The sequence below is a fragment of the Rhodococcus sp. NPDC055024 genome (assembly GCF_053608585.1).
In genome coordinates this window covers 1-224,197 of sequence record NZ_JBSGVT010000010.1, presented here as the reverse complement: position 1 = coordinate 224,197, position 224,197 = coordinate 1, and the positions used below count along the sequence as shown (strand labels likewise).

Sequence of the window (224,197 nt, the reverse complement as noted above, 5' to 3'; positions counted from 1 at the left end):
TGATCACGTCCGAAGGCCCTCCCGTCGCGGTGGGAGACGTGCCTTGGTACCAGCGATGGGCGAGTGTGGTACGCACTCGTTTCGCGGCTGCGTGCTCGGCTGCACTCCCGCCGGATCAGGCAGGTCTGCTGCCTGGCCTCGTCGTCGGAGACACGTCGGCGTTGTCGCCGGTGGTGAAGGACAACTTCACCGTTGCCGGGCTTTCCCATCTCACCGCGGTGTCCGGCGCCAACATCAGCATTCTGCTCGGGGCCGTTCTGCTGTTGGTCAGAGCAGCGGCGCTGAGTCCGCGGGTCGGCGCCGTCTTGGCACTGATGGCCCTCGTCGCTTTTGTTGTCGTCGCGAGGCCGTCGCCGAGTGTTCTGCGTGCCTCGGTGATGGGCCTGATCGGCCTGCTCAGTGTGGTCACCGGTCGTCGCAAACAGGCACTGCCTGCTCTTGCCGCCGCCGTCATCGTTCTTGTTGTCGTGATGCCCGAGCTTGCCGTCGACTGGGGATTTGCGCTCTCGACCACGGCCACCGGTGCACTGGTGATCATTGCCCCCGTGTGGGTGGATGTTCTCCGTCGACGAAGTTGGCCTCGATGGCTCGCGGAGATGACAGCCGTCTCGAGTGCTGCGTTTGTCGTGACTGCACCGTTGGTGGGCGCCATGGCGGGAACAATCAGTGTCGTCACGATTGCCGCGAACATGGCAGTAGCTCCCGTGATCGGAATTGTCACGGTGTTCGGTGCGGTGATTGCCCTGTGCGCGCTGATCAGTCCGTCGATTGCCGCGTTCATTGCTCCGCTCGTCCGGCCTCCGATGGGGTGGCTGCTGTACGTGTCCGAGCGAGCGGCGGCGCTTCCCGGAGCGTCGGTGGTGGTGCCGTCAGGACTCATCGGTGCTCTCGTCGTCGTGGGCGTCTTACTGGTCGTAGCACTGACGCTGTGGAATCGGATCTCGAGATGGGTGGTCGGCGTCCTCGTTCTGGGAGTTGTTCTAGCGCTCATCTTTCAACACGTGTTCGGGGGTGGTCGTATTGCTCCGGGGTGGGTGCTGGTGATGTGCGACGTCGGTCAGGGGGACGGTCTTGTGCTCTCGACCGGCGACGGCAGGGTGATCGTGATCGATGTCGGTCCTGATCCCACGTCGATGGATCGTTGCCTGAACATGTTGGACGTCAACGACATCGCGTTGCTGATGATCAGTCACTTTCACGCCGATCACATCGGAGGATTGGAGGCAGTTCTGGGTGGGCGTTCGGTCGCCGCGATAGGGGTGGGTTCGATGTTGTTGCCGGAGTCGGGTTTTCGGTCGGTGAAGAGCGCTGCCGACTCGCAGGCCGTTCCGGTTGTCTCGTTGCGGGCGGATGCAGAGTTGACGTTGGGATCGGTGCGCATGGAGGTTCTCGGTCCGTTGGTTCCGGCTCCCCGCGATTCCGTCGACGCCGCGGATGCTGCCAACGATCAGTCGCTGGTGGTGATGGCGCACACGGGCGCGGGTCGAATTCTGTTGACGGGCGACGCCGAAGTTGCGGGGGAGGAGGCCATCCTCCGATCGGGAACGGACGTGAAGGCCGATGTGTTGAAGCTGCCCCATCACGGTTCCCGGACTACGTCGTCGGCATTTCTGGAAGCGGTGCGTCCGAGGTTGACGATGATCAGCGTCGGCGCCGGCAACAGTTTCGGGCACCCGAATGCTGAGGTTCTCGACGAACTGGCGTCATTGGGTGGGGCGGTGGTTCGGACGGACGTCGACGGCACTGTCGCGGTGTACGGCGGTGGCGGCGGGTCTGTGTCGATCGTGTCGGTTCCTCGTGGGACCATCTTCGGGTGAGTAATCCGTCTGGTGTCGATCCGCTGCATCTTGTTCTGGGGGACGACGAGTTCCTCATCGACCGCACGGTATCGCAGCTCATCAGAGCCGTCCGCGGTGACCGCGGCCAGGGCATTTCGGATCTCCCGGTAACCAAGATGCGTGCCGGAGACACCAATGCTCCCGAGTTGGCTGAGCTGCTCAGCCCTTCTCTTTTTGCCGAAGACCGTGTGATCGTCTTGGAATCGGCCGCAGAAGCAGGCAAAGATGCCGTAGCTCTTGTCCTGGAGGCGGCGCGTGAGCCGGCAGAAGGCGTCGTTCTGATCGTCGTGCACTCGGGCGGCGGTCGCGCGAAAGCGTTGGCACCGGCCCTCGAGAAGCTCGGTGCCACGGTGCACAGCTGCGGAAAACTGAACAAGAGTCAGCTGGTCGACTTCGTCCGCGGTGAGTTCCGGACCGCCGACGTCAGGGTTGCGCCCGACGCGATCGCAGCGATGATCGAAAGTGTCGGCTCCAACCTCCGCGAACTGGCATCGGCCTGCTCACAATTGGCGGCAGATACCGGCGGCAAGATCGACGTCGATGCGGTCCACAAGTATTACTCGGGCAAGGCCGAGGTTTCCGGATTCGACGTGGCCGACAAAGTCATCGTCGGCGATACCCGGGGTGCGCTCGAGGCGCTCCGATGGGCAGATCAGATCGGAACTGCCCATGTCCTGCTCGCTGATGCCCTCGCCGACGCAGTCCACACCATCGCGAAGGTCGGCCCGTTTGCCCGGGGCGGTGACCCGTTCCGGTTGGCGTCGGATCTCGGGATGCCGCCGTGGAAGGTCAAGAAGGCGATCAAGGAAGTCGGCGGCTGGGATCCCACGTCGATCGGCGCTGCGATGCAGATCGTCGCCGCCCTCAATGCCGACGTGAAGGGCGCCGCAGTCGACTCGTCCTTCGCCCTGGAGATGGCAGTGCGGAAAGTGTGTGCACTGCGGAAGAACTGAGGACACGATGTCTCAGCGCGAGGTTGGCCGACAGTAGTCTCGCGGCCGTGGAGACACCCGTCCACTAACCCAGCAAGCCTGATCGAGAACGCAAAATAGCCGCCTGGTCTTTCGACCTGGCGGCTATCGAGACGAACCAATATGACGGCGAACCGTCACAGTGGAAACGTCAGAGCTTGTTGGCAGCCTGCGAGAGAGCAGACTTCTTGTTGGCAGCCTGGTTGGCGTGAATAACGCCCTTGCTGGCTGCCTTGTCGAGCTTGCGGCTGGTGGAGACGAGGAGCTCGTTGGCCTTGTCCTTGTCACCGGCTGCCGCAGCCTCGCGGAATGAACGGATCGCGGTACGCAGCGAGGACTTCACCGACTGGTTACGGAGTCGGGCCGCCTCGTTGGTACGGATTCGCTTCACCTGGGACTTGATGTTGGCCACGCGTAAAATCCTTGTCGTCTTTAGCTGGTTACGGTCGAGAAAGCTGTGGGCGCAGTGATGCACCGACTGGCAAGATTACCAGCCGAGGGCCCAAGAACCCAAACCGTCGCACGGTGCGTCTGTCGAGAAGAGTACACCGAGCGCCCGATCTCTCGCCGGGCTGCCGAATAGCCGCACTTGTAGCAGCATGTTGCCCTATGACGCCGCCGCCTTCGAAAAGTTCGAGTAAAACAGGTTCGACCACCACCCGAGCGCGTCCCGCTGCAGTGTTCGACGGATATTCAGACATCGGTCGCTACGAGTTGGCTTTCGACGAGATGTTCGAGCCCGACGGCTCGGTACGTGCTCCATACAAGGGCGTGTTCAAAGCCCTGGCGCCGACGAGCAGCGCCGACCTCGCCGCGCGTGCGGACGCGCTGGGACGCGCATTCATCGACCAGGGCGTGACATTCTCGTTGTCCGGCCAGGAACGACCCTTTCCATTGGATCTGGTGCCGCGGGTCATCGCCGCACAGGAGTGGTCGCGGCTGGAAAAGGGCATCAAGCAGCGGGTGAAGGCGCTCGAGCTGTTCCTCGCGGACATTTACGGCGAGCAGCGAATCCTGCGCGATCACGTGCTGCCGCGCCGTCTGGTCACCTCGTGTGAGCACTTCCACCGCGAGGCGGCCGGCATCGTGCCGCCCAATGGTGTGCGAATCCACGTCGCCGGTATCGACCTGGTCCGCGACGAGGCCGGGGAGTTCCGAGTACTCGAGGACAACCTGCGATCTCCGTCCGGCGTCTCCTATGTGATGGAAAACCGTCGCACGATGACTCGGGTGTTCCCCGACCTGTTCATGTCCCACAAGGTGCGGGCCGTCGGGGATTACGCAACACACTTGCTGAGGGCGCTGCGCGCGGGTGCTGCACTGAACGAAGCAGACCCCACAGTGGTTGTTCTCACACCAGGTATTGCCAACTCGGCCTATTTCGAGCATTCGTTGCTCGCTCGTCAGATGGGCGTGGAACTCGTCGAAGGTCGCGACCTGTTCTGCCGCGACAACATGGTCTACATGCGCACTACGGAAGGTGAGCGCCAGGTCGACGTCATCTATCGCCGCATCGATGACGAGTACCTCGACCCGATGCACTTCCGCCCGGATTCGATTCTCGGCGTCGCAGGCCTACTGAATGCGGCGCGGGCGGGCAATGTCGTGATCTCGAGTGCCGTCGGCAACGGAGTCGGTGACGACAAGCTGGTCTACACCTACGTTCCGCAGATCATCGACTACTACCTCGGTGAGAAGCCGCTCCTGCAGAACGTCGACACGTTCCGCTGTTGGTTGGACGAGGAGTGCGAGCAAGTCCTCGACCGGGTCGCGGAACTCGTCATCAAGCCTGTGGAAGGGTCCGGCGGCTACGGAATCGTCTTCGGGCCCGACGCGAGCCCCAAGGAGCTGGCCGCGATCACCCGCAAGATCAAGGCGGACCCGCGCGGGTGGATCGCGCAGCCTCTCGTGCAGTTGTCCACGGTGCCGACCAAGATCGACGACGTTCTCTCGCCGCGCCATGTGGACTTGCGGCCCTTTGCCGTCAACGACGGTGACGACGTGTGGGTGTTGCCCGGCGGCCTGACCCGGGTGGCGCTTCCGGAAGGTTCGCTGGTGGTCAACTCCAGCCAGGGCGGCGGAAGCAAGGACACGTGGGTGCTTGCGAGCCGCACCTCTCACGAGGACCCGGAGCTGTCCGGCGAGGAGTTGGTGTCCGAGCCCCCGGAATCCGCGGAACCGGTGCAGGGACCGGAGCTGAGCACCTCACAACAACAACAGCAGCAGCAGCAACAGTGAACTCCACTGAACTGCCCAGCTACCAAGAACTATCAGCGAACGGAGCGTGGTGACTGATGCTTGCTCGCAACGCAGAGTCTCTCTACTGGATCGGCCGCTACGTCGAGCGGGCGGACGACACCGCTCGGATTCTCGATGTCGCCGTCCACCAACTTCTCGACGACGCCACCGTCGATCCTGACCGCACGTCGCGCTTGCTCTTGCGTGTTCTCGGCATCGAGGCACCGGAGGAGAAGCTCGACGTGCGTTCCCTCACCGATCTGGTTGCGTTCAGTCGCAATCAGGTTGGTTCGATCGTGGACTCGCTGGCAAGCGCTCGCGAGAATGCGCGCGGAGCGCGTGAGGTCACGTCGAGCGAGATGTGGGAGTGCTTGAACACCACGTACAACGGATTGGCCGAGCGTGAGCGTGCATCACGCCGGCTGGGCCCGCACGAGTTCTTCCGCTATGTGGAGGAACGCGCAGCGATGTTCGCGGGCCTGGCGGATTCCACGCTCAGTCGCGACGACGGCTACCGGTTCCTTCTGCTGGGGCGCTCGATCGAACGTGTCGACATGATCGTGCGAATGCTGCTGGCGCGCGCCGGTGACCGACCGTCTTCGCCGGCGTGGGTCAGTGTTCTTCGCTCGGCGGGTGCGCATGACACGTATCTGCGTACGTATCGCGGAGCACTCGACGCCAATCGCGTCGTCGAGTTCATCTTGTTGGACAGGCTCTTTCCGCGCTCGGTGTTCCACTCGATCAGGCAGGCAGAGAAGTGCCTACAGGAGCTCGACCCGCAGCCGGGCAGTCGCGTCGGGATCCGGGCGGAGGCGCCGCGGCTTCTGGGCCGCGCACGCAGTGAGCTCGAGTTTTTGCCGCAGGGCGTGTTGCTCGAGGATCTGCAGGGACGGTTGCTCGGTTGGCAGGAGACGTGCCGCGAACTGGGTGAGGCAATTGCATTGCAGTACTTCCACGCCGCGCCGTGGGTCGCATGGACGGATGCCGGGGCCGCGTACGCGGATTCGACGGTGGAGGGAGAGCTGTGAGCTGGCGAATGAGGGTCGTGCACACCACGGGATATGCGTATGACGCCCCGGTGACGTCGTCGTACAACGAGGCGCGATTGACACCCCGCGGCGACACCAGGCAGACGGTGATCCTCACGCGCGTCGAAACCCAGCCGGCAACGCGTTCCTACCGGTACACCGATTACTGGGGCACCGCGGTGACTGCGTTCGACTTGCACGCGCCGCACACCGAACTCGAAGTGACCGGACTGTCGGTGGTGGAAACAGAACCGTTCGTTCAGCCCGAGGAAACCGTCGATTGGGATGAATTGTCGGGTGAAGCGATTAAAGATCGATTCAACGAGCAACTGAGTTTCACGAGATATGTTCCGCGTGATCGTAAGCTGGCGACAATTGCCAAGGAATTGCGCAAAGATAAATCACCTGAAGATGCAGTAGTGGCGGCGTCGCAATGGGTTTACGGTGAAATGTCTTATGTTCCGGGTACGACTGGAGTGCATACGTCGGCGGTCGAGGCCTGGTCGGCCAGGAAAGGTGTCTGCCAGGATTATGCGCATCTGACCTTGGTATTGCTACGAACGATGGGCATTCCGTGTCGATACGTTTCCGGCTATCTCCACCCCAAACGTGATGCGGCAGTCGGGGACACGGTGGTCGGGGAATCGCACGCGTGGATCGAAGCGTGGACCGGCGCGTGGTGGGGATATGACCCGACCAATGCGATAGCTGTGAATGAACAGCATGTCTCCGTCGGAATAGGAAGGGACTATTCGGATGTGCCGCCTTTGAAGGGAATCTTTTCCGGTGGACGCTCCACAGATCTCGAAGTTGTTGTGGAGATCACCAGGCTTGCGTAAAGTCCGGCAAATCTAGGCGCGTGAGCATTACTACCGTTCGATGAGAAGAAGGTGGGAATATGTCTCCAACTGCACAGGAATTGACTGAGATCGAACCGATCTCGGATGTGAAGAAGTATGCGGCCGAAGCGGTGGGGACTTTTGTGCTCGTGTTCTCCGCGGTCGGAACTGCCGTCTTCGCAGGTGCGAAAGTCGGCAATCTCGGAGTTGCCTTCGCATTCGGCTTGACCCTGCTGTTCCTCGTCTATGCGATCGGGCCGATTTCCGGTTGCCACGTCAACCCGGCGGTGACCCTCGGCCAATTCGTGATCGGGCGAATCTCAGCCGTCAATGCGGCGATTTACGTTGTCGCGCAGGTGATCGGCGGTCTGGTAGCCGGCGTCGTCATCTACACGGTCGCGAACAGTCTTCCGGCGTACAACCGTGCTGCTGACGGGCTGGGCGCAAATGGTTGGGGTGCACACAGTCCTTCTGCGGAGAAGAACCTTCTCGGCAACGTGGTCTCGGACGGTTACGGCATCGGTGCCGCCATGATTATCGAGATCCTGCTGACGGCGCTGCTGGTGTTCGTCGTTCTCGCATCGACCGATCAGATCTCGGACGTACCGCTCGCCGGAGTGTCCATCGGCTTCACCCTGGCCGTCATTCACCTGATCTCGATCCCGATCGACAACACCTCCGTCAACCCCGCTCGAAGCCTCGCTGTCGCGCCGTTCCAGGACGGTGCTCTAGGTCAGGTGTGGTTGTTCATCGTGTTCCCACTGATCGGCGGTGCACTCGGCGCACTCATCTATCGAGCACTCTTCGGACGGTTCAACCGTATGGACAGCTGATCGATACTGCTTCTATCCCTTCGGGTCGGCTTCAGCTCCAGCTGAAGTCGGCCCGAAGTTTTGCCGCGACCGCGTCGAACTTCTTGTGATCCATGACGGCGCCCTCGCGGCGGATCCCACTCTCGGGAACATCGAGCACCCGGTCGAGCCGGATCCAGCTCGGCCTGCCCTCGCCGTCCCACGGGCCCGAACCGATTGCGAGCCAATCGCGCTCACCTTCGCGCTTGCTCTGCGAAGACAACATCAGGCCGAGCAGCGTGTCGCCGTCGCGGCCGACTACCAGCACCGGACGGTCTTTGCCCTGGGTCGGATCTTCCTCGTAGGCAACCCAGGTCCAGACGATCTCGCCCGGATCGGCCTTGCCGTCGAGGTCGGGGGAGTACTCCACCTTCCTGGCACGATGTGCGGTCGGAGATGTCCGCGCGGCGACCGGTCGGCCGGACGGACCCGGCTTCGAGGTCGACGACTGAGACGTTGACGACTGCAACTGGCGTAGTAGCGCAGGTCCCTTCTCCACCGCGAGAGCGCCGAGGGTTCTGCCGATCTGCTTCCACATGCTTGCCATAGCGTTCGAGCATAATCACCTGCCCGTGGGAACCCCTGGTACGGCGGCGCCGAGACTTGGATATCCTGAGGGTTGACAGTGGCCCGGATCCGGGCCGGTGCCGGTCCGACTAAGGGGTCTCCCATCAGCAGCTTCGCCGACAAGACGTTCACGGATCCTGCGCAGATCCGGAACTTCTGCATCATCGCGCACATCGATCACGGTAAGTCGACGCTGGCAGATCGCATGCTGCAGCTCACCGGTGTGGTCGAAGAGCGGGCGATGCGTGCGCAGTACCTGGACCGCATGGACATCGAGCGTGAACGCGGCATCACCATCAAGGCCCAGAACGTTCGTCTGCCCTGGACTGTCGACGGCGAAGAGTTTGTTCTCCACCTCATCGACACTCCCGGCCACGTCGACTTCACCTACGAGGTCTCTCGTGCGCTCGAGGCGTGTGAGGGCGCGATTCTGCTGGTCGACGCTGCTCAGGGCATCGAAGCGCAGACGCTGGCCAACCTCTACCTGGCGATGGAGAAGGATCTCAAGATCATTCCCGTCCTCAACAAGATCGACCTCCCGGCCGCGGACCCCGACCGCTATGCCGAAGAGATCGCGCACATCACCGGCTGCGAGCCCGGCGATGTCCTGCGCGTGTCGGGCAAGACCGGCGTGGGCGTCAAGGAACTGCTCGACGAAGTAATCGTGCAGATCCCCGCACCAGTGGGTGATGCTGACGGTCCGGCTCGCGCCATGATCTTCGACTCGGTTTACGACGCATACCGCGGCGTGGTCACCTACGTGCGCGTGGTCGACGGTCGGATCCGTCCCCGCGAGAAGATCACGATGATGTCGACGGGCACCACACACGAACTGCTCGAGGTCGGCATCATCTCGCCCGAGCCGAAGGCCAGTATCGGTCTGGGCGTCGGCGAGGTGGGCTACCTCATCACGGGTGTGAAGGACGTCCGCCAGTCGCGCGTCGGTGACACCGTCACCACAACCCGCAACGGCGCGACCGAACCGCTGGTCGGCTATCGCGATCCCAAGCCGATGGTCTATTCAGGTCTCTACCCGATGGACGGCTCGGACTACCCGGTGCTGCGCGACGCTCTCGACAAGCTCCGCCTCAACGACGCGGCACTGGCCTACGAGCCGGAGACATCGGTTGCCCTCGGATTCGGCTTCCGCTGCGGCTTCCTCGGCCTGCTGCACATGGAGATCACCCGCGACCGCCTCGAGCGTGAGTTCGGCCTGGAACTGATTTCCACCGCGCCCAACGTCGTCTACCGCGTCGTGATGGAAGACGGGGCCGAGGTCATCGTCACCAACCCGTCGTACTGGCCGGAAGGCAAGGTTCGTGAGGTCTACGAGCCGGTCGCCAAGTGCACCGTCATCGCCCCGAGCGAGTACGTCGGCGCCATCATGGAGCTGTGCCAGTCCCGTCGCGGTGAACTCGGCGGCATGGACTACCTCTCCGAGACTCGCGTCGAATTGCGCTACGAACTGCCCATGGGCGAGATCATGTTCGACTTCTTCGACGCCCTCAAGTCCCGCACCAAGGGTTATGCCAGCCTCGATTACGAGGAGGCCGGTGAACAGCAGGCCGACCTGGTGAAGGTCGACATCCTTCTACAGGGCGAGGCCGTCGACGCATTCTCGTCGATCGTGCACCGCTCCAACGCCGGCGCTTACGGCGGACGCATGACGTCGAAGCTTCGTGAGCTGATTCCTCGCCAGCAGTTCGAGGTTCCGATTCAGGCCGCGATCGGCGCGAAGATCATCTCGCGCGAAAACATTCGCGCAATCCGCAAGGACGTTCTTGCCAAGTGCTACGGCGGCGACATCAGTCGTAAGCGCAAGCTGCTCGAGAAGCAGAAGGAAGGCAAGAAGCGCATGAAGACCATCGGTCGCGTCGAGGTGCCGCAGGAAGCATTCGTCGCAGCCCTGACGTCGGAATCGGTTGGCGAGAAGCCCAAGAAGTAGGAGCGCATGGTCACCACCTGGTTGTCCCGAGAGTTCGGAATCGAAATCCCCGTTCTCGGGGCGCCCATGGGTGGCCGCGCCGGCGGTGCGCTCGCCGGAGCCGTCTCGGCTGCCGGTGGTTTGGGTCTACTGGGCGCAGCCCGGTACAACACACCGGAGTGGATCGAGGCCGAAGCCGAGGATGCCCTTTCGATCGGCGGAAAATTCGGCGTCGGCCTGATGACGTGGTCGCTGCCCGAGAACGAGCTGATGCTCGACGCCGCGATTGCCGTCGCACCGACCATGATCACCTTGTCGTTCGGGGATCCCGCAGCGTACGTCGGACGCATCCACGACGCCGGTATTCCTGTTGTGTCACAGATCAATACGCTCGAAGACCTTCGCATTGTCGAGGCCGCGGGTGTCGACGGCGTGATCGCACAGGGCGGTGAGGCAGGCGGGCACACCGGCCGAATCGGAACTCTGCCGCTGCTGCAGGAGATCCTCGAAGCGACGACGCTTCCGGTGCTGGCAGCAGGCGGAATCGGAACCGGACGCGGCTTGGCTGCAGTACTGGCTGCTGGTGGCGAAGGCGTGATGATCGGCACGGCGCTGCTCGCCAGCCCGGAGACAGTCGGACCGGACTACGCCCGCGACCGCGTCGTCGAAGCCGGAAGCACCGACACGATCTACACCTCAGTTTTCGACCGTGCCCGAAGTCAGCCGTGGCCGCAGCGGTGGGGTGGCCGCGCGGTGGCCAACGAGTTCACCGCCGCATGGCACGGAGTCGACGCCGACGAAGAAACATTGGCAAAGGCGTACGACCCGTCGGATCCGCACAGCGGTGTCGTCTACGCCGGAGAAGCGGTGGGACTCGTGCACGGAACCCATCCGGCCGGCGACGTGGTTCGACGCATCGGCGCCGAATCGGAGCGTCTGCTCGCTCGTTTCGCCTGAAAGCAAGGTCGGACACGGACGCGTCCCATATGAGAAGGTAAGCCTCTACTAACTAGTGGAGGAGTATTTCGTGCGTGCGATGAAGTTCTCGGCGGTGGCTCTTTTGGGAGCACTGGTCGTCGGTATCAGTGGTTGTTCGTCTTCGGATGCCGACGAGATCGCGGACGGTCGGGTCACCACGGTCGACCACAAGTTCGGCGCCACCACGATCACCGGCACGCCGACGCGCATTGTCGCGGCCGACACCCAGTGGCTCGACGCCCTGCTCGAACTCGGAATCCAACCGGTGGGGTACCTGGCTGCCGGCCCGATGGGTGACGAGCGTGGCCTGTTCCCGTGGGAGAGCGGCGTCGACGCGTCTGCGAAGGAACTCGATCGCTCCGCGATCCAGCAGTTCGGTGTCCCGCTCAAAGTCGAAGAAATTGCAGCCTTGGATCCCGATCTGATTCTCGGTGGGTTCTCCGTCGCCGATCAGGACGACTTTGACCAGTTGAGCAAGATTGCACCGACCATTGCCGGTCTGTCCGAAGTCCAGGTCGATCCGTGGCAGGACCAAGTCGAGATTCTCGGTCGAGTCCTCGACAAAGAGTCTCGGGCCGACGAGATCGTCGAGTCCACTAACGGGCAGATCGATGCGCTCGCACAGCGACTGCCGGGGCTGAAGGGAAAGACGGCACTTCTGTCGCAGTACGTCTTCCCGACGTCTCAGTTGGTGATCGTCGCCGATCCCAAGGACGGTGCTTCGGGACTGTTCACGCGTCTGGGAATGTCGTTGCCGCCCAAGCTGGTCGAAGAGGCCGGTGTGACCGGTGGTCGGCTGATACTCAGCCCGGAACGGGTCGACGCTCTCAGTGCCGACGTCGTGGTGCTGCTGCCCAACGGCGGGTCGCTGGACGACATGATGAAGCTGCCGGGGTTTGCCGACCTGCCTGCAGTGAAGGGTGGCGGATTGGCCATCGTCGACTATCCGACTGTTGCCGGCCTGAACACTCCGTCGTCGCTGTCGCTGAAGTACTCGCTCGAATCGATCACGCCGCAGCTCGAAGCGGTGGCCGACTAAAACTGCTGTGCGCCTTTATTAACCGCGGGCGGTTAATAAAGGCGCACAGCAGGGGGTCTAGGTTGCGTTGTGCGCGGGCTGGAATGCGCCGGCTTCGGCAGCTTCCTCGGCTCGGATCACGTGGACCACGGCGTTGATCAGCGCCAGGTGTGTGAACGCCTGCGGGAAGTTACCCAGATGGCGACCGGTGTGCGCGTCGATCTCTTCCGCGTACAGCTTGAGCGGGCTCGCGAATCCGAGCAGGCGCTCGCAGAGATGCTTTGCGCGATCCAGTTCGCCGATCTCGACGAGGGCGGACACTAACCAGAAGGAACAGATGGTGAATGTTCCTTCCTCGCCGCTCAACCCGTCGTCGGTGGTGTCGACGCGATAGCGCAGGACCAGACCTTCTTCGGTGAGCTCGTCGGCGATCGCCAGCACCGTCGCCCGGATACGCGGATCGTCGGCCGGCAGGAAGCGCAGCAACGGAGCCAGCAGTAGAGACGCGTCGAGTGAGTCGTGTCCGTAGCGCTGTGTCAGAACTCCACGCGAGTCGACACCTTGCGCGAGGATGTCGGCCTTGATGTCGTCGGCAATGGCCGTCCATTGCTGAGCAAAGCTCGTCTCGCCCTGCATCTCTGCGAGCTTGGCGCCGCGATCGAGCGCGACCCAACACATGATCTTGGACGACGTGAAGTGTTGCGGTTCACCGCGCACCTCCCAGATCCCGCGGTCGGGCTGGCGCCAATGCTTGATCGCTTCCTCGACCTGCTTCTTGAGCAGCGGCCACAACGCCTCGGGGACGCGCTCGCGGGTACGGATGTGGAGGTACACCGAGTCGAGCATGGTGCCCCAGATGTCGTGCTGCTGTTGATCAAACGCACCGTTACCGATTCGCACCGGGCGGGCGCCGTCATATCCGGAGAGGTGGTTGAGTTCGGATTCCTCGAGCGTGCGCTCGCCGCCGATGCCGTACATCACCTGCAGTGGGTGCGGCTGCCCGTTGTCCGAACTCGACACGTCGTAGATGAAGTTGAAGAAGTCGTTGGCTTCACGGTCCAACCCGAGCGTGTAGAGGCCCCACAATGCAAAAGTGGAGTCGCGAACCCACGCGTAGCGGTAGTCCCAGTTGCGTTCTCCGCCTGGTGTTTCCGGTAGCGACGTCGTGGAAGCCGCGAGAAGGGCTCCCGTCGGTGCGTAGGTGAGGCCCTTGAGTGTGAGCGCGCTGCGCTGGAGGTATCCGCGCCACGGATGATCGGGGAACTTGCCGATGGTCACCCATTCGCGCCACGACTTCGAGGTCTGCCACATCTTGTCGGCTGCTTCGTCGAACGTCTGCGGCGCGGGAAGATCCGACCACGAGAGCGCGACGTACACGTTGTCACCTTCGACCAGTCGCGTCCGGGCCCGGGCCTCGCGACCTTCCAGACCCAATCGGAGATCGGTGGTCAAGCGGAGAGTGGGGTGGTCGCCGGGCTTGGCGGAGCGACACGTTGCCGTCGCTTCCTCGTAGACCTTGCCGGTGTATTCCCAATTGGCGGTGCCGCGGTGATAGTCGAACGCGGGCTCGCAGCTCATCTCGAGTTCGACGGTGCCGCTGACGCATTTGACCGTACGGAGAAGCGTGTGTTCTGCGTCCCAGTCGGTGGGTGTGCGCTTGTGCGTGTTCGATCGCTTGTCGACGTTGTGCCACGGGCCGAGAACCAGAGCGTCACGAACGACGAGCCAGCCGGTCTCCGTCTGCCATGTTGTCTCGAGGATGAGTCCGCCCGGCAGATAGCGTCTGGCTGCGGGCACGTTCTGGCCGTAAGGGCCGATACGGAAATGGCCTGCGCTGCGGTCGAGGATGGCACCGAACACGCTGGGGGAGTCGGGGCGGGGAACGCACATCCACTCGACAGATCCGTTACGGGCAATCAGGCACGAGGTTTCGCAATCGGAAAGAAACGCGTAGTCGTCGATCGGGGGAAAGTTGCTTCGATGGTGACCCGTGGAGGCGGGAGGAATCGTCTGCACCACTTCGTCGTCAGCACTCATTCGGACATCATCCGGCCAGAATCGACACACGTCCAATCCACACGCTGTCGGGACCGTATCGTCCGAAGGATAGGGTGATGGCGTGGATCGGATAGCGGATTGGTGGGACAGCTTCGAGCTGTGGATGGCGGGGCTCCCGTTCATCCCGCAGGTCGCGTTGGTCCTGATCGTCGTCGTTCCGCTGTGCCGCCTGGTGGCCATCGGTCTGGATCGCGCGTTGGCCGCCGTACTCGCTCTGCCGCTGTTCGGCTGGTTGCGTAGGAATTCTCGAGAAGTAGAGGAAAGCTGATGCCCCGCTCACGGGTCACTCTCGCCCTGATCGCCCTGATTCTCCTCGTGATCGTGGCGTGGCTTCTCACCCGTTAGTTCTCCCGATTAGAGCGGGCGCCGGTGCTCTGCTAAAGTCCACCGCGTGTCCGAAGCAGCAGCTCCCGTAATCCGCCACCAGTTGGCGTTGATTGCTGTCGGCATGCTCGACGTCGCTGACGTCGCCTGTTGTTGATTTCCTGAGTTCGACCTCTCCGGTGGTGCTGCGCACCCCGTTCGAACTTCTCTGCGCGTCACTCGCGCCCCCGATTCAGGGCACTTTGCCCGTCGGCTCTCCATGTCTGAACGTCCCGATGGATTCAGCCCCAGAGGTCTCGGACTTTTGTGATTTAGTCAACCACTCTCTTGTCAGTCCTTTCAGGAAGGTATCTGCAATGAAACGCCGTTCCCGCACACTTCTCACCGCTATCGCGACCATGGGGGCCGTGGTACTCACAGCGTGCAGTGGTGGCTCGAGCGACACCGTGGGTGGTGACAGCGCTGCCAGCGACGGTAGCGCCGGCACGATCAACCTGTTCGCCTACGCCGTGCCGAAGCCCGGCTTCGACAAGCTCACCGCAGCCTTCCAGGCGACCGACGAGGGCAAGAACGTCAACTTCAATCCGTCGTACGGCGCCTCGGGCGACCAGTCGCGCAAGGTGAAGGACGGTGCCGAAGCCGACTTCGTCAACTTCTCCGTCGAGCCTGACATCACCCGCCTGGTCGATGCCGGCCTGGTCGATCAGAACTGGAACCAGGACGCCTACAACGGAATTCCGTTCGGATCGGTGGTCACCATCGTGACCCGTCCGGGCAATCCGAAGGGCATCAAGGACTGGGACGACCTGCTTCAGCCCGGCCTCGAGGTCGTCACGCCGAACCCGTTCAGTTCAGGCTCGGCCAAGTGGAACCTCTTGGCGCCCTACGCCGCAAAGAGCGACGGTGGCAAGAATCCGCAAGCGGGCCTCGACTACGTCACCGCCTTGGTCAATGATCACGTCAAGATCCAGCCCAAGTCGGGACGCGAGGCTTCGGAAGCCTTCCTTCAGGGCAGCGGCGACGTTCTGATCAGCTACGAGAACGAGGCTCTGTTCATCGAGGGCAACGGCGACCCGGTCGAGCACGTCACCCCGCCCACGACCTTCAAGATCGAGAACCCGGTTGCCGTGATCTCGAACAGCAAGGTCCTCGACAAGGCGACCGCGTTCAAGGACTACCTCTACACGACCGAGGGCCAGACGCTCTGGGCCGAAGCAGGATTCCGTCCCGTCGATCCCGCCGTCGCTGCCAAGTTCACCGACAAGTTCCCCGAGCCGACCAAGCTGTGGACCATTGCTGACCTCGGCGGCTGGAAGGCCGTGGACAGTGCACTGTTCACCAAGGACACCGGTTCGATCGCAGTGATCTACGACAACGCAACCAAGTAAGACTGACGTGACTGACACTATTGACCCCACCCCCGTGGCTCGTCGGCGAAAACTCGCGCGGGTCACGGGGAGTGTGGGGCCGCTCGGAATCGGAGTGGCCACCCTGTGGCTCTCCGTGATCGTTCTGCTTCCGCTCGCCGCGTTGACCGCCACCGCGTTCGACGAGGGGATCGCGGGATTCTGGGACGCTGTCACTGCACCAGTTGCCTTGGCGTCACTGCGCGTGACATTGCTCGTCTCGGTGATCGTGGCACTGATCAACGTTGTGATGGGCACGATCATCGCGTGGGTGCTGGTCCGGGACGACTTCCCGGGCAAGCGCATCGTCAACTCGATGATCGACCTGCCGTTCGCGTTGCCGACAATCGTGGCGTCGATCGTGCTGTTGTCCCTCTACGGCCCGCAGTCGCCGATCGACATCCACCTCAACGCAACTCAGCCTGGTCTGATCGTGGCGCTGGCTTTCGTCACCTTGCCGTTCGTCGTTCGCTCTGTGCAGCCGGTGCTGATGGAGGTCGACCGTGAGGTCGAGGAAGCCGCTGCATCGTTGGGCGCGTCCAACTGGACGATCTTTCGCTCCGTCGTTCTTCCGACGTTGGCGCCCGCCGTCATCTCGGGTGCGGGACTGGCGTTCGCCCGAGCGATCGGCGAGTACGGTTCGGTCGTCCTGATCGGCGGCAACATCCCACGAGTGACACAGATGACGTCGCAGTACATTCAGCAGCAGATCGAGATCGATCGTCCGACCAACGCCGCTGCCGTCTCGGTCGTGCTGCTGGTCATCGCATTCGTGACGCTGTTCGTCTTGCGAATCTTCGCTTCGCGCGGACAGCGACGTGAGGAGAGTTCCCGATGAACGTGTCCAGAGGATCGAAGATCGGTCTTCGGACCGTCGCGCTCGTCTACCTGTTCGTGTTGTTGGTCGTGCCGATCGGCGTGATCCTGACACGAACGTTCGAGAACGGAATCGGTCCGTTCTTCGAATCGATCACGACGCCTGCAGCCGTCTCCGCGCTGAATTTGTCGCTGATCATCGTGGCGATCGTGGTCCCGATCAACGTTGTGTTCGGTGTCGTCACCGCACTCGCCTTAGTCCGTGGTCGGTTCCCGGGCCGTGGAGTTCTGCAGTCGGTAGTCGACCTGCCGTTCGCGGTTTCGCCCGTCGTCGTCGGTGTGTCCTTGATCCTTCTCTGGGGCGCCAACGGCTGGTTCGGCGGGATCGAATCGTTGGGGTTCAAGGTCATCTTCGGCTTGCCAGGCATGGTGATCGCGACCATTTTCGTGACGCTTCCCTTTGTCGTCCGGGAGGTCGAACCCGTCCTGCACGAGATCGGCGACGAGCAGGAACAAGCTGCCGCGACGCTCGGTGCTTCGGGTTGGCAGACGTTCTGGCGGATCACACTGCCCGCGATTCGTTGGGGCCTGACGTACGGAATCGTGTTGACGGTGGCGCGTTCGCTCGGTGAATTCGGCGCAGTCATCATGGTCTCTTCCGGTTTCCCGGGGGTATCCCAGACGCTGACGTTGCTGGTGCATTCGCGATACATCGACGACCACAACACCTTTGGTGCGTATTCGGCGGCAACGCTGCTGATGGGCATCGCCATCATTGTCCTGTTGCTGATGACGCTGCTGGACCGTAAGAGGAGCACCACATGATCACAGTGACCGGGGCCCGCAAGAACTACGGTGATTTCGCGGCGCTCGACGACGTGACGGTCGACATTCCCTCGGGTTCGTTGACGGCATTGCTGGGACCCAGTGGCTCGGGAAAGTCGACGTTGCTGCGTTCGATCGCCGGACTCGAAGATCTCGATTCGGGAACCATCACCATCGCAGGCAAGGACGTCACCGGCGTCTCACCGCAGAAGCGTGACATCGGCTTCGTATTCCAGCACTATGCCGCGTTCAAGCACATGACGGTGCGGGACAATGTGGCGTTCGGGCTCAAGATCCGCAAGCGCCCGAAGCCGGAGATCGAGAAGAAGGTCAACGAATTACTCGAGATCGTCGGCCTCGACGGCTTTCAACATCGGTACCCGGCGCAGCTGTCCGGTGGTCAGCGTCAGCGCATGGCGTTGGCACGCGCTCTGGCTGTCGATCCGCAGGTTCTCCTGCTCGACGAGCCCTTCGGTGCGCTCGACGCGAAGGTCCGTGCCGACCTGCGCACATGGTTGCGTCGCCTGCACGACGAAGTGCACGTCACCACCGTCCTGGTCACCCACGACCAGGAAGAGGCTCTCGACGTCGCAGACCGGATCGCAGTGCTGAACAAGGGGCGAATCGAGCAGATCGGTGAACCTGCCGACCTGTACGACCGCCCGTCCAACGACTTCGTGATGTCCTTCCTCGGATCCGTCGCGAAGCTCAACGGGCAGCTGGTTCGTCCGCACGACATCCGCCTCGGCCGCGACCCGAGCATGGCTCTCGCTCAGGAGTCCGGAACGGCCGAGTCTCTCGGCGTCACACGCGCAACCGTCGAGCGCGTTGTGTACCTCGGCTTCGAGGTTCGGGTCGACCTGCGCAACGAGGCAACCGGTGAGCTGTTCTCGGCTCAGGTCACTCGCGGTGACAGTGCAGCGCTGCACCTCGAGGCAGGGGAGACGGTGTACGCCCGGGCAACTCGGGTTCCGGATCTGCCGGAGACCCCGGTGTCGACGCCGGTGCAGGAGCCGGTCACGGTGAGCGTCGTCGGCCAGGTTTGACCTGTTTGCCCTGCTTCACCCCCACTTCTGGTTGAGCGAACGGCACTTTCGGTCTACTGAAGGCGCCGAAAGTGCCGTTCGCTCAGGAAGAGGGGGGTGGGGCAACAGCGAGGCGGGTTCAGCCCTCGCGGCAAATGAGGACCGGGCACTGGGCGTGGTGGATCAGGCTCTGACTGGTCGAACCGACTATCGACGCCATGAACGGACTGCGGCCGTGGCTACCGACGACTACGAGCTGCGCCTCCGCTGAATGCTCGAGCAGCGCCTTCATCGGTCCGCTGCGTTGGACGCTGCGGGTGACTTCGACGTCGGGGTACTTCTCGGTCCATCCGGCGAGGCACTCGGACAACAGTGCGTGCTCATGCTGCTCGTACGGACCCCAGTCGACGAAGCGCCTGGCTTCGGAATACCCGCCCAGCGAGGCGTGCTCGTTCCACGTGTGGACCGCCACCAAAGGTGCGCCGAGGAACGCGGCAAACTCGAAAGCATGCGCGACGGCGAGTTCGCTGAGCTTGCTTCCGTCGACGCCGACGACGATGGGTCTGGTGTCGGCCATGGCGTGATCACCCGTACCTCGGAATACGGCCACGGGACAGTGCGCACGGTTGACCACCCGAATGGTGTCGGATCCGAGAAACACGGACTGCATTTCGCTGGTGCCGGCCTGACCCAGTGCAACGATGCGAGCCGACTTCGACAGTTCGACGAGTGTGGTTGCGGGAGTACCAGTCACGAGGCCGCGTTCGATGGCGACGTCGGTGTGATCATCGCGGATGGCGTCCTCGGCCTCGTCGAGTAATTTTGCACCCTCGACGCGAAGGTGGTGGTCGAACATCTCTTCGTCGGTGACGTTGGTGCCTCCACCGGACTCGGGTTGTCCTGGCAGCACGTGGGTCAGGCGAAGTGGTTCGTCGAATCGCTTTGCAGCCGATGCTGCCCACCTCGCGGCGTTGACCGCGCTTGCCGAGCCGTCGATACCGGCCACGATTCCGTGTCGAACAGGTGCACTGGTCATGGAAGTCTCCTCGCGTCGCCTCCTTACCAGTGTGTCCCTGCTCACCCTCGGTTCGCTACAAGCTGGTCAGCTCCCGTGGTGCGAGAACGTCGGTGGGCACTGCTGCGCGAGATCGGCGCGGGCGCAACGACAACAGAGCGGTGATGAATCCGTTACCGGGCAGTGTCAGTTCCACGTTCTTCAACACGGTTCGGCGCATCAATGCGAGCAGGGCTGCGACGCCGGTGACCGCCATCCACATGGGCAGTGGGTACAGCGTCAGGCGTTCACCCAGGCCGAAGGTGAGGGTTCGTCCGAGAAGCAGTACGGCGCCGACGATTCCGGTGGTCGCGCACAGTCCCGACCACACTGCGATCCACCTACGATGCTGCCAGAAAGATATGGCCATGAGTACGAGAACTGCGTGCCGGGCGACGAAGCCGGGGAGCACGGCAGTCCAGTGAACGAAGGTCCCGTCGTTGGCCGGGAAGAGGCCGGTGGCCGCGGTGCTCAGTGCAACGACGACGGCAAGTCCGAGAATCCACTTCTTCGCACGACCGTCCGGAATGTACTTGTGCAGCAAGGCCGCACCGAGGATGGTGAGCGCACCGAGGATCATGAAAGCTGCGTTCATCACGTCGTGCATCGGCGAACACGAATCCGCGCTGCACGTCGTCACACCGAGCGAACTGATGGAGTCGCGCGCGAAGCTGTACGGCGTCTTCCAGGCTCCGGCCGTGAAGATTTCGACCAGCAGGTAGAGCACCGACAGGACCCATGCGGTGCCAGCTGTGCCGAGGCGAAGATTGTGAGTGATGGTGTTCCCTCTCGCGGCGCTCTGAGGGGATTGCACCCAAAGATCTGTTTCGCAGGCGAAGGAGGAACCTTCGCGAGCTGGACAGATCCAACACTACGGTAACAATCTGATAACGGCCTGTGAAACCGGATCAGGCGGAGCGGACCAGACGGTCGGGTAGTGCATCAGCGACTTGTCGGTAACGGTCGATCATCGTTTCGATCAGTAGAGAGTGCCCACCGATCGTGTCGGCGAAACGCGCGCGCGGACATGCCGTTGCTGCTGCAGCGCTCAGTCGGTCGGTGAGTAAGCCGGGGGCCAAGAACCACGGTGCGACGACAACGTGTTCGGCACCGTCCTGCTCGAGAGCGGAGATCGCCTGGGCAACTGTCGGTTCCGCAGACGTGGCGAAGCAGATTCGAACACCCGACCAGTTGGTTCCGGTCAGAAGTGTGGATGCCAATTCTGCGGTGGCGGCGTTGGCGCGCGCGTCGGACGAGCCGACTGCCGCAAGAGCGACCCCCACCGACGGATCGTCCAGCTGGGCGCCTGCTTCGAGGATTCGCTCACGCACCGCCTCGATCAACCGAGCATCGCGACCCAGTACGTCAGCTTGGAACACGGTCAGTTGGGGGTGGCGGATCGCGGCTGCGGCCAAGAGCCCGGGCAGATCTACCCGAGCATGGAACGCGTTGCCCAGCAACATCGGGACAGCGACAGCTTGCGTGTGTCCGTCGGCAGCAACACCATCGAGGACCTGATCGATGGACGGCGCGTTCAGATCGAGGAAAGCCAGCCGGACATCGAGATCGGGCCGCGTTTCACGAAGAGCCGCGACGGCGGCCGCGATCACCCGAGCAGAACGGGGATCGCGGCTGCCGTGCGCAACAGCAATGAGCGGAACCATCTACTTAGACGCGTTCGCCCAATTCGACGGCGGAGATGACGTCGCCGACGAGGCCTGCGGCGAGGGTGTTCCCGCCCGCGGGATCGATCAGCAGGAAGCTGCCCGTGTGGCGGTTGACGGCGTAGTCGTCAGCCACGATCGGCTCGGCAACCCGGATCGAGATCTTGCCGATCTCGTTGAGCTCGAGCGTTTCCGGGCCCTGATCTGTGGTCAGGTCCTGCTCGTTGAAGCGCTCCACCAAGCTGCCCACGATGGCCTGCGTCGTACGCGTGCCGTGCTTGAGCAGTAGACGTGCACCGGGGCGCAGCGACTTCTCGGCCAGCCAGCAGACGGTGGCGTCGAATTCGCCGATCGGCTCAGGTGCATCCGAAGGTGAGGCGATGGTGTCGCCGCGTGAGACGTCGACGTCGTCGGCCAAGATCAACGTGACGCTGCGTCCCGCGTGGGCGACGTCCAGTTCGCCGTCGGCCGTGTCGATACGAGTGACGGTGGTGCGCGTACCCGAGGGCAGGATCACCACTTCGTCGCCGGGCACGACGGAACCGGCGGCAACCTGGCCGGCGTAGCCGCGGTAGTCGAGGAACTCGGCGGTGCGGGGACGGATCACGTACTGCACCGGGAAACGCAGGCCGACGCGATGTGGCTCGGCATCGACCGGAATCGACTCGAGGTGCTCGATCAGTGTGGGACCGGTGTAGTACGGGGTCTTGTCCGAGCGAATCGCGACGTTGTCTCCGTGCAGGGCAGACACCGGGATCTCCACGACATCTTCGCTTGCCCAGCCCAGCGAACTGGTGAGTTCGTTGAACTCGGCGGAGATGGAGGTGAAGACCTCTTCGGGATTCTCGACGAGGTCGATCTTGTTCACGGCGAGAACCAGCTTCGGAACACCGAGGAGCGCGAGAACTGCTGCGTGCCTACGTGTCTGTGCGATGACACCCTTGCGGGCATCGACCAGCAAGATCACGAGCTGCGCCGTCGAGGCACCGGAGACCGTGTTGCGGGTGTACTGCACGTGGCCCGGTGTATCGGCCAACACGAACGTGCGCTTGGGGGTCGCGAAGTAGCGGTACGCCACGTCGATGGTGATGCCCTGCTCGCGCTCGGCGCGAAGACCGTCCACCAGCAGCGAGAGGTCGGGGGTGTCGAGACCGCGATCCACCGACGCGCGGGTGACGGCGTCGATCTGGTCGGCGAGAACGGATTTGGTGTCGTACAACAGACGGCCCACGAGGGTGGACTTTCCGTCGTCGACGCTGCCGGCAGTTGCCAGCCTGAGCAGATCGCTCATCAGAAGTAGCCCTCTCGCTTGCGGTCTTCCATGGCCGCTTCGGAAACTCGGTCGTCGCCACGGGTCGCGCCGCGCTCGGTCAAACGTGATGCCGCAACCTCGGCCAGGATGGCCTCGTTGTCGGCGGCATCGGAGAGGACTGCGCCGGTGGTCGAACCGTCACCGACGGTGCGGTAACGCACCGAAAGGGTCTGCAGCTCTTCGCCGTCAGCCGGTCCACCCCAGACGCCGGGCGTCATCCACATGCCGTCGCGCTGGTACACCGGACGCTGGTGGGCGTAGTAGATGCTGGCGAGTTCGACGTTGTCGCGGGCGATGTAACGCCAGATGTCCAGCTCGGTGAAGTTGCTGAGCGGGAAGACTCGCACCTGCTCGCCGGGGGAGTGGCGACCGTTGTACAGGTTCCACAGTTCCGGGCGCTGCTTCTTGGGGTCCCACTGACCGAAAGCGTTGCGCAGCGAGAAGATCCGCTCCTTGGCGCGGGCCCGCTCCTCGTCGCGGCGAGCGCCACCGAAGACGGCGTCGAAGCGGTTCTCGGAGATCGCGTCCAGCAAGGGCACGGTCTGCAGCGGGTTGCGGATACCGTCGGGGCGCTCGGTGAGGCGGCCGTCCGCGATGTACTCCTCGACGCTGGCCACGTGCAGGCGCAGGTTGTACTTGGCCACCACGTGGTCGCGGAAGTCGAGGACTTCCTGCAGGTTGTGGCCGGTGTCGACGTGCAGCAGGGTGAACGGCAACGGCGCAGGCCAGAAGGCCTTGATCGCCAGGTGCAGCAGCACCGTGGAGTCCTTACCGCCCGAGAAGAGGATGACCGGGCGTTCGAATTCGCCGGCCACCTCTCGGAAGATGTGGATCGCTTCGGACTCGAGGGCGTCGAGAGTATCGAACTGTGTGCCGTCGAGCTGAGGACGTGAAGGTGTCAAGTCAACTGTCATGATGCGTGCAACCCGCATTCTGTCTTGGAGGCACCGGCCCAACGACCGCTACGCGGATCGCTGCCGGGGGCTGGCTTGCTGGTGCAGGGTGCGCAGCCGATGGACGGATATCCCTCGTCGACAAGAGGATTGACGAGGATGGAATGAGTATCGATGTAGTTCTGCATCTCCTCGTCCGACCACGGAGCGATCGGGTTGATCTTCACGAGGCCGAAGGCATCGTCGAAGGAGATCAGGGGAGCATTGGCGCGGGTGGGGGCCTCGACCCGGCGGATGCCGGTCACCCATGCGCTGTACCCGGACAGTGTCTGCTTCAGCGGTGCGACCTTGCGCAAAGCGCAGCAGCGGTTGGGATCACGGGCGAACAGGTCCTTGCCCTCGGCGACGTCCTGCTCGGCGACGCTTGCCAGCGCACGCGCATTGATGACGTTGACGCCGTACACCTGCTCGACCGCGTCACGCGTGCCGATGGTTTCGGGGAAGTGGTAGCCGGTGTCGAGGAAGAGTACGTCGACGCCCGGATGCACCTGTGCGGCAAGGTGAACCAACACACCATCCTGCATATTCGACGCAACAATGTACGAGTCGCCGAACGTGTCCTCGGTCCACTGCAACAGTTCCTGTGCGTTGGCCCCGTCGAGTTCTACGGCACCGCGCTCGGCGATGGACCGAAGCTCGTCGGCAGTTGCTCGCGAAATGTCCACTGTCATCGCAAATCTCCTTCGTCTGCGCGCACTGCCCATTCGGCGAACCGCTCACCTTCGTTGCGGTTCTTCACGAACTGACGTACGACGCGGTCGATGTAGTCACCCATCTCGACGCTGGTGACCTTGTGCTGGCGCAGCTTGCGTCCGAAGGCGCTGTCGAATCCGAGGCTGCCTCCCAGGTGAACCTGGAAACCCTCGACTTGATTCCCCTCACCGTCGTCGACGAGCTGGCCCTTGAAGCCGATGTCGGCGATCTGCGAGCGAGCGCAGGAGTTGGGGCAACCGTTGATGTTGATGGTGATCGGCACGTCGAGCTGGCTGTTGATATCGGCGAGACGCTGTTCGAGTTCGGGCACGAGCACCTGCGAACGCTTGCGTGTCTCGGCGAACGAGAGCTTGCAGAACTCGATGCCGGAGCAGGCCATCAGGTTCTTGCGCCAGTGCGACGGACGGGCGGGAAGGCCCAGTGCGTCGAGATCGGCGATGAGCGGCTCGAGGGTCTCGTCGGTGACGTCGAGGATGATCAGCTTCTGGTACGGCGTGAAGCGGATCCGGTCGCTGCCGGCCTTCTCGGCAGCGTCGGCGACCTGAGCCAGGATGTCTCCCGAGACGCGGCCGGCGATCGGAGCGAAGCCGACTGCGTTGTGGCCGTTGCGGGTCTTCTGGATGCCGACGTGATCGATCGGGCGCTTGGGCTTCTCCGGCGCTGGGCCGTCGATGAGCGGACGCTTCAGGTACTCGGTCTCGAGAACCTCACGGAACTTTTCGATGCCCCAGTCCTTGATGAGGAACTTGAGCCTGGCCTTCGCGCGCAGACGGCGGTAGCCGTAATCGCGGAAGATCGAGACGACACCCTCCCAGACGTCGGGAACCTCGTCGAGCGGGATCCAGGCGCCGACGCGCTGCGCCAGCATCGGGTTGGTGGACAGGCCGCCGCCGACCCAGAGGTCGAGGCCGGGGCCGTGCTCGGGGTGGTTCACGCCGATGAAGGCGATGTCGTTGATCTCGTGAACAACATCCTGCTGACCGGAGATGGCGGTCTTGAACTTGCGCGGCAGGTTGGAGTACTTGGGATCGCCGATGTAGCGGCGCACGATCTCGTCGATCGCCGGAGTGGGATCGAGGACCTCGTCGAGCGATTCGCCGGCCAGGGGAGAACCGAGGACGACGCGAGGGCAGTCGCCGCAGGCTTCGGTGGTCTTGAGTCCGACGGCTTCGAGGCGCTTCCAGATCTCCGGGACGTTCTCGACTTCGATCCAGTGGAACTGGACGTTCTCACGGTCCGACAGGTCGGCGGTGTTCCGGCCGAATTCCTTCGAGATACCGGCGATGGTGCGCAGCTGCTCGACGTTCAGCGCGCCGGCGTCGCAACGCACACGCATCATGAAGTACTTGGCCTCGAGCAGATCGATGTTCTCGTCGCCGGTGAAGGTGCCGTCGTAGCCTTCTTCGCGCTGGGTGTAGAGACCCCACCAGCGGAAGCGGCCGCGCAGATCACCCTTGTCGATGCTGTCGAAGCCCTGCTTGGAGTAGATGTTCTCGATGCGGGCCCGAACGTTGAGCGGGTTGTCGTCCTTCTTGGCCTGCTCGTTGGCGTTGAGCGGTTCGCGGTAGCCGAGGGCCCACTGACCTTCGGCGCGACGCTTGGCAGGACGTGCGGCGCGGGCGGGCCGAGCTTCAGCAGGTGCTGCCGAATCGGCGGGTGTGGCGGCGTCGGTGGTCGACGTCATCGATGAACTCCTGGATCTGGGCGGTTGATCGGCACGCGGCACGCACTAGCGACGAACTGTGGCGGTGTCTGATCGGGACGCACCGGTCCGTGTCGGAAATCGAGGGGGCTGTCCTCGGTCTCGGAAAGCTCGCGGCCGGCAGGTGTGCTCACGAAAACGAACAGCTGGAGAAGCCGTCTCTGGAAGAGCTGTTTCGGTGAAGCAGATGGAGATGAGCGGGAAAGGCTGGAGGATCAGTGAAGGATCAACAGCTACACAGGTGCAGACACGACGAGCTGCACACACGCTTGAAGTCGACATGGCGACGCGCCACAAGTCGCACTCCGAGTCCGGTCATGCGGACCATTGTGCCACGTCAACTCGATAATTCCGACTCGGGGACATATTTCCACGAAAAATGGGGGAAATATCGAGTTCAAGCCACGTGCCGACCTGCATCGCAGGCTGAATAGGTGTGCATTCCGGATGCTGGGACACTGGAGTCGTGAATGCCACCAGCACGACTCCCACTCGACAGAGCGAGGCGACACCCTTCGCCTTGCCTTCGCGATCGCTCGAGGGTGTCGGGAAACGGCCGTTCGGGATCTACATCCACGTCCCGTTCTGTGCCACCAGGTGTGGGTACTGCGATTTCAACACCTACACGGCCGGTGAACTCGGAACCTCGGCGTCGCCGCAGTCGTGGTTGGAAGGTCTGCGGCGCGAACTCGATCTCGCAGCCGAGATGACGGGCGCCCCGGCGGCGGACACGGTGTTCGTTGGTGGCGGAACGCCGTCGCTGCTCGGCGGCGACGGACTGTCCGACGTGCTGTCGGCGGTGCGCAGCAGTTTCGGCTTGGCATCGGGCGCCGAGGTGACCACGGAATCGAACCCCGAATCGACCTCGCCGGAATTCTTCGGTGCTCTCCGCAGTGCCGGATTCACCCGGATCTCCCTCGGCATGCAGTCCGCGGCTCAGCACGTGCTGAAGATCCTCGACCGCACGCACACTCCGGGCCGCGCCGTCGCTGCCGCGAAAGAGGCTCGCGCAGCTGGTTTTTCGCACGTGAACTTGGATTTGATCTACGGAACGCCGGGGGAGCGCGACCAGGATCTCGACGCCTCACTCGATGCGGTTCTCTCCGCCGACGTCGACCATGTCTCGGCCTACGCGCTGATCGTCGAGGACGGCACCGCGATGGCTCGCAAGGTCAGGCGCGGCGAGTTGCCGGCCCCGGACGACGACGTGCTGGCCTCACGATACGAACGAATCGATTCACGCCTGGCCGAAGCGGGTTTGCACTGGTACGAGGTCTCCAATTGGGCAAAAGCGGAAACCGCGGACTCCGGTGACACCCGCTGCCGTCACAACCTCGGGTACTGGGACGGCGGTGACTGGTGGGGCGCCGGACCGGGCGCGCACAGTCACGTCGGTGGAGTGCGGTGGTGGAACGTCAAACACCCGGCGCGGTACGCGGAACAGTTGGCGCTCGGTGAACTTCCCGTCGGCGGCAGTGAAGAACTGACGGCCGAGGACGAACACATGGAGCGCGTCATGTTGACCGCACGCTTGCGTACCGGGCTTCCGCTCTCGGAACTATCTGTATCCGAACGGGTTTCGGCTGAACAGGTGGTCGTCGACGGGTTGGCTGTGATCGAGAAAGATCACGTGGTTCTGACCGACCGTGGTCGCCTGCTCGCCGATGCGGTGATTCGTACGATCCTGACCTGACGCGCCACCATCCTTCGCCGCGTAATGTGGCCGTGGTGGCCATCATTCATCGTGCGCAGTTGAATCCGTCCAAGAACGACTTGCTCCGAGCGTGGGTACCCACGCAGCCGTGGCTCGGCGCCGTCGACTGTTCGACGCTCGAACGCGTCGACGCCTATCGTTTCGACGACCCGGACGGTGAGGTCGGAATCGAGACGCACCTGCTCCGCTCGGCAGACGGTCGAATTCTTCAGGTCCCTCTCACCTACCGTGGTGCTCCGCTGGCCGGGGCGGACGCTGCACTGATCGCAACCATGGATCATTCGGTGCTGGGCGAGCGGTGGGTGTACGACGCGTGCTGTGATCCGGTTTACGTGACCGCGTTGGCGACCGCGATTCTGACCGGTGGGGCCGGAGTCGAACTGGTCTTCGCGGACACCGCCGATCACATCCCCGTGACGGCTCACGTAGTAGGCAGCGGTACGGCCCGCGCTTACGTACGGGCAGTCGAATCCGTGACCTGCTCGACAGTCGGCACCGACACGATCATCAGCGCGGGAGATCTGGAATTGACCGTGGTGAGAGTGATCGACGCAGATCGAGTGTCAGGCTCGGCGACGCTCACCGGAACCTGGCCGGGGCAGACGAATCCCGCACTGCTCGCGTTCGTCGGTTGAGTCTCGGTACCCGAGTCGCGTGAGCGTCAGCGGACACCCTCGATGACACCGGGCATTGCGTCGAAGTCGAAGACACGCGCGTGCAGTACGACGCGGTTTCGCAGGGCGGAGCGAACCGCTCGGTGCAGGCCGTCCTCGAGGTAAAGGGTGCCGCGCCATTGCACCGCGTGAGGGAAGAGATCGCCGTAGAAGGTCGAGTCCTCGGACAGCAGGCGATCGAGTTCGAGGACCTTCGTGGTGGTCACGATCTCGTCGAGTCGAACCTGACGTGGAGGGAACTTCGACCAGTCGCGTAGAGACAGCCCGTGATCGGGATACGGTTTGCCGTCCATCACGCCTTTGAAGATCATGTGCCGCCTTGTCCGTGGTTGTGCGATCGGCCGTTCACCGATCTCACTCCACAGTAAGGGCAACAGCCGTCTCTGGCGCTCGGGCGATTAGACTGCCAGTGGGAACCGATGTGTAAATGTCGGTGTTCGTTCTGTTCAGGAAACGGAGGTGGCAACGATGTCGAGTACCGACGACAGGCGTTTCGAGGTCTTACGTGCAATCGTGGCCGATTACGTCTCCACCCAGGACCCGGTGGGGTCCAAGGCACTGGTCGAGCGTCACAACCTCGGAGTGTCGAGCGCCACTGTGCGCAACGACATGGCATTCCTCGAGGCCGAGGGCTACATCGCCCAACCGCACACCAGTTCCGGGCGCGTCCCCACCGACAAGGGATACCGCGAGTTCGTCGATCGCATCGCCGACGTGAAGCCCATGTCCGGACCGGAGCGTCGAGCGATCCTCGAGTTCTTGGAATCAGGCGTCGACCTCGACGACGTTCTGCGTCGAGGTGTGCGACTGCTCGCGCAACTGACCCGTCAGGTCGCGGTTGTCCAGTACCCGTCGCTGTCCGCATCGTCGGTTCGCCACCTCGAGGTGGTCGCGCTGACGCCCGCGCGTCTGCTCCTCGTTCTCATCACCGATTCCGGCCGAGTCGATCAACGGATCGTCGAACTAGGGGACGTTCTCGAAGACGAGGATCTGTCCCGGTTACGCACGCTTCTCGGGGGAGCGCTGGAAGGTAAGCGCCTGGCTGCCGCGTCGATTGCCGTGGCGGAACTGGCCGACGAATCTCCGGCCGACCTGCGCGACGCCGTGATCCGGTCGGCAACCGTTCTGGTCGAGACCCTGGTCGAGCATCCGGAAGATCGCCTGGTCTTGGGCGGAACCTCAAATCTCACGCGGAACGCCGCCGATTTTTCCGGTCTGGCCGGCTTCCCCGGATCGCTGCGCGCAGTGCTCGAGGCACTGGAAGAGCAGGTAGTGGTCCTGAAACTGCTCGCTGCGACGCAGAATTCCGGCACGGTCACCGTTCAGATCGGTGAAGAGACGCAGGTCGAGCAGATGCGCGGAACCTCCGTGATTTCGACTGGCTACGGCGCGGCCGGTACCGTTTTCGGTGGTGTCGGTGTGCTCGGACCCACTCGGATGGACTATCCGGGAACAATTGCATCGGTTGCCGCCGTTGCCAGATACATCGGCGAAGTTCTCTCCGAGCGATGACGGACGTCGACATTCGTCGACACGCCTCCTCGCGAGGACTGAGGAAAACCTAGAAGTAAGAGAAGGACGAGAGACTCAACGTGGCACGGGATTACTACGGATTGCTCGGCGTCGACAAGAACGCGACAGACCAGGAGCTCAAGCGCGCTTACCGCAAGCTGGCACGCGAACTGCACCCGGACGTCAACCCTGACGAGGCGGCGCAGGCCAAGTTCAAGGAGATCTCGACGGCCTACGAGGTCCTGACCGACCCGGAGAAGCGTCGCATCGTCGATCTCGGCGGAGACCCCCTCGAGTCCGGTGGCGGCGGAGGTGGCGGTTTCGGCGGCGGATTCGGTGGCGGTGGCCTCGGCGACGTCTTCGAAGCATTCTTCGGCGGCGGTGGCGGCGCCGGACGTGGCCCGCGCGGTCGAGTTCAGCCCGGAGCCGACTCGTTGCTTCGCACCAAGCTCACCCTCGCAGAATGTGCGACGGGAGTCAGCAAGCACGTGACCGTCGAGACGGCGATCCTGTGCGACAGCTGCACCGGTGCCGGAACCAATGGCGACTCCAAGCCGGTGCGCTGCGAGACCTGCAACGGTGCCGGTGAAGTTCAGTCCATCCAGCGTTCGTTCCTCGGCCAGGTCATGACTTCGCGTCCCTGCCCGACATGCCGCGGTGCCGGTGAGACCATCCCGGATCCCTGCCACAAGTGTGGCGGCGACGGCCGAGTTCGGGCTAAGCGTGACATCACCGTGAAGGTTCCCGCGGGCGTTGCAGGTGGCATGCGCATCCGTTTGACCGCGCAGGGTGAAGTGGGCCCAGGCGGCGGACACCCCGGCGACCTCTACGTCGAGATCGTCGAGCAGCAGCACGACGTCTTCGTTCGAGACGGTGAAGACCTGCACTGCACGATCCGCGTTCCGATGGTCGACGCAGCGCTCGGTACGACTGTCACCGTCGACACCATCATCGACGGCCCCAAGGAAATCACCATCGAGCCAGGCACCCAGCCCGGGCACGTTGCTGTTCTTCGTGGTCACGGCATGCCGAAACTGCGGTCGGGAGTGCGCGGCGACGTCCACGCTCACCTCGAAGTGGTCATCCCGAGCCGCCTCGATCACAAGCAGTCCAAGCTGCTCAAGGAATTCAAGCTGCTCCGCGATCGTGACGAGGCCGAAGTTGTCTCGACCAACTCGCAGAACAGCGGTGGATTGTTCTCGCGTCTTCGCGAAGCATTCAGCGGCCGCTGACGGTGGCCGCAACGGTCTTCTTTCTCGACCCGGTTCCCGGAGTCGGTGAAATCGCGGTTCTGGACGGGCAGGAGGGTCGCCACGCGGCGACCGTCCGTCGGATCGGCGTCGGCGAGCGTTTGGTTCTGGCCGACGGTCGTGGCCGGGTAGCCGATGCCGAGGTGACGAGCGTCGGCAAGGATCGCCTGGAACTGTTGGTCGGTGACGTCCAGGTTCTGCAGCAGCCCAAGCCGCTGGTGACGTTAGTTCAGGCACTTCCCAAAGCCGAGCGTTCCGAGTTGGCCGTCGAACTGGCGACCGAGGCGGGGATCGACGCGGTGATTCCGTGGCAGTCCCTGCGGTGTGTTGCCAAGTGGGAGGGACCGAAGCTCGCCAAGGGCGTCGCACGCTGGAGAAGTGCCGCCGTGTCTGCGGCAAAGCAATCCAGGCGCGCATTCGTCCCGGAGATTTCGGAGCTGCACAAGACGGCGGCGGTGATCACGTTGGTTCGCGACGCCGTTGCCCGCGGCGCTGTGGTTGCGGTGCTTCACGAATCGGCGACGACGCCGTTGGCCGGCTTGCCGCTGGCGAGCGCGGACGAGGTCTTTCTGGTTGTCGGTCCAGAAGGTGGACTGGACGATTCGGAGATCAGTGCGTTGTCGGAGGCCGGGGCCACTCCGGTGCTTCTCGGCCCGACGGTCCTGCGCACATCGACCGCCGGAGCCGTTGCTCTGGGAGCAATCGGAGTGCTGACCGATCGCTGGGGACCGCGACCACTGCACTGATCTTGCTGTGATCCCGAGCTGAATCGGATCCGGCGCTCAGCGAAGTGTCAGATTTGCGCACTATCGTAGGGACGTCGGGGGTCGCCTTCGGCGTGAGTTGGTTCGGGGATTTCAGGAGGCCAGATGTTGTCACGTGCGCATATGCGAATCGTTGGAGCGGTGTGTGCCGCGGCGGCGATGATGCTGGTCGCGGGGTGCACAGTCTCCACCGGAGACAACACGGGTTCCTCCAGCAGTGCAGTCACCACCACACCGACCAGCGAGGCGCTCGTCACCGTCACACCGGCGGACGGCGGAACCCCGGTGAGTCCGCTCGATCCCATCGAGGTCCAGGTCGCGAAGGGAACGCTGACGACCGTCGCGCTGACCAATCCCGAAGGTAAGGAAGTCGCCGGCATCACGACGCCGGACAAGACGTCCTGGAAGCCGAGCGAACCACTCGGGTACGGCAAGACCTACAAGTTGATCGTCGACGCCGTCGACGCGAATGGTGTTGCCACGACCAAGAACACGACGCTGACGACGGTCGCTCCGAGCAATCAGACTCGCGCGTACATCAACACCACCGGCGGCGCCTCGATCTCGGACGGTGGCACGTACGGCGTCGGCACGGTCGTCGCCGTCCACTTCGACGAGTTGATCGGTGACAAGGCCGCGGCCGAGAAGTCTCTGGTGGTCACCACGAATCCGCCGGTGCAGGGATCGTGGTACTGGGTCGACGGTCAGAACGTTCACTGGCGACCACAGAATTACTACGCACCAGGCACGACGGTGTCGGTGAACGCGAACATCTACGGCAAGCAGTTGGGCAACGGTCTGTACGGCCAGCAGGACGACACCGTGTCCTTCAAGATCGGTGACTCCCACGTCTCGGTCGCCGACGACAACACCAAGATGGTGACCGTCTACGAAAACGGTCAGGTGATCAAGGAAATGCCGACCTCGATGGGAATGGGCGGCACCGAGACGATCGGCGGCACGACGCTCTCGTTCTGGACCCAGCCCGGCACGTACACCGTCATGGACAAGGCCAATCCCGTGATCATGGATTCGTCTACCTACGGCCTGCCGATCAACTCGCGCCTCGGGTACAAGGAATCCATCAACTGGGCCACCCGCATCAGCACCGACGGCATCTATCTTCACGAGTTGGAGAGCACCGTCTGGGCGCAGGGAAACACCGATACCTCGCACGGTTGCCTCAATCTCAGTGCGGCCAACGCCAAATGGTTCTTCGATTTCTCGCAGCCAGGAGACGTCGTCGAGATCAAGAACACCGGCGGCGCTCCGCTGGAGGTCTGGCAGAACGGCGACTGGACGCTCTCGTGGGCCGACTGGGCCGCAGGCAGCGCCCTCGCCTGAGAAAAGATTTCCTCCGGTGCCTCGATTCAAGATTCCTTACGGTCCACACGAGCAGCAGTTCGGGCATCTCTACGTTCCCGACGGAGCCGCTGACGGCCCGATCCCGATCGTCATGCAGATCCACGGCGGCTTCTGGAGCGGGCAGTACGGATTGACTCTGGGCACCGCGTTTGCCGTCGAACTCGCGCGGCACGGCGTCGCGGTGTGGAACATCGAATACCGCCGTCTCGGGGCGGGCGGTCGTTGGCCGGAGATGTCCGCCGACGTGAAAGCCGCGTACGACGAGATCCCCGGACTGGTTGCCGCGAAGTCTTCGGCCGAATTCGATCTGAATCAGGTACGCCTGCTCGGGCATTCGGCCGGCGGACATCTCGCCGTGTGGCTGGCGGGGGAGAAAGACACGTTCACCCGACCCGAACGGGTCGTTGCCCAGGCTGCCGCACTCGATCTGGCGTCGGCAGGCGAGCGTGGACGACGGATCAGTTTCATCGAGGATCTGTTCGGCGTTCCGTTCGACGCGGACCCGGATCTGTATCGCAGTGCGTCGCCGCAGCATCGACTGCCGATCGGCGTTCCCGTTGTGTGCGTCACGGGTGCGCAGGATCTGCAGGTGCCTGCCAAGGTGAGCTCCCGGTATGCACAAGCTGCCGAAGCGGCTGGTGATCCCGTGGCGCTGCGTGTGATCGAGGGCGAAGGACACGATGCCTTTCTTTCACCCTCGACCGAGTCCTGGCGGGTCTCCCGCGAGTTGGTTCTCGCCGAAGACCCGCTGGCTCCGATTACGTCAGACTGACACAGGGCCTTCTTGCACGGGGACCTTCTTGCCCGGCAGGATGAACGCGACGACAACTGCGCCCACGAACAATGCAAGCCCTCCCGCCCAACTGGCCGCCGAAATCGCGTCGGCATAGGCACTGCCGGCCGCCTCGAGCAACGGCTGTGCCTGAGCTGCAGCCAACGGGTTGCCTGCCATCTCTTCGGCGACCAACGAAGCGCCGCCGACGGATTCGCCCGACACCTCCATCGCGTACGCGGCCTGTTGCGCAAGTTCGCCCGTCAACTGCGGAACCTGCATGCTATTGATGAATCCGGCAATCGAATCCTTGTAGCTCGCAGCGAGGATCGAGCCGAGGATCGCGATTCCCAGCGAGCCGCCGAGTTCGATGGCGGTGTCGTTGAGGCCACCCGCAGCGCCGAGATCGTCCTCGGAGAAGTTGTCCATGATGGCGTCGGTGGCCGGCGGTTCACTGAGGCCGATGCCCAGGCCGAGCAGGATCAGTGGGACTGCGAACATCCAGTAGCCCGAATCGCCCTCGACCTGCGTGAGAATCAGAACGCCGATCGCGGCGACGACCATGCCGCCGACGATGGACGCTCGGACGCCGATCAGTGGGGTGACCCGGCCACTGACCACTGCGCCGATCGAGACGGCAATTGCCAAGGGCAGCAGACGAACACCGGTTTCGAGTGCCCCGTATCCGAGGATGAACTGGAATTGCTGCGAGATGAAGTAGATGGCACCGAAGGCGGCCAGGAACAACAGAAGTACAGCGAGCGTCGCGCCGCCGACCATGCGCTGGCCGAGCTTACGGACATCGAGCAGTGGCTGCGGGTGGCGCAGTTCCCAGACCACGAACGAGACGAGGCCGATCGCGGCGAGTGCAGCGGCACCGATGGGTCCGCCGCTCCACCCGAAGTGGAATCCGTTGATGATCGAGTACACGAGCGAGCCGATGGTGACCACCGAGAGTGCGCCGCCGATCCAGTCGATCCGGCCCAGGTCCTCTGCCTTGCTCGGCGGCACCAGGAAGATCGCGGCGACGGCAGCGACCGCGGCGATCGGGACGTTGATCAGGAAAGTGATGCTCCAGGAATGGCTGTCGAGAATCCATCCAGCCAGCAGCGGGCCGAGCGCGATCGCGAGACCCGACGTCGCTGCCCACGCCGCGATGGCGCGTGAACGCTCCGCTTTGGGAAAGGTTGCGACCAGAAGGGAGAGCGTCGCGGGCATGATGATCGCGGCGCCGACGCCCATGATCATTCGTGCCGCGATGACAGCGTTGGTGGTGTCAGCGATGCTGCCGAACACGGCGCCGCCGGCGAACACGGCGAGTCCGGCCAGAAGCGCTCCACGGCGGCTGTACTTGTCACCGATCACGCCGAACAGCAGCATCAGCGCGGCGTAGGGGACCGTGTAGCCGTCGATGACCCATTGAAGTTGAGTGCTGGTGAGGCCGAGGTCTCTGGTCATGTCCGGAGCAGCGACGATCAGCGCGGTGTTGGCCATCACGACGATCAGCAGGCTCAGGCACAACACCCCCAGGGCGGCCCATCGCCGTGAGTACGGCTGGTCCATCTCCGAGACAGGTTTGCTCATGAGTGTCGTCATGGCGCGACTCCGTTCCTGATGATCGAAGAGACTCCTCGATCTATTTGCACACTGATGTGTAAGTTAATAACTTGCACACCGATGTGCAACTATGATTGATCTAGATCACAGTTGGGCAGTCGAAAGAGGTGGAACGCGCGTTGACGCATTCGGGCACAGTCGTTTCGGGAACTGCCGAATCGGGCGGACGGCAGCGTCGTAGTCAGGCCGCGGCCAATCGCAATCGCATCATCGAGGCGGCGATCACGGCGTTCGCTGCTGATCCGGATGCGAGCATGGACGACGTCGCAAAGGCCGCCGGTGTGGTCAGGCGAACCGTCTACGCGCATTTCGACAGCCGTGAGGCCCTGATCAACGGCATCGTGGACGAGGCGTCGACCGATCTCGTAGCTGCGCTGAGCCAAGCCGGCGAGCCGCCCGAGCGCCCGGATCTGGCGACTGCCGTACTGGCATTGCTGTCATGGCCGGTCGGTGATCGCTTCCGGATGCTGCTCAGCTTTGCTCGCAAAGAGTTGGGGGAGCAGCGGATTCTCGATCTGATGGAGCCCGCGCGCGCCGTGAGTATCAGCGTCGTCGAGCGCGGTCAGCGTGACGGAACCTTCTCGAAATACCTGCCGGCCGAGACTCTGGTAGCGATGACCGAGGCGATCACGATCACTTTGTTCGATCAGGCCAACAGTGGGCTCATCACGGACTCGGGCGAATCCTTTGCCGCCGTGTGCCTGGTCATCGCGGGTATCAGTCCGGACAGAAGCTCCGAGATCGTCGCCGAAGCGTCGGAATGGATCCGCGAATCGCTGCCGTCCGGTCGCCGCGAGGATTGAGCCGCGACGATTAACAAGTGGGCCGTGTCCGACTCTGGCGCTAGACTTCGAAGTATCGAGGCTCACGAGTCGAGTGGGCTGATCGGACCAGAAAGCAGGCCATATTCACCACGTGAGTGAACACAGTGAACTCGACGGGAACCGTGTAACCACCATCACCGAGCGCGCTCTGCCCGCAGAGCGCACCGTCCGTTCGAGTATGGATCTGGCGCCGGAGACCGTGCGTCAAATCCTGGGGGCGACGGACGAGAATCTCACCGCGATCGAACGTGAGCTTCGTGCCGACATTCACGTACGTGGCGGAACCGTCAACTTGTCCGGAACGCCGGCCGATGTAGCGCTGGCAGAACGTGTGTTCAGTGAATTGGCGTCGCTGGCCGGCCGGGGGCAGCCCATCGCACCGGATGCTGTCCGGCGAACCATCGGCATGCTCACCAACGAGGTCGGCGAGTCTCCGGCCGAGGTCCTCTCCCTCGACATTCTTTCGCGTCGGGGCAAGACGATTCGACCGAAGACCCTCAACCAGAAACGCTACGTCGACGCCATCGACGAGAACACCATCGTGTTCGGAGTCGGCCCCGCCGGTACTGGCAAGACCTACCTCGCCATGGCCAAGGCCGTACAGGCGTTGCAGGCCAAGCAAGTCTCTCGGATCATCTTGACCAGGCCGGCAGTCGAGGCCGGCGAGAGGCTGGGCTTTCTGCCCGGCACGTTGCACGAGAAGATCGATCCGTACCTGCGTCCGCTGCACGACGCATTGCACGACATGATGGATCCCGAGGCGATTCCGAAGTTGATGCAGGCCGGGGTCATCGAGGTCGCTCCGCTCGCCTACATGCGTGGCCGGACGCTCAACGACGCCTTCATCATCTTGGACGAAGCGCAGAACACCACGGCCGAACAGATGAAGATGTTCCTGACCCGTCTCGGGTTCGGTTCCAAGATCGTGGTCACCGGAGACGTGACCCAGGTCGATCTGCCGGGTGGGGCCCGTTCGGGTCTGCGTGCGGCATCCGAAATCCTCACCGGGATCGACGATATTCATTTCGCCGCTCTCGACAGCAGCGACGTCGTACGTCATCGGCTGGTCTCTCACATCGTCGACGCATACGAGCGTCACGAATCGGATCGGTCCGGCGAGTTGGCGGTCGGAAACCGTGCGCAGCGCCGCGCTGCACATGCTCATTCACCGCGACGGTAGGCTGAGCGACGCATCAACCCCTACTTTTCCCAGGAAAGAGCGTCGCACATGAGCATCGAGGTCTCGAACGAATCGGGCATGGACATCTCCGAACCGGAGTTGATCAGCGTTGCCCGTTTCGTGATCGCTCGGATGGATGTCCATCCGGCGGCCGAGCTGTCGATGGTTCTCGTCGACTCCGCGACGATGGCGGATCTGCACGTTCGTTGGATGGATCTGCCGGGCCCGACCGATGTCATGTCGTTCCCGATGGACGAACTCGAGCCGGGTGGCCGTCCCGATTCCCCCGAGCCTGGACCGTCGATGCTCGGCGACATCGTGCTGTGTCCGTCTTTTGCTGCGGATCAGGCCGACAAGGCCGGGCATTCACTGGCTCACGAACTGGCACTCCTGACCGTTCACGGCGTGTTGCACCTCCTCGGCTACGACCATGCGGAGCCGGAAGAGGAGAAGGAGATGTTCGGCTTGCAGAACAGCCTCCTCGAAGAGTGGTACGAAGACCTTCGCCGTATCGACCGCGAAGCGGCACTGGCCGAACGTGATCAGAAGCTGCTCGGTAAGACGGGTTTCGTCGACGGAGTGGACCGATAACAGTTATCCGGGGGTTCTGTAGTGAGTAGCGCCATAGCGCTCTTTGTTCTGGCGATTGCTCTTGTCCCGGTCGGTGGTGTCTTCGCGGCCGTCGACTCGGCGCTCAACACCATTTCGTCGGCGCGCATCGACGAGATGGCAAAGGAAGAGCGAGCCGGTGCCGCGCGAGTGCAACGCATCCTGACCGATCGTCCGCGATACGTGAATCTGATGGTCCTGCTTCGCATTTTGTGCGAGATCACGGCCACCGTCGTACTCGTGGGCGGCCTGATCGACGTCCTCTCGTTGGGCTGGGCGCTGACCGTCACCGCGGTGATCATGGTTCTCGTCTCGTACGTGGTCATCGGCGTCGGACCGAGAACGCTTGGGCGCCAACATGCGTACTCGATCGCGATGGCAGCGTCTCTGCCACTGCTCTGGATCGGTGTATTGCTCGGGCCGATCAGTCGCGTCCTGATCCTCGTCGGTAACGCCTTGACCCCGGGTAAGGGCTTCCGCAACGGTCCGTTCGCTTCGGAAATCGAGCTGCGCGAACTCGTGGACATGGCGCAGGAACGCGGCGTAGTGGCCGACGAAGAACGCCGAATGATCCAGTCCGTCTTCGAACTCGGAGACACGTCGGCGCGCGAGGTGATGGTGCCCCGCACCGACATGGTGTGGATCGAGAACGACAAGAATGCCGGGCAGGCAACGTCGTTGGCGGTCCGGAGTGGTCACTCGCGCTTGCCGGTCATCGGGGAGAACGTCGACGACGTGCTTGGAGTCGTCTATCTCAAGGACCTGGTCAAGCAGACCTACCACCTGCCTGACGGTGGACGAAACGTCAACGTCTGCGACGTCATGCGGCCCGCCGTGTTCGTTCCCGACTCGAAGCCGCTCGACAGCTTGCTGGCCGAGATGCAGCGCGACCGTAACCACATGGCGATCCTCGTCGACGAGTACGGCGGAATCGCCGGGCTGGTCACGATCGAGGACGTCATCGAGGAAATCGTCGGTGAGATCGCCGACGAATACGACGAGGACGAGACGCCGCCGATCGAGGATCTCGGTGACGGAATGTTCCGCGTATCCGCAAGGCTCCCCATCGAAGACCTCGGCGAATTGTTCGATCTCGAACTCGAACTCGACGAGGTCGAAACCGTCGGCGGGCTGATCGGATACGTACTCGGCCGAGTTCCGCTTCCCGGTTCCGAAGTGGAGTACGACGGTTTGATCCTGCGCGGCGAGGGAACCAACACGGGCCGGGGACGGGTACGCATCAGCACAGTGTTCGTGCAGCGCATCCCGCGGTCCGAAGACGAAGAGACAGAAGACACCGATGACTGAGCGAGTGTTCAGCGAGGAGCAGTTATGAGCAACAACGAATTCCGGTCAGGCTTCGTGTGTTTCGTGGGTCGACCCAATACGGGTAAGTCCACGCTGACCAACGCGTTGGTCGGCAGCAAGATCGCGATCACGTCCTCGCGCCCGCAGACGACGCGCCACACGATTCGTGGCATCGTTCACCGCGAGCATGCGCAGCTGATCCTGGTCGACACCCCCGGACTGCACAAGCCCCGCACCTTGCTCGGGCAGCGCCTCAACGACCTGGTTCGTGACACCTACTCCGAGGTCGACGTCATCTGCCTGTGCATCCCGGCTGACGAGGCCATCGGGCCCGGCGACCGCTGGATCGTGCAGCAGGTCCGTCAGATGGCGCCCAAGACCAAGTTGGTCGGCATCGTGACCAAGATCGACAAGGTCAGCCGCGACGCCGTCGGCAAGCAGTTGCTCGCGCTGTCGACCCTGCTCGGCCCCGAATCCGAGGTTGTCCCGGTGTCCGCGCAGTCGGGTGAGCAGGTCGAGATCCTGGTCGACGTCCTTGCCGGTCTGATGGACGAGGGCCCGGCCTTCTACCCGGACGGGGAGTTGACGGACGAGCCCGAAGAGGTGCTCATGGCCGAACTCATCCGTGAGGCTGCGCTCGAGGGTCTCGGTGAAGAATTGCCGCACTCCTTGGCCGTAGTGATCGAGGAGGTCATCCCGCGTGAGGGTCGCACCGAGAAGCAGGGCGAGATGCTCGACGTCCATGCGTTGCTCTACGTCGAGCGGCCCAGCCAGAAGGGCATCGTCATCGGTAAGGGCGGCGCGCGGCTGCGGGAAGTCGGAACCAGTGCGCGCCTGCAGATCGAAAAGCTGCTCGGTGTGCGGATCTTCCTGGAGTTGCACGTCAAGGTAGCCAAGGATTGGCAGCGCGACCCGAAACAGCTCGGCCGGCTGGGCTTCTAGGGCCTCCGGCCCCGTGAGTGGTTAAGGAGCCCAGTGACTGCCTAACCGCTCACAGGGGGCGAAGGACCCTGAGGATCGCCGCACCGATGTCCTGATCGTCGACGCCTGTAGCCAGGCGTCGGAGTTGCAAGCCGGTGATGACGGCGACGAGAGTCGATGCAATCGACTCCGGATCCGGTACGCCGAGTGCCGTCAAAATCGTGACGGTCAAATCGTCGTATGCGGCAAAGCATTCGACCGCCACCTGATGTAGCTCGTGGTCTCGGCCGGCGGCGATGTACATCTCGAACGGCGCGATCCGCTCGGCCGAGAACGACAGGTCTCGCGTCACCTTCTCGGCAATTGCCGCCGCGTCCTCGACACTCAGACCTTTGTCGCGGTACTCCTCGGCCAAGGCTCGCAGGCGCGTCGTCTCGTCTGTCACGAAACGAGACAGCGCTGCCCGAAGCATGTCCGACTGGCTCGCGAAGTGATACGTGATCGATCCGAGTGAGACGCCGGCCTGCGCGGCGATGCGCCGATTACTTACGCCGGGGATGCCGTCGGTGCCGACGACGTGCAGAACGGCATCGAGTATTCGCTCGCGAACGTCGCGGTTACTCATCGATTCACCACCACGGCTCGGGGCGGACCTGATCCCAACGTAGGACCGATTCCAATTGTGAAGCGAGCGAGACCAACAGCGGTTCGGTGTTCTCGTTGCCCATCAACTGCGCACCGATGGGCAGGCCGGCCTTGCTGAATCCGGCCGGCACGTTGACCGAGGGCCAGCCGAGGACGTTCCACGGCCACGCGTACGGGCAGGCGCCGGTCATGACCTTGTCGGTGTCCCAACCGCCGATGCCGTCGATGGCGGTCGCCATGATCGGTGGAGTTGCCGTCGTGGGTGCCAGGACGACGTCGCAGGTGTCGAAGATCGCTCCGATCCGCTTTCGCATCCGCGGCTCGGCTGCGCGGGCGGCGCGCAGAGGTGCGCCGCGAAGTAGCTTGCCGTTCTGTGCATTTCCGCGTGTTCGGGCATCGACCAGTGTCGGGTCGGGTACGCGTCCGAGCCAGTCGTGAACCCCGACGAGGGAGCGGGGCAGAAAGTTCAGGCCGAAGATCAGGCCGTACGCGGGATCGTCGACGACGACGTGATGTCCGAGTTCCCGCAGCGTGTCGGCGATCGAATGCACTGCCAGGCGCACTTCCGGATCCAGCTTCACGGGAGTGGCGGTGAACGGGTTGCGCAGGGAGAGGGCGATTTTGAGCTTTCCGGGGTCGCGTCCTACCGCGTCGCTGACGGTGACCGGAGTCGGCTTGTGGAGATCGCCGTCGTGGTTGCCCGCAGCGACGTCGAGCAACAGTGCGGCGTCGGCGACGGTGCGGGCGAGCGGGCCGTTGACCGTGAGGCCGTAGAAAGCTTCGGCGTCGGGCCAGGTGGAGATGCGCCCGCGCTGCGGTTTGATTCCGACGAGGTTGGTCCAGGCCGCGGGTATCCGGATGGAACCGGCACCGTCGGAACCTATTCCGGCGCTGACCAATCCGGCCGCGACAGCCGCGGCGGTGCCGCCCGACGATCCTCCGGGGGTGTGGTGACGCGACCACGGATTGCGTGTGTAACCGAAGGCGGAGCCGCTCGTGAGCGGCCACTGGCCCAGTTCAGGGCTGTTGGTCTTGCCTACGATCACTGCGCCGGCGTCGCGGAGGCGTCGAATCATCTCCGAGTCCTCGGTCTTGGCCGGGAAATCACCTGGGCAACCGAAGGCGGTGGGTTCGCCGGTGATGTCGACATCGTCCTTCACTGCGATCGGCACGCCGAGTAGCGGTAGACGCTCACCGAGTGCGAGACGTCTGTCGGCCTCGGCAGCTTCCTCGAGAGCCTTCTCTCGCCGAACGATCTTGAATGCATTGAGATGAGGCTGAGTTGCGTTGATCCGGGCCAGCGTTGCCTCGGTCGCTGCGACGGACGAGGTAACGCCCGAAGCCAGACTCGCAACCTGGTCGACAAGACCGGGGGCGAGATCGTGGTCGGTTCGAGAAGTCATCGGTTTCCCTTCGCACAAACTGTTCGTTCGAACGAACAGTAACTTGTTTCAGTATTAGGCACGTTCGGTTCCGCGTCAAGATCGCGTCAAGACGCCAGGTCGGTGCGTAAGTGGATCGTCAGAGACGCGGAATCCGTCCTATCCGAGGTCGAAGCTGAGAGAGCGCACCCGGTCGAGGCGACCGAGCGTCATGGCTGCGATGCACAGCAGCACGGCAAAAGATTTCGAAGAGGGAAGCTCATGGCCGATCTGGCCTACGTTGCTCTGATTCTCGGCGGTTTTCTCGTGTGCGCGCTCGTGCTGCGCGCCCTACAGGCGAGCGCTCCCAAATGACGGTTGCCGGCGTGGTCAGCGTGGTTCTGATCGCCGTCGCCGCGGCATTGGTCATTTATCTGCTTGTTGCACTCGTAGATCCTGAGAGGTTCTGATGTCGCCCGCTCTTGCAGCCGGCCTGCAGATCGCTTTTGTCCTCGTCGTTCTGGCCATCGCCTACGTTCCGGTGGGCGACTACATGGCGCGTGTCTACTCGTCGACGCGAGATCTGCGCGTCGAGAGTGTGATCTACCGCGTCGGCCGGATCGACTCTCGCGCCGAGCAGACGTGGTACGGCTACGCCGCAAGCGTTCTCGGATTCTCGCTGGCGAGCGCCTTGTTCTTGTACTTCCTCCAACGGATCCAGGGTGTACTGCCGCTGAACGACGGACTGTCAGGTGTCAGCCCCGCCGTTGCCTTCAACACCGCGATTTCCTTTGTGGCGAACACGAACTGGCAGTCGTACACGCCGGAAACCACGATGAGCAACTTCGTTCAGCCCGTCGGTCTGGCGGTGCAGAACTTCGTCTCGGCTGCAGTGGGCATGGCAGTGGCAATCGCGTTGGTGCGTGGCTTCATCCGTGTGGCCAGGGGCGGTGAGATCGGCAACTTCTGGGTCGATCTGACGCGTGGTTCTCTGCGCATCCTCCTGCCCTTCTCCTTCGTGATCGCCCTGATCCTGTTGAGCCAGGGAGTGATCCAGTCTTTCCACAGCGGTTTCGCCTCCACCGGCCTCGACGGCAATGCGGTGACCAATGCACTTGCTCCCGTCGCGTCCCAGGAAGCGATCAAGGAACTCGGCACCAACGGTGGCGGGATCTTGGCTGCCAACTCGGCGCACCCGTTCGAGAATCCCACCCCGGTGAGCAATATCGTCGAGATCCTGGCGATACTGCTGATCCCGGTTTGCCTCACCCGGACATTCGGAACCCTGGTCGGTGACCGACGGCAAGGCCTCACCCTGCTGGCAGTGATGGGAATCCTGTGGAGCGGACTGCTCGCGATGACGCTGGCGGCCGAATCCGGTGCCCGCGGTGTCGCTGCCACTGCGGCCGGTTCGATGATGGAAGGCAAGGAAGTTCGCTTCGGAATTCCCGGATCGGCATTGTTCGCGGTGGCGACAACGGGAACGTCGACGGGTGCGGTGAACTCGGCCCACGACAGCATGTCGCCCCTCGGCGGCGGAGCGGTCCTGCTCAACATGTTGCTCGGCGAAATCGCCCCGGGCGGAGTAGGAACCGGCCTCTACGGGATTCTTGTGCTGGCATTGATCGCAGTGTTCGTCGGCGGACTGCTGGTCGGTCGCACGCCCGAATATCTCGGCAAGAAGTTGGGTCGACGCGAGATCACCCTTGCGGCGCTGTCGATTCTGGTCATGCCCGCGCTGGTCTTGATCGGTACCGCCATCACCGTCATCCTCGGTTCGACCACCGGTTATCAAGGCAATGGGGGAGATCCGGGCACGCCGGGATCGATCCACGGGTTCAGTGAGGTGCTTTACGCCTTCGCGTCCGCCTCCAACAACAACGGCAGCGCCTTCGGCGGTCTGACGGTCACCAGCGACTGGTTCCAGTCGTCTCTCGGAATCTGCATGCTTCTCGGCCGATTCCTGCCGATCATCTTCGTTCTCGCTTTGGCCGGTGCTCTTGCCTCGCAGAAGAAGGTGGCGCCGACGGCCGGCACCCTCCCTACGTCCGGACCGATGTTCACCGGTTTGTTGACCGGCACCGTCGTTCTTGTTGCTGCACTTACATTCTTCCCGGCCCTCGCGCTGGGCCCGCTAGCGGAGGCTCTTCAATGACCGTGCGTATCAGTGAGAAACCCGTGGTAGCGCAAGACGCTGCCGACAAGGCTGATCCAGGGCAGTCCCGTCAAGTACACGCAGGCGTTTTCAACCCGCGGCAGATGATCACCGCGTTGCCGAGGGCCGTGCGCAAACTCGACCCACGCCACCTCGCCCGCAACCCGGTCATGTTCGTGGTGTTCGTCGGTTCCGTCATCACCACTGTCATGGCGATCGCCGATCCCTCGGTGTTCTCCTGGGTGATCACCCTGTGGCTCTGGTTCACGGTGATCTTCGCGAACCTCGCCGAATCCGTGGCCGAAGGGCGCGGCAAGGCGCAGGCGGCGAGCCTGCGAAAGGTGAAGCAGGACACCACAGCACATCGGATCACGATGAGCGGTGCGATCGAATCGGTTTCCGGCACCGAACTGGTGGTCGGCGATCGGGTGATAGTGGTTGCCGGCGAGGTCATCCCCGGCGACGGCGACGTGGTCGAAGGTATTGCCTCCGTAGACGAATCGGCGATCACCGGTGAATCCGCGCCGGTGGTCCGTGAATCCGGTGGCGACCGCTGCGCCGTCACCGGTGGTACGACGGTTCTCTCGGACCGCATCGTCGTGGAAATCACCGCAGCACCGGGCAGTTCGTTCGTGGACCGGATGATCGCGCTCGTCGAGGGTGCTTCACGTCAGAAGACACCCAACGAGATTGCGCTCAACATCCTGCTCGCGTCGTTGACCGTCATCTTCCTCCTCGCCGTCGTAGCCATCGGCCCGATGGGCTTGTACGCGGGGCACGAGCAGGATCCGATCAAGCTGATCGCACTTCTCGTCTGCCTGATCCCGACGACCATCGGAGCGCTGCTCTCGGCGATCGGTATCGCGGGCATGGACCGCCTCGTCCAGCGCAACGTTCTCGCGATGTCGGGGCGCGCGGTGGAAGCTGCGGGCGACATCGACACCCTGTTGATGGACAAGACCGGAACCATCACTTTCGGTAACCGCCGGGCCACCGCACTCCATCCGGCGCCAGGTGTATCCGCCGACGATCTTGCTGCGGCAGCTCGCTTGTCGAGCCTCGCCGACGGAACTCCCGAGGGACGGAGCATCGTCGAGCTGTGCGCAGCGGAGTTCGGTCTCGCTGCCGAGCCGACGCTGGACGAGGAACGCGCAGAGTTCGTTCCGTTCACGGCACAAACCCGGATGAGCGGACTCGACCACTCCGGACGCCAAATCCGAAAGGGTGCAGCGGATGCGGTGATGAACTGGGTCGTCAGTGGTGGTGGACACGCGGAGACCGCGGTGACCGACACCGTGGGCGACATCGCCCAAGCCGGCGGAACTCCGCTGGTTGTAGCCGTCAAGCACAGCGAAAGCACCTCGATACTCGGCGTCATCGCATTGTCGGATGTCGTCAAGCCGGGAATGGCCGACAGGTTCGCCGAACTCCGGGCGATGGGTATTCGCACGATCATGATCACCGGCGACAATCCGTTGACCGCAAAGGCGATTGCCGACCAGGCCGGCGTCGACGACTTCATGGCGGAGGCCACCCCGGAAGACAAACTGGCCCTGATCCGGAAGGAACAGGAAGGCGGACGTCTCGTCGCGATGACCGGTGACGGGACCAATGATGCTCCCGCCCTTGCCCAGGCCGATGTCGGGGTCGCGATGAACACGGGAACCTCGGCAGCCAAAGAGGCCGGGAACATGGTCGATCTCGATTCCGATCCCACCAAGCTGATCGAGGTGGTGGAAATCGGCAAGCAATTGCTGATCACCCGCGGCGCGTTGACCACATTCTCGTTGGCGAACGACCTGGCGAAGTATTTCGCAATCCTGCCGGCCTTGTTCAGCGGCATCTACCCGCAGCTGGACGCGTTGAACATCATGCGTCTCGCCACCCCCGAATCGGCGATCGTCTCGGCCGTGATCTTCAACGCCTTGGTGATCATCGGTTTGATTCCGTTGGCACTCAAGGGTGTTCGATACCGGCCGTCGACGGCATCGCAGTTGCTCGGACGTAACCTGCTCGTCTACGGTCTCGGCGGTGTGATCACACCGTTCGTCGGTATCTGGCTGATCGATCTCGTCGTACGTTTGATTCCTGGAATTGGGTGACCTGACATGCGTTTCACTATCGGTTTTGCCAAACAGGTGTGGGCGGGTTTGCTCGTATTGCTCGCGCTCACCGTCGTTCTCGGTGTGGTCTATCCCGCCGCGGTGTGGGGTGTCAGCCGGATCAGCTCCGGATCGGCCGAAGGCTCACCGGTCACCGATGCCGCCGGTTGCGTGGTCGGCAGTGCCTGGGTGGGTGTAGATCCACAGGTTGCCGAAGGGCAGCAGGACCCGTTCTTCCACAACCGTGTAGTCGGATCGGTATCGGACGAGGATCCTTTTGCCGCCGGTGATCCCGCTGCGGCATTGCCGTCCAACCAGGGGCCGAGCAGCGAAGTTCTGGCCGGATTCGTCATCGAACGTCGGGCCGCCATCGCGGCCCGTGAGGGCGTCGACCCGGCATCGGTTCCCGTCGACGCGGTCACCGGTTCGGGATCAGGTATCGATCCCCACATCAGTCCGGCGTACGCCGAATTGCAGGTCGCGAGGGTGGCGGCGAACAACGGCATCTCGGAAGAGAAGGTGCGGGATCTGGTGGCCGAGCACACCGACGGCAGACAACTCGGATTTCTCGGGGTCGAGCGAGTCAACGTCCTCGAATTGAATCTGGCACTCGGATTGACGGCACCTGCGTGTGCTACGCCGACGACTGGTGGATGATTGTCACGTGAGTTCTTCGGAGAAGGTCGGTCAATCTTTCGGTAGGGCGCGCAAACGTGGTGAATTGCGTATCTACCTCGGCGCTGCTCCCGGCGTCGGAAAGACCTTCGCGATGCTCGGTGAAGCTCATCGGCGTCGAGATCGGGGCTGTGACGTGGTCGCGGCCGTCGTGGAGACACACGGCCGCGCCCGCACTGCGGCGCAGATCGGGGACCTCGAGATCGTGCCGCCCAAGCTGGTGGATTATCGCGGAACTCGGATGCCGGAACTGGACGTCGAGGCCGTGTCGGCTCGGCGTCCAGCCCTGGTCCTGGTGGACGAGTTGGCGCACACCAACACCCCGGGAAGCAAGAATCACAAGCGCTGGCAGGACGTACAGGAACTGCTCGAAGCCGGGATCGACGTCCTGTCCACGGTCAACGTCCAGCACCTAGAAAGCCTCAACGATGTTGTCGCACACATCACCGGCGTTGTGCAGCAGGAGACGGTTCCGGACGCGATAGTACGGAGTGCGGCGCAGGTCGAGTTGGTGGACATCACCCCGGAAGCGCTGCGTCGCAGACTTTCTCACGGAAATGTGTATTCACCGGAACGTGTCGATGCGGCCTTGGGTAATTACTTCAGACGCGGAAACCTCACGGCGCTACGCGAACTGGCGCTGCTGTGGGTGGCCGATCAGGTGGACGCCGCACTGGCGAATTACCGGGCGGAGAACAAGATCACAGACACGTGGGAGGCGCGTGAGCGCGTCGTCGTTGCCGTTACCGGGGGGCCGGAGTCGGAAACCCTGGTACGACGCGCATCTCGAATCGCGTCGAAGTCGAGCGCCGAGCTGATGGTGGTCCACGTCGTACGCGGTGACGGACTCACCGGAGTCTCGGCCCCCGAGATGGGCAAGGTGCGCGCGTTGGCTGTCGGAGTCGGCGCCACGCTTCACACCGTTGTCGGTGACGACGTACCGTCGACGCTCCTCGAGTTCGCGCGTGAGGAGAACGCCACACAGTTGGTGCTGGGAACGTCGCGGCGTTCCCGCCTGGCTCGCATTCTCGACGAGGGGATCGGCGCTGCGGTGGTTCAGCAGTCCGGTGGTATCGACGTTCACATGGTCACGCACGAGGAAGCGACGGCGCGACGACGCATTTCGGTGCTGGGGCGCTCGGAGCGCCGGGTCCTGTCGTGGATTGCGGCGATCGTCGTGCCTTCGCTCGCGGCCGCGATCATGGGTCTCGTCGACCGAATCTCCGGGGTCAACGGCGAGAACGCGCTGTTCTTCGTCGTGGTCGTTCTGGTTGCCCTCCTCGGCGGCGTCGGCCCGGCGATATTGTCGGCACTGATCTCGGGACTGCTGCTCAATTACTTCTTCACCGATCCGCGGTACAGCTTCACCATCGCCGAACCTGACAACTTCATCACCACTGTCGTGCTGTTGATCGTGGCTGTGGCAGTTGCAGTTCTGGTCGACGCCGCAGCAAAACGCGCCCGCGAGGCGAAGCGCGCATCCGAGGAAGCCGAACTGCTCACACTGTTCGCGGGATCAGTTCTCCGCGGAGCGGATCTGTCGACACTTCTGGCGAAGGCACTCGAAATCTATCGCCAGCGAGGGGTTTCCGTCATTCATCACGATGACGGAGTCATCGCCGCCGTGGGTACGCAGCCGCCGACCACGGACGACGAAGCGGATACGGTCTGTGAGGTCAACGACGGGGAATACGCGCTGTTGTTGGCTGGGCCCGACCTGAGTGCGCGGGATCGACGAGTGCTGACGGTGGTGGCTCACCAAGCAGTTGGGATGATCCGCCAGGAGAAACTGACAGTCGAGGCGAGCAAGGCTGCCGCGCTCACCGAGGCTGATCAACTGCGGCGAGCCCTGCTGTCAGCGGTAAGCCATGACCTGCGAACGCCTCTCGCCGGAGTGAAGGCGGCGGTGTCGAGTCTGCGCAGCGACGACATCGAGTTCTCGCCCGAAGACACCGCTGAATTGTTGGCAACCATCGAGGAGTCGGCGGATCAGTTGACGGCACTGGTCGGGAACTTGCTCGACTCGTCCCGCCTTGCCGCCGGGGTGGTGAAACCCACGCTCCGGCCGGTGTATCTGGACGAGGTGGTTCACCGCGCGTTGCTGGGCCTCGGCATCGGTGGACGCTCGGATTCGCGGGCTCGAAGTGTAGTCGTCGACGTGGGTACCGTTGCAGTGCAAGCAGATCAAGGTCTGCTCGAGCGGGTGATTGCGAACATCGTCGACAACGCTCTGCGCTACGGGGGAGAAACCCCGGTGCGCGTCGGGGCGGCGCAACTCGGTGATCGTGTGGTGATCAGTGTTGCCGATACGGGCCCAGGTGTTCCGCGAGGTGAGGCCGAAACGATGTTCCAGCCGTTCCAACGGATGGGAGATCGCGACAACACCGGCGGAGTGGGCCTCGGACTTTCCGTGGTGCGCGGATTTGTCGATGCGATGGGCGGAACGGTCAGCGCCACAGACACACCTGGTGGGGGATTGACGATGATCGTGGAGTTGGCTGCGGCCGGTACGAATGGGAATGGATCATGAGTCGAATCCTGGTAGTGGACGACGAACCGCAGATTCTGCGAGCTCTGCGTATCAATCTTTCGGTGCGCGGGTACGAGGTGGTGACCGCGTCGACGGGCGCCGGTGCCTTGCGGGCTGCTGCCGAGCGTCCACCGGACGTCGTGGTACTCGATCTCGGACTGCCCGACATGGACGGCACCGAAGTGCTTGCCGGCCTGCGTGGCTGGTGCACGGCGCCGGTCATCGTGCTGTCGGCGCGCACGGATTCCGCGGACAAGGTCGAGGCTCTCGACGCCGGTGCGGACGACTACGTCACCAAGCCCTTCGGGATGGACGAGTTTCTGGCCCGCGTGCGCGCTGCGGCGAGGCGGGGAACCTCCGCGGCGGACACTTCGGAACCGTCGGTCGAGACCGCGTCCTTCACGGTGGACTTGGCTGCGAAAACAGTGAGTCGGCGCGGTGAACAGGTGCACCTGACGCCGACCGAGTGGGGCATGCTCGAGATGCTTGTGCGCAACCGCGGAAAGCTGGTCGGGCAGAAGGAATTGCTTCGGGAAGTGTGGGGACCGGCGTACGACACCGAGACCCACTATCTACGTGTCTACCTGGCTCAACTTCGTCGGAAGCTCGAGGACGACCCGGCGAACCCCAAGCATCTGATCACCGAGGCGGGGATGGGTTATCGATTCGTGGTGTGAGAAGCCAGGTCAGAGCACAACTACTAATTTGCCACGTGCCGTACCGGCTTCCATCTTGGCATGGGCTCGGGCGATGTCCTCGAACGCGAATACCTCGTCGATCGGTACCACTGCATCGCCTGACGCCACAGCGGAGAGGAAGTCTTGCAGGACGTCTGCAGGCAGGTCGGACGCGTCCCCGCCGTACGAGGTCAATCGCACTCCGCGTGGAATGTAGTCGATCGGATAAAAGTCTTTGACTGTCCACTCGTTGGACAGCATGCCGGTGAAACACACGGTGCCGTGAATGCGAGTGGCGCGCAACGTGTCGGGAAGTGTAGGTGTTCCGACCAATTCGAGAGCCAGATCGACGCCCTCCGGGAGAATGTCCCGCACCTGGCCGGCCACGGCACCGTCATCGGTGAGGACATGATCGACACCGATCGCGGTCAACGACGCGGCCTTGTCGGCATTACGTGTCGTAGCGAGGACCGTGAGTCCCCACTGCTTCGCCAGGACCGCGGTTGCCATGCCGACCGAAGAGGTTCCGCCTCGGATCAGTAGGGTGTGACCGGATTTCGCGTCCAGTCCCACAGTCAGTGAACCGTAGGACGTTTGCAGCATCTCGGGGACTGCTCCCACCGTCGGCCAGTCCAGTTCGCTGGAGAAGGGAACGACCTGACTGACGGGAACGCACGTGTACTCGGCATATCCGCCGTCGAACGTCCTCCCCATCCCGCCCATCATGGCTGCGACGTGCTGTCCTTCGGCCAACTCCCCGCCGGGGCAGTTCACCACTTCACCGACGGCCTCGATGCCAGGCACCCGCGGGAATGTCACGCCGTCGGCGAGGCCGAGTCGGGTGTGAAGTTCCGATCGATTGAGACCGAAGGCCTTCACCCGGATCAGCACCCACCCGATGACCGGCACCGGTATCGGAATCTCCTTGATCTTCAATGCTTCTGGTGGACCGGGGGCGTCGAGCACGATTGCCCGCATTGTGGCAGTCATGATTTCTCCTTCGTGGCGGGTGTCAGTCGACGGTTGACCTCGCGGAGCGTGGCCAGTGTGGCGCCGAACCGATCGAGAGCCTCGGGTGTCAGGGCGGAACCGAGACGGCGTTCCAGTTCGTCGTCGAACGTGGCATTAGCCCGCCCCAAAAGGTCATTGCCCTCGGGGGTCAACTCGATGAGTGAGGACCGTTTGTCGGCGGGATTGGATTGTCGACGGCAGTGGCCCGAGGACTCGATCCGATCCACCAACTTGCTGGTGCCGCCGACGGTGATCGCGAGTGCTTCGGCGATGTCGAAGACCCGACAGGAACCGAGTCTGCCGATGATCTGCATCGGCTCGAATCGGCTCAGCGGCAGGTCGTGCTCGGTTCGGAGTCTCTGGTCGATGGCCGTCCACAATTCGGTTTCGAAGCGGACGAGATTGTCGAAGTGGCTACTCAGGTCTGACCTGGTCACAACCAGACTCCGAATCGATATGCATTCCGTGGAATCATTCTTTCACCGTACGCCTGATCCGCTATAAATTCCATGGAATCTATTTTCGGGCTTCCTCTTTGTCGGCAGGGCATGGGAACATATGTTCGTGTCGTACGAACCGTTCGAGCAAGAAACGCCAGGTGATCACCCTGGTGCTACTCGTTCTGGCGGCACTCATTCTGGCGCTACTCGTTCTGACGGCAGTCGGCCTCCGGGTGACGCAACGATCCTGCACGCGGACCTCGATTCGTTCTACGCATCAGTCGAGCAACGCGACGACCCAACTCTGGCGGGTAGGCCTGTCATCGTCGGCGGTGGCGTGGTCCTGGCGGCAAGCTACGAGGCCAAGGCCTTCGGGGTTCGAACTGCGATGAGCGGTGGTCAGGCCCGTTCCCTGTGTCCCCAGGCGATAGTCGTTCCTCCGCGAATGTCCGCATACTCGCAAGCGAGCAAAGACGTGTTCGACGTCTTTCATGACACGTCGCCGCTGGTCGAGGGAATTTCGATCGACGAAGCGTTCCTCGAGGTCGGGGGATTGGCCCGGATCGTCGGCACGCCATTGCAGATCGGTGCGAACCTCAGGCGTGACGTCGCCGAGCAGGTCGGACTACCGATCACGGTCGGCATCGCGCGCACCAAGTTCCTGGCCAAGGTCGCGAGCGCGTTCGCGAAACCCGACGGATTGCTGCGGGTGCCACCAGAGGGCGAAACCGAATTCCTGCATCCGTTGCCTGTCGAGAAGCTGTGGGGCGTCGGCAAGATCACCGCCCAGAAGCTGCGAAACTTCGACATCGTGACGGTGGGCGACATTGCTCGACACGACGAATCCTCGATCGTGTCGATTCTCGGCGGCGGCGCCGGCCGGCATCTCTATGCGCTCTCGCACAACCGAGATCCGCGCCCGGTCCGGGCCTATCGCGGCCGCAGTTCGATGGGCGCGCAGCATGCGTTGGGTCGCGGATCCCATCCCCGCACAGAACTCGATGCGTCGTTGATGTCCCTGGTCGACCGTGTCAGTCGACGCATGCGCTCGGCGCAGCGGACGGGGCGTACGGTCACGCTCCGCCTCCGCTTCGCAGATTTCACGCGGGCTACTCGATCTCACACGCTGCGCCGGTCCACGGCCGACACAGCGGAACTGCTGAACGCCTCGATGGTGCTGCTGGACGAAGCGATACCGCTGATCGCGGACAAGGGCATCACGTTGATCGGTGTGGCAGTCTCCAACCTGGATCGGGACGGCGCCGAACAACTCGAATTGCCCTTCGACGGTCCAGGATTCGCGGGTCCGGACACTGCCGCCCTCGACTCGGCGATGGACAGCGTCCGGAAGAAGTTCGGCTCCGCAGCCCTCACGAGGGGAGTCCTTCTGGGGCGCGACCCGGATCTGTCGGTGCCGTTGCTTCCGGACTAGGTGAGATTTTCTCGCAGAGTTGCTCCGTCGTACTCGCGACGGAACAACCCACGAGCCTGCAATGCCGGAATCACGTGATCGACAAAATCTTCCAGACCGTGGGGATAGGTCGGTGGCATCAGATTGAAGCCGTCGGCGCCGCGGCCGTTCAACCAGGATCCCATCTCGTCGGCAATCGACTCCGGTGTTCCGATCATCGTTGCGTGACCACCACCCGCAGCCAGCGTCCCGAGGAGTTCCCGCACAGTCGGTGCGTCCTTCTCGACGATCCGCAAAATAGTGGCGTAGCGTCCCTGCGGCCCTGTGAACGCTTCGAGTGGAGGCAACGGGGGCACGGGCCCGTCGAGATCCCAGTTCTCGCAATCCTGTCCGGTGAACAACGAGAGTTGGCGTATCGACTGTTCGGTGGGCAGCAGGAGATCGAGTTCGGCCTTCTTCGCCCTGGCTTCGGCGACCGTGCTGCCGACGTAGGTGACCAAGCCCGGCATGACCGCGACGGCGGCGGAATCCCTGCCGGCGCGTTCGATTCTCGATTTCACGTCCGCGTAGTACTTCTGCGCGCTGGGGAGGTCGTAGGCAACCGAATAGATTGCTTCGGCGCGCCGCGCCGCCAGATCGCGACCCTGCTCGGACGCCCCGGCCTGGAACAACACCGGCCTACCCTGCGGGGATCGCGGAACCGTCAACGGGCCGTCCACCCGAAAATGCTTGCCGTCGTGATTGATTCGAGAAATCTTGCCGGCGTCGGCGAAACGCCCGCCGCGGTCGAGGATCAGGGAGTCTTCCGACCATGAATCCCACAGTGCGAGGGCTACTTCGACAAATTCGTCGGCTCGTTCATATCTGGACGCGTGGTCCGGCATCGCCTCCAGTCCGTGGTTGCGCGCTTCCTGGTCGAACATCGAGGTCACGACGTTCCAGCCGGCCCGGCCGCCGCTGATGTGGTCGAGTGATGCCAACAGCCGCGCCGCGTGAAACGGCGTGTAGAAAGTCGTGGAAATGGTGGTGACCAGACCGATGTTCGTTGTCGCTCGCGCCATGGCAGTCAATGCGGTGATCGGCTCGAGAAACCACGACGCACCCGACTCGGGTTCGCGAACACTGTGACCGTCAGCGAAGAAGACGGCGTCCAGCTTGCCGCGTTCGGCGATCTGGGCGAGCGACTCGTAATACGTGATGTCGCCGAGCCTTTCGACCGGTGAGTCGCGGTGACGCCACGCTGCACTGTGATGTCCGCACCCGAGAAGAAACGCACCTATCCGTAGCTGTGTTCCCATCAGTTCTTGACGAGTCCGCCGTCGACAACCAGGTTCTGGCCGGTCACGGCCCGCGACCAGGGCGAGGCGAAGAACAGTGCGGCGTCGGCGAATTCGTCCGGTGTCGTGACCCGGCGCAGGGGAGTACTTGCCGCGATCATGTCGAATACTGCTTCCGGCGTCGCGGCACTCGCGTCCGTGGTGCGGAGCAAGCCGCCGGAGACCATGTTGACGGTGATCCCGTCCGGACCGAGGTCCGCGGACAATGTCCTCGTCAGTGCCAGCAGTGCGGCTTTGGCGGCGGTGTAGTCGTGGTACGGAACTACCGGATTCTGGACCAGATTGGTTCCGACAGTGATGATTCGGCCGAACCCGAGTTCTCGCATGCCGGGGAGTGCTGCCTGGGTGGTGTTGAGTGTCCCGGCGACAGCTCCGCGTAGTTGGGAGTCGAAGTCGGCCCAGGTGATCGTGTCCGCGTTCGGCCGGGCGTCACCGTTGAACGAGAAGTCGACGAGTGCATTGTCGACCACGGTCGAGATCGGTGCGTCGAATCGCTCGAGTGCAGCGGCGAACAACTGATCGACGGAGCTGCGGTCCGTCACGTCCGCCTGGACTGCGAAGGTGCGATCCTCGCCAAGTTCGGCGACCAGGGCCTCGGCGGCATCACGGCTCTTGTTGTAGTTCACGATCACCCGGGCGCCTGAGCGGGAGAATGCTCGGCTCAGTGCGGCTCCGAGCCCGCGGGCGCCACCGGTGATCAGGACGATCTGCTCGCTGAGTTCGAGAGCGCGCTGAAATTGCTGTTCGGTCATGTCGACATCCCTCCGCCAGTGCTAACTGGTCAGGTTCATCGGGTCTGATCTCAGCCGACTTTTTCGGCACCCCGTGTCGCCGTCCATCAGATCACGAGAGGTGAACCCACCTGAACGCCGGGTGCGTGGTAATTGCCGGCGCGATGAGTTTTCGATCGCTGGGGAGTCGTTATTGGCAAGCGAAGTGGCAACCGGCCGCTCGCCTTCGCCCCGGGAGATTCCGATGACTACCCAGCCTGCCCACCACGACACCCTTTCCGGTGATGCAACACGAACGGCACCTTCGGGGACCGCGCGCAAGGTCGGATACGTCCTGAGTGGTCTGTTCGTACTTTTCATGCTGTTCGACGGCATCATCCACATCCTCAATCTGCAGACGGTCAAGGACGCCTCGGCCGAACTGGGGCTGCCCGACTCTCTTGCCCTGACAGCCGGGGTTGTGCAGTTGATCTGCCTTGCGCTGTACGTGATTCCGCGAACGTCCGTGCTCGGCGCGATTCTGCTCACCGGTTACCTGGGTGGCGCTGTGTTGACCAACCTTCGAGCTGAACAGCCTCTGGTGAGCACCACATTGTTTGCCGTCTACGCCGGAATCGTGATGTGGGCTGGACTGTATCTCCGAGATGAGAAGGTTCGCGAGATCATTCCGCTCCGTCGGGCCTGAAATCAGGCTACCGAAGGGGTTGCGTGGGACGCGGTGTCCCATTATGTTTGACCTCATTCAAGTCCGTCGACTGCAATCGGCGGACTGGCCGTGAGGAGACACCGATGGCTCGGTCAGCGTCGATCGAAGTGGAAATGCCGTACCACGAGGTACTGCAGACTTTGTCCGAGGGCTCAGTGGCCCGCAGTTTTGATCCCTACCTTGACATCGACTGGGATTCACCAGAGTTCGCGATCGATCCACATGATCCGAGATGGGTGCTCTCGTCCGTCTCGGACCCCCTCGGCGCGACGCAGTGGTACCAGAAGCAGTCCCTGGAACGTCGAATCGCGATGGGAATGTGGCGTCAGGCCAACGTGACCAAGGTGGGTTCGGCATTCGAGAGCATCTTGATCCGGGGAATGCTGCAGTACATCATGGCGCTTCCCAATCAGTCACCCGAGTTCCGGTACTGCCTGCACGAGATGACCGAAGAGTGCAATCACATCCAGATGTTCCAGGAACTCGTCAATCGTATGGACATCGACGTGCCGGGTATGCGTCCGATGTTCCGGCGACTCTCGCCCATCATCGGAGTGCTGGGTGCAAAGTTCCCGGTCATCTTCTTCATCGGCATTCTTGCCGGAGAAGAACCGATCGACCACTTCCAGAAGGACTTGATCCGCGAAGGTAAGGACACCCCGCCGGCGATGCTCCGCACCATGGAGATTCACATCGCCGAAGAAGCGAGACATATTTCGTTTGCGCACGAGTTGCTGCGCAATCACGTCCCCAGGCTCAGTCGTACCAGTCGGGCAATGACATCGGTTGCCTTCCCCGGCGCGATGCGTTGGCTGGCAGGAGAAATCATGTCACCGCCCAAGGAATTCGCCGAAGAATTCGGGATTCCCGAAGACGTGATGACGAGTGCTTTCTGGGGTAGCCCGCATTCCCGCCGAATTCTGGGGAACTACTTCGGTGAAATGCGTGCCCTGGCAGACGAACTCGGTCTCATGAACCCCGTGTCGAAGCGGGTGTGGCGAAAGCTGGGCATCGACGGCGACTACGCACGCTATCGCGGCGAGCCGAAGCGCTCCGACAAAACACGGATCTAGTCAGGCGGCCCGGATCTAGTCAGGTAGCGAGGACCGGCCGTCGGAGGACACCAGTTCAGCGATGAGCGTGGACAATTCGACGTGGGGATCGATCGTGAGCCCGCTCGAGCGGGCAACACCGTCGAACATGTACCAGGTGTATTTCGCGAGGTCGGCGACGATCTCTGCGCGGCTCGGTTTCGGATCAGTGCTTCGGACCCAGTGGGTGAGCGTGCCCTCGACCATCGTCACCACTGCGAACGGTAGTGAATCGAAGGGCGACGAATCGATCCCCACGGATCGGCCGACTTCGGTGATGATTGCGCGGGCCGAGTCGGCGATTGTCGCCTTCAGACTGCTGATCGCGTCGATGCTCTCGTCGTCGTAGTCGGTGGGGCCGGTACCCATGAACTCGTGAATACGAGGATGCTCGGTGATCCACTCGGCGACGGCGCTGATGGTGCGAGTCAGGATCTCGTCGAGAGTGCCCACCGAAATGCTCATCGACGCATCCAGGGCAGCGGCAAATTGGCCGAGCACAAACGCTCGGACTCGTCGATCGAGGTCGTCCCGGCCGCTGAATTGCCGGTATACCACCGACTTGGCGAGACCGGCCCGGTCGGCGATCTGCTGAACGGACACCTCGGCACCTGCTGCCCGCTCTTCGATCAGTTCGACAGCGGAGGTGAGTATCCGTTTCTGACGCTCGGAGTTGTGCCGCTCCCACCGAGCTTCGCGACCGGTCAACTCCGCAGTGGCAGGTTGCGCAATTGCGTCGCTCGGCATCGGGTCAGTCTATCCGGACACCACCCGGCTCGGGATCAGGCGCGGCATCGCACAATCTCGTCGGCACAACGTGGGACACTGGTCGAGTGAGGTTGTATCGAGACACGGCGGTGGTGCTGCGCCTGCACAAACTGGGCGAAGCCGACCACATCGTCACGTTGCTCACCCGTCAATTCGGGTTGGTGCGTGCCGTGGCCAAAGGTGTCCGCCGGACAACCTCCAAATTCGGCGCCAGACTCGAACCGTTTGCTCACATCGACGTACAGCTTCTCCCCGGCAAGAATCTCGACATCATCACCCAGGTGCAGACGGTCGATGCGTTCGCCACCGACATCGTCGACGACTACAGCCGGTACACCACGGCCTGCGCCGTACTCGAAACTGCCGAGCGGTTGGCCGGTGAGGAACGCGCGCCCGCCCCACAACTTCAACGATTGACGGTGGGCGCACTGCGCGCGATCGCCGAGCAGGCACGACCGGTCGAGTTCGTGCTCGACGCGTTCTTGTTGCGAGCCATGGGCTATGCGGGTTGGGCACCTGCCCTCGAAGAGTGCGCGCGCTGCAGCGCTCCTGGACCGCACCGGGCATTTCACGTCGCCGCAGGTGGAGCCGTGTGTACCTATTGCCGACCGGCGGGTGCCGCGACGCCGTCGCCCGGAGTGCTCGACTTGATGGAAGCCCTGCTCCGAGGGGAGTGGGAGGGTACCGATTCGGCGCCCGCGACTCTGCGGACGCAAGCCAGCGGACTGGTCGCGGCACACCTGCAGTGGCATCTCGAGCGCCAATTGCGGACGTTGCCGCTGATCGAGCGTTCGAGGCCGCATGCAGCCGTCGAGGTCGACTTGCCCGTGAGGCAGGATGGAACCCGTGATTCGACGACGCGAACCGCGAACTCCGCTTGATTCTGCTGCTGAACGGGTGATCCGGCCACCGGACCCACATCCGTCCGGGGCGACCCCGCCGATCCTGCAAACCGAACTCATCCCGCGCCACGTCGCGTTGGTGATGGACGGCAACGGTCGGTGGGCTCAGGAGCGCGGTTTGCCGCGAACCGCCGGGCACGAACGCGGCGAAGCTGTCCTGATGGACACGGTGTGCGGTTGCATCGAGATGGGCGTCGAGTGGCTCTCCGCCTACGCCTTCTCCACCGAGAACTGGAAGCGCAGTCCCGACGAGGTTCGATTCCTGATGGGCTTCAACCGTGACGTCATCCGTCGCCGACGCGACGAGATGAACGAAATGGGTGTGCGTGTTCGGTGGGCCGGCCGTAAACCGCGCCTGTGGGCGAGTGTGATCAAGGAACTCGAGATCGCCGAAGAACTGACCAAGAACAACACCGTCATGAACTTGACCATGTGTGTGAATTACGGCGGCCGGGCCGAAATTGCCGATGCGGTAAAGGAAATCGCGAAGCGCGTCGCCGCGGGCGAGATCAATCCGGACAAGATCACCGAGGCGACGGTGGCCAAGTACCTCGACGAACCCGACATGCCCGACGTCGATCTGTTCCTGCGTCCGTCGGGAGAACAGCGGACGTCGAATTTCTTGATCTGGCAATCCGCCTACGCCGAAATGGTGTACCAGGAGAAGCTGTTTCCCGATTTCGATCGCCGCGACCTCTGGGCCGCGTGCGTCGAATACGCCTCACGCGACCGTAGATTCGGTGGCGTCAAATGACAGGGGAGAACATGACCGACACCACCGACGAAGCAGCCCGCCTACAAGAACGTGCGGCCGCCTCGCTGGCGCATTTCGTGACGGTCGATGTGGCTGCCGACGGATCACTGGGTTTTCAGTACTCCGGCGCGCTGTGTTCGATCCAGGCGATGAATCTGTCCGAGGGTCTGGACGTGCTGTCCATGACGTGTGTTCTCGCGTGGGACCGGCCGGTCAGCGCGGCACTGCATCGCAAGGTGGCCGAGCGGAATCGGACCATTCAATTCGGCTCGATCGCGGTGTTCGGTCACGGCAGTCTGGCGGACGTCATCCTGCGGTACACGTTCCCGGCGGCCGGACTGGACGACGAGGCACTGACCACGATGTTGCTACTCGCGCTCACCGGTGCCGATACCGCCCGGCAGGGTTTGATTCCCTGACGCTCTCAGGAGGCGGCGCAGTCGCGGCAGGTACCGAAGATCTCCACGGTATGGCTCACTTCGGTGAAACCGTTGTCCTCGGCGATGGTCTGTGACCACTGCTCGACGGTCGGGCCCTCGACCTCGACGGTGAATCCGCAGTTGCGGCACACCAGGTGATGATGGTGGCCGGAGGAGCACCGACGGTAAACGGACTCGCCCGTGTCGGTGCGCAGAACGTCGATGGTTCCGGCGTCGGACAGTGCCTGCAGCGTGCGGTAGACGGTGGTCAAGCCGATGCCCTCACCGCGCTTGCGCAGTTCGTCGTGCAGTTCCTGTGCCGACTTGAATTCGTCGATGTCGTCGAGCAAGGCGGAGATGGCGCTGCGCTGCTTCGTGGAACGAACGCCGACGGTGGCCGGTCCACGTTTCGAGGTCGTACTGCCCGGAGTGTTCATGCGGTGGAATCTCATCCTTCTTCGGCGTGGGCGACAGCGTCGACGACGATGTGTGCGAGGTGATCGTCGACGAGTCGATAGAGAACTTCTCGTCCGTTGCGTTCGCCGCGGACGACGCCCGCTGCTTTGAGAACGCGCAGATGCTGGCTGATGAGTGGCTGAGTGACACCGAGAGCGCCGACGAGTTCGTGAACGCAGCGCTCCGACTCGTGCAGTTGGAGCACGATCGCGATCCGGACGGGTGCAGCCAGTGCCCGCAGAATTTCGCCGGCGGCCGCCAAGGTCTCCTTGGGTGGCACGGGCGCCGGAGGTGCGGCTTCGAACGGGTCGTGCGTGTGTCCGAGGTCGGAATGATCATGGCTTTTGTGGAGATCGCCGGTATCCGCAATGCTCACAGCGAGGCTCCTTCGAGGGGTAGATCATGATGTCCGGGCATAGCCATCTCACCACATTATTGCAAATCACTTTCATTTTGATATGCACAAGTATGCATGTCAACCTTGGACGGAAGTGCGTGGCAGCCGCCAGATAGGCTGATGGTGCGAAAAGCGCACGAAAATCATGCATCTATTACCCAGATGGAGAGCAATCGAGTGGCACCCAAGTCCAAGATCGAAGCCGTTGTCAATCTCGCCAAGCGGCGAGGCCTGGTCTACCCCTGCGGTGAGATCTACGGCGGTACCAAGTCCGCATGGGACTACGGCCCATTGGGTGTCGAGCTCAAGGAGAACATCAAGCGCCAGTGGTGGCGCAACATGGTCACCAGCCGCGAGGACGTCGTCGGCCTCGACTCGTCGGTGATTCTGCCCCGCGAGGTGTGGGTCGCATCCGGTCACGTCGGTGTCTTCAACGACCCGCTCGTCGAGTGCCTCAACTGTCACAAGCGTCACCGTCAGGATCACCTGCAGGAGGCGTACGCGGAGAAGAAGAAGCTCGACAACCCGGACGACGTCTCGATGGATGTCATCGGTTGCCCCGACTGCGGCACCGTCGGCCAGTGGACCGAACCGCGCGACTTCAACATGATGCTCAAGACGTACCTCGGCCCCGTCGAGAGCGAAGAGGGCATGCATTACCTTCGCCCCGAGACTGCTCAGGGCATCTTCGTGAACTTCGCCAACGTGCTGACCACCTCGCGTAAGAAGCCGCCGTTCGGCATCGGCCAGATCGGCAAGAGCTTCCGCAACGAGATCACCCCCGGCAACTTCATCTTCCGTACCCGCGAGTTCGAGCAGATGGAGATGGAATTCTTCGTCAAGCCGGGCGAAGACGAGCAGTGGCATCAGTACTGGATCGACTACCGCCTGGACTGGTACACCGGCCTCGGTATCAACAAGGACAACCTGCGTCTGTACGAGCATGCGCCGGAAAAGCTTTCGCACTACTCGAAGGGTACGACCGACATCGAGTACCGCTTCCACTTCCAGGGCAGCGAGTGGGGCGAGCTCGAGGGCATCGCGAACCGTACCGACTTCGATCTCTCGACGCACTCCAAGCACTCGGGCACCGAGCTGAACTACTACGACCAGACGACGGGCGAGCGCTACACGCCGTACGTCATCGAGCCGGCGGCCGGTCTCACGCGTTCGCTGATGGCCTTCCTGGTCGACGCCTACACCGAGGACGAGGCGCCCAACTCCAAGGGCGGCGTCGACAAGCGCACCGTGCTCCGCCTGGATCGTCGACTCGCTCCGGTGAAGGCTGCCGTTCTGCCGCTCTCGCGTAACGCAGACCTGACGCCCAAGGCAAAAGACCTTGCAGCGCAGCTGCGTCAGAACTGGAACGTCGAGTTCGACGACGCCGGCGCCATCGGTCGTCGTTACCGTCGCCAAGACGAGATCGGCACGCCGTTCTGCATCACGGTCGACTTCGACACCCTCGAAGATCAGGCCGTCACTGTTCGTGAGCGTGACTCCATGGCGCAGGAACGCGTCGCCCTCGATCAGGTGGAAAGCTACCTGGCCGCACGGCTGATCGGTTCCTGATTCCCGTTCGAAGCTGACGGCGGTTCTTCTCAATCGAGAAGGACCGCCCGTTTTCTCTTTCCCCGATGGTCCTTCAGGCGCAGGATCGAAGTTATGAGAAAACTCAGCGTGACCAACAGCGTGACTCTCGACGGTGTCATGCAGGCACCTGGTGGGCCGGACGAAGACCGTCGTGGCGGATTCGAGCACGGAGGGTGGGCGGCCCCTTTCAACGACTCCGTCATGGCGCAGAAGATGGGGGAGGGGATGGCGAAGAAATCCGAGTTGCTCTTCGGGCGCAGAACCTACGAGAACTTCGCCTCGTACTGGCCGTTTCAGACCGACAATCCGTTCACCGAGGTTCTCGGCAACACGCAGAAATACGTAGCTTCAAGAACTTTGGGTGAACCGCTCCCGTGGAAGAACTCGACCTTGTTGAAAGGTGATGCTGCCGATGCCGTAGCAGCGCTCAAGGAAAGCGAGGGCCCGGATCTGGTGATTCTGGGCAGTGGAGACTTGATCACGTCATTGGCCGAGCGGCGCCTCGTCGACACCTACACCCTGCTCATTCATCCGCTCGTTCTCGGAACCGGGCGCAGATTGTTCCCCGACGGCGCTGCGCTCGCTCAGTTCACCCTCGTCGACAGCGTCCCCACGACAACCGGCGTCATCATTGCGACTTATCAGGTGAGCTGAACACAGTTGAGCTGAACACATCGGGGAACTCGCCGAAATGCCGCAACTGCCAGCGCTGAGTTCTGACTGCTTGCGTGCTGGTCGGCGTGACCCAGGGCGGATAGACCCGGATAGCGCGCTTACCGCCCGAGAAGTTGGTCGACACGATGTCGTGTTCGACGAGGGTCTCGACAGGAAAGACGAAGTGCCCCAGATGTTCTTCGTCGTGCACCTTCACCACGAACAGCATGACGCCGTCGGTGGTGTCGAAGGGGCGGATGGGCCCGGCATCGGAACGGCGCCACAGCGTGACGAATTGGCCCAGTTTGGTAGGCGTCGTCTTGGCGATTCGATACACGATCATGAGTCCGTTGACGGTCAGCGTGTGAGCACTGTACTCGGCGCCCTCGGGCTCGGGAATCGGTGTGGACCAGGTAAATCCGTCGGCGTTCATCGGCAACGATGATGGCACGAACCACCGACAGCCTTCGTGTCGAACGCTGTCGGTGGAAGGCCGCTTCAGGCCGAAGGCACCTTGTCGAGGAACCCGAGGACAAGCGTCAGACGCCCGTCGTCATCGCGTTCGAGTACGTCGAATCCGTCGATCAGTGACTCGGCCCCCGACGGGCCGAGAGCCCAGCCGAATCGCGCCTGCCGGTGGTGTGCGTCCACCGGTCCGACGAGAGTGAAGCGCATGCCCGGAAACTGTTGCTGCACAGCGTTGATCATCGCGTCGATCTGTTCGTGTCCGGTGACGTCCGCCAGCGGATCGGTGTAGCGACCGGCTGGAGTGAACAGTTGCTCGATCCGCGCTTTGCGGGCGGTGGTATCTGTTTCGTTCCACATGTCGATGTAGGCATCGGCAATGGCGTCGAAGTCGCTCATGGTAACTCCCTTGATCAGTACCCGACGTTCTCGCCGGCTGATACCACTGTTGCGCCGAGACTGCTCCGGGTCGATTACCTGTGAGGTCATGTCCTCGGCTACCTCGGGTCGCTACCGTGGGGGAATGACCTTCGAGACGATGGACGTTGGCACAGAACTCAAACGGTGGCGGGAGCGGCGAAGGCTCACTCAGTTGGGACTCTCGGCGGCGGCAGGAGTGTCGACCAGACACCTGAGCTTCATCGAAACCGGCCGCTCCAAACCCAGTCGGGACATGATTCTTCACCTATCTGATTGCCTGGATGTTCCTCTACGGCAACAGAACACGCTTCTACTGGCAAGTGGTCACGCCCCGGAGTACTCGCAGAAGTCGTTGGCGGAAGCGCCGATGTCAGCAGTGAGTGAGGCCATCGATCGCATCATCGACGCGCATGACCCGTATCCGGCGGTGGTGGTCGATCAGCAGTGGGAGATGGTAGCCGGGAACCAGGCCGTGGGAATTTTGACCGAGGGCGCCGCTGCGTTCCTTCTGGAACCACCGGTGAACGTCTTGCGGTTGAGTTTGCATCCCGAGGGAATGGCGCCGCGGATCGTCAACCTCGCGCAGTGGCGGACGCACCTGCTAGCCAGGCTGGCGCGGGAAGTGGAGGTGAGTGCCGATGCGCTGTTGGCGTCGTTGCTCGACGAGCTGCGCACCTACCCGAGCGGAGGGGACTGGCACGACGACCGTGCGAATTCCCTGCTGGTTCCGTTGCGTGTACGCGCCGGCGATACCGAACTGGCGATGTTCAGCACCACCACAGTGTTCGGTACGCCGCGCGACGTCACGCTCGCAGAGATTGCGATCGAGTCGTTCTACCCGTCGGACAAGCAGACGGCCGACTACTTTCGATCGGCCGCCGAGGTCACAGAGACTTCTTGCCGAACTTGAGCTTCCACGGCACCAGAGCAGACTCCAACTGAACCGAGAGACTCATCTTGGAGACGCCTTCGGTGCGCTCCTCGAAGCGGATGGGCGTTTCGGCGATCTTCATGCCGCGCTGAACAACTCGGTAGTTCATCTCGACCTGGAACGCGTAGCCGTTGCTCTGCACCGATTCGACGTCGATGTCGCGCAAGGTCTTTGCATGCCACGCCTTGAAGCCGGCGGTCGCATCCTTGACGTGAAGTCGCAGGATGGCGTTGACGTAGAAGTTCGCCCAGGCGGACAGTGCCTTGCGATGCCACGGCCAGTCGCCGGCGACTGCGCCGCCTTCGACGTAACGGGAGCCGAGAACGACTGCCGCATCGGTGGTGGTGAGAATCTCGATCATGGCGGGGATCGCTTCGGACGGGTGCGAGAGATCTGCGTCCATCTGAATGACGATGTCTGCGTTCTCCGCCAGAGCCCGGCTCATGCCCGCGACGTAAGCACGACCGAGACCGTCCTTGACCGTGCGGTGAAGTACTCCCACCGGGATGGGTCCGTCGATACCCAACTTGTCGGCAACCTCGCCCGTACCGTCGGGGGAGTTGTCATCCACCACGAGGACGTGCAGGTTCGGGATCTTCAACGCGGCGAGGCGATCGACGAGCTTTGGCAGGTTCTCACGCTCGTTGTATGTAGGTACAACGACGGTTATCTGCGGGGCGACGCTTTCCATAACACCTTCGTATGATCTGTGATCCCGACTTGCCGGATGAAGCGTACGACGAGTGCGGTCGTGAACAAAGTACGGATTTTACTACCTCGACGGGATCCGTCAGAACCGGCCGCCGCCGCCTCGACTCGTTCGGCCGCCGCCGCCGCCACCGAAACCACCGCCGCCGCCTCCGCGTCCGGAGCGCCCACTGCTGCTCGGTCCGCCGTACGAGCGGGGCCCTCCGCCGCCTCGCAGAATGCTGTTGATCAGGATCCCACCGAGAATCGCTCCCGTCGCATCGCCGCCACCACCGCGGGGTCGTTGGTTTGCTTCCCAGGTGTTGACGTCGTTCTGCGCGGCGCGAAGTGAGTGCGTCGCCAAGGTGGTCGCTGCCTGGGCGTGTTGGAGTGCCTTCGACGGATCCGAAGTTTGCAATTGTTGGGCAGCCTGCAGGTGCCGCTGAGCCTCCGCGTAGCGAGTGCGGGCCTCGGCCCCGATCGCGCCGCGTCTGGTTCCGAGGAAGTCACCGGCAGCCGTCACCTGGGCCTGTGCGGCCAGAATGTCCTGGGCGAGGCGCTGCTGTGCCCGTTCGAGCTGCTGCTTCTGCTCCTGAGCGTCGGCAAGCAGCGCGTCGAGTTGGGCGTCGGCCGCGACGATCTGGTTGAACGCCGTCAGCGGATCGTTGTCCTTGGACGTCTGAGCATTGGCCAACGCTGACTGAGCCGCGGCCTTCGCGTCCGCCAATTTCTGCCCGCCCTGCGCCAGGTAAGCGTCCGCAGCGGTGATGCCCTGCTGGACGTCCTCCATCGCGGACGGAAGTGTCGCGATGGCGTTTCGGATGTCGTCGGCGGCGTGATCGACGCCGTCGAGCAGCTTGCGGGCCTGATCGAGAGCTGCTTCGGCCGTGCGAATTGCGGTGACGGCGGCGCCTTGCTTGCCGGCCGGCAGCGCCGTGGCGTCTCGACCTTCTTCGATCGACTTCTCGGCGAGCGTCAACCGTTCGCTCGCCATCGTGACGTTGTTCACCACCGACGCCAGCGTCGGCGCGGGGAACTGATCCTTCAGTTTGGTCAGAATCGCCTCGGACTCAGGTAAGCGCACGCTGAGAGCAACAACACTCTGCGTCAGAGCGTCGAGGCGTGCCGGGGCGTTGATGAGAAGGTCGCGAAGCCCGTCGAACTCGTCGACGCGAGCTTCGAGTTCTTGGTCGGCTCGACCGCACGAGGAGATGATGTCGATCAGCATCTGACGGCGTTGGTCGGGAGTTTCCGGGATGGCGTCGTCGAGCCGCTGCCTGATCGCGAAGGCTTCGGCGAGGGTGGCCTTGGCCTTGTCGAAAGCCGCGGAGAAGGGCGCAACAGCGGAATCTCCGAACTCGCTGCGGGCCAGATCCAGCTCTTCCTGGCTGCCGGCGATCGCGTTGTCCGTCTCGACGAGGATTTCCTTCGCGCGTTCGTCGAGTGTGGGCAGCGGGAGTGCGTTGAGGCTGGCAAGGTCGTCGGGGGCGATGTTCTTTGCGGCCTCCACGCTTGCCTTGTTCTTGTCGTTCTTGCGCTTGCGTGAGTACAGGACTACGCCGCCCGTTCCGACCACCACAGCGCCGCCCGCGATGAGGAGTGTTCCGACTCCCATTCCGCCGCTCGTGTTGTTCGCGTCGCCGAGTGCGCCGGCTGCTGCAATAGCTGCGCCGGTCCAATCATCCTCGGCGAGAGCCGGTTCCACCGCGTCCGAATTGATCGACTCGATGTCGGAATCGGTGATGTTGCTGAGTTCAGCTGGAACGTCGAGGTAGTAGGCGCGCTCTGCCGTGGCAACTGCAAGCAGGACGGATTTGGTACTGAGCGTCGACTTGGTGGCCGTTTGCTGCGCCCATGCCTGGCCACCGAGGTTGTTGAAGTCGGGGACGAATGCGACCCACAGGTCGATCTGGTGGTCCTCGCTGAGTTGATCGATCGCGGCTTGGATGTCGCTGCGCTGACCGGCGTCGAGAACCCCGGAGGTGTCGGTGATGTGATTCGGCAACACCATCGGGGCGTCCGCCGAGGCGAGCGCGGGGCTGAAGACGAGCGCCAACAAAGCGAAAATCGCGGCGACGGCGGCGGCGCTTCCCCGGCGCCGAACTGGTCGGGTGGTTGTCCGACTCTGCTCTACAGAGGACAACTGCGCGAAGTGTGGTGCGAGGGCCATGACGCAAATCTATCCGTTGTGGCGCGTCGGCATCGGAGGAGATCGCTGCGAACTGGCAGAATTGCGGGAGTGAAACCTGCTTTCGGTAACCGCCCCCACGATCCATCACCCTCACGGGCGGGCGGCTTCGGTGCAGGATTGGCTCGTTGGACGCGGCGATTGATCGCCGGCGCCGTGTTGATGGCAGTGGTCCTGGTCGGCGGTACCGCATTCCGGGTGTGGCAGGTGGCCCGCATCGACGACACGCGGCCGGCCGACGCGATAGTCGTTCTGGGCGCGGCTCAGTATTCCGGCACTCCGTCGTCGGTCTTCGAAGCCAGACTCGAACAGGCGTACAAGCTGTACAAGCGCGGAGTGGCTCCGCAGATCATCACCGTCGGCGGTAAACAAGAAGGTGACGAGTACACCGAAGCGGCATCGGGAAAGATGTATCTGACCGATCGAGGGATTCCGTCGAGTGCGATCACCGCTGTGGAGACCGGTTCGGACACTCTGCTCAGCATCGATGCGGTGAGTGCCGAGATGTCCTCGCAGGGCATCAATTCCGCCGTCCTGGTCAGTGACCCGTGGCACTCGTTGCGCACCCGGACGATGGCCCGCGACACGGGACTTCAGGCGTGGACCGCACCTACTCGTCAGGGCCCGGCCGTGTTCACTCGCGAATCCCAGTTGCACGGAATCGCTCGCGAAACCGGCGCGCTGCTCTGGTATCAGCTCACACACTTCTCGGCAGACTTCCCCTACACGGCAGGGCAATAGAAACCATGACAGCTCACACCACCTACGGAGGCGGCACCTACTCCGAACACGACCTCGAACGTCGTGTCGTCGAGGCGCCGAAGCGAGCCGGGTTGCCGGGTTCGCAGATCGCAGCGGCGCAGCATCGTTCGGACTTCTCGCGAGACCGCGCCAGGGTCCAGCACTCCGCGGCTTTGCGACGCTTGGCCGACAAGACCCAGGTTGTCGGCCCGCGCGACGGCGACACACCTCGCACGCGGCTGACACACTCGATGGAAGTCGCACAGATCGGGCGAGGGATCGCCGACGGGCTCGGTTGCGACCCGGACTTGGTGGACCTTGCGGGTCTCGCACACGACATCGGGCACCCACCGTACGGGCACAACGGCGAGAAGGCACTCGACGAAGTCGCCAAGGACTGCGGCGGTTTCGAAGGCAATGCGCAGAATCTGCGGATCCTGACCAGCCTCGAACCGAAGATCCTGCGCCCCGACGGTCTGAGCGCCGGCCTCAATCTCACCAGGGCATCACTCGACGCGGCCATCAAGTACCCCTGGACCCGCCCTGAGTCCGGCGCGAAGTTCGGCGCATATGACGACGACGCAGAGGTGCTCGCCTGGGTTCGCGAGGGTGCGCCCGAGCGTCGGCAATGCCTGGAAGCTCAGCTCATGGACTGGGCCGACGACATCGCGTATTCCGTGCACGACGTAGAGGACGGGGTGATCGCAGGCCGTATCGACCTTCGCTCGCTTGCTGATCCGTCCGAGCAGCGCGCACTGGCTGAACTGGGGGCCTCCGAGTTTCGCGGCTTGGTAGTCGACGATCTGATCGAAGCCGCTCAACGGTTGTCCGAACTCCCCGTCGTACGCGGAGTCGGAAGTTTCGACGGGACGCTGGGAAGTTCCGTCGCGTTGAAGAACCTCACAAGTGAATTGGTGGGACGCTTCGCCACGGCCGCGATCGCCAGCACACGGCAGACAAACGGCAACCGACCCCTCTCGCGCTATCAAGCCGACCTCGACATACCCGAGGCCGTCGCATCCGAGGTGGCGTTGCTCAAGACCGTGGCGCTCTACTACGTGATGTCCGACGCCGGGCACAAGGCGCGTCAGGATCGGCAACGTGATCGTGTTCATCGCGTCGCGGAATGGTTGTTGGCCACGGCGCCCGCCGGGCTCGATCCGATCCTGCTGCCCGCGTGGGAGCGCGCCGCGGACGACGGTGCTCGGGTCCGCGTGGTGGTGGATCAGATCGCGTCGTACACGGAAAGTCGGCTGGAGCGGGTGGACAAGGCGAGCCTGGGCGCGCAGGCCAGTTGGGGCTGAGCCGTCCGCGCTCTCAGCAGGTCATTCGCGTCGACGGATCGGTAGTGGTGTCGAGCCACTTGCCGTAAGCGTCGCCTCCTGCTGCGCGGACGTCCTTGCATATCTTCGACTCGCTGTTTCCGGATTCGCGGTACACGGTGTAGATCGCGGTCCCGGAATCGGAGACTTGACGCAGTGACGGGCAGGACTGGTCTGTGCGTAGGTATTTCGAGCCGGGGAACGCGTCAAGGTAGTTTTGAATCTCGCTGGCATACGTGGCCGGATCGGTGGCATTGGCCAACACCACGATTCCGGTGCCCTTGCACGAGGGGACGGTGATCGGCTTGCTCACCCCGAGATCGCCGTTCTTCGTGGACGGGGTGGACGCCCGCGTGGTCGTGGTTGCCTGCTGTCCGGCGGTGGGCAACGGCTCCAGGTTTGGCGTTCTGACCGGCTCCTGGATGGGTGCCGGTTCCGTCGTGGCGGTGGAAGCTGCTACAGCGGTTGGTGATTCGGGGCCCGAGCTTCCCAGTATCGCCCAAGCCGCCGTGCCTCCTGCGGCCAGAACGAGTGCAACTCCAGCCGCCCCGATCGCGATCGGGGCTCGGTTTCGCTTGGTCTTTGTCGCGATGTGCGTGTAGTTCCCGTAAGCGGGATTCACTGTGGTGTAGGCGGGCGGCCCGACGATTGTGGATTGCAGTCCGCCGGCCGCACCGGCGGCGCTGTCGGCCGAGAGGGCTTGCCGCGCTTCGAGTGCGAGCGCTCCGGTGGTCGGATAGCGGTGTGCGGGATCCTTTGCCATACCGCGGGCCACGACAGTGTCGAAACGTTGCGGGAGCGACGGAACCGTCAGGGTGGGGCGCGGCGGCGGAGCGTTCAGGTGCGAATTGACGAGATGACCGATGCTTGTGGTGTTGAAAGGCGTTGTTCCGGTGAGGGACTGGTAGAGAACACAAGCAAGGGAGTAGACATCCGCTGCGGCCGTCGGTGTTTCGATACCGAATCGCTCCGGCGCCATGTACGCATACGAACCGACCGCGCTTCCCTCGGTGGTGATTTTCGTGTCTGTCTGTGAATATGCGATTCCGAAGTCCACGAGGTACGCGAAGCTGGTCTTCGTGAGAATGATGTTGTCTGGTTTGACGTCGCGATGGATGAGTCCGCGCGCGTGCGCTGCGTCCAGCGCTGACGCTATCTGCGAGACGATGTCGACGGCTCGCGCCGGGGTGAGTCTGCCGAACTCGGTCAACTCGGCTCGCAATGTGTGGCCTTCGACCAATCGCATGTCGATGAAGAGGACTCCGTCGATCTCGCCCCAGTCGTGCACCGGGATCACGTGCGGTTCGTTCAGGGCGGCGGTGGTGCGAGATTCTCGGCGGAAACGAGCTTGGAATGACGGGTCGGCCGCGAGTTCGCGATGGAGCAACTTGAGAGCGACCAGGCGATCCTTCGAGGTGTCGTACGCCTCGTACACCTCGCCCATTCCGCCCCGACCGAGCAGACGACGCAGCTCGTACACGCCGAATCGAGTTCCCGATCGCCCTTCGGGCGAGCTCGAGGCGTTTTCAGTCATGGTCGGTCCCATCGCTGCGGTGCAGAGTCGGCCATCAACATATCGTTGTCAGGAGGTGTCGGGGGACCGCCTAGACTGATGTACGTGGCGGGCCGAATTTCTGACAGAGACATCGCGGCCATTCGCGAACGCACTCGCATCGAGGACATCGTCGGTGAATACGTTTCACTCAAGCGTGCCGGTGGCGATTCGATCAAGGGTTTGTGTCCCTTCCACGACGAGAAGTCACCGTCGTTTCACGTACGACCCAACCACGGCCTCTACCACTGCTTCGGCTGCGGTGAGGGTGGTGACGTGTACTCGTTCCTGCAGAAGATGGACCACATCAGCTTCGTCGAGGCCGTCGAGCAGTTGGCGGATCGCCTCAGCTACACGATTTCGTACGAGGGCGGCGGACCGTCCGTTCAGCGCGATCGCGGCACCCGTGCACGCTTGATTGCGGCGAACGCGGCGGCTCAGGAGTTCTACGCCGCCCGACTGCGCGAACCCGATGCTCAGGCGGCTCGCGACTACCTCACCGAGAGAAACTTCGACGGGGCAGCAGCCCTGCAATTCGGCTGTGGATACGCGCCCGAAGGTTGGGACACTCTCACAAAACACTTGATGTCCAAGGGATTCGAGTTCAAGGAGCTCGAAGCAGCAGGGCTGTCCAAAGAAGGGAGGCGCGGTCCGATCGACCGGTTCCATCGCCGCCTGCTCTGGCCGATCCGCAGCGTTGCCGGTGACGTCATCGGCTTCGGCGCCCGCAAGCTCTTCGACGACGACACCATGCCGGGCAAGTACGTCAACACGCCGGAAACGATCCTCTACAAGAAGTCTCAGGTCCTGTTCGGCTTGGACCTCGCCAAGCGTGACATCGCCAAGGGGCACCAGGCTGTAGTAGTCGAGGGGTACACCGACGTCATGGCGATGCACTTGGCCGGCGTCAAGACCGCCGTTGCTTCGTGCGGAACCGCCTTCGGTGAGGAGCACCTTGCGATGCTCCGCCGACTCCTGATGGACGACAGTTACTTTCGCGGTGAGATCATCTACACCTTCGACGGTGATGCCGCGGGGCAAGCTGCTGCGATGAAGGCATTCGAAGGCGATCAGAAGATGGCCGGGCAGACCTTCGTGGCCGTCGCTCCTGACGGAATGGACCCGTGCGATCTTCGCCTCGAGTCCGGTGACGCCGCCGTTCGCGACCTTGTTGCGAGGCGTACGCCGATGTTCGAGTTCGTGGTGAAGTCGATACTCACCGAGCACGATCTCGAGACGGCTGAAGGGCGCGTCGAAGCACTGCGTCGTACGGTCCCCGTCGTTGCGCAGATCAAGGAATCAACTCTGCGCGACAGCTACGCGAACCTCCTCTGCGGATGGGTCGGTTGGGACGATCTTCCATCCGTCCGACGACGCGTGCGTGACGAAGCTCGTAAACGGGCGTCGACGCGCGGATCTTCACCGGCGCCCAAGCGTCGTCAGGTTGTCGACCCACCTGCCGCCGATGCGCTTGCCCTGCCGATCGGAATCTCGAGGCCACGGCCCAACGACCCGGGGCTGTCGACGCAGCGAGCTGTCCTCAAGGCCGCGTTGCAGCACCCTGGCGTCGCCGGCAGTGTCTTCGACTCGTTGCCACCCGAGACCTTCACCCACCCCGCCTACGTCGTGATCAGGCAGGCAATGGCAGACGCCGGCGGAACGAGCAAGGGACTCGGCGGCGCCGAGTGGATCGAAGTCGTCACCAAGGGCGTCGAAGACATGACGGTGGCCTCGGTTGTATCGGAACTGGCCGTCGAACCCATGCCCTGTGACGAAGACACGGTTCCGCGCTACATCAACGGAGTGCTCGCCCGGCTGCAGGAAGCGTGGGTTGGCGAACAGGTTGCCGACCTCAAATCCAAGCTTCAGCGCGTCTCACCGGCTGCGGCCCCGGAGGAGTACAACTCGCTGTTCGGCGATCTCGTGGCGCTGGAGCAGTATCGCCGACAGCTGCGTGAGCAGGCTGTCGGCGATCAAAGCGTCTGACCTAGCGGTTCTTCTTCAACTGGTCGTGGGGGACCAGAATCGTGGTCTCCTCGTTGAGCGGCTTCATCGGCTCGAGCTTGGGCTGAGTACTCAGTGAGTCGGCCAGCTTCTGCCGTGACGCATCCAACACCTTCTTGGTGGCCGGACTAGTGGCCACCGCCTTCGCGGCCCGGCTGATCTGCTCGTATCGTGCGCGGCCCGCTTTGGTTCCCAGGACGTACCCAGCTGCAACACCGATCAACAAACGCATCATTCCTGCTTCCCTCCAGCACCGATCGTCCTGACTCCATCCTGCCTGATGACTCGCTGGGCAGGCGATTTGGTACTTCGGTGGAGGATTCGCTACAGTTTCTCAGGCAACGCCGGAACGGGCGAAGCGAGCAAGACAATCCCCTGTAGCTCAATTGGCAGAGCTTCCGACTGTTAATCGGACGGTTGCTGGTTCGAGTCCAGCCGGGGGAGCAGCAAAGCCCCTCACCTGAGAAATCGGGTGGGGGGCTTTCTTGTATTCGTCTCCGCTAGTGCGTTTGCAGCAGACCTACCGATTGAAGTGCCGATTCAACCTGCCGCCTTGTTTGCTTGTGCACCGCGACTTCCCAGCTGTCGAGCGCCGAGGACGTTGATCGGGTTGTCGTCGACGTAGAAGGTCTGTTGAGGGCGCGCATCGAGAAACTTCAGCGCGGCCTGGAAGGCCGCAGGGTCGGGTTTGGTGGCTCCGAGCGACAAAGATATCGAAAGCCCGACGCAAGAATCTGCGTCGGGCTTTCGGTGGAACCGTCGAACTGTTCGGCCGGTGCGCTTACTTCGCTGCGCGATCCGACGGCTCGAACAGTCGGATGATGTGGCTGGGGTTGATGTAGTAGACACCGTTCGGAGAATTGAGAACGAGAGTGTCTTCGGTGAAATCGGTGACGGTGCCGTTCAGCTTGGCGCCGTCGGACATGATGATCCGGATCGTAGCCTTCGAGTTCTTGAATTCGGTCAGTGCAAGCTTCATGTGGTGATCCTGTTCCGTGGGGTGTGCACTCCTACGGTATCGGCTCATTGCGCCTGTGCCGACCAACCTTGGAAGACTCGACTCGAAAGAGTGCAACGCGTCACCGCCTGCCCGATTGTGATCCGCGTCGGATGTGCCGGTAACATTCGGATTCGCCGTGATGCAGCGCGTCACGGATGGGGCGGTAGCTCAGTCGGTTAGAGCCGTGGACTCATAATCCATTGGTCGCGGGTTCGAGCCCCGCCCGCCCCACGTTCAGGTGCCCTTTCTCGAAAGTTGAGAGAGGGCATCCATCATTTATTCATCGTTTATGGCAACGGCTTTGTCCAGCAAGTCTGCAACCTCGGAGTGCTGCCGACCGCGCGTCATGTACTTGTCTTGCGTCATTGAGACGTTCCGGTGCCCGAGGTGATCGGCACCGACTCGTGCAGATAGGCCCTCGTCGTCGATGAGTGTTGCCACCGACTTACGGAACGTGTGAGACGTGCTTTCTGCAACGCCGAGACCATCGCGCACCTTGCGCCACTGCTTCCCGAAGTTGTTCGGGTCGCGCAATGTTCCCGACGTCGACGGAAAGATCACGTCCAGGGTTCCATGGCGCGGTTGCACTGCCCGCTTCTCGAGCATGTCCAGGGCAAAGCGGGGGAGTGGAATAGTGCGTAGTCCGGCCTCGCTCTTCGTCGTGTCGAAGCGCTTGAGTCCGACACCCTTCACGCGCACCACCTTGCCCGTAATCGCCACAGTGCCCGCTTTCAGATCGACGTCCTGCCGACGGATCGCCAACAGTTCAGACCGGCGTACTCCCGTCGCAATCAGCAGCGTGATTGGGTCCACCAGATCGTTCGACTGGCAGTATTCCGACTCACCGAGTGATATCAGGAGGGCGCCGAGCTGGCCAGCCTCGAGCGCCTTCGCGCCTTTTGGGGGATTCTTCGCGCGAATGGGCGACACGTCGTTTGCAGGATTTGAGTCGAGCGCACCAACGAGGACCGCCATGCCCAGCGCGCCGCGCAGGATCGTCTTTGCCTGACGTGCCATCGTCGGGCCGTGCTGCTTCGACATTGCTCTCAGTGCGGTATCGATTCGGCCGGCGGTTGCTTCACGTACGCGTACGCCGCCGATCTTCTTGTTGAGCTTGTCCATGGCGAATTCGTATGTCGATATCGTGTTCGCAGCTCGACCCTCTTCGTCGAGCCTGGTCAAGTAGAGCTTGCACAGCGCGGAAATCAATGTGTCAGAGTTGATTTCATCTTCCGATGGTGCACGCCGGGATTCCAGTGCGTTGAGAAGTTCTTGCTCTGCATGGTTGCCGTGCTGGTCTCGTACGTCGATCGGAGTACGTCGCTCGACAACGCGCACGATGCCATCGTCGTCGCGGTACCGGCAACGTGCGAGGTACGCATCGCCGCCGAGTGGAATCCGAGCGATTTTGCCGTGCTGCCCTATGCGAAGGGGAGGTCTACCGGCCATTGTTCAGGTCTTGCTCATCGAACAGGCCTGGTTGTCGCCACTGACGGAGTAGGTCGCCGAGTCGTTCGACATATCGGTGATTGTCGCTAAGGATTCCGCGCCGCCGAGCTGTTGCGATCCACCGCGAGGCAGTGGGTCTTGGTATTGCAAACTCCCGGTGGAGTACGCCTGTGGGCTTCTGTCCAGTTGCCATGCAGAACGCATATATCTGCGCAGTTGCTTCCAGTGCTTCGGCCGTCATGCCATCCTTGGCGAAATCGCTTGGAGGCATTTGGAAGTCGGCAAGTTCTAGCTCACCTGGCCCGACTTCTCGTATCACCTTTACGAATCCCAATTCCCTCGCCGCAAGTTCGACCCACTGCGCGATTGGAACCCGTCGGAGCCCTTCGGATGTGATCTCCTTTTTAATCGATCCGGGAAACTCAACCTCGTCAGAACTGGCTGTGAATTCTGTACAGACCAGTCTGCCGTTAATCACGTCGATTGTTAATTTGGCCATGAAGTCGATCGGCTCCGGCTCCCAGTCCTCGCCGAACATGGTCAGGTCGGCGGGAGTTGAGACCCAGAATCGTTCTCCGTAGAGCGCCCAGCCACTGCTTTTTGGATCGATACCTAGCTGCGTCATGGAGCGATTCTGTCTGCTGATGACGCTTGCCGTCAATCCGTCGAACTATCTTGACGAGTTGTTGCAGTTCTCATCTAGGCGTGATAAAACATCACTGCAATACTTTGACGCACTAGTTCGACGAAAGGTCTCACAGTTGCAAACCTCAGAGGATTACTGGCTGTCTCGTCAAGAAGTGGCAGACCGTTTGAAGCTGCCAGTCAAGACACTGGCCCAGTGGGCAAGCCTGGGCAAGGGTCCGCGCTTCGCCAAGATCGGCAAGTTTGCGCGCTACAAACTCACTGACGTTGTGACCTGGGAAGATGCCCAGTTCTCGGACGCTCCGGACGCCGCCTGATGCCGTTCCTGTCCACAACGAAAAACGCCCTCGACGCGGGTGCAACCGCAATCGAGGGCAACGAAATCCACACCAACAGACCAGTGAAGGACACAGATTCACCGATGATGCTACAGAACGTCACCGACCTCGACCAGTGGAAGTCCCGCGCCGAGGCCGATATCTCGATCGACACGGGTGCGCTGATCGACGGTATCGCTGCCCGAGCACCTTGGGCAGATAGGGATTACGACATCCTCAGCCACTCGCCGTCTCTGTGTGGCGTGGCTACATCTCCGATTTCCATTCCGTTGAGTCGACACAAGGGCGTGCTCGGCAGTTCGGACTTGAAGCCCGCTCACGTCGACGTGCAGCTCGTTCAGCGCGGGCATTCCACCGAACCCACTGTCGTACTCGAGCGCTGGGAGACCACCCCCAAGATGTGCTTCACAAACATTGCAGGGTCCATCTATCGCCTCTCGCTTGACGAAGCAGTCCAGCTCGCACACACGCTCCTGCTCGCCGCCGACGTTGCACGCGGAGCCTCTAACGACGAGGGGTCGGTGTCGGCATGAATGTCACGCTCGGTAAATCCATCAGGGACAAAATCAAGCAGTCGGGCATCCCGGTTCCCGAGGTGGGTCGGATGATCGACCTGTCGGAAAAGGCTCTGCGCTCACGACTGTCCGGCAAGATTCCTTTCCTTTGCGATGAACTCGTAAGAATTGCCCTGCTTCTCGACATCTCACTGCGAGACCTGATGGCGTGCATCGACCACGACGCCGAGCGGGCGGCCTGATGACCGTCACCGAGCTGGTTCTCGCAGCATTGCTCGCTGGGCAGTCGATTGCCTGGTTGATTTCAGATTTCCGGAGGTTCCCTGACGGACGCTGACCTCTTGTTCTGCAGGCCCGGTCCAACGTATCTGCTGAACGCCGCAGGGGCGGAAGAGAACTCCCGCCCCTGCATTCCTCGAAAGAAGGCTGACCATTGCCTTACATCCATGATTCTATCCGATCTTCTCGCGCTCTCGCTGGCGCACACAAGGATCTGATGCCGCTTGCGCTGCAACGACTGTCAGGCATTCCCGAGGGTGTCGAGTTCACCGCAGCGCAGTTCCTCGAGCCGCTGCCGGGCTATGTCGACGACAACCCCTGCCGCGCGGGGGCACTGATTCGGGAATTGAACCGGCACGGCTACATCGAGTTCTACGCCTACGGGCCCCGGGCGGTACCCGGCGACTGGGATACCCCGGCGCGGGTGTGGCGCCGCACCAACAAGACCGTCTCGAAGGGAGGTGTTATCTGATGGACGCACGACTGATGCTCGATCGAGGTTTCGCTCTCGGGCCACTCGACGGGAAGAAGGCTTTCCTGCCGGGAGGGTTTCACGACTTCACCACGAACAGGGACGTTCTCAATCGCCAGGCGCGGAAGTATCCGGGTTGCAACTGGGGCGGTACCTGCGAGGGTGTGATGGTCCTCGACGAGGATCCACGCAACGGCGGTGACCTTGAATCCCTGGGCGTGCCCGCTGTTCTCGACACGCTGGTCGTGCGGACCGGATCGGGTGGCCGGCACGCGTACTTCCGTCACGGTGGGAAGATCCGCGGCAAGCTGGACGGACATGAGGGTATCGACCTCAAGACGTGGCGCACGGGGTACACGGTGATGCCCGGATCCATTCACCCGGAGACCGGGAAGCCGTACCGGATCGAACGTGACCTACCAATCGCGAACCTCCCACAAGAGCTGCTCCCTCTTGTGACGCCGCCGGTCTACAAGCCGTCGCCAGTCACCGTCAATCCGGAGCGTCGTTCGGATGGGTTGGTGCGCAAGGTTGCCGATGCCGTTGGTGGTGGCCGCAACGAAATCACGTTCTGGGCGTTGTGCCGGGCCCTGGAGCGGGGGAGCAGTGATCTTGTGCCCGAGATTCGCGACGCGGCACTGTCCACAGGTTTGACCGAGAGAGAGTTCGATACATGCCTGCGATCGGCCCAGAGAACAACAGGACGGGCTGCGTAATGGATGAGCCGGTAGGTCGCAGGGTTCGGCTCGTCCGCATGTCGGACCTCAAGGACGACGTTCCGGTGTGGGCCTGGTCCTACGAGGGCAAGGGCCGAATCCCGTTGGGCGCGCTCGCTTTGTTCGCCGGCCGCCCCGGCGCGGGAAAGTCGACGGGAGGCCGGTGGATCGCAGCCAGCGCAACCACCGGCACCCTCGCCGGACACTGGGAAGGCAAGCCGGTCAACATCGCCTACATCGCCGCCGAAGAGTCCTCGAAGTACGTCGTCAAACCAGGGCTACGCGCCGCCGGTGCGGATATGGATCGGGTGCTCATCCCGACTGTGGACATCGGCGGTGAAGAGGTCCGGTTCCTGTCCTCGCATGACATGGCCGACCTGACCGCCCTGATGCTCGAGCATGAGGTGAAGCTCGTCGTGGTGGATCCGCTGATGTCGACCATCGGATCGAAGACGGATATCAACCGCAACAACGAGGTTCGCTCGCTGGTCGAGCCGTGGGCCAAGCTCGCCGAAACGATCGACGGCGTGGTGCTCGGTATCGCCCACCTGAACAAGTCCGGCAACGGCGACGTGGTAGCGGGAATCAACGGCTCGTCAGCTTTCGGTGAGGTGGCTCGCTCGGTGTTCGGATTCGCGAAAGATCCGAACTCTGACGAGGGCGATCGGATCATGAGCCAGGAGAAGAACTCGATCGGTGAGGAAGACCTCGCGCTGACGTACCGGATCGAGTCGAAGGAAGTCGTCACCGATTCCGGCATGACCGCCGAGGTTGGCCGGTTCGTCATCATCGGCAACTCGGATCGCAGTGTCGGGGATGTTCTACGGGATGCTTCTCGACCGACCGGAGAGGCTGCCCTGTCGACCGAAGGAATCGACGCTTGGCTCGCTGCCATGTTGGTCAACGGGCCGGTGCTTGCGACCGAGATTTACACCGCAGCCGACCAAGCGGGGTTCACCAAGGACAAGGCGAAGCGGGCGAAAGTTCGCCTCAATGTCCGGGCATTCCGGCCGGAGAATCCGGGACCGTGGTGGTGGGAGAAAGCAGGGGGCACCGAGCAGTCGGAAGTTGCTACACCTGTGAACGTGCTCCCTGCTCCCTGTGAGGTCGGAGGGGGTGCAGAGGGGGGCAGGGAGCAGGGAGCAGGGTCTACGCGAGAGTTGCACCCTGGTGCCGCTGCACAGTCAGGCCAAGCCGATCACTACACCCGTGAGCTTGGCCCCGCTGCCGCAAACCAGTGCCAGAAATGCGGTGAGCCGCTCGGCGGGTCCGGCAAGTGTGTGGCGTGCATCGTCGCCGACGCGAGCGGGGTTCCGGCATGACGAAGAAAAAACTGCCACCCGCACCACAGCTACAAGCACTGTTCGATCCGCGTCTTGTCGGTGCCGCGTGCGTCGGACATCACAAACTGTTCGACCTCGAGGGAGACGGGGAGGACGCCACCGACCGACTGACCCGACATGCCCAGGCGATCACCATCTGCCGACACTGCCCGGTCATCACGCCCTGCCGCGAGGTAGCGCTCGAACATCTCGACCACATCGCCGGAATCTGGGCCGGACAGCTAACCACTGAACTTGAACGAAGGACAGCATCATGAACGCCACCCCGAATCACACTGCCGCCGATGCGCTCGCGTACGTCGTGAACATCGTCAAAGCACGGATCGACGCCGCCACCGACTCGATCGGCGGCAACATCCCGGCCGCAGGCTCCACTGCCGAGACGATCTACAACGGCAACGAGTGGGCGCTCGACTTCCTCAATGACCTCACCAAGGAAGTCCTCGCCGCCGCACGGCCTCACTTGACAGGTTCGCTCTACTCCGATGGCCGGCCGATCTGGTCGACCGTCGACATCGAAAACACCGGCAGCAGAATGACGCACTACTGGAATCCCGACCCTGACAAGGACTCTGGTCTCAGCGTCGAAAGCCTGAGGCCTGACGGACGAACCGTCATCACCTTCACGCCGCCCTCGACCGCCGAGGTCACGTTCTACCCGAACCTAGTCGCCATCGGCACTGCCGAGACTGATACCGAAAGCGAGAACTGACGATGACCGAGAGCATCAACCCCAATCGGCCGCTACCCGAGCGCGTGATGATCGTCGACGACGACGGTATGCCGTCAGCGGTGATCGACATGGACATGGTCACCAACGCCGCTGTACGCCTGATGTACGACATGGCTGCCAACAGCGGCGACGAGGGCGCCCTGTCGAAAGTCAGCGCCCAGTACCTCGATGAGGTCGGCACCGAACTGTTCGGTTACACCTGCGCCGCCGCACTCAAGATGATGACCGCGAACATTCTCGAACCAACCCTCGAAACATGCGACCGAGCAGGAATACACCTGCGCCAAGGACTTTCAGACGCCGCCCGCAACGCGAAGGACACACTGTCATGAACGCCACCAACTACATCGTCGTCAACCGCACACGCTCGAAGTCGCCGGTACGCCGCTGCACGAGACCAGCGTGCCCGGAGCTCACCCGCCACGGCTCGCAGCGCTGCCCCGACCATCGCGGAAGGAAGGGCTCACCTGGTGGCCGGCACGCGTCGGCGGGATCGAGTGCGCCGGGAGCTGGTGAACACGATTTCTTCCAGTTCGACCGATGACCCTCTACTGCTCCTCGCCGGGTGAGCGGTCGCCGGACCGCACCGAAGGGGACCGATGAACCCACCGATTCAACTTCTCGGCAACGCGATCCTGCTGCAGGGCCCCGCGCTCGACGCGCTCGACTACGCCGTCAAAGTGGCGCAACGCTCCCGTCGTCGTAACGGACTCCCGGACTCCGGAGCACTGCTGAGATTGAGTAACGCGTTCGAAAACCTGTCCGCCGCAGGACAATCGGACACCCCACCGGATTCCGTCACCGAGACTGAAGAAGTCGAAGAATGGATCACCACCGACACTGCAGCGCAACTACTCGGCTGCAGCTCTCGCCAGGCCAGGCGACTCGCCCCCGCACTCGGTGGGCGCCTGGCCGGTGGGCGGTGGCTCCTCGACCCCCACGCCGTCCGAGAACACATCGAAGGAACGAGAACATGACTGACAGGCCCGACGTCCGCGACTACCTCGCGGCATTGACCGACACCGAACTCGACAACCTCCTCACCGAGGCCCGCACCACCCCCACCGCACCCGGCACCGTATCCGCCGGCCGTGCGCTCTACACCGGCCGACCCGCAGGACGGACACACTGATGACCACTCCAACCCTGCGCGATCGTGTCCTCGGCGAAATTCCCAACTACACCGACACCAAGGCCACCCTCGATCGGATATCGGTATGGCTCAACGAATTACACAACGTGACGCCCGTGTCGAAGATGGACCTCGAACGCACCATGTCCGAAGAGGTCAAGCGTGCAGCTCTGTACGGCGAGGAACGACCCACCGGCTTCGCGCACAGACTGACCGAGAACTTCACCGCGATCGAAGACAAGAACGCCGACGTGCGACTGTTCACGACCGTCCGCACAGACCTACGAGCCGAACTCGACGCACTCTCCGATCGCGGACTCGGGTACGCGTTCCCTCGGTTGCGTAGTGAACTCGACGACGTACTCGGTGAAGTTCGCGACATCGCTCCAGCACTGGAAGGGGTCACCGGAGCCGAGGACGCGATGCGCTCAGGTGTCGCCGACCAGTGGCTCGCGCTCGACTCGCTGATCACCCGGTACGACGAGATCCGGGACGTGCATTGGCATCTGGTCGAGGTTGGATACCGTCCGCTGTTGTACGCAGCGAACCCGGAGGCGTGGCTCGAGTCCGGGCAGACCACCGACCACATCGAGACGGAACCGATCTGGCTCTACCGCCGCCGCAACGCACTGCGATTGGAACAGATTGGCGGGGCCGACACGTTGATCAGTGACCACGTCGCCTGGATCAAGTCCACACCTCGACCAGCCGAGCGCGCCCAGGGAGAGGCGCCATTGAGTATCTGGCCCGAAACCGTGACGAAGCAACAGCATCTCGTGTCCCTCGCTGTCGGCGGGAAGGTGTGGCTGCCGGACGCCGAGACCATCGTGGCCGTCTACAGCTCCGCCACCCAGGCCACCGCCACGTTCGACGACCTGGGTAGCGCGACCGGAGCGGCGAAAGCTCGACAACGGCACGCCGACCTCATCGCCGCAGCCCGATAGCCCCACCGACACAAGGGCACCCATACCGATGACCGAGCAGGCCGGACCCCAGTGGAGGGAGGAAGGGGAAGGATCCCGCCTCCCACCACTGGGCCGGTTCGACTACGACACGAACGAGCACAGCACGATCGACAGCGACAACCACTGCTGTTACGGCAGTGGTTGCAGATGCCAGTGGAATCGGCGGCCGGCACCGCGCCACGCCACTGACAACTCGACCAGGCTCACCGATCGCCGCGAGCCGCCCCCGCGTGACGCCCGGCCCGACAGGCACCGCCCGTGTCCTCGGCTATCGCGGAATCAACATGAAACCAATCGAAAACAGTTCGGCAACAACACGACAACAAGCGAGGCAACGATGACCGGGGGCGACTCGCTGCTGTCAGCGCAACAATCGCAAACGAACAACAGGAACAGAAGACAATGAAACATGTTGTGCTGCAACAGTGATGAACGATCGCCGCAACGACGAACGTGAACATGAACATGATCGTGCGAGTCCGACTGTCAACAGCGATCGTCGACGAACAACAGAAAGGCAATCGAACACCGAACCTGCCAGGGCGACGGGCAGGCACGGACCAGACGCCACCGAGCACGGTGGCCACACCAGGAGGCACACCAATGGCATGGAGCACAGACCCCGACCGATACCGAGGCGTACCGAAAGCCCTCGCCCGACGAGTGAGGGCCCGAGACCACCACCGCTGCCGCACCTGCGGAGCCCCCGGGAACCAGGTCGACCACATCGTCAACGTCAAAGCTGGCGGCACCGACGACATGAACAACCTTCAAGTCCTGTGCGCCCACCACCACGACATCAAGACCCGGCAGGAATCACTGGTCGGGAGGGCGAAGAACAGTCGCTACCGTCAACCTGAGCGCCACCCAGGACTGCTCTGACCAGCACGAACACCCTGGGGCACTGCTCCTGGGGGTACCCCCACGGGCTGGCGGTTGGCATAGCAGGTCCCTTCCCGCGCATTACGAACAATCCGTTTTTTTGGAGGACAAAATGACACCCAGAAAGCCTGTTTCGGCAGGTCGCAAGCTCCGCAGGGAGCTCGACAAGACCCTCAAAGAGGCCTCGAAAGACGGTGAAAAGTGGGAATGGGACAGCCGAGAAGTGGCATTACTGGCCCTGATCGAGTCCCAGGCGGACACCATCGAGAAACTCGACACCACCATCACCGAGGACGGTTTGACCGCCACAGGCTCGACCGGACAGACCAGACTGCACCCCGCAGTGACCGAAGTCAGACTTGCCCGCTCCGCACTGGCGAAGCTCCTCGCCCAGCTCCAGCTCCCCGAGGACGCAGCGGCCGGCGGATCCCAACTGTCGGCGAAATCCCGCCAACACCAGAAGGCCGCCGACTCACGGTGGAATCGGCAGCGCTGGCAAGCGAAGAAGTCGTGATGGCACGCGCAAAGTCTGTCGGACCTCGCACCGGCACCGAGTACGCGAGACTCCTCGAGAGGGAGCAGCGATTACATGCCAGGCACGAGGGCAGACATCCGGACTTCCCCAGATCCACCCATCTGCTCGACGCCCTGCACGCCGGACAGCCAGTGACGGTGCCAGGCTGGAAGCTCAGCCCGCAAGCAGCGCGCGGACGAGCGAGCACCATGTTTCACGTTTTCCCAGACGGTTCGGTCAAGGTTGCCGACGACGATTGACGGCCGCCGCCACTGAACTATCCGGAAATTCCGGACAGTTCGGTGGAGGGTCGGCAGTAGCGCCCACCCATCTGAACCGGTCCGGACCCCCGTTTCAAAAACGGAGCCAACCGGTCAGTAATTCTTACAGGCCGCCCCCTGGTCGGATAGGTCGGTTCTAGAACCGACCCCTTGACCAGCACGTTCCATGCATGGTCAAAATGACCACAACTGGAGCGGACGGCAAGTCTAGGGCGCACTGGTGACCCCCAGAGTCGCAATCTCCTCCGGATTCAGCGCCCACTGGGACGGTATGGGCAAGTATTGGGTTTCTCCGATACAGCGCCATAAAGACCGATACGACCGCGAAGTTGAGTCGGCTAGGACTAGTCGATCTCAGCGAACGAATCCCACGGTTTGATCGCCTCACTGACCTCCGCAGCGAACGCGCTCGGATCTTGGCCACAGTGCGTCAGCAGCTTCACTCCAGTCATCCAGTAGGCGCGGGCGACCAGCAGAGTGCCTCTGGCTACCTGCTTGGCCGAAGTCGTGGGATGGACCACTTGAATGCCGTTCCGGCTCTCACCCATTGCTTCGTGAGCTGACAGGCCCGTGTGTTGGGGTCGATCGTGCACTACTTCGGAAAGAAGCCGATACGAGAATGCGTTCAGCTGGTCGTCCACTCCGCTGGACATCGATGACACGAGGAGGATCACTCGTGCGGTTTCCGACGGCTTCGCCTCCTTGGCGGGATGATGGCTGTCGGCGGCGAAATACGGGAGCCCCTTGTTGGGCCTCCAATGGAAGCCCGCATTCTCGCCATCGTCGCGAATCCGCTTCTGAATCCCTTCGCAATGATCTCTCACGTCTTGGTTGTGCGTGAGCGCAAGCTTGATGGTCGACGAATTCGCCGCCAGCTCGTCGTTCAAGTGTCGACGCAAGCGTTCCTTCTCGCTCTCGCCAGATAGGACGTGATTCGCTCGCGCCAGTGCAACCAGGGCTGTTCGCGCAGGTGGATACATGGCCCATCCAATATTCGGAGATGCCGTACACGCCGCGACACCCAACAATTGATCGGACGCGTGGAACATCGAGTAGTTGCAGGACAGTGACATGTCCGTCAGGTAGGTTCGGCCGGATCTGACCATGCCGACCTCGGTCCTGGCGTCCGCCGCTGCAGTACTGCCGTCTTGGTAGGGTGGCGCGGTCGAGTCGTTGTACTCAACCCACGTTCGGGCAACAGTTTCCATCGAGCGCGCTAGTGCCGACATCTGATCCTCTACGGAATCGTCCATTGGGGCATTCTTTACCACGTATCAATTAACTGCTCCAAGCATTCCGGCACCGCACTGACGCACGTACTGATCCGCTGCCGCAACCGTAGTCATTTTGACCACGCAGCGTGGTCATTTCCCTCGCGACTGGACAGCAAGTCTGGAGCTCACTGATGACCCCCAGACTCGAAACGCCGACCGTGGTGCTGAGCACCATAGTCGGATCGGCAATTATTGCATTTCTCGCATACAGCGCCATGAAGCCCGATAGATGGGCAATTCCGAACCAGTTGTGGTCATTTTGACCATGACTGCCCACCGCGACGCTGCTCTGCAGAAGTGAGCCTGGCTCACACCCTTTCCGTTGCCGCCGCCCAAAAGGGCGTCCGCCGCCATAGACGCTCTTTGCGGCGCCATCACCAAAAATGCTGCCCGCGACGCCGACTGCCCGGTTCGAAAAACCCAGTAATCCGACGTTCAAAGGCGGTTCAAAATCCGAAGGGTGGCAGGGCAGCTCAGACTCCTGGTAGCCGGTCTCGGACGGCAGGCCTGGATATCTAAGATTGCGCAATGACGCCAGAGACCGACACTGATCGAATTCTTTACCACTACACAACTGCTCCCGGCCTTCTGGGAATCCTCGCCCCAATTCCCAACGGGCCAGGACTTGAGCACGTCAATACGTCGGCGCTGGGAAGCTTCTCCCTCTGGGCAACAGACGCCGGTTTTCTTAATGACACTGGGGAATTGCAGTATGGACGAGCCCAACTCAGACGAGAGTTGCGGGCGCATGTGCCGCCCGGGAGTTCACTAGACGGTGCAGTGACTCGACTGGATGCGATACTTGACGGCACCTTAGGTGACCCGTATGAGGTCAGCCCAGGTGATCGTGACACGGACAGGCGGTCCGTATACGCGACGTGCTTTTGCGAGAGGGGTGACCTTCTAAGCCAATGGCGTGGATATGGTGACGGTCTCGGCTACTCCATTGGCTTCCGTAAGTCGGCGCTCGACTCAATGAACCTGGTCGCCGGACCAGATGACGGCACGCGACCGCCACTGCTACTCGGGGTTGCGTCAACGGTGAAGGTTAGCTACGGCGAAAGCGTGGACGTGCTGAACGCTGCCGCCGCCGAAATTCTTTCGGGCGCATTTGACGAGCGGATTGCGCTGCAACGTTGTCTGGTTGCACTTGCGACAGTCAAGTCTGCAGCATTTGAGAGCGAGCATGAATGGCGCCTGTTTTCGCTGGAGATGGAGAAGTACAGTCGCTGCGCGTACCGCGTTGGCCCCCTCGGGGTGACTCCATACGTGAACCTGCTGTACTTCCCCAGGGAGGAAATTCCGAACCCGATTGCACGTGTCTGGGTGAGCCCGGGGCCCAACATGGCATTGCGCATCCGAGTGGCCAGGCAAATTCTGAACCAGCGGGGGTTCAGAGATGTCGAGGTCTTGCCTTCGCAGATCTCATACCGAGGTTGATCCGATTTGCGCTTCCCGGCCATCGTTTATTCATCGTTTATGAGTGAGAATCCACGGGATTCGATGGTTGGTTGTTGGGTGCGGTCGACTATGAAAGGCGATGCAGTGCAGACGGTAATGTCAATCAATGGGACTTCTCGATGACGTTCAATCGATAATCCACTGGTCGCGGGTTCGAGCCCCGCCCGCCCCACGTTCAGGTGCCGCGAGCCCGCGGCTCAGCCCCAATGACTTTTGTCGAAGAGCATGCTGCAGACGATCGCCAAGGCGACAAGTGCGCAGAGTGCAACCACCAGGACAGTTGCCCACCGGTTGTTGGGATTGAATCGCCTGGCAATGCGCCTGCGGTTGCGCCTGAGTCGAGCATTCGTGGTCACGCAAGGAATCGTCGCATCATGATCGTCGATTCCAGATGAGGTGAAAGTCTCGGATTCATATGACCAATTTCCCGACAGAGTCGGATGTGCAGCGCTTCTGGATGTGCCCGAGACAGCGACCAGTTGGAAGGCGAAGGAAAAGTAGGTACCTATCCAGGTATTTCAGCGTATGTGCTCAACCTGACGACGTGTCACGCTCTAGATGTACCTACGCACGGCGATCGAAGGTGATTTCGAAGATCGCACTCAGGGTTCACTGAACGATTGTCTGTACCGGCTGGCGCGAGCCCAGGCTGGGTGACGACGATGCGTTTCAGCGACCCCCTGAGCTTCGACGCACGCTGGTTAAACAGATAGCCGGCACGAAAACCATCTTCGCTTGGTGTAGGTGCAGGCAGTCGAGCCGACCCCCCCGCGGCTCGACTGCCCTCAATAGGCGACGTGGGGCCCGAATGGCGGCCTCGAACTGGCGATTAGCGCGTCAGTCTGCGGACCGAATGTCAATGGAATGTAGAAATGCTCGGAATTTCATTGGGAGACAACAGGTTTGTCTGATCCCTCGGCTGAGGGGGCCTGAGGATCGCCTACCTGCGATTGGGGCACTCACGAACTGTGGCGGAAGGTCTGCGCCCGAGTAGTAGATCTACGGTGCGTCCGAACTGGTGGGAGACACTTGACGTCGAATATTCGGCGACGACGTTCTACCGATATCGGGCTTTCTGCCTAGGGCTCGCTTGGCGATCCATACGGCAGGTGCCGACAGGAACGGCAGATACACGAAGATGTAGCTGTCGAACTCAATGCCCAACGCGAGGTAAACCCCGAGGTGAAATCCGAGCAGGAGGACAATCCCGATCCTGAACAACACAGGGAAGAGGACGGCAACGATCAACCACCCTTCGGCGAAGACAGTGGCGTAGTCGAGTGCCTTCCACAGCCACATCGAGTGAATGTCGAATAGTTCGTATGTCAACGGGCCGAGCTTGGTCGGGTCAGCCACGTCTCGTGCAACATAGCCTCGGGTTGCCTGCAATTCAGGGTTCAACCATCCCGTCGCAGCTTTCGGTAGTGCCGCCGTAAACAGGGCGTAGGCGATCGTTACTGCCCAGATGAGCGTCGGCAGCCCGCGGGTCTGGGGTGCTTTGCGTTGTGCACGTGAGCGTCGTGCATCGAGGGATAATGCGGCGCCCCATCCAGCAGCGGCCATAGCCACAGGCAAGAGTTCGAACAGAATGAAGTGATCGACCTTTCCGAAGGAATGAACGATCCCGCTACCGGTCACCAGCACGACTGTCATCGCGACGGATACGAACATCGTTCGATAGCCGACGAGAAGGGCTAACGCCAGGATGAAACGGATGACTTCGAGGCCGACGAGGAAGCTCTCGGAGGGCGGTTACGACAGCACGGAAAATGGACCAGACTGCGGATGAAACAGAATCGCCGGAACCTCGCCCGCCCACGAGTAATCGATGGGAAACGCGATCACATACAGTGCGAAGAGGATTCGAATGACGGCAAGGAACCTTGCATCCGCGCGGTACGACTCGCACAACTGATCGATGTAGTCGCGCAGGAACAACAGAGTTCCCGCACGGGCTCTCATAGATCAACCTTTGTCGTTTCGCACGGGTCAGTTGACGCAACGGTTCCATCGGTGATGTCGATAATTGTTTTGCGCCAGCAGAACTCGATACTGTATGGGATGGCACCACTTCCGATTTTGACGCTGCGGTTTCGGAGCCATTCGACCAATTCAGGGTCCGTTGTTCGGGTGTTGCCGTCGCCTGCCCCGCTGGGGCGGAACGCATAATCGAGTGATGCTCTCGCGGATGAGTAGCGAATATCGCCGGCGAGGTCTACTGGGTTGGGACTCATCGTGGATCCGTCGGTGTAATGGAGAGTGATATCCAAGCCACTTCCACTGAACTCGCCGTCTGCAGTGGGCACGCCACCGAAGCTGGGCATGCGAATTGACGGGTACGGCTCGGGGCGGACACCGAACGAGTAGGCGCCTTGCGCGAGGAGTGCGACTGCGAGTGCTGCGATCGCGATCAGTCGCCGACTGCTGCGCTTTGCTTCTGTTTCTGGCATGTCGACGTTTTCTTCCTGTCATCTGGTGCCGGTTTCTTCGAATGAGAAAAATAGAGGGGATTGCCGAGCGCGGGGACTGGGTGTTGTCGCGCGTCCGTGCAGACGTACCGAAAGTAGTTGAAGTGTCGACGAAATATAGCTGCGTGATTGCCGATTGTCGCGGCGTTGAATTGGAAATGGACTTTGGTCCGTCGAATGGGGGACAGTGTGCCCTGAATGCTTTGCCGCGCCGTAACTTCCAGCAAGCAGGGCCCCGGACTGCTGTGAGAGCGAGATTTCGCTCCTTTGTCGAAGTTCGATTCAAGCGGTACGACAGATGCTTGACACTCGCTCAGAGGCAACATGATTCGACCCCGTATGTTTACGGGGTGACCAAACCCAACAAGCGAACTGTCGCCGTCATCGGTGCCGTGGTTTTCACCGTCGTAGCGGTGATCGTAGGATTTGCGTACGAGCAATCCCGAGACAGTCGGGCAACTGCCTCTCTATCGCAGCCCGACAGTTCGGCGCCGACGCTGAATGCCCCTACCGACGACTTCGACACGGTCGCAATTTTGGGGGACTCTTACTCGATTCCGAACACGACTGGAGATCACTGGCCGGCACTGCTTGCCTTCGATCGTCGCTGGTACCTGGCAGATTTTGCGAGCGGTGGTACCGGCTACGTCCAAGGAAACGCCGAAAAAGGCAAGCTACCGTTCGGTGCGAAAATTGATCAGGTCGTTGCGGTGAATCCGGAGGTCGTCATCATCGCCGGCGGTCGAAATGATGTTTCGTACCCGCTCGAAGTGCGAGATGCGACTCGGGAGTTGTATGCGCAGCTACGAGATCGGCTTCCCGACGCCAAGGTTGTAGTCATCGGCCCCATCTTGGACAACCGGCCTCCATCCGAGACCGCTGTCAACGTGAACGATCGAATCCGTTCCGCCGCTGAGCAGTACAAGCTACCTTTCATCGATGCGCTCACCGAGAACTGGCTGTCGGACCCGACGCTCCTCAAGGAAGACGGCATGCATCCAACACCGGCTGGTCAGAGGCTCATGTTCGAGAAGATCAGCGAGCACCTTCACTCGCTCGGTCTCTAGCTCCGAAGGAAAACAAAGAGGATCCCGCACATGCGGGATCCTCTTTTTCGTGAAAAGTGCTGTCGGACTTAGGTCATCTTTAGTGAGGACTTTGGGCGCGGCCTCGGCTGGGCAGTTGCCTGACGCGGTGATATCTACGCTTTGAGCTCGTTGGCGGATGTCGCTCTTGTATTTTGGCGGTGGGGCAAACTTCACGGCAGCCTGAGCGGAGATGGTCGGGACTGCGCAGATCATGTCGGCATGTTGGCCACAGCTGCTGCTTCTGCGGCACTGTGATCAAACCGGGCAATCGGAACAAAGCACTTGCCGATGAGTTACAGTTGTTGCTAAAGTGTAACGATAGAGTGTAAACAAACAGCAACTTCGAGGTCGCGCTGCCGGAAGTCGGTGGCGCCGGGGGATCGCTTTGCTGTCGATGGACACGACGTCGTCGGACGGCGCAGACAAGGGCTCGGCGAATTTGTGTCGGGTCGCAACCCTGGTCAACCTGACAGGTCAACGTAACGGAGAACACGCTGTGACAATCAAGGACTCGATCCCGACTGGTGCCAAATCTGAACAACGAAACAGGCTGTTCGGCAACACTATTCGATCGAATGAAGGCCAAGAGCTGGTCGAGCGACTGAATGCCATGTTCGAGCGAGCGGACAGTGCAGGTCAGGTCGTGAATCAACGTGAACTCTCGACCGTGCTTTCTGCGCGGAGATCCGAGGGTGTGCCCGGCGACCGGTCAATTCCGGCGCCTGACAGGTTGATGCACGCAACCGAGGGACTCTCGTACGAATCTCTTTCGCTGTTGATTCGCGCGGCCGAGCATTTACTGCGTTCGGAAGGGGTACATGTCGACTCGACGCCCTTCATGTGAGGATTGACGAGACCAAGTGAAGCCTCGGCCACAATCGCGTCACAGAATCTTTGAAGTTGAATTGAAAGCCCTGGGAAATTTCCAGTGACCGACCCGTCGCAGACGGACGAATATTTGTCACCAACGGAATGACATTCATACGTCGTTGTTTGTAATTCCGTTGTGCGATAGGCGAACCGGACGCCCCGCGTTGCTCAACCGCAAGATCCCGATTCCGCTGCTTCGAAGGCGTCCTGGATGCGCTGACGCCCCTCAGCGTCGAATCCCCTCCAGTCGCGGTATGGTCCGCTCATGTATTCGCGGACTCGATCGATCGGCGACGTGGAATCGCTAGGAGTACGTCCCAATTCTTCGGCCAGTCCGAGTATCGACTGGCAGATCTTTTCGATGGAGTCGGGTACGTCGAGCCTTCGGACCCACGTTCCGCCCGTTTCGGTGGTTGTCGTTGCGGTGTCGGGTTGCTGCACCGCCGGCGCCGCGCAGCCCGCAAGTATCAAACTGGCAGCGAGCGTGGCCAAGGCGAGCGAAGAGCGCATGTTTCGAATCAAACCAGATGCCGCAAACGATTATGGAAATTCGCAATACTGAGCACGATTCGTTTCATCGGCCAATCAAAACAGACTGAGTCCGCTCTGGCGGACTATTCTCGATCCATGCCGATCACCCCGGACACAAAGAATTGGACCTGGGTCCTCGAACGCCCTTGCACCGAGTGTGGGTTCGATTCATCCAGCGTCGCATTCACGGACGTTCCCGATCTGGTGCGTGCCAACGCCGCCTCTTGGGCTGCAGTGCTCGAACGGCAGAACGTGACGGTGCGGCCAGACAGCGAAACATGGTCAGCGTTGGAATATTCCGCCCACGTGCGCGACGTGTTCAGGATCTTCAAGGTGCGGTTGGAACAGATGCTCGAATTCGACGATCCGAGATTCGAGAACTGGGATCAGGACGCAACAGCTGAGGCCGAGCGATACAACGACCAAGATCCGGCAACGGTGGCATCAGAATTGTCGGACGCTGCCGCGGAGGTCGCGAACGCCTTCGAAACCGTGCCGGAGGGTGGCCGCCAACGACGGGGCCTCCGCAGTGACGGATCGGCGTTCACCGTCGAATCGCTGGCGGCCTACTTCATTCACGATCCGATCCATCACCTCCACGACGTATCGGCGTAGTCAGAGCCCACGTACCTCCTCGAGAGTTTTTCTGGCTCCGACGGAGTGCAACGAGTCGAGAGTCTTTCGGAAGCTTGCGACAAATCGGCGGTCGTCCACGAGATCGCCGAAGATTTGGCGGTTCCCGATGAAGGCCAGTGGATCGCTCGACTGTTTTTGTGCGAGAGGTACCAGAGTGTCCGCCATCTGATCGACGACGGTGATGGGGTCGCCATTCTCGTCTGTGCCCTCGGCGTAGCGGGCCCAGCTGGCGACAACGGCCGTGGACAGGTTGATCGATCCGCCGGCGTCGAGTTGCTCCCGAATGACGGGCAACAGCCACTTGGGAATTCGATCGGACGACTCGGCACACAGGCGCGCAATCGTGTCGCGGACGTGAGGGTTCGAGAATCGTTCGATGAGGGTCTTCTTGTACTGATCGAGGTCGACGCCGGGTACCGGGTCAAGGGTCGGCGTCGCTTCGAGATTCATGTAGTCGAGCAGGAACCCTGACAAGAGTTCGTCCCGGCATGCCTCGTGGACCAGGCGGTATCCGGCAAGGTAGCCGAAGTACGCGATGCCTTGATGGCTGGCGTTGAGAAGGCGCAGTTTCATTAGTTCGTACGGGCGAACGTCCGGCACCAGATTCACGCCGGCATTCTCCAAAGGGGGCCTGCCTGATGTGAACTCGTCCTCGAGGAACCACGCGGTGAAGGGCTCCGCCGCAACCGGCCACTGATCTTCGACGCCAAACGTCTCGGCGATCTCTGTGGTTACCTCGGCTGTCGTGACGGGTGTGATCCGGTCGACCATGGAGTTGGGGAAGGCGCCGTTCTTTTCGATCCACTCCGCAAGTTCGGGATCCTTCAGGGCAGCAAAGGCTCCGAAAGCCTTCCTCGCGACTGATCCGTTGCCTTCAATGTTGTCGCAACTCATGATAGTGAACGGTTTCAGACCCCGGTCTCGACGGAGTGCGAGCGCAGCGCAGATCAGACCGAAGGTGGTGCGGGGGAGTGTTCCTGGTTCGAGGTCGTGCACCACATCGGGATTGGACGAGTCGAACTCTCCCGTGCTGTCCGAGATGTTGTACCCGCCCTCGGTGATGGTGAGGGAGACGATCTTCGTCGATTCGGATGCCATCTTCTCGATCACCGCCTGCGGATCGTCTGGAGCGAACAGGTACTCGACTATCGACCCGATGACCCGGCCCTCGAGCGTTCCGTCTGCATGCTTGAGTGCCAGGGTGTAGAGGCCGTCCTGTGCTCGGAGTGCGTCTCTCATTCGCTTGTCCGACGGCATCACTCCCACACCGCAGATTCCCCAGTCGAAGCCCTCGCCACGTCGCAGGAGAGTATCGATGTACATGGCCTGGTGTGCACGGTGAAAGCCGCCGACACCGAAATGCACTATGCCGGTAGTGACTTTGCTCCGGTCGTAGTTCGGCACTTGGAGTGAAGTGTCGAAGTCGTGCAAGGTCTTCGTATTGAGTTCCATGAAAGTTCTAGTCTCCTTCGGCGACGATGACTACGGCTTTGATGCTGCCGGGAATGCGGTCGGCCACCAGGGCCTCTTGCGACTGTTCGAGTGAAAAGCGTGCAGTGACCATCGAATCCAGATCGACCCGGCCGGCGGCGACCAGTGCGGCGGCGATCGGCCACGTATTGGCGTATCGGAACACCCCGGTCAGAATCAGTTCGCGGTTCTGGATGATCGGGACCGGCAACGGAATCTCGTCGGCACCCATTCCGACCAAAACGACTGTCCCAGCCGGCCGAACGGCGTGAATGCCGTCGATTACGGCGGCCGTGGCACCCGAAGCGTCGATGAATGCGTCGACGGCGAGAGAGCGTACGTCGTTTACGCGGGGATCTACGACCGTAGTTGCGCCGAATTTCAGTGCCACATCACGCCGGGCCGCATCGATGTCCGAGACGATGACTTCCGTGGCGCCGAATGCCTTGGCCACCTGCGTCGTCACGATTCCTACCGGACCGGCGCCGGCGATCAGCACTCGAGAGCCAGCCGTGATCCCTGCCTTCTGGGCTGAGGCGATCCCTACTGACAGTGGCTCGAACAGCGCAGCTGCTTCGTAGGACACCGAATCTGCGACTGGATGGGCGAAGTCGGCACCGATCGTGACGTAGTCGGTGAGTGCACCGTCAATCGGAGGTGTTGCGAAGAACTCCATGTGAGGGCAGAGGTTGTATCTGCCTGCCTTTGATTCGGGACTTGTCGGATCAGGCTTCTGAGGTTCGATGGAGACGCGCTGCCCGACGCGTCCCGGATCGACGCCGTCGCCGACTGCGGTGATGCGTCCCGATGCCTCGTGCCCGAGAACGAGGGGTGCGTTGACGACGTAAGGGCCGATGCGGCCTTCGCGAAAGTAGTGGGCGTCCGACCCGCACACGCCCACGGCGTGGATGCGAACGAGGACTTCACCGGCCTTCGGGGATGGCCGGGGTCTCTCGACCATCTGCATCTTTCCGGTCTCAACGAGGACATTTGCCCGAATTGTCGCAGGTAGATCGAAGGATTCTCCGGAAACTGTTGTGTGGGTCACAACCTAGATGTTAGCTTAATGAGCATAAGAACATCTAGTGAGCATTTGCTCACGAACGAGAAACTTTGAACCTGATGCACAAGGAGGCCGTGTGAACCAGTCGGCTCAGCCCGCAGGACTCAAGCCGTCGAAGTTGCCTGCTTCCGAGGATGTGCGGCTCGCGTTGCGGGCTGCGACCATGTATCACCTCGAAGGCGCTACTCAAGCGGAGATTGCAGCAAAGTTGGGCGTCTCGAGGCCTACGGCCGGGCGACTGTTGGCCAGGGCGCGGACGCAAGGTTTGGTCAGGGTCGAGATTTTGGTTCCACCCGAGCTCGAAGGTTCGGTGAACACGGAATTGGAATCGAAGCTGGAGAAGCACTTCGGGTTGGCCGAAGTGTTGATTGTCCCCGAAGCGAATTCGGACTCGGACGATCCGGACTTCGATGCGCTCGGCCGACGTGCAGCGGAAGTTCTGGTTCGCCGCCTGCAGCCGTCGAGCATGCTCGGATTCACGTGGGGCCCGGAAACTGTTGCGGTAGCGGGTTCTTTGCCAGACAAGGCGGCGAAGTGCTCGGCTGTGGTACAACTTGACGGCTCCATGACGGTGACCGACTACCAAACCGGTGTCGACTTCACCATCGGCCGATGCGCACAACAGTTGCAGGCCAATCCTATTCGCCTCAATGCTCCGCTATATGCCGATCCAGCAACGGTGGAGTCGATGCGAAACGACTCGGTCATCTCGAAGGCACTGAAGGCTGGAACAGATTCCGACATCATGGTTTTCGGAGTTGGTGCTGTTTCGACGGCCACGACTTTGTTTGCCGGCAGTTTCGTCGACTCGACCATGCTGGACGAGTTGGAAAGTCGAGGGGCTGTCGGTGAGATCGGCGGCCGTTTCTACACGATCGACGGAAATCCAGTGGAGGGGCCACTGCCTGAGCGGACGGTCTCCGTCCCGCTCGACGCAGTGAAATCCTGCGATCAGACAATTCTGATTTCGGGGGGAACACACAAACGCCAGGCCGTTCTGGGCGCATTGCGCGGAGGTTTGGCAAACGTACTCGTCACCGATGTCGAGTGCGCCCAGTGGCTGCTCGAAGGGTAGCGCTCTCACGAGTTTCGCTGTCCGAGCGCGCGACTGACACGCAAGTGTGAAGGAAGGTAATCCGTGAAAACAGGAAGACGAGTGTGGGGCGCTGCCGCTGCGGCGCTCTGCCTCCTGGTGTCGGGATGTGCGGGTGCTGGTGCGCTCGGTGGTTCCGGCGAACGAACAGTCACCATTGCGATGGTGTCGAACTCGCAGATGCAGGACGCCATCAAATTGGCTCCGGCTTTCGAAGCCGAGAACCCCGGCATCGACCTCAAATTCGTCAGCCTTTCCGAGAACCAGGCCCGCGCCAAGATCACAGCGTCGACGGCCACCGGTGGCGGCGAGTTCGACGTCGTGATGATCAGCAACTACGAGACGCCCCAGTGGGCCGCGAACGGTTGGCTCACGAACCTGTCCGAGTACGCGGACAAGACACCAGGTTATGACGAGGACGATTTCATACCGTCCATCAAGGCTTCACTGTCGTACGAGGACAGCATGTATGCGGTGCCGTTCTACGGGGAGTCGTCGTTCCTGATGTATCGCAAAGACCTGTTCGATCAGGCGGGGATCACAGTTCCAGAAGACCCGACGTGGCAGGAAGTTGCAGGTTGGGCAGAGCAGTTCGACAACCCTGATGCCAAGATGTCCGGAATCTGCCTGCGAGGAAAGCCGGGCTGGGGCGAGGTTCTCGCGCCGCTCAACACAGTGATCAACACTTTCGGCGGACGCTGGTACGACGAGAACTGGAATGCGCAGTTGACCAGTCCGCAGGTCGAGGAGGCCGTTCAGTTCTACGTGGACACCGTCAAGGAGCACGGCCAGCCGGGGCCTGCAACAAGTGGGTTCGGCGAATGCGCAACACAATTCGCGCAAGGCAACACGGCGATGTGGTACGACGCGACCTCGGCTGTGTCGGTGCTCGAAGATCCCGCATCGTCGAAGGTGGTCGGCAACATCGGATATGCGAAGGCCCCGAAGGTCGAGAAGTCCGATCCCGGATGGCTCTACACCTGGGCGCTCGGAATCCCGGAGTCGGCACAGAACAAAGACGATGCCTGGAAGTTCATCTCCTGGATGACGAACAAGGATTACATCCAAAAAGTCGGCACTGAACTCGGTTGGTCGAGAGTCCCTCCGGGAAGCCGTCTTTCGACCTACGAGATTCCGGAGTACCAGGAAGCTGCAAAGGCATTCGGTCCGATCACCCTCGAATCGATCAACAATGCAGACCCGAAAAACCCGACAGTGCAACCGGTTCCATACACCGGCGTCCAGTTCCTCACCATCCCTGAGTTCCAGGATCTGGGCACTCGCGTCAGCCAGCAGATCAGTGCGGCAATCGCGGGTCAGAAGAGTGTGAAAGAAGCACTCGAACAATCGCAGCAGTATGCCGAGGTGGTCGGCAAGACCTATCAGGAGAACCGATGACTACGGTTGCTGAGCTCAGATCCACGGTGGACGACGCACCACCGGTTCGTATCGACAAGAAGATCTCTCGTGCCGAGGGTTGGCGTCGTCGAGGTCCGTTGCTGCCGGCGTTGATCTTCTCGATCGTCGTCACGCAGATTCCCTTTCTGTTCACTCTCTACTACTCCACGCAATCCTGGAATCTTGTCCGGCCGGGATCGCGGCACTTCAACTGGTTCAACAACTACATCGATGTGTTCAAGGACAGTCAGTTTCGGGAAGTCGCGGTCAACACGGTCATCATGATCGTGGGTACGGTCATCGTTTCGGTGATCCTGGGACTCGCCTTGGCGCTGCTACTCGACCGAGCCTTCCTCGGTCGCGGCATCGTACGAACGCTGCTGATCACGCCCTTCCTCATAACTCCCGTCGCTGGTGCATTGCTATGGAAGACAACAATGTTCGATCCGGTATTCGGTATCGTGAACTTCGTCCTCCAGCCTTTCGGTGTCGGCCAGGTCGACTGGGTCAGCAAGTTTCCGCTCGCCGCGGTCATGATCAATCTGATCTGGCAGTGGACGCCCTTCATGATGCTGCTCATTCTGGCCGGTTTGCAGTCCATGCCCCGAGACATCCTCGAAGCCGCACGGGTGGACGGAGCCAAGCCTTTTGCGATGTTCCGCGAACTGACTCTGCCGCACCTGCGTCGATTCATCGAACTCGGTGCAGTTCTCGGCGCGATCTACCTCGTGAACACCTTTGACGCGGTGTACATGATGACGTCGGGTGGGCCCGGCGTGGCCAGTTCGAACCTGCCGTTCTACATCTACCAGCGCGCGTTCCTCGGCTTCGACGTCGGTCAAGCCGCGGCGATGGGAGTCGTGACAGTGATCGCGACCATCATCGTGTCCACGCTTGCGCTTCGACTGATCTTCAAGAGCTTCACCGGCAACGAGGAGGCGGCGTGATGACTGCCGTAGAGATGACAAGTGCGACGACCGACAAGCCCGTCGTCAAGAAGAAAAAGAGCGGTAAGTTCAGTCCGTGGTCGGTCGTGGCGTGGATCGCGGCCCTCGGGTTCTTCTTTCCTGTCTTCTGGATGGTCCTGACCGCGTTCAAGACCGAGGCGGACGCGTACACCGATCCGCCGAAGCTGTTCTTCACCCCGACCCTCGAGCAGTTCCGAGCCGTCCTCGACTCCGGCCTCGGTACGACACTGGCGAACTCTGCCTTCGCCACGGGAATGTCGACCATTCTGGTTCTGCTACTTGGTGTTCCGGCGGCATTTGCCTTGTCGCTCCGGCCGGTCGCCAAGACCCAGGACGTTCTGTTCTTCTTCATCAGTACGAAGATGCTCCCGGTCGTGGCAGCGATCGTGCCGCTGTACGTGATCGTCAACGACATCGGCCTGCTCGACAACATCTGGGCCCTGGTCATCCTGTACACCTCGATGAATCTGCCGATCGCGGTGTGGATGATGCGCTCCTTCTTTCTGGAGGTTCCCGGCGAACTTCTCGAGGCGGCAAGCATGGACGGTGCCAGCCTGTGGACGTCGGTTCGCGAGGTGATCCTGCCTCTGATCTCACCTGGCATCGCTGCCACCGCACTGATCTGCGTGATCTTCTCGTGGAATGAGTTCTTCTTCGCCGTCAATCTGACAGCTGTTCAAGCACAAACGATTCCGGTCTTCTTGGTCGGGTTCATCACGGGCGAGGGCCTGTACTGGGCTCGGCTGTCCGCGGCAGCGACCATGGCGGCATTGCCCGTCATCTTGGCCGGTTGGTTCGCCCAGAACAAACTGGTGCGCGGCCTGTCCTTCGGTGCAATCAAATAATTCTCCTCACCCTTCTCAGGAGTTCGTCATGGCTGAAATCTCGTACCAGAAAGCGTCTTGCATCTACGAAGGTGCAGGCACTCTCGCTGTCGATTCACTCGATCTCGACATCAACGACGGTGAGTTCATCGTGCTCGTCGGTCCGTCGGGTTCCGGAAAGTCCACGGCACTACGCATGTTGGCGGGGCTCGAGGACATCGATTCGGGCGCGATCACCATCAACGGCAAGGACATGACCGATGTCCCGTCGAAGGACCGTGACATCGCGATGGTCTTCCAGAACTATGCGCTTTACCCCAACAAAACCGTCGGTGAGAACATGGGGTTCGCGCTGAAGATGCGCGGTGTGCCCGTCGAGGAGCGAAAGAAGAAAGTTGCGGAAGCGGCCAAACTTCTTGACTTGACGGAGTATCTCGACCGCAAGCCTGCCAAGCTTTCCGGTGGTCAGCGGCAGCGAGTTGCGATGGGCCGTGCCATCGTTCGTGAACCGCAAGTGTTCTGCATGGACGAGCCGCTTTCCAACCTCGACGCCAAGCTACGCGTCCAGACGCGTACTCAGATCGCCGCATTGCAGCGTCGTCTCGGAACTACCACCGTCTACGTCACGCACGATCAGGTGGAAGCGATGACGATGGGTGATCGTGTGGCGGTGCTCAAAGGCGGTAAGTTGCAGCAGTTCGCCTCTCCGACCGAACTTTACGATCGGCCCGCCAATGCTTTTGTTGCCGGATTCATCGGATCTCCGGGAATGAACTTGGTGACGGTGCCGGTCAGTTCGGGTGGCGTCCGCTTCGGTGCCGTCGAAGTTCCGCTCGACCGCGAGCAGATGACGGCAATCGCCGCAGCCGGTCTGAGTTCGGTCACCGTGGGAATTCGGCCTGAACAATTCCAGGTGGTCGCGGCCGGAGACGGAATCGCAGCTCAGATCGACCTGGTCGAGGAACTGGGCAACGAGTCGTACATCTACGCGCACGTACCCGGCACGGAATCCGATCCGATTTCGCTCGTCGCACGCACCGGCGGGCGATCGAAGTTGCAGTACGGCCAGACGCTCGGATTCGAGCGGGTGGACGGTCCTGTTCACCTCTTCGACCCCACGACCGGCGAGCGCGTGGGTAGCTGAACCCCCTCCACAATCGTGACCTGCTCGGCACCCGAATTCGTTCGTGCCGAGCAGGTCACATCCATCGTCGATTGGCAAGAAGGTTAGGGTCTACCGATGAGTGATACACGCGAACGATCCGTCGTGGTGTGTGGTGAGGGACTGGTCGATCTGGTGCCGGTGGGGGATAACTTCTCGCCCAAATTGGGCGGGGGGCCGTTCAACGTTGCGATCGCACTAGGTCGACTCGGCTCTGACGTGGGATTCGTCTCTCGCTTGTCCACCGACGCGTTCGGAGATCGGATGATCGACTCGCTGGCCGCGTCGAACGTCGACACAACCGGAGTCGAACGCGGACCCGAGCCGACAACTTTGGCCGTCGTGAATCTTGCTGCGGACGGGGGAGCGCGGTACTCCTTCTATCTCGAGGGAACGGCGGATCGACAGTTTGCGCTGCCGAAACTTCCCTCTGCTCGGGCGTTCTCGTTCGGAACGTTGTCGCTAGTGCTCGAGCCCGGCGCCTCTGCCTACGAAGCGATGCTGCACGAAGCTCATGCCCGCGGTCGACTCACCATGGTGGACCCCAACATTCGCCCGGCGGTGATCGCAGACCCAGACGCCTATCGACGACGGTTTCGGTCGTGGTTACCGTCCATCGACATCCTCAAGGTGAGCGACGACGACGCCCAGTGGTTGGGTTCGGTCGACGGCACCGAGTGGCTGGACGAAGGCGTCGGCGCCGTGCTGCTCACCCGTGGTGGTGATGGGTTGCGGTTGATCACCAGCGAACTCGATGTTTCGGTGTCGGCGCCCGCGGTTGACGTCGCGGACACGATCGGTGCGGGCGATACGGTACACGGAGCCCTGTTGGCTTACCTTGATCGACACGACGCACTCGACGCCGCCGTTCTGCGTGGGTTTTCCGAGTCCGATTGGACGGCTGCGTTGATCTTCGCTGCGCGCGCGGCAGCCGTCACGGTGTCGCGACCGGGGGCGGATCCGCCGTGGTCGAGGGAGTTGGGCCTGCTCGGCTAGCCCTGGGGACTACCGCCCTACTGCGAGCGCAGTACGCGTAAGTGTCTACCTGTGCACGATGTGCGACGGGGTCGTGTATCGGCACAGTGATACGCATGTCGATATTTCTGTACAAACTCTCGAGACTTGCGTTTCGGCGCCGCTGGGCGATGGTGGGCTTCTGGCTCGTCCTGCTGGTGGCGGGCGGAGTGGGCGCAGCAACGTTGTCCGGTCCGACGGTCAACACGTTGTCGATTCCGGGCACCGAATCGCAAGCGGCGCAAGATCTTCTGGCTGAGAGATTTCCGCAATCGTCCACCGACGGAGCCAGTGCTCGCATCGTCTTCGAATCTCCTGCGGGCACGACGCTCACCGATCCGGCGATTCGACAATCCGTCAGTGACTTGGTCTCTGCGCTCGGGAAGGATCCCGAGGTTGCAGCGGTATCGGATCCGTATGCCTCCGGGGGAGTGTCGTCGACTGGGACGATCGGATACATGCAGGTCTCCTATACCGCCGACTCGATGGACTTGCCGGACAGCTCGAAAGAACTGCTCGAGTCCGCCGTTCACGACGCTGCGGGTTCGGGACTGGCGGTCGATGTCGCCGGCAACGTGCTGATGGAAAGCAGTGCCGAATCGATGGGCGAAGTGATCGGCGTCGCGATCGCCGCGGTGGTCCTGACGGTCACTTTCGGTTCGTTGGTGGCGGCAGGGCTTCCGTTGATCAGTGCACTCATCGGCATCGGCATCGCGATCTGCACGATCACCATCGCAACGGGCTTCATCGAATTGGGTTCGAGCACAACCGTCCTGGCAATGATGCTGGGTCTGGCCGTGGCGATCGACTACTCGCTGTTCATCGTCTCGCGCTACCGCTCAGAACTACGTGACGGACATGATCCCGAAATCGCAGCGGGCCGCGCAGCCGGGACAGCGGGATCGGCCGTAGTGTTCGCGGGGTTGACCGTGCTCATCGCATTGGCAGGATTGTTCGTCGTGAACATCCCGTTCCTGACGAGCATGGGTCTGGCTGCGGCGTTCGCAGTTGCTGTTGCCGTGGTGATTTCACTGACTCTGCTGCCCGCCACGCTGGGATTTGCAGGATCGCGCGTTTTGAGCCGATCCGATCGTCGCCTGCTTGCGTCCGGTGGTCAGTTGACGCATCGCAAAACGAAGGAAGGCGCAGGCTCGCGATGGGCCAAGTTCGTGATCCGGCGTCGAGTTCCGGTTTTGCTCGCGTCAGTTCTCGGGCTGGGATTGCTGGCGATCCCCACCTTCGGCATCAACCTGAGCTTGGCGAGCCCACCGGTGCCCGACACCACTGCCGCCCGAGCCACCGACCGACTTTCCGAGGGATTCGGTGCCGGGTTCAGCGGTCCGCTGATGGTGGTCGTCGACGTTGCCGACGCCGCAGATCCGGCATCGGCATTGAGTGGGGCCCAGGAGAAACTCGGTGCTCTGCCCGACGTAGCGGCAGTGTCACCGCCCGCGCTCAATCAAGCCGGTGACACAGCAGTGATCACAGTGGTTCCGTCGAGTGGCCCGGAAACCGAGGCAACCAAGGCGCTCGTCGCCGATATTCGAGCGGTCGCCGGATCGCTGACCGACGAGACCGGGGCCACGATGTCGGTCACCGGTCAGACAGCCTTGACGATCGACGTCTCGGACCGCCTGGCCGATGCCCTGGTGCCTTATCTCGCATTGGTCGTCGGCCTCGCCTTCATCCTCTTGATGTTGGTATTCCGCTCGATACTGGTACCGCTAAAGGCAACTCTCGGATTTCTGCTCTCCATCGGCGCGACGTTCGGTGTGCTGGTCGCGATCTTCCAGTGGGGTTGGTTCGCCGGGATTCTCGGAATCGAAGGTCAAACCGGATCAGTTGTCGCGATGTTGCCCATCTTCATGATCGGCATAGTCTTCGGGTTGGCGATGGACTATCAGGTGTTCCTGGTGACCAGAATGCGTGAAGCGTACGTCCACGGTGACGGACCGGACGAAGCAGTCGTGAAGGGCTTCGACCAGGGTGCCCGAGTGGTCACGGCCGCGGCGCTCATCATGATCGCCGTTTTCGCGGGCTTCATCTTCGGCGGCGACGCCTTCATCATGCAGATCGGACTCGGACTTTCGTTCGCGGTTCTGTTCGACGCCTTCGTGATTCGCATGACAGTCGTTCCGGCCGTCATGTCCCTGTTGGGCTCGAAGGCATGGTGGTTCCCAGCTTGGCTGGACCGGTTGGTCCCGAACGTCGATGTCGAGGGGGAGCAGTTGACTGCGCTGCTCGCAGATTCGAAGGATTCCACTGAGCCCGCGAACGACAAGTTGTCGGTGTGATCCGGATACGGTAGATCGATGACCTCGACTTCGACGTGGGGTCGATGGTGTGCGGAACACCCGCGCACCATCGACCTGGCACTGACCATCCTCGTGCTCCTTGCCACGTGGACGGCGCACCGCATCGCGCTCGACGGCAATGAGACCCGCGAGGTCACGGTTGTGGGAGTCGTCGTGACAGCTATTGCAGCCGCAACCATCGTGTTCCGAAGGCGCTATCCGTTCTCGGCGCTCGCGGTGGCAGTGCTTCTCGGCGTTTTGATGATTGCGCTGTCGGCGCCGCCGAATGCCGGCACAGGTTCGGCGGCGATGGTATGCCTCTATTACGTTGCCAGCACGAGTGACCGCCGGAAGACCTTTTTCGCAGCGGCAATCACAGTCGGATCGCTGATGCTTGTCACGACTTTCCTGGGAGTAGGAAACAACCTCCTACAGGAAGCGCTGGGGTTGTTGTCTTGGTTGCTGATGGCGAGTTTCGCCGGCGCTGAGGTCCGTTCTCGCCGTGCATATCTGGAGTCCGTCGAAGAGCGTGCGGTACAAGCGGAAAGAATGCGCGAGGACGAGGCTCGACACCGGGTCGTCGAAGAAAGAATGCGGATAGCGCGAGACCTGCACGACGTCGTCGCGCACCACATAGCATTGGTCAATCTGCAAGTTGGGGTCGCGTCGCACCTGATCGGGAAAGACCCGGAGAAAGCGACGACTGCACTACGCGGAGTGGAAGAAACATCCAAGGCCGCACTGGACGAGATTCGGGCCACCGTTGGTGTTCTCCGTGATGCGCAGGACGGCGATCGCTCGATGAAGCCGGCTCCGGGGCTTTCGGATCTACCGGCACTGGTGGATCAATTCGTCAGTGCAGGAATGGAAATCGAGGTGCGCGCTGTGGGTTCTGTTCGCTCGCTCGGGCCCGCAGTAGATCTCACGGCGTACCGAATTATCCAGGAGGCACTCGTGAATGCGAGCAAGCATGCTCTGCCAGGGGCCGTCACCGTGTCGTTGTCGTACGAAGCCGAGGTTCTGGTGCTGACAGTCGAAAACTCCGGAACAGCAGTGCCTTCGACTTCGCCACCCGGGTACGGACTGCTGGGGATGAAGGAGAGGGCTCAGGCAATGGGAGGCGAGGTGTCAGCAGGATTCCGTGCGGACGGGGGATTTCGTGTGGACGCGCAACTTCCGCTTGTGTCAGTGTCGAGCGGTTCTCTGCGTGAGGAATCGCTGTGACTGTTCGGGTAGTAGTGGCGGACGATCAGGCGCTCTTTCGGCAAACGCTTGCACTGCTCATCGGTTCTGAAGACGACATGGAGGTGGTCGCCGAGGCGGCGGACGGAGAGCAGGCGTTCCAGGCAGCGCTCGAACACCGACCTGACGTTGTACTCATGGATATTCGAATGCCGGGCACCAGCGGTGTCCAAGCAACCGCCATGATCGCCGATCATCCGGATTTGTCCGACGTACACGTGTTGATCCTGACGACATTCGAGGTGGATGAGCATGTGGCACAGGCGATCCGGGCGGGTGCCAGCGGCTTTATCGGCAAAGGGATCCGGGCTGAAGATCTGCTGGATGCTGTTCGGACGGTCGCAAGTGGCAACTCGTTGTTGTCGCCGATTGCGACCAGTGCGTTGATTACTCGATTCCTTTCCATCCCGTCGCGGGCAGACTCGACTTCTGGGATCTTCGGTCAATTGACGCCGCGTGAACTCGAAGTGGTAACTCTCGTTGCTATGGGGATGTCCAACGACGAGATCGCCGCGGAGTTGGTGATCAGCGCTGTCACGGCAAAAACGCACGTGAACCGGGCGATGACAAAACTTGATGTCCGTGACCGCGCACAGTTGGTGGTTCTGGCCTATCAATGCGGTCTGGTGGTTCCGGGACGCTCGGTGGATTGATTCGAGAAACCCCCTTGACTCGAACGTGTGTTCGAGTATGCTTTGGGGAGGGGATCGGGGGATTCTATGAGTGTCTTGTTGTCGGACGTGGTGTCTGGTTCTGCGGTGGGGATACGCGGACGTCTGTGGCGGTTGTCTGCTGCCGAGTTGCGCGCTGCGGCTGTCGAGGCGAGTGCGGAGATTCTTCGGCTGGAAGCCGTTCGGGTGGCGGTAGTGGACGAACTGTCGATGCGTCCGGATGATCAGGTGATCGCCAGCCGCGGTGTCGGTGCGTGGTTGGCGGCGAACACGATGCTGCAGGTTCGGGACGGGAAGAAGATCGCCGCCCTGGGTGCCGCGCTACGGCCGTTTCCGGCTGTGGCGGCAGGCTTCGATGATGGGGATTGCTCGTTCGATCACGCCGTCTTGATCGTGACGTTCTGCGAATCCCCGCCGAAGGGGATGCCGGAGGAAGCGCTACCGAAGTGCATCGACCTCTTGCTCGCTGCAGCCTCGGGGGTGGAGGCGACGACGACGAAGGTGCGGCACGTCATCGCGACCTTGGAGCGGGTGTTCGAATCGGATGAGATTCCACCCGCCGAAGACGTGGATCTCAATGAGTTGCGCATCGCCTCGACACTTAATGGTCGGGTGGTGGTGCGCGGCGATTTCGACGCCCTCACCGGCGAAATGCTGCTCTCCGCCCTGTCGAATCTGACGATGCCGACCCCGGCACCGGATGGAACCCCCGACGCACGGTCCGCGGCGAAGCGGACGGCGGACGGGTTCACCGAACTGATCCGCCGATATCTGGACTGCGCAAAAACCGGAACCGACGGCGGCCAACGACCGCACGTGAACGTGCATATCAATGCCCGCGATCTCGCTGAGCATCGGGATTGTGCCGCACAGTCTTCGGATTCGGGTGATGACGGCTCTCTGGGCCCGGCCGATCTTGATGTCGGGCACATGCCCTGGCTCGGGCCACTCTCGGTCTCACAGACCAGACTCCTCGGGTGCGACTGCTTCCTGTCCACCGTCCTGCTCGACGATCACGGCGCACCGTTGGATACGAGACCCGGAAAACGGTTGGTCACCGCTGAACAACGCGTCGCCCTCATCGCCCGCGACAGCGGCTGTGCGTTCCCCGGTTGTTCGTGCGTACCGGCGTGGACCGACGCGCACCATATCCGGCACTGGGCGAACGGCGGTCCGACGGTGATGAACAACCTTGTCCTGCTGTGCCGTTCGCATCACCGGTTGATGCACCGTAAATCCGGGTTCGTCGGCAAGTGGGAAATCCGGATCGGTGTCGACAACAAACCGTGGTTCATCCCGCCGCCCTCGATCGACCCCGGGCAGCAGCCCAGGCCGGCGAACACCACCTTCAAAACTTGAGAGGGTCCAACCTCAGGCACAACAGAACACGCCCAGGCTCCGCATCCGACTTGACTGCCGGAGGCGGAGTCCAAGGTGCGTGCTCTCGTGATGACCGTGGTTTCGGCGCGACCGTGGTTTCGGTGAGACTGTGATTTCGGTGAGGCAGGAAGACGTGTCCCACTCAGTGGGTCATTTTTTCGTCGTTGCCACGCCGGTTGTGCCAGGTCATTTGGACGGCTGACCTGCACCGCAAAATCTTTCGTTAGAACACGTTCCAATTTCGTAGTTTTGTGGCTATGGTCACAGAGATAGATGCGGGTGTGCGAATGAAAGGGTGAAGTGACGTGAAGACCAAGGGTGCAATCCTGTGGGGCCTCAACGAGAAGTGGTCCGTCGAGGAGATCGAGATCGGCGAGCCGGTAGCCGGCGAAGTTCAGATTCGCATGGAAGCGGCCGGAATGTGCCACTCCGATCACCACATCGTCACCGGCGCGACCCCGATGCCGTCGTTCCCCGTCATGGGTGGGCACGAGGGTTCGGGCGTCATCACCAAGCTCGGCCCAGAGGTCAAGGGGTTGGAGGTCGGCGACCACGTCGTCCTGTCCTTCATTCCGGCTTGTGGAACCTGTCCGGCGTGTTCGGCCGGCCATCAGAATCTGTGTGACCTCGGGATGGGCCTGCTCAGCGGCCAGGCCATCAGCGACGGCACCTACCGAATCCAGGCTCGCGGCGAAAACGTGATCCCGATGTGCCTGCTAGGGACGTTCTCGCCCTACATGGTCGTGAACCAGTCGTCGGTTGTGAAGATCGACAAGGACATTCCGTTCGAGGTTGCAGCACTCGTCGGTTGCGGCGTTCCCACCGGTTGGGGATCGGCAACACACATCGCTGATGTGAAGCCGGGTGAAGACGTTGTGATCATGGGCGTTGGCGGCGTCGGTATCAGTGCCCTGCAGGGTGCTGTTGCGTCGGGTGCCCGCTACATCTTCGCCATCGATCCTGTGCCGTGGAAGCGTGAGCAGGCTCTGAAGTTCGGCGCAACACATGCGTTCGAAAGCGCCGCCGCTGCCATTCAGCCGATCATCGACGCCACGTATGGACGCATGGCGCAGAAGACGATCATCACCGTCGGCGAAATGAAGGGTGAGTACGTCGAAGAGGCGATGATTCTGACGGCCAAGGCCGGTCGTTGTGTTGTCACCGCAATGGGGCATCTGACGGACATGGACGTAAAGCTGAACCTGTTCCTGATGTCGATGCTTCAGAAGGATCTTCAGGGCAACATCTTCGGCGGTGGTAACGCTCGCCAGGACGTGCCGAACCTCCTCGCGATGTACAAGGCAGGCAGGCTGAACCTCGACGACATGGTCACTCGGACCTACACCCTGGAAGGTGTGAACGACGGCTACCAGGACATGTTGGATGGCAAGAACATCCGCGGCGTCATCCGGTACACCGAAGCTGACTGGTGATCGTAAGCGCAACGCTTGTGCCAGTAGTCTGATCGGGTGCCCAGTACTCACAGTCTTGACGTAATTCAGCAGTGGCCGGTCGACAATGCGGCAGCGGTCGTCCTCTCCGGGAAGAACTCGGGTGAGGGCGACCGCGTTCGTGGTTTCAGCGGCGATCAGTCGCGCGTTTTCCCTCTGGCTTCGGTGACAAAACTGTTGTGCGCCTACGCGATTCTCGTCGCGGTGGAGGAAGGGGCGGTCGAGCTGGACGGGCCGGCCGGACCTGAGGGGTCGACGGTTCGACATCTCCTCGCGCACGCGTCGGGGTTGGCATTCGCCGAACGTGTCGTTCAGGCGCCGGTGGCGTCGAAGCGGATCTATTCGAGTGCGGGATTCGAGGTACTTGCCGAGTTGGTTTCCCGGGAGACCGAGATCGAATTTGCCGACTATCTAGCCGAGGCCGTGTTCGCGCCATTGGGTATGACCAGTGCGGCTCTCGTCGGTCCGGCCGGTCACGGTGCGCAGGCATCGGCAGACGACTTGGCCAAGTTCGCGGCTGAACTGCTCTCACCGACCCTTGTCTCGACGCAGACGTTCGCCGAGGCGACAACCGTCCAGTTCCCGGGGCTCAACGGAATTCTTCCGGGTTACGGCTCTCAGCGCCCGAACGACTGGGGACTCGGATTCGAAATTCGCGGCGACAAGCGTCCGCATTGGACTGGGCTCGAGAACTCGCCGGCAACCTTCGGTCATTTCGGTCAATCGGGGACTTTCCTGTGGGTCGATCCCGCGATCGATACTGCGTGCGTCGTACTTACCGACCGCGACTTCGGTGACTGGGCCAAACCTTTGTGGACTGAATTGTCCGACGGCGTGATCGGCGAAATTTCTCGATAGAGCACAAATTTCTCTCCTTCCACTGGCGCAACACGGGTAACACAAGGCACACTGTTCAATCGAGCGTGCTGCACGAACTCGACAGAGGTCGTTGGGGAAGACGTCCCTCGTCGAAGCAGGAGGCTCGAGTGCGCGAAATGAATCAATTCGCGGACGTGACGACTGGTGTGGTTTACATCCACTCGTCGCCCGCGGCGCTGTGCCCGCACGTGGATTGGGCTCTGTCCGCCACGTTGGACAGCCCTGCCAAACTCAGATGGACCTCCCAGCCTGCCTACGACGGCCTTCTCCGTGCAACGACGGATTGGACAGGTCCCGTCGGAACCTGTGCCCGCCTGGTCGATTCGCTACGCGCGTGGCCGATGTTGCGTTTCGAGGTCACTGAGGACCCGAGTCACGGCGTCGACGGCGAACGGTACAGCCATGTACCTGGTCTCGGTTTGTGGCGCGGATCCACCAGTGCGAACGGTGATGTCGTCGTCGGGGAGATGAAACTGCGGTCCATCATGAATTCCGGTGGAGACATCGCCGCCGAAATCGGTCGGGCAATAGGCGCACCGTGGGACGAGGAACTCGAACCCTTCCGGAGTTCAGGCGAAGGTGCCGAAGTGACATGGCTGCGAAGGCGCGTCAGCTGACCGAGGTCCATCCTGAACCCTGAGTGCTCTCGTGGCTTGAACGACTAAGACTTGAATGACAAAGGTGGGCCCCGCCGTATCGGCGAGGCCCACCTTGCTGTCAAGGGATACTGTCAGGGGATATCAGAGCGGAATGTTCTTGTGCCGCGCGCGGACAGACGGCGCAGACGCGAGCGCAGCTGTGACGATGCTGCGAGTCTTCGCCGGGTCGATTTCCTCGTCGACGACGCCGATTTCGACCGCGCGGTCGACGCCGCCCGCGATTGCCTCGTGTTCGGCAGCGAGGCGGTCGTGTAATGCTTCACGCTCGTCGTCCGGTGCAGCTGCGAGGGCCCGCTTGTGCAGGATGCCGACAGCAGCCTTCGCGCCCATCACGGCAACTTCGGAGTTTGGCCAAGCGAATACGGCCGTTGCTCCGAGGGCTCTCGAGTTCATCGCGATGTATGCGCCGCCGTAGATCTTTCGAGTGACGACGGTGACGCGGGGGACCGTTGCCTCGGCGAAGGCGTGAAGTAACTTCGCTCCGCGTCGGACAACGCCTTCCCACTCCATCGAGACGCCCGGCAGATATCCGGGAACGTCGACGACGACTACGAGCGGCACGCCGAATGCGTTGCACAGTCGCACGAATCGAGCGGCCTTCTCAGCGCTTTCGGAGTTCAGGCATCCGCCGAGTCGGAGCGGGTTGTTTGCAATGACGCCAACGGTACGTCCGGCCATCCGACCGAAACCGGTGACGATGCTCCGCGCGTAATTGCCTTGCAGTTCTTCGAAACTCGACTCACCTTCGACGTTGTCGAGCATTTCGTGAACGATCGGACGAACGTCGTACGCACGTTTTGCGGACGCGGGCATCATGGCGCGCAAATCGCTGTCGCCGAGCTCGGCCGCACGCTGATCGAATTCACCCTGCTCGCACATCATCGAAACCAGGCGGCGTGCGCGGTGCAATGCGTCGGCCTCGTCGTGTGCGGCGATGTGCGCGACACCGGACTTCTTGGTGTGCGTGTCCGGACCGCCGAGTGAAACCATGTCGACCTGTTCGCCGGTGACACTGCGAACTACGTCTGGGCCGGTGACGAACACTCGGCCTTCCGGGGCCATGATCACGACATCGGTGAGGGCTGGACCGTACGCGGCTCCGCCGGCCGCGAAGCCGAGCACGACGGAAATTTGAGGTACGAGACCCGACGCGCGGACCATGGCCTCGAAGACCAGTCCGACGGCGTGGAGTGCTTCGACGCCTTCAGCCAGACGCGCGCCACCGGAGTGCCAGAGGCCCACGATGGGGGACTCTTCCTCAATAGCGGTATCGATGGCTTTGACGAGGTGTTTGCAACCGTCGACGCCCATGGCGCCGCCCATGACGGTGGCGTCGGAGCAGTATGCGATGGTGCGGACGCCGTCGATGTTTCCGGAAGCAGCAAGCACACCGGACTTGTCACGGGCGTGGAGTGGAACTGTGGTGCCGGGGTCGAACAGATTTTCCAGGCGCGCAAGAGGATCGCGCGGGTCTGTCGATGATTCGGACTTTGTCACGGGGGCCAGGATGGTCATCGCGTCCTCCTTCAGTACGAGCCTTGGGTGGAACGAAAGGTCGGTGTTGTCCGCGGGTGACGTTGTGTTGCAACGACACCCGCGGACAGGTGCAAACCGCGGTTCGGGCTAGGCCCGACCGAAGGCGAGCGCGACATTGTGCCCACCGAAACCGAACGAGTTGTTCAGTGCGAAATCGAAAGAGCCGGTTCGGGGTTCACCCTTGACGACATCGAGATCGATCTCTGGATCCTGGCTGTCAACATTGAGCGTGGGCGGGATGATCCCGTCACGCACTGCCAGAACCGTCAGGACTGATTCGAGGGCGCCGACAGCGCCGATCGAGTGTCCCAGCGCGGATTTCGGGCCGTACACCGCAGCGTGATTGCCGACCGCTGCGTTGATTGCCTTTGCCTCTGCGATGTCACCGATCGGCGTCGCAGTGGCGTGGGCGTTGATGTGCTTGATGTCGGACTTCGTCAGTCCGGCCATCTCGATTGCTCGGGTCATGGCTCGCGCCGCGCCCAGGCCTTCCGGATGCGGTGCCACGATGTGGTACCCGTCCGAAGTGATTCCGGAACCAAGCAGGCGGGCGTGAATCGTTGCCCCGCGTGCCTTTGCGTGCTCCTCGGTTTCGAGGATCATCAGGGCGCCGGCTTCGCCGAAGACAAATCCGTCGCGATCCTTGTCGAAAGGACGTGAAGCTGCGGCCGGATTGTCGTTGTTGGTGCTCATCGCACGCATCATGGCAAAGCTCGCGATCGGAACCGCGTCGATGAAGCTCTCGACTCCACCAGCCACAACCATGTCCGCGTCACCCATGACAAGCATGCGGTGAGCGTGAGCAATTGCCTCGGAACCCGACGAACATGCTGAAACCGGGGTGATGACGCCGCCGCGTGCTCCGAGCTCGAGCCCGACCGTTGCGGCCGGTCCGTTGGGCATGACCATCTGCACCGAGAACGGGGACACCTTGCGGTATCCGCCGCCGCGGAGCTTGTCGACGGCGTCGATGAGCGTGTCGCCGCCGCCGAGTCCGGTGCCGATGACAACGGCCAGGCGGTCCTGATCGACTTCAGGGCTGCCGGCGTTGCTCCAGACCGTGCGACTCAACGTGAGGGCAAGGCGTTCCACCCAGCTCATCCGTCGAATTTCGACGCGGGACAAGCCCTCGTCCGGTGAAACCTTCAGGTGCCCGCCGATGCGAATGGGAAGGTCGAACTCGTCGATGAACGGGTCATCGAGGATTCCGATGCCGCTTTCGCCGGCGAGTAGCGCCTTCCACGTGCCATCCACATCACCAGCCACCGACGTCGACGTCGCGAGGCTCGTGACGACGATGTCGGGGAATTTCCCTTTGCGGGTAGAAGCGGAAGTCACGGTCGGCTCACTCTGCGTTCTTGGCTTCGGCGCCTTCGGCTTCGAGCTTCTGGATGTACGCGACGATGTCGCCGACGGTGCGCAGGCCTGCAAGATCCTCGTCGGGGACCTTCACGCCGTACTTGTCTTCGGTCTGAACAGCGATCTCGACCATGGACAGGGAGTCGATATCGAGGTCGTCCACGAAGGACTTGTCAACGGTGACCTCGGAAGGCTCGATACCGGTGACCTCCTCCACGATCTGGCCGAGTTCCGCGATGATTTCTTCCTGAGTGTGGGCCACTGGTGTGGCTCCCTTCTTGATCGATTGAGGTGGGGTGAAACGTCCGGCCGCCGTTGTGGCTGATCAGCCGGTAGGCCGTCCGAGCTAGGTCAGCTCGGACAGTGCGGAGATATCCTCCGGGTTCTTGAGGGCCACCGTCGGTGTGCCACGCATTTCACGCTTGGCAATTCCGACGAGGGTTCCGGCCGGCGGGAGTTCCACGATCGCGGTGACTTCTGCGGTCCGCAACGAAGCGGAGCAAAGATCCCAGCGAACGGGGCGGGTAACCTGCGCGGCAAGTTTGGTGAGGGCGTCGGCGCCCGAGGAAACCGGTGCGCCGTCCGAGTTGGAAAGTAGCGTGCGCGTCGGATCGGACGGGGTGATCTTGGCGGCAGCAGCCGCGACGGCGTCCTGTGCAGGTGCCATGAAGCGGGTGTGGAACGCGCCGGCGACAGGCAGTGCTCGGACTCGTGCCTTTTCGGGCGCATTCGCCGCGAGTTCTTCGAGTGCAGTGAGCAGGCCGGCGGCCACGATCTGGCCGGCCGCATTGCGGTTGGCCGCTTCGAGTCCGAGTTCTTCGAGTCGTGCGAGTACTTCGGCTTCGTCTCCACCGAGAACTGCCGACATGCCGGTCGGCTCGAGTGCGCAGGCCTTGGCCATCTCGGCGCCGCGAATTGCAGCAAGTGCAACCGCGTCGTCAGCGGAGATCACTCCGGCGACCGCAGCGGCGGCAAGTTCACCCACCGAATGGCCGGCAGCGATGACGTCGGTGCCGAGCAGCCCGCGTGATTCGATTTCCTCGTATGCCAGCAGAGCGGCGGCGACGACGAGGGGCTGTGTCACCGAGGTGTCTGTGATTTCTTCGGCAGTTGCGGTCGTGCCGAGGCGGACCAAGTCCAGGCCGGCTGCCTTCGACCACACTTCGAGGCGGTCTTGCGCTCCGGGCAATGCCAGCCAGGGGCTGAGCATGCCGGGTGTCTGAGAGCCCTGTCCCGGGGCGAGCAACGAAATCACTTATTAAGAGAACACCGCCGCGAGCAACCTGCGAGATGTCGGTCGCGATGAACTCTGGCGAAGTGTTTTGTAGGGTTCCCACAAAATCCCACGTCGCGCTCGGCCATCGAAATTGGACGCTCGGGGGTTACAGGTTTGTTAGTCCGGATGTTAAAGATGTGACTGAAGTAACCGAATTGTTCGATTTGAGATCGATTTGTGTCAATCGGCCCACGGTAGCGGCGATCCGTAGTACGTATGCGTCGCGTGGATTCGTAGGATCCCGGCCGGTAACTTCCGCGATTCGCTTCAAGCGGTACCGAACGGTATTTGGATGAACAAACAGAAGACGTGCACAAGTCTCAACCGCACCTCCACAGTCGAGATAACTGTCTAAAGTATCGGTCAAGACTGTGCCGGATTCAGCTAAAGGTGCGACCAGGAAATCGCGAAGAGCCTTTACGGCAGCGGCGTCTCCCAGTAGTGCCCGTTCCGGGAGCAGTTCAGTCGCGAAAACCGGACGAGGTGCGCCGCGCCATCCGGCAACGGCTTTGATTCCCGCGAGAGCTTCGGACGCACTGAAGTGCGCTGCGCTCAACGACGGCGTTGTCGGGCCGATCACCACCGGCTCGTCGGCGAAACTCATGAGCAGGTCTTGAAGGAACTGGCTGCCTTCCGTCTTGCTGCTCAGCTCGCCGCTGACGATCATCACCAGCCGCGGACCCTGCACCACGGCAAGAACAGCGCGCCCGTGCGCGGCGGCAGTCGCGTGGACGGTGCCGGCAACCGAGACCCGCTCGTCCGGCGGGGGAGACCCGACGATGACGGTGGCCGGGGCAGTGGCATCCCAGTTCAAGGTGGCGGCGCGGGAGAGCATGTCCGACCCGGTGTCTCCCTGCACGACGGCGTCGACGACGAGCGCTTCCAGTCGCGTGTCCAGGGCTCCACGAGATTCGGCCGCGCTTGCGTAGACCGTCGCCGCTGCGAAGCCGAGTTCACGTCCGTAGCGCAGGACGGCCTCCGTCAGCGCGATCAGCTGCTGATCGTTGCGGGCCAGAGCCGGTAGCCATTTCTCGAAGAACTCCATCGCCACCCGGACCATGTCGACGGTCTGGCGGAGCGTGAGTTGTCGAGCAAGATCCTGAGGGATGACCGGAAAAGACTCGTATCCGAAGCTGATCTCCGAGTCGAGTTGCCGCAGCCATTCGAGGAAGTTCACCACCGACGTCTGCACCAAGAGTTGAACGTCGGCGCGCTGCGAAGCGTCGAGACTGTCGAAGAAGGGAAGCTGCTCCTCCATCACGGTCACAGCCTCGGTGGAGAGCCGACCGGAGAACTGTTTGACGCGGCGGAGCAAGGCCTCGGGGAGTGGATCGCGAACCTGACGACGGCGGGCGAGAACAGCCTGCAACCCGGACGACTGTGGTCGGGTGCGGCGCACACCCTCTTCGGGTTTCTCGGGATCAGGTTCGGGCATGAGAAAAACCTACGCCCATCGCCGCAGCGGATGTCGAGATGACACCCGCGGCGATGGGCGTAGGTCTGTTTTCGAGCGCTCTGAGTTACGCGCTACCGGTGTCCCCGGTCTGCTCGGGCGCAGCATTCACGTCGTCGATGCGGTAACGGCTCGCTGCTTCGACGGCCTTGGATCGCTCGATCGATCCTTCCTTCGCCAAACCGATCAGGACGGCAACGACGATGGATTCGGCATCGACGTTGAAGTAGCGACGAGCCGCGGTGCGAGTGTCGGAGAAACCGAACCCGTCCGTGCCGAGCGTGGTGTAGTCGCCCGGAACCCACTGACGGATCTGATCCGAGACCGCACGCATCCAGTCCGAAGCCGCGACGACAGGACCCTGAGCCGAGGACAACGCCGTGGTGACGAAGGGAACCGGAGCATCCTCGGACGGATTGAGCAGCGCCTGACGTTCGCATTCGACGCCTTCGCGGCGCAGCTCACCCCAGGACGTGACCGACCAGACGTCTGCCGAGACGCCCCACTCGTCGGCGAGCAACTTCTGCGCCCGCAGCCCCTCGGGCATCGCGACACCGGATACCAGGATCTGTGCCTTCGGGCCGGCGGCCTCGGAAGTCTTGTAGAGGTAGATGCCCTTGAGCAAGCCCTCGACGTCGAGACCTTCGGGCTCGGCCGGCTGAACGTACGGCTCGTTGTAGATGGTGAGGTAGTAGAAGATGTTCTCGCCACCGAAGCCGTCGACGCCCTCAGTTCCGCCGTACATGCGGCGCAAGCCGTCCTTGACGATGTGCGCCAACTCGTACGAGAACGCGGCGTCGTACGTGACAGCGGCGGGGTTGGTGGATGCCAGGAGCAGGGAGTGTCCGTCGGCGTGCTGGAGGCCTTCACCGGTCAGGGTGGTTCGACCGGCGGTCGCGCCGAGAACGAATCCGCGAGCCATCTGGTCGGCAGCCGCCCAGAGGCCGTCGCCGGTGCGCTGGAAACCGAACATCGAGTAGAAGATGTACAGCGGAATCATCGGTTCACCGTGGGTGGCGTACGACGTGCCGACTGCGGTGAACGAAGCCGTCGAACCGGCCTCGTTGATGCCCTCGTGCAGGATCTGACCGATCGGGCTCTCCTTGTAGGCGAGCATGAGTTCGGCGTCGACGGACGTGTAGAGCTGTCCGTTGCGGTTGTAGATCTTCAGCGACGGGAACCACGAGTCCATACCGAACGTGCGAGCCTCGTCCGGAATGATCGGCACTATGCGCTTGCCGATCTCCTTGTCGCGCAACAGTTCCTTGAGGATGCGCACGATCGCCATGGTGGTGGCGACTTCCTGCTTGCCCGAACCCTTGCGGATGACGTCGTACGTCTTGTCCTCGGGCAGCTTGAGCGGCGCCGCGTCGGTGTTGCGCGACGGCAGGAACCCGCCCAGTGCTTTACGACGGTCGAGCATGTACTTGATCTCGGGTGCGTCGGCGCCCGGGTGGTAGTACGGAGGCAGGTACGGATCCTTCTCGAGCTCGGCATCCGAGATCGGGATGTGCTGCATGTCGCGGAACGCCTTGAGATCGTCCAGCGTGAGCTTCTTCATCTGGTGCGTGGCGTTGCGGCCCTCGAAGTGCTTACCGAGGGTGTAGCCCTTGATCGTGTGGGCGAGGATGACCGTCGGCTGGCCCTTGTGTGCCATGGCGGCCGCGTAGGCGGCGTGGACCTTGCGGTAGTCGTGGCCACCGCGCTTAAGGTTCCAGATCTCCTGGTCGGTGAGGTCCTTGACCAGTTCCTTGGTACGGGGGTCACGTCCGAAGAAGTGATCGCGCACGAACGCGCCGTCGTTGGCCTTGTACGTCTGGTAGTCGCCGTCCGGCGTCACGTTCATCAGGTTGACGAGTGCGCCGTCGCGGTCGGCATGCAGCAGCGCATCCCACTCGCGACCCCAGACGACCTTGATGACGTTCCAGCCGGCACCGCGGAAGAACGATTCCAGTTCTTGGATGATCTTTCCGTTACCGCGGACCGGACCGTCGAGGCGTTGGAGGTTGCAGTTCACGACGAACGTCAGATTGTCGAGGCCTTCGGTTGCTGCGACGTGAGCCAAGCCGCGTGACTCGGGCTCGTCCATTTCGCCGTCGCCGAGGAATGCCCACACATGCTGATCGGTGGTGTCCTTGATGCCTCGGTCGTTCAGGTAGTGGTTGAACCGGGCCTGGTAAATGGCATTCATCGGGCCGAGACCCATCGAGACCGTCGGGAACTCCCAGAAGTCGGGAAGCAGCCGTGGGTGCGGGTAGGACGGCAGTGCGCCGCCGAAGTCTGCGTGCGACTTCTCCTGGCGGAATCCGTCGAGCTGTTCCGCGGGGATGCGACCCTCGAGGAAGGCACGCGCGTAGATGCCGGGGGAGGCGTGACCCTGGATGAAGATGTGGTCGCCGCCGCCCGGGTGGTCCTTGCCGCGGAAGAAGTGGTTGAAACCGACCTCGTACAACGCTGCCGACGATGCGTAGGTCGAGATGTGTCCGCCGACGCCGACGCCCGGCCGCTGGGCGCGGTGGACCATGATCGCGGCGTTCCAACGAATCCAGGCGCGGTAGCGACGTTCGACCTCTTCGTCGCCGGGGAACCACGGCTCGTTCTCGGTCGGGATCGTGTTGACGTAGTCGGTCGAGGTGAGCGCGGGGAGTGCGACGTGCTTCTCGCCGGCGCGTTCGAGCATGCGGAGCATGAGGTAGCGGGCACGTGTGGGCCCGGATCGATCCAGAAGTCCGTCGAATGATTCGAGCCATTCGGTGGTCTCGTCCGGATCGATGTCCGGCAGGTACGACGCAACACCCTCGCGAATGACGCGAACGCGACCGTCGGTTCCCCCCGGCGTATTCGATGCAGGCGGACCCGACTCGCCGGCGGCGCCGGAATCGGCGTTCTGCCCGGACGCGGGACCCTGGATCAGGTCAGACAACGTGTGCTCCTCATTGGTTTGGGGACGCGTGGTGGGGCGTCCTTACATAGGTGATCGAGGCCTTGTTAGGTCCGACGCACTTCCATCGTGAATATGGCGCGTACCTCATCTTTCACCATCCCGGTCGGTCCGGCACACCTCGCCTCTGGTTACTCTCGGGTAGCGTTTTTGGGCGTGACGCAGGGGCGCGATGGTTCCCCGTAGTCACAGGCTTGGGGGATGGATCGGAACGTATGAAGGGGTGGGGAAAAATAAACAAAGAAATCAATTACGGCCGAGTTGGGGCGTGGGTCGCGATCGGGTCGATCGCAGCGGGGCTGTCGGTGATCGTGGGGTGCTCCGCGGCGGTGACCGGATCGGCAGTTCCGAATGAATCGCAAGCCGCTGCATACCAATCCGAGGTGAGTATTTCGGTGGCCGCGGCGTCTTCGTCGAAAGCGGCGGCAGATGCTGCCGAAGCAGCCTTCACGATCTGCGAGGAAGCGGTCTCTCGATCGAAAAACGACGTGGTCGCGTTCAACGCTTACGTCGACGCCGGAAATCAAGGCGCGACGGACCTGAGGGCCGAAGCAAGGACTGCTGCTTCGTCTGCACGGGAGACGGCTTCGTGGTTCGACTCGGTCTCGGGTGAACTCCCAGCGGAACTTTCCGGACTGTTCGACGAATTGGCCGCGAACCTACGTTCGTCTGCTGCCGTGATCGAGAGTGATCATTCGGCGGGTGAAATCAATTCGATCAGCGATGCGAGCAATTCGATTCGCAAGTCGATCTTCGAAGAATGTGGATCCCTGTGACCTGCGGTAATCCGCAGGCGTATGGTTCGGCGTGAGTCAGAAGACGATCTTTGAGGAAAGTTTTCGGCGTGGTCGGCTTGCGCTAACGCCTCAGACCATGTTCGCTTTCCCTAATTGATCGTCAAACGGTAGGTGTGCGGGGTCGCCACACACCATCAACAAAAGGAGGACCCCACCGTGGTCGCCGCGGCGGATGCCCAGAACTACGCTCAGAAACTCGGGATTACCACTGACATGGTGGTGCAGGAACTGGGCTGGGATGAGGATACCGACGACGGCATTCGTGCCGCGGTTGAGGAAACCATCGGCGGGGAAATGCTCGACGAGGATTCTGACGAGGTCATCGACGTCGTGCTGCTGTGGTGGCGTGACGGGGACGGTGACCTGGTGGATGCCCTGATGGATGCCATCGGGCCGCTCGCCGACGAAGGCTTTGTGTGGGTCCTCACCCCGAAGACCGGTTTCGACGGTCACGTCGAGCCCAGCGAGATCGCCGAATCGGCGCCGACTGCCGGCCTGACCCAGACATCGGCTGCCAACCTCGGTGACTGGTCGGGAAGTCGATTGGTTCAGCCGAAGGCCCGTCCGGCCAACAAGCGCTGACCCGGTCCTTTTCCGCACTTTCCCAAGGAATCGCACATGCCTCTCGATGTTGGTGCCCAGGCACCGGATTTCACCTTGAAGGACCAGAACAACCAGGAAGTGTCGCTCGCGGATTTCCGCGGTAAGAAGAATGTTCTGCTGGTCTTCTATCCGTTGGCCTTTACCGGGACGTGTCAGGGCGAACTCTGCAAGGTCCGTGACGAGCTTCCGAAGTTCGAGAACGACGACACTGCCATTCTTGCGATTTCTGTCGGTGCTTCGCCGACCCACAAGATCTGGTCGGCAGAGCAGGGATACACCTTTCCCTTGCTGTCGGACTTCTGGCCGCACGGTGAAGTCGCTCAGAAGTACGGGGTGTTCAACGACAAGTTGGGCTTCGCGAATCGCGGCACTTTTGTCATCGACAAAGACGGAATCATTCGTTTTGCCGAGATGAACGGCCCCGGCGAAGCTCGTGACCACGGACTTTGGGCAAACGCGCTTGCCGCGCTAGAGTCTTAGAGCACTCCCGGTGAGGGTCTCACCGGGAGTTCGGGCGTGTAGCTCAGTGGTAGAGCTCTGGTTTTACACACCAGCGGTCGGGGGTTCGAAACCCTCCGCGCCCACCGAAGGAACGAGCCCTGATTTGCATTCAAGTGCAGGTCAGGGCTTTTTCTATGCCTGGTCTGCGATCTGACTTCACCTTTTGCCCACATTCTGCCCACACCAGCTCGCTCCCGCGCCTCGTCGAGTGCGGTCGCAACGACCTCAAGATCATCGTCAAACAGATCGGCGTAGACATCGAGTGTCATCGCCGCGGATGCATCTCCGAGCATATTCTGAATGGCCTTGACGTTCGCACCGCCGCTCACTGCTAGCGAGTCTGAATCGTGTCTCAGTTCATGCGGAGTGACGGGAGGGATCTTTGGCGGCAGTGACAGCCTTGTCGAACCCATCCGCTCGACGTGTACGGCCGACCGAGGTACCCGCCATCCTCGTCAAGGGAGCAGAAGGCATTCGTGCCCCATTTCCCCTTCGCTCTGCCGAGCGAGGTAACGCACAGGAACTCTGGGTTCGGGACGGTGCGCCCCTTGTGGCCCTTGGCTGTGCGGCGAGTCGCCCAAGTCGATCGCCCCAACGCTGGTCGTTAGCGCAATAGGCAAGATGATGGCGATCGAACCGACCCGATGCATATCTCGAGCGCTGGCGCGGGTGAGATCGGCAGGAAGATGCCGACTACACGAAAACAGGCGAGATCCCGATAGCGGTTGCAGGCAGGGAGTGGTTGACCTGTGTGTGTGGACGTCACACAGTTTCGTCTTCACTCTTCGCGCGACGGCGAAGTGGTCGATCGCCGAGGACGTGCACAACAAAAGCCCCCACCGTGAAGTGGGGGCTTTCGTCGTTTAGAAAGGTTGGTTCGAGTGGCTCAGTACGCTGCGTTTGCGCCGTACTCTGCCTGCTCAGGTGTATAGCCTTCGAACTCCAACTGTTCAATCAAGCCGGACTTGGAGAAAGACGTCATTTCGAGGTACTTCTTGGCGCTCAGCGCGGCCTGCTTATTCCAGTCCGCATCCAGACTATCCACTGCATACGTCGCATCGTCAGTCGAGAAGCCTTCGAATTCCAGTTGTTCGATCAGGCCGCTGCGCGAGAAGGCGGTCATGTCGAGGTATCGCTTTGCAGATCGGGCGGCGTTCTTCTGGCTAGCGCTGATCTGTGGTGCGGCCGGTGCGGCCGTAGTGGTGGGAGCCGGCGCCTGTGCGGGAACCTCCACGGGGGTGGTGACGTCTACGGCGGCGACAGGCTGACTAGTGGCGCTCGATGCAGTTGACGCTGCGTCCGCCTTCTCCTCCTCTTTCTCGCCACCGGCAAGCGCGGCAATGATTCCGATTACGACAATGACCCCTACGACCCACGGCCACTTCTTCGTCTTCTTCTTGACTGGCTCGGGCTGCTGTGACGGCTGGTAGCCGCCAGGAGGCGGACCGTACTGTCCCGGCTGAGGCTGTCCATAGGGTTGCTGCGGCTGCTGCTGGCCGTAGGGCTGATTGGGATCCTGGCCGTAAGGCTGGTTCGGATCCTGCGGCGGCTGTGTCATTGCGCATTCCTTCAGTCTGTTTGCTCGCGCGTTACCTGGCGAGTATTCAGATATCAAACCAGACGGACCGTACGTAATTGATAACTACTCCAAATTGCGCGATCCGGCCGTTCTTCCCCTGCCTTCCGGACCTCGCGAGATCGAAGCAACCGTTTACGAGCAGGTGTATGCGAACTTTAGAAATGCCGTCGACCGCAACAGTTCGACGTCACTGCCTGGGTGGACATCTGTTATCCGGCGATGTTCGTCGATCTGCATGTATATGCAGGTCGGGGTTTTTCATTTCCGGCAACAAATGTCCCGCGATACGACACTCTGGACGCATGTCCAGTTCTGTGATCGAAGTAGCCGTCGACCCGACGCGCGTGCATCCCACCCGTCCGCACATACATATCGCCGAGATGCCCAGTCTGAGTGTTGCGTTGTTCCCGGGGCAGACGATCCGAGTTCGCTCCCTAGATGACGCACTGGCCACCGGGATTGCCCGTGTCTGGGAAATCAATCGAATGCACCGCTTGATCTATCTGACGATCGACTGGGACGGGTAGAGATCAGCTCGGTCAGACACGTGACGGTTGGCCAGAGGACGAGCGTCGCTGCTACAACTACGCTCGTGCAAATTTCGGTTCGTTCGTCCCAATCTCGATTCAGTGCGCGAGCCGCCGGCCTTCTCCTCGGCTTCGCTGCGGATCGGGTGTTCGCCGATCCGGGGCGGTTCCATCCGGTTGCCGGCTTCGGTACCGCAGCTATCGCGCTGCAGAAGATTTCCTACCGAGACTCGAGGATGGCCGGAACAGTTCATGTCGCTGTGCTCGTGTCAGGTACCGCGGGGCTCGGCCTCGCGGCCGAAACAGTGTCGCGCCGGGCAGGTTGGGTGACCGTGACGGGTACGACGGCGGTAGCCACCTGGGCCGTGCTGGGCGGAACGTCGCTTGCACGCACCGGCAACGACATGGCCGCGCGGTTGGAGGCCTCACGCGTCGATGGCGACCTGACGGAACCGCGTGCGCTTCTTCCTTCACTGTGTGGACGTGATCCCTCGGTGTTGGGCGAAGAGGGCCTCACACGAGCTGCACTGGAGTCGGTCGCCGAGAACACGTCCGATGCGAGCGTCGGCGCATTGTTCTGGGGCGCAATTGCGGGTGTACCGGGGCTGTTCGCCTACCGCGCCGCCAACACACTCGACGCGATGATCGGTTACCGCTCGGAGAAATACCTCAGATTCGGGTGGGCCGCGGCGAGGTTCGACGACTTGGTCAACATCGTCCCCGCTCGGCTCACAGGCGCGCTGACGGCCGCGTGTGCACCGGTGGTGGGCGGCTCGGTGCGGGAATCACTGACAGCGTGGAAACGCGACGCAGCGGCTCATCCAAGCCCCAATGCGGGCGTCGCGGAAGCGTCGGCGGCAGGGGCATTGGGCATTTCGCTGGGAGGCCGGACCGAGTACGCGCACGGCGTGGAGATGCGGCCTGTCCTCGGCGGTGGGCCTGCGCCTGCGCCGAACGATCTGCGCCGCGCGTCGAGGCTTTCGTCGGCGGTGCAGATCAGTGCAGCAGTGGTGGCAGCGGGTATTTCAGCGGGTATTGCCGTATCGATCGGCAAGTTTGGCTTCCTGCGCCGTCAGCGGCACTGACTCCGGTTCCGGCTTCTTAGGGCGGGTGAAGGTACGAGCCGGTTCAGCGGGGGGTGCGGCAGGCGCGGACGCCGTTGCCTCTGGGGTCTTCTCGGCAGCGGCGTCGTCGGTCGCAAAGCCCTCGACAGCTGCTTGAGCTGCCTTCTCCTTGCGACGTTCGCGCCACTCCGCGCGAATGAAGTAGGCCAGTCCGAGCGGCGCCATGATGCCGAAAGCCAACCATTGGAACCCGTACGAGAGGTAGGGGCCCGCGTCGAGTTGGGGGAGCGGAATCGTGCCGAGACCGCCGGGCTGGTCGGGTTCGAGCTGGATGTACGCGTCGATCAGGTCCGTTCCGATGAACTCGCCGATGGGTTGTGCGTCGATGGAGTAGACCTGCTTCGCGCCGTCCTCGAACATCGGAACTCTGCCGGGCGCAGTGCCTTCCGAGAGGCGCACGCGGCCGTTGAGCGTCACCGGATCGGTCGGCGGCGCAGCGATGGGCGGTGCCTCGGCGCCGTTGATCGGCCGAACGTATCCGCGATTGACGAGGATCGTGCGACCGTCGTCCAGGCGGAAAGGCGTCAGGATCTCGTACGAAGGCGCGCCCTCGATGGACTGCAGGCGGACGAGAATGTCGGCGTCCGGCAGATAGGCACCTGCCGCGGTGATGTTTCGCCATTCGTCGTCCGGTGCGATCGTCGAATCGGAGATGACATCACCGATCGGCACGGTTTCCGCGTTGATCGAGTTCGAGATCAGATCATTGCGATGCTCGGTCTTGGTGTTCTTGCCGAGCTGCCACGGAGCGAGCACGGTGAAGCACAGGTAGGCGAAGAGCCCGACCACAGCTGCCAGTACCAACCAACCGGGCCGCAACAGGAATTTCAGTCTTCGCACACGTCCACGGTATCCGTTGCCCGAACGGGAGTGAATTTTGCTACTGGTTCAGGCCCGCTCACGGATCCAGTCGAGTATGTCGGGAATGGCCGCTTCGATCTGGTCTCGAACCAGTTCGAAGTCCTCCTGATCCCCGTAGTACGGGTCTGGGACAGATTCGCCGTCGGCCTCGGTGTCGAACGATCGCAGTAGCCGCCGCCGCTCCGTGGGCACGCCGAGATGAGCAAGCTCACGTTCGTGGCCGGTGTCGAGGGCGACGACCAGATCGGCCGCCAGATGATCTGCATTGACCTGCGCGGCGCTGTGGCCCGTCGGATATCCGGCCGCGCGGAGCACGACGTTGGTCCGCTCGTCGGCCTCGCTACCGGTGTGAAACCCCTCGGTACCGGCGCTGCTCACACGCACCCGGTCGGCGAGGCCTTCACGGCCCAGATGCGCGAGCAAGATCTTCTCGGCCATCGGTGACCGGCAGATATTGCCGGTGCACACAAACGTCACATGGAGCGGTTCAGGCGCGGCCATCGAGTAGTCCTCCCAGTTCGGATGCCGACGATACGGAGCAATGAGCTTGCCGCGCTTCGTCGGCAGAGCCGTAGCCCCATTCGACGACGACGGTGGGAATGCCGTACTTCGCGGCGCCGAGTACGTCGTGGTCACGATCGCCGATCATGAGCACGTCGGGGGTTCCGCCGTCGGCGGCGAGGACGGGAGTGATCCCGAGTGAGGTCAGCGAGTGCGCGATCACATCCGGCTTTGCCCGGCGGGTTCCGTTGTCGCTCGCCCCGCCGATGAACTCGAAGTGCTCGGCCAGGCCGAAATGTTCGAGGATGCGAATGGCGAACCGTTCCGACTTCGAGGTGGCGACGGCCAGCCGGGTCCCGTTCGCACGAGCCTTGCCCAGGACGACGTCCATGCCCTCGTACACCGAATTCTCCTGCCACCCGGTCGCGTCGTATCGCTCGATGTACGCGGCGATCGCCCGGTCGACGTCGGCCGGGGGCATGCCGAGTGATCTGAAGGTGTCGACCATCGGCGGGCCGATGACCGATGCCAGCATCTCCTCCGTCGGCTCCGGCCGGCCGACGGTGGCCAATGCATGTCGGAAGCCGCCGTGAATGCCGGGCGCGGAATCGGTGATGGTTCCGTCCAGATCGAACAGAACTACGGGAAAACGGTCGAGCGGTGGTGTCGTCACGGTTCTCATTGTCCCGGAAGGCGGGGGTGATGTCCGCGCGCAGTGCCCGACCGTAGGCTGGCCGGGTGAGTACCGGAACGGTTGACCTGGAGAGCTTGCGACATCACGGAGATGTCGAAGCCGAGCCTGGGTTGCTCGATTTTGCCGTCAACGTTCAAGGCGCCGGCCCACCGAAGTGGTTGCGGGATCGGCTGGCCGCAGGGCTGGCGACGCTCGGTTCGTACCCGTCGGCTGCAGCGGAACTGAAGGCCCGCGAAACCGTCGCGCAGCGGCACGGGCGCCGACCCGAAGAAGTCTTGCTGCTCTCTGGCGGTGCCGAGGGTTTTGCGATGTTGCCGCGCCTGAATTCTCGCTCGGCAGCACTGATCCATCCGTCCTTCACCGAGCCGGAACTGGCGCTGCGAGAGGCCGGTGTACCGGTGACGCAGGTAATTCTGGAGCCGCCTTTCGAGCTTCGGGCTGCGCAGGTACCGGAATCCGTGGACCTTGTCGTTCTGGGTAATCCGACCAATCCGACGTCCGTGCTTCACCCCGAGGCCGATGTGTTGGCACTGCGTCGGCCCGGCCGGATCCTGGTGGTGGACGAAGCCTTCGGCGACGCGGTCCCCGGCGAAACGGAGAGCGTCGCGGGTGTCGAGTCGGCGGATGTACTCGTGCTTCGCAGCCTGACCAAGACGTGGGCGCTCGCCGGATTGCGGTGTGGGTACGCGATCGGCTCTCCGGATCTTCTGGCTCGATTGGCGCACGGCCGAGCGCACTGGCCACTGGGCAGTCTGCAGATCGAAGCCATCACGGCGTGCTGCGAACCGTTCGCGGTCGAGCAGTCGAGGATCAAAGCCGAAGCGATTGCAGCAGACCGCCGAGACATGGCCCGGCGACTGACCGAGATCGGGATTGCCGTGCACGAACCCGCGGCGGGGCCGTTCGTGCTCATCGACCTCCGCGACGGTGCCGCGATGCGAGAGCACCTGCGTGCCCGCGGTATCGCCGTCCGCCGGTGCGACACCTTTCCCGGGCTCGGGCCGGATCAGTTGCGTGTGGCGGTCCGTCCAGCCGAGCAGGTCTCGGTTCTGATCGAAGCGATGAAGGAGATCTTGTGAGCGGCCCAACTCTTGCGGACGTCATAGCCGTGCTGGAATCCGCCTATCCGCCTGCCCTGGCGGAATCGTGGGATTCGGTCGGCCTGGTCTGCGGCGATCCTGCTGACGCCGTCACGAGAGTGGTTTTCGCGGTGGACCCGACCGAGGCCGTGGTCGACGACGCCATCGCCTCCGGCGCCGACCTTCTCGTTGTTCACCATCCGCTGCTGCTGCGTGGGGTGGATACCGTCGGTGCTCACACCCCCAAGGGCGCGTTGGTCCACAAGCTCATCAAGGCCGGGTGTGCGCTGTTCTCGGCGCACACCAATGCGGACTCCGCCGACCCCGGAGTATCCGACGCTCTGGCGCAGGCTCTGGGCCTGACCGTGCTGCGCCCGATCGAACCCAAGCCGACGCAGCCGCTCGACAAGTGGGTCGTCATGGTTCCGGTGGAGAATGCGCCGGTCGTGCAGGACGCACTTTTCGAGGCGGGGGCGGGCCGGATAGGTGACTACAGCCAGTGCAGTTGGACCGTCACGGGTACGGGTCAGTTCCTTCCGGCCGACGGTGCGAATCCGACGATCGGGACTGTCGGCGCTGTGGAGCAGGTTCGCGAGGATCGGGTGGAAGTGATTGCCCCGCGCGGAAAGCGAAGCGCGGTGCTGGACGCACTGCGGACTGCCCACCCGTACGAGGAACCGGCCTTCGACGTTTTCGAACTTGCAGCGTTCCCCAGTTCGCTCGGTCTGGGTCGGGTAGGTGAGCTCGAGCACCCCGAAACTTTGCGGGAGTTCACTGCGCGAGTGGCGCGCTCACTGCCCTCGACCGAGTGGGGTGTTCGCGCCGCTGGAGATCCAGACGCGACCGTTAGCAGGGTGGCGGTCTGCGGCGGTTCCGGCGACTCGTATCTGGACGTGGTGGCGGGACTGGGCGCCGACGTCTACGTCACTGCGGACCTGCGGCATCATCCCGCGGACGAGCATCTTCGCGCCGGTGGCCCGGCACTGGTCGACGTCGCACACTGGGCGAGCGAATACCCCTGGTGTGCGCAGGCGAAATCTGTGGTCGATGCCGCGTTTGCCGACAATTCGGGGTGGGAAAGCCGGGTTTCGACAATTCGCACCGATCCGTGGTGTTTGAGTGCGCATTAGTGCAGGGCTGTGCAAGGTACGGTTGCACGAACAATTCAAGAGCAGTTCTTCGAGAGCCGTCCTTCGCGAGCACTGCCGACATCGGACTTACAGCAGGAGTTATACAGCGTGAACGTCGAACCACAGGTGCAATCCAAGCTTCTCGACCTCGCCGGGGTGGATGCTGAGCTCACTCGGATCACCCACCGACGCGGAGCGCTTCCCGAGCAGCAGGAAGTCGAACGTCTCGAGGCCGAGCGAATCAGCCGCAAGGATGCGTCCGTAGCCGTCGAGATCCAGATCGACGACATCGATCGCGACATCCGCAAGCTCGAGGGCGAGGTCGACGCTGTTCGTCAGCGCGAGGATCGTGACCGCACGCTCTTGCAGAGCGGGTCGGTCGGCGCGAAGCAGCTCACCGAACTCGAACACGAACTCGGCAGCCTGGTTCGGCGCCAAGGACTCCTCGAAGACGAGTTGCTCGAAGTGATGGAGCAGCGTGAGGCGTTGCAGGCTGATCACGATCACGCCGGTGCCCAGCTCTCCCAGGCCGAAGAAGAACTGATCGACGCCAAGCGTCGCCGCGACGATGCCGTCGCTGATCTGGACAAGGCGCAGGAGCGTTGCGCCGCCGATCGTGAACGACTCGTCGGCGAATTTCCCGCCGATTTCCTCGCGGTGTACGAGAAGCAGCGCACCCTGGGCGGACCGGGCGCAGCACTTCTGCAGGCCCGCCGATGCGGCGCTTGCCGGATCGAGATCGACCGCGGTGAGATCTCCCGAATCGCCGCGACGCCGGCCGACGTCGTCGTTCGTTGCCCTGAGTGCAATGCAATCATGGTGCGTACCAAGGAGTCCGGTCTGTGAGTCTCTCGCAGGTCATCGTCGAGGCCGACGGTGGATCGCGGGGCAATCCCGGTCCGGCCGGTTACGGAGCTGTGGTGTTCGACGCCTCGCGCTCGGTGTTGGCCGAACGCAAGGAAAGCATCGGAATCGCGACCAACAACGTCGCCGAGTACCGCGGACTGATCGCCGGGTTGACCGCTGCCGGTGAACTCGGCGCGTCGACGGTCGATGTCCGTATGGATTCGAAGTTGGTCGTCGAGCAGATGTCCGGGCGCTGGAAGGTCAAGCACCCGGACATGATTCCGCTGCAGCGACGTGCGGCCGAGTTGGCGACGCAGTTCTCACGAGTCACCTACACATGGATTCCGCGCGCCGAGAATTCTCATGCCGATCGTCTTGCCAACGAGGCGATGGACGCTGCTGCCGGTATCGAGTCCGCGCCAGTCGCACCTGTTACACCGGCCGCCCCGTCCGAAGAGACGTCGGAGCCGCAGATCGCCGGCTCGCCGGGATGGATCGCTACCACCGGCAAGCCCACACGAATGTTGTTGCTGCGTCACGGCCAGACAGCGATGTCGGTCGATCGCCGCTACTCCGGTCGCGGCAATCCGGAGCTCACGGAACTGGGCCGAGCGCAGGCCGCCGGCGCTGCCGGACGCTTCGGGAACCGCGGCGGTATCGACGCCATCGTCTGCTCACCTCTCGGCCGAACCCGCGAGACGGCAGAGGCATCGGCCCGCGTGCTCGGCCTACCCGTCATCGAGCACAAGGGTTTGATCGAAACCGATTTCGGCGACTGGGACGGACTCACGTTCCGTGAGGCAGCCGAGCGTGACCCGGAGCTGCATCGCGAATGGCTCTCGGACACTTCGGTGCGTCCACCGGGCGGCGAGAGCTTCGACGAGGTGCGAGAACGAGTCGTCTCCGCGCGCGACGACCTGATCGCGACCTACGGCGGCGCAACGCTGTTGGTCGTGTCTCACGTCACCCCGATCAAGACTTTGGTGCAGTTGGCTCTCGATGCCGGGCCGTCGTTGCTCTACCGGTTGCATCTGGATCTGGCGTCGCTGAGCATCACCGAGTTCTATCCCGACGGGGGAGCATCGGTGCGGTTGGTCAACGACACGTCACACCTGCGCTGAAAGCCCAGACGGCTCATCAGCCGCTGATCAGATCACCAACCACAGGGCGCTCACCGCGGCGAGCAGCGTCAGCGGCGTCGTGATGACCCCGAGGAGGGTGAACGTCGCCAGCGTGGGCGGTGCGCCCGCGCTGGTGGCAACTCGTCGCCAGAGCATCGTCGCGAGAGAACCGACGTAGGTGAGGTTGGGGCCGAGGTTGACGCCGATCAACATCGCAAGCACCAGAGCTGGAGGTGCCCCCGTTCCGAGCGCTGCGATCATCAGCAGCGTTGCCGGCAGGTTGTTGACGAGGTTGGATGCGACCGCCGCTACCGCGGCGACAAAGAGCAGTGAACCGTAGCTGGTGTCATTGGGGAGGATCTGCGCAATCCATTCGCCCACGGGCCCGTTCGCGACCCCGGCGACGATGATTCCGAGAACGAGGACAAACGCGCAGAACCAGAGGTCGGCAGCGTAGACCATCTTGGCGGCGGTCGTACGGTGCCGAGCCAGAGCGATCGCTCCCAGAACACCGGCACCCACCACAGCGATCCAGGCGGGTTCGATCTCGAAGAAACCCGAAACCGCGAAACCGAGAAGCGTCATAGCGATCACCGTCAGCGGCAGAATCGGCGCGGGCGAGGAACTCTTACTTGCCGGTGGCTCTGTGTTTTCGGAGCGGACGAGTTCGGATCGGAAGAACAGTCGGAAGATCAGATATTCGACAGCGATCGTCACGACCCACGGCAACGCCATCAACGCGGTGAAGTGCAAGAACGTCAAACCTGTTGCGGCAAACGCGATGAGGTTGGTCAGGTTGGACACCGGCAGCAGGGTCGACGCCGAATTCGACAGGTGCGCACTGGCATAGGAATGCGGCCGGGGACTTGCTCCGATGGATCGTGCGGCCGCGATCACCGCGGGTGTCAGCAGCACGACGGTGGCGTCGAGGCTCAGGACCGCCGTGGTCAGGGCAGCGGCGCCGAACACATAGATCAGCAACCGGTGCGGATCGGCGAGGGATCGTTGCTGCAGGACCTGGCTGACCCAGCGGAAGACACCGAGAGCGTCCGCGGCGTGAGCGAGAACCAGCACGGCCACCAGGAAAACGACGGTAGGCGCCATGCTCGTCAGTTCTTCGCGGGCTTCGTCGAGAGTGACGACACCGGTCAGAAGCACGATCACGGCTGCTGGGCCGGCAACGATGATTTCGGGAAGTCCGCGTGGACGCACTATCGCAAAGACGAGTACGGCGGCGACGAGCAGGATGGGAAGAAGAGTCACGCGGTTGTGCTCCGCGTCGGGGCGAGCGTCATTTGAGCAGTTTGTAGAGCGTGTTCAGGTTTCGGGTTGTCGTGAACGCCTTGAACTTCGGTTTGCCGGTGTTCTTGCCGAACGCGCTCTTGACAGTCTGGCCCTTCTCGACCTCCCAATACAGGACCCCGTCGCCGGCCGCGACCCGTTCGACCGAGGCATCGAGTTGCGCTGCCGCAGCGCTTAATTCCTCGAGGACTGCCGGCTCGGAGGCAACCATCGCGTACGCGTGCCAACCTTCGCGTTCGCGCTCGAACGGATAGTTGTCCACGATCGCCTGCAGTGCCGGGATGTCGAGGACGAATACCCAAGCCTCGTAGCCGAACTCACGGGCCAGGGCGGATTCGATCTGCTTCTTCAGTGAAAGTATGTCGGTGCTCGGACTGTCGAACAGCACGTTGCCGGAGGCCAGGACGGTTTTCACGCCTTCGAATCCGAGGTCGGTGAAGACTCTCGCGAGGTCCACCATCTTGATGTTGATGCCGCCCACGTTGATACCGCGTAGCAGGGCCACGTACCGAGTCATAAGGTGACCATAGTGCCGGCCGCCGACAGGCGCCCGGTAGCATACGGGGGCGGACGAGTTGGCCGGGCGGCCGCGGCTTCTGGAACCAGCGCGTACCGCGCACAGGCCTGGGGCCGAGGAAAGTCCGGACTCCACAGAGCAGGGCGGTTGTTAACGGCAACCCGAGGCAACTCGCGGGACAGTGCCACAGAAAACAGACCGCCTGCCTTTCGAGGCAGGTAAGGGTGAAACGGTGCGGTAAGAGCGCACCAGCACCTCGGGTGACCGGGGTGGCTAGGTAAACCCCGCCCGGAGCAAGGTTGAAGGTCGCATCGCTCGCGGTGCGGCTGCGCAGGTGTTCGAGGGCTGCTCGCCCGAGCCTGCGGGTGAACCGCTCGAGGCACCCGGCGACGGTGTGCCCAGATGGATGGTCGCCACTCGGCACTTCGGTGCCGCAGGACAGGATCCGGCTTACACGCCGACTCGTCCGCCCGCGATCTGCACAGTGAGAAAAAGAAGACCCCCATCGATCCGGTGGGGGTCTTCTTTGTTCGAAAAGCTGTCAGACAGGCTTGATGACCAGCAGCGTAGCCCAGTACGTTGCCGCGTCATGGCCCATGAGCGGGAGGAGGTAATCGTAAAGAATTGCGGACATGCGCACTCCATTTTCTGTTCGTAGCTTGTGTTGGGCATTCAAGCAGAACTCACCGTTCGAATGTCCGGTTCTCACCTGCCAGGCCAAGTAGAAAGAATATCAGTCTCACAGCGATCTACAAGCTTCTATCTCACTCTGATGTCACACTGTGGATATGACTGATGAAGATCGACTCTGGTACTTCGACGTGTCCGACGGTTCCGTCACGCAGGGAAAGGGCGCGTCCTCGCTGACGAGGATGGGGCCGTACCCTGATCGGGACTCTGCCGAGCACGCATTGAAGATCGCTGCCGAACGCAACAAGGCGGCCGATCGGGCAGACGAAGACTGGAACAACTGAGGCTTGAGCAACTGAGACCGCAACAACTGGGACCGGTACAGCTGCTGCACCGGCCCGAACCGATCATGGAGGATGCGTGCCCGCAAGTCGAATGATGGTGCAGGGAATCGACTTCGGAGTGGTTCGGGCGGAGTTCGACTTGCCAGGAGCATTCTCGGCCCCGGCGCAAGCCGAGGCCGAGAATGCCGTAGATCGTTTCGGCGACGGGCGTGTCGACGAAACGGCAATTGCCTTCGTGACCATAGACCCGCCCGGATCGATGGATCTCGACCAGGCAGTGCACATCGAGAAGACTTCGACGGGTTTTGTGGTGCACTACGCGATCGCGGATGTCGCGGCGGTAGTGACACCGGGCGGAGCTCTCGACATCGAGACACGCAAGCGGGGCCAAACTTTCTATCTCCCGGACGGTTCCGTCCCGCTGCATCCTCGAGCGTTGTCCGAGGGTTCGGCGAGTCTGCTGCCGGACGTGGTTCGCCCCGCCGCGCTGTGGCGGATCGAACTCGACGCGCAGGCCGAGCCGACGTCGTGGCAGGTGAGGCGCGCTTTGGTGAAATCGGTGGCACGTCTGGACTATTCGACCGTGCAGCGCGATGCCGACGCGGGAACCTTGCATCCGTCGATCACGGCGTTGCCCGAGTTCGGCCGTCTACGTAGTGCCTCCGCGATTGCCAGGGGAGCCATCGAGCTGAAATTGCCCGAGCAGTCAGTGGTTCGGGAGCAGTCCGAGGACGAGTCTGCGGGCCGCTGGCGGATCGAGTTGGAGCCGCGCACCGAAGCTGACGACTGGAACGCTGAAGTCTCGCTGCTCACGGGCATGTGTGCCGGGCGCATGATGATCGACGCAGGTATCGGGTTGCTTCGCACCCTGCCGCCGGCCGAGGAGTCCGCGGTTCGGACCCTGCGGAGAACTGCAGTGGCGCTGGGTATCACGTGGCCGGAGGGTCACAGCGTCGGGCAGATTCTTGCCGGCCTCGATTCGAGTGAGCCGTCGACGATGGCGCTGATGTCGGTTGCGCCGTCGTTGCTGCGCGGGGCAGATTACGCGGCCTTCGACGGCCAACTACCGGAGTTGACGGTGCATGCGGGGATCGGAGCGCCCTACGCTCACGTGACTGCTCCGCTGCGCCGCTTGTCCGATCGCTTCAGCACCGAGGTGTGTTTGGCGATCACAGCTGGTACGCCGGTACCGGAATGGGTGCGCACTGCCCTTCCCGAGTTGCCCGACATCATGAGTGGGTCCGACTCACTGGCGAACAAGGTCGACCGCGCGTGCATCGATCTCACCGAATCCACCTTGCTCGACGGCCGGATCGGCGAGGTTTTCGACGCGGTAGTGATGCGCGCCAAGGACGGAAAGCGCTCGGCGGAAGTATTTGTCCCGTCGGTCGCGGTGATCGCGAAATGCGTCGGAACGCCCGACGACGGTGAGCGCGCGAAGGTGCGGCTCACCGCCGTCGACACTCTCAAAAGGACGGTGGAATTCACGTTCCCGGCGTAGGGAGTTACCGGTAAGAATCGGTGGCTTCCACCAGGTGATGCACGATGCCGGGCTCCATGGCGGAATGTCCGGCGTCGTCGACGATCACGAGCTTGGATTCGGGCCACGCCTTGTGCAGCGCCCAGGCGCTGGTGGCCGGGCAGACGACGTCGTAGCGGCCCTGGACGATCGTCCCCGGAATGCCCTGCAGTGCGGAGCTTTTGCGTAGGAGTTGGTTCTCGTCGAAGAACCCGCCGTTGACGAAGTAGTGGTTCTCGATGCGGGCGAAGGCCAAGGCGAACCTGGTCTCGGAGTTCTGTTCGATCTTGTCTGCCTGTGGGTACAGGTAGCTTGTCGATCCTTCCCACGCAGACCAGGCGATGGCTGCGCGGGCCGCGACGTCGGGTTCTTCGGAATGGAGCAGTTGGTGATAGACCGCGACGAGGTCTTCGCCGCGCTGCGCCTCGGGTACCGGTTCGAGGAATTTGTCCCAGCGCTCCGGAAAGATGTTTCCCGCGCCGCCGTTGTAATACCAGTCGATCTCGCTGCGACGCAGGAGGAAGATCCCGCGGAGGACGAGTTCGGTGACACGCGTGGGAAACGCCTCGGCGTAGGCGATGGACAGTGTGGAACCCCAGGACCCGCCGAAGACCATCCACTTGTCGATCGAAAGATGTTCGCGCAACGCTTCGATGTCGCCCAGCAGGTTGTCCGTCGTGTTCACCGACAGATCGGCGCCGTCGGCCACATGCGGGGTGGATCGACCGCAGCCGCGCTGGTCGAGCAGAACGATGCGGTAGGCGGCCGGATCGAAGAACTGCCGTACCGCCGGTTGCGCGCCGCCGCCGGGACCGCCGTGCAGGAACACCACCGGCTTGCCGTCTGGATTTCCGCTGACTTCCCAGTACATGCTCTGGCCGTCACCGACGTCGAGGAAACCGGTCACAAACGGCTCGATCGGAGGATAGAGATTCCGAAGAGCTGACGGCTGTGATGATGTTTCGGTCATCAGAAGCCCACCAGGCCGGAGGCGAGATCGGGGATCTCGAGTGCGGAAATCGCGCCGGTACGGACGTCGGGGCACGCGGCCGAGGTTGCCGCGTCGATACTTTCGCGGTTCTGGGCGAGATCGAGCAGGTTGATGCCGTTCTGCGTCGCCCACGTGATGACGATCGTGTTCAGTCCGCCCTTGCCGAGCGTCGGGGTGACGGTACGCCAGTTTTGCAGCTGCCCTTCCATATCCGAGCACAACCGCTGGACCTGCGCGTCGGTGAAGGTGGTGCCGGACGCGGACGTTGTTGCCGGCGCCGTCGTGGTGGAACTCGCGGGCGTAGTACTGCTGGGCGCGGGAGAGTTGGTGGACCCTCCCGCGCATCCGCTCAGCACCGTGACGAGAGCTGCCGCGCCGACTACAGCTGCGGCAGTAGAACTTCGACGGTTACCGATCATTGAACGCACCCCTGGCTGGTTGAGAGACAGGCGGCGTTCGCCGGTCTCGGATCAGAAACTGTGTTCTGCGGCCGGGAATGCGCCTGTGCGAACTTCTGATGCATAGGCTGCGGCTGCGGAACGCAGTTCGTCACCGACGTTACCGAAACGCTTGACGAACTTGGCTGTCTTACCGCTCGTGTAACCCGCCATGTCCTGCCAGACGAGTACCTGAGCGTCGCATTCGGAACCGGCCCCGATGCCGACGGTGGGGATGGTGAGTTTGCGGCTGACCTGGCCTGCGATCTCGGCCGGGACCATTTCCATGACGACGGAGAACGCTCCGGCTTCCTGGACTGCAATGGCGTCCGCCACAAGCTGCTCGGCCGCGTCGCCGCGACCCTGGACGCGGAAACCGCCGAGCGAGTTCACGGACTGCGGGGTGAATCCGACGTGAGCCATGACGGGGATGCCGGCCGAGGTGATAGCCGCGATCTGCTTGCTCATCCGTTCGCCGCCCTCGAGCTTGACGGCGTGTGCGAGGCCTTCCTTCATGAATCGCGTCGCAGTCGCCAGGGCTTGCTCGGCCGAACCTTCGTACGTGCCGAACGGGAGATCGGCGACGACGAGTGCGTGCGGAGCGCCGCGCACGACGCCGCGAACGAGCGGAAGCAGTTCGTCGACGGTGATCGGCACGGTGGTGTCGTAGCCGTAGACGACGTTGGCGGCAGAGTCGCCGACCAGCAGCACCGGGATGCCGGCGTCTTCGAAGATGCGTGCCGTCGAGTAGTCGTAAGCGGTGAGCATCGACCAGCGTTCGCCGTTCTGCTTCATCTCGGCGAGGTGGTGAATGCGCGTCTTGCGCTTCGGTGCATCGGTCGAGCTTGCACTGGGTACAGAACCGTAGAGAGGTGTTTCGGACATCGTTGTCCCTTTCTGGCCTCGAGGCCCTGAGCGTTGATCGCTTTCGGGTCCCCGGGTGTGGGTGATGACGTGTTCAGTCTGCCACCGGACGTCGCCGACACGAATAGATGACGGGGTGCAATGGGTCACATCACCGCGCGCGCAGCGGCTAGGCGCCGAAACGGGGCGAACCGCTGGCTAACGAGGATTCCTGGCACCATCGAGGGCATGTCGAAGTTCGTTCGCCTCTCCGGTGCCCTCGCCGGAAGCGCAGCAGTGCTCGTGTTGGTTGTCGGTTGCACCAGTTCGGAAGGAACTCCGGAACCAGTGGAACCCGCTGGTTCCGGTGCGTCCGCGGTGCCGTCCGGTCTGGAGAAATTCTACGAGCAGACGCTCGACTGGGGCTCTTGTGACCAGTTCGTCGAGGAAGGCGCTGCGCCGCTGGGACGAGGAGTCGACTGCGCGAAGGTGAGCGTTCCCGTCGATTACGCGAATCCGAGCGGCGACACCGCGCAGGTGGTGATCTCGCGTGCGAAGGCCACCGGTGACCGCATCGGTTCGCTGTTGCTGAACCCGGGCGGACCGGGTGGGTCCGGGTTGTCGATGGCGACGTCGGGTTCGGGCACCGAATTGCAGGAACGCTTCGACATGATCGGCTTCGATCCGCGGGGAATCGGTGCGTCGACCCCGCAGGTGCGGTGTCTGACGCCGGAGGAGACCGATGCGGAGCGCGCGGAAGTCAACGTCGACATGACGCCGGAAGGTATCGCCCTCGCCGAGGCGGACAGCAAGGACTACGCCGCCAAGTGTGCCGAGCGGACGGGTACGGAGTTCCTCGCCCACGTCGGTACCTACGAGGTGGTGCGAGACATGGACGTCATTCGGGGCGTTCTCGGCGATCCGAAGATGAACTACCTCGGGTTCTCGTACGGAACCCGGCTCGGATCCACGTACGCCGAGACCTTTCCGCAGAATGTTCGAGCGATGGTCCTCGACGGCGCGCTCGACCCCGAGCAGGATCCGATCGACGAGGTGGTCTTGCAGGGGCAGGGTTTCCAGGGCGCCTTCGACGCTTTTGTGGCCGACTGTGTCTCGCGAACGGACTGCCCGTTGGGTGACGATCCGGCGCAGGCGCAGGCACGCTTCCAGGCACTCCTCGAGCCGCTGATGGAGAAGCCGGCGGAGACCACAGACCCACGCGGGCTGAGCTATTCCGACGCGATCACCGGCGTCCAACAGGCCCTGTATTCGCCGCAATTGTGGACTCCGTTGCGTGGGGGTCTGTCGAGTCTGGCCGACGGACGCGGCGACTCGCTGCTCAACCTTGCCGACATGTACGAAGGCCGTGAGGACGACGGCAGCTACTCCAACATCAACGACGCGTTCAACGCCATTCGCTGCGTGGACGATCCGGCAACCACCGACCGCGCCGAGGCCGGCGAATCCGACACTCGGTACCGCGAGGCGGCACCGTTCCTCGACGACGGACGGGGGACCGGTCAAGCGCCGCTCGACCTGTGCGCGTTCTGGCCCGTTCCGGCAACCGGCAGCCCCCACGCGCTCGACCCCCAGGCGCTCGCTGACGCCGGTCTGCCGCAGCTGGTCGTCGTGTCCACGACCCAGGATCCGGCGACCCCGTATCAGGCCGGAGTGGATCTCGCGAAGCAGTTGGGCGCCGCCCTCATCACGTTCGACGGAACTCAGCACACGGTGGTTCTGGACGGAAACTCCTGCGTCGACGATGCCGTCGTCGACTACTTCGTTTACTTGAAGGCTCCGGAAGAGGGTCTGACATGTTAGCCGGCGCGACGCCGTACGCTGCGCCTATTCGATGGTGACCAATCACTCTGTTAACCGGGACCACTGATGTAACACAGATTTAACGTGGCTTGCTTAGTCTCGCGTGCATGGATCGCCAAAAAGAATTCGTGCTTCGTACCCTGGAAGAGCGCGACATTCGGTTTGTCCGCTTGTGGTTCACCGATGTTCTCGGGTACCTCAAATCGGTGGCGATCGCCCCCGCCGAACTCGAAGGTGCCTTCGAGGAGGGAATCGGATTCGACGGTTCCGCCATCGAGGGATTCTCGCGAGTCTCCGAAGCCGACACCGTCGCCCGGCCCGACGCTTCGACCTTCCAGATCCTGCCGTGGGCCCACAAGGACGGTGCGCAGCACTCCGCGCGCATGTTCTGTGACATCACGATGCCCGACGGTTCACCGTCGTGGGCAGATCCGCGCCACGTCCTGCGTCGCCAGTTGAGCAAGGCCAGCGATTTGGGCTTCAGCTGCTACGTCCACCCGGAGATCGAGTTCTTCCTGCTGGAGAACGGTCCGATCGACGGCACGCCGCCGATCCCGGCCGACTCGGGTGGATACTTCGACCAAGCCGTCCACGATTCGGCCCCGAACTTCCGCCGCCATGCCATCGACGCACTCGAGTCGATGGGCATCTCGGTCGAGTTCAGCCACCACGAGGCCGCGCCGGGTCAGCAGGAGATCGATCTGCGCTACGCCGACGCACTCTCGATGGCCGACAACGTCATGACGTTCCGGTACGTCGTGAAGGAGGTCGCGATCGGTGAAGGCGTTCGGGCGAGCTTCATGCCCAAGCCGTTCAGCGATCAGGCCGGCTCCGCGATGCACACCCACATGAGCCTGTTCGAGGGCGACACCAACGCCTTCCACAATCCTGACGATCCGATGCAGCTCTCCGAGACCGGTAAGGCATTCATCGCCGGCATCCTCGAGCACGCCAACGAGATCAGTGCGGTCACGAACCAGTGGGTCAACTCGTACAAGCGGCTCGTTCACGGGGGAGAGGCTCCCACCGCCGCGTCGTGGGGCCCGTCCAACCGATCGGCGCTTATCCGCGTCCCGATGTACACGCCCAACAAGGCGTCTTCGCGCCGCGTCGAGATCCGCAGCCCAGACTCGGCCTGCAACCCGTACCTGACCTTCGCGGTCCTTCTTGCTGCCGGTCTTCGCGGCATCGAGAAGGGCTACACCTTGCCGCCCGAGGCAGAAGACGACGTGTGGTCGTTGACATCCGCCGAGCGTCGCGCCATGGGTTACAAGGAACTGCCGAGCAACTTGGACAGCGCTCTGCGCGAGATGGAGAAGTCGGAACTGGTGGCCGAAGCACTGGGCGAGCACGTCTTCGATTTCTTCCTGCGCAACAAGCGTCGTGAGTGGGAGGAATACCGCAGCCACGTGACGCCGTTCGAGCTCAAGACCTACCTCGGTCTGTGACGGTGAAACCGCCCGCTGCGCGATCAGCAGTTCCAGGACCGGGTCGTCTCGGGCTGGTCGAGCCCACCGCCGTCGACGAGTTGCGTCAGCTCGGTTGGGTCGACGCCGAGAGCATCGAACTCTTGTGGTCGCTTTCGCGTGCCGCGAATGCGGACCTTGCTCTGCGCACGCTGGTGCGGATCAAGGACGGGCTCGGCGACGGGTGGCGCGAACTCGATCAGGCATTGCGCAAGGACACGAGCCTGCGCGGCCGTTTGTTCGCGCTGGTGGGTGCGTCGTCGGCATTCGGCGATCACCTGGCCGCGGATCCGATCGGCTGGAAACTGCTCGACGGCACCGCTCTGCCGACCAAGGACGAGGCGACTGCGGCGTTGCTCGAGGCCGTGGGTGCAACGCTCGACGAGGGCGCCACCGAAGGCTCACTGACCTACCGCGCCACCGTGACCGGACCGGAAGCTGTTGTTGCTCTGCGTAAGAGCTACAAGGATCAGCTGATGCTCCTGGCCGCGGCTGATCTCGCGGCGACCGTCGAGAATGAACCGGTGGTGCCGTATCAAACTGTGGGGCATCAGCTTTCCGACCTGGCTGACGCTGCACTGACCGCTGCACTTGCGGTGGCCATTGCAACGGTGTGCCCTGAGGGCAGTTGTCCGATCCGGCTCGCCGTGATCGCCATGGGCAAATGTGGTGCGCGCGAGCTGAACTACGTCTCAGACGTCGACGTCGTGTTCGTCGCCGAACCGGCCGACGCGACGGCAAGCCGCGTTGCCGGTGAGATGATGCGTATCGGAACCTCCGCATTCTTCGAGGTCGATGCTGCGCTGCGTCCCGAAGGTAAGCGCGGAGAACTGGTTCGCTCGCTCGAATCCCACATCACGTACTACAAGCGTTGGGCCAAGACCTGGGAGTTCCAGGCGCTGCTCAAGGCTCGTCCGATGACGGGCGACATGGAGTTGGGTCGCCAGTACTCCGAGGCGATGAGCCCGATGGTGTGGATCGCCTCCGAGCGCGAGGACTTCGTCCCCGAAGTTCAAGCCATGCGTCGACGCGTCGAGGAAATGGTTCCCCCCGAACTGCGTGAGCGTGAACTCAAACTCGGCCGCGGAAGCCTCCGCGACGTCGAATTTGCCGTCCAGCTCCTGCAATTGGTGCACGGACGGGCCGACAGTTCGTTGCACGTGCAGAGCACTGTCGATGCACTGACCGCTTTGGCCGCGGGCGGATACGTCGGCCGCGACGACGCCGCGAACCTGACCGCGTCGTACGAATTCCTGCGTCTGCTCGAGCACCGTCTGCAGTTGCAGAAACTCAAGCGCACGCACACTCTGCCGCCGCCGGACGACGAGGAAGCGCTGCGCTGGTTGGCGCGCGCCGCACACATGCGACCCGACGGTCGGCTGGATTCCCTCGGAGTCCTGCGCGCCGAGATCAAGCGGAATTCGCATCGTATTCGCCGCCTGCACGCGAAATTGTTCTACCGCCCGCTTCTCGAATCGGTAGCGCGGATGGACAAGGAAGCGCTGGTGCTGGGGCCCGAAGCCGCGGTGCGGCAGTTGGCCGCTCTCGGTTACACGGCGCCCGAGCATGCACTCGGACATCTGACCGCACTGACCAGTGGCGCTTCGCGCAAGGGTCGTATTCAAGCGCTCCTGCTGCCGACTCTGCTCGAATCCCTCGCGGACACACCGGATCCCGACGCCGGTCTGCTCGCCTACCGCAGACTCTCGGACGCGCTCGTCGACCAGACGTGGTTCCTGCGCCTGCTCCGTGACGAGGCTGCGGTCGCCGAGCGTCTGATGACCGTGCTGGGCTCGTCCGCGTACCTACCCGACCTGCTCATCAAGGCTCCCGACGTGATCCGTTTGTTCGCGGATTCACCGAGTGGACCGCGCCTGGTCGAGCCGAAGCCAGAGGATGTCGCTCGCGGGATCCTCACCGCCTCCGGTCGACACAGTGATCCGAATCGCGCTGTTGCCGCGGCCCGCTCGCTGCGCCGACACGAACTTGCCCGCATCGCTTCTGCCGACATCCTCGGCATGCTCGATGTCCCCGCAGTCTGCAAGGCGCTGTCCTCGGTCTGGGCTGCGGTGCTCAACGCGTCGCTCTCCGCGGTGATCAAGGCGAGTGTCACCGAACTCGGGACCGAGGCTCCCGCCAGTTTCTCCGTCATCGGCATGGGCCGATTGGGCGGCGGGGAACTCGGCTACGGATCCGATGCGGACGTTCTGTTCGTGTGCGAACCCCGCGAGGGCGTCGACGAGACCGTTGCGGTCAAGTGGGCCAACAGCATTGCCGACAAGGTGCGCAAGCTTCTCGGGGCACCGAGTACAGATCCACCACTCGAGGTCGACACCGGGCTGCGCCCGGAAGGTCGCAACGGACCGATGGTACGAACCCTGGAGTCTTACGACGCGTACTACGCGAAGTGGGCTCAGGCGTGGGAGATTCAAGCACTCCTTCGTGCGCACCCGGTGGCCGGTGATCCTGAATTGGGACTGCGGTTCCTGCACATGATCGACAAGACCCGCTACCCCGAAGGCGGCGTCAGTGACGCGGCGGTGCGCGAGATCCGGCGCATCAAGGCGCGCGTCGATTCCGAAAGGCTTCCTCGCGGAGCCGATCCGGCAACGCACACCAAACTGGGTCGCGGCGGTCTGGCCGACATCGAGTGGACTGTGCAGTTGCTGCAGCTGCGGCACGCCGACAAGATCGAGACGCTGCACAACACGTCGACGCTGGAGACTCTCGACGCCATCGGCGCCGCGGAACTGCTCAGCGAAGGCGACGTCGAACTGCTACGTGACGCCTGGATCACCGCAACGAAGGCACGCAACTGCCTCGTTCTGGTCCGCGGTAAGCCGACCGATCAGCTTCCCGGTCCCGGACGCGTCCTCGCGGCCGTGGCGCAGGTCGCCGGATACGGCGACGACGCAGGGGAGTTCCTCGACAATTATCTGCGCATCACGCGTCGAGCAAAAGCTGTGGTGGAGAGGGTGTTCGGCGGCGAGTAGCGCTCGCGCTCAGTCCTGCCGAATCGACGCGTTCGCGGCGAACTTACGCACTTCGGCGTCCTGCCACACGTGGGCGGGAACGCCGCCGCCGAGGAGCTCGCGCGCGAGCGCTGGTTGCCCGCCGATCGGTACGTCGCTGCCCGCGATGATCATGTTGCCGTAGCGGCGACCCTTGAGCATTGCGGGATCAGCAATGATCGCCATGTGTTCGAACTGTGCGCCGATGGTCGCGGCCTCGCTCCGAGCGCCCTGCAGATCCGGGGTGTCGCCGCAGTTGACGATGTAGATACCGCCCGGGGCAAGTATGCGTCGTACATGGGTGGTGAATTGAGCCGTCGTCAGCGGAGTCGGAGTTGTGCTGCCGGCGAAGACATCTCGTATCACGATGTCGCGGGTGGACTCGGTGAGAGTTTCCGTGACGGCGCGGGCCTCGCCGACACGAATGCGCAGCAGTGGTGCGCGCGGAAGGTCGAACCAATCGCGCACGAGTTCTGCCAGAGCGCCGTCGATTTCGACCACCACCTGACGTGCGTCGGGGTAAGTGGCGGCGAAGTACCTGGCCATGGAGCAGGCACCGCCGCCGAGATGCAGGACCCGCAGACGCTCGGCCTTGTCACGTTCGGAATCGACCAGATGCGCGATCCACCGCATGTATTCGAAATCGAGCACCGTGGGATCCGCGACGTTCACGTGGGAACTGGGCACTCCGTTGATCTGGATGATCCAACTGTCGTCGGAGTACTGATCGCGGACAAGCTCGCACGTCCCGGTATCGATGGGAAAAGTGCCGGCGACGGGACCGGACTCGCCTCGCTCGGGAGCACTGCTGCGAGTTCTGGTCTTGCGAGTTCCCTTGGCCACTGTGTCCATGTTAGCCGTGCGCCTTTTTGGTAGCGCCCACTACCAAAAAGGCGCACAGACCGGCAGTATTCTCGAGCTACTTCAGGCACACTCGTACCTGGAGTGTGATCGGTGACACAAGTGCCGGCGCGTTCTTTCGTCGTCCGTGCATCACGAAGAATTTCGAGGAGTGCAGGTGAAGGTCAAGGCAGCGGTAGTCAAGGCGCCAGGTCAGGCATGGGAGATCGAAGAGGTCGAGCTGGGCGACCCGGTCTCGGGTGAGGTACAGGTCCGACTCGCCGCATCGGGACTGTGCCATTCGGACGAACATTTGCGTACGGGCGCCAGCCCGCTGCCCTTCTTCCCGGCCTTGGGCGGGCACGAAGGCGCCGGAGTGGTGACGAAGGTCGGCCCGGGTGTCACGAGCGTCGAAGAAGGCGACCACGTCGTTCTCGCCTTCATCCCGGCGTGTGGACGTTGTCCGTCTTGTGCGAAGGGTCTACAGAACATCTGCGACGAGGGAGCCGGCCTGTTGACCGGGCAGGCGATCTCCGACAAGACGTACCGAGTCACCCTCAACGACGAGCCCGTCATCCAGATGTGCCTGCTCGGAACATTCTCGCCGTACGTGACCGTCAACGAGGCGTCGGTGATCAAGATCGAGAAGGACATCCCGCTCGACAAAGCGGCCTTGCTCGGCTGCGGTGTTGCCACCGGCTGGGGATCGGCCACCGCAATCGGTGGAGCCAAGGTCGGCGACACGGTGGTGGTCGTCGGCGTCGGCGGTGTCGGAATCAACTCGGTACAGGGTGCGGCGTCGGCCGGAGCGCGATTTGTGATCGCGATCGATCCCGTCGAGTTCAAACGCGACAAGGCAAAGGAATTCGGCGCCACACACACGTTTGCCTCACTCGAGGAAGCGCTACCGGTGATCGGCGAGATCACCTGGGGCAAGATGGCCGACGTCACCGTGATCACCGTGGGTGAGATCCACGGCGACATCATTCAGCCTGCGCTCAGTGCGACGGGCAAGGGTGGCCAGGTAGTAGTCGTCGGAATGGGGCATTACGCGGATTCGCAGGTCACGCTCAGCCTCTTCGAGCTGACCCTTCTGCAGAAGCGTTTGCAGGGAGCCATCTTCGGTGGGGTCGGGCCACGGTCCCAAATTCCCAAGTTGCTCGATCACTACCGAAGCGGCGCACTCAAACTCGACGAGTTGGTGACCAAGACCTACAAGCTCGAGGAGATCAACGAGGGTTACGCCGACATGCTGGAGGGAAAGAACCTGCGCGGCATGATCGTCTACTCCGAGGCCGACTACTGATCGTTTTCATCTGACACAAAAGTCCGGCCCGACACCCCGCGGTGTCGGGCCGGACTTTTGTGCCCAGCAGTGGCGATTTCTGTCGATCGATGCGTCGATCGCGCCTGTAGTGGGCACTCGCAGGGTGAGGAAGTCGGGCAGCGTGTCCGGGCCTCACTCCACGACTCGACAGAGAAGAGCAGAACATGCCCTACATCACCACCTCCGACGGAACCGAGATCTACTACACCGAGCACGGCACCGGCCGGCCGATCGTCCTGAGCCACGGGTGGCCGCTGAGTTCCGACGCATGGCAGGTCGAGATGAAGCTGTTCGCCGACGCCGGCTACCGGACAATCGCGCACGATCGTCGAGGTCACGGCCGCTCGTCGAAGACGTACACCGGCAACGACATGGATACGTATGCCAAGGACCTGGCCGAGCTGATCGACACCCTCGACCTGAAAGACCTGATCCTGGTGGGCCATTCGACCGGCGGCGGGGAAGTGGTCCGTTACGCGGCGCAGCACGGCAAAGGGCGCGTGGCGAAGGTGATCACCGCCGGCGCCGTACCGCCGATCATGGTCCAGTCGGACAGCAACCCCGAAGGCACACCGATCGAGGTCTTCGACGGAATCCGCGAGGGCGTTCTGCGAGACCGATCGCAGTTCTACAAGGACCTCAGCGAGAGCTTCTACGGCGCGAACCGCGAAGGCTCCGATGTCTCGCAGGGAGCGAAGGACGACTTCTGGCGACAGGGCATGTTGGTCAACCTCGCCGCGGCCTACGACTGCGTCAAGGCATTTTCGGAGACGGACCAGACCTCCGATCTCGAAGCCATCGACGTTCCGTTCCTCATCGCTCAGGGCGACGACGATCAGATCGTGCCGATCGGCGCCGCGGCAGAGAAAGCGATCAAGCTGGTGAAGAAGGGGACGCTGAAGGTGTATCCGGGCGCACCGCATGGAATTTACGGCTCGTATCAGGAGACCCTGGACCGGGACATTCTCGCGTTCATCGAGGACTGACGGCAGCGATTCGGAAGGATCAGAGTCGGAAGGACCAAATTGCCATGACCACACACGTTGCCTCGCTACGCCATGGTCCCAGCGTCTTCGAGAACGAACTCGGATCGATCTCGCAGCTCGACACGAGTTCGTTGCCGATCCTGTCCGGGCTGTCGATCAAACGAATTGTTCTCGGCCCCGGCGCGATCCGCGAACCACAGTGGAACGTCAACGCGAACCAGATCGCCTACGTCACCAGCGGAACCGTGCTTGTCTCGATGTTGGGCAATGCCGACGAGTTCGCCAGTTTCGTGGTGCGAGCGGGGCAGATGTATCACGTCGAATCCGGCGCGATCTATCACATCGAGAATGTCGGAGAGGAGGAGGCGGAGATCATCGCTGCCCTGCGAACTTCTCTCCCACAGCACTTTTCGTTGCAGAGTAGTGTCAATGCAATGTCGAACGCGGTGCTCGGCAACACCTACGACCTCGCCGCGTCGGCCTTTGATGTCTTCGGTAGAGCCGATGCGTCCCAGATAGTTCGGCGCGGCGGTGCGGCCGTAATTCCCGATACCGCCGGCCTTCCCAACGCGCATCTTTTCGACCTCGAAGGCCAGATCGCCCCTCTCGCCTATCCTTACGGACAGGCGAAAGTGGCGCGCAAGCAGTATTGGGCGGCGCTGGAGGATCTTTCGATGTACTCGTTGACTATTCGCGAGAGTGGGATGCGTGAGCCACACTGGCATCCCGTCACCGCCGAAATGGGATACGTGCATCGTGGTCATGGGCGGATGACAGTCCTCGATCCCGACGGCTCGCTCGACACCTACCTGCTCGAGCCGGGTCAGGTGTACTTCGTTCCACGTGCCTATCCCCACCACATCGAGGTCCTGGGCGACGAGGACATCAACTTCCTCATCTTCTTCGACCAGCCGACGCCAGGCGACATAGGCTACCGTGCAACGGCTTCCGCGTTCTCGCGCGGCGTCCTCTCGGCCTCGTTCGGAGTTCCGGAACGCGAGCTGCCACACTTCCCTTTCACCCCGATCGATCCGCTCATCGTCTCGCGGAACAATCCGAACGACCAGGACTGACCGGCGAGGACGCCCATCATGACCAGCACGCTCACCGTGACCGATCACGGGACGACGCTCGAATTCACGTACGAGGATGTCCTCCGCTATCACGGTCCGCAGGCCCCGGGCGGCGTGGCGCACGCCTACAAGGTCCTCGAGCGCGCACTCGGTGTGTTCGGTGGGGAGGGCTCCGTCGAGCGTCGCGACCTGGTCGTGGCCACCCCACATGGTGGACCTGGAGTGCGCGATGCATTCGAATTGGTCACGCGCGCGGTGACAGAAGGGCGGTACACCGTAGACAGTTCATTGGCCAGGCCTCAACGTGGAAATACACTCGCACTGTATGTATTTCGGGTCGACTATCGAGGCGCGAGCGTCACGCTGACCATTCGTGAGGGATATGTTGTCGAGGAATTCATCACTCTCGCCCGCAAAGGTGACCGGACGGTCGAAGACGAGGCGCGGCTGGCAGTGCTCAAGCAGGAGATGGCGGACCGAGTGATGTCGAGCCCAGCCGAGAGCGTGTACGACGTCGAGACCGGCACGCTCCCCGCTTGACAGACAGGCGGCGTAGGCGTCGGCCCGCAGAACACTAGGCTGACCGGAGTCCGCGACTCTGGGCTGTCTGGTGTCAGCGGCTGGCGAACATCCTTATCCGTTGGTCGCGGCTGCGCTCGAGATGGTTGCGCATGTGACCACGAGCTGACGATTCGTCCCTGGCGCGAATGGCGTACAGGATCTCTTGATGTTCCGAATTGAGCAGGTCCGGTTCGCCGTAATTCGACGGCGGGCCGCTGTCGTAGATTCGCAATTGGGTAGTGAGTCGGATCAGCAGTGACGTGATCGTGGAATTGTGGGCGGCCTGCCAGAGGGCCTCGTGAAACTTGAAGTTCCCGGCACGAACCTCGGTGCCTTCCGTTGCAGTGCAGCAGAACTCGTGCAATCCGTCCAGGCGGGCAAGGTCGAGATCGCTGTGACGGAGTGCGGCCGCGCCGGCGGCTTCCGATTCGAGGGCAACCCGCGCTGCGTAGATTTCGATGACGTCTTCGGGAGTGCCGGAGCGGACCCGAAAACCGCGGGCGGCTCGTTCGAGTAGACCGTCGTGCGCGAGCCAGTTGAGTGCCTCACGGATCGGGGTACGTGATGCGCCGTACGATTCGCACAATTGAGTCTCGTGCAGCGGAGCGCCCTGAGGGAACTTGCCGGCCAGGATGTCGGCACGCAGGCGCAGGTACTGCCTCGAAGTCTGATCGGACCGGCCCAGCGCAGCCTCCGGCACCAGCAGATCGGTGGTGCTCGTATCGGCGTCGAGATCCATGTGTCCCCATTCCTGTGCATGCAAGTAGAGCGCGTTCGATTATGCCATCGACGACGAGTGAGCACTTGCGTATACGCTAGTACTCATTTAAGTTCGTGATTGTTCGTTTCCGAGGGAGAGGGTCCGAAGTGGCTGGAGAGACCGCGTCGCCGCTGGTGGGTGCCGCTGAACTCGACGCGATGCTGCGTGAGGGAGGCGTCTCTGTGCTCGACGCGACGGTGCATTTTCCTCCCGCACGATTCGATGGTGACTACCGACCGGAGTCCGGGTACGCCGGCTGGGTCTCCTCGCACATCCCGGGTTCTCGGCACGTCGACCTCATGGACGTCTTCTCCGATAGGGAAGCGGCGCTGCATTTCACGCGTCCGTCACCGGAGCAGTTGGTTACCGATCTTCAATCGAGCGGTATCGAGCCGGGTGCGACAATCGTGATCTACGACCAGGGATCGACCACCTGGGCATCGAGGCTCTGGTGGGTGTTTCGCAACGCCGGCATCGAAGCAAGAGTCCTCGACGGTGGCCTCGCCGACTGGACGCGACTCGGCTTCGCTCTCGTGAGCGGCGACGACGTAACCCACACGTCGGCGTCGGCGCGTTGGAGCGTGACGGATCTCGGACTGTGGGTCGATCTACCGCGGGTTGCCTCACTGTCCTCCGGAGAAGAAGCCGGAACGCTGGTGTGCGCCCTGGCAGCTGAGCAGTACGAGGGAACGGAGAAGACGCGATACTCGCGACGCGGACATATTCCGTCAAGTGTCAATCTGTCCGCGAAGAGCCTTCTCGACGCCGACGCCCGGATGCTTCCGGTGGACGAAGTTTTGTCGAGATCGGCCGACGTTCTACCAGCCGTCACCGAGCCTGTCGTGATCTATTGCGGCGGTGGAGTTTCGGCGTGCTTGACCGCACTTGCGCTGATCCGAAGCGGCCACGAGGATGTCAAAGTCTACGACGGCTCGTTGGAGGAATGGACTGCAGACCCGACCCTGCCGATGGTTGTCGGCAGTGAGCCCGGTGGCGCGATTGCGGATGTTCGATGTCCGCGGTCCTGAATCGCCGCAGTCCCCAACTACTTCCCGTCCTGAAGGAATTCTCATGTCTGACACTGTCTCTGTCGAAACCGTGGCGTCGGCGATCGACGCACTCCGCGATCAGGTACCGCTCGTTCAATCGCTGACGAACATCGTTTCGGCAAACTTCTTGACCAACGTCCTGCTCGCTGCCGGCGCAAGCAATGCTCACATCGACAATGTCCACGAAGCGGGTGGGTTCGCCGCCATCGCCGGGGGAGTTCTGGTCAACCTCGGAACACCGGACGACGGAACGGCAGAAGCCTTCCTGGTTGCTGCAGAAGCGGCCAGAACTGCCGGTACGCCATGGGTTTTGGATCCCGTCGGTGTCGGCGGACTGCCCTGGCGTAGCGGTATCGCACTGGACCTGCTGCGCTTTCACCCCAGCGCAATCCGCGGAAATGCTTCGGAGATCATCGCTCTGGCCGGACTCGGTGGCGACACTCGCGGCGTCGACAGTGCCTCGGACTCCGTCGACGCCGTGCCGGCCGCACTGTCTCTTCTGAAGCATGCCGACGCAGTTTCGGCATCAGGACCGGTCGACTACATCGTCGGACGCGATGCGGGCGGTGACACCCGGGGCATCCGAGTCTCCGGTGGCAGCGCACTGTTGCCGCGCGTGACCAGTACCGGTTGCTCTCTGGGCGGCCTTGTCGCCGCCTACCTCGCCGTGACGCCGACCGCGCTGGACGGATTGGTTGCTGCGCACACGCATGTTGCCGTGGCATCGGAGATCGCCGAGGATAATGCCTCGGGCCCAGGGTCTTTTGCAGTCGCATACCTCGATGCGCTCTACAACGTGAATGCGGACACCATCCGCTCGCGGGCCCGAATCGAATCGTTCGACCTGCCGGCTGGAGTGCAGAACTGATGGGCGTCAAGACTTTTTGGTATCTCACCCAGGCCGACGGCGACTACCCGTGGAGCCCTGGCGGACTGTTTCCCGTGGACGGGGCCAGGCAGATCGAGCTCGCAAAGACCATCGACGACGGCGGATTCGAAGGCGCTCTGGTTGCCACCTGGCCGAACGATCCCTTCATCTCGGCGACCTGGGCCGCAGCGCACACCACGCGCATGAAGTTCCTCGTCGCTGTCTACGCGAACATGACTCCGGCGCGCCTGCTGGCGGAGAAGGCATTGACCTTCGACGCCTTCAGCGGTGGCCGACTGTTGATCAACTCGGTCAACGGACGCGAGAACATCCTGACCAAGTACGACATGAACGTGCCCCACGACGAGCGTTACGAGTTGGGGGAGCAGTACTGGGCAGACTTCCGCCGCATCTACTCCGAAGGGACCGAGTCGAACTTTCCCAACACGCCGCTGCGTATCGATGCGCCCACGGGGCATCAGGTTCCGCTGTGGGGTACCGGTGATTCGCCTGCAGGCCTGGCGAATTCAGGCAAGGTTCTCGATACCTACTTGGCGATGCTGCGCGAAACTTCGTTCATCGAAGACAAGTTCTCTGCCGCACGGGCGGCGGCGGGGGAAGCCGGACGCGAATTCACCGACTTCGGTGCGCTCACCGGAGTGATCGTTCGCCCCACCAAGGCGCAGGCGCACGACCGGTTCCGCTCCTTGTTCGAGAAGACAGGCGTCGAGCAGATCGCCCATGTCTTGGACAACGCAGTGCGTCGTCGTACTCAGGGGAAACAAGACCTCAAAACTTTCACTGCTCGCGACGCACAGCGACAGGGCTGGGCGGACAAGATTGCGGCCGGCCGACTTCCGGAACCGGAGGAGTTGTACGTCGGTGACGGGCTGTACGCAGGTATCACGGCGTGGTCGCCGCTCGACATCTTCGGCACCGGGTCGTCGGCGGTGTACTACGTCGGTGATCCGGATTCGATCACGGACTCGGTGCGCACGCTTCGCAGCCGAACCGGTTTGACTGCACTGATTCTGGCGGGCTGGCCGCTGATCGAGGAAGCGAAGTGGGTTGCGGAGTATCTTGTTCCGCGATTCGACGAACTCAGCTGACATCGCGCCGCAGGATCGTGGCACCGAGACCTAAAGTGTCACGGAGAAATGCTGCAGCAGTGTCGATTTCATCCGCAGTGCATTCGAGAAGGATTTTGACTTCCACGTCCTTCTTGACGAGGTCGGCAATAACAGCCAGGGCAACCACGCCGGTGCCGACGCCCGAGCCTCGGAACAGATCGATCCCGTCGCCGTCCGTGCTGACCGTGCCGTCGAGATAGCCGTAATCGAGCGGATAGATCGCCGCGGGGTACCGCGGGTGTGCCGACCCGCGGGGTCGATCGATCACGACGGTCGAGGTGGCAGCCAGGTGATCGAGGGCCGAGAACAGATCTTCGTTCATCCCTACCGGTGCTCGCGCAGTAGCTGAGTCGGCGTCAGACCGGCCAGCGCTCGCGTATCGCGCGCGAGGTGGGCTTGGTCGGCGTATCCGGCGCGGCCGGCCAGCGAGGACAACGTGAGATCTGCGCTGCGGCTGAGAGCTAGTACATTCTGCATGCGTTGTACCTTCTGAATCAGCTTGGGGGACAGCCCGACCGACGACGTGATCGAGCGTCGAAAATGACGTTCGGAAACACCGAGGTCTGCGGCGATCTCGCGGACCGGGGTCGTAGGTGAGGCGATGAGCGCGCAATAGCCTCGTTCGATTCCGTAGTCCGGTTCCAGTCCCCGCCACAGCTGGTCCAGCAGATTGGCGTCGACTGCCTCGTGGCGAAGGGCGTCGGCAAGCACCCGAGCTTGTCGGGAAGTCAGGATGTCGTCGAAGGCGATCTTCGAATCCTGCACCGCGTCGGCCGCGGTGCCGAGCAGGCTCCGCAGAGCGGGCGGTTTGATCCGGATGCCCCACATTGTCGTACCGGCGGCGACCGAAACCAGATCGGCACTGGTAGCAGGCCCGACAAGCCACGACCTTCCGTCGCTGTCGACGATGAAGTCGGCGCAGAGATCGGGAAGTATTCGCTTTGCCTGCGTGGACGTATCGGATTCGGTAGTGCTCTTCCACGTGCAGCTGAAGAGGTCGGTCGAACCGGTGATCCGATTCTCGACATAGGTGTGGCCGTTTTGTTCAAGACTCGACGCTGCCGTCCGACTACCGTCAAGAGTGAGGGTGTCAGTGCCGGTCATCAGATCATCGTCACACACTCGCCGATCACTTCTCGACCCGAAACAGGAGAAATACCGTGTCCGTCTCTCCGAGACTCGATCTCGTCGGAATCGTCACCAACGATCTCGCTCGTTCCCTCGCGTTCTACCGAACCCTCGGGCTCGATATTCCGGAAACACCCGCGGATGCTCCCCATGTGGAGTTCACGTTCGACAGTGGGCTTCGGCTGGCGTGGGACGCGCTGTCCACCATCGCAAGCTTCGATCCTGACTTTGCTGTCGGGGAGGGGCGACACCCTGTCGCGTTGGCGTTCGATTTCGGCACCCCCGCTGCCGTCGACGAGGCGTATCAGCGCATCACAGCCGACTTCCCCGGACACAAGGCGCCGTTCGATGCCGTGTGGGGGCAGCGTTACGCCGTTCTTCTCGATCCCGACGGCAATACCGTGGATCTCTTTGCCGCGCTCTGATTTCGAACGACGCAGGCCTCGACCGAATATCGGTCGAGGCCTGCGGTTGTCGGTGATCGAGTAGTTGTCAGTTCACCAAGCGTTGAGGGTATCGAGGATCTGGCCTCGGGCCTTCCACAGTTCTGCACCCCAGTACGGCCACGAATGAGTGCCGTTGGCCGGGAAGCTGTACGTTGCCGGAATTCCCAGGGAGTTCATGCGCAGTTGGAATGCCCGTGAGTTCATCAAGGCAAGGGCCTCGAGCCCGATGGCACTACCGGTATTCACGAAGTCGACGGGCCGACGCGGTTGATCGAACTGTCCGGGCAGGCCGCTCGCAGCGGATATGTACAGCGAGAGCCCAGCCAATTCGGGTGCAAACACGAACGGGTCGTTGCGGAGCCAAGCGGGGTTCCACGGCGGTCCCCACATGGCATCGACATTGAAGGATCCGGCGCTGACCATCGCCACGCGGATCGCTTCACGCATACCTGGAGCCGAGATGTTGAGGTATCCCGACAACGACCCGGCGAACTTGAACTGATCGCGGTGGTAGGCCGCGAGCGTCAAGGCCGCACTGCCACCCATGGAGAGTCCGAGCACACCGTTGTTCGTTCGGGAAACGCCGCGCGATTCCAGATATGCGGGAAGTTCCTGGGTGAGGAATGTTTCCCATTTGTACGTGACCGGCTGGCGATTCAAATTGCTGGTCGCGTACCAGTCGGAGTAGAAGCTGGACTGCCCGCCGACCGGCATGACCAGGGTGACGTTGTCGCCGCGAAACTGTTCGAGGGCGTTGGTCTCGAAACTCCACGCGTTTCGGTCGTCACGTGCACGCAAACCGTCGAGAAGATAGAGAGCCGCGTTGCCGCCACGTGAAGCCCACTGGATCTGGACCTTGATCGGTCCCATCGAGGAGTCGACGAAGACGTCCTCGATACCACCGGCCGGAGCGGTGCGCGCAGGTGCCGCTGTTGCTACTGAACCGCTGATCAGACCTGCTGTCAGGGGGAGTGCGAGGGCTGTCGCAGCGATGCCGAGGATCCGACGCTTGATTCGTCTCGAAATTCGCTTCTTCGAAGAATCTCGGTTGTTTGCAAGATCAATGTGTTCCTCGTGCATAAATCACTCCCGCCCCAAAGGTGCTTGCACACCGAAATCCGACCGAGCCCCCCGAGGCACGGAATTCCTGATGACACTAAGTGGTCTGTATTGGCTCCGACGGCTCCGTTATCGGTTCGTTATCAAACTGGTCCGATTCACGAAGTGCCGTCAGGAGTCGTCCACCGGAGGTTGAGCGTCGATTTTCCAACCTCCACGAATCAAATGTTCCCGTACCCGAGCGACATCCGATTCGTGCGGCATGTCGTCGGTGACTTTGGTGATGAGGACGCCGATGTCGATCGGATCGACCGGAATCGGAAAGTCGATCGGATCGACTGGAACCGGAAACTCGGCAACGAGATCGTCGGCAAGAACGGCGATCTCTGCGTCGGACAGCTGCCGCCGGAGCAGGGCCATCAAAGGGACGTAGTCTTGCTCCGGCACACCGTTCGGATACCCGGCACGCAGCCAGCCGAGTATCGAAGCCAGAAGTGGTGGAAGGCTCAACGAATCGAGCTTCAGTCTTTGTCGAGATCAGCGAGTGGCCACCCGGCGGCAGCCAGGACCGAGGCAACGCGCGCGATGTCCTCGTCCGAGGGTGTCTGGCTCGTCAGATCTGCGATCTGAGCGCTGATCTCGTCGCTCGAGATCACCTGGTCGCTGTTGACATCGCTCAGTTCTGCGAGTGCAGCGCCGATGGCGATTTCTCGAATTTGCGCGTCCGAGAGCTTGCGTCGTAGCAATGCGACCAACGGAATGCGATCCTTGGGCGGTATGCCTTCGGGGTAGCCGGCGCGAAGCCATTCCAGTATGGACTGGGGCAGGGATGGAGTCGGTGCAGTCACGGTGATGTCTTTCCGCTCGTGAGGGCGCAGGGGAGAGCCGCGCCGGGGATCAGAAGATCTCGATGCCGAAGGTGTGGCTGAGGAAGCCCTGCATGATGAAGAGGATTCCGGTGACGATCGCGATGAGTACAACCGCGAAGCACACCACTGCACCTGCCACGGCCAACGGACTGCGAGCCGCGACGGCAGTGCTCCCGCCCCCACTGCCACGCTGCCCGGCGTCGAGGGATTTCAGGCCGATCGCGAAGATCGCCGGGAGTCCGGCGCCCAGCAAGAGGCCGACCAGTACGACCTGCCAGAGCGAGTCGACGGTGTTTTTCAAGATATCCATGTCGATTCCCTCTTTCAGGCTTTGACGTCGGTGGTGACGCGGGCGTCCGGCCCGGGGACCTCTGCGGGTACCAGGCCGCCGTCCCATTCGGCGTTGACATTGCTCGGATCGATGGGCTCCTTGCGGGAGCGCAGGTACATCCAGCCGGCCAAAGCGATGAGCACGGCGAAGACGACCAGGACACCGGGCAGGCCGCCGACGATGTTGGCCAGTCCCCAGCACAGAGCGCCGACGATCGCAGCGGACGGGAGAGTGATCAACCAGGCGACCGCCATACGTCCGGCTACGCCCCAACGAACTTCGGCGCCCTTGCGTCCCAGACCGGTTCCCATGATGGAACCCGTCGCCACATGGGTGGTGGAGAGCGGAAGGCCGAGGTGGCTGGAAGTGAGAATGATTGCAGCAGAGGATGCTTCGGCTGCCATGCCTTGTGGTGCGGCAATCTCGACAAGTCCCTTGCCGAGCGTGCGGATAACTCGCCAACCGCCGAGGTAAGTTCCGGCAGCGATCGCGAGCGCGCAGGTGAGCTTGACCCAGAACGGCATGTCCGCGTCGGCGGAAATGGTTCCGTGGGCTACCAGGGCGAGGAAGATGACGCCCATGGTCTTCTGTGCGTCGTTGGTGCCGTGGGCGAGAGAAACGAGTGAAGCCGAACCGATCTGGCCCAGTCGGAAACCTTTGTCCTTGGTTTCTTCTCCGACGTTCGAGGTGATGCGGTAGATGAGCCAGGTGCCGGCCGCGGCAACCAAGCCGGCCACGACGGGCGCGAGAACTGCGGGGATGACAACCTTGCTGAGGACGCCGCTCCAGGCGACACCGCTCATACCGAGGGACGCGATGGCGGCGCCGATCAGACCGCCGAACAGCGCATGCGAGGAACTCGAGGGGATACCGAGCAACCACGTTGCCAGGTTCCAGATGATGCCGCCGACAAGGCCGGCGAAGACGATGGTGAGCAGCGCTTGGCCACCCACATTTCCGAGGTTCACCACGCCCTTGGCCACGGTGGCAGCAACCTCTACCGAGAGGAAAGCTCCGACCAGGTTCAAGGAAGCAGACAGAGCGACTGCCACCTTGGGCTTGAGGGCGCCGGTTGCAATCGACGTGGCCATAGCGTTGCCAGTGTCATGAAAACCGTTGGTGAAGTCGAACCCCAGAGCGGTTACGACGACGACGAGGAGAACGATGAGTTCCGCATTCACGAGAAGTCATGTTCCAACATCGGCGGCCCACAAATCGACCTGAGAGGGGGTCGTTCCGCGACATTTCCACCACTCGGCACCTGTTGTTCATCTTCGTCCGGATAATTGTCCGTTTTGAAACTCCTGGGGTAGAGAAATTCATTCGCGTGTATGGTCGTGGAGTTTGTGGAGGCATACGCTCGTTTCATGTCCCTGGGCGAAGAAAAGACGATCTCGGTCACCACATTCCGTAAGAGTGGTGACGGCGTGGCTACGCCGACCTGGGTCGTGCCGCTGTCTGCCGGACGTATCGGGTTCTGGACTTCCTCGAAATCGGGTAAGGCCAAGCGGTTGCGGAACAACCCACAGGTCACCGTCGCGCCATGCAACAATCGCGGGAAGGTTGCCGACGGCTCTTCGCCGGTTGCCGGGACCGCGCAGTTAGTGAGCGGTGGAGTAGAATTCGACGAGATCCGCAGCAAAGTCAAGGCGAAATACGGTGTGATGGTGCCTATTTCGAAATTCTTCAACACTCTCGGTCACATCGGTAAGGGGCCGTTCCCGTACGGCGATACCGGCGTGATCATTTCCGTCGATGCATAGTCGGCGTTGTGCACCGGAGTAACCTGGAGGCATGGAACCCACGACCGGGCGCCTCTGCCTGACGGTTCCACGAATCCTCCGTTAAGGAGCCTCGTCATGGCGCACATCAGCACTCTCGACTATGCAATGGAAGCACCGCAGCGCCATGTCGGGCAACCTTTCCCTTCGCCGACGCGGACCCCGCGGTTCCTGCTTCGTGGGCAAGGTGCCCTCAAGGCTTCGGTGGACGGCGCGTGGTTCCCGTGGACCACGAACGTCACGGCGGAGCTTCACGATCTGATATCCGCGCTTTCGTTGCGGCTGGGGCCGATCGCGCGGGTTGCGTTCGACTGGAACACGATCAGTAGCGCGCAGCGACGTATCGACGAGGTCGACGGACTGGAAGTGCGGGGTCCGTACCCTGGCCAGCCCCACGATTTGATGTATCTCGACGACATCTATGGTCGTCAACTCGTTTTGATGATGATTCCGCCGTACTCGGATCCGGACCGCGCGTACGAGGTCATGCGGCGGTTGGTGGATCCTGTCCGCAGCGAAACCTATCGGGTGCAGTGAGATCTTTCTGACGGGCGGAGTCGAATTCTTCAATTCCTGAACATGCGTCCAGTTTGTCTGGTTTGATGGTTTCCGAACCACAATCTCAGGCGCATTCCTTCCGGTCAGCGCTTGGGCGCGGCAGCTTGACTCCCTGCCGTGTCGTCGGTCCGGCCCGTCCACCACCCTCCCACTTGTGCGTGAGCGCCGGATCGAAGGAAGCCCCACCCTCCCCACGGGGGTGGGGCTTCTACTTTCGGGCTGACCGGCGTTGGCATCGCCAAATCCGCCGGCGTGTGCGGCAGTTCGGGACGCGCCGGTCCGTAGCATCGCCACTGTGAACACTTCTCTACTCGGCGCGGCTGGGCTTCAGGATTGCGCTGACAGTGGGATGGATTGTATGGACGGATTGGGGCCATTCGTTTTTCTGTATGGCGGTGGATTCATTCTTGCCTTGATGTGGATTTCCCTGTGCCTTGTCGGAACGGCTGATGTGATTTCCGTGTCCCGGCGAATCGGTGTGCTGCGCGCTGTCGCCTTCTCTTTCGGAATTTGGCTTGTGCCCATCGTCGGGTTGAGTGCATGGTTTGTTTACCGACGCTCTCGTTAAATCCCGAAAAAGGTGGGTCCGGATCAAGCCCCTACGGGACCTGAACGTACTGACATTTTCACTGAGGCCGCACCTAGCCTTGAAACTATGTGGCATCCTGCCGTTCCAGCCAGTTCAAGATCGCTTGGTTGGTCTCATCGGGTCTTTCTTGCTGGATCCAATGACCGCAGTCGAGATTGACTACTTCCACATTGGGCACGAAGTCTGTCAGATTCTCAGCCCTCGCGATCGCGTCACGATCGCCGTAGATCATGAGGGCGGGCTGTTGGATGATCGGATCAACCTCCGCCAGCAAATGCCAGTTGCGGTCAAGGTTCCTGTACCAGTTCACGCTGCCAGTGAATCCTGTCGATTCGAAGGCGGAGACGAAAACGGCCAGTTCGCTATCGCTCATCAGAGGCTCACCGAGTGGCGTCTCTGCTCTGGCGAGATCGATCAGCGCCATACCCGGCTGAGGCTCCCTGAGGGGTTCGTTCTTCCGGTACAGGTTGCGGAGGAACCGGAAGGTGTTGTCTTCGAACACGGCGTCCGCGACGCCCGGCTGTCGATTGAAGTGAACGAAGTAGAAGTCACCGCCAAGCACTGCTTCCATGAACTCGATCCAGGGCTGCTCTCCGCGATCCTGGTAGGGCAGGCTCAGGTTGATCACTTTGTTTACCCGGTCCGGGTGCAACAGGGTCAGGCCCCACACGACAAAGGCGCCCCAATCGTGACCGACAAAGGTCGCATCTTCGTAGCCGTAGTGATCGAGCAGTGCGATGAGATCTCCCGCCAAATGTTCAATGTCATAGTCCGTCACGTCGGTCGGACGTGATGAGTTGCCGTAGCCGCGCTGGTTCGGGACGATGACGTGGTAGCCCGCCTCGACGAGGGCGGGCACCTGGTATCGCCAAGAATAGGCGTGCTCTGGCCATCCGTGACACAGCACGATGGGTTTCCCGGCATTGTGTCGCCCTGCTTCGAAGACTTCAAGTTCCACGCCGTTGACCGGGATAAGGACGGGCCTGGGGAAGTCGGATGGATTCACGGTTGCTCCTTCGAGTTGAGTACCGATCTGTGTCTGGATCGACCGGTTGCTCAGACGATAGGGAGCATCGTGGACACATAATGTCCTAAATCGCTGGCAATCTGAAGATATGCGGAACGATCCCACAGGCCGAGCACTGCAACTGCTCTCGCTCCTTCAGACCCATCGTTTCTGGCACTGTGCCGAACTTGCCGTACGACTCGATGTCACGCAGCGGACCGTGCGCCGCGACATCGATCGCCTACGGGACCTTGGCTATCCGGTCGATTCCACGTCCGGAAAATACGGGGGCTACCGACTTGCGACGGGGGCGCACGTGCCGCCCCTGATCCTCGACGATGACGAGTCCGTGGCGGTTGCCGTCGGACTGCGCTACGCCGCCGAGGCCGCCATCGGAGGCATCGAAGAATCGTCGCTGCGCGCGCTGACGAAGATCGAGACACTCCTGCCCCATCGGTTACGCCGACGTGTGTCGGCACTGCATTCGAGCGTCAGTTCCATGCGGCGGGCAGATGACGACGTCGTCGACCCCGAAGCACTCAGTGTGCTCGCTGCGGCATGTCGCGACCATGAGCACGTTCGCTTCGACTATCGGCGAGGTGATGGCGAGAGCAGCAGACGGCTCGTCGAGCCGCACCGCCTTGTCACGGCGGGACGTCGTTGGTATCTCGTAGCGTGGGACCACCATCGTGCAGACTGGCGAACCTTTCGACTAGACCGGCTCTCGGAGCCCTGGCTGGCAGGCAGTCATTTCACGCCACGTGAGATCCCGGGCGGTGACGCGGCAGGCTTCGTCGCGAGATCAGTCGGCTCGCCGCCTCGTCACCACGATGCAAAACTCGCCATCGAAGCCACGTTCGCCGACCTCGAGGGCGTACTCAGATGGATTGACCACACACCGATCGAGGTGGCAGCGGACCGCTGCCTTGTCCAGATCCGCAGCGAAGATCTCGGCAGGCTCGCCATGACGGTTGCGCGCATTGCGCTCACCGCCCCAGTGGTGGTCATCGAACCAACCGAGCTCGCCGACACCGTCAGTCGGCTCGCCCGTCACCTCAGGGTCTCGCCACCATGACAGAAGAGGATTGCGCGACAAGACCATTCATGCCCGGACTGCCGCGGGGACGTGCTCCCTGCGCAGGCCCCTCGTCTACCGAGACACGTATCCGTTTCCCTCTGAGCTTGGAGAGTAAGTGACCGATTCGAAATCATCGCCACCGGCTTCCGTCCACCCCCCAACGTGGAAGTTCGACTACCCGATCATTCACGCCGAGACTCGGGAACAGTGGCGAACCTGGTTGACGGACAATCACACGTCAGCCCGAGGTGTGTGGTTGTGCTCCTGGCGAACCACCACCAGCCGACCACGCTGCCCCTACCCTCAGGCCGTCGAGGAAGCCATCTGCTTTGGTTGGATTGATTCCACCAACACCATTTTCGACGAAGAGCGCAATTTGCAACTGTTCACGCCGCGTAGACGCAAGAGTTCCTGGACCCGACTCAACCGCGAACGCGCAGCCGAGATGGAGGCGCATGGCCTCATGACCGCTGCTGGTCGCCGTGCCATTGTCGCCGCGAAATCCACCGGTTGGTGGACGATTCTCGACCAAGTCGAAGACCTCAAGGAACCACTTGACTTGCACGCGGCGCTGGACCGAGACCCGCAAGCTCGAAGCAACTGGGACAGTTTTCCGCCCAGCGCCCGCAAACAGATGCTGTGGTGGATCGTCAGCGCCGCTCGAGACGCAACACGGGCAGGTCGAATCGCCCATATCGTCAACAGAGCGGCGATCGGTCAACGCGCCCGCGGCTGATCCGCGATTCGCCCGCGTCCGGTGTGAAGGCCGGTCATCATTTGCCCGAGAGGGTCTACATCGGCGCAGAATCCAGCCACAGACGTTCTCTGGGCTGGCGAGGTCGATATCTGGTTCTCGATCATCACACTCTGAGCCGGCGGCGAGCTTTTGTGCGCTCCTCAGAATCCTGTCCGTGCTCTTGCCACCTAACTCAGGGTCAAGCAAGTGGATTCCTCGACCACCGTGTGGCGGACACATTTGATCGGACCGAAACGAGTGCACCCGCCCCACAGACGCGGGACGGGTGCACTCGGTATTCGCAGGTCTGACTTACGTCAGGATGCGGATCACACGTCGTAGTAGAGCTCGAACTCGTACGGGTGCGGACGCAGGTTGACCGGAGCGATTTCCTGCTCACGCTTGAGCGAGATCCAGGTCTCGATCAGGTCGGTGGTGAAGACGCCACCCTCGGTCAGGTACTCGTGATCGGCTTCGAGGCGGTTGATGACCGTCTCGAGGCTGGTCGGAGCCTGCGGGATGTTGCGAGCCTCCTCCGGGGGAAGCTCGTAGAGGTCCTTGTCGACCGGAGCCATCGGCTCGATCTTGTTCTTGATGCCGTCCAGGCCGGCCATCATCTGTGCAGCGAAGTTGAGGTACGGGTTACCCGAGGAGTCGGGTGCGCGGAACTCGAGACGCTTTGCCTTCGGGTTGTTGCCCGTGATCGGGATACGGACAGCTGCCGAGCGGTTGCGCTGGCTGTACACGAGGTTGATGGGGGCTTCGTAGCCCGGCACCAGACGGTGGTACGAGTTGATCGTCGGGTTGGTGAAGGCCAACAGCGACGGAGCGTGGTGCAGGATACCGCCGATGTAGTGGCGAGCCATGTCCGAGAGGCCTGCGTAGCCGGACTCGTCGTGGAAGAGGGGCTTGCCGTCCTTCCACAGGGACTGGTGGACGTGCATGCCCGAGCCGTTGTCACCGAAGAGCGGCTTCGGCATGAAGGTGGCGGACTTGCCGTGCTGCCAGCAGGTGTTCTTGACGATGTACTTGAACAGCTGCAGGTCGTCGGCTGCTGCCAGCAGCGTGTTGAACTTGTAGTTGATCTCCTGCTGTCCGCCGGTGCCGACCTCGTGGTGGCCGCGCTCGAGTTCGAAGCCCGCGTTGGTCAGGTTGGTGGAGATTTCGTCGCGCAGGTCCACGTAGTGGTCGTACGGAGCGACGGGGAAGTAGCCGCCCTTGGCGCGAACCTTGTAGCCGAGGTTCGGGGAGCCGTCGGCGTTGGTCTCTGCGCCGGTGTTCCACGAACCGGAGATGGAATCCAGCTCGTAGAAAGCGGAGTTCATGCCGGAGTCGTAGCGAACCGAGTCGAAGATGTAGAACTCGGCCTCGGCGCCGAAGAATGCGGTGTCCGCGATGCCGGTGCTGACCAAGTACTCCTCGGCCTTGCGGGCAACGTTGCGCGGGTCGCGGCTGTAGGACTCACGGGTGAACGGGTCGTGCACGAAGAAGTTGATGTTGAGGGTCTTCGCCTTGCGGAAGGGATCGATCTGCGCCGTGGTGACGTCGGGAAGCAACATCATGTCGGACTCGTGGATCGACTGGAATCCGCGGACCGAAGATCCGTCGAATGCAAGGCCGTCCTCGAACACGTCCTGGTTGAAAGCAGACGCCGGGATCGAGAAGTGCTGCTGGACGCCGGGCAGGTCGCTGAACCGAATGTCGACGTACTCGATGTTCTCGTCCGCGATGTACTTGATGACCTCTTCGGCCGTGGTGAACGCCACGCTTGTGCTCCTTAAGTCGCTTCAGCCAAGTGATGTCGGTTGAATCCGTCGAGGCAGACGGTAGGGAGCTGGTGTTGCCCGCTCGTCAACCCTTTGTTTCGGCAGTGTTACGCGTCGCAGCATCCTGGGGATTTCCGAAGTCCATGTGACCGGCCACACAGTTAAAACCCGGCAAATCTGGACTACGGTGCTGCGACGCCTATCCTGGACAGCATGGCACGAATCACCGGAACTTGGCTCTCTGGGCCTGAAGCAGCTTTGCCGAAGAATGCGGACGGTCGTGAGCAGTCTTATCGCGGCGAGTTTCTCGGCTTCCCTCAGGAGGGCCCCGGATCGCTGGTCGGTTCGGGCCGTCGTATCGCCGCACTGTTGGTGGATTGGGTTATGGCCGTGGGAGTGGCCTCGCTCATCACCGGCGACTTCTTCGACGGTATGACCTCCACGATCACGTTGATGGTGTGGTTCGCCGTCGGCGTCGTCACCGTGGCGCTGTTCAACTTCACACCGGGGCAATTCGTTCTCGGACTTCAGGTTGCGCGAATCGAAGGCCCAATCCGAGTGGGCTTCGTGCGCGCGCTCGGGCGTCAGGCACTTCTCGTGTTCGTGATTCCCGCGACGATCACCGACATCGACGGTCGCGGCATGCAGGACCGCGCGACCGGCACTTTGCTCGTGAAGTCGCGCTGACACGAACTTCTCGAACGAAGAAAGACCCGGGTCCGTATTGGGCCCGGGTCTTTCGTTTTGCTGTGGGTGAGTGTCAGCGACGACGAATGGTTCGCTGCATTCCCTTCATCTTCGCGCCTCCGGGCATCGGGCCCTTGGGAAGCGCTGCTCCGCCGCCGCGTGCGCTGAGCGCAGCGAGTCGGCCTTCGATGTTGTCCATGCGCTTGGTGTCGATGTTGCGCGGCAGCTTGTTCAGGTAACGCTGGAGCTGCGAAAGCGGAACCTGGCCTTCGTCGTTTCCGATGATGATGTCGTAGATCGGGGTGTCACCGATGAGGCGCGCAGTCTTCTTCTTCTCCTGCGCGAGGAGGCCCTTGACGCGTTGCGGCGAACCCTCTGCGACGAGGATGACACCCGGTCGTCCGACAACGCGGTGAACGGCGTCGAGCTGGGTGGTGCCGGCGACGGCGTTCGTGACGCGCCACGCGCCCTGCATGTTGTCGAGTGCCCACGCGCCAGCGCCGGCCTGGCCCTCAGCCTTCTTGTACACCGATTTCTGGACGCGGCGACCGAAGATGATGAAGGCGCCGAGGAGGCCGAGAACGATGCCGATCGGCAGCAGGAACCACTGAAGGCCCCAGATGAGACCGACCAGGAAGAAGACCAGAGCCGCACCCACCAGGGTGCCGATCATCAGCGGCAGAAGGAGCTTGTCGTCCTTGCGCTGCATCTGAAACGCTTGCCAGAGCTGAGTTCTGCGTTCCTTGGAAGCCTGCTTGCGGGCAGCCTTCGCTGCAGCCTTTGCCTCTTTGGTGGGTTTGCCCTTACCGGATTTGCTGCCGTTCGCCATGTACCCAGGATACGTCCATTGCTGTGCGCCTTTACTAACCGCCCGCGGTTAATAAAGGCGCACAGCAAAAAGTGGATCAGCGATTCAGGCGCGCCATGAGTGAGCTGGCTTCCTGGGAAGCGTCGCCGCCCTCGGTCAGATGACGCTGCGCCTCGGGAAGTTCACGGCCGTGATGTGCCATGGCCTGCGCATACAGGCGGCCGGCACGGTACGACGAGCGAACCAACGGACCGGCCATGACGCCGGCGAAGCCCATCTCTTCTGCAGTCTTCGAGTGTGCGACGAACTCCTCGGGCTTGACCCACCGCTCGACGGGGTGGTGCCGGGGTGAGGGGCGCAGGTACTGGGTGATGGTGAGGATGTCGCAGCCGGCGGCGTGGAGATCGGCCATCGCCTCGGTGACTTCTTCCGGGGTTTCGCCCATGCCGAGGATCAGGTTGGACTTGGTGACCAGTCCGTACTCTCGTGCCGCAGTGATGACGTCGAGGCTGCGCTGGTACCGGAAAGCGGGACGGATCCGCTTGAAGATGCGGGGAACGGTCTCGAGGTTGTGTGCGAGCACCTCGGGACGAGAGGCGAAGACCTCGTCGAGCAATTCAGGCTTGCCGTTGAAGTCGGGAACCAGGTTTTCGACGCCGGTGCCCGGGTTGAGTTCGTGGATCTTGCGGACGGTTTCGGCGTAGAGCCAGGCGCCGCCGTCCGGGAGGTCGTCGCGGGCGACGCCGGTGATCGTGGAGTACCGAAGTCCCATGGCCTGAACGCTTTCGGCGACGCGACGGGGCTCGTCGCGGTCGAGAGCCTCGGGCTTGCCGGTGTCGATCTGGCAGAAGTCGCAGCGGCGTGTGCACTGCTCACCGCCGATCAGGAAGGTGGCTTCGCGGTCTTCCCAGCATTCGTAGATGTTGGGGCAGCCCGCTTCCTCGCAGACGGTGTGCAAACCTTCACGCTTGACCAGGCCCTTGAGCTCCGAGTATTCGGGGCCCATCTTTGCTCGGGTCTTGATCCAGTTGGGTTTGCGTTCGATGGGCGTCTCCGCGTTTCGGATCTCGAGACGGAGCAGCTTACGTCCTTCTGGGGCGATAGTCACGACAGTGATCCTACGCCCGGTGATTACTGCAACGGGGTTCGGGCGAGCCCGTCAGCTGTACTGAACGGTAGTAAAAGTCGGAGTAGGCGAGGCGCTTTCGAAGGTGACGCGCTCGACGTTGCATTCGGTGACGGGCATGGTTCCGTCGAGAGCAGCGATCACGGCCATGGTGACGGCGGGAGTGACCTCGTCCACGGTGACGTCGCGACCGAGTTCGTGTGACAGCGTCGTCACCCCCGCGTCACGGATTCCGCAGGGAATGATGTTGTCGAATCCGGTCAGGACCGAATTGCAGTTCAGGGCGAAACCGTGCAGCGCGACACCACGTTGAACGCGAACGCCGATGGCTGACACCTTGCGTTCGGGCTTCCATTGCCCGTTGGCGAGTTCGGCAGGCAGCCAGACGCCCGAGCGGCCGTCGATCCGCCCGCAGTTCAGGCCGAGGTCCGTGCACACCGTGATCAGTGCTTCCTCGATGCGTCGGACATACCGCACCACGTCGATGGGCTCGGCCAGTTTCACGATCGGATATCCCACCAGCTGGCCGGGGCCGTGCCAGGTGATCTTCCCGCCGCGGTCGACGTCGATGACAGGCGTGCCGTCGACGGGACGATCTTCGGGTTCCGTGCGTCGTCCTGCCGTGTACACCGGCGGGTGTTCGAGTAGCAGTAGCGTGTCCGGTCCGATGTCGTCCGCCCGCGCAGCCGCGAGCTCACGCTGGCGGTCCCACGCGGCGTTGTAGTCGATCGAACCGAGTTGCTCGACGGCGATCGGCAGTTTCGAGAACCGGGCGGAAACGGCAGCGCTGCTCATGGACGTAGAGATTACGCCCGACTTCGGAATCAACCGAGTGCGGCCGCCAGCGCTTCGCCGATCGTGTTGTGGCGGAAAGAGAATCCCGCCCTTTCCAACGCTGCGGGAATGGCGCGCTGGCCACCGAGGATGCCGCTCTTGGCGAATTCTCCGATCAACGCTTCGAGTGCGAACCCGGGAACGATCCAGGGAGCCGGTCGGTGGACCGCACGGGACATGGCGTCATTGAACTGGGCATTGGTGACAGGGGCCGGACCGGTCAGGTTGACGGGACCGGAGAGTTCGGAATTCGTGAGCGCGAACTTGATCGCGTCGCACTCGTCCTCGAGTGAGATCCACGGAAAGTACTGGCGACCGTTGCCCAGTCGCCCGCCGAGGCCGAACGAATAAAGGCGCCGAAGCCGACCGAGCATGCCCCCATGAGGTGAAATCACGACGCCGGACCGCAGATTGACGACGCGGGCACCCGCCGCACGCGCCGGTTCGGTGGCAAGTTCCCAATCGCGACACGTCGTGGCGAGAAAGTCTGTGCCTGCCGGCGAATCCTCGTCGACGATCTTGTCGCCGGTGTCGCCGTAATAGCCGACGGCGCTCGCGTTGGCGAGGACGGGAACCTTCTGACTCGCGACCGCTTCGGCCAAGACGTCGGTCGCGACGATGCGGCTGTCACGGATCGCTTGCTTGTAGGAACCCGACCACCGTTTGTCGCCGATGCCGACGCCGCAGAGGTTCACGACGGCGTTGGCGCCCTGCAGGACGGAGAGGTCCAGACGGTCGTGGTCCGGGTCCCAACGCGATTCGTCGGGGCCGGCGGTCGAGCGTCGCACCAGACGCACCACGTCGTGGTTGTCGGAGCGCAACGATGACACCAAGGCCGTTCCGATCAAACCGGACGAGCCGGCGATGACTACTCGCATTCGGAAAGCCTCCTTCGATTCAGCGTGCTTCGATATCCGAACGTATATCTCCGACCGTACTGAAAAAGCCGGGGCGCCACCTCCTGATGGAGATGACGCCCCGGCCGGCCGAGCAGTTGCTTACAGGCCCAGATCAGCTTCGAACGAGGCTTCTTCCAACCGCTGCTTCACAGTGGTGAGGAATCGGCCGGCGTCGGCGCCGTCGACCAGACGGTGATCGTAGGTCAGCGGCAAGTAGATCATCGAGCGAACGCCGATGGACTCGTTGCCGTTCTCGTCGGTGACCACCATCGGGCGCTTGACGATCGCGCCGGTTCCGAGCATGGCCGCCTGCGGCGGTACCAGGATCGGGGTGTCGAACAGCGCGCCCTGGCTGCCGATGTTGGTGATGGTGAAGGTGCCACCCGAGAGCTCGTCCGGCTTCAGGCCACCCGAGCGTGCACGCTTGGCGATGTCGGCGATGGCGCGGGCCAAGCCGGCCAGGCCGAGATCGCCGGCGTTGTGGATGACGGGGGAGAGCAAGCCCTGATCGGTGTCCACTGCGATGCCGAGGTGCTCAGCGTCGTAGTAGGTGATCTGCTTGGCAGCCTCGTCGTAGCTTGCGTTGATGTTCGGGTGCGACTTCAGCGCCTCGACGACTGCCTTGGCGAAGAACGGAAGGAACGTCAGGTTGACGCCTTCGCGCTCGATGAAGCCGGCCTTGGCACGGGCCCGCAGGGCGACGATCTTGGTGACGTCCACCTCGAAGGTCTGCGTGAGCTGAGCGGTGTTCTGCAGCGACTCACGTGTCTTGGTGGCCGTGATCTGCCGAATACGGTTGGCCTTCTGCGTGGTTCCACGCAGGTGTGCCAGTTCGGGTCGGACGCCTGCGGCTGCGGTGGCGGCCGGTGCGGCCGCGGGTGCTGCAGCAGGAGCAGCGGCGGCGGGAGCCTTCTTGGCCTCCGCAGCGGCGAGCACATCCTGCTTGCGGATGCGGCCGCCGACGCCGGTGCCGGTGACGGTCGCGAGGTCGACGCCGTTGTCCGTGGCGAGCTTGCGCACGAGCGGGGTGACGTACGGGCTGCTGTCACCCGAAGCTGCGGGTGCAGCCGCCGGTGCGGGAGCCGCAGCAGGCTTCGGAGCGGGTGCGGCCGGTGCGGCGGCAGGCTTGGGTGCTTCGGCCTTCGGAGCTTCGGCCTTGGGGGCAGGGGGTGCTGCCGGTGCTGCGGGAGCGGCCTTGGGTGCCGGAGTCGCGGCGGGTGCGCCGGAGCCGACGACGGCCAGCTGGCCACCGATCTCGACGGTGTCGTCTTCCTGCGCATTGATCTCGAGCAGGATTCCGGCGACGGGGGACGGGATCTCTGTGTCGACCTTGTCGGTCGAGACTTCGAGCAGCGCCTCGTCGACGGCAACCTCGTCGCCGACAGCCTTGAGCCAACGGGTGACGGTGCCTTCGGTGACGGACTCGCCGAGGGCGGGCATCGTCACGGCGGTACCTTCAGCGGAACCGCTCGAAGCGGCGGGTGCCTCGGCAGCGGGAGCTTCTTCAGCGGGAGCTTCGGCAGCCGGCGCTTCCTCGGCGGGAGCTTCCTCGGCGGCGGGGGCGGGTGCCTCTGCCGCGGGTGCTGCGGCTTCGCCGGCTTCACCGATCTGGGCGAGCTCGCCACCGATTTCCACGGTGTCGTCTTCCTGCGCGACGATCTTGGTCAGGACGCCGGCGACGGGAGACGGAATCTCGGTGTCGACCTTGTCCGTGGAGACTTCGAGCAAGGGTTCGTCGACTTCGACCGTGTCTCCTTCCTGCTTGAGCCACCGTGTGACAGTTCCCTCGGTGACGCTCTCACCTAGGGCTGGCATCTGGACGGAGAAGGCCATGTCTTTTGACTCCTCGACAGTTGTGTTCGGGTTGTTGAATTTTGTCGACTTGTGGTCGTAATGCATTGTGCTCGAGTGGCGCGCGACGTGCGGCTACTTGTAGCTATTTTGCCGATGTCGACGCGCGGACGCGGCGTCACCGTCGTTCATCTTTCCATTGATACGCCGGGCGTGTCCGATGAGGGGGATGCCGTCCGTTTCGGGTGTGTCGGCTACTGGCGAGTAGGTATGCGTCGGGGGTCCGGCTGTAACGTCGTAAGCGGACCAAACGGTATGTCGTGCGCAGGCAGAACGGACATCGCCTGGCAAACTTGACATATCGCCGGGGTGCATCCGCGGCGTCGGTACCGAGGAGGGTACGACCGTGGGACTGTTCGATCGTTTCAAGCGTCCGCCGAGCGCGGCTCAGACCGCAGCGCAAAGTGATGCGGATCATCTGGCGAATTGGGCGCACTCGCACGAAGGCGTCGAGGCCTATGTGGAACCGCAGACGACGGTGACCGAGGTGACCGTCGTATTGGTTGCGAACGACGGGGAGTGGACTCGTCGTCGTGTCGGCGGCGAACGCGGTGCCCGCAAATTGGGACAGGACTTGAAGATCCCGGTCTACGACGTCCGTAAAACGGGATATCCGCAGCGTATGCGTGATCATGACGAGCGTAAGCGAATCGAACGCAAGCGTGCCCGCGAGCAGGAATTGCGCGACGGCGCCTGAACTGCTGTGCGCCTTTATTAACCGCGGGGGGTTAATAAAGGCGCACAGCAAGGGGTCAGCCGTTGACCGCAATGTCCTCCAGGACAGAGATCATCGTGCGAACCGGAACTCCGGTGCCGCCCTTGCCGGTGTAACCCCACGGTCCTGACGTGTTGTACGCCGGACCCGCGACGTCGATGTGCGCCCACTGGACACCCTCGGGAACGAATTCCTTGAGGTAGTGAGCTGCGACCAGCATGCCGCCCCAGCGGTGCGGGGTGACATTGGCCATGTCGGCGACCTTGGAGTCGAGATCTCCACGCAGTTCCTCGGGCAGCGGCATGGCCCATCCGTTCTCGCCGACGCTCTGCGAGATCGAGGCGACGCGGTCACGGAACTCGTCCGTGCCCATGACGCCGGGCGTGCGGTTGCCGAGCGCCACCATCTGCGCACCGGTCAGGGTCGCGGTGTCGATCATGTAGTCGGGGTTGTCCTCACCCGCGCGAACCATCGCGTCGGCAAGGATCAAACGGCCCTCGGCGTCCGTGTTGACGACCTCGATGGTGATTCCGCCGTACTGGGTCAACACGTCGCCGGGACGCTGGGCGGTCGCGGACGGCATGTTCTCGGCCATCGGTACGTATGCGACGACGTTGACGGGCAGGCCGAGCTTGGCGGCAAGCACGACGGTGGAGATGACGGCTGCGGCGCCGCCCATGTCCGAGGTCATGTTCTCCATCCCGGCGGCGGGCTTGATGGAGATTCCGCCGGTGTCGAAGGTGATGCCCTTACCCACCAGTGCGACCTTGCGGGCGCCACGCTTCTTCGACGCGTATTCGAGGCGGACGAGACGCGGCTGGCGGGACGAGCCCTTGCCGACGCCGATGATTCCGCCGTAGCCACCCTTTTCGAGTGCCTTCTCGTCGAGAACCTGGACGGTGAGCCCGGCCTCGACGCCCAGTGCCTTGGCACGCGCGGCGAACTCGGCGGGGTAGAGGTGGCTCGGGGGAGTGTTGACGAACTCGCGTGCGGTGGCGACGGCCTCGGCGATGGCAGCCGACCGTGCCAGCGTTGCCTTGGTCTCCTTGGCGCGCGGCGACGGCACCAGAAGTTCGACTCGGGCAAGTGGCTGCGAATCGGGACCGGGAGCCGTCATGGACGACTTGAATTCGGTGAAGCTGTACGCGCCCAACGCAAATCCCTCGGCGGTTGCACCGAGATCGAGGATCGAGAGCGTGGTTGCGACGGTGTCGATGCCGGACAGCGAGCGAGCTGCGGCGCCGGCGGACTTGCGGATCTGCTCACTGCCGATCTTGTCGGCGGAGCCGAGTCCGACGGCGAGGACGCTGGTGACAGACAGTGCGCTCGGTGCCGGGACGCGGGTGAGCTGCTCGGGCTTGCCGGTGGCGCCGACGGCGATGAGGCTGTCGAGGATCTCGGCGAGTACGTCTTCGGCGACGATGCCTTCGCTGAGTGCGATTTCGGGGCCGTCCGGACCCGACGTCAGACCGACGACCAATATCTCTGCGCGCTTGGCGACTGTGCCGGCGAGAACGAGGTCGGGTCCCAACGATCGGGCTGTGCGAGTGCTCAAGGTGTCTCCTGTGAGGTGAGTGTGCGATGCGTCCGGTTCTGGCGGACGCCTGAGTCGATGTTAGGCCCTTTGCAGTTTGCGGACGGGCGATCGTCACGGCCAGGTGAGCTCTCGCTGCGGACATGTTTCGATCGGCGAAGTCCGATAGGTTGTGGGCCATGACCGACGAACAACTGTTGCAGGGCCCGATCCACCCCGTCCACGTCGAACTCGGCGCGACGTTCGCGCCGTTCGGGGGGTGGCAGATGCCGGTTTCGTACGCGGGCGTCGTGGCCGAACACACCTCTGTGCGTGAGAATGTCGGACTCTTCGACGTCAGTCACCTCGGCAAGGCCGTCGTGCGTGGGGCGGGCGCCGCGGAATTCGTGAACTCCGCACTCACCAACGATCTGAACAAGATCGGACCGGGTAAGGCTCAGTACACGTTGTGCTGCAACGAGTCCGGTGGCGTCATCGACGACCTCATCGCGTACTACGTCAGCGACGACGAGATCTTCCTCGTCCCGAATGCGGCCAACACCGCGGACGTCGTTGCGGCTCTGGTCGCCGTCGCACCCGACGGAATCACCGTCGAGGATCAGCATCGTGCGTACGGAGTGCTGGCGGTGCAGGGCCCGAAATCGGTGGCGGTTCTGACGGCTCTCGGGCTTCCCACCGAGATCGAGTACATGGCATACGAAGATGCGGAATGGAACGGCGTGCCTGTTCGTGTGTGCCGCAGTGGTTACACCGGTGAGGTCGGCTACGAACTCTTGCCGCGGTGGGAAGACAGCGAGCCGTTGTTCCGCGCGCTTCTCGAGGCAGTGCGCGCCGAGGGTGGGCAGGCCGCCGGGCTCGGAGCCCGCGACACTCTTCGTACCGAGATGGGCTATCCGCTGCACGGGCACGAGCTTTCGCTCGAGATTTCCCCGCTCGAAGCGCGCTGCGGATGGGCGATCGGTTGGAAGAAGCCGACATTCTGGGGCAAAGAGACCCTGACCGACGAGAAGGCCGCCGGTCCGGCCCGCAAACTCTGGGGGATCAAGGCTCTCGACCGCGGTGTGCTGCGGGCCGGCCTCGGTGTTCTGCGTGACGGCGAGGCAATCGGCGAGACCACCTCCGGGACGTTCTCACCGTCGCTCAAAGTGGGAATTGCGTTGGCGCTCCTGGATTCCGGCGCCAATATCGCGGCCGGCGACGAGATCGAAGTCGACGTCCGTGGTCGTGCTCTTCGGTGCGTCGTGGTGTCTCCTCCGTTCGTGGAGACCAACACCAAGTAGAGAGCTTTTTCACGTTCGATAGGATTGCGCCCATGACAGGTGCCGCCGATTTCGTTCGTGTTCAGAGCTCGTCCCCGAAGTCCGACGCCGAGCGCCGTGACATTTTGGCGGCGCCCGGCTTCGGGCGGCACTTCACCGACCACATGGTCTCGATCGACTACACCGCGGGCAAGGGCTGGCACGACGCCCAGGTGTTGCCGTACGGAAACATCGAGCTCGATCCGGCCGCAATGGTTTTGCACTACGGACAGGCCATCTTCGAGGGCCTCAAGGCATACCGTCAGCCGGGTGGCGAGATCAGTTCGTTCCGCGTCGAGGCCAACGCCGAGCGTTTCGCAGCATCTGCGCGCCGTCTGGCGATGCCCGAACTGCCGGCACAGATGTTCGTCGATTCCATCACCGAACTGATCGACGTCGATCTCGACTGGGTTCCCGCTGCCGGCGGCGAGGACGCGCTCTACCTCCGTCCGTTCATGTTCTCCACCGAAGCCGGCCTCGGTGTCCGTCCCGCCGACGAGTACCGCTACCTGCTGATCGCATCGCCCGCCGGCGCGTACTTCCCGCGTGGCGTCAAGCCGGTCAGCGTGTGGCTGTCCACCGAATACGTTCGCGCGGCGCCCGGTGGCACCGGCGCGGCCAAGTTCGCCGGCAACTACGCCGCTTCACTCCTCGCCCAGGCGCAAGCCGCCGACGAGGGTTGCGACCAGGTGGTGTGGCTCGACGCCATCGAGCGCACGTACGTCGAGGAAATGGGTGGAATGAACCTGTTCTTCGTCTTCGGCTCCGGTCCCGACGCTCGCCTCGTGACGCCGTCGCTGTCCGGATCTTTGCTGCCCGGCATCACGCGCAACTCGCTGCTCGCCCTCGCCGCCGATTCCGGCTTCTCCGTCGAAGAGCGCAAGATCAGCACCGACGAATGGCGCACCAAGTGCAAGAGCGGTGAAATCACCGAGGTCTTCGCTTGCGGCACAGCAGCAGTCATCACTCCTGTCGGACGAGTCAAGTCCGCCGAGGGCGAGTTCACCATCGCCGACGGCGAGCCGGGTGAAGTGACGATGGCACTGCGCGACACCCTCACGGGTATCCAGCGCGGTACCTTCGCCGACACCCACGGCTGGATGACCAAGCTTCACTGATCGCTGGTTCGTTCCGCGAGCAACCGCTCACGGAAGAACTGCAGAATCTCGTCTCGTGCGACGGTGGTGGGTGATCCGGCCTCGTCGACGAGGTGAGCTGACACCACGCTGTGTGGGTTGGCAATGACGTGTTCGAAGAACGGTGACGTTGCCGCGTTGGCCGCTTCGTCGGGCAGAACCTTCCCGACGAAGCGCTTACCCAAGGCCGCCCTGTAGGCCGCGAATCGCTGTGCGCGGCAGAACGGGTCGCCTTGAAAACGGTAGGCAAGCACCGTGAGGTCCTCGGCGTCGAGCCGCGAGCGCACAGCGTCGAGTTCTTCGGGCCCACTGTCGGTTTCGCCTGGTCGATCGAGCGGTAACGACGGTTGGGCGAGGACCGGCGCGATAACTGATGGTTCGAGCATCATCGACAGCGCGAAGTTACCGGTGAAGCACATCCCGATCACGCCGACTCCAGGGCCACCGCACTCCTCGTGGGCCGAAGCGGCGAGCGAACGCAGCCAACGGACCGCTTGACTCGGTTCGTCGGCAGCGAGAGCGCGGAACTCTGCGCTGACGCAGGCTCTCTTGAAAACGGAGACTCCCTCGTCCACTGTGGGAACCGCGCCGTCGCGGCCGAAAAGCGACGGAACAAACACCGTGAAACCGGCGTCGCGCACCCAGCGGGCGAATCGCGCAACATGCGGGCTGATGCCCGGCATTTCCGGCATGACGATTACTGCGGGTCCGGTGCCAGCCACGTACACGGACTTCGACACCGCGTCGATCGTGATGGTTCGCCGGTCGAAGTCTTCGAGCGGATCATCTTTTGTCATGCTTCGGTTCGGCACGGCGGGCCCTCTCAATTGGTCGAAGTTTCTCCTCTGCACAGTCTTTCGGTGCGGGATCAACTACAGAAGAGGGCGGTTCGCCACGTTTGCGGGCGGGCTCGCCACGCGCGACTTATCGGGTGCCGCCGTCGCGGAACCGCTTTCGATAGTCCGCCGGGCTGATTCCGACACGGTCGGCGAACAGTCGACGGAAGGTTCCAGGATCCTGATAACCGATGTGTCCCAAGATTTTTCCGAGTGGCCAATCGGTTGATTCCAACAGGCGTTTGGCCTTTCGCACCCGTGCACGCTGTAGGTAGGCGCGCGGCGATTCCCCGGTCTCGTCTCCGAACTTCCGAAGCATTGTTCGGGTGCTGACGCGGAAAGCTGCCGACAGCTGATCCAAGTCGTAAGGCTCCGCTATCCGTTCGACCAACCAGCTTCCGACGGCCTCGGCAAACTGTGTGTGTTTCACGGGCAGCATCGAGTCGACGACGTACGGAGATTGACTGGTTCGGTTCTCCGGCGCCAGAGTAATTCTTGCCGTCGTTCGCGCAATCTTGTCGCCGAGATGCTCGCGCACGAGTGCTGTGGCGAGGTCGAGAGCTGCAGTGAACGCCGCAGTGGTGGTGACGCCGTCGTCATCGACGATCAGCGAATCGGTTCGAATCGTCGCATCGGGATATCGACTCGCGAGGTCGGCACCGTACAGCCACGACGTCGTAGCGCGGCGTCCGTCGAGAAGTCCGGCCTCGCCCAGCAGATATGCGCCGACGCACACTGACGACACACGAACACCCCGCGCCTCGCAGGCACGGATGAACTCGATTTCTCTGTCCCACAGCGACAAGCGCGTCGCGGGATCTTCGGACGGTACAAGTTCGAACCCCGGCACCACCAGGTGATCGATGTCGTGATGCCCCTCCTGTGCGCCGATCGAAAATCCGCCCGCCGCAACGACGGGCGAGCCGGACGCGGCGATGACCGATACCTCGAATGGGTCGGTGGACGCTCCATCGGCGACGCGATTGGCGATCAGCAGAAGATCCGTGAAAACGAAGATCTCGGCCGCCAGGCAACCCTCGTACGCCAGGACTCCGACTCGCACGACGTCAGGTCACAGTCCGAGAGTGAGGCCGACGGCCGTCAGCGTCACCGTGAGTTCGAGCGCGAATCCGAGAACATCGCCGTTGAGCCCGCCGAATCGCCGGACGCAGTGACGCACACACAGCACACTGATCAGCAGCGCCGACGCGGTGACGAGAGGGCCGAGCCACCACCGGTCGGTGGCAAAGGCAGAAACGGCGATCAGCGGAACCGACCATACGAGTGCGGCCCAGAGCGGTTGCGAATCGGCGACGAGCGCACCGAATCCGCTCGGGCTCGACGCGAGAACGCCTCGGCGGCAGGCAAAAACGACGGCGACTCGGCCCGCAGCGACAGATACGAGGACCGCGATCCACTGCGTGGGGGAGTCGGCAACAGCAAGGACGCCGAAGGAGACCGATTGCAGACCAAGGAAGATGAACAGTGCGGCGACCCCGAAGGGTCCGGCGCCGCCGCTGTGCATGACCTCGCGGGCGCGCTCCGGTGGACCGTAACAACCCAGTCCGTCGATGGAGTCCGACAGTCCGTCCACGTGCATCCCGCGGGTTCCGAGAGCGAGTGCGCCGACCGTCAGTAAGCCCGCGAGATAGGGATTCAGGCCGATGCTGGTTGCGCCCCAGAGTAGGAACGTCGCGGCAATGCCGAGAGCGATGCCGGTCAGCGGAGCGGCGGTGATGGCACGACGCCCGGCAGTGCGATCGATGTCGGAGGGGCCACGAACCGGGAGGACCGTCAGCCACGAGAAGGCCAGTGGCACACCGGACAGCGGGCCCGCCACGCTCACTCCGCCGTAACGGTTTTGGTCAGGTCGATCGACTCCGGCTCTTCAGCGGGCGCGCTGCCCTGAGTGCTGACACCGGCCTCGGAGAAGGTCGCCATCTTGCTCAGGATCGCCACTGCGCCCTGAAGGATCGGGAGAGCGGTGACTGCGCCTGACCCTTCGCCGAGTCGCATGTCGAACTCGACGATCGGATCGAGACCCATTCGCGTCAACGCGATGGTGTGTGCGGGTTCCGTGGAGCGGTGCCCGGCGACCCACCATTCACGTGCGCCGAAAGCCAGCTCGTCGGCGACCATGGCGGCTGCGGTGACGACGACGCCGTCGAGGATCACCGGCGTACGACGCGACGCTGCCTGGGCCAGGAAGCCGGCCATCGCTGCGAGGTCGGCACCCGAAGACGTGCGCAGCAGCGCGACTGTGTCGCGAACGTGCGGACGAGCGCGTCGGAGGGCATCGCGAATCGCGGCAGTCTTGCGGATCCACCCGGCGTCGTCGATACCGGTACCGCGACCCACGACCGCCACAGGTTCACTGTCCGTCAGGGCGGCGATGAGCACGGTAGCGGGTGTGGTGTTGCCGATGCCCATGTCGCCGGCGATGAGAAGGTCTGCGCCCCCGTCGATTTCCTCGTCGGCGATCGCTCGGCCGGCAGCGATGGCCTGGAGGGTTTCCTCATTCGACATGGCATCTTCGCGGTCGATGGACCCGGAAGACCTGCGTACCTTGTGGTTCGAGACGGCCGGATCGGTATCGCCGTCCACCGCGATGTCGACGACGCGAACGGTGGCGCCGGCAACCTCGGAGAGGACGTTGACTGCCGCGCCGCCCCCGAGGAAGTTGGCGACCATCTGTGCGGTCACTTCCGGCGGATAGGCGGAGACGCCGTTGCGGGCGATTCCGTGATCACCCGCGAACACGACGACGCGAGGCCGAGCGAATGCGTTTGGGGGACAAACTCCTTGGCAGGCTGATGCCCAGCCTGCGAGAGCCTCCAGTCGGCCCAGCGAACCGGCCGGCTTGGTCAGATCACGCTGACGCGCATCGGCCTGCGCACGCACCTCGCGGTCGGGCGGGGTGACGGGTTCGAAGTCGGCGCTACTGGCAGGCGCGACGTCAGGGTTGGATTCTGGGTCGGCAACTGGATTCGCCCCTGGATTGGCCCCTGAATTGGCGTCGGTACTCACATCGTGCCTTCCGGTTGTGCAGCAGTATCTTTCAAGACGAGCGGTAACCCTGCAACCACTAGTACGACACGATCGCACACCGCGGCGATACGAGCGTTGAGAGTGCCGATCTCGTCGCGGAACAATCGTCCTGACCGGGTCTCGGGAATCACGGCCAAACCCACTTCGGGGCTGACCAGTACCAGGGATCCGCGGTAGTTCTCGACGCCGGCGACAAGGCTGTCCGCAGCGGGCGTGATGGTGCCGCGCGGTGCGTCCCAGGCGCTCTGACGGTCCAGTTCCGTGGTCAGCCACGTTCCCAGATCGTCGACCAACGTCGCTGTGTGTGAATCGCTTTCGAGCTGCGCCGCGAGGTCACCTGCATCCGCGGTCTCGACGGTCGACCAGTGAGAAGGCCGTCTGCTCCGGTGCTGATCGATCCGGCTTTCCCAGTCGGCGTCGGAATTATCGCGCTTCGCTGTCGCCAGGTACCGGATCGGTGCCGAATCTTCGGGTAAATGGCCTGCACAAACCAAATCCTCGGCGTGCGCGGACTTACCAGACCGCGCGCCGCCGAGGACCAAAGTTCTATACGTGTTCGTCACACTCAGATTGCGTCGCCCGGCCCCACACGAGGCTTCGGTGCGCGCAGCTTACGGATCTGCGACGCGCGAACGAACGCGTACCAGCCGAGCTTGAATCCGCCGTCGGTGCTGTCGGGGAAGCGTTCGGCGACGCGGTTGTTGATCATGCGTCCGAGCCAGATGCCTTCACCGACCATGAAGAGCATCATCACGAGCATCGCCAGCGTGACGATCTGCTGGAGCGCGGGCGTGACGAACATCGTCATGATGAGGATCAATGCGAGCGGCATGAACAGCCCGACGAGGTTGCGGCGAGCATCGATGAAGTCGCGGACGTAGGCGCGAACCGGACCCTTGTCGCGGGGGAGCAGGTACTTGTCCTCGCCGGCGAGCATGCGGGCGCGGCGGTCTGCCGACGATGCGCGACGCTCTGCGGCTTCGGCCTTGCGGTCCTCCTTGGAGCCGCGGGTCGCCTTGCGGCGGGCGCGGGCTTCCTTCGCGGTCAGCGGGGCAGGCGCAACCGGGCCACGCCTCTTCGCCTCGGCGTCACGACGCTTGGGTGTTGGGCGGCCCTTGCCCACCTGCTCGATGGGCGCCTCTTCGGAGGCCGAGGATGCCTCAGTGCCCTCGACGTCACGTTTGTCGGAGTTGTCTGAGTCACCGCGGCGTAGCAATTTCACACCTCCAGGCTATTGGATAAGTGCACGGTCTGGGAAACCGACCTCGGTCTTTCTGAAAATCACAATCGCGCAAGACGCCCAAACGCTCGAGAAACCGAAACATCGGGGTCATTCGGCACTCTTAGACTTCGGCTATGCGAGTAATAGTTGCTCCAGATTCATTCGGCGAGACCCTGACCGCCGTCGAGGCGGCCGAGTCCATTTCTGCCGGTTGGCGACGCGGCCGACCCGATGACGACGTCGTCACCGCGCCACAATCCGACGGGGGACCGGGATTTGTCGACGTCTTGGCCGCGGCGGGGGGCGACATCCGGTCCACGCGGGTGTCCGGACCGCTGACCGCGGGCGTCGACGCGAAGTGGCTGCTCGATTCGGGCACGGCGTACATCGAGTCGGCCGAGGCAGTCGGGCTCGGCTTGCTCGGAGGTCCACCGACGCGTGAGAGCGCACTCGCCGCGCACAGTCGCGGTGTCGGAGAACTGATCGCGGCTGCGCTCGAGGCAGGCGTGGAGACGGTTGTCGTCGGGCTGGGCGGGAGTTGCTGCACAGACGGGGGACGTGGACTTGTGGACGCGCTGGGTGGCCTGGAGGCCGCAACGGCGGCTACGGCGGACATTCAGTTGGTCGCGGCCACCGACGTCGAGCACGTACTTCTCGGCGAGCACGGTGCGGCAGCGGTGTTCGGCCCGCAAAAAGGCGCCGACGCCGAGGCAATCGCCGTCCTCGAAGCGAGAAATGCGATGTGGGCAGAACAGTTGGAGTCCATCAGCGGGAAGGGAGTGTCGGATCTTCCTGGCGCCGGCGCCGCAGGTGGTATCGGTGCTGCGCTGTTCGCGCTCGGTGCGCAGCGGGGATCCGGGGCCGACGTCGTCGCCGATCGGACCGGGCAGGCAGCGCTATTGGAGTCTGCCGACCTGGTGATCACCGGCGAAGGCAAGTTCGACCACCAATCGCTGCGAGGCAAACTCGTCACAACGCTCGCTTCGGCCGGGGCAGCGCACGGCGTTCCGACGCTCGTTTTTGCCGGCCAGGTGACGCTCGACGAGCCGGACTATGCGTCGACCTCGATCGTCGAGGCGAAATCGGTGACAGAGTTCGCGGGTTCGGTGGAACATGCGATGAACGAAGCGTCGGCGTGTCTCGAGGGACTCGCCGAACATACGGCGCGCGAGTGGAACATCTGGCGCGGTCAACAGAGCGCAGAATCCACCAGCGTCGACGCGCCGTTGCCGTGACGGGAAGACCGGATAGGATGAAGACGAATCGCACCCGGTAAGGACTGGCGGGAATAAGTCGGCAGCGGCGTACCGTTGAAGCGTTCACGGGTTGGTACGAACATTAGGGAGAGCCCATGACTGTGCAGAACGAGACCGCCACCCACGGCGTCAAGATGACCGAGGCCGCATCCGCCAAGGCGAAGGCACTCTTCGATCAGGAGGGTCGCGACGACCTCGCGCTGCGTATCGCAGTGCAGCCCGGCGGCTGTGCCGGACTGAAGTACCAGCTGTTCTTCGACGACCGCACGCTCGACGGTGACCTCACCGTCGACTTCAACGGCGTCAACCTGGTTGTCGACCGGATGAGCGCGCCGTACGTCGAAGGTGCGTCCATCGACTTCCTCGACACCATCGAGCAGCAGGGCTTCTCGATCGACAACCCCAACGCAACAGGCTCCTGCGCCTGCGGTGACTCGTTCAACTGAGTCCGTCGATCACAACTCAATTCGCAAACAACTGACGCGGAACCGACATTCGGTTTCGCGTCAGTTGTTTGTGGTGACTCGTACCCAGGCGGTTCCGATCTGACGGCTCGGGTGCCAAAGACGGCGCTACGGGCAGTAACGTGAACTTTTGCTCCTCTTTCATTCTTGTACTCACTTCGCTGAAAGGCCACGATCCGTGACTATTGCGGTAACCGGTTCCATTGCCACCGACCATTTGATGCGTTTTCCTGGCCGCTTCGCCGATCAGCTCCTCGCCGATCAGCTCGCCCACATTTCGCTGAGCTTCCTGGTGGACGACCTCGTGATCCGCCGCGGCGGCGTCGGCGGCAACATCGCCTACGCAATGGGCGTGCTCGGTGGATCGCCGCTGCTCGTCGGTGCGGTCGGCGCGGACTTTGCCGAATACCGCACCTGGCTCGAGGACAACGGCGTCGATTGCAGCGCGGTCCGCATCTCGGACAAGGCACACACCGCGCGTTTCGTGTGCACCACCGACGAGGACATGGCGCAGATCGCGTCGTTCTACCCCGGCGCGATGAGCGAGGCCCGCGAGATCGAACTCGCAGCAGTGGCCAAGACCGCGGGTGCGCTGGATCTTGTGCTGGTCGGCGCAAACGACCCCGAAGCAATGGTTCGCCATACCGACGAATGCCGCCTGCTCGGAATTCCGTTCGCAGCTGATCCGTCGCAGCAGCTTGCCCGCCTGTCCGGTGACGAGGCCAAGGCGCTCATCCACGGTGCGAAGTACTTGTTCACCAACGAGTACGAGTGGGGTCTGCTTCAGCAGAAGACGGGTCTGAGTGAGGAAGAGATCCGCGCACAGGTCGGCATCCGCGTCACCACCCTCGGCTCCAAGGGTGTGGAAATTGTTGATGCCGAAGGTAATTGGGTGCGCGTCGACGTAGTGCCCGAGACGGGCAAGGTTGATCCGACGGGTGTTGGCGATGGCTTCCGTGCCGGCTTCCTGCTCGCACACGGCGCTGGTCTGAGCTTCGAGCGTGCCGCCCAGCTGGGATCGCTGGTCGCTGTGTTGATCCTCGAGACCGTCGGAACCCAGGAGTGGGTGTTCAACCGCGACGAGGCCCTCAAGCGTCTCACCGAGGCGTACGGCAGCGCGGCAGCGGACGAGATCGCAACGATTCTTCCGAAGTAGGGGCTCCGCCCCCGTGAGTGGTTCAGGAGTCCGGAGACTCCTTAACCACTCACGGGGCCGAAGGCCTAGATATTGACCGGGTACACCGGTTCCTGGATCTGCGGCACGATGCGCTTCTCCACGAAGATTCCGTGCCAGACCATGAAGGTCAGGACGGTCCACAGGCGTCGACTGTGGTCCGAAACGCCCTCGCGGTGATCGTTGAGCATCTTCACGACGGCCTGCTTGTCGAAGATGTGGTCGGTTCCCGACTCTTCGATCTGCAGATGTGCCCAGTCGAAGAGTTCGGTGCCGCGAAGCCAGTGGCGCAGGGGAACCGGGAATCCGAGCTTGGCGCGGTGCAGAACATGGTGCGGCACAATGCCTTCCAAGGCCTGACGTAGCGCGTACTTGGTTGTGTCCTTCGTGATCTTCTGATCGAGTGGAACGCGTGACGCGACGTCGAAGACCTCGGGATCGAGGAACGGCACACGCAGTTCCAGCGAGTTGGCCATCGTCATCTTGTCGGCCTTGACGAGGATGTCGCCTCGCAGCCACGTGAACAGGTCGAGATGCTGCATCCGGGCAACCGGATCCCAGTCCCGAGACTGCGCGTAGATCGGCGCGGTGACGTCCTGGTGAGTCCACTCGGGTCGGAAGTCGCGCAGGACGGCGCGAAGCTGAGCGTCGTTGAAGCTACGAGCGTTGCCGTAGTAGCGCTCCTCGAGCGTCAAGGAACCGCGGTTGAGCAGACTCTTGCCGCGAGTGCCGTCCGGGATGTGTTCGGACAACTTGCCCGCGGCCCGACGCAATCCCTTGGGGAGGTACTCGAAAGGCTTGAGCGACAACGGTTCACGGTAGATCGTGTAGCCGCCGAACAGCTCGTCGGCGCCCTCGCCGGACAGCACCACCTTGACGTGCTTGCGCGCTTCCTTCGCGATGAACCACAGCGGAATCAATGCCGGATCGGCCACCGGGTCGTCGAGGTACCAGACGATCTCGGGAATCGCAGCGGCGAACTCGGAGGGGGAGACCACCTTGACGACGTGCTTCGCGCCGATCGCTGCGGCGGATTCTGCAGCAACGTCGACCTCGGAATAGCCCTCACGTTCGAAACCGGTCGTGAAAGTGATCAGGTTGGGGTTGTGACGCATCGCCAGCGCCGCGATGGCAGTGGAGTCGATACCGCCGGACAGGAACGAACCGACGGTCACGTCGGCGCGCATGTGCTTGGCAACCGAATCCTCGAGTGCCTCGGCGATTTCCTGGTAGCGCGCCTTCTCCGTGCCCGGCGCAAATGGCTTGGCCGGGAACTTCGGCGTGAAGTACCGCGTGAACGTGGGCTCCTCGCCCGGACGCACCCGCGCGAAGCTGCCTGATTCCAGGCGTCGGATCTGCTTGTGCAGTGTTTCCGGCTCCGGCACGTACTGCAGAACGGTGTAGTGCTCGATGGCGCGCGGATCCAGTTCGGTACCGATGCCGATCAGATCGGTGAGTTCGAGCAGGCTCTTCTTCTCGCTGCCGAACGCGGTGCCGCCGGCGCCGGTCGCGATGAACAGCGGCTTGATACCGAACGGATCGCGCGCGATGAACAGCTCACGCGTGTCGGTGTCCCAGATCGCGAACGCGAACATTCCACGCAGGCGCCGGACTGCATCTTCACCCCAGTAGTGGAATGCAGCGACGATGGCTTCCGAGTCGCCCTCGGTGAAGAACTTCGCGTCGTGGTCCTTGACCAGCTCGGCGCGGATCTCCAGATAGTTGTAGATCTCGCCGTTGAACGTGAGCGCGTAGCGCTCCGGATTCTCCGGCGGGCCCCAACGCAGCGGCTGGTGGGAATGAGCGATGTCGATGATCGCCAGGCGGTTGAACCCGAAGACGAGGTGGTCGTCATTCCACGTCCCGTGTTCGTCCGGCCCGCGGTGACGAAGGCAATGCATCGCCTGGTCGACCCGCGAGACGGCGTCCTCGCTGGTTCCGCCAGATGTCAGTAGCCCGAGCAGTCCACACACAGCGTCCGGTTCCTCGATTCAGAATTTTTTGTACAGAAGGCTCCCGGACACGAGTGTCGGGGAGAGGTCAACGAACTCTTGTCGAAAGTATGCCGCAGATCGACGTCCCTGCCGATCACGGCGGAACGAATCGACGTGATGTGCGTCGCCCGAACGACCTGAGCCGTTCCTGAGCAGCACCTGAGAGAGTTGTGTGACGTCCGCCGCGACACGGGCGAGGACCCGAGGATGGATAGCGCCCGGCTTTGGTCTACGCTGCGTAGTAATTGGGCCTTCCCTCCGGGCATGCCCTAGTTGAATTTTGTGGCGATCAGGAAGGCGTGAACGTGGCGCAAGGTCGGATCCTTCGGCGAGCGGGGCTGGCAGTATCTCTGGGCATTGCTGCCTTGCTGCTGTCGGGTTGCTCCATCGACAACGAAGTGCTTCGTTTCGGGTGGCCTTCGGGCATCACCCCGGAGGCGACGCGCATGCGTGAGCTGTGGACGTGGTCGGTTGTAGCCGCCCTCGTCATGGGTGTGCTGGTGTGGGGGTTGGTCTTCTGGGCCGTCATCTTCCACCGTAAGAAGAAGGACTCGCCGGAATTCCCGCGTCAGACGGCATACAACGTGCCGCTCGAACTCGGTTACACGGCAGTTCCCTTCGTCATCATCGCGGTTCTCTTCTACTTCACCGTCATCGTTCAGAACCATGTTCTGGACAAGACGGACAACCCTGACGTCGTCGTAGACGTCACGGCCTTCCAGTGGAACTGGAAGTTCGGCTACCGCTCCATCGAGTTCGGTGACGGTTCCGCCAAGTACAACGGAATCGACGTCGAGGCCGAAGAGGCTGCCAAGACCGAGGGCTCCACTGTCAACGATCACGGCGAAGAAGTTCCCGGCCCGATCCACGGCAACAGCACCGAGGACCTGAGCTACCTGCACTACGACAAGATCGAGACCGTCGGCTCCAGCCAGGAGATCCCGATCCTCGTTCTGCCCACCGGCAAGCGAATCCAGTTCGAACTCGCTTCCTCGGACGTCATCCATGCATTCTGGGTGCCTGAGTTCCTGTTCAAGCGTGACGTTCTCCCGAACCCCAAGGAGAACCACTCGGACAACATCTTCCAGATCAGTGAGATCGAGAAGGAAGGCGCGTTCGTCGGGCGTTGTGCAGAAATGTGTGGCACGTTCCACGCGATGATGAACTTCGAGGTTCGTGCGGTTTCGCCGGAGGACTTCGCCAAGTACATCGAACTGCGCAAGGGTGACGCGGAGGGCAATGGTGGTCTGACGACCGCTGAGGCTCTGCAGGCAATCGGTCAGTCGCCGGTGGCTACGTCGACCACGCCGTTCAACACCGACCGCGAGTACCGTCAGGCAACCGTCGCCACTGCAGGCAACTGAGCCGGCCAGCCTCTTCACTGAACAAGGACAAGTGCTGATATGAAGATCGAAGCCAAGCTCTTCGAGATCCTGACGATGTTCTTCATTCTCGTCGCGATCATCTACGGAGTGTTCACCGCTCTGTCACGCACAGGTATCGAGTGGGCCGGACTGACGGCCATCGTCCTGTCTGCAGGTCTGACGCTCATCGTGGGTACCTACTTCCGCTTCGTTGCTCGTCGTCTGGACACCCGTCCCGAGGACTACGACGACGCTGAAATCTCGGACGGTGCAGGAGAACTGGGCTTCTTCAGCCCGGGTAGCTTCTGGCCGATCCTGCTGGCCGCCGCTGCTGCACTCGCGGCAGTGTCGCTGGCGTACTTCCAGCCGTGGCTCATCGCAGTCGCAGTTGTCTGTGTGCTGGCCGCAGCTGCCGGCCTGGTGTTCGAGTACTACACCGGACCCGAGAAGCACTAGTTTCACCTGCACTCGAACAGAGGCGCCGAATCCATCCGGGTTCGGCGCCTCTGTTGTCGTTGATGCAGGGTTGTCGTTGATGCAGGTGTAGGACGAGCGTGCGAAGTATCAACCGCTGTCTGTCAGTCGTGGAGCAGGTATTCGAGGTCGTAGCGGTGTAGACCATTGACTACCTCGAGCTCGAGAGTGCCCGAGATACCCTTCAATTCGCCGGTTCCGGAGCCCGGCACGATCTCGTACAGGAGTTTCTGCGTTCCGTCGATCATCTGACCGAACTGCTGCAGGGCGAACGACCCCACCGCTTCCTCGACTTGCCCGGTGACAACCTCCAACGCGACGTAGCCGGCTTCACCGTGTGTCGGGTCGCCGGCGGACAGCATGAGGCCGGACGACGTACCTTCGATGCCGCCGACGAATGTCTTGTCGAACTCGAAGCGGCCGACGCGTCCGGCGAGCTCAGGATCGGCAGGGCGGAGATCGATCTCGAAGGTGCCGCGCGCATGGGATGTCATGGTCCGAGTATCTCACCAGGCGGCAACGCCTCGTGGGGACTCTCGAGAACGTGAAACACTTCGCCTATGATCCTCGAACATGCCGTCCTGCAGGTCGATCCGGCGCAGTCAGCGCAATTCGAGTCCGCGTTCGACGTGGCCCGCGCCATCATCTCCGAGGTTCCCGGATTCATCAGGCTGCGGCTCTCGCACTGCGTGGAAGCGCCGGAACGGTACCTCCTGCTCGTCGAGTGGGAGGACTTGGAGTCACACACCATCGGGTTCCGTCAGTCCGCGGGATACGAGAAGTGGCGAGAACTTCTCCATCACTTCTACGAACCGTTCCCGACGGTCGAGCACTATTCGTCCGTCTTCGAGGTCTGAGATTGGGCGTACTGCCCTTCACGCCGGCCGCACACGGCGAACCGGGGGAGTGGTAACAAGACTTAGTGGTTCTCCAAACTGAATCGCTCAGAGAACGAGTGAGGCCCCGAACCGGATTCCGGTTCGGGGCCTCACTGGTCAACTGTCGTTCTTAGTGGAGCTCTCCACTCGAACCGTCGGACTTGCCATTGGTTCGGTTCTGGTAGTCCAGAAGGATCTGAAGCTGCTCATGCTCAGCTTCGTGATGAGCGGCTTCGAGAGCCTCGCTCTCCTCGACCGGGTCAGCGGTGATCAGGCTACCGCTACCGGGCTTACCGGCGAGGCCGAGCTTGTTCATCTTCTTCGGGACAGCTGCACCCTGGTACTCGAGCGGGATCGGGTGTCCGTGCTCGTCGACGGGGCCGAGCGGCTGGTGGATCTCGATGTACTGGCCGTTCGGCATCCGCTTGATGATGCCGGTCTCGATGCCGTGCTCGAGGACTGCACGGTCACTGCGCTGCAGGCCGATGCAGAACCGGTACGTCACGAAGTACGCGATGGGCGGAAGGAGAACCATGCCGATACGGCCGATCCACGTCATTGCGTTCAGCGAGATGTGCAGGTGGTACGCGATGATGTCGTTGATGCAGGAGATCGTGAGCACCAGGTAGAACGCGATGGACATTGCACCGATAGCGGTACGGACCGGCACGTCGCGCGGGCGCTGCAGGATGTTGTGGTGAGCGTCGTCTCCGGTGAGGCGCTTCTCGATCCACGGGTACGCGATCAACAGTGCGAAGACGAGGCCCATGATCAGGGCGACGGCGAACACAGCGGGGATCGTGTAGCGGTTGAACAGGTAGATCTCCCACGCCGGCCACAGTCGAGCAAGGCCGTCCGTCCACATCATGTAGATATCGGGCTGGGAACCAGCCGAGACCTGAGACGGGTTGTACGGACCGATGTTCCACACGGGGTTGATCTGGAACAGACCACCGAGCAGTGCGAGCACACCGAAGGTCATGGCGAAGAACGCGCCACCCTTCATCGCGAAGACCGGGAGAATACGAACGCCGACGACGTTCTGTTCCGTGCGGCCGGGGCCGGGGAACTGCGTGTGCTTCTGGTACCAGACCAACGCGAGGTGGCCGGCGATCAGGGCCAGGATGATGCCCGGGAACAGCAGCACGTGCGCGACGTAGAGGCGCGGAATGATGAGGTCGCCCGGGAAGTCGCCGTCGAAGATCAGCCAGTGCATCCAGGTACCGACGATCGGGATACTCATCGTGATACCACCGAAGGCGGCGCGGAGGCCGGTGCCCGAGAGCAGGTCGTCGGGGATGGTGTAACCGAAGAAGCCTTCGAACATCGCCAGGATGAGCAGCAGGCAGCCGATGACCCAGTTCGCTTCACGCGGGCGACGGAATGCGCCGGTGAAGAAGATGCGAGCGAGGTGAACGATGATCGACGCCGCGAACATCAGTGCAGCCCAGTGGTGAATCTGGCGAACGAAGAGACCGCCGCGCACCTCGAAGGAGATGTTGAGGGTGGTCTCGTAGGCGCGAGACATCGTGACGCCGCGTAGCGGCTGGTATGCGCCCTGGTAGACGACGTGTGCCATCGACGGATCGAAGAACAGCGTCAGGAACACACCGGAGATCAGCAGGATCACGAAGCTGTAGAGCGCGATCTCGCCGAGCATGAAGGACCAGTGCGTCGGGAAGACCTTGTTGATCTGCCTGCGCATGCCTGCAGCGAGGTGGTAGCGGGAGTCCATAGCCTCCGCTTGTCCAGCCGCTGCCGCGCTGATCTTGGACGGTTTGGTTGTTGTTGTGGTCACGGTCGACGCTCCCAAAATGCCGGGCCGAGTGCTTCGATGAAGTCACCGTCGGCGACCAGGAAGCCCTCTTCGTTCACTGTAATAGGCAACTGCGGAAGTGCGCGAGCAGCGGGACCGAAGATCGGCTTGCCGTAGGTCAGTGCGTCGAACTGCGACTGGTGGCAGGGGCACAGAATACGGTTGCTCTGCTGTTCGTAGAGCGAGGTGGGGCAACCTAGGTGGGTGCAGATCTTCGAGTACGCGAAGTAGTCGCCGTAGTTGAAGCTTTCCTGGCCCTTGCGCTTGGTGACACGCGCGGTGTCTTCCGTGCGCAGGCGGATGAGCATCACCGAGTTGCGAATGCCGCGCAGTGCTGCGAGCAGAGCATGCTCGTCGCCACGGTCGGACTCGCGGAACGGGAAGACCGTTTCCATCGATCCGGCATCGAGATCTTCCGGGCGAACGAGGACGATGTCCTCGGGACGGCCGGTGTCACGACGCAGGTAGATGGTCTCGCCCGGGTAGTTGGGGGTCCAGCCGGACACCCACAGGGGTGAGTCGTCGCCCTTGGCCCACGGGTTCTTGATGAGTCCGCCGAGAGGCATGACCATCATGACGCCGAGTGCGCCACCACCGAACATCAAGCTGCGCTTGATGGCCTTGCGGCGGGGGAGGGTGGACGTATCGAGGGTGTCGCCGAGTTCGGCAACGATCGTGCGACGATCGACCTCTGTGGAACCACCGTCGTGGCGGTCCTGGATCGAAACCTCTTCGGGGATGAACTTCTTCGTGAACTGAACGGCACCGATACCGACGCCGAGGATCGCCAGACCCATGGTCAAGCCGATCAGCGGGGTGTACAGGCTGTACTTGCCGTAGTTCTCGTCACCGGCACCGGCGTACTCCCAGGGCCAGAACAGGTAGATCGCGATGAACGCGATCGCCGAAACGCCGGCGAGGCCGAACCAGAAGGCGACGTTGCGTTCTGCGCGCTTCTCCGCCCTGGTGCCCTTTACCGACCAACGATCACGGCGGTAGACGACGTCGACGCCATCGAGATTGGTACCCAGCTTGACCAGGTCGTCGCGTGACATCGCGTCGAGCTCTTCATCTGTGTACTTCTTAGGCGTATCGCCGCCATGCTGGCCAGCGTCGCTCATGACCTTGCTCCGATCCACAATGCTGCACCGACGACAGCGATGATTCCGACGGCCCACATGGCGAGACCCTCAGAGGCCGGACCGAGGCCACCGAGCCCGTACCCACCGGGGTCCTTCGACTCGCCCGACGACTTGACGTAGGCGATGATGTCCTTCTTCTCCTCGATCGTCAGCTGACGATCCGAGAACTTCGGCATGTTCTGGGGGCCGGTAACCATGGCAGCGTAGATCTGCTGCTCGCTGGCCGGATCCAGGACCGGGGCGTACTTGCCCGAGGACAGTGCGCCGCCGCGGCCGGTGAAGTTGTGGCAGGAAGCGCAGTTGAGCCGGAAGAGCTCACTGCCGCGTCCGATGTCGCCACCGCGCAGCGAGGACTGGGCGATTTCGCCGTTCTCGTCGCGGATGAGCGTCGGGCCGCCGCCGTTGGCCTGGATGAAAGCGCCGAGGGCGTCGGTCTGCGCAGCATCGAACTTGGGGTCCTTGCGTGCAGCCTGGGCTTCGTTGCGAGCTGCGGGCATACGACCAGAGGAGACCTGGAAGTACACGGCTGCTTCGCCGACGCCGATGAGGCTGGGACCGCGGTCCTGCACGCCCTGCAAGTTCGCGCCGTGGCACGTGATGCATGACGTGTCGTAGAGCTGCTTGCCTTCACGAATCAGGGCTGCTGAATCGTCACTGGCGGTCGCAACCTGCGGAGCTGGTGTCAACGCCGAAGCGAGGAAACCTGCGCTGATCAATCCCATCATCAATACGAGCGCGCCGGTAACGCGCCGGCGGATTTTCCGCTGGCGACGCGACTTCGCGGCATTCGCTGAGTTATCGGATGCGGGAGGGGGGGATGAACTCATCTGTATCCCTTTGGTATGTCGGGACGGAACTGGACGTCAGGGGCTGCCTGGGGCGTACAGCTGATTAACGGATGAAATAAATCGTGGCAAACAGCGCGATCCACACGATGTCGACAAAGTGCCAGTAGTACGAAACAACGATCGCGGCGGTGGCCTGGGCGGGCGTGAACTTGCTGACCCGGGTACGTGCGATCAAGAAGACGAAGGCGATGAGACCGCCGATGACGTGCAAACCGTGGAAGCCGGTGGTCATGTAGAACACCGAGCCGTACACGCTGCTCGAAATCGTGGTGCCCTCGTGCACAAGGTGGTAGTACTCGTAACCCTGGCCGGAGACGAAGAACGCCCCCATGATCAAGGTGATGGTGTACCAGCGACGAAGTCCGAAGACGTCGCCACGCTCAGCCGCGAAGACACCCATCTGGCAGGTGAACGAAGATGCGATCAGCACCAAGGTCACCGGCACGGCCAGATACAGGTTCAATTCGGTTGGCTCCGGCGGCCAATTTCCGTTCGCCTGAGCTCGTGCCACGAAGTACATGGCAAAGAGCCCTGCGAAGAACATGAGCTCACTTGACAACCACACGATGGTGCCAACGCTGACCATATTCGGCCGGTTCAGCGAGTGCACGCGTTGGGTGATTGCCGATCCTGAAGTCCCTACTGCGCTCGTCACAGACAGAAGTATGACGCTTCGTCGTAAGAGACGACCACTCGGGTCCACCATCGGCGCGTCGCTCGGCTCGAGTTCGCGGGATCGGGCGGCGAACGCGCTGGTGGCGTGGTCGGAATATGCTGGCGCGATGGCAGCTACACACAAGAGTAGACCGTGGTTCCTGAGAATTTTCGGCACAAAGATTCCGACGCCGCTCGACGCGGGGCGGTCGGATCTGGTCGTCGTCGCCGAGGGCTTCGACGACGCCGAGGCGAGTTCGACCGCTCTCGAACGTGCCGGCTCCACCGAGCCGAAGTTCCGGGCGGAGTCCGAAGTGGTTCTGCGGCACCATCTGGACCTGCCGGAGGGTGCGGTTGTCGATGCCGAGAACATCGTCGCCCAGGACGGCTATGTGCGAGGCGTGAGTCGGCCCGAGGACGTGGCTCAGGCGGTCGAGAATTCGGTTCGCGTCATCTTCGAGCGTGTCCAGGTGCTGGACGCCCTGCATTGCTCCCAGGAGCGATCACGAATGGCCGGTCTGGCCCAGCGACTGGGTGGTTCGGTAGCCGGGTGGGATGCGCTTCAGCCCCCAGCCCTTGCGGAGGCGACGCCCAAGCGCGGCCGCCGAAAGTCCTGAGCGGCCCTATTCGGTGTCCTCGCTACCTCACTGACTAGGCTGCCAGGGTCAGAGACAGCACGTAATGACAGCACAAAAACACAGCACGAAACGACAGCACGAAATCCAGCCCACATGAACGACAGGGGACCAAGGCACTATGGCCGGCACCGACGCATCCAACGCCGTGAACGTCGATTCGAGTGCAGTGGTGCGGTCCTGGCCGATGATTCTCGGATTGCTCACGGACGGCAGTGACTTGTCGGAGGCGGACTCCCGTTGGGCGATGGGCGAGATCATGTCGGATAACGCCACTTCCGCTCAGATCGCAGCTTTCGGTGTCGGGCTGAAGATGAAGGGCGAAACTCCCGCGGAGTTGGAAGGGCTCGCTGCCGCGATGCTCGAACACTCCCGGCGCGTGCCGGTCGATTCCGACGTCGTCGACATCGTCGGTACGGGTGGTGACCGCTCCAACACCGTCAACATCTCGACGATGGCCTCGATCGTGGTTGCCGCGTCCGGTGTGCGAGTTGTCAAGCACGGCAACCGCGCTGCTTCATCCAAGAGCGGCGGAGCCGACGTGCTCGAGGCGCTCGGCGTTCGCATCAACCTCGGGCCGGAGCAGGTGGCGAGGTGCGTCGAAGAGGTCGGCATCGGCTTCTGCTTCGCGCCGGTCTTCCATCCCGCACTGCGCTTTGCAGCGGTGCCCCGCAAGGAAATCGGCATCCCGACGGCGTTCAACGTGCTCGGTCCACTGACCAATCCGGCTCGCCCGCGCGCCGGCCTGATCGGGTGCGCATTCCCGAAGCTGATCTCGGTTGTCGCGGGAGTACTTGCGCAGCGCGGCAATTCGGCGTTGGTGGTGCGCGGAGACGACGGACTCGACGAGCTGACCACCTCCACGACTTCGACGGTCCACATCGTCGGCGGCGGGAGTGTGCGAACCGTCACGTTGGATCCGCGTGATCTCGGAATCGACCGCGTTCCACTCGAGGAGTTGCGCGGAGGAGACGCCGAAGTCAACGCCACGGTCGCGCGAACGCTACTCTCCGGGCAGAAGGGCCCCGTCCGGGACGCGGTCTTGCTGAATGCGGGAGCAGCCATCGCGGCATTCAACGGTGTCGGCGACGACCTCGAGGGTGCGATCTCTGCCGGGATGAACGCCGCCGCTGCCGCGATCGACAGCGGCGCGGGCGCTGAACTGCTTCACAAGTGGGCGGCACTCACCGCGGATCTGGCTGACCAAGCCTGATCGACGTCAGTCGAAGAGGCGTCGATCAGGCTCGGTCGACGGGCTACTCGCCCAGAGAGAATCCGGCTTCGACGTCAGCGCTGGAGAACGACTGGAATGCAATGTGTGTGGCGGTTCGGAGAACGCCGGGCACCTTGTTGATTCCCCCGGTGACCACGTCGGCGATCTGGGCGTGGTCACGTACTTTCACGATGGCGATCAAGTCGACGTCACCTGCGCACGAGTAGACCTCGGTCACTCCGGACAGGTCGGCGACGGCCTGAGCGGTTTCCGGGATCCGGGCGGACTCGGCGTGAATCATGACGATGGCGTTGATCATTTCTCTCCTCGATTTCCCGGCGGGTTGTGCTGACCCGGTGGTTTCGATCGAGCTTAGGGGTGCCGCCCCGCCGTTACGTCATCGATGTTCGGATTCGGTACCGGCTCGCGCGAGTCGGCACCAGGCTTCCCACTTGCCGGCGCCGCCCACCGGTTCGACGTAGCCGGATGTCGCCGACACGATTCGGACACCGTCCGATCCGAGCCATCTGGCGATCAGTCCCAGTTCTTCGGGCGAGGCGCCGCGAAACGGGGCGTCGTCAGGCAACACGGTTTCGGCGGCCGCTGTGATGGCGTCGACGACGGGCATCGGGTGTGTTCCGCGCCCGGCGCGTCCTGCGGAGGCGAGCCGTCCGGAGCGGATCACGGACAGCTCCCAGCCGCCGTCCCCCGTGGGGCGGGCGAGAACGAGTTGTTCGATCGCCGCGACTGCGGCGAGCCGCTGTGTGCGCCGCACTGCGGTAGCGACTGCGACGGTTCGGTCACGCAGACGAGCAGCATTCTCGAACAACGCGTGTGCGGACAGCTCGTCGATCCGCGCCTGCATCTTTTGTAGAGGAGCGTCGTTGATCCCCCGGAAGAAACCACGCACAGCCTCAGGGGCCGCCGAGTAGTCCTCTGCAGTGATTTCCGGGGCCCAGGAGGCCGGACACGCTCCCAATTCGCGAGCGGGGCAGTCAGGGCCGTGGACGGCGCCGCGCCCCAGTCGCTTGGTGCAGGTGCGTAGACGACTGAACTCTGCGACCGTTTCGGCGACGTCTACTGCATCGGCGCGAGAGGTGAACGGGCCGATCGAATCGGCCGTCGGCGTGCGAACCACGGACAATCTCGGGAATGCCTCGTCCGTGATGGTGATCCACCAACCGCGCTTGGGAAACTTGGAGCGGCGGTTGTACGGCGGTGCATGCGCGCTCAGCAGGCGCAGTTCGCGGACCCCGGCTTCCAAAGCATGCGCGCACTCGACGTGGTCGACGCGAGTGGCCAGCGCGACCATTTCCTTCATACGGCCGCGCGTCTCCGAACCGGTGAAGTAGTTGCGGACGCGGCGTCGTAGATCGGTAGCGGTTCCTATATAGAGGGCTTCGTCCGAAGGACCTCGGAAAAGGTAGACGCCGGGGCTTCTCGGCAGGTCGGCGGCAAAGGACCGTTTGGCCCGTTGATGCGAGGAAATATTGGGCAGGTAGTCGACGAGTTCGCTGTAACTGTGGACGCCCTGGTTTCCGACCCTGTCGATCAGTCCGTGGAGGACGTCGACGGTCGCACGCGCGTCGTCGAGAGCCCGGTGCGTCGGCTGGGTGGTCACTTGGAAGAGATGGGCGAGTGCGGAGAGCTTCACCGAAGGTGCTTCGTCGCGCGTGAGTACCCGTCGGGCGAGTTTGACGGTGCACAGGACACGGAATGCCGGCCACGGGCGTGCGCTGCGTGACGCCGCTGCTTTGAGGAAGCCGATGTCGAACGGCGCGTTGTGTGCCACCAGCACCGCGCCCTCGGCGAACTCGAGAAATGCAGGCAGGACACGCTCGATCGGCGGTGCGCCGATCAGCATGGCCGTGGTGATTCCGGTCAGCTCGACGATGTACGGCGGAATCGACCGGCCAGGGTCGACGAGTGTGGCCATTTCACCGAGGACCTCGCCGCCCCGGATCTTGACGGCGCCGATCTCTGTGATGGAGTCCTGGTCGGCGCTTCCACCGGTGGTCTCGAGGTCGACGACGACAAACGTTGTCTCGCTCAGCGGTGTGTCCAACTCGTCGAAGCTCAGTTGCCGCCCGACGTCGAATTTCTCCCCGTCGGAGAACGGGGGCGGAGACGGAAATTCTCGGGCCGAGGCGGGACTCACATCGCAGACAGTAGAAGGACCCCCCGACAGGAATTGGCGAGTGCTGACGCGGAATCCGGCTCACTCCGACTTCCATTGGGAAATCAACGGATTGACCCCCGACAAAAGTATGAGAGACGAGGATCACACTTGCGGTGGGAACTCGTGAATGCGGCATTGCACCTACTTGCGGGTAGGGCGATTCGTGAGGTTGTTGCTACGACGATCAGCCGCCGAAAATGCTGGATTGATCGAAACAGGTTCTAGTTTCAAGTAATCGGCGTTGAACTGCATGGAAGATAGGATTGTCGGGTTTGGTGACCCTTGCCAGTGGGTAGCAAGCGCAGGTTTGCGGGCCAGGTGAGCCTCGCCGAACAGACCTGTTGTTATCTCTTCGTGACCCGTTGGGAGTATCGCGGGCGCGGCAGCACGATTTCCGGCGAATCGGGCGCGATTGTCACGAAGCGGTCGACATCGTCGCGATCATTTCGTAACCTTCCTGAGACCTAACGAAGTCTTGCCGGACCAAACAGGACCGGCATCGTCAGGAACCGCCTAATCGGGATCTCCGCGAGGAACCCGAACCGGGAACCCAAGTTTCCACTGGGGTGAATCCCGCCTGGGGTGCAGCACGCACGATCGCTGCAGACCACGCGGGTAGGGCTGATCTTCCCAGCCCGAACCCGTCAGCTAACTCGGTCGGCGGATGAATGGAAGAAATGGAGCACCCCTTAAGTGGCGTCACAGAGTTTCAAGCGTTCAGCGCAGTTGGCAGTAGCCGGCGCGCTCGCAGTCGGTGCATTTGCTGCCACCGCTGCACCTGCCTCGGCAGACCCCATCACGATCCCCGGCGTCGGCACCTTCGAGGTTCCGGGCGTTTCTATTCCTCAGTTGCCGGTCATCCCGGGCATCACCGACATCGCACCGGCCGCACCGGCCGCTCCCATCTCCAGTGTTGGTGAGCAGGCAGTTCGCGCCGCAGAGAGCAAGCTGGGCTCCCCGTACGTGTACGGCGCATCGGGCCCGGACGCATTCGACTGCTCCGGTCTGGTTCAGTGGGCATACAAGCAGGCCGGTCTGAACCTGCCTCGCACGAGCTACGACCAGGCTGCAGCCGGCGTTGCCGTTGCACAGTCCGATCTCCAGGTCGGCGACGTGATCTCCTTCTACGGCGGATCGCACTCGGGCATCTACGCCGGCAACGGCAATGTCATCCACGCGTCGACCGCTGGTCAGCCCGTGAAGCTCGCACCGGTGTCCTCGATGCCGTACGACGGCGCTCGCCGTTACTGATTTCTGATCACGCTCGACGGCTGTCTCCGGTAGGCAGTCGGAACGATCCGCCGCTGCAAGGCGGCGGAGCTCGGGGGAGCTCCGGATCTTCGAATGTGGGCCTCGAATCTTCTGATTCGAGGCCCACATTTTTGGTTTCTCGACAATCCGCCGGTACTTCACCCCGAGACGCCTACCGGCGAGTAGACACAAACGTATGCCGTTCCGTAACCTTACCGAGACATTGCGCGGCCGAGACAGGTACTGTGGATAGTTGACAGCCAGCTAACAGATCGTCGACCGGTCCCGGTCGACGTCGCTTCATCGAGACGGAGAGTTGCATTCCGTGGTTTCATCGAAAAACAACAGTCGAGTACGCGCCGCATTGACAGTGGGAGTGCTGGCGTTCGGACTCGTCGCAGGGCCTTCGATGCAGGCCGGTGCCGACCCCGTCATCACCAATCCGACCGAGGCACTCGACAAGCTGGGTGAGCTCTCCCGGGTATCCGAGCAGACCAACGAAGCGCTGCACAACGCGCAGATCGATCTCGACGCGAAGCTGGGCGTCGCAAACGATGCGGACGCGCGATCGGCAGCCGATCAAGGCCTTCTCGACGCGGCTTCGGCACGCGTCGCCGAGTTCGCTCCGGCGGTAAACCGCATTGCCACAGCGAATTACCAGGGTGCGCGGACCAATCGCCTGTTCGCTTTGATGGTGAGCGATTCGCCGCAGCAGTTGCTCGACCAGATGTCCGCGCTCGACGTGATCTCGAACGACGCCGCAGTGCAGGTCTCCCAGTTCAACCAAGCTACTGCCGATGCGCGTGCTGCCTCGGAAGCGTCGAAGCGATCGGCCGAAGAGGCTCGAACCGCCGCCGATCAAGCCCGTGCACTCAGTGACGACTTGCAGCGCAAGCAGAGTGAACTGCAGACGCAGATCGCCGATGTGACCAAGGCATTCCAGAACCTCACCGATGCCGAGCGTAACCAACTGAGCGGTACGCCTTTCCCGCCGGACGTCGATCTCAGCAAAATTCTAGCTAACTTGACGCCAGGTTCCGGCGCCGCGGCGCTCCAGGCAGGCCTGACCCGTATCGGTGATCCGTACGTCTGGGGCGCAACCGGCCCGAACGAGTTCGACTGCTCAGGTCTGGTGGTCTGGGCCTACAAGCAGATCGGGAAGTCTCTGCCCCGTTCGAGCCAAGCGCAGGCGCAGGGCGGTGTTCCGGTCTCGAGGGACCAACTACAGCCCGGTGACGTCGTGACTTTCTACAGCGACAACTCGCATGTCGGTATCTACGCCGGCGACGGAAACATTCTGCATGCGTCGACGTTCGGCGTACCGGTAAAGGTTCAGTCGATGGCAGGCATGGAGTTTTCCACTGCGCGTCGTTACTGACGGCTTGCTGCGTCCGGGCGACGTGTGGCCAGCCGCCGTGAAGCGTCGAGTCGAGTTCTCCTACACTCGGCACCGTGCCGACTGAACCGATGACGACGCCCGACGTCGGCGCAGATCGAAAACGCCGTTGGGAGTACCCAGCTCTCGTGGCACTCGGTGTTGCCGTGGTGCTCGTTCTCGGATTGACGATCTTCCTGACGAACAGGTCCGATTCCGACGAAAATGCAGCCAGCGAGCAGGATGCCGAACGAACCGCTCAGGTACAGGCCTTTCTCGATGCCTGGGCTGCGGCGCAGATGTCCGACGATCCGTCAGGGCTGGCGAAGTTCGTCGACGATGCCGCCGCACCCGGTGTGCTCGAAGCGGAAATTCGACGAGCCACCGCAGCGGGAGCGCTCGACTTCTCCGACTGGGGATACGAGATTCCCAGCGGCGGCCTGACTCCGGCGCCGCGAACCGGTGCGCCGGACGGAGACGTCGAAGTATGGAATGCGCAAGTCCTGTTGCGGTACGCCCTCGACGGCGTCGACGCGTTACCCACTCGCAAGGGCGTTTCCATGACGCTCGCGAAACGCGGTGATCAGTGGTCGGTTCTTGCTGACGGGGCGATCGTCGGACTGGACGGAGCCCGAACGACGGGCGAATCCTGGAACGGCCCTTGGGACTTCGGCCCGCTGGCCGTCGCCGAAAATTCTGCGGGTAACGCGCTGGTGATCGGGCATCCGGGTCAGCAGGCGTTTGTCGATGCCTTGGCGTCCGATGTGGACTCGGCCATCGAGAACACGACGCAATTGTGGGGTCCATGGTGGTCCGAGCGAGCGGTGCTCATGGTGGCTGGATCGGCGGAGGAATTCACCGCACTGGTCGGCTCCCATCACGACGGCGCTTCGATTGCCGCAGTGTCGGTCGCGGATGCGACGGCGGACGGGTCTTCCGACGTGAGCGGCCAGCGGGTGGTTTTCTCGCCTGCCGCGGCTTCGAGGTTGACCGACATCACCAGGCGAACGGTGTTGCGCCACGAACTCATGCACATAGCCGCCCGATCGAAAACCCGTGACGGGTCACCGATGTGGGTGTTGGAAGGGTTCGCCGAATACGCGGGTAACCGCGGATCCTCGCGGGCCTGGGGCGAGATCGCGCCGACTCTGGCAGCAGCGGTACGCGCCGGCGACACTCCTACCGAGTTTCCGGACGACACGCAGTTCGGCGGTGTACCGGTCGTGAGTTCACTGGCGTACGAATCGGCGTGGTCGATCAACGCGTACATCGCTGATCGATTCGGAGAGGCCAAGCTGACCGACCTCTTTCGGGCCCTGGCCTCCGGAAAGATGACGGCCGAAGACCTCGACTCGCGGATCCGAGCGGTGCTCGGCGTCGGAACCGAGGAACTACGAACCGGATGGGTCGACTGGACCAACAGCCATCTGGGCTGAGTAGTCGGCGGTTCGGTCGTTCGCGGCGCTGTCGTCCGTAACTGCGAGGTGACCTTGTCACGTCTCGACGAACCGGGTGCCCTACGGTGGACGGATGCGCCGGACCCTCTTGGTGACCAATGATTTTCCTCCTCGCCCCGGAGGTATCCAGTCTTATCTCCACACGTTCGCAGGGCACCTGCCGGCGGACAAGTTGGTGGTGTACGCGCCGAGGTGGCGGGGCGACTCGCACAAGAAGTTCGACGCGGCACAGCCTTTCGAGGTCGTTCGGCACCCGACAACGCTGATGCTGCCCTCGCCTTTTGTCGCTCGTCGGGCCGCGAAGCTGGTCAAGAAGCACGACTGTGAGTCGGTCTGGTTCGGTGCGGCGGCGCCGTTGGCATTGTTGGCGCCGGTTGTTCGGCGCGCTGGAGCGAGCCGAGTGATCGCGAGTACCCACGGCCACGAGGTCGGATGGTCGATGATTCCCGGTGCGCGGCAGTCGTTGCGCGTGATCGGTGACCACACGGATGCGGTGACGTTTGTCAGCAAGTACACCCGTGGACGGTTCTCGGCGGCTTTCGGCCCGCAAGCGGCACTCGAGCACCTGCCGTCGGGCGTCGACACGTCGGTGTTCCACCCGGACTCGGTCGCCCGGGCAGAACTGCGCAAGCGATACGGGCTGGGGGAGCGGCCCACGATCTTGTGCTTGTCGCGGCTCGTGCCCCGCAAGGGACAGGACATGCTCATCAAGGCGCTTCCGGCCATTCGCAAGAGCATCGACGGGGCGGTACTGGTGATAGTCGGCGGTGGGCCCTACGAAGACCACCTCCGTCAACTGGCGCGTAAAACCGGGATGGACGATCACGTCGTCTTCACCGGCACGGTGCCCGCCGCGGAGTTGTCGGCTCACCACACGATTGCCGACGTGTTTGCGATGCCGTGTCGTACCCGAGGCGCCGGCTTGGACGTCGAAGGATTGGGAATCGTCTACCTCGAGGCTTCGGCGACCGGCGTTCCGGTCATCGCCGGGCGCAGTGGTGGCGCCCCGGAAACGGTGCAGCAGAACAAGACCGGGCTCGTGGTCGACGGCACCTCGGTTCGTGACGTGGCCGAATCGGTGATCGAGGTTCTGTCCGATCGTGATCGAGCGGCCGCGATGGGAGCAGCCGGCCGGGCGTGGGTTGCCGAAGAATGGAAGTGGGACACGCTCGCTTCGAAGCTGCGTAATCTCCTCGGCTGAGCTACTGCGGACTCGAACGCCAACGGCCCGCACCGAATTCGGTGCGGGCCGTTCACTGCGGCGGAGACCTACTTGCCGGAAAACTACTTGGCGTAGATCTTTTCGATGTCAGCGGCAAAGCTCTCGTGCACGACGTTGCGCTTGAGCTTCATCGTGGGCGTGAGTTCGCCTGTGTCCTCGGAGAAGTCGACCGGAAGAATGCGGAACTTCTTGATCGCCTCGGCGTGTGAGACGAGCTTGTTGGCCTCGTCGATGGCGTCCTGGATTTCACCGACCAGTTCGCCGTCCGAGACCAGGTCGGCAGCTGTAGTTCCCGCGGCCTTGTTGTTGCGCTCGTTCCAGGCGGGGAGCGCCTCGGCGTCGATGGTGATGAGAGCGCCGATGAAGGGCTTCTGGTCGCCGACCACGATGGCCTGGCTGATCAGCGGATGGGCACGAAGGGAATCTTCGAGCTGAGCGGGAGAGACGTTCTTGCCGCCTGCCGTGACGATGATTTCCTTCTTGCGTCCGGTGATGGTGATGTAGCCGTCCTTGTCGACGGTGCCCAGGTCGCCGGTGTGGAACCAGCCGTCCTCGATCGACTCGGCGGTCGCCTTCTCGTTGCGCCAGTAGCCGGTGAAGACCACGGGTCCCGAGAGGAGGATCTCGCCGTCTTCGGCAACGCGAACGGAGTTGCCGGCCAAGGGCTTTCCGACGGAGCCGACCTTCTGGGCGCCGATGGTGTTGACGGCGAACGCTGCGGTGGTTTCGGTCAGTCCGTAGCCCTCGTAGATCGTGACGCCGATACCTCGGAAGAAGTGGCCGAGTCGAGCGCCGAGAGGTGCACCACCGGAAATGGCCAGCTGGCACTGTCCGCCGAGTGCAGCGCGCAGCTTCGAGTAGACGAGCTTGTCGAAAAGGGCGTGCTTGGCTTTGAGGACGATGCCGGCGCCGCCCTTGTCCTGGGCCTCGCTCCAGGCAACCGCAGTGTCTGCGGCCGCGTCGAAGATCTTGCCCTTGCCGTCGCCGTGCGCCTTGGCACGTGCGCTGTTGTAGACCTTTTCGAATACACGCGGCACCGAGAGGATGAAGTCGGGCTTGAACTCACCGAACGTCGGAACGAGGTTCGGGATGTCGCTCGTGTGCCCCAGCGTTGCACCGGCATCGAACGACGCGATGCTGACTGCGCGAGCGAGAACGTGCGCGAGCGGCAAGAACATCAGGGTGCGAACACCGGGAGTCTTGAGCAGCGTGCCGAGGTTGGAGTCGAGGATGCCCTTCGACTCGGCAATGAGGTTGGAGTGCGTCAGCTGGCAACCCTTGGGTCGGCCTGTGGTGCCCGAGGTGTAGATCAGGGTTGCGGGATCGGAGGCCTTCAGTGCGGCGACGCGGGCGCGGACGTCCTCGTCGGAGATGTCGGCACCCAGTGCGGTCAGTTCCTCGACAACACCTTTACCGCCCGCCGCGGCATCGATCTGGTAGACCGAGCGGAGCGCGGGTGCGGCTGCAGCGACATCCTTCACGGTGGCGGCGTGCGTGTCGTTCTCGACGATGAGGTCGATTGCCTCGGAGTCCTCGAGAATCCAACGAACCTGCTCGGCTGCGGAGGTTTCGTAGATCGGAACCGTCACGCCACCGGCTGCCCAGATTGCGTAGTCGACGAGCGGCCATTCGAAGCGAGTCGCCGACATGAGGCCGACGCGGTCGCCCTGCTTGACGCCGATCGCGATGAGCCCCTTGGCGACGGCCGTCACCTGAGCGGCGAATTCGCCTGCAGTGACATCGACCCATGCATTTCCGACTTTGCGCTTGTAGACAACCGCCGCCGGCTTCGTCTTCGCGAAGGCGAAGACCGAGTCGACCGCGGAGGCATCCTCGGGAATGGTGAACGTCTGGGGTGCGCTGAACTCAGGCACGAAATACCTCCGACACTGCGAAATACTGACGAGTAGGGTTTTCGTCTCCTACTGTAGTCGCATGTCCGACGCAGTTGTGGCCAGGCTTACAGTCTGTCCGGTATGCAGTGGTGCGACACCCCTCGACGCTTCGCCGACGCGATATGTGAAGCTACTTCGGTGAGCAGCATCCAGGTCGCAGACCAGACTTTCATCGCCGCCCCGCCCGAGCGGGTCGCCGAACTGTTGTCCTTGCGTGCGCGGTGGCGTCGCTGGTTCAGTGATCTTGCGCTCGAAGTCCGGGAAGATCGTGGCCCCGCAGGATTTCGCTGGGGAGTGTCCGGTCAGCTGGTCGGCACCATGGAGGTGTGGCTCGAACCGGTCATGGACGGGACGATCGCGCACTACTTCCTGCACTGTGAACCGGTCGGCGTATCCCCGTCCGATCTGGCGAGCCTCGACCTCGCCGCGATGAACCGAAAGCGTCGGGTCGACGGCAAGGTCATGTCCTTCGAGCTCAAGCGCGAACTCGAAGCAGGGCGTGCCGCCGGAGTGGCACCGGACTGATAATCGAAGCAGTGCAGGTTCTGGACTCTTGACGAAGGAAGGTAGCGCAGTCGTATGGCCGAGAAGACCAAGGGGTTGATCAGCATCGACGCCCCTGCCGACGCCGTGATGAACGTCATCGCCGATTTCGCGCAGTACCCCGAATGGGTGGCCGCGGCGAAGTCCGTCGAGGTGACGGCGCCGGGGCAGGGCGGCCGCGCGGACCGAGTGCGTTTTGTCCTCGACGCGGGAATGGTGAAGGACACCTACGAACTGCAGTATTCGTGGGCGCCGGACGGTATGGCGGTGAGCTGGGAGCTGATCTCGGGTGAGATCCAGAAGTCCCAATTCGGTTCGTACACACTCGAGCCCGGCCCGAACGGCACCACGTCGGTCACCTACGAGTTGACGGTCGACCTGACCATTCCGATGATCGGTCTGTTCAAGCGCAAGGCCGAGAAGATCATCACCGACACAGCTCTGAAAGAACTGAAGAAGCGAGTCGAGGGCTGAGTGCCGGAGCAACGATCGCGCGTCCAACTGTTCGTCGGTAAAGGCGGAGTAGGCACGACGACGCTTGCCGCAGCGACTGCTGTGTCGGCTGCGGCCGACGGGGCGAGAGTGCTCCTGGTGTCGATCGATCAGGCAGGTTCTCTCGCGGACGTCCTGGGCGTGCCGAATCCGCGAACGACTACACCTCTCACCGAACACCTCGACGTCCGGCATCTCGACACTTCGGCGCTACTCGAGGAAAAATTCCGAGGATTGTCGGGATTGATCGATGCTGCAGGAAATTTCGGAGCGGGAGATCACGAACACGGTTCGTCGTTCGAGGGGTTGGAACCGGAAGAGTTGACGGGATCCCTGGGCGTCCAGGACATACTCGGGCTCTCCGAGGTCGTCGACTTCTCGGACAGCGGTGACTACGACCTCGTGATCGTGGACTGTCCGGCCGCAGCCGAAGCGCTGAGGATCCTCGGGTCGCCGTCGATGGTGTCGGAGTATCTCGAGCGATTGTGGCCGCGGCACAGGCGGATGGTCGCCGTGACGGGCACGGACATGCGATTGCTTTTGCTCGTGTCCGTCATCGAACGGGTGCTCGCGTCGGTGGATCGAATCGCAGTGCACCTCTCGGATCGGGAGAACACCAGCGTTCGTGTGGTGACGTCGGCGGATGGCGTATCGGTCGCGGCGACTCGTCGGACGTTGTCAGGGCTGGCACTCGCAGGATTGCGAGTGGACGAGATTGTGGTCAACAACCTTGTCCCGCAGTTCAACTCGCCAGCGGAGGAGGGCGTCGACGATTCGCAAGCGGCGCGGTGGCTCGCTTCGATCCGGGCGTCACAAGAACTCGTCGTCGACGAATTGCGTGGATCAACCGATGGAATGTCCGTCACAACGGTCGAACGCGCCCGCGTCGAACCGGTAGGGTTGGCGGCTCTGGGCGAGATCGCGGCCACGTTCGCGGGTGGAACGGGCACGGATTCGGGCACTTTCGACACCGTCGACACCGTCGACACCGTCGACACCGTCGACACCGTCGACACCATCGACACCGCGGACAACATCGTGGTCTCGTTGGAGTCGGGGGCCGGAGTCGATTCGGTGTACGTGATGCGGATGTACCTTCCGCTCGTGGATCCGTCGTCGTTGTCGTTGGGCCGGGTGGAGGACGATGTGCTGGTGGGAGCAGACGGCGTACGACGCAGAGTTCGTTTGGCGTCGGTGCTGCGTCGTTGTGTCGTGAACGGGGCGGAGTTGGACGGCAGTTACCTGATCATCCGGTTCAGCCCGGATCCCGCGGTGTGGCCGGTATGAGCGAAGAGCACGAGCGCCTCGTCGCGGAATTTCGCGCGCTGGCGGATACCGTTCTGACACGTCTGGAACCGATGTTGCAGAAGGCTGCCACAGCATCCACCGGCGCAGCATCCACTGCCACGACGGCCACCGACCTGGGGGACGACCCCGGTTCAGCGGACGCGCAGCCGGTGTTCAGCGGCTGCAGTTGGTGCCCGGTGTGCGCCCTCGCTGCACTGGTTCGCGGTGAGCACCACGAACTGCTGGCCTTTCTCGCGGGCCAGGCAGCAGCATTCCTTGCGTTGCTCCGCGAGATTCTCGACGAGTTTCTCGGGGGTCCGTCCGGCCCGGATCATGGACCTGACAGTGGTGCGACGACGCAAGGGGCCGAGCGAACTCGGACGGCTGCATTTGTCCCGATCAACGTGACGGTCAAGGACTGACTTAGTACCCCGGGTAGAACGAACGGCGCGCGTTGAGCACAATCGACACAATGGTCACCGACGCACGAGTCACCGATACAGGGTGCGCACTCCAGCGGGCGCCGCTCGCGCGGGAATTGTCGCGATGAGCGCGCGCCGCTTGAAAGCGGTCTCCGACTCCACCATGGACGACATCTTGACGGTCGGCATCGACGTCGGCGGGACGAGCATCAGGGCCTCCGTCGTGGACGTGGACGGACAAGTGCTCGAGATGATTCAAGCTCCGACCCCGCAGTCGGCCAGAGCTCTCGAGGACGGCCTTGATCGCGTCGTGCGCGAGTTGGTCACCAGGCACGAGGTATCGGCTGTGGGGTTGGCGGTCGCAGGCTTCATCACGTCCGATCGAAGCTCGGTTCGGTTCGCCCCGCACTTGCCGTGGGTGGATGCGCCGGTCGGAAGCGACCTGAGCAAGCGACTCGGACTGCCGGTCGTTCTCGAGCACGACGCCAACGCAGCAGCATTCGCGGAACATCGATTCGGCGCGGCCGCAGGGGGGCGCAATGTCGTGATGGTGGCAATCGGGACCGGAATCGGCGGCGCGCTCCTGATCAACGGCGAGCTGTACCGGGGGAGTCACGGCGTCGCCCCCGAACTCGGCCACATCCAGGTCGTGCCAGGCGGGCGGCAATGCGCGTGTGGCAAGCGTGGGTGTTGGGAGCGTTATTGCAGCGGAACGGCACTCGTGGACACGGCAATTGAACTGCTTGCCGCCGACCCGGCCGCGTCGACGGTTCTGGCGCGTGAGGTAGCGGTGGATCCGGGGTCCCTCACCGGTCGTCGGATCGCCAACGCCGCGCAGGACGGTGACCCACTCGCGCTGGCGACCATCGCCGAGTTCACCCGTTGGCTGGCCGTCGGACTGGCGATGGTCGGCGACGTCTACGACCCCGATCTGGTGGTGATCGCCGGCGGCGTCGCAAGTTCGGCCCCACTGTTTCTCGACGACGCCCGTGAGCAGTACGCGACATTGTTGACGGGCGCGAAGCACCGCCCGCTGGCACGAATCCGTTCGGCTCAGCTGGGCGAAGCTGCAGGGATGGTCGGCGCCGCAGCCCTGGCTCGCTCGGTAGTGCCTCAGGATCTCGGTGGGGTCGACGGCGCTGGAACCACATCTGCCGGACTGTGATCGGCGCGATCCTGCAGGGGCGTGTGTAGCGGGGGTTACGGGTCGGCAGTAAGGTCGTACTCAGCGAAATTCAGTTGTGAATGGGAGGGACGCCGTGTGGTATTGGCTCTTCAAGTATGTGTTGCTGGGGCCGATTCTCTGGCTACTCGGGCGTCCGACAGTCAAGGGTCACGAGAACATTCCGACTGACGGAGCGGCCATCCTGGCGAGCAATCACCAGGCGGTTCTGGACTCGTTCTACCTTCCGCTTCGCGTCAACCGCCGCATCACGTTCCTTGCCAAGAGCGAGTACTTCACCGGTTCCGGCCTGAAGGGCGCTTTTCAGAAGTGGTTCTTCACCGCGGTCGGTCAGGTCCCCATCGACCGAACCGGCGCGGACGCCGCGCAGGATGCGCTCAACGCCGGTCTCAAGGTTCTCGGTTCTGGCAGTCTGCTGGGCATCTACCCCGAGGGAACGCGTTCACCTGACGGTCGTCTCTACAAGGGCAAGACCGGAATGGCGCGCCTCGCGCTCGAATCGGGTGTCAAGGTGATCCCGGTTGCGATGGTCGGTACCGACAAGATGAATCCGATCGGCTCACGGATGTGGCGCCCAGCCAAGGTCACCGTGATCGTCGGCGAACCCATCGATTTCTCCCGCTTCGAAGGCATGGGCGGAAACCGCTTCGTCGAGCGCGCAGTGACCGACGAAGTGATGTACAAGCTGATGAAACTCTCCGGCCAGGAGTACGTGGACATCTACGCGGCGAGCCTGAAAAACCAGGCGCCCACGAAACCCGAAGTTGCCGTCGACGTTCCGTCGGAGAACGGCGAGTCGGTTGTTGATCTCGTCGCCTCCGCCGAGTCGACGGAAGCCTCGAAGACCGACAAGGATTCGGTCCCGGACGCACAGGCCAGCTAGAGATTTCCCACATCTGCCGCGCGCGCATTGGCTCCAGGGCCTGCGCGTGCGGCATAGTTTTCGGACGTGCGCTACTTCTACGACTGTGAATTCATCGAAGACGGTCGAACCATCGATCTCGTGTCCATCGGCGTTGTCTGCGAGGACGGCCGGGAGTACTACGCGGTCTCGACGGAGTTCGATCCCGCCCGTGCCGGTAGTTGGGTGCGCAAGAACGTGCTGCCGAAGTTGCCGCAGCCGTCGTCGCCGCTGTGGAAATCCCGCGAGAAGATCCGCGACGACCTACTGAAATTCTTCGTTCCGCGCCCGATGGTCGTTCCGGAACTCTGGGCGTGGGTCGCCGCCTACGACCACGTCGCGCTGTGCCAGCTGTGGGGCGATATGACCGAACTACCGCAGTCGATGCCGCGCTACACCCGCGAACTGCGACAGTTCTGGGAGGACAACGGCAGTCCTGCCCTCCCGTCAGCGCCCGCCGACGCACACGACGCGCTTGCCGACGCCAGGCACAACCTCGTGAAGTTCGACGCGATTTCGGCAGCACGTTCACTTCGCTGACCCAGGTTTCGGTACGCGAGAAGTGTCCCGATTGGGCTGCGATCGAGAGCCTGTGTGACGCGCCGACGGGCGAGCGAATATCCTGTAGAGGTGAACTGGACTGTCGACGTGCCGATCGACCGCTTGCCCGAACTCCCGCCGCTGCCTGCCGGACTGCGTAAGCAGCTCGACGAGGCGCTCGCGAAGCCCGCTGCTCAACAGCCCTCGTGGCCCGCTGACCAGGCGGCTGCCATGCGGACTGTGCTCGAGAGCGTGCCTCCCATCACGGTGGCCAGCGAAGTCGAGGCGCTGCAAGAGCGTCTCGCGCAGGTCGCGCGTGGTGAGGCATTCCTGCTCCAGGGCGGTGACTGCGCCGAGACATTTGCGGACAACACCGAGCCGCACATCAAGGGAAACATCCGCACGTTGCTGCAGATGGCCGTCGTACTCACCTACGGTTCCTCGATGCCGGTCGTCAAGGTCGCTCGCATCGCCGGTCAGTACGCCAAGCCGCGTTCCGCCGACATCGACTCGCTGGGTCTGAAGTCCTACCGCGGCGACATGATCAACTCGCTCGTCGCTGACGAGGCAGTCCGCGCGCACGATCCTTCACGTCTGGTGCGTGCATACGCCAACGCCAGCGCCGCGATGAACCTGGTTCGCGCACTCACCGGCGCCGGCATGGCCGACCTGCACAAGGTGCACGACTGGAACCGTGAGTTCGTCGCAGCGTCTCCCGCCGGCGCACGCTACGAGCAACTCGCTGCCGAGATCGACCGCGGCTTGCAGTTCATGAACGCGTGTGGCGTCACCGATCCGAGCCTGCACCAGGCACAGATCTTCGCCAGCCATGAGGCTCTGGTTCTGGACTACGAGCGCGCGATGCTGCGTCTCGACAACGACAGCGATCACCCCAAGCTCTACGACCTCTCGGCTCACTTCCTCTGGATCGGTGACCGCACCCGTCAGCTCGACGGCGCGCACATCGCCTTCGCCGAGTTGGTGTCCAACCCGATCGGTCTCAAGATCGGTCCGAGCACGACGCCGGAAATGGCGGTGGAATACGTCGAGCGTCTCGACCCCACCAACAAGCCGGGTCGACTGACCTTGATCTCGCGCATGGGTAACGGCAAGGTCCGCGACCTGCTGCCCGCGATCATCGAGAAGGTCCAGGCCACCGGCCACCAGGTCATCTGGCAGTGCGATCCGATGCACGGCAACACACACGAAGCCTCCACCGGATACAAGACGCGCCACTTCGACCGCATCGTCGACGAGGTTCAGGGCTTCTTCGAGGTCCACAACGGTCTCGGCACGCATCCGGGTGGCATCCACGTCGAGCTGACCGGTGAGAACGTCACCGAGTGCCTTGGCGGCGCACAGGACATCTCCGACCTCGATCTCGGCGGTCGCTACGAGACGGCGTGCGATCCGCGACTGAACACGCAGCAGTCGTTGGAGCTCGCCTTCCTCGTGGCCGAGATGCTGCGAGGCTGACACCTCGCCCGTGCTGATTCGCCGGTAACGCCCTCACCCGCTCGCGCAGGTGGGGGCGTTCGCTATTTCGTGAATCGCGTGACAAATCGGCGCTGCCAGGGCATTTCGACGGCGCGAGGTGAGTAGTGTGCGCGAACGTACGCGGTGGCGTCCTGACTCGGCACGCCGTCCACGACGGCGAGAGCGGCCAAAGCAGTTCCGGTGCGGCCGTATCCACCACCGCACGCGATCTCGACTCGTTCGGTTTCCGAACGCACCCACACTTCGTGCAGAGCGCTGCGCAGCGCAGCCGGATCGCTCGGCAACCAGAAATCCCGCCAGCGGACCCACACCGAATCCCACTCGGTAGCGGGAGGTTCTTTACCGGTCAGATAGACGCCGAAGGTAGGGAGAGGCCCGGAAGGAAGTGGATTGCGGAGTCCTCGACCCCGGATCGATCGTCCCGACGGCAGGTCGAGTATCCCTAAGCTCTCGGGTTCCCATGTGACCATGAATTCAGACTAGGCCGAAGCGGACTGTCAGGGAATTGCGACGACGCTGATGTCGGTGCCCTTGGCAACGAGGTCGTTCTTGACGCTCTGGCTGATGATGACCGAGCTGTCGTTCTGAGTGAGCTGACGCACGGTGATCTCGAGGCCGAGGCGGCCGAGTTCTTCGCGTGCGGAGGAGACGGAGCGGCCGATCAACGAGGGAACCTTGACGGAGTCGGAGATCAGGAGAACAACGGAGGTGCCGGCGTTGACCGAGGACCCGACAGCGGGATCGGTGCCGATCACATTGCCGCCCTCGACGGCGTCGTCGAACGTTGTTCTGGTGGTACTGACGGAGATGCCTACCTTGTCGAGGGCTGCGCGTGCAGCGTTCTCGGACATGCCCTTCACATCGGGAATGTCGACTGGCGGTGACCCTTTGGACGTGATGACCTTGACAGAGGAGCCCACGGCAACTTCGGTTCCCGGTGCCGGGTCGAGGGCTGCCACGCCGCCGATCGGGATCTTGGAACTGAAGGTGTCCCCACCGTCGACCGCCACGAGGGTGCGGTCGGAGAGTTGTGCGCCCAACGCCGTGACGTCGCCGCCGGCCGGAATGGGTGGGACCGTCGGACGCCCGAGCGAAGTCAGGAGCGCGACGGTCGAGCCTTTGGTGACCCTGGATCCGGAAGCCGGATCTGTCCCGATCACCGTGTCGATGGGTTGGGCATCGGAGTACTGACCCTGGACGTCGGGAGTGAGCCCGGCGTCCTGCAGGGCGGTGACCGCAGTGTCCTTGGTCAGCCCGTCGATCGAAGGAACGGCTGTGTAGCGGCCCGAGCCCATCCACCATCCGCCGAAGCCCAATGCAAGCGCGAGGACCGCGATGACGAGTAGCCAGATCAGGGTGGCTCGCCGCGATTTGCGTCGTGCCTCGACAAAATGAGCATGCGGATCGTGGGGCCCCAGTTGGTCGTCGCCGAAGTCGGAACCGTCGTCGAAATCCGAGTCGCCGTCGACCGTCGCCGGACGAGCAGTTTGCGCGGTGACCGCGCGAGTGTGCTGGATGCCGCCAGGGGGAGGGGAGCCCGTGCCGAGCGCCGTCGTGGCTGCGGCAGCAGGGGCAACGCCGGACGCCAACACCGTCGTGGCAGCAGAGTTCGGGCGCACAGCAGAGTTCGGGCGCGCATCCGCGGGGGGCGCCGGCGCCGCTTGTGGCCGTGCCGGGGCAACCTGCGCGCTTTGGTGCTGGGCGCTTCGGCGCGGCGCCGGAACGCGATACGACGGAAGTTCCAGTTGTTCGCTCACGCTGCGAAGTGCAGCTGCCATCTCACCGGCGTCGGCGAAACGATGTGCCGGCTCGCGATGAGTGGCTTCGGCAACCAGGCGATCGAACTGCGCCGGTACACCGGGGATGCGGGAACCGGGGCGCGGGACATTGTCGTGGATGCGTTGGTAAGCGATGGAGAGCGACGTATCTCCGGTGAAAGGGGTTGTACCGGTGAGAAGTTCGAACATCAACACGCCGGTGGAGTAGACGTCGCTTCGAGTGTCGGCAATTCCGGACGTCACCTGTTCCGGCGACAGATAGGCCGCGGTGCCGAGGATCACGCTGTTGGATGTGGTGGTTGCTGCCGCGGCCGCACGCACCAATCCGAAGTCGGCGATTTTCACTTCACCGGTGTCGGAGATGAGGATGTTCTCCGGTTTGACGTCACGGTGAACCAGTCCCGCTCGGTGCGCGACCGCCAGCGCGTCCAGGACAGGCGCTACGACCGCTGCAACGGCGTGAGGCGGCATCGGTCCGCGCTCACGGAGTAGTTCGCGCAAAGTTCCACCGTCGACGAGTTCCATCACGAGGAACACGTGATTGCGATCGCTGCCCTGGTCGTAGACGGCCACCAGGGCCGGATGCTTGAGCCGGGCCACGGCCCTGGCCTCGAACTCGAAACGAGTCAGGAACGCTGGATCACCGGCGAATTGCGGGTCCATCACCTTGATCGCGACAGGTCGATCCAACCGTGTATCGAGGCCTCGATACACGGTCGACATACCGCCGCGCGCGATCGGTGCGTCCACTCGATAGCGGCGCTCGAGCATTTCGCCGATCAACCCTCGACCTCCGTAATGACTGTTCCTCCGTATTTACGATCTGCGTGTTTACGATCTGTGTGGTGGCTATCAGCAAGTAAGTGGTTGTGTGCGGCGCAATGGCCCCCGCCGTACGGGCGCCGATTCACGGTCACCGCGCATTCCCGGTTACTGATACGCCGCATCCCGTCCATCGTAGCCAGCGATACCGACGCGGAAGTCTCGAGAACGTCACAGAGCGTATTGGCCGAACCGGAGCGACGGTTTCGAGCACGCCGCCGGGCGGTACACAGCGGGCACGCCGGACCGGATAAACTTCCCGCGGTGAGCGCGATTCCTTATTGTGATGATGTCCTGGATTCTTCGGTTTCCCTGTTCCAGCTGGTGGATGTGGCGAAGAACGTCGGGTTGCCGGTGAGCAAGGTTCACCAGTTGCTTCGCGATCACAAGATCGTCGCAGTCAAGCGTCACGGTGTTCTCGGTGTTCCCGAAGTGTTCTTCGGCGAGGACGGCCAGATCGTCAAGTGGCTGCCCGGTCTCCTGGCGGTATTGCACGACGGGGGCTACACCGACATCGAAATCCTTCGCTGGCTGTTCCTGGCCGACGATTCCCTGCCTGGTCGCCCGGTAGACGCACTGCATGGCGATCTCGCGCGTGAGGTCATCCGCCGCGCGCAGGCGATGGCCTTCTAACTCGCCGGCTTTCCGACAACTCACCCACTGCGCATTCAACCGCGCCGGATTTTCGCCGCGTACGTAGCCGACCGGACGAGACCGGGCGCTGCGACCCGAAGCCGCGTGCGTCCGGGAACGGACACTCGTCGATGCAGTATCCGGAAGTCGGCGCGCTCGACCTGATCGAGAATTGCTCCGTACAACACGAAAGCTGTGTGAATCGACGGCTGGACCCGCCGGTCGAGCATCGGGATTCCGGATTCGGCGGACCGATACCGTCCTCGCGTCACGGCAATGAAGTGTGCCAGTGCGCGCTTGACGCGAACGTCCACCGTGCCGGTTCTGCGCCCGTGCTCGAGCATCTCGATGTCGACGCCGAATGCGGCGAACTCGCTTGCCGGTAGGTACAGGCGTCCGCGGTCGAGGTCTTCACCGACGTCGCGGATGAAGTTGGTCAGCTGAAACGCCTCACCGAGATTCGACGCGGGCACTGCGGCTTCCTGCTGCGGAACGCTCACTCCGAGAATCGGCAGCATCTGCAAACCGATGACGACGGCCGAGCCGTACATGTACTCGCCCAATTCGTCCATGGTGTTGTAGACGGGTCGAAACTTCGCCGTGTCGGGGGCGTCCATCCGCATGGACTCGAAGAAGGCTTCGAAATATGCACGAGGAATGTCGAACATCTGCACGGCGTCGGCGAAGGCCGGCAGGACACGGTTCAGGTCCGAGGGAATCGTTGCCGGGCGGTCATGTATTCCAGCGGCGTCCAGCGCCGTGAACGTCGCACGTTCGACATCGGCCAGGACAGTGCCGCGTTCGTGCGGACCCGACGGTTCGTCCACGACGTCGTCGACGATGCGAGCAAATGCGTAGAGGGCGTGAACTGCGCGACGTCGTGGCTCGGGTAGTAACCGCGCGGCCAGAAAGTACGTGCGGCCGTGTTCCTTTGTCACGCCCTCGCAGAATCCGTAGGACGCGGACAGTGCGTTCATGACCTGTGGATCACGCGGATCATGACGTCGAGGTCGCCGAGGCTGGTGTAGAGACTTCGGCCGGTTTTTCATGACGCCGACCACGAAGTCGGAGTGGGTCTTCCGTCTGTAAGGACATCGCCGCGATCACGGCGGCGAAGATGGCCAGAGCCACATGCGGGAAGGTGTACAGGCCGATGGATCCGTCCGGCTGGAACACGAGCATCAGCCAGGTGGACAGGCCGGTCAGTACAGCGAGGGTGGTCGGCGACATTGCAAAACCGGCCGCTACTGCCAACGGCCAGGAGTAGTACCAGGGGAGTGCGGCGGGGGAGAGAACGACGATGGCGACCATCACGATCACGATGCCCATGACGGCGTCGCGCTCGGTCTTGCGGTAGCGCCACCACACGACGGCGATGATCGCGATCAACACTACTGCCGAGATGGTCCGCGAGACTTCGAGGATGTCGTTGAAATGGTCACCGGCGAACCAGGAGGTGGCCATGGTTCCGATGTGCGCCACGATCGTGGGCAGCGAGAGCCAGTTGATGATCTTTGCCGAGCCGGAGAGTGCCGTCGTCCAGCCGAGGCCGACGCCGGCAATCAGTGAGGTGGATCCGAGTACCGCCACGAACACGGCAAAACCGGCACCCGCCGTCTTGACGAACGACCGGATCGGTGACGCCGGTTCGCGGCCGGCGGCCGCGGCATCCTCCCGCTCGTGGATCATCCAGATCCAGACGATGAACGGGAGCGCAACGCCCGCGGTTGCCTTGATCGCGACGGCGAGTGCAATCAACCCTATTCCGAACAGATGCTTACGTTCGAGGGCGAGCGCGATGCCTGCGGCCATGAGGCCGACCATGAGCATCTCGTTGTGAACGCCGCCGATCAGGTGGATCAGGACGAGGGGATTGAGTACGGCGAGCCACAGGGCGATCGAGGTGTTTCCGCCGAGTTTCGTCGCGAGATGGGGGACGGCCCACATCATCAGGGCGAGTCCGGGGAGCATCGTGATCCGCAACAGCATCGTGCCGGCGATGACGTTCTCTCCGGTCAGGCGAACGATGGCGTCGGCGAGGAGAAGGTGAACCGGCCCGTACGGAGTAGTCGTCGTCGTCCACACGTTGGAGACGTTGTCGAGCAGGATGCCCGGATTGACGACGGGGCCGACGGCGTACGGGTCGAAGCCGTTGCGCAACAAGGCGCCTTGTGCCAGGTAGGAGTAGGCGTCACGGCTGAACATGGGAACCGCGAACAGCAGCGGAAACGTCCAGACCGGGACGACGTAGCGCAGACCGCGCAGCGAGACGTCACCGCGCAGAGTCGAGCGGCCCAGTCGAACCCAGGCGCCGATCATGCAGAGAACACCGATCCACACGATTGCCGCCGACAGGATCGATCCGTGTCCGAAACGTAGCCAGGACAGATGCATCGACTCGAGCAGCGGATCCTGGCGCCGGACGCTGCCGGCACCGAATCCGCCGAAAGTGATCATGACTGCGCCGAAGAAACCGAGCAGTGCACTGTGACCTTCGGGAGTCCGAAGGAAATTGGCGGCCCTTAGGTGCCACGGTATTTCAGTGGCTGCGGCAGAGGACGTCATCGGTGCAGGTTCCTCCCCCGAGGAGATCGGTGTCGATCGGCGCGTGCAGCGCCCGAGTCGGTGAATCGTGGATGAATGGTCGGTTACGAGGGGCTAGTTTAGTTGCTCGCACGAGTGCCCACCGCGCTGGCTCGCTCGCGTGTACCGGTAATACGTTCGGCGGCGAGCCGACCGGACAGCAGAACGGTCGGTACTCCTACCCCCGGAACGGTTCCCGACCCGGCGAGAACGACGTTGTCGAAGCCGCGGGCGAGGTTCTTGCGTCGGAACGGCCCCGTCTGGGTGAAGGTGTGTGCCGCCGCGAACGGACTACCGGCGGCCATGCCCTTCTCGAGCCAGGTCTGCGGGGTGTCGACGTGATCGATCTCGAACGACTCGACCAGTCCCGTGTAACCGCGTTCCTGCAGCGTGAGGAGGATTTCGCGGACGTAGGGCATGCCGAGAGTCGACCAGTCGAGCGGCGCACTGTCCAGATTCGGGCACGGCGCGAGGACTGACAACGGTTCACGGATCCGGCCGTCTCGCGAGAAGGCCAAGCCCGGATCGGTCTGTGCCGGTCGGGTGACGAGCAGTGACGGATCACTCATCAGTTGCCCGCGGCCGCGGCGTGCCGTGATCTCGGCGAAGGTACGCTTCCACGCCTCGCCGAAGTCGATCATGTGGTGTCGCTGCGCGGGCCATCCGTCGGCGACCGTAGGGGAAACAGTGCCGTGAATCACGACCGCGGACGGCGATGTACGCACTCGGCGCGGGCGGATTCGGGTATGAGGGCGCAGGAGCGAGTCCGTGACGGCCATGTCGGGAGTCAGGACGGCAGCGTCGCAGTGGAAGCGCTCACCGCCACGTGTGTGAACGGCATGCACGCGCCGATCGCTCACTTCGAGGCGTTCGACAGTGCGGCCGAGATGCAGAATTCCACCGGCCTCGGTGAAGGCGTCGGCCATGGACTCGGCGATCGTGCGCATCCCGCCCTCGGGGAAGTAGACGCCGAGCGAGGTATCCATGTGCGCGATCGCCCCGTACACCGCGAGGGCTCGAGACGGAGCAACGCCCGCATACAGCGCTTGGAAGGTGAAGATCCGCCGAAGGCGAGGGTCGCGGATCTTGCGATCCACCTGCCCACCCAGTTTCCCGAATCCTCCGAGCGCGACGAGTCGGCTCAGATCCTTGACCGCGGCACGCGAATTGACCAGTCCGAGGGGAGAATCGAAGTCGGCGTCCATGAAGCGATCGAATTCGGCGTCGAAGATTCGGTTCAGCCATCGGCGAAGCGCGCGGTATCGCTGCGCTTCTTCCGGCCCGCAGACGCGGGCTACTTCGGCAGCCATGTCTTCGGGATCGGCGTGAACGTCGAGAGCGGTGCCGTCCGCGAATCGCGCGTGGTACGTCGGATCGAGCTTGTGCACAACGAATTTGGGGTTCGTCGAGTCGGGGTCGGCGCCGACGGCGGCAAGGGCGTCTTCGACGAGTTCGGGCATCGTGAGCACCGTGGCGCCGTTGTCGATGCTGTAGTCACTGCCTTCGTAGATGCCGACTCGTCCACCGACCGAGCTGTTGCTCTCGAGAATCGTGACTTCGCGCCCGGCGCCCCGCAGATACAACCCCGCAGACAGTCCGGCGAGTCCGGCGCCGACGATCACGACTCGATCGGTCGGCGAGCTGACAGTTCGAGTGCGGTGCACGTCTGCCACGGTCAGTAGCTTCGCTTCGTGGCCGCGATCGCCATGTCGGTGAGACGAGCCTTGGCCTCAGCCGTTGCTGTGCTTGCGCCGAGAGCGTTCGACGCTGCCTCGACGAGGGTGTCGATCTGCGTTTCGACGTCGGTGACGGCGCCGAGATCGGTCATCACCTCGCGCAGGGTGTCCACTTCGTTGTCGGTCAACTCGGTGCCGATTCCGTTGCGAAGTAGTTCGGCCGCCGCCGGGTCCGCGGCGTCGGCGCGGGCGAGTGCCATCGCGAACAGCACAGTCCGCTTGCCTGCAATGAGATCGTCGCCCGAGGGTTTGCCCGTGACGGACGGGTCTCCGAACACTCCGAGTAGGTCGTCGCGAAGTTGGAACGCGATGCCGATGTCGGTTCCGAACGTGCGGTAAGCGTCGATCAACTCGGCGTCAGCACCGAACAGTGCGGCGCCGAGGTGCAGTGGGCGTTCGATCGTGTACGCGGCGGTTTTGTAGCGGTTGACCCGCATGGCCGCCTCGACGGTTTCGTCACCGCGGGCTTCGTTGCTGATGTCGAGGAACTGGCCACCGAGCACCTCGGTGCGCATTGCCGACCAGACCGGGCTGACCCTTGCGGCTGCCTCGGGGCTGATCCCGGATTCTCGGATCATGTCGTCCGCCCAGGCCAACGCCAGGTCGCCGAGAAGAATGGCGACGGCCTCGCCGAAGTGTGCGGAGTCGCCGCTCCACTTCTCGCCGCGGTGCTGGTCCTCGAATTCGACGTGAACGGTCGGGAAGCCGCGCCTGGTCGTTGATGCGTCGATGATGTCGTCGTGGACGAGCGCGCAGGCCTGCACCAGTTCGAGGGCCGCGCACGCGCGAATCACGGCGTCCGCGTCGCTCCCGTTCGGGTCGCCTCCGGCGCCGAGCCAACCCGTCCAGGCGAACGACGGCCGGACCCGCTTTCCCCCACGCAGGACGAAGGCCTCGAGGGTATCGACGGCCTTTTCGTATCCACCGCCGATGTTCGAGACGAGTTCGCGGCGTGAAGCGAAGAAGTCGCGGAGCGCTCCTTCGAACATGCCTGGCAGTTCGAGTGAGGTCGGATGCGGTGCGGTGTTGGTCGAACTCTGTCCAACGCGCGCGGTTCCTGCGGACAGGGTGGCCTCCATGATCGGTATGTTCTCGCGCCGGAGGGTTACACGGAAGCGAGCTTGGAGCCCAGCTTAGTGGGGGTTGGAATCAACGGCGGGTCGGGCCGTGAACTGCGTGATCCTGACATTCGGGATGCGCAGTCCTGGGCGATGAGCTTGTTTGCGGCTGGAAAACATATGCTTGACCGGTGACATTCGATCCAGTCAGGGGCCGCTCCAGCGAGGGGTGGGCCACCCGAACACCGTCGATCGTCGATCGGATCGCTTCCTCGACAGGTAGCCGCATTCCGTTCTCGGTCGAGTTTTCGCCGCCGCGCGACGCCGACGCCGAAGCGCGCCTGTGGCGTGCGGTGCGTACCTTCGAGCGGCTCGGACCGGCATTCGTCTCGATGACGTACGGCGCAGGTGGCTCGACGCGCGATCGAACAGTGCGCGTCACCGGTGAACTGGCCGAAGAGACGACCCTGCTGCCGGTTGCTCACCTGACTGCGGTGTCGCACAGCACCGAAGAACTTCGTGCCATGGTCGGTGCCTACGCCGATCGTGGGATCAGCAACATCCTCGTATTGCGCGGCGATCCGCCCGGCGATCCGCTCGGCGAGTGGAAGAAGCATCCCGAAGGCGTCGAGTACGCCGAGGAACTTGTGCGGATGGTCCGTGACCTGGGCGACTTCCACGTGGGTGTGGCGTCGTTCCCCGAGGGCCACTACCGCGCTCCGGACTTGGCATACGACACGAAGTACCTGGTGTCGAAGCTGCGTGCCGGCGCGGAGTACTCGATCACTCAGATGTTCTTCGACGTGGAGGACTACCTGCGTCTTCGTGACCGGGTCAGTGCGTACGACGCGGAACAGGGCGCCAAGCCGATCATCCCGGAGATCATGCCGGTGACCTCGCTGCGTTCGGTGAGGCGCATGCTCGAACTGTCGGGCTCGTCGCTGCCTCCCGCCCTCGAACGTCGATTCGACGCCGCGGCCGGAAGCGGTCCGGAAGAGAACCGTGCTGCGGTCCGTGAACTCGGCATCGATCTGGCCACCGAGATGGGTGAGCGGTTGATCGCCGAAGGTGCTCCGTGCTTGCACTTCATCACGTTGAACTTCGCGCGTGCAACGAGTGAGGTCCTCGAGCGCCTCGGTCTCACCCCCGACACCTCGGTCGGGACAGCGCAAGCCGTCTGATCTTCGGTTGCCTCGCTCGACAACGATCGAGTGGGCAACCGCCAGGCGCTACTTCGTGGTGTTTCTCGGATTCTCGGTGTCAGCTTGCTTCGTGACCGGTGACTTTGTGACAGGCGTCTTCATGGCCGGTGCTTTGGAGGCGGGTGCGCGCTTGACCGGTGCGCGATTGCGCGCCATCCAGGCCAGCGCGCCGACGACGATTGCTACCCCGAGCGTCAGTCCGGCCATGATGCCGGCCCAACCGGCGAAGCTGCGAGTGCTGGGATCCGCATAGTTGACCTCGGCACGCATCGTCGACACCTCGCCGGCAGGCAACGTCCACGACACCCGGGAATCACCGTCCCGGGTTCCGTTCGTGGTGCCCACCCGTGCCGGGAATGCGATGCTGACCTGGACGTCGGCGCCCTGGGCCGGCAGCGTCTTCAGGTCTACCTTGCCGTCGAGTGTGACGGTGTCTCCCGAGCGCTTGAGGGTGAGCTGGAAAGAGCCGGATCCCTCCGCGTACATCGAACTCAGCTGGGCGACGTCACCGAAAGACAGATCGCTGAAGAACGCCTGGCTGCCGACGTATCCGTCCTTCTTGTACTCCTGGACCCGTACTTTGTCCTCCAGTGAGGAAGGTGGGGTCAGCTGGGGACCCTTGTCTGCCTCGTCCGCAGGTATCGCGGCGGCGACCACCTGACCCGACACACGATCGTTCGCGGACACGCCCATCGACACCTGCACGCGGATGCACCCGGCCAGCAAGGGAACCAACATCAGGGCGAGCGCGGCAACCGTCAGGAAGCGTTTCCGACTGGTCGGCTTGGCGGCGGGATCGGTGGACTGTTGCACACTGGCCATCGTGCCAGCCGTGGCGTAGCCAGTCATCGAGGCGGGGGCGTGTCGGCGGGTGAAGTTCGGCGGGTGACCTTCACGACCTGGCCGAACGACGCATCCAACGACCAGTCGCACCCCGGCGGCTGTCGGACAGTGCGATTCGAGCGGCGCTGCGACCACTGGCTCCGGACACACCACCACCGGGATGCGTCGACGCACCGGTCAGGTACAAGCCGTCTGCTCCCGGAACGCGATGCCTCGACAGTTCCGGAAGCGGTCGCCACAACATCATCTGATCGAGTGACATCTCGACGTGCATGACATTTCCGCCGATCATCCCCAATTCCGACTCGATGTCGCGGGGAGTCTGAATGAAGCGGTCGAGGACGGAATCAGCGAATCCGGGCGCGACGGCCTCCATCTCGCCGACGATCCGGTCGGCCTCCGCCTCCGCGACCGACGCCCAATCACGATGCCCGCTGAGGCGATACGGTTGCCACTGCGACCACAGCGTCACCTGATGTCGACCGGCCGGGGAGATCGTGGGATCGATTCCGCTGAAACTCATTCCGAGAACCGCAGGGCGAGGAGGAAGTTCCCCCGCCAGCGCTGCGCCGTGCGCAGTGCGCAAGTGGGCGCGATCGGAAACGAGCAATTGCAATCCCGACGTGCTTTCCTGCGTCGTGGCATCGCCGCGGTAGGACGGAAGCGCCGATGTTGCCAGTCGCAGTACCGCACCGATACCCGGGCCTACCCTGATACGGCGACGCCACCGTTCGAGCGTCTCGCCGTCGAAGCCGCCGCGGCCCAGGAGTTCGAGCGTGGTGAGGATGTGGCACCCGGCAATTACCTTGCGAGCGTGAATCTCTCGACCGTTCTCGGTCGTGGCGGTCCAGTGATTCGAGTTGGGGCGGATCGACGCCACACCGTCACCGAGTGAGATTGCGGCGCCGTCGACAGCCATGCGGGAGGCCAAAGCAGCGCTCAGCGCGCCGCTCCCGCCGACTGCACGCCCGGGAGGCAAGACGTGCATGAGTGCAGCGAAGCCGACCATCGGAGCGGTTCCCGGTTCCGACATCGGAGGCCCGGACTGGGCGCCGAACCACGCCAACGCAGCCTTGAGTGCCTCGCTGTCGAAATACTCGTCCAGCAGTGCGTCGCCGGGCGCGAGGAACTGCCGCGAGAGTTCGCTGTTGCCGCGAGCGGTGGCGAGACCTCCGAACGCGCCGATCAGGTTCGATCCGGTGGGCGGCGCCGAAAACGCTTTCATGACGTGTCGACTGCGCTCCGACCAGACTGCGACGAACCGCCGATACGAGTCGGCGTCCTTTGTCCCGCAAGCTCGTTCGATGGACCGGCAGGTTGCGTCGAGGTCGCGGTGAAACACGATGCCCGGCCCGTCGGTGCCCGGGGCAGGCGGCGCGAACGCCCACGGGTCACAGTCGATGTAGCGCAGCCCGTGCGCGCCGAGTCCGAGTTCCTCGATGATGCCGCTGTGTCGAATCATGAGGTGCGCCGACGACCCCCGGTCCACCTTGTATCCGGGAAATCGTTCGACGGTCGAGACGGCGCCGCCGAGAACCGTGTCCTTCTCGAGCACCTCGACCGACCAACCCTCGCGTGCGAGGTAGGCGGCCGAAACGAGCGCGTTGTGTCCGGAGCCGACGACGACGGCGTCGAGAAGTGCGCTCACAGCGGCAGTCCGCGGCCGAGGACCGCGAACGGTCGGTTGTCGCCGGCAAAACGAAATCTGCGGAGCACGTCACGAAAGCCGAGGCGACGGTACAGCCGCCAGGCACGGTTGTCCTCGTCGTACACCTCGGGGGTCGACAACAGAACACTGCGTTCGGGTCGCTCGGCGAGGAGGTGGCGCAAGAGCGATTCGCCCAACCGGTGACCTTGTCCGTTCGGATGCACGTGAAGTTCGGTGAGTTCGAAGTAGTCGCTCAGAGTCGCATCGATCTCGCTCTGGGGGCGACCCGAGCGCCGAAGCCCGTGCAGAACCTGCTGATGCCACCACTGGTCCGGGCTCCCGCGATACCCGTAAGCGATGCCCACCAGTGGCAGATTTTCGTGCGACGGTTGCTGGGGAACGGCCAATGCGCCGACGGCTTTCCAGCCAGGCCGGTTCGCATGCTCCTGCCACATCGGTGCGCGATGGAACTCGGTTCCTCGCGGATAGTCCATCGCTGTGACGTACACGGCCAGTGCCTCGTGGAGTCGACTCGCGAATTCTTCGCGGTCGAGGTCGACCGTATGTGGTGTCCAGGCGATCTGCGGGTCGACCGGTCTCACCTCTTCTCTTGACGGCGTGTCGGTGGGTGCAGTTATATTGAATAGGTCGAACAGATGTTCGATGTGGGTGATCCGGAGATGCCCGAAGGGAAGCGGGCATCTCCGGCCCACCTGGTCTTGGATCCTTACGGTGCAGGAGGTGCCCCGATGTCCGAGCGTGTGAAGCCTGAACGTGTGAAGTTCGAACGAACTCTTCCTACCGAGTTGTCGAGTCCGTCGGATGCCGCAATCTCTCGATTGCCGATGTCGGCGCGGCGGTCGTTCGGTGCGACAGCCACCAGCCACGGCAGTGTTCAAGTGGGAAAGTCCGGTGTGGCATGGGGACTGCTTCGGAAGGCGGATGCGCTTCTGGAAGAAGCGATAGGGGCGGGCGATCCTGCCGACCGGTTCCGGTGTGCTTACCTGGCGGCGCTACGTGGTGCCGGGGCGGTCTTGGCGGCGGCCCCTGCCGGTGCCGGCTCGAAGCGTAAGCGAACTGGAAACGCGTGGGTCCTGATGGACGCCGCGGCGCCCGCGTTCGGTGCGTGGTCGAAGTTCTTCGCGGGGTGGTCCGCTACGCGTGCGGCCGTGGAAACCGGTGTGTCGATCGTGATCACAGACTCCGATTCCGACGCATTTTTTGCCGAGGTCGGTCGTTTTCTCACCGCAGTCGAAGATTTCATCGGCCAGGACACGTCCGCGCATTTGCAAGCGTCGTGAACAAATGGTCCGTCCCGGCAGTCATTTCCGGGGAAATTCCTGGTCTGCGCGGGCAAATGGAGCCGAATCGGGGCCCTTCGGCACGAATACGTACGCTTGTGGCGGAACTCGTACCCGGAGTTGGTGGTCCGAGACCTAAACTGCTCGTATTATGAAAACAGGTAATCGTCCAAGTTGATTACCCGCCGCCTCACACCGTGAGGTGGTTGCCAAACTTCCAGTGCCGGGGGAGGTACCGTGCCACTCTCCGAGCACGAGCAGCGCATGCTCGATCAGATCGAGAGCGCTCTCTATGCCGAAGACCCCAAGTTCGCCTCCAATGTGAGGGGCGGCCGTATGCGGGCGCCGTCGAGTAGACGGCGATTCCAAGCAGCGGCTCTATTCGTGCTGGGTCTGGTCCTGCTGATCGCGGGGGTTGCCCTCCCGCTCAAGCCGGGCGGTTTTCCGATCATCAGCCTGTTCGGTTTCTTGTTCATGTTCGGCGCAGGGGTGTTGTTCCTCTGGGGTGGTGGACGTAAGTCCGCAGCAGCTGCCGACCCCGCTTCCGAAGGCGGCAATCATCCGTCCGGTCCGCCGGGCAGGGGTGCTGCCGGTGGTTCCGGACGGGGACGCGGCCGGAAGTCCGGCGGCGGATTCTCGTCGAGGATGGAAGATCGATTCAAACGCAGGTTCGAGCAGGACTAGCTCTCCCGCCCTTCTTCGGGGCTAACTTCGAGAGTGATGCAGTTCGGACATGACGCCCTTTGCAGGGCACGAACGACCACACGTGTGGCGGTCGGCAACCAAGGTTGCCGAC

Annotated in this window: 227 protein-coding genes, 3 tRNA genes, 1 other RNA gene and 2 riboswitches (1 of these 233 cut by a window edge); of the genes, 136 read left to right on the top strand and 95 right to left on the bottom strand. The window is 62.8% G+C overall.

The window, feature by feature from the left end:
* A protein-coding gene (locus ACWF6P_RS21670; protein WP_452622404.1) for a ComEC/Rec2 family competence protein crosses the window boundary here: on the top strand, window positions 1–1,817 show its 3' portion. It extends 544 nt beyond the left edge of the window; 1,817 of the gene's 2,361 nt are visible here — the last part of the coding sequence; its start codon lies off the left edge, out of view; it ends in the stop codon at window positions 1,815–1,817.
* Complete coding sequence (holA, locus tag ACWF6P_RS21665) at window positions 1,814–2,791, top strand: DNA polymerase III subunit delta (RefSeq protein ID WP_283304155.1); 978 nt, start codon at window positions 1,814–1,816, stop codon at window positions 2,789–2,791. The genes ACWF6P_RS21670 and holA overlap by 4 nt, the downstream gene beginning before the upstream one ends.
* Before the next feature lie 169 nt (window positions 2,792–2,960).
* On the opposite strand, the gene rpsT is transcribed toward holA, so the two are convergent.
* Complete coding sequence (gene rpsT / locus ACWF6P_RS21660; protein ID WP_003944567.1) at window positions 2,961–3,221, bottom strand: 30S ribosomal protein S20; 261 nt, start codon at window positions 3,219–3,221, stop codon at window positions 2,961–2,963.
* Window positions 3,222–3,418: 197 nt separating this feature from the next.
* Here rpsT and ACWF6P_RS21655 point away from each other — a divergent pair, with 197 nt between their 5' ends.
* From ACWF6P_RS21655 to ACWF6P_RS21640, 4 genes are read left to right on the top strand one after another with little or no spacing between them, the layout of a single operon-like run.
* Window positions 3,419–5,047, top strand: a complete 1,629-nt coding sequence (locus ACWF6P_RS21655) for a circularly permuted type 2 ATP-grasp protein (protein ID WP_378546767.1) — start codon at window positions 3,419–3,421, stop codon at window positions 5,045–5,047.
* A 56-nt stretch (window positions 5,048–5,103) separates the two neighbouring features.
* Window positions 5,104–6,075: an alpha-E domain-containing protein gene (locus tag ACWF6P_RS21650; protein ID WP_095969748.1), complete on the top strand. Its 972-nt coding sequence runs from the start codon at window positions 5,104–5,106 to the stop codon at window positions 6,073–6,075.
* Between the two features lie 8 nt (window positions 6,076–6,083).
* Window positions 6,084–6,914 carry a transglutaminase family protein gene (locus ACWF6P_RS21645; protein WP_095969749.1) on the top strand — a complete coding sequence of 277 codons (831 nt, stop codon included), beginning with the start codon at window positions 6,084–6,086 and terminating at the stop codon, window positions 6,912–6,914.
* A gap of 59 nt (window positions 6,915–6,973) precedes the next feature.
* A complete protein-coding gene (locus ACWF6P_RS21640; protein ID WP_003944482.1) occupies window positions 6,974–7,747 on the top strand; it encodes an aquaporin in 774 nt (257 codons plus the stop codon).
* Between the two features lie 31 nt (window positions 7,748–7,778).
* Here the strand turns inward: ACWF6P_RS21640 and ACWF6P_RS21635 are convergent, their stop codons facing one another.
* A complete protein-coding gene (locus ACWF6P_RS21635; RefSeq protein WP_452622403.1) occupies window positions 7,779–8,312 on the bottom strand; it encodes a type II toxin-antitoxin system PemK/MazF family toxin in 534 nt (177 codons plus the stop codon).
* A 72-nt stretch (window positions 8,313–8,384) separates the two neighbouring features.
* Here ACWF6P_RS21635 and lepA point away from each other — a divergent pair, with 72 nt between their 5' ends.
* From lepA to ACWF6P_RS21620, 3 genes are all read left to right on the top strand, one after another.
* Entirely contained in the window at window positions 8,385–10,277 is a 1,893-nt protein-coding gene (lepA, locus tag ACWF6P_RS21630) for a translation elongation factor 4 (protein ID WP_230813932.1), read from the top strand.
* A 6-nt stretch (window positions 10,278–10,283) separates the two neighbouring features.
* Window positions 10,284–11,213, top strand: coding sequence for an NAD(P)H-dependent flavin oxidoreductase (locus ACWF6P_RS21625; RefSeq protein WP_452622402.1), 930 nt, complete (start codon window positions 10,284–10,286; stop codon window positions 11,211–11,213).
* Window positions 11,214–11,292: 79 nt separating this feature from the next.
* Window positions 11,293–12,273: an ABC transporter substrate-binding protein gene (locus tag ACWF6P_RS21620; protein ID WP_452622426.1), complete on the top strand. Its 981-nt coding sequence runs from the start codon at window positions 11,293–11,295 to the stop codon at window positions 12,271–12,273.
* A 57-nt stretch (window positions 12,274–12,330) separates the two neighbouring features.
* Here ACWF6P_RS21620 and ACWF6P_RS21615 read toward each other — a convergent pair whose 3' ends face one another.
* On the bottom strand, window positions 12,331–14,289 hold the full coding sequence (locus ACWF6P_RS21615; RefSeq protein WP_452622401.1) for a glycoside hydrolase family 15 protein: 1,959 nt from the start codon (window positions 14,287–14,289) through the stop codon (window positions 12,331–12,333).
* Between the two features lie 82 nt (window positions 14,290–14,371).
* Between ACWF6P_RS21615 and ACWF6P_RS21610 the strand changes: the two genes are divergently transcribed.
* From ACWF6P_RS21610 to ACWF6P_RS21585, 6 genes are all read left to right on the top strand, one after another.
* Window positions 14,372–14,578, top strand: a complete 207-nt coding sequence (locus ACWF6P_RS21610; protein WP_003944489.1) for a hypothetical protein — start codon at window positions 14,372–14,374, stop codon at window positions 14,576–14,578.
* A 123-nt stretch (window positions 14,579–14,701) separates the two neighbouring features.
* A complete protein-coding gene (locus tag ACWF6P_RS21605; protein ID WP_452622400.1) occupies window positions 14,702–14,791 on the top strand; it encodes an Ms4533A family Cys-rich leader peptide in 90 nt (29 codons plus the stop codon).
* Between the two features lie 199 nt (window positions 14,792–14,990).
* Complete coding sequence (locus ACWF6P_RS21600) at window positions 14,991–16,022, top strand: sulfate ABC transporter substrate-binding protein (protein WP_003944569.1); 1,032 nt, start codon at window positions 14,991–14,993, stop codon at window positions 16,020–16,022.
* A 7-nt stretch (window positions 16,023–16,029) separates the two neighbouring features.
* Entirely contained in the window at window positions 16,030–16,878 is an 849-nt protein-coding gene (gene cysT / locus ACWF6P_RS21595) for a sulfate ABC transporter permease subunit CysT (RefSeq protein ID WP_378538127.1), read from the top strand.
* Window positions 16,875–17,681 carry a sulfate ABC transporter permease subunit CysW gene (cysW, locus tag ACWF6P_RS21590; RefSeq protein ID WP_378538134.1) on the top strand — a complete coding sequence of 269 codons (807 nt, stop codon included), beginning with the start codon at window positions 16,875–16,877 and terminating at the stop codon, window positions 17,679–17,681. The genes cysT and cysW overlap by 4 nt, the downstream gene beginning before the upstream one ends.
* Entirely contained in the window at window positions 17,678–18,727 is a 1,050-nt protein-coding gene (locus tag ACWF6P_RS21585; protein WP_378447880.1) for a sulfate/molybdate ABC transporter ATP-binding protein, read from the top strand. Before cysW ends, ACWF6P_RS21585 begins: the two co-directional genes overlap by 4 nt.
* 118 nt (window positions 18,728–18,845) lie before the next feature.
* Here the strand turns inward: ACWF6P_RS21585 and ACWF6P_RS21580 are convergent, their stop codons facing one another.
* From ACWF6P_RS21580 to ACWF6P_RS21550, 7 genes are all read right to left on the bottom strand, one after another.
* The gene (locus tag ACWF6P_RS21580) at window positions 18,846–19,742 is read right to left on the bottom strand and encodes a universal stress protein (protein ID WP_452622399.1); all 897 of its coding nucleotides are present in this window, start codon (window positions 19,740–19,742) and stop codon (window positions 18,846–18,848) included.
* A 55-nt stretch (window positions 19,743–19,797) separates the two neighbouring features.
* Window positions 19,798–20,574: a DUF998 domain-containing protein gene (locus ACWF6P_RS21575; protein WP_452622398.1), complete on the bottom strand. Its 777-nt coding sequence runs from the start codon at window positions 20,572–20,574 to the stop codon at window positions 19,798–19,800.
* A 94-nt stretch (window positions 20,575–20,668) separates the two neighbouring features.
* Window positions 20,669–21,424 (bottom strand): sirohydrochlorin chelatase, encoded by a 756-nt coding sequence (locus ACWF6P_RS21570; RefSeq protein ID WP_378447883.1) that lies wholly within the window; start codon window positions 21,422–21,424, stop codon window positions 20,669–20,671.
* A gap of 4 nt (window positions 21,425–21,428) precedes the next feature.
* Window positions 21,429–22,715 (bottom strand): sulfate adenylyltransferase subunit 1, encoded by a 1,287-nt coding sequence (locus ACWF6P_RS21565; RefSeq protein ID WP_058039406.1) that lies wholly within the window; start codon window positions 22,713–22,715, stop codon window positions 21,429–21,431.
* Window positions 22,715–23,650, bottom strand: a complete 936-nt coding sequence (gene cysD / locus ACWF6P_RS21560; protein WP_007731054.1) for a sulfate adenylyltransferase subunit CysD — start codon at window positions 23,648–23,650, stop codon at window positions 22,715–22,717. The genes ACWF6P_RS21565 and cysD overlap by 1 nt, the downstream gene beginning before the upstream one ends.
* Complete coding sequence (locus ACWF6P_RS21555; RefSeq protein WP_378447884.1) at window positions 23,647–24,360, bottom strand: phosphoadenylyl-sulfate reductase; 714 nt, start codon at window positions 24,358–24,360, stop codon at window positions 23,647–23,649. Before ACWF6P_RS21555 ends, cysD begins: the two co-directional genes overlap by 4 nt.
* A complete protein-coding gene (locus tag ACWF6P_RS21550) occupies window positions 24,357–26,087 on the bottom strand; it encodes a nitrite/sulfite reductase (RefSeq protein WP_452622397.1) in 1,731 nt (576 codons plus the stop codon). The genes ACWF6P_RS21555 and ACWF6P_RS21550 overlap by 4 nt, the downstream gene beginning before the upstream one ends.
* A gap of 484 nt (window positions 26,088–26,571) precedes the next feature.
* On the opposite strand from ACWF6P_RS21550, the gene hemW reads away from it, so the two are divergent.
* Window positions 26,572–27,798 (top strand): radical SAM family heme chaperone HemW, encoded by a 1,227-nt coding sequence (gene hemW, locus ACWF6P_RS21545; RefSeq protein WP_452622396.1) that lies wholly within the window; start codon window positions 26,572–26,574, stop codon window positions 27,796–27,798.
* A gap of 35 nt (window positions 27,799–27,833) precedes the next feature.
* Window positions 27,834–28,454 (top strand): CG0192-related protein, encoded by a 621-nt coding sequence (locus tag ACWF6P_RS21540; protein WP_452622395.1) that lies wholly within the window; start codon window positions 27,834–27,836, stop codon window positions 28,452–28,454.
* A gap of 26 nt (window positions 28,455–28,480) precedes the next feature.
* On the opposite strand, the gene ACWF6P_RS21535 is transcribed toward ACWF6P_RS21540, so the two are convergent.
* Window positions 28,481–28,804 (bottom strand): type II toxin-antitoxin system VapB family antitoxin, encoded by a 324-nt coding sequence (locus ACWF6P_RS21535; protein WP_003944521.1) that lies wholly within the window; start codon window positions 28,802–28,804, stop codon window positions 28,481–28,483.
* Window positions 28,805–28,961: 157 nt separating this feature from the next.
* On the opposite strand from ACWF6P_RS21535, the gene hrcA reads away from it, so the two are divergent.
* From hrcA to ACWF6P_RS21510, 5 genes are all read left to right on the top strand, one after another.
* Complete coding sequence (gene hrcA, locus ACWF6P_RS21530; RefSeq protein WP_003944583.1) at window positions 28,962–30,005, top strand: heat-inducible transcriptional repressor HrcA; 1,044 nt, start codon at window positions 28,962–28,964, stop codon at window positions 30,003–30,005.
* Between the two features lie 80 nt (window positions 30,006–30,085).
* Complete coding sequence (gene dnaJ / locus ACWF6P_RS21525) at window positions 30,086–31,237, top strand: molecular chaperone DnaJ (protein WP_230813909.1); 1,152 nt, start codon at window positions 30,086–30,088, stop codon at window positions 31,235–31,237.
* A 2-nt stretch (window positions 31,238–31,239) separates the two neighbouring features.
* Window positions 31,240–32,001 (top strand): 16S rRNA (uracil(1498)-N(3))-methyltransferase, encoded by a 762-nt coding sequence (locus ACWF6P_RS21520; protein ID WP_378637299.1) that lies wholly within the window; start codon window positions 31,240–31,242, stop codon window positions 31,999–32,001.
* A gap of 123 nt (window positions 32,002–32,124) precedes the next feature.
* Window positions 32,125–33,363: a L,D-transpeptidase gene (locus tag ACWF6P_RS21515; protein ID WP_378546810.1), complete on the top strand. Its 1,239-nt coding sequence runs from the start codon at window positions 32,125–32,127 to the stop codon at window positions 33,361–33,363.
* A gap of 16 nt (window positions 33,364–33,379) precedes the next feature.
* On the top strand, window positions 33,380–34,156 hold the full coding sequence (locus ACWF6P_RS21510) for an alpha/beta hydrolase family protein (RefSeq protein ID WP_378546813.1): 777 nt from the start codon (window positions 33,380–33,382) through the stop codon (window positions 34,154–34,156).
* Here ACWF6P_RS21510 and ACWF6P_RS21505 read toward each other — a convergent pair.
* Window positions 34,148–35,752, bottom strand: coding sequence for an MFS transporter (locus tag ACWF6P_RS21505; RefSeq protein ID WP_452622394.1), 1,605 nt, complete (start codon window positions 35,750–35,752; stop codon window positions 34,148–34,150). The two genes, ACWF6P_RS21510 and ACWF6P_RS21505, sit on opposite strands and share 9 nt — an antisense overlap.
* 128 nt (window positions 35,753–35,880) lie before the next feature.
* Between ACWF6P_RS21505 and ACWF6P_RS21500 the strand changes: the two genes are divergently transcribed.
* From ACWF6P_RS21500 to era, 5 genes are all read left to right on the top strand, one after another.
* On the top strand, window positions 35,881–36,576 hold the full coding sequence (locus ACWF6P_RS21500) for a TetR/AcrR family transcriptional regulator (RefSeq protein WP_007731067.1): 696 nt from the start codon (window positions 35,881–35,883) through the stop codon (window positions 36,574–36,576).
* Window positions 36,577–36,688: 112 nt separating this feature from the next.
* On the top strand, window positions 36,689–37,777 hold the full coding sequence (locus tag ACWF6P_RS21495) for a PhoH family protein (protein ID WP_452622393.1): 1,089 nt from the start codon (window positions 36,689–36,691) through the stop codon (window positions 37,775–37,777).
* A 48-nt stretch (window positions 37,778–37,825) separates the two neighbouring features.
* Window positions 37,826–38,368: an rRNA maturation RNase YbeY gene (gene ybeY, locus ACWF6P_RS21490; protein WP_003944525.1), complete on the top strand. Its 543-nt coding sequence runs from the start codon at window positions 37,826–37,828 to the stop codon at window positions 38,366–38,368.
* 21 nt (window positions 38,369–38,389) lie between these two features.
* On the top strand, window positions 38,390–39,694 hold the full coding sequence (locus ACWF6P_RS21485) for a hemolysin family protein (protein ID WP_378447894.1): 1,305 nt from the start codon (window positions 38,390–38,392) through the stop codon (window positions 39,692–39,694).
* Between the two features lie 24 nt (window positions 39,695–39,718).
* On the top strand, window positions 39,719–40,636 hold the full coding sequence (gene era, locus ACWF6P_RS21480) for a GTPase Era (protein ID WP_230813895.1): 918 nt from the start codon (window positions 39,719–39,721) through the stop codon (window positions 40,634–40,636).
* Window positions 40,637–40,685: 49 nt separating this feature from the next.
* Here era and ACWF6P_RS21475 read toward each other — a convergent pair whose 3' ends face one another.
* Window positions 40,686–41,240 (bottom strand): TetR/AcrR family transcriptional regulator, encoded by a 555-nt coding sequence (locus tag ACWF6P_RS21475; RefSeq protein ID WP_452622392.1) that lies wholly within the window; start codon window positions 41,238–41,240, stop codon window positions 40,686–40,688.
* A 4-nt stretch (window positions 41,241–41,244) separates the two neighbouring features.
* Window positions 41,245–42,663 (bottom strand): amidase, encoded by a 1,419-nt coding sequence (locus ACWF6P_RS21470; RefSeq protein ID WP_452622391.1) that lies wholly within the window; start codon window positions 42,661–42,663, stop codon window positions 41,245–41,247.
* Window positions 42,664–42,992: 329 nt separating this feature from the next.
* On the opposite strand from ACWF6P_RS21470, the gene kdpF reads away from it, so the two are divergent.
* From kdpF to ACWF6P_RS21440, 6 genes are read left to right on the top strand one after another with little or no spacing between them, the layout of a single operon-like run.
* Entirely contained in the window at window positions 42,993–43,091 is a 99-nt protein-coding gene (gene kdpF, locus ACWF6P_RS21465; RefSeq protein ID WP_007731078.1) for a K(+)-transporting ATPase subunit F, read from the top strand.
* Complete coding sequence (gene kdpA / locus ACWF6P_RS21460; protein ID WP_452622390.1) at window positions 43,091–44,776, top strand: potassium-transporting ATPase subunit KdpA; 1,686 nt, start codon at window positions 43,091–43,093, stop codon at window positions 44,774–44,776. The genes kdpF and kdpA overlap by 1 nt, the downstream gene beginning before the upstream one ends.
* On the top strand, window positions 44,773–46,878 hold the full coding sequence (gene kdpB, locus ACWF6P_RS21455) for a potassium-transporting ATPase subunit KdpB (protein WP_452622389.1): 2,106 nt from the start codon (window positions 44,773–44,775) through the stop codon (window positions 46,876–46,878). Before kdpA ends, kdpB begins: the two co-directional genes overlap by 4 nt.
* A 6-nt stretch (window positions 46,879–46,884) precedes the next feature.
* Window positions 46,885–47,535 (top strand): potassium-transporting ATPase subunit C, encoded by a 651-nt coding sequence (locus tag ACWF6P_RS21450; RefSeq protein ID WP_452622388.1) that lies wholly within the window; start codon window positions 46,885–46,887, stop codon window positions 47,533–47,535.
* A gap of 7 nt (window positions 47,536–47,542) precedes the next feature.
* The gene (locus ACWF6P_RS21445; RefSeq protein WP_452622387.1) at window positions 47,543–50,083 is read left to right on the top strand and encodes a DUF4118 domain-containing protein; all 2,541 of its coding nucleotides are present in this window, start codon (window positions 47,543–47,545) and stop codon (window positions 50,081–50,083) included.
* Window positions 50,080–50,760 carry a response regulator gene (locus tag ACWF6P_RS21440; protein ID WP_003944545.1) on the top strand — a complete coding sequence of 227 codons (681 nt, stop codon included), beginning with the start codon at window positions 50,080–50,082 and terminating at the stop codon, window positions 50,758–50,760. Before ACWF6P_RS21445 ends, ACWF6P_RS21440 begins: the two co-directional genes overlap by 4 nt.
* Before the next feature lie 9 nt (window positions 50,761–50,769).
* On the opposite strand, the gene ACWF6P_RS21435 is transcribed toward ACWF6P_RS21440, so the two are convergent.
* Together ACWF6P_RS21435 and ACWF6P_RS21430 are read right to left on the bottom strand one after the other, a co-directional pair.
* Window positions 50,770–51,750 (bottom strand): zinc-binding alcohol dehydrogenase family protein, encoded by a 981-nt coding sequence (locus tag ACWF6P_RS21435; protein WP_452622386.1) that lies wholly within the window; start codon window positions 51,748–51,750, stop codon window positions 50,770–50,772.
* On the bottom strand, window positions 51,747–52,208 hold the full coding sequence (locus tag ACWF6P_RS21430) for a MarR family winged helix-turn-helix transcriptional regulator (RefSeq protein ID WP_452622385.1): 462 nt from the start codon (window positions 52,206–52,208) through the stop codon (window positions 51,747–51,749). The genes ACWF6P_RS21435 and ACWF6P_RS21430 overlap by 4 nt, the downstream gene beginning before the upstream one ends.
* Window positions 52,209–52,329: 121 nt before the next feature.
* Here ACWF6P_RS21430 and dinB point away from each other — a divergent pair, with 121 nt between their 5' ends.
* Entirely contained in the window at window positions 52,330–53,643 is a 1,314-nt protein-coding gene (gene dinB / locus ACWF6P_RS21425; protein ID WP_452622384.1) for a DNA polymerase IV, read from the top strand.
* Here the strand turns inward: dinB and ACWF6P_RS21420 are convergent.
* A complete protein-coding gene (locus tag ACWF6P_RS21420) occupies window positions 53,640–54,920 on the bottom strand; it encodes an LLM class flavin-dependent oxidoreductase (protein WP_452622383.1) in 1,281 nt (426 codons plus the stop codon). The genes dinB and ACWF6P_RS21420 overlap by 4 nt on opposite strands.
* Window positions 54,920–55,711 (bottom strand): 3-oxoacyl-ACP reductase, encoded by a 792-nt coding sequence (locus tag ACWF6P_RS21415; protein WP_378447905.1) that lies wholly within the window; start codon window positions 55,709–55,711, stop codon window positions 54,920–54,922. The genes ACWF6P_RS21420 and ACWF6P_RS21415 overlap by 1 nt, the downstream gene beginning before the upstream one ends.
* A riboswitch (TPP riboswitch) is annotated at window positions 55,702–55,795 on the bottom strand. (Overlaps the previous gene by 10 nt.)
* 139 nt (window positions 55,796–55,934) lie before the next feature.
* Here ACWF6P_RS21415 and ACWF6P_RS21410 point away from each other — a divergent pair.
* Together ACWF6P_RS21410 and ACWF6P_RS21405 are read left to right on the top strand one after the other, a co-directional pair.
* Entirely contained in the window at window positions 55,935–56,375 is a 441-nt protein-coding gene (locus ACWF6P_RS21410) for a DoxX family protein (protein WP_378447906.1), read from the top strand.
* Window positions 56,376–56,479: 104 nt separating this feature from the next.
* Window positions 56,480–57,469: an AurF N-oxygenase family protein gene (locus ACWF6P_RS21405; RefSeq protein WP_452622382.1), complete on the top strand. Its 990-nt coding sequence runs from the start codon at window positions 56,480–56,482 to the stop codon at window positions 57,467–57,469.
* A 15-nt stretch (window positions 57,470–57,484) separates the two neighbouring features.
* Here ACWF6P_RS21405 and ACWF6P_RS21400 read toward each other — a convergent pair whose 3' ends face one another.
* Complete coding sequence (locus ACWF6P_RS21400; protein ID WP_452622381.1) at window positions 57,485–58,234, bottom strand: TetR/AcrR family transcriptional regulator; 750 nt, start codon at window positions 58,232–58,234, stop codon at window positions 57,485–57,487.
* An 86-nt stretch (window positions 58,235–58,320) separates the two neighbouring features.
* Here ACWF6P_RS21400 and recO point away from each other — a divergent pair, with 86 nt between their 5' ends.
* Genes recO through ACWF6P_RS21385 form a run of 3 tightly spaced genes read left to right on the top strand, consistent with a single transcriptional unit; the run spans window position 58,321 to window position 60,330 of the window.
* On the top strand, window positions 58,321–59,136 hold the full coding sequence (gene recO / locus ACWF6P_RS21395) for a DNA repair protein RecO (protein ID WP_029255636.1): 816 nt from the start codon (window positions 58,321–58,323) through the stop codon (window positions 59,134–59,136).
* The gene (locus ACWF6P_RS21390; RefSeq protein WP_378447908.1) at window positions 59,093–59,911 is read left to right on the top strand and encodes an isoprenyl transferase; all 819 of its coding nucleotides are present in this window, start codon (window positions 59,093–59,095) and stop codon (window positions 59,909–59,911) included. Before recO ends, ACWF6P_RS21390 begins: the two co-directional genes overlap by 44 nt.
* Window positions 59,908–60,330 carry a YbjN domain-containing protein gene (locus ACWF6P_RS21385; RefSeq protein ID WP_019749000.1) on the top strand — a complete coding sequence of 141 codons (423 nt, stop codon included), beginning with the start codon at window positions 59,908–59,910 and terminating at the stop codon, window positions 60,328–60,330. Before ACWF6P_RS21390 ends, ACWF6P_RS21385 begins: the two co-directional genes overlap by 4 nt.
* Window positions 60,331–60,335: 5 nt before the next feature.
* Here the strand turns inward: ACWF6P_RS21385 and ACWF6P_RS21380 are convergent, their stop codons facing one another.
* Together ACWF6P_RS21380 and ACWF6P_RS21375 are read right to left on the bottom strand one after the other, a co-directional pair.
* On the bottom strand, window positions 60,336–60,767 hold the full coding sequence (locus tag ACWF6P_RS21380) for a Fur family transcriptional regulator (protein WP_020908177.1): 432 nt from the start codon (window positions 60,765–60,767) through the stop codon (window positions 60,336–60,338).
* 11 nt (window positions 60,768–60,778) lie between these two features.
* Window positions 60,779–61,162, bottom strand: coding sequence for an ArsR/SmtB family transcription factor (locus ACWF6P_RS21375; protein WP_003944457.1), 384 nt, complete (start codon window positions 61,160–61,162; stop codon window positions 60,779–60,781).
* Window positions 61,163–61,360: 198 nt separating this feature from the next.
* Here ACWF6P_RS21375 and ACWF6P_RS21370 point away from each other — a divergent pair, with 198 nt between their 5' ends.
* Complete coding sequence (locus ACWF6P_RS21370; RefSeq protein ID WP_003944491.1) at window positions 61,361–62,752, top strand: glycine--tRNA ligase; 1,392 nt, start codon at window positions 61,361–61,363, stop codon at window positions 62,750–62,752.
* A 93-nt stretch (window positions 62,753–62,845) separates the two neighbouring features.
* Entirely contained in the window at window positions 62,846–63,427 is a 582-nt protein-coding gene (locus tag ACWF6P_RS21365; RefSeq protein ID WP_452622380.1) for a dihydrofolate reductase family protein, read from the top strand.
* Here ACWF6P_RS21365 and ACWF6P_RS21360 read toward each other — a convergent pair.
* A complete protein-coding gene (locus ACWF6P_RS21360) occupies window positions 63,402–63,878 on the bottom strand; it encodes a MepB family protein (protein WP_452622379.1) in 477 nt (158 codons plus the stop codon). The genes ACWF6P_RS21365 and ACWF6P_RS21360 overlap by 26 nt on opposite strands.
* 47 nt (window positions 63,879–63,925) lie before the next feature.
* A complete protein-coding gene (locus tag ACWF6P_RS21355) occupies window positions 63,926–64,381 on the bottom strand; it encodes a nuclear transport factor 2 family protein (protein ID WP_452622378.1) in 456 nt (151 codons plus the stop codon).
* 34 nt (window positions 64,382–64,415) lie between these two features.
* On the opposite strand from ACWF6P_RS21355, the gene ACWF6P_RS21350 reads away from it, so the two are divergent.
* On the top strand, window positions 64,416–65,222 hold the full coding sequence (locus tag ACWF6P_RS21350) for a helix-turn-helix domain-containing protein (RefSeq protein WP_452622377.1): 807 nt from the start codon (window positions 64,416–64,418) through the stop codon (window positions 65,220–65,222).
* On the opposite strand, the gene ACWF6P_RS21345 is transcribed toward ACWF6P_RS21350, so the two are convergent.
* Complete coding sequence (locus ACWF6P_RS21345) at window positions 65,197–65,934, bottom strand: polyprenol monophosphomannose synthase (RefSeq protein ID WP_003944487.1); 738 nt, start codon at window positions 65,932–65,934, stop codon at window positions 65,197–65,199. The two genes, ACWF6P_RS21350 and ACWF6P_RS21345, sit on opposite strands and share 26 nt — an antisense overlap.
* 99 nt (window positions 65,935–66,033) lie before the next feature.
* Entirely contained in the window at window positions 66,034–68,100 is a 2,067-nt protein-coding gene (locus ACWF6P_RS21340) for a TPM domain-containing protein (RefSeq protein ID WP_452622376.1), read from the bottom strand.
* A 69-nt stretch (window positions 68,101–68,169) separates the two neighbouring features.
* Here ACWF6P_RS21340 and ACWF6P_RS21335 point away from each other — a divergent pair, with 69 nt between their 5' ends.
* Window positions 68,170–68,859 carry a YdcF family protein gene (locus tag ACWF6P_RS21335; RefSeq protein WP_007731109.1) on the top strand — a complete coding sequence of 230 codons (690 nt, stop codon included), beginning with the start codon at window positions 68,170–68,172 and terminating at the stop codon, window positions 68,857–68,859.
* A 5-nt stretch (window positions 68,860–68,864) separates the two neighbouring features.
* Window positions 68,865–70,163: a deoxyguanosinetriphosphate triphosphohydrolase gene (locus ACWF6P_RS21330; RefSeq protein ID WP_452622375.1), complete on the top strand. Its 1,299-nt coding sequence runs from the start codon at window positions 68,865–68,867 to the stop codon at window positions 70,161–70,163.
* Between the two features lie 13 nt (window positions 70,164–70,176).
* On the opposite strand, the gene ACWF6P_RS21325 is transcribed toward ACWF6P_RS21330, so the two are convergent.
* Window positions 70,177–71,715 carry a serine/threonine-protein kinase gene (locus tag ACWF6P_RS21325; RefSeq protein ID WP_452622374.1) on the bottom strand — a complete coding sequence of 513 codons (1,539 nt, stop codon included), beginning with the start codon at window positions 71,713–71,715 and terminating at the stop codon, window positions 70,177–70,179.
* Window positions 71,716–71,799: 84 nt separating this feature from the next.
* Between ACWF6P_RS21325 and dnaG the strand changes: the two genes are divergently transcribed.
* Window positions 71,800–73,719 (top strand): DNA primase, encoded by a 1,920-nt coding sequence (dnaG, locus tag ACWF6P_RS21320; protein ID WP_283304208.1) that lies wholly within the window; start codon window positions 71,800–71,802, stop codon window positions 73,717–73,719.
* A gap of 1 nt (window position 73,720) precedes the next feature.
* Here dnaG and ACWF6P_RS21315 read toward each other — a convergent pair whose 3' ends face one another.
* A complete protein-coding gene (locus tag ACWF6P_RS21315; protein WP_094273802.1) occupies window positions 73,721–73,972 on the bottom strand; it encodes a hypothetical protein in 252 nt (83 codons plus the stop codon).
* Between the two features lie 136 nt (window positions 73,973–74,108).
* Between ACWF6P_RS21315 and ACWF6P_RS21310 the strand changes: the two genes are divergently transcribed.
* Window positions 74,109–74,181: transfer RNA gene (locus ACWF6P_RS21310), tRNA-Asn, on the top strand.
* A 96-nt stretch (window positions 74,182–74,277) separates the two neighbouring features.
* Here ACWF6P_RS21310 and ACWF6P_RS21305 read toward each other — a convergent pair.
* Entirely contained in the window at window positions 74,278–74,445 is a 168-nt protein-coding gene (locus ACWF6P_RS21305) for an HAD-IA family hydrolase (protein ID WP_452622373.1), read from the bottom strand.
* A 73-nt stretch (window positions 74,446–74,518) separates the two neighbouring features.
* The gene (locus ACWF6P_RS21300; protein WP_003941659.1) at window positions 74,519–74,716 is read right to left on the bottom strand and encodes a hypothetical protein; all 198 of its coding nucleotides are present in this window, start codon (window positions 74,714–74,716) and stop codon (window positions 74,519–74,521) included.
* Between the two features lie 178 nt (window positions 74,717–74,894).
* Here ACWF6P_RS21300 and ACWF6P_RS21295 point away from each other — a divergent pair.
* A tRNA-Ile gene (locus ACWF6P_RS21295) sits at window positions 74,895–74,968 on the top strand.
* A gap of 45 nt (window positions 74,969–75,013) precedes the next feature.
* Here the strand turns inward: ACWF6P_RS21295 and ACWF6P_RS21290 are convergent.
* Together ACWF6P_RS21290 and ACWF6P_RS21285 are read right to left on the bottom strand one after the other, a co-directional pair.
* Window positions 75,014–76,075 (bottom strand): site-specific integrase, encoded by a 1,062-nt coding sequence (locus ACWF6P_RS21290; RefSeq protein WP_452622372.1) that lies wholly within the window; start codon window positions 76,073–76,075, stop codon window positions 75,014–75,016.
* Window positions 76,076–76,175: 100 nt separating this feature from the next.
* Window positions 76,176–76,811, bottom strand: a complete 636-nt coding sequence (locus ACWF6P_RS21285; RefSeq protein WP_452622371.1) for a hypothetical protein — start codon at window positions 76,809–76,811, stop codon at window positions 76,176–76,178.
* A 19-nt stretch (window positions 76,812–76,830) separates the two neighbouring features.
* On the opposite strand from ACWF6P_RS21285, the gene ACWF6P_RS21280 reads away from it, so the two are divergent.
* The 16 genes from ACWF6P_RS21280 (at window position 76,831) to ACWF6P_RS21205 (ending at window position 84,980) form a co-directional block, all read left to right on the top strand.
* Window positions 76,831–77,148: a helix-turn-helix transcriptional regulator gene (locus ACWF6P_RS21280; RefSeq protein ID WP_452622370.1), complete on the top strand. Its 318-nt coding sequence runs from the start codon at window positions 76,831–76,833 to the stop codon at window positions 77,146–77,148.
* A 104-nt stretch (window positions 77,149–77,252) separates the two neighbouring features.
* Window positions 77,253–77,702, top strand: coding sequence for a hypothetical protein (locus ACWF6P_RS21275; protein WP_452622369.1), 450 nt, complete (start codon window positions 77,253–77,255; stop codon window positions 77,700–77,702).
* Window positions 77,699–77,926 (top strand): hypothetical protein, encoded by a 228-nt coding sequence (locus tag ACWF6P_RS21270; RefSeq protein ID WP_452622368.1) that lies wholly within the window; start codon window positions 77,699–77,701, stop codon window positions 77,924–77,926. The genes ACWF6P_RS21275 and ACWF6P_RS21270 overlap by 4 nt, the downstream gene beginning before the upstream one ends.
* A 254-nt stretch (window positions 77,927–78,180) precedes the next feature.
* The gene (locus ACWF6P_RS21265) at window positions 78,181–78,435 is read left to right on the top strand and encodes a hypothetical protein (protein ID WP_452622367.1); all 255 of its coding nucleotides are present in this window, start codon (window positions 78,181–78,183) and stop codon (window positions 78,433–78,435) included.
* A complete protein-coding gene (locus ACWF6P_RS21260) occupies window positions 78,435–79,151 on the top strand; it encodes a bifunctional DNA primase/polymerase (protein WP_452622366.1) in 717 nt (238 codons plus the stop codon). Before ACWF6P_RS21265 ends, ACWF6P_RS21260 begins: the two co-directional genes overlap by 1 nt.
* A 38-nt stretch (window positions 79,152–79,189) precedes the next feature.
* Window positions 79,190–80,473 carry an AAA family ATPase gene (locus ACWF6P_RS21255; RefSeq protein WP_452622365.1) on the top strand — a complete coding sequence of 428 codons (1,284 nt, stop codon included), beginning with the start codon at window positions 79,190–79,192 and terminating at the stop codon, window positions 80,471–80,473.
* The gene (locus ACWF6P_RS21250; protein ID WP_452622364.1) at window positions 80,470–80,751 is read left to right on the top strand and encodes a WhiB family transcriptional regulator; all 282 of its coding nucleotides are present in this window, start codon (window positions 80,470–80,472) and stop codon (window positions 80,749–80,751) included. Before ACWF6P_RS21255 ends, ACWF6P_RS21250 begins: the two co-directional genes overlap by 4 nt.
* On the top strand, window positions 80,748–81,206 hold the full coding sequence (locus tag ACWF6P_RS21245) for a hypothetical protein (protein ID WP_452622363.1): 459 nt from the start codon (window positions 80,748–80,750) through the stop codon (window positions 81,204–81,206). Before ACWF6P_RS21250 ends, ACWF6P_RS21245 begins: the two co-directional genes overlap by 4 nt.
* Before the next feature lie 2 nt (window positions 81,207–81,208).
* Window positions 81,209–81,559, top strand: coding sequence for a hypothetical protein (locus ACWF6P_RS21240; protein ID WP_452622362.1), 351 nt, complete (start codon window positions 81,209–81,211; stop codon window positions 81,557–81,559).
* Window positions 81,556–81,771 (top strand): hypothetical protein, encoded by a 216-nt coding sequence (locus tag ACWF6P_RS21235; RefSeq protein WP_452622361.1) that lies wholly within the window; start codon window positions 81,556–81,558, stop codon window positions 81,769–81,771. The genes ACWF6P_RS21240 and ACWF6P_RS21235 overlap by 4 nt, the downstream gene beginning before the upstream one ends.
* 55 nt (window positions 81,772–81,826) lie before the next feature.
* Window positions 81,827–82,204: a hypothetical protein gene (locus tag ACWF6P_RS21230; RefSeq protein WP_452622360.1), complete on the top strand. Its 378-nt coding sequence runs from the start codon at window positions 81,827–81,829 to the stop codon at window positions 82,202–82,204.
* Window positions 82,201–82,359: a hypothetical protein gene (locus tag ACWF6P_RS21225; RefSeq protein ID WP_452622359.1), complete on the top strand. Its 159-nt coding sequence runs from the start codon at window positions 82,201–82,203 to the stop codon at window positions 82,357–82,359. Before ACWF6P_RS21230 ends, ACWF6P_RS21225 begins: the two co-directional genes overlap by 4 nt.
* Window positions 82,359–83,303: a hypothetical protein gene (locus tag ACWF6P_RS21220; RefSeq protein ID WP_452622358.1), complete on the top strand. Its 945-nt coding sequence runs from the start codon at window positions 82,359–82,361 to the stop codon at window positions 83,301–83,303. The genes ACWF6P_RS21225 and ACWF6P_RS21220 overlap by 1 nt, the downstream gene beginning before the upstream one ends.
* A gap of 624 nt (window positions 83,304–83,927) precedes the next feature.
* Window positions 83,928–84,206 (top strand): HNH endonuclease, encoded by a 279-nt coding sequence (locus ACWF6P_RS21215; protein ID WP_452622357.1) that lies wholly within the window; start codon window positions 83,928–83,930, stop codon window positions 84,204–84,206.
* 112 nt (window positions 84,207–84,318) lie between these two features.
* Window positions 84,319–84,720: a hypothetical protein gene (locus tag ACWF6P_RS21210; protein ID WP_452622356.1), complete on the top strand. Its 402-nt coding sequence runs from the start codon at window positions 84,319–84,321 to the stop codon at window positions 84,718–84,720.
* Complete coding sequence (locus ACWF6P_RS21205; protein WP_452622355.1) at window positions 84,720–84,980, top strand: hypothetical protein; 261 nt, start codon at window positions 84,720–84,722, stop codon at window positions 84,978–84,980. The genes ACWF6P_RS21210 and ACWF6P_RS21205 overlap by 1 nt, the downstream gene beginning before the upstream one ends.
* Window positions 84,981–85,345: 365 nt before the next feature.
* Here the strand turns inward: ACWF6P_RS21205 and ACWF6P_RS21200 are convergent, their stop codons facing one another.
* Complete coding sequence (locus ACWF6P_RS21200) at window positions 85,346–86,254, bottom strand: hypothetical protein (RefSeq protein ID WP_452622354.1); 909 nt, start codon at window positions 86,252–86,254, stop codon at window positions 85,346–85,348.
* 152 nt (window positions 86,255–86,406) lie between these two features.
* Between ACWF6P_RS21200 and ACWF6P_RS21195 the strand changes: the two genes are divergently transcribed.
* Both ACWF6P_RS21195 and ACWF6P_RS21190 read left to right on the top strand, forming a co-directional pair.
* Complete coding sequence (locus ACWF6P_RS21195; RefSeq protein ID WP_452622353.1) at window positions 86,407–86,538, top strand: hypothetical protein; 132 nt, start codon at window positions 86,407–86,409, stop codon at window positions 86,536–86,538.
* A gap of 265 nt (window positions 86,539–86,803) precedes the next feature.
* Window positions 86,804–87,715 carry a DUF2971 domain-containing protein gene (locus ACWF6P_RS21190; RefSeq protein ID WP_452622352.1) on the top strand — a complete coding sequence of 304 codons (912 nt, stop codon included), beginning with the start codon at window positions 86,804–86,806 and terminating at the stop codon, window positions 87,713–87,715.
* 218 nt (window positions 87,716–87,933) lie between these two features.
* Here the strand turns inward: ACWF6P_RS21190 and ACWF6P_RS21185 are convergent, their stop codons facing one another.
* From ACWF6P_RS21185 to ACWF6P_RS21170, 4 genes are all read right to left on the bottom strand, one after another.
* A complete protein-coding gene (locus tag ACWF6P_RS21185; RefSeq protein ID WP_378538452.1) occupies window positions 87,934–88,092 on the bottom strand; it encodes a hypothetical protein in 159 nt (52 codons plus the stop codon).
* Between the two features lie 643 nt (window positions 88,093–88,735).
* Window positions 88,736–89,407 (bottom strand): hypothetical protein, encoded by a 672-nt coding sequence (locus ACWF6P_RS21180; protein ID WP_452622351.1) that lies wholly within the window; start codon window positions 89,405–89,407, stop codon window positions 88,736–88,738.
* A gap of 81 nt (window positions 89,408–89,488) precedes the next feature.
* The gene (locus ACWF6P_RS21175; RefSeq protein ID WP_452622350.1) at window positions 89,489–89,698 is read right to left on the bottom strand and encodes a hypothetical protein; all 210 of its coding nucleotides are present in this window, start codon (window positions 89,696–89,698) and stop codon (window positions 89,489–89,491) included.
* The gene (locus tag ACWF6P_RS21170) at window positions 89,695–90,186 is read right to left on the bottom strand and encodes a hypothetical protein (protein ID WP_452622349.1); all 492 of its coding nucleotides are present in this window, start codon (window positions 90,184–90,186) and stop codon (window positions 89,695–89,697) included. The genes ACWF6P_RS21175 and ACWF6P_RS21170 overlap by 4 nt, the downstream gene beginning before the upstream one ends.
* Before the next feature lie 368 nt (window positions 90,187–90,554).
* On the opposite strand from ACWF6P_RS21170, the gene ACWF6P_RS21165 reads away from it, so the two are divergent.
* Window positions 90,555–91,271 (top strand): SGNH/GDSL hydrolase family protein, encoded by a 717-nt coding sequence (locus tag ACWF6P_RS21165; RefSeq protein ID WP_452622348.1) that lies wholly within the window; start codon window positions 90,555–90,557, stop codon window positions 91,269–91,271.
* A 1,059-nt stretch (window positions 91,272–92,330) separates the two neighbouring features.
* Here ACWF6P_RS21165 and ACWF6P_RS21160 read toward each other — a convergent pair.
* Entirely contained in the window at window positions 92,331–92,672 is a 342-nt protein-coding gene (locus ACWF6P_RS21160) for a hypothetical protein (protein WP_452622347.1), read from the bottom strand.
* A gap of 117 nt (window positions 92,673–92,789) precedes the next feature.
* Between ACWF6P_RS21160 and ACWF6P_RS21155 the strand changes: the two genes are divergently transcribed.
* Window positions 92,790–93,308, top strand: a complete 519-nt coding sequence (locus ACWF6P_RS21155; protein ID WP_452622346.1) for a DinB family protein — start codon at window positions 92,790–92,792, stop codon at window positions 93,306–93,308.
* Here the strand turns inward: ACWF6P_RS21155 and ACWF6P_RS21150 are convergent, their stop codons facing one another.
* Both ACWF6P_RS21150 and ACWF6P_RS21145 read right to left on the bottom strand, forming a co-directional pair.
* Entirely contained in the window at window positions 93,309–94,781 is a 1,473-nt protein-coding gene (locus ACWF6P_RS21150; protein WP_452622345.1) for a mannitol dehydrogenase family protein, read from the bottom strand. It abuts the gene before it with no gap.
* Between the two features lie 7 nt (window positions 94,782–94,788).
* The gene (locus ACWF6P_RS21145) at window positions 94,789–95,799 is read right to left on the bottom strand and encodes an NAD(P)-dependent alcohol dehydrogenase (RefSeq protein WP_452622425.1); all 1,011 of its coding nucleotides are present in this window, start codon (window positions 95,797–95,799) and stop codon (window positions 94,789–94,791) included.
* Window positions 95,800–95,938: 139 nt separating this feature from the next.
* Here ACWF6P_RS21145 and ACWF6P_RS21140 point away from each other — a divergent pair, with 139 nt between their 5' ends.
* The 13 genes from ACWF6P_RS21140 (at window position 95,939) to ACWF6P_RS21080 (ending at window position 110,855) form a co-directional block, all read left to right on the top strand.
* Window positions 95,939–96,937 carry a sugar-binding transcriptional regulator gene (locus ACWF6P_RS21140; protein WP_452622344.1) on the top strand — a complete coding sequence of 333 codons (999 nt, stop codon included), beginning with the start codon at window positions 95,939–95,941 and terminating at the stop codon, window positions 96,935–96,937.
* A gap of 63 nt (window positions 96,938–97,000) precedes the next feature.
* A complete protein-coding gene (locus ACWF6P_RS21135) occupies window positions 97,001–98,353 on the top strand; it encodes an ABC transporter substrate-binding protein (protein ID WP_378538478.1) in 1,353 nt (450 codons plus the stop codon).
* Entirely contained in the window at window positions 98,350–99,300 is a 951-nt protein-coding gene (locus ACWF6P_RS21130) for a carbohydrate ABC transporter permease (protein WP_378447925.1), read from the top strand. Before ACWF6P_RS21135 ends, ACWF6P_RS21130 begins: the two co-directional genes overlap by 4 nt.
* A 14-nt stretch (window positions 99,301–99,314) precedes the next feature.
* Entirely contained in the window at window positions 99,315–100,166 is an 852-nt protein-coding gene (locus tag ACWF6P_RS21125; protein WP_452622424.1) for a carbohydrate ABC transporter permease, read from the top strand.
* Window positions 100,167–100,194: 28 nt separating this feature from the next.
* A complete protein-coding gene (locus tag ACWF6P_RS21120; protein ID WP_378538487.1) occupies window positions 100,195–101,289 on the top strand; it encodes an ABC transporter ATP-binding protein in 1,095 nt (364 codons plus the stop codon).
* 96 nt (window positions 101,290–101,385) lie between these two features.
* Window positions 101,386–102,303: a carbohydrate kinase family protein gene (locus ACWF6P_RS21115; protein WP_452622343.1), complete on the top strand. Its 918-nt coding sequence runs from the start codon at window positions 101,386–101,388 to the stop codon at window positions 102,301–102,303.
* A gap of 95 nt (window positions 102,304–102,398) precedes the next feature.
* Window positions 102,399–104,615 carry an MMPL family transporter gene (locus ACWF6P_RS21110; RefSeq protein ID WP_452622342.1) on the top strand — a complete coding sequence of 739 codons (2,217 nt, stop codon included), beginning with the start codon at window positions 102,399–102,401 and terminating at the stop codon, window positions 104,613–104,615.
* 18 nt (window positions 104,616–104,633) lie between these two features.
* Window positions 104,634–105,839: a sensor histidine kinase gene (locus ACWF6P_RS21105; RefSeq protein ID WP_452622341.1), complete on the top strand. Its 1,206-nt coding sequence runs from the start codon at window positions 104,634–104,636 to the stop codon at window positions 105,837–105,839.
* Window positions 105,836–106,510, top strand: coding sequence for a response regulator transcription factor (locus ACWF6P_RS21100; protein ID WP_452622340.1), 675 nt, complete (start codon window positions 105,836–105,838; stop codon window positions 106,508–106,510). The genes ACWF6P_RS21105 and ACWF6P_RS21100 overlap by 4 nt, the downstream gene beginning before the upstream one ends.
* 66 nt (window positions 106,511–106,576) lie before the next feature.
* Window positions 106,577–107,887 (top strand): DUF222 domain-containing protein, encoded by a 1,311-nt coding sequence (locus tag ACWF6P_RS21095; protein ID WP_452622339.1) that lies wholly within the window; start codon window positions 106,577–106,579, stop codon window positions 107,885–107,887.
* 326 nt (window positions 107,888–108,213) lie between these two features.
* Window positions 108,214–109,341 carry an NDMA-dependent alcohol dehydrogenase gene (locus ACWF6P_RS21090; protein WP_378538502.1) on the top strand — a complete coding sequence of 376 codons (1,128 nt, stop codon included), beginning with the start codon at window positions 108,214–108,216 and terminating at the stop codon, window positions 109,339–109,341.
* Between the two features lie 36 nt (window positions 109,342–109,377).
* Window positions 109,378–110,217, top strand: a complete 840-nt coding sequence (locus ACWF6P_RS21085; protein WP_452622338.1) for a serine hydrolase domain-containing protein — start codon at window positions 109,378–109,380, stop codon at window positions 110,215–110,217.
* Between the two features lie 128 nt (window positions 110,218–110,345).
* On the top strand, window positions 110,346–110,855 hold the full coding sequence (locus tag ACWF6P_RS21080) for a DUF3145 domain-containing protein (protein WP_378447935.1): 510 nt from the start codon (window positions 110,346–110,348) through the stop codon (window positions 110,853–110,855).
* Window positions 110,856–110,978: 123 nt separating this feature from the next.
* Here the strand turns inward: ACWF6P_RS21080 and ACWF6P_RS21075 are convergent, their stop codons facing one another.
* The 6 genes from ACWF6P_RS21075 to aceE all read right to left on the bottom strand — a co-directional run bounded on the left by ACWF6P_RS21075 (window position 110,979) and on the right by aceE (window position 119,444).
* A complete protein-coding gene (locus ACWF6P_RS21075; protein WP_452622337.1) occupies window positions 110,979–112,412 on the bottom strand; it encodes an acyl-CoA carboxylase subunit beta in 1,434 nt (477 codons plus the stop codon).
* 108 nt (window positions 112,413–112,520) lie between these two features.
* A complete protein-coding gene (locus tag ACWF6P_RS21070; RefSeq protein ID WP_003941591.1) occupies window positions 112,521–113,771 on the bottom strand; it encodes a KasA/KasB family beta-ketoacyl-ACP synthase in 1,251 nt (416 codons plus the stop codon).
* Window positions 113,772–113,778: 7 nt separating this feature from the next.
* Complete coding sequence (acpM, locus tag ACWF6P_RS21065; protein WP_003941649.1) at window positions 113,779–114,054, bottom strand: meromycolate extension acyl carrier protein AcpM; 276 nt, start codon at window positions 114,052–114,054, stop codon at window positions 113,779–113,781.
* 84 nt (window positions 114,055–114,138) lie between these two features.
* The gene (locus ACWF6P_RS21060; protein WP_452622336.1) at window positions 114,139–115,047 is read right to left on the bottom strand and encodes an ACP S-malonyltransferase; all 909 of its coding nucleotides are present in this window, start codon (window positions 115,045–115,047) and stop codon (window positions 114,139–114,141) included.
* A gap of 127 nt (window positions 115,048–115,174) precedes the next feature.
* On the bottom strand, window positions 115,175–116,503 hold the full coding sequence (locus ACWF6P_RS21055; protein ID WP_452622335.1) for a PucR family transcriptional regulator: 1,329 nt from the start codon (window positions 116,501–116,503) through the stop codon (window positions 115,175–115,177).
* An 85-nt stretch (window positions 116,504–116,588) separates the two neighbouring features.
* Window positions 116,589–119,444 (bottom strand): pyruvate dehydrogenase (acetyl-transferring), homodimeric type, encoded by a 2,856-nt coding sequence (gene aceE, locus ACWF6P_RS21050; RefSeq protein WP_317826242.1) that lies wholly within the window; start codon window positions 119,442–119,444, stop codon window positions 116,589–116,591.
* 233 nt (window positions 119,445–119,677) lie between these two features.
* Between aceE and ACWF6P_RS21045 the strand changes: the two genes are divergently transcribed.
* From ACWF6P_RS21045 to ACWF6P_RS21030, 4 genes are all read left to right on the top strand, one after another.
* Window positions 119,678–120,238 carry a hypothetical protein gene (locus tag ACWF6P_RS21045; RefSeq protein ID WP_452622334.1) on the top strand — a complete coding sequence of 187 codons (561 nt, stop codon included), beginning with the start codon at window positions 119,678–119,680 and terminating at the stop codon, window positions 120,236–120,238.
* 177 nt (window positions 120,239–120,415) lie between these two features.
* Window positions 120,416–120,841: a DUF3052 domain-containing protein gene (locus ACWF6P_RS21040; protein ID WP_452622333.1), complete on the top strand. Its 426-nt coding sequence runs from the start codon at window positions 120,416–120,418 to the stop codon at window positions 120,839–120,841.
* 36 nt (window positions 120,842–120,877) lie between these two features.
* The gene (locus tag ACWF6P_RS21035; protein ID WP_317554954.1) at window positions 120,878–121,342 is read left to right on the top strand and encodes a peroxiredoxin; all 465 of its coding nucleotides are present in this window, start codon (window positions 120,878–120,880) and stop codon (window positions 121,340–121,342) included.
* 32 nt (window positions 121,343–121,374) lie between these two features.
* Window positions 121,375–121,446: transfer RNA gene (locus tag ACWF6P_RS21030), tRNA-Val, on the top strand.
* 803 nt (window positions 121,447–122,249) lie between these two features.
* Here the strand turns inward: ACWF6P_RS21030 and ACWF6P_RS21025 are convergent.
* Window positions 122,250–122,921: an Ltp family lipoprotein gene (locus tag ACWF6P_RS21025; RefSeq protein ID WP_452622332.1), complete on the bottom strand. Its 672-nt coding sequence runs from the start codon at window positions 122,919–122,921 to the stop codon at window positions 122,250–122,252.
* 323 nt (window positions 122,922–123,244) lie between these two features.
* Between ACWF6P_RS21025 and ACWF6P_RS21020 the strand changes: the two genes are divergently transcribed.
* Both ACWF6P_RS21020 and ACWF6P_RS21015 read left to right on the top strand, forming a co-directional pair.
* Entirely contained in the window at window positions 123,245–123,469 is a 225-nt protein-coding gene (locus ACWF6P_RS21020) for a hypothetical protein (protein WP_452622331.1), read from the top strand.
* Between the two features lie 65 nt (window positions 123,470–123,534).
* On the top strand, window positions 123,535–124,554 hold the full coding sequence (locus ACWF6P_RS21015) for a cobalamin biosynthesis protein (RefSeq protein WP_452622330.1): 1,020 nt from the start codon (window positions 123,535–123,537) through the stop codon (window positions 124,552–124,554).
* Here the strand turns inward: ACWF6P_RS21015 and ACWF6P_RS21010 are convergent.
* The 3 genes from ACWF6P_RS21010 to ACWF6P_RS21000 are packed head-to-tail and all read right to left on the bottom strand — an operon-like array spanning window position 124,495 to window position 126,637.
* On the bottom strand, window positions 124,495–125,433 hold the full coding sequence (locus ACWF6P_RS21010; protein WP_452622329.1) for an SURF1 family cytochrome oxidase biogenesis protein: 939 nt from the start codon (window positions 125,431–125,433) through the stop codon (window positions 124,495–124,497). The genes ACWF6P_RS21015 and ACWF6P_RS21010 overlap by 60 nt on opposite strands.
* Before the next feature lie 48 nt (window positions 125,434–125,481).
* Entirely contained in the window at window positions 125,482–125,955 is a 474-nt protein-coding gene (locus tag ACWF6P_RS21005; RefSeq protein ID WP_452622328.1) for a low molecular weight protein-tyrosine-phosphatase, read from the bottom strand.
* Window positions 125,942–126,637, bottom strand: coding sequence for an HAD-IA family hydrolase (locus ACWF6P_RS21000; protein ID WP_452622327.1), 696 nt, complete (start codon window positions 126,635–126,637; stop codon window positions 125,942–125,944). Before ACWF6P_RS21000 ends, ACWF6P_RS21005 begins: the two co-directional genes overlap by 14 nt.
* Window positions 126,638–126,693: 56 nt before the next feature.
* On the opposite strand from ACWF6P_RS21000, the gene cobC reads away from it, so the two are divergent.
* From cobC to ACWF6P_RS20980, 4 genes are all read left to right on the top strand, one after another.
* Entirely contained in the window at window positions 126,694–127,728 is a 1,035-nt protein-coding gene (cobC, locus tag ACWF6P_RS20995) for an Rv2231c family pyridoxal phosphate-dependent protein CobC (RefSeq protein WP_452622326.1), read from the top strand.
* Window positions 127,725–128,858, top strand: coding sequence for a Nif3-like dinuclear metal center hexameric protein (locus tag ACWF6P_RS20990; RefSeq protein ID WP_452622325.1), 1,134 nt, complete (start codon window positions 127,725–127,727; stop codon window positions 128,856–128,858). The genes cobC and ACWF6P_RS20990 overlap by 4 nt, the downstream gene beginning before the upstream one ends.
* A gap of 108 nt (window positions 128,859–128,966) precedes the next feature.
* Entirely contained in the window at window positions 128,967–129,704 is a 738-nt protein-coding gene (locus tag ACWF6P_RS20985; protein WP_019748955.1) for a zinc ribbon domain-containing protein, read from the top strand.
* Window positions 129,701–130,825, top strand: coding sequence for a bifunctional RNase H/acid phosphatase (locus ACWF6P_RS20980; RefSeq protein ID WP_452622324.1), 1,125 nt, complete (start codon window positions 129,701–129,703; stop codon window positions 130,823–130,825). Before ACWF6P_RS20985 ends, ACWF6P_RS20980 begins: the two co-directional genes overlap by 4 nt.
* 27 nt (window positions 130,826–130,852) lie before the next feature.
* On the opposite strand, the gene ACWF6P_RS20975 is transcribed toward ACWF6P_RS20980, so the two are convergent.
* Window positions 130,853–132,088: an SLC13 family permease gene (locus ACWF6P_RS20975; RefSeq protein ID WP_452622323.1), complete on the bottom strand. Its 1,236-nt coding sequence runs from the start codon at window positions 132,086–132,088 to the stop codon at window positions 130,853–130,855.
* Between the two features lie 28 nt (window positions 132,089–132,116).
* Window positions 132,117–132,644 (bottom strand): DUF1697 domain-containing protein, encoded by a 528-nt coding sequence (locus ACWF6P_RS20970; RefSeq protein ID WP_452622322.1) that lies wholly within the window; start codon window positions 132,642–132,644, stop codon window positions 132,117–132,119.
* Between the two features lie 54 nt (window positions 132,645–132,698).
* Here ACWF6P_RS20970 and rnpB point away from each other — a divergent pair.
* The 3 genes from rnpB to ACWF6P_RS20955 all read left to right on the top strand — a co-directional run bounded on the left by rnpB (window position 132,699) and on the right by ACWF6P_RS20955 (window position 135,119).
* Window positions 132,699–133,113, top strand: an RNA gene (gene rnpB / locus ACWF6P_RS20965) — RNase P RNA component class A.
* Between the two features lie 319 nt (window positions 133,114–133,432).
* Entirely contained in the window at window positions 133,433–133,618 is a 186-nt protein-coding gene (locus ACWF6P_RS20960) for a hypothetical protein (RefSeq protein ID WP_007735457.1), read from the top strand.
* A gap of 91 nt (window positions 133,619–133,709) precedes the next feature.
* Window positions 133,710–135,119 carry an RNB domain-containing ribonuclease gene (locus ACWF6P_RS20955; protein ID WP_452622423.1) on the top strand — a complete coding sequence of 470 codons (1,410 nt, stop codon included), beginning with the start codon at window positions 133,710–133,712 and terminating at the stop codon, window positions 135,117–135,119.
* 4 nt (window positions 135,120–135,123) lie between these two features.
* Here ACWF6P_RS20955 and pip read toward each other — a convergent pair whose 3' ends face one another.
* From pip to panB, 3 genes are read right to left on the bottom strand one after another with little or no spacing between them, the layout of a single operon-like run.
* The gene (pip, locus tag ACWF6P_RS20950; protein ID WP_452622321.1) at window positions 135,124–136,107 is read right to left on the bottom strand and encodes a prolyl aminopeptidase; all 984 of its coding nucleotides are present in this window, start codon (window positions 136,105–136,107) and stop codon (window positions 135,124–135,126) included.
* Window positions 136,107–136,547: a hypothetical protein gene (locus ACWF6P_RS20945; protein WP_452622320.1), complete on the bottom strand. Its 441-nt coding sequence runs from the start codon at window positions 136,545–136,547 to the stop codon at window positions 136,107–136,109. Before ACWF6P_RS20945 ends, pip begins: the two co-directional genes overlap by 1 nt.
* A 51-nt stretch (window positions 136,548–136,598) precedes the next feature.
* Complete coding sequence (gene panB, locus ACWF6P_RS20940; RefSeq protein WP_275232025.1) at window positions 136,599–137,450, bottom strand: 3-methyl-2-oxobutanoate hydroxymethyltransferase; 852 nt, start codon at window positions 137,448–137,450, stop codon at window positions 136,599–136,601.
* Between the two features lie 207 nt (window positions 137,451–137,657).
* On the opposite strand from panB, the gene ACWF6P_RS20935 reads away from it, so the two are divergent.
* The 3 genes from ACWF6P_RS20935 (at window position 137,658) to ACWF6P_RS20925 (ending at window position 143,688) form a co-directional block, all read left to right on the top strand.
* On the top strand, window positions 137,658–139,229 hold the full coding sequence (locus ACWF6P_RS20935; protein ID WP_452622319.1) for an alpha/beta hydrolase: 1,572 nt from the start codon (window positions 137,658–137,660) through the stop codon (window positions 139,227–139,229).
* Window positions 139,230–139,336: 107 nt separating this feature from the next.
* Window positions 139,337–140,677, top strand: coding sequence for a glutamine synthetase family protein (locus ACWF6P_RS20930; protein WP_003941637.1), 1,341 nt, complete (start codon window positions 139,337–139,339; stop codon window positions 140,675–140,677).
* Window positions 140,674–143,688: a bifunctional [glutamine synthetase] adenylyltransferase/[glutamine synthetase]-adenylyl-L-tyrosine phosphorylase gene (locus ACWF6P_RS20925; RefSeq protein ID WP_452622318.1), complete on the top strand. Its 3,015-nt coding sequence runs from the start codon at window positions 140,674–140,676 to the stop codon at window positions 143,686–143,688. The genes ACWF6P_RS20930 and ACWF6P_RS20925 overlap by 4 nt, the downstream gene beginning before the upstream one ends.
* Before the next feature lie 9 nt (window positions 143,689–143,697).
* Here ACWF6P_RS20925 and ACWF6P_RS20920 read toward each other — a convergent pair whose 3' ends face one another.
* Window positions 143,698–144,558 (bottom strand): spermidine synthase, encoded by an 861-nt coding sequence (locus ACWF6P_RS20920; RefSeq protein ID WP_452622317.1) that lies wholly within the window; start codon window positions 144,556–144,558, stop codon window positions 143,698–143,700.
* A gap of 166 nt (window positions 144,559–144,724) precedes the next feature.
* Here ACWF6P_RS20920 and ACWF6P_RS20915 point away from each other — a divergent pair, with 166 nt between their 5' ends.
* The 4 genes from ACWF6P_RS20915 (at window position 144,725) to ACWF6P_RS20900 (ending at window position 148,472) form a co-directional block, all read left to right on the top strand.
* Window positions 144,725–145,852: an NDMA-dependent alcohol dehydrogenase gene (locus ACWF6P_RS20915; RefSeq protein ID WP_452622316.1), complete on the top strand. Its 1,128-nt coding sequence runs from the start codon at window positions 144,725–144,727 to the stop codon at window positions 145,850–145,852.
* A 185-nt stretch (window positions 145,853–146,037) separates the two neighbouring features.
* A complete protein-coding gene (locus ACWF6P_RS20910) occupies window positions 146,038–146,859 on the top strand; it encodes an alpha/beta fold hydrolase (RefSeq protein WP_452622315.1) in 822 nt (273 codons plus the stop codon).
* A 44-nt stretch (window positions 146,860–146,903) separates the two neighbouring features.
* Window positions 146,904–147,932, top strand: a complete 1,029-nt coding sequence (locus ACWF6P_RS20905; RefSeq protein WP_452622314.1) for a cupin domain-containing protein — start codon at window positions 146,904–146,906, stop codon at window positions 147,930–147,932.
* Window positions 147,933–147,950: 18 nt separating this feature from the next.
* Window positions 147,951–148,472 (top strand): hypothetical protein, encoded by a 522-nt coding sequence (locus tag ACWF6P_RS20900; protein WP_452622313.1) that lies wholly within the window; start codon window positions 147,951–147,953, stop codon window positions 148,470–148,472.
* Between the two features lie 73 nt (window positions 148,473–148,545).
* On the opposite strand, the gene ACWF6P_RS20895 is transcribed toward ACWF6P_RS20900, so the two are convergent.
* Window positions 148,546–149,232, bottom strand: coding sequence for a GntR family transcriptional regulator (locus ACWF6P_RS20895; RefSeq protein WP_452622312.1), 687 nt, complete (start codon window positions 149,230–149,232; stop codon window positions 148,546–148,548).
* 128 nt (window positions 149,233–149,360) lie between these two features.
* Between ACWF6P_RS20895 and ACWF6P_RS20890 the strand changes: the two genes are divergently transcribed.
* Genes ACWF6P_RS20890 through ACWF6P_RS20880 form a run of 3 tightly spaced genes read left to right on the top strand, consistent with a single transcriptional unit; the run spans window position 149,361 to window position 152,279 of the window.
* Window positions 149,361–150,281 (top strand): sulfurtransferase, encoded by a 921-nt coding sequence (locus ACWF6P_RS20890; protein ID WP_452622311.1) that lies wholly within the window; start codon window positions 149,361–149,363, stop codon window positions 150,279–150,281.
* 43 nt (window positions 150,282–150,324) lie between these two features.
* Window positions 150,325–151,170: a hydroxyethylthiazole kinase gene (thiM, locus tag ACWF6P_RS20885; protein WP_452622310.1), complete on the top strand. Its 846-nt coding sequence runs from the start codon at window positions 150,325–150,327 to the stop codon at window positions 151,168–151,170.
* Entirely contained in the window at window positions 151,170–152,279 is a 1,110-nt protein-coding gene (locus tag ACWF6P_RS20880; protein ID WP_452622309.1) for an LLM class flavin-dependent oxidoreductase, read from the top strand. Before thiM ends, ACWF6P_RS20880 begins: the two co-directional genes overlap by 1 nt.
* On the opposite strand, the gene ACWF6P_RS20875 is transcribed toward ACWF6P_RS20880, so the two are convergent.
* Window positions 152,272–152,622 (bottom strand): inorganic pyrophosphatase, encoded by a 351-nt coding sequence (locus tag ACWF6P_RS20875; RefSeq protein WP_452622308.1) that lies wholly within the window; start codon window positions 152,620–152,622, stop codon window positions 152,272–152,274. The genes ACWF6P_RS20880 and ACWF6P_RS20875 overlap by 8 nt on opposite strands.
* A gap of 2 nt (window positions 152,623–152,624) precedes the next feature.
* The gene (locus tag ACWF6P_RS20870) at window positions 152,625–153,404 is read right to left on the bottom strand and encodes a helix-turn-helix domain-containing protein (protein WP_452622307.1); all 780 of its coding nucleotides are present in this window, start codon (window positions 153,402–153,404) and stop codon (window positions 152,625–152,627) included.
* A gap of 56 nt (window positions 153,405–153,460) precedes the next feature.
* Between ACWF6P_RS20870 and ACWF6P_RS20865 the strand changes: the two genes are divergently transcribed.
* Complete coding sequence (locus ACWF6P_RS20865) at window positions 153,461–153,853, top strand: VOC family protein (RefSeq protein ID WP_452622306.1); 393 nt, start codon at window positions 153,461–153,463, stop codon at window positions 153,851–153,853.
* A gap of 72 nt (window positions 153,854–153,925) precedes the next feature.
* Here the strand turns inward: ACWF6P_RS20865 and ACWF6P_RS20860 are convergent, their stop codons facing one another.
* The 5 genes from ACWF6P_RS20860 to ACWF6P_RS20840 form a co-directional block, all read right to left on the bottom strand.
* Window positions 153,926–154,954 (bottom strand): alpha/beta hydrolase, encoded by a 1,029-nt coding sequence (locus tag ACWF6P_RS20860; protein WP_378447964.1) that lies wholly within the window; start codon window positions 154,952–154,954, stop codon window positions 153,926–153,928.
* Between the two features lie 150 nt (window positions 154,955–155,104).
* On the bottom strand, window positions 155,105–155,443 hold the full coding sequence (locus tag ACWF6P_RS20855; RefSeq protein ID WP_378538868.1) for a DUF3349 domain-containing protein: 339 nt from the start codon (window positions 155,441–155,443) through the stop codon (window positions 155,105–155,107).
* Between the two features lie 11 nt (window positions 155,444–155,454).
* The gene (locus ACWF6P_RS20850; RefSeq protein WP_452622305.1) at window positions 155,455–155,781 is read right to left on the bottom strand and encodes a DUF3349 domain-containing protein; all 327 of its coding nucleotides are present in this window, start codon (window positions 155,779–155,781) and stop codon (window positions 155,455–155,457) included.
* Between the two features lie 49 nt (window positions 155,782–155,830).
* Window positions 155,831–156,112 carry a hypothetical protein gene (locus ACWF6P_RS20845; RefSeq protein ID WP_003941641.1) on the bottom strand — a complete coding sequence of 94 codons (282 nt, stop codon included), beginning with the start codon at window positions 156,110–156,112 and terminating at the stop codon, window positions 155,831–155,833.
* A 14-nt stretch (window positions 156,113–156,126) separates the two neighbouring features.
* Window positions 156,127–157,314: an inorganic phosphate transporter gene (locus tag ACWF6P_RS20840; protein WP_003941590.1), complete on the bottom strand. Its 1,188-nt coding sequence runs from the start codon at window positions 157,312–157,314 to the stop codon at window positions 156,127–156,129.
* Window positions 157,315–157,500: 186 nt separating this feature from the next.
* On the opposite strand from ACWF6P_RS20840, the gene ACWF6P_RS20835 reads away from it, so the two are divergent.
* Together ACWF6P_RS20835 and ACWF6P_RS20830 are read left to right on the top strand one after the other, a co-directional pair.
* Window positions 157,501–157,896, top strand: coding sequence for a PPOX class F420-dependent oxidoreductase (locus ACWF6P_RS20835; RefSeq protein WP_452622304.1), 396 nt, complete (start codon window positions 157,501–157,503; stop codon window positions 157,894–157,896).
* Between the two features lie 96 nt (window positions 157,897–157,992).
* Window positions 157,993–158,451: a DUF5994 family protein gene (locus tag ACWF6P_RS20830; RefSeq protein ID WP_452622303.1), complete on the top strand. Its 459-nt coding sequence runs from the start codon at window positions 157,993–157,995 to the stop codon at window positions 158,449–158,451.
* A gap of 674 nt (window positions 158,452–159,125) precedes the next feature.
* Here ACWF6P_RS20830 and ACWF6P_RS20825 read toward each other — a convergent pair.
* The gene (locus ACWF6P_RS20825) at window positions 159,126–160,067 is read right to left on the bottom strand and encodes an alpha/beta fold hydrolase (RefSeq protein ID WP_452622302.1); all 942 of its coding nucleotides are present in this window, start codon (window positions 160,065–160,067) and stop codon (window positions 159,126–159,128) included.
* Between the two features lie 109 nt (window positions 160,068–160,176).
* Here ACWF6P_RS20825 and ACWF6P_RS20820 point away from each other — a divergent pair, with 109 nt between their 5' ends.
* Window positions 160,177–161,142, top strand: coding sequence for a helix-turn-helix transcriptional regulator (locus ACWF6P_RS20820; RefSeq protein WP_452622301.1), 966 nt, complete (start codon window positions 160,177–160,179; stop codon window positions 161,140–161,142).
* A gap of 118 nt (window positions 161,143–161,260) precedes the next feature.
* Window positions 161,261–161,881, top strand: a complete 621-nt coding sequence (locus ACWF6P_RS20815; RefSeq protein WP_452622300.1) for a YdeI/OmpD-associated family protein — start codon at window positions 161,261–161,263, stop codon at window positions 161,879–161,881.
* Between the two features lie 329 nt (window positions 161,882–162,210).
* Here the strand turns inward: ACWF6P_RS20815 and glnA are convergent, their stop codons facing one another.
* Entirely contained in the window at window positions 162,211–163,647 is a 1,437-nt protein-coding gene (glnA, locus tag ACWF6P_RS20810) for a type I glutamate--ammonia ligase (RefSeq protein WP_003941609.1), read from the bottom strand.
* A 213-nt stretch (window positions 163,648–163,860) separates the two neighbouring features.
* Between glnA and ACWF6P_RS20805 the strand changes: the two genes are divergently transcribed.
* Complete coding sequence (locus tag ACWF6P_RS20805; protein WP_172932084.1) at window positions 163,861–164,334, top strand: RDD family protein; 474 nt, start codon at window positions 163,861–163,863, stop codon at window positions 164,332–164,334.
* Between the two features lie 73 nt (window positions 164,335–164,407).
* On the opposite strand, the gene ACWF6P_RS20800 is transcribed toward ACWF6P_RS20805, so the two are convergent.
* From ACWF6P_RS20800 to sucB, 5 genes are all read right to left on the bottom strand, one after another.
* Entirely contained in the window at window positions 164,408–165,163 is a 756-nt protein-coding gene (locus ACWF6P_RS20800; RefSeq protein ID WP_452622299.1) for a DUF4191 domain-containing protein, read from the bottom strand.
* A 76-nt stretch (window positions 165,164–165,239) separates the two neighbouring features.
* Entirely contained in the window at window positions 165,240–166,250 is a 1,011-nt protein-coding gene (gene lipA / locus ACWF6P_RS20795; RefSeq protein ID WP_452622298.1) for a lipoyl synthase, read from the bottom strand.
* A gap of 51 nt (window positions 166,251–166,301) precedes the next feature.
* On the bottom strand, window positions 166,302–167,063 hold the full coding sequence (gene lipB, locus ACWF6P_RS20790; RefSeq protein ID WP_452622297.1) for a lipoyl(octanoyl) transferase LipB: 762 nt from the start codon (window positions 167,061–167,063) through the stop codon (window positions 166,302–166,304).
* A 29-nt stretch (window positions 167,064–167,092) separates the two neighbouring features.
* On the bottom strand, window positions 167,093–167,980 hold the full coding sequence (locus ACWF6P_RS20785) for a TIGR01777 family oxidoreductase (protein WP_452622296.1): 888 nt from the start codon (window positions 167,978–167,980) through the stop codon (window positions 167,093–167,095).
* A 120-nt stretch (window positions 167,981–168,100) separates the two neighbouring features.
* A complete protein-coding gene (gene sucB, locus ACWF6P_RS20780) occupies window positions 168,101–169,834 on the bottom strand; it encodes a 2-oxoglutarate dehydrogenase, E2 component, dihydrolipoamide succinyltransferase (RefSeq protein ID WP_452622295.1) in 1,734 nt (577 codons plus the stop codon).
* A 364-nt stretch (window positions 169,835–170,198) separates the two neighbouring features.
* On the opposite strand from sucB, the gene ACWF6P_RS20775 reads away from it, so the two are divergent.
* On the top strand, window positions 170,199–170,549 hold the full coding sequence (locus ACWF6P_RS20775) for an oxidoreductase (RefSeq protein WP_452622294.1): 351 nt from the start codon (window positions 170,199–170,201) through the stop codon (window positions 170,547–170,549).
* Between the two features lie 55 nt (window positions 170,550–170,604).
* On the opposite strand, the gene ACWF6P_RS20770 is transcribed toward ACWF6P_RS20775, so the two are convergent.
* Window positions 170,605–172,122 carry a leucyl aminopeptidase gene (locus ACWF6P_RS20770; RefSeq protein ID WP_452622293.1) on the bottom strand — a complete coding sequence of 506 codons (1,518 nt, stop codon included), beginning with the start codon at window positions 172,120–172,122 and terminating at the stop codon, window positions 170,605–170,607.
* A gap of 158 nt (window positions 172,123–172,280) precedes the next feature.
* Between ACWF6P_RS20770 and gcvT the strand changes: the two genes are divergently transcribed.
* A complete protein-coding gene (gcvT, locus tag ACWF6P_RS20765; protein ID WP_214888016.1) occupies window positions 172,281–173,381 on the top strand; it encodes a glycine cleavage system aminomethyltransferase GcvT in 1,101 nt (366 codons plus the stop codon).
* A gap of 32 nt (window positions 173,382–173,413) precedes the next feature.
* The gene (locus ACWF6P_RS20760; protein WP_378538854.1) at window positions 173,414–174,517 is read left to right on the top strand and encodes a branched-chain amino acid aminotransferase; all 1,104 of its coding nucleotides are present in this window, start codon (window positions 173,414–173,416) and stop codon (window positions 174,515–174,517) included.
* On the opposite strand, the gene ACWF6P_RS20755 is transcribed toward ACWF6P_RS20760, so the two are convergent.
* From ACWF6P_RS20755 to ACWF6P_RS20730, 6 genes are all read right to left on the bottom strand, one after another.
* Complete coding sequence (locus ACWF6P_RS20755; protein ID WP_452622292.1) at window positions 174,511–175,332, bottom strand: dienelactone hydrolase family protein; 822 nt, start codon at window positions 175,330–175,332, stop codon at window positions 174,511–174,513. The two genes, ACWF6P_RS20760 and ACWF6P_RS20755, sit on opposite strands and share 7 nt — an antisense overlap.
* Before the next feature lie 127 nt (window positions 175,333–175,459).
* Entirely contained in the window at window positions 175,460–176,434 is a 975-nt protein-coding gene (locus ACWF6P_RS20750) for a GlxA family transcriptional regulator (RefSeq protein WP_378547050.1), read from the bottom strand.
* A 9-nt stretch (window positions 176,435–176,443) separates the two neighbouring features.
* The gene (locus ACWF6P_RS20745; RefSeq protein ID WP_452622291.1) at window positions 176,444–177,211 is read right to left on the bottom strand and encodes an adenosylcobinamide-GDP ribazoletransferase; all 768 of its coding nucleotides are present in this window, start codon (window positions 177,209–177,211) and stop codon (window positions 176,444–176,446) included.
* Between the two features lie 2 nt (window positions 177,212–177,213).
* Window positions 177,214–178,272: a nicotinate-nucleotide--dimethylbenzimidazole phosphoribosyltransferase gene (gene cobT, locus ACWF6P_RS20740; protein ID WP_452622422.1), complete on the bottom strand. Its 1,059-nt coding sequence runs from the start codon at window positions 178,270–178,272 to the stop codon at window positions 177,214–177,216.
* A 122-nt stretch (window positions 178,273–178,394) separates the two neighbouring features.
* Window positions 178,395–178,982, bottom strand: a complete 588-nt coding sequence (gene cobU, locus ACWF6P_RS20735; RefSeq protein WP_378447996.1) for a bifunctional adenosylcobinamide kinase/adenosylcobinamide-phosphate guanylyltransferase — start codon at window positions 178,980–178,982, stop codon at window positions 178,395–178,397.
* A 2-nt stretch (window positions 178,983–178,984) separates the two neighbouring features.
* Window positions 178,985–179,641, bottom strand: coding sequence for a DUF3043 domain-containing protein (locus ACWF6P_RS20730; RefSeq protein WP_007730051.1), 657 nt, complete (start codon window positions 179,639–179,641; stop codon window positions 178,985–178,987).
* Between the two features lie 134 nt (window positions 179,642–179,775).
* Here ACWF6P_RS20730 and ACWF6P_RS20725 point away from each other — a divergent pair, with 134 nt between their 5' ends.
* The 3 genes from ACWF6P_RS20725 (at window position 179,776) to ACWF6P_RS20715 (ending at window position 182,517) form a co-directional block, all read left to right on the top strand.
* On the top strand, window positions 179,776–180,876 hold the full coding sequence (locus ACWF6P_RS20725; protein ID WP_452622290.1) for a glycerate kinase family protein: 1,101 nt from the start codon (window positions 179,776–179,778) through the stop codon (window positions 180,874–180,876).
* Window positions 180,877–180,992: 116 nt separating this feature from the next.
* The gene (locus ACWF6P_RS20720; protein ID WP_007730053.1) at window positions 180,993–181,343 is read left to right on the top strand and encodes a HesB/IscA family protein; all 351 of its coding nucleotides are present in this window, start codon (window positions 180,993–180,995) and stop codon (window positions 181,341–181,343) included.
* 196 nt (window positions 181,344–181,539) lie between these two features.
* Window positions 181,540–182,517 (top strand): carbohydrate kinase family protein, encoded by a 978-nt coding sequence (locus ACWF6P_RS20715; RefSeq protein WP_317554523.1) that lies wholly within the window; start codon window positions 181,540–181,542, stop codon window positions 182,515–182,517.
* A gap of 65 nt (window positions 182,518–182,582) precedes the next feature.
* Here ACWF6P_RS20715 and asnB read toward each other — a convergent pair whose 3' ends face one another.
* Complete coding sequence (gene asnB / locus ACWF6P_RS20710) at window positions 182,583–184,508, bottom strand: asparagine synthase (glutamine-hydrolyzing) (protein WP_452622289.1); 1,926 nt, start codon at window positions 184,506–184,508, stop codon at window positions 182,583–182,585.
* Window positions 184,509–184,828: 320 nt separating this feature from the next.
* On the opposite strand from asnB, the gene ctaC reads away from it, so the two are divergent.
* Together ctaC and ACWF6P_RS20700 are read left to right on the top strand one after the other, a co-directional pair.
* The gene (gene ctaC / locus ACWF6P_RS20705) at window positions 184,829–185,893 is read left to right on the top strand and encodes an aa3-type cytochrome oxidase subunit II (protein WP_378447998.1); all 1,065 of its coding nucleotides are present in this window, start codon (window positions 184,829–184,831) and stop codon (window positions 185,891–185,893) included.
* Between the two features lie 39 nt (window positions 185,894–185,932).
* On the top strand, window positions 185,933–186,349 hold the full coding sequence (locus ACWF6P_RS20700) for a cytochrome c oxidase subunit 4 (RefSeq protein WP_003941723.1): 417 nt from the start codon (window positions 185,933–185,935) through the stop codon (window positions 186,347–186,349).
* A gap of 122 nt (window positions 186,350–186,471) precedes the next feature.
* Here the strand turns inward: ACWF6P_RS20700 and ACWF6P_RS20695 are convergent, their stop codons facing one another.
* Window positions 186,472–186,861, bottom strand: coding sequence for a DUF3224 domain-containing protein (locus ACWF6P_RS20695; RefSeq protein WP_452622288.1), 390 nt, complete (start codon window positions 186,859–186,861; stop codon window positions 186,472–186,474).
* A gap of 66 nt (window positions 186,862–186,927) precedes the next feature.
* Between ACWF6P_RS20695 and ACWF6P_RS20690 the strand changes: the two genes are divergently transcribed.
* On the top strand, window positions 186,928–187,224 hold the full coding sequence (locus ACWF6P_RS20690) for an antibiotic biosynthesis monooxygenase family protein (protein WP_230813585.1): 297 nt from the start codon (window positions 186,928–186,930) through the stop codon (window positions 187,222–187,224).
* A 151-nt stretch (window positions 187,225–187,375) separates the two neighbouring features.
* Here the strand turns inward: ACWF6P_RS20690 and qcrB are convergent, their stop codons facing one another.
* The 4 genes from qcrB to ctaE form a co-directional block, all read right to left on the bottom strand.
* Window positions 187,376–188,980 carry a cytochrome bc1 complex cytochrome b subunit gene (gene qcrB, locus ACWF6P_RS20685; protein ID WP_378448044.1) on the bottom strand — a complete coding sequence of 535 codons (1,605 nt, stop codon included), beginning with the start codon at window positions 188,978–188,980 and terminating at the stop codon, window positions 187,376–187,378.
* 59 nt (window positions 188,981–189,039) lie between these two features.
* Window positions 189,040–190,182, bottom strand: coding sequence for a cytochrome bc1 complex Rieske iron-sulfur subunit (gene qcrA, locus ACWF6P_RS20680; protein ID WP_020908103.1), 1,143 nt, complete (start codon window positions 190,180–190,182; stop codon window positions 189,040–189,042).
* Window positions 190,179–191,030, bottom strand: coding sequence for a cytochrome bc1 complex diheme cytochrome c subunit (gene qcrC, locus ACWF6P_RS20675; protein WP_020908102.1), 852 nt, complete (start codon window positions 191,028–191,030; stop codon window positions 190,179–190,181). The genes qcrA and qcrC overlap by 4 nt, the downstream gene beginning before the upstream one ends.
* Before the next feature lie 64 nt (window positions 191,031–191,094).
* Window positions 191,095–191,706 (bottom strand): aa3-type cytochrome oxidase subunit III, encoded by a 612-nt coding sequence (gene ctaE, locus ACWF6P_RS20670; RefSeq protein WP_020908101.1) that lies wholly within the window; start codon window positions 191,704–191,706, stop codon window positions 191,095–191,097.
* 127 nt (window positions 191,707–191,833) lie between these two features.
* Here ctaE and ACWF6P_RS20665 point away from each other — a divergent pair, with 127 nt between their 5' ends.
* Window positions 191,834–192,322 (top strand): hypothetical protein, encoded by a 489-nt coding sequence (locus ACWF6P_RS20665; protein WP_452622287.1) that lies wholly within the window; start codon window positions 191,834–191,836, stop codon window positions 192,320–192,322.
* 139 nt (window positions 192,323–192,461) lie between these two features.
* Window positions 192,462–193,553 (top strand): anthranilate phosphoribosyltransferase, encoded by a 1,092-nt coding sequence (gene trpD / locus ACWF6P_RS20660; RefSeq protein ID WP_378547071.1) that lies wholly within the window; start codon window positions 192,462–192,464, stop codon window positions 193,551–193,553.
* Between the two features lie 43 nt (window positions 193,554–193,596).
* Here trpD and ACWF6P_RS20655 read toward each other — a convergent pair whose 3' ends face one another.
* Window positions 193,597–193,872, bottom strand: a complete 276-nt coding sequence (locus ACWF6P_RS20655) for an Lrp/AsnC family transcriptional regulator (RefSeq protein ID WP_003941677.1) — start codon at window positions 193,870–193,872, stop codon at window positions 193,597–193,599.
* Between the two features lie 78 nt (window positions 193,873–193,950).
* Complete coding sequence (locus ACWF6P_RS20650; RefSeq protein ID WP_452622421.1) at window positions 193,951–195,633, bottom strand: DEDD exonuclease domain-containing protein; 1,683 nt, start codon at window positions 195,631–195,633, stop codon at window positions 193,951–193,953.
* 599 nt (window positions 195,634–196,232) lie between these two features.
* A riboswitch (cyclic di-AMP (ydaO/yuaA leader) is annotated at window positions 196,233–196,411 on the top strand.
* A gap of 14 nt (window positions 196,412–196,425) precedes the next feature.
* Between ACWF6P_RS20650 and ACWF6P_RS20645 the strand changes: the two genes are divergently transcribed.
* The 4 genes from ACWF6P_RS20645 to ACWF6P_RS20630 all read left to right on the top strand — a co-directional run bounded on the left by ACWF6P_RS20645 (window position 196,426) and on the right by ACWF6P_RS20630 (window position 201,016).
* Window positions 196,426–196,983 (top strand): C40 family peptidase, encoded by a 558-nt coding sequence (locus ACWF6P_RS20645; protein WP_151531771.1) that lies wholly within the window; start codon window positions 196,426–196,428, stop codon window positions 196,981–196,983.
* A 325-nt stretch (window positions 196,984–197,308) separates the two neighbouring features.
* Window positions 197,309–198,361 carry a C40 family peptidase gene (locus ACWF6P_RS20640; protein ID WP_378538842.1) on the top strand — a complete coding sequence of 351 codons (1,053 nt, stop codon included), beginning with the start codon at window positions 197,309–197,311 and terminating at the stop codon, window positions 198,359–198,361.
* A 74-nt stretch (window positions 198,362–198,435) separates the two neighbouring features.
* A complete protein-coding gene (locus ACWF6P_RS20635; RefSeq protein ID WP_378448004.1) occupies window positions 198,436–199,794 on the top strand; it encodes a peptidase MA family metallohydrolase in 1,359 nt (452 codons plus the stop codon).
* Window positions 199,795–199,888: 94 nt separating this feature from the next.
* Window positions 199,889–201,016: a glycosyltransferase family 4 protein gene (locus ACWF6P_RS20630; protein WP_378538840.1), complete on the top strand. Its 1,128-nt coding sequence runs from the start codon at window positions 199,889–199,891 to the stop codon at window positions 201,014–201,016.
* An 83-nt stretch (window positions 201,017–201,099) separates the two neighbouring features.
* On the opposite strand, the gene ACWF6P_RS20625 is transcribed toward ACWF6P_RS20630, so the two are convergent.
* Complete coding sequence (locus ACWF6P_RS20625) at window positions 201,100–202,911, bottom strand: AMP-dependent synthetase/ligase (RefSeq protein WP_452622286.1); 1,812 nt, start codon at window positions 202,909–202,911, stop codon at window positions 201,100–201,102.
* 159 nt (window positions 202,912–203,070) lie between these two features.
* On the opposite strand from ACWF6P_RS20625, the gene ACWF6P_RS20620 reads away from it, so the two are divergent.
* The 8 genes from ACWF6P_RS20620 to ACWF6P_RS20585 all read left to right on the top strand — a co-directional run bounded on the left by ACWF6P_RS20620 (window position 203,071) and on the right by ACWF6P_RS20585 (window position 209,776).
* Window positions 203,071–203,457, top strand: a complete 387-nt coding sequence (locus tag ACWF6P_RS20620) for a polyketide cyclase / dehydrase and lipid transport (protein ID WP_452622285.1) — start codon at window positions 203,071–203,073, stop codon at window positions 203,455–203,457.
* A gap of 54 nt (window positions 203,458–203,511) precedes the next feature.
* On the top strand, window positions 203,512–203,949 hold the full coding sequence (locus ACWF6P_RS20615; protein WP_378448008.1) for an SRPBCC family protein: 438 nt from the start codon (window positions 203,512–203,514) through the stop codon (window positions 203,947–203,949).
* On the top strand, window positions 203,950–205,254 hold the full coding sequence (locus ACWF6P_RS20610; RefSeq protein WP_452622284.1) for an ArsA family ATPase: 1,305 nt from the start codon (window positions 203,950–203,952) through the stop codon (window positions 205,252–205,254).
* Complete coding sequence (locus ACWF6P_RS20605; protein ID WP_452622283.1) at window positions 205,251–205,676, top strand: hypothetical protein; 426 nt, start codon at window positions 205,251–205,253, stop codon at window positions 205,674–205,676. Before ACWF6P_RS20610 ends, ACWF6P_RS20605 begins: the two co-directional genes overlap by 4 nt.
* Window positions 205,677–205,800: 124 nt before the next feature.
* Window positions 205,801–206,841, top strand: a complete 1,041-nt coding sequence (locus ACWF6P_RS20600; RefSeq protein WP_020969875.1) for an ROK family protein — start codon at window positions 205,801–205,803, stop codon at window positions 206,839–206,841.
* A gap of 94 nt (window positions 206,842–206,935) precedes the next feature.
* Complete coding sequence (locus ACWF6P_RS20595; RefSeq protein WP_452622282.1) at window positions 206,936–207,742, top strand: lysophospholipid acyltransferase family protein; 807 nt, start codon at window positions 206,936–206,938, stop codon at window positions 207,740–207,742.
* Between the two features lie 66 nt (window positions 207,743–207,808).
* A complete protein-coding gene (locus tag ACWF6P_RS20590) occupies window positions 207,809–208,300 on the top strand; it encodes a polyadenylate-specific 3'-exoribonuclease AS (protein WP_003941683.1) in 492 nt (163 codons plus the stop codon).
* 90 nt (window positions 208,301–208,390) lie between these two features.
* Window positions 208,391–209,776, top strand: a complete 1,386-nt coding sequence (locus ACWF6P_RS20585; protein WP_007730070.1) for a class II 3-deoxy-7-phosphoheptulonate synthase — start codon at window positions 208,391–208,393, stop codon at window positions 209,774–209,776.
* A 62-nt stretch (window positions 209,777–209,838) separates the two neighbouring features.
* Here the strand turns inward: ACWF6P_RS20585 and ACWF6P_RS20580 are convergent, their stop codons facing one another.
* Window positions 209,839–210,267, bottom strand: coding sequence for a protein-tyrosine phosphatase family protein (locus ACWF6P_RS20580; RefSeq protein WP_452622281.1), 429 nt, complete (start codon window positions 210,265–210,267; stop codon window positions 209,839–209,841).
* Window positions 210,268–210,294: 27 nt separating this feature from the next.
* Window positions 210,295–212,358: a Stk1 family PASTA domain-containing Ser/Thr kinase gene (gene pknB, locus ACWF6P_RS20575; protein WP_452622280.1), complete on the bottom strand. Its 2,064-nt coding sequence runs from the start codon at window positions 212,356–212,358 to the stop codon at window positions 210,295–210,297.
* 303 nt (window positions 212,359–212,661) lie between these two features.
* On the opposite strand from pknB, the gene ACWF6P_RS20570 reads away from it, so the two are divergent.
* Window positions 212,662–213,030: an Rv2175c family DNA-binding protein gene (locus ACWF6P_RS20570; RefSeq protein WP_230813547.1), complete on the top strand. Its 369-nt coding sequence runs from the start codon at window positions 212,662–212,664 to the stop codon at window positions 213,028–213,030.
* A gap of 35 nt (window positions 213,031–213,065) precedes the next feature.
* On the opposite strand, the gene ACWF6P_RS20565 is transcribed toward ACWF6P_RS20570, so the two are convergent.
* The 4 genes from ACWF6P_RS20565 to ACWF6P_RS20550 all read right to left on the bottom strand — a co-directional run bounded on the left by ACWF6P_RS20565 (window position 213,066) and on the right by ACWF6P_RS20550 (window position 218,428).
* Entirely contained in the window at window positions 213,066–214,007 is a 942-nt protein-coding gene (locus ACWF6P_RS20565; RefSeq protein WP_452622279.1) for a phytoene/squalene synthase family protein, read from the bottom strand.
* 19 nt (window positions 214,008–214,026) lie between these two features.
* A complete protein-coding gene (locus tag ACWF6P_RS20560) occupies window positions 214,027–215,595 on the bottom strand; it encodes an alpha-(1->6)-mannopyranosyltransferase A (protein WP_452622278.1) in 1,569 nt (522 codons plus the stop codon).
* A 98-nt stretch (window positions 215,596–215,693) separates the two neighbouring features.
* Complete coding sequence (gene crtI, locus ACWF6P_RS20555) at window positions 215,694–217,286, bottom strand: phytoene desaturase family protein (RefSeq protein WP_452622277.1); 1,593 nt, start codon at window positions 217,284–217,286, stop codon at window positions 215,694–215,696.
* A 2-nt stretch (window positions 217,287–217,288) separates the two neighbouring features.
* Window positions 217,289–218,428, bottom strand: coding sequence for a polyprenyl synthetase family protein (locus ACWF6P_RS20550; RefSeq protein ID WP_452622276.1), 1,140 nt, complete (start codon window positions 218,426–218,428; stop codon window positions 217,289–217,291).
* A gap of 170 nt (window positions 218,429–218,598) precedes the next feature.
* On the opposite strand from ACWF6P_RS20550, the gene ACWF6P_RS20545 reads away from it, so the two are divergent.
* Entirely contained in the window at window positions 218,599–219,588 is a 990-nt protein-coding gene (locus tag ACWF6P_RS20545; RefSeq protein ID WP_020908084.1) for a methylenetetrahydrofolate reductase, read from the top strand.
* Window positions 219,589–219,636: 48 nt separating this feature from the next.
* Here the strand turns inward: ACWF6P_RS20545 and ACWF6P_RS20540 are convergent, their stop codons facing one another.
* The 3 genes from ACWF6P_RS20540 to ACWF6P_RS20530 all read right to left on the bottom strand — a co-directional run bounded on the left by ACWF6P_RS20540 (window position 219,637) and on the right by ACWF6P_RS20530 (window position 222,702).
* On the bottom strand, window positions 219,637–220,431 hold the full coding sequence (locus ACWF6P_RS20540) for an LppM family (lipo)protein (RefSeq protein WP_452622275.1): 795 nt from the start codon (window positions 220,429–220,431) through the stop codon (window positions 219,637–219,639).
* A 70-nt stretch (window positions 220,432–220,501) separates the two neighbouring features.
* Window positions 220,502–222,100, bottom strand: coding sequence for a phytoene desaturase family protein (locus ACWF6P_RS20535; protein ID WP_452622274.1), 1,599 nt, complete (start codon window positions 222,098–222,100; stop codon window positions 220,502–220,504).
* A complete protein-coding gene (locus ACWF6P_RS20530; RefSeq protein WP_452622273.1) occupies window positions 222,097–222,702 on the bottom strand; it encodes a GNAT family N-acetyltransferase in 606 nt (201 codons plus the stop codon). Before ACWF6P_RS20530 ends, ACWF6P_RS20535 begins: the two co-directional genes overlap by 4 nt.
* A 147-nt stretch (window positions 222,703–222,849) precedes the next feature.
* Between ACWF6P_RS20530 and ACWF6P_RS20525 the strand changes: the two genes are divergently transcribed.
* Together ACWF6P_RS20525 and ACWF6P_RS20520 are read left to right on the top strand one after the other, a co-directional pair.
* Entirely contained in the window at window positions 222,850–223,401 is a 552-nt protein-coding gene (locus ACWF6P_RS20525) for an SAV_6107 family HEPN domain-containing protein (protein ID WP_452622272.1), read from the top strand.
* Between the two features lie 237 nt (window positions 223,402–223,638).
* Window positions 223,639–224,085, top strand: coding sequence for a DUF3040 domain-containing protein (locus tag ACWF6P_RS20520; RefSeq protein WP_378538821.1), 447 nt, complete (start codon window positions 223,639–223,641; stop codon window positions 224,083–224,085).
* The last annotated feature ends 112 nt before the right edge of the window (window positions 224,086–224,197 follow it).

What these genes read in the sequence shown, in the direction of transcription:
- pip (WP_452622321.1), bottom strand. Translation starts at nt 136,107, where the DNA reads ATGACCGAAACATCATCACAGCCGTCAGCTCTTCGGAATCTCTATCCT.
- ACWF6P_RS21035 (WP_317554954.1), top strand. Translation starts at nt 120,878, where the DNA reads ATGCCTCTCGATGTTGGTGCCCAGGCACCGGATTTCACCTTGAAGGAC.
- ACWF6P_RS21160 (WP_452622347.1), bottom strand. Translation starts at nt 92,672, where the DNA reads ATGCGCTCTTCGCTCGCCTTGGCCACGCTCGCTGCCAGTTTGATACTT.
- ACWF6P_RS20880 (WP_452622309.1), top strand. Translation starts at nt 151,170, where the DNA reads ATGGGCGTCAAGACTTTTTGGTATCTCACCCAGGCCGACGGCGACTAC.
- ACWF6P_RS21215 (WP_452622357.1), top strand. Translation starts at nt 83,928, where the DNA reads ATGGCATGGAGCACAGACCCCGACCGATACCGAGGCGTACCGAAAGCC.
- ACWF6P_RS21285 (WP_452622371.1), bottom strand. Translation starts at nt 76,811, where the DNA reads ATGACGCAGCTAGGTATCGATCCAAAAAGCAGTGGCTGGGCGCTCTAC.
- ACWF6P_RS21315 (WP_094273802.1), bottom strand. Translation starts at nt 73,972, where the DNA reads ATGATGCGTTTGTTGATCGGTGTTGCAGCTGGGTACGTCCTGGGAACC.
- ACWF6P_RS21535 (WP_003944521.1), bottom strand. Translation starts at nt 28,804, where the DNA reads ATGATCTTCAAAGGCGTGATGGACGGCAAACCGTATCCCGATCACGGG.
- ACWF6P_RS21515 (WP_378546810.1), top strand. Translation starts at nt 32,125, where the DNA reads ATGTTGTCACGTGCGCATATGCGAATCGTTGGAGCGGTGTGTGCCGCG.
- hrcA (WP_003944583.1), top strand. Translation starts at nt 28,962, where the DNA reads ATGTCGAGTACCGACGACAGGCGTTTCGAGGTCTTACGTGCAATCGTG.
- ACWF6P_RS21620 (WP_452622426.1), top strand. Translation starts at nt 11,293, where the DNA reads ATGAAGTTCTCGGCGGTGGCTCTTTTGGGAGCACTGGTCGTCGGTATC.
- ACWF6P_RS21415 (WP_378447905.1), bottom strand. Translation starts at nt 55,711, where the DNA reads ATGACCGAACAGCAATTTCAGCGCGCTCTCGAACTCAGCGAGCAGATC.
- ACWF6P_RS20930 (WP_003941637.1), top strand. Translation starts at nt 139,337, where the DNA reads ATGGATCGCCAAAAAGAATTCGTGCTTCGTACCCTGGAAGAGCGCGAC.
- gcvT (WP_214888016.1), top strand. Translation starts at nt 172,281, where the DNA reads ATGACCGACGAACAACTGTTGCAGGGCCCGATCCACCCCGTCCACGTC.
- ACWF6P_RS21325 (WP_452622374.1), bottom strand. Translation starts at nt 71,715, where the DNA reads ATGACTGAAAACGCCTCGAGCTCGCCCGAAGGGCGATCGGGAACTCGA.
- ACWF6P_RS20665 (WP_452622287.1), top strand. Translation starts at nt 191,834, where the DNA reads ATGGCAGCTACACACAAGAGTAGACCGTGGTTCCTGAGAATTTTCGGC.
- ACWF6P_RS21205 (WP_452622355.1), top strand. Translation starts at nt 84,720, where the DNA reads ATGGCACGCGCAAAGTCTGTCGGACCTCGCACCGGCACCGAGTACGCG.
- kdpA (WP_452622390.1), top strand. Translation starts at nt 43,091, where the DNA reads ATGTCGCCCGCTCTTGCAGCCGGCCTGCAGATCGCTTTTGTCCTCGTC.
- ACWF6P_RS21655 (WP_378546767.1), top strand. Translation starts at nt 3,419, where the DNA reads ATGACGCCGCCGCCTTCGAAAAGTTCGAGTAAAACAGGTTCGACCACC.
- ACWF6P_RS21435 (WP_452622386.1), bottom strand. Translation starts at nt 51,750, where the DNA reads ATGACTGCCACAATGCGGGCAATCGTGCTCGACGCCCCCGGTCCACCA.
- ACWF6P_RS21005 (WP_452622328.1), bottom strand. Translation starts at nt 125,955, where the DNA reads ATGGCCGCGCCTGAACCGCTCCATGTGACGTTTGTGTGCACCGGCAAT.
- ACWF6P_RS21585 (WP_378447880.1), top strand. Translation starts at nt 17,678, where the DNA reads ATGATCACAGTGACCGGGGCCCGCAAGAACTACGGTGATTTCGCGGCG.
- ACWF6P_RS21220 (WP_452622358.1), top strand. Translation starts at nt 82,359, where the DNA reads ATGACCACTCCAACCCTGCGCGATCGTGTCCTCGGCGAAATTCCCAAC.
- ACWF6P_RS21130 (WP_378447925.1), top strand. Translation starts at nt 98,350, where the DNA reads ATGACTACGGTTGCTGAGCTCAGATCCACGGTGGACGACGCACCACCG.
- qcrA (WP_020908103.1), bottom strand. Translation starts at nt 190,182, where the DNA reads ATGAGCGACGCTGGCCAGCATGGCGGCGATACGCCTAAGAAGTACACA.
- ACWF6P_RS21505 (WP_452622394.1), bottom strand. Translation starts at nt 35,752, where the DNA reads ATGACGACACTCATGAGCAAACCTGTCTCGGAGATGGACCAGCCGTAC.
- cysD (WP_007731054.1), bottom strand. Translation starts at nt 23,650, where the DNA reads ATGACAGTTGACTTGACACCTTCACGTCCTCAGCTCGACGGCACACAG.
- ACWF6P_RS20615 (WP_378448008.1), top strand. Translation starts at nt 203,512, where the DNA reads ATGGCCGAGAAGACCAAGGGGTTGATCAGCATCGACGCCCCTGCCGAC.
- ACWF6P_RS20860 (WP_378447964.1), bottom strand. Translation starts at nt 154,954, where the DNA reads ATGCACGAGGAACACATTGATCTTGCAAACAACCGAGATTCTTCGAAG.
- ACWF6P_RS21580 (WP_452622399.1), bottom strand. Translation starts at nt 19,742, where the DNA reads ATGACCAGTGCACCTGTTCGACACGGAATCGTGGCCGGTATCGACGGC.
- ACWF6P_RS21350 (WP_452622377.1), top strand. Translation starts at nt 64,416, where the DNA reads ATGACCTTCGAGACGATGGACGTTGGCACAGAACTCAAACGGTGGCGG.
- ACWF6P_RS21105 (WP_452622341.1), top strand. Translation starts at nt 104,634, where the DNA reads ATGACCTCGACTTCGACGTGGGGTCGATGGTGTGCGGAACACCCGCGC.
- ACWF6P_RS21565 (WP_058039406.1), bottom strand. Translation starts at nt 22,715, where the DNA reads ATGAGCGATCTGCTCAGGCTGGCAACTGCCGGCAGCGTCGACGACGGA.
- ACWF6P_RS20910 (WP_452622315.1), top strand. Translation starts at nt 146,038, where the DNA reads ATGCCCTACATCACCACCTCCGACGGAACCGAGATCTACTACACCGAG.
- sucB (WP_452622295.1), bottom strand. Translation starts at nt 169,834, where the DNA reads ATGGCCTTCTCCGTCCAGATGCCAGCCCTAGGTGAGAGCGTCACCGAG.
- ACWF6P_RS21650 (WP_095969748.1), top strand. Translation starts at nt 5,104, where the DNA reads ATGCTTGCTCGCAACGCAGAGTCTCTCTACTGGATCGGCCGCTACGTC.
- ACWF6P_RS21420 (WP_452622383.1), bottom strand. Translation starts at nt 54,920, where the DNA reads ATGGGAACACAGCTACGGATAGGTGCGTTTCTTCTCGGGTGCGGACAT.
- ACWF6P_RS21025 (WP_452622332.1), bottom strand. Translation starts at nt 122,921, where the DNA reads ATGACACAGCCGCCGCAGGATCCGAACCAGCCTTACGGCCAGGATCCC.
- trpD (WP_378547071.1), top strand. Translation starts at nt 192,462, where the DNA reads ATGGCCGGCACCGACGCATCCAACGCCGTGAACGTCGATTCGAGTGCA.
- ACWF6P_RS21330 (WP_452622375.1), top strand. Translation starts at nt 68,865, where the DNA reads ATGACAGCTCACACCACCTACGGAGGCGGCACCTACTCCGAACACGAC.
- ACWF6P_RS21230 (WP_452622360.1), top strand. Translation starts at nt 81,827, where the DNA reads ATGAACCCACCGATTCAACTTCTCGGCAACGCGATCCTGCTGCAGGGC.
- ACWF6P_RS21570 (WP_378447883.1), bottom strand. Translation starts at nt 21,424, where the DNA reads ATGGTTCCGCTCATTGCTGTTGCGCACGGCAGCCGCGATCCCCGTTCT.
- ACWF6P_RS21210 (WP_452622356.1), top strand. Translation starts at nt 84,319, where the DNA reads ATGACACCCAGAAAGCCTGTTTCGGCAGGTCGCAAGCTCCGCAGGGAG.
- ACWF6P_RS21020 (WP_452622331.1), top strand. Translation starts at nt 123,245, where the DNA reads ATGTCCAGTTCTGTGATCGAAGTAGCCGTCGACCCGACGCGCGTGCAT.
- ACWF6P_RS21550 (WP_452622397.1), bottom strand. Translation starts at nt 26,087, where the DNA reads ATGACGTCGACCACCGACGCCGCCACACCCGCCGATTCGGCAGCACCT.
- ACWF6P_RS21280 (WP_452622370.1), top strand. Translation starts at nt 76,831, where the DNA reads ATGACGCTTGCCGTCAATCCGTCGAACTATCTTGACGAGTTGTTGCAG.
- qcrC (WP_020908102.1), bottom strand. Translation starts at nt 191,030, where the DNA reads ATGAGTTCATCCCCCCCTCCCGCATCCGATAACTCAGCGAATGCCGCG.
- ACWF6P_RS21075 (WP_452622337.1), bottom strand. Translation starts at nt 112,412, where the DNA reads ATGACCATCCTGGCCCCCGTGACAAAGTCCGAATCATCGACAGACCCG.
- ACWF6P_RS20760 (WP_378538854.1), top strand. Translation starts at nt 173,414, where the DNA reads ATGACAGGTGCCGCCGATTTCGTTCGTGTTCAGAGCTCGTCCCCGAAG.
- ACWF6P_RS21115 (WP_452622343.1), top strand. Translation starts at nt 101,386, where the DNA reads ATGAGTGATACACGCGAACGATCCGTCGTGGTGTGTGGTGAGGGACTG.
- ACWF6P_RS21345 (WP_003944487.1), bottom strand. Translation starts at nt 65,934, where the DNA reads ATGGAAAGCGTCGCCCCGCAGATAACCGTCGTTGTACCTACATACAAC.
- ACWF6P_RS20920 (WP_452622317.1), bottom strand. Translation starts at nt 144,558, where the DNA reads ATGGACACAGTGGCCAAGGGAACTCGCAAGACCAGAACTCGCAGCAGT.
- qcrB (WP_378448044.1), bottom strand. Translation starts at nt 188,980, where the DNA reads ATGGACTCCCGCTACCACCTCGCTGCAGGCATGCGCAGGCAGATCAAC.
- ACWF6P_RS20605 (WP_452622283.1), top strand. Translation starts at nt 205,251, where the DNA reads ATGAGCGAAGAGCACGAGCGCCTCGTCGCGGAATTTCGCGCGCTGGCG.
- ACWF6P_RS20960 (WP_007735457.1), top strand. Translation starts at nt 133,433, where the DNA reads ATGACTGATGAAGATCGACTCTGGTACTTCGACGTGTCCGACGGTTCC.
- ACWF6P_RS21190 (WP_452622352.1), top strand. Translation starts at nt 86,804, where the DNA reads ATGACGCCAGAGACCGACACTGATCGAATTCTTTACCACTACACAACT.
- ACWF6P_RS21645 (WP_095969749.1), top strand. Translation starts at nt 6,084, where the DNA reads ATGAGGGTCGTGCACACCACGGGATATGCGTATGACGCCCCGGTGACG.
- ACWF6P_RS20905 (WP_452622314.1), top strand. Translation starts at nt 146,904, where the DNA reads ATGACCACACACGTTGCCTCGCTACGCCATGGTCCCAGCGTCTTCGAG.
- ACWF6P_RS20720 (WP_007730053.1), top strand. Translation starts at nt 180,993, where the DNA reads ATGACTGTGCAGAACGAGACCGCCACCCACGGCGTCAAGATGACCGAG.
- ACWF6P_RS21095 (WP_452622339.1), top strand. Translation starts at nt 106,577, where the DNA reads ATGAGTGTCTTGTTGTCGGACGTGGTGTCTGGTTCTGCGGTGGGGATA.
- ACWF6P_RS21470 (WP_452622391.1), bottom strand. Translation starts at nt 42,663, where the DNA reads ATGACTTCTCGAACCGACCACGATCTCGCCCCCGGTCTTGTCGACCAG.
- ACWF6P_RS20805 (WP_172932084.1), top strand. Translation starts at nt 163,861, where the DNA reads ATGGCACGAATCACCGGAACTTGGCTCTCTGGGCCTGAAGCAGCTTTG.
- ACWF6P_RS20755 (WP_452622292.1), bottom strand. Translation starts at nt 175,332, where the DNA reads ATGACAAAAGATGATCCGCTCGAAGACTTCGACCGGCGAACCATCACG.
- ACWF6P_RS21000 (WP_452622327.1), bottom strand. Translation starts at nt 126,637, where the DNA reads ATGAGAACCGTGACGACACCACCGCTCGACCGTTTTCCCGTAGTTCTG.
- ACWF6P_RS21400 (WP_452622381.1), bottom strand. Translation starts at nt 58,234, where the DNA reads ATGCCGAGCGACGCAATTGCGCAACCTGCCACTGCGGAGTTGACCGGT.
- ACWF6P_RS21410 (WP_378447906.1), top strand. Translation starts at nt 55,935, where the DNA reads ATGACTACCCAGCCTGCCCACCACGACACCCTTTCCGGTGATGCAACA.
- ACWF6P_RS21200 (WP_452622354.1), bottom strand. Translation starts at nt 86,254, where the DNA reads ATGGACGATTCCGTAGAGGATCAGATGTCGGCACTAGCGCGCTCGATG.
- ACWF6P_RS21225 (WP_452622359.1), top strand. Translation starts at nt 82,201, where the DNA reads ATGACTGACAGGCCCGACGTCCGCGACTACCTCGCGGCATTGACCGAC.
- ACWF6P_RS20900 (WP_452622313.1), top strand. Translation starts at nt 147,951, where the DNA reads ATGACCAGCACGCTCACCGTGACCGATCACGGGACGACGCTCGAATTC.
- panB (WP_275232025.1), bottom strand. Translation starts at nt 137,450, where the DNA reads ATGTCCGAAACACCTCTCTACGGTTCTGTACCCAGTGCAAGCTCGACC.
- ACWF6P_RS21120 (WP_378538487.1), top strand. Translation starts at nt 100,195, where the DNA reads ATGGCTGAAATCTCGTACCAGAAAGCGTCTTGCATCTACGAAGGTGCA.
- ACWF6P_RS21390 (WP_378447908.1), top strand. Translation starts at nt 59,093, where the DNA reads ATGGAACCCGTGATTCGACGACGCGAACCGCGAACTCCGCTTGATTCT.
- ACWF6P_RS21250 (WP_452622364.1), top strand. Translation starts at nt 80,470, where the DNA reads ATGACGAAGAAAAAACTGCCACCCGCACCACAGCTACAAGCACTGTTC.
- dinB (WP_452622384.1), top strand. Translation starts at nt 52,330, where the DNA reads ATGTTCGTGTCGTACGAACCGTTCGAGCAAGAAACGCCAGGTGATCAC.
- ACWF6P_RS20835 (WP_452622304.1), top strand. Translation starts at nt 157,501, where the DNA reads ATGTCCCTGGGCGAAGAAAAGACGATCTCGGTCACCACATTCCGTAAG.
- ACWF6P_RS20955 (WP_452622423.1), top strand. Translation starts at nt 133,710, where the DNA reads ATGATGGTGCAGGGAATCGACTTCGGAGTGGTTCGGGCGGAGTTCGAC.
- ACWF6P_RS20695 (WP_452622288.1), bottom strand. Translation starts at nt 186,861, where the DNA reads ATGACATCCCATGCGCGCGGCACCTTCGAGATCGATCTCCGCCCTGCC.
- ACWF6P_RS21270 (WP_452622368.1), top strand. Translation starts at nt 77,699, where the DNA reads ATGAATGTCACGCTCGGTAAATCCATCAGGGACAAAATCAAGCAGTCG.
- ACWF6P_RS21265 (WP_452622367.1), top strand. Translation starts at nt 78,181, where the DNA reads ATGCCGCTTGCGCTGCAACGACTGTCAGGCATTCCCGAGGGTGTCGAG.
- ACWF6P_RS21440 (WP_003944545.1), top strand. Translation starts at nt 50,080, where the DNA reads ATGAGTCGAATCCTGGTAGTGGACGACGAACCGCAGATTCTGCGAGCT.
- ACWF6P_RS20935 (WP_452622319.1), top strand. Translation starts at nt 137,658, where the DNA reads ATGTCGAAGTTCGTTCGCCTCTCCGGTGCCCTCGCCGGAAGCGCAGCA.
- ACWF6P_RS20820 (WP_452622301.1), top strand. Translation starts at nt 160,177, where the DNA reads ATGCGGAACGATCCCACAGGCCGAGCACTGCAACTGCTCTCGCTCCTT.
- ACWF6P_RS20970 (WP_452622322.1), bottom strand. Translation starts at nt 132,644, where the DNA reads ATGACTCGGTACGTGGCCCTGCTACGCGGTATCAACGTGGGCGGCATC.
- ACWF6P_RS21615 (WP_452622401.1), bottom strand. Translation starts at nt 14,289, where the DNA reads ATGAGTGCTGACGACGAAGTGGTGCAGACGATTCCTCCCGCCTCCACG.
- ACWF6P_RS21300 (WP_003941659.1), bottom strand. Translation starts at nt 74,716, where the DNA reads ATGAAGCTTGCACTGACCGAATTCAAGAACTCGAAGGCTACGATCCGG.
- ACWF6P_RS20655 (WP_003941677.1), bottom strand. Translation starts at nt 193,872, where the DNA reads ATGATCAACGCCATCGTCATGATTCACGCCGAGTCCGCCCGGATCCCG.
- ACWF6P_RS20600 (WP_020969875.1), top strand. Translation starts at nt 205,801, where the DNA reads ATGAGCGCGCGCCGCTTGAAAGCGGTCTCCGACTCCACCATGGACGAC.
- ACWF6P_RS20700 (WP_003941723.1), top strand. Translation starts at nt 185,933, where the DNA reads ATGAAGATCGAAGCCAAGCTCTTCGAGATCCTGACGATGTTCTTCATT.
- ACWF6P_RS21450 (WP_452622388.1), top strand. Translation starts at nt 46,885, where the DNA reads ATGCGTTTCACTATCGGTTTTGCCAAACAGGTGTGGGCGGGTTTGCTC.
- ACWF6P_RS20945 (WP_452622320.1), bottom strand. Translation starts at nt 136,547, where the DNA reads ATGATCGGTAACCGTCGAAGTTCTACTGCCGCAGCTGTAGTCGGCGCG.
- ACWF6P_RS21555 (WP_378447884.1), bottom strand. Translation starts at nt 24,360, where the DNA reads ATGACAGTGGACATTTCGCGAGCAACTGCCGACGAGCTTCGGTCCATC.
- lipB (WP_452622297.1), bottom strand. Translation starts at nt 167,063, where the DNA reads ATGAGCAGCGCTGCCGTTTCCGCCCGGTTCTCGAAACTGCCGATCGCC.
- ACWF6P_RS21180 (WP_452622351.1), bottom strand. Translation starts at nt 89,407, where the DNA reads ATGTTCGTATCCGTCGCGATGACAGTCGTGCTGGTGACCGGTAGCGGG.
- ACWF6P_RS20540 (WP_452622275.1), bottom strand. Translation starts at nt 220,431, where the DNA reads ATGGCCAGTGTGCAACAGTCCACCGATCCCGCCGCCAAGCCGACCAGT.
- ACWF6P_RS21275 (WP_452622369.1), top strand. Translation starts at nt 77,253, where the DNA reads ATGATGCTACAGAACGTCACCGACCTCGACCAGTGGAAGTCCCGCGCC.
- ACWF6P_RS21405 (WP_452622382.1), top strand. Translation starts at nt 56,480, where the DNA reads ATGGCTCGGTCAGCGTCGATCGAAGTGGAAATGCCGTACCACGAGGTA.
- ACWF6P_RS21175 (WP_452622350.1), bottom strand. Translation starts at nt 89,698, where the DNA reads ATGAGAGCCCGTGCGGGAACTCTGTTGTTCCTGCGCGACTACATCGAT.
- era (WP_230813895.1), top strand. Translation starts at nt 39,719, where the DNA reads ATGAGCAACAACGAATTCCGGTCAGGCTTCGTGTGTTTCGTGGGTCGA.
- ACWF6P_RS21045 (WP_452622334.1), top strand. Translation starts at nt 119,678, where the DNA reads ATGAAGGGGTGGGGAAAAATAAACAAAGAAATCAATTACGGCCGAGTT.
- kdpB (WP_452622389.1), top strand. Translation starts at nt 44,773, where the DNA reads ATGACCGTGCGTATCAGTGAGAAACCCGTGGTAGCGCAAGACGCTGCC.
- ACWF6P_RS21170 (WP_452622349.1), bottom strand. Translation starts at nt 90,186, where the DNA reads ATGCCAGAAACAGAAGCAAAGCGCAGCAGTCGGCGACTGATCGCGATC.
- ACWF6P_RS21255 (WP_452622365.1), top strand. Translation starts at nt 79,190, where the DNA reads ATGTCGGACCTCAAGGACGACGTTCCGGTGTGGGCCTGGTCCTACGAG.
- ACWF6P_RS21240 (WP_452622362.1), top strand. Translation starts at nt 81,209, where the DNA reads ATGACCGAGAGCATCAACCCCAATCGGCCGCTACCCGAGCGCGTGATG.
- ACWF6P_RS21355 (WP_452622378.1), bottom strand. Translation starts at nt 64,381, where the DNA reads ATGACCTCACAGGTAATCGACCCGGAGCAGTCTCGGCGCAACAGTGGT.
- ACWF6P_RS21635 (WP_452622403.1), bottom strand. Translation starts at nt 8,312, where the DNA reads ATGGCAAGCATGTGGAAGCAGATCGGCAGAACCCTCGGCGCTCTCGCG.
- ACWF6P_RS20800 (WP_452622299.1), bottom strand. Translation starts at nt 165,163, where the DNA reads ATGGCGAACGGCAGCAAATCCGGTAAGGGCAAACCCACCAAAGAGGCA.
- ACWF6P_RS20785 (WP_452622296.1), bottom strand. Translation starts at nt 167,980, where the DNA reads ATGCGAGTAGTCATCGCCGGCTCGTCCGGTTTGATCGGAACGGCCTTG.
- ACWF6P_RS20580 (WP_452622281.1), bottom strand. Translation starts at nt 210,267, where the DNA reads ATGGTCACATGGGAACCCGAGAGCTTAGGGATACTCGACCTGCCGTCG.
- ybeY (WP_003944525.1), top strand. Translation starts at nt 37,826, where the DNA reads ATGAGCATCGAGGTCTCGAACGAATCGGGCATGGACATCTCCGAACCG.
- cysW (WP_378538134.1), top strand. Translation starts at nt 16,875, where the DNA reads ATGAACGTGTCCAGAGGATCGAAGATCGGTCTTCGGACCGTCGCGCTC.
- ACWF6P_RS21365 (WP_452622380.1), top strand. Translation starts at nt 62,846, where the DNA reads ATGAGAAAACTCAGCGTGACCAACAGCGTGACTCTCGACGGTGTCATG.
- kdpF (WP_007731078.1), top strand. Translation starts at nt 42,993, where the DNA reads ATGACGGTTGCCGGCGTGGTCAGCGTGGTTCTGATCGCCGTCGCCGCG.
- ACWF6P_RS21600 (WP_003944569.1), top strand. Translation starts at nt 14,991, where the DNA reads ATGAAACGCCGTTCCCGCACACTTCTCACCGCTATCGCGACCATGGGG.
- ACWF6P_RS21380 (WP_020908177.1), bottom strand. Translation starts at nt 60,767, where the DNA reads ATGAACACTCCGGGCAGTACGACCTCGAAACGTGGACCGGCCACCGTC.
- ACWF6P_RS21260 (WP_452622366.1), top strand. Translation starts at nt 78,435, where the DNA reads ATGGACGCACGACTGATGCTCGATCGAGGTTTCGCTCTCGGGCCACTC.
- ACWF6P_RS20830 (WP_452622303.1), top strand. Translation starts at nt 157,993, where the DNA reads ATGGCGCACATCAGCACTCTCGACTATGCAATGGAAGCACCGCAGCGC.
- ACWF6P_RS21110 (WP_452622342.1), top strand. Translation starts at nt 102,399, where the DNA reads ATGTCGATATTTCTGTACAAACTCTCGAGACTTGCGTTTCGGCGCCGC.
- ACWF6P_RS21125 (WP_452622424.1), top strand. Translation starts at nt 99,315, where the DNA reads ATGACAAGTGCGACGACCGACAAGCCCGTCGTCAAGAAGAAAAAGAGC.
- ACWF6P_RS20525 (WP_452622272.1), top strand. Translation starts at nt 222,850, where the DNA reads ATGTCCGAGCGTGTGAAGCCTGAACGTGTGAAGTTCGAACGAACTCTT.
- ACWF6P_RS20845 (WP_003941641.1), bottom strand. Translation starts at nt 156,112, where the DNA reads ATGGATATCTTGAAAAACACCGTCGACTCGCTCTGGCAGGTCGTACTG.
- ACWF6P_RS21640 (WP_003944482.1), top strand. Translation starts at nt 6,974, where the DNA reads ATGTCTCCAACTGCACAGGAATTGACTGAGATCGAACCGATCTCGGAT.
- ACWF6P_RS20895 (WP_452622312.1), bottom strand. Translation starts at nt 149,232, where the DNA reads ATGGATCTCGACGCCGATACGAGCACCACCGATCTGCTGGTGCCGGAG.
- ACWF6P_RS21235 (WP_452622361.1), top strand. Translation starts at nt 81,556, where the DNA reads ATGAACGCCACCAACTACATCGTCGTCAACCGCACACGCTCGAAGTCG.
- ACWF6P_RS21055 (WP_452622335.1), bottom strand. Translation starts at nt 116,503, where the DNA reads ATGCCCGAACCTGATCCCGAGAAACCCGAAGAGGGTGTGCGCCGCACC.
- ACWF6P_RS21245 (WP_452622363.1), top strand. Translation starts at nt 80,748, where the DNA reads ATGAACGCCACCCCGAATCACACTGCCGCCGATGCGCTCGCGTACGTC.
- ACWF6P_RS20690 (WP_230813585.1), top strand. Translation starts at nt 186,928, where the DNA reads ATGATCCTCGAACATGCCGTCCTGCAGGTCGATCCGGCGCAGTCAGCG.
- ACWF6P_RS21385 (WP_019749000.1), top strand. Translation starts at nt 59,908, where the DNA reads ATGACAGGGGAGAACATGACCGACACCACCGACGAAGCAGCCCGCCTA.
- ACWF6P_RS20565 (WP_452622279.1), bottom strand. Translation starts at nt 214,007, where the DNA reads ATGAACGCACTGTCCGCGTCCTACGGATTCTGCGAGGGCGTGACAAAG.
- ACWF6P_RS20870 (WP_452622307.1), bottom strand. Translation starts at nt 153,404, where the DNA reads ATGACCGGCACTGACACCCTCACTCTTGACGGTAGTCGGACGGCAGCG.
- ACWF6P_RS20560 (WP_452622278.1), bottom strand. Translation starts at nt 215,595, where the DNA reads ATGACGTCCTCTGCCGCAGCCACTGAAATACCGTGGCACCTAAGGGCC.
- ACWF6P_RS20550 (WP_452622276.1), bottom strand. Translation starts at nt 218,428, where the DNA reads ATGGAGGCCACCCTGTCCGCAGGAACCGCGCGCGTTGGACAGAGTTCG.
- ACWF6P_RS21150 (WP_452622345.1), bottom strand. Translation starts at nt 94,781, where the DNA reads ATGGAACTCAATACGAAGACCTTGCACGACTTCGACACTTCACTCCAA.
- ACWF6P_RS21475 (WP_452622392.1), bottom strand. Translation starts at nt 41,240, where the DNA reads ATGAGTAACCGCGACGTTCGCGAGCGAATACTCGATGCCGTTCTGCAC.
- ACWF6P_RS21625 (WP_452622402.1), top strand. Translation starts at nt 10,284, where the DNA reads ATGGTCACCACCTGGTTGTCCCGAGAGTTCGGAATCGAAATCCCCGTT.
- ACWF6P_RS21155 (WP_452622346.1), top strand. Translation starts at nt 92,790, where the DNA reads ATGCCGATCACCCCGGACACAAAGAATTGGACCTGGGTCCTCGAACGC.
- ACWF6P_RS21340 (WP_452622376.1), bottom strand. Translation starts at nt 68,100, where the DNA reads ATGGCCCTCGCACCACACTTCGCGCAGTTGTCCTCTGTAGAGCAGAGT.
- ACWF6P_RS20725 (WP_452622290.1), top strand. Translation starts at nt 179,776, where the DNA reads ATGCGAGTAATAGTTGCTCCAGATTCATTCGGCGAGACCCTGACCGCC.
- ACWF6P_RS20630 (WP_378538840.1), top strand. Translation starts at nt 199,889, where the DNA reads ATGCGCCGGACCCTCTTGGTGACCAATGATTTTCCTCCTCGCCCCGGA.
- thiM (WP_452622310.1), top strand. Translation starts at nt 150,325, where the DNA reads ATGTCTGACACTGTCTCTGTCGAAACCGTGGCGTCGGCGATCGACGCA.
- ACWF6P_RS20875 (WP_452622308.1), bottom strand. Translation starts at nt 152,622, where the DNA reads ATGAACGAAGATCTGTTCTCGGCCCTCGATCACCTGGCTGCCACCTCG.
- ACWF6P_RS21195 (WP_452622353.1), top strand. Translation starts at nt 86,407, where the DNA reads ATGACCCCCAGACTCGAAACGCCGACCGTGGTGCTGAGCACCATAGTC.